At 58.2% G+C, this 228,439-nt stretch carries 212 protein-coding genes, 3 tRNA genes, 1 pseudogene and 1 riboswitch; of the genes and pseudogenes, 89 read left to right on the top strand and 127 right to left on the bottom strand.

The genetic code is table 11. The annotated features are described in order from the left end of the window. The first annotated feature begins 336 nt into the window (after positions 1 to 336). Complete coding sequence (locus tag BMY55_RS00005; protein WP_091427176.1) at positions 337 to 1,086, top strand: class I SAM-dependent methyltransferase; 750 nt, start codon at positions 337 to 339, stop codon at positions 1,084 to 1,086. Positions 1,087 to 1,088: 2 nt separating this feature from the next. Here the strand turns inward: BMY55_RS00005 and msrQ are convergent, their stop codons facing one another. The 3 genes and pseudogenes from msrQ to BMY55_RS16980 all read right to left on the bottom strand — a co-directional run. Next, positions 1,089 to 1,721 (bottom strand): protein-methionine-sulfoxide reductase heme-binding subunit MsrQ, encoded by a 633-nt coding sequence (msrQ, locus tag BMY55_RS00010; RefSeq protein WP_091427178.1) that lies wholly within the window; start codon positions 1,719 to 1,721, stop codon positions 1,089 to 1,091. Beyond that, positions 1,721 to 2,629 (bottom strand): protein-methionine-sulfoxide reductase catalytic subunit MsrP, encoded by a 909-nt coding sequence (gene msrP, locus BMY55_RS00015; RefSeq protein ID WP_091427182.1) that lies wholly within the window; start codon positions 2,627 to 2,629, stop codon positions 1,721 to 1,723. Before msrP ends, msrQ begins: the two co-directional genes overlap by 1 nt. A 255-nt stretch (positions 2,630 to 2,884) precedes the next feature. Next, positions 2,885 to 3,378: pseudogene (locus tag BMY55_RS16980) on the bottom strand (FMN-binding glutamate synthase family protein); the annotation flags it as partial. Between the two features lie 463 nt (positions 3,379 to 3,841). Here BMY55_RS16980 and BMY55_RS00030 point away from each other — a divergent pair. Further along, positions 3,842 to 4,081: an EF-hand domain-containing protein gene (locus BMY55_RS00030; protein WP_091427188.1), complete on the top strand. Its 240-nt coding sequence runs from the start codon at positions 3,842 to 3,844 to the stop codon at positions 4,079 to 4,081. 82 nt (positions 4,082 to 4,163) lie between these two features. Here the strand turns inward: BMY55_RS00030 and clpB are convergent, their stop codons facing one another. Further along, positions 4,164 to 6,779, bottom strand: coding sequence for an ATP-dependent chaperone ClpB (clpB, locus tag BMY55_RS00035; RefSeq protein ID WP_091427189.1), 2,616 nt, complete (start codon positions 6,777 to 6,779; stop codon positions 4,164 to 4,166). Between the two features lie 231 nt (positions 6,780 to 7,010). Here clpB and pyrF point away from each other — a divergent pair, with 231 nt between their 5' ends. Both pyrF and BMY55_RS00045 read left to right on the top strand, forming a co-directional pair. Beyond that, positions 7,011 to 7,730 (top strand): orotidine-5'-phosphate decarboxylase, encoded by a 720-nt coding sequence (gene pyrF, locus BMY55_RS00040; protein WP_091427191.1) that lies wholly within the window; start codon positions 7,011 to 7,013, stop codon positions 7,728 to 7,730. Between the two features lie 168 nt (positions 7,731 to 7,898). Next, a complete protein-coding gene (locus tag BMY55_RS00045; RefSeq protein WP_091427193.1) occupies positions 7,899 to 8,639 on the top strand; it encodes a hypothetical protein in 741 nt (246 codons plus the stop codon). Between the two features lie 3 nt (positions 8,640 to 8,642). Here the strand turns inward: BMY55_RS00045 and BMY55_RS00050 are convergent, their stop codons facing one another. Genes BMY55_RS00050 through BMY55_RS00060 form a run of 3 tightly spaced genes read right to left on the bottom strand, consistent with a single transcriptional unit; the run spans position 8,643 to position 10,283 of the window. Beyond that, positions 8,643 to 8,912 carry an NfeD family protein gene (locus tag BMY55_RS00050; protein ID WP_177179252.1) on the bottom strand — a complete coding sequence of 90 codons (270 nt, stop codon included), beginning with the start codon at positions 8,910 to 8,912 and terminating at the stop codon, positions 8,643 to 8,645. Next, complete coding sequence (locus tag BMY55_RS00055; RefSeq protein ID WP_091427196.1) at positions 8,912 to 9,799, bottom strand: SPFH domain-containing protein; 888 nt, start codon at positions 9,797 to 9,799, stop codon at positions 8,912 to 8,914. Before BMY55_RS00055 ends, BMY55_RS00050 begins: the two co-directional genes overlap by 1 nt. A gap of 43 nt (positions 9,800 to 9,842) precedes the next feature. Then, on the bottom strand, positions 9,843 to 10,283 hold the full coding sequence (locus tag BMY55_RS00060) for an NUDIX hydrolase (protein ID WP_177179253.1): 441 nt from the start codon (positions 10,281 to 10,283) through the stop codon (positions 9,843 to 9,845). Positions 10,284 to 10,341: 58 nt separating this feature from the next. Here BMY55_RS00060 and BMY55_RS00065 point away from each other — a divergent pair, with 58 nt between their 5' ends. Then, positions 10,342 to 11,595: a DNA polymerase IV gene (locus BMY55_RS00065; protein ID WP_091427198.1), complete on the top strand. Its 1,254-nt coding sequence runs from the start codon at positions 10,342 to 10,344 to the stop codon at positions 11,593 to 11,595. 2 nt (positions 11,596 to 11,597) lie between these two features. Here the strand turns inward: BMY55_RS00065 and BMY55_RS00070 are convergent, their stop codons facing one another. Next, positions 11,598 to 12,458: an N-formylglutamate amidohydrolase gene (locus tag BMY55_RS00070; protein ID WP_091427200.1), complete on the bottom strand. Its 861-nt coding sequence runs from the start codon at positions 12,456 to 12,458 to the stop codon at positions 11,598 to 11,600. 168 nt (positions 12,459 to 12,626) lie between these two features. On the opposite strand from BMY55_RS00070, the gene BMY55_RS00075 reads away from it, so the two are divergent. Together BMY55_RS00075 and ykgO are read left to right on the top strand one after the other, a co-directional pair. Continuing rightward, positions 12,627 to 12,701, top strand: a tRNA-Val gene (locus tag BMY55_RS00075). Between the two features lie 81 nt (positions 12,702 to 12,782). Beyond that, entirely contained in the window at positions 12,783 to 12,908 is a 126-nt protein-coding gene (gene ykgO, locus BMY55_RS00080) for a type B 50S ribosomal protein L36 (protein WP_005850168.1), read from the top strand. A 95-nt stretch (positions 12,909 to 13,003) separates the two neighbouring features. On the opposite strand, the gene BMY55_RS00085 is transcribed toward ykgO, so the two are convergent. The 8 genes from BMY55_RS00085 to BMY55_RS00120 all read right to left on the bottom strand — a co-directional run bounded on the left by BMY55_RS00085 (position 13,004) and on the right by BMY55_RS00120 (position 23,285). Next, entirely contained in the window at positions 13,004 to 14,479 is a 1,476-nt protein-coding gene (locus BMY55_RS00085) for a peptidoglycan-binding domain-containing protein (RefSeq protein ID WP_177179254.1), read from the bottom strand. Between the two features lie 145 nt (positions 14,480 to 14,624). Beyond that, a complete protein-coding gene (locus BMY55_RS00090; protein ID WP_091427203.1) occupies positions 14,625 to 15,824 on the bottom strand; it encodes a phenylacetate--CoA ligase family protein in 1,200 nt (399 codons plus the stop codon). 69 nt (positions 15,825 to 15,893) lie between these two features. Beyond that, complete coding sequence (locus BMY55_RS00095) at positions 15,894 to 16,742, bottom strand: ABC transporter ATP-binding protein (protein WP_091431847.1); 849 nt, start codon at positions 16,740 to 16,742, stop codon at positions 15,894 to 15,896. Positions 16,743 to 16,819: 77 nt separating this feature from the next. Then, positions 16,820 to 18,106 carry an ABC transporter substrate-binding protein gene (locus BMY55_RS00100; protein ID WP_091427205.1) on the bottom strand — a complete coding sequence of 429 codons (1,287 nt, stop codon included), beginning with the start codon at positions 18,104 to 18,106 and terminating at the stop codon, positions 16,820 to 16,822. A 109-nt stretch (positions 18,107 to 18,215) separates the two neighbouring features. Then, on the bottom strand, positions 18,216 to 19,292 hold the full coding sequence (locus tag BMY55_RS00105; RefSeq protein WP_091427207.1) for a branched-chain amino acid ABC transporter permease: 1,077 nt from the start codon (positions 19,290 to 19,292) through the stop codon (positions 18,216 to 18,218). A 3-nt stretch (positions 19,293 to 19,295) separates the two neighbouring features. Then, positions 19,296 to 20,282 (bottom strand): branched-chain amino acid ABC transporter permease, encoded by a 987-nt coding sequence (locus BMY55_RS00110; protein ID WP_091427209.1) that lies wholly within the window; start codon positions 20,280 to 20,282, stop codon positions 19,296 to 19,298. A gap of 10 nt (positions 20,283 to 20,292) precedes the next feature. Continuing rightward, complete coding sequence (locus tag BMY55_RS00115) at positions 20,293 to 21,123, bottom strand: ABC transporter ATP-binding protein (protein WP_245744605.1); 831 nt, start codon at positions 21,121 to 21,123, stop codon at positions 20,293 to 20,295. Beyond that, positions 21,120 to 23,285 carry an AMP-binding protein gene (locus tag BMY55_RS00120; RefSeq protein ID WP_091427211.1) on the bottom strand — a complete coding sequence of 722 codons (2,166 nt, stop codon included), beginning with the start codon at positions 23,283 to 23,285 and terminating at the stop codon, positions 21,120 to 21,122. The genes BMY55_RS00115 and BMY55_RS00120 overlap by 4 nt, the downstream gene beginning before the upstream one ends. Before the next feature lie 215 nt (positions 23,286 to 23,500). Between BMY55_RS00120 and BMY55_RS00125 the strand changes: the two genes are divergently transcribed. Together BMY55_RS00125 and BMY55_RS00130 are read left to right on the top strand one after the other, a co-directional pair. Then, positions 23,501 to 25,423, top strand: a complete 1,923-nt coding sequence (locus BMY55_RS00125; RefSeq protein WP_091427213.1) for a hybrid sensor histidine kinase/response regulator — start codon at positions 23,501 to 23,503, stop codon at positions 25,421 to 25,423. After that, positions 25,420 to 26,121, top strand: coding sequence for a response regulator transcription factor (locus tag BMY55_RS00130; RefSeq protein WP_091427215.1), 702 nt, complete (start codon positions 25,420 to 25,422; stop codon positions 26,119 to 26,121). The genes BMY55_RS00125 and BMY55_RS00130 overlap by 4 nt, the downstream gene beginning before the upstream one ends. A gap of 53 nt (positions 26,122 to 26,174) precedes the next feature. Here the strand turns inward: BMY55_RS00130 and BMY55_RS00135 are convergent, their stop codons facing one another. Continuing rightward, on the bottom strand, positions 26,175 to 26,993 hold the full coding sequence (locus BMY55_RS00135) for a DUF6544 family protein (protein WP_091427218.1): 819 nt from the start codon (positions 26,991 to 26,993) through the stop codon (positions 26,175 to 26,177). A 101-nt stretch (positions 26,994 to 27,094) separates the two neighbouring features. Continuing rightward, complete coding sequence (gene fdhF / locus BMY55_RS00140) at positions 27,095 to 29,845, bottom strand: formate dehydrogenase subunit alpha (RefSeq protein WP_091427219.1); 2,751 nt, start codon at positions 29,843 to 29,845, stop codon at positions 27,095 to 27,097. Between the two features lie 145 nt (positions 29,846 to 29,990). Between fdhF and BMY55_RS00145 the strand changes: the two genes are divergently transcribed. From BMY55_RS00145 to BMY55_RS00165, 5 genes are all read left to right on the top strand, one after another. Next, positions 29,991 to 30,641 carry a histidine phosphatase family protein gene (locus BMY55_RS00145; RefSeq protein WP_091427221.1) on the top strand — a complete coding sequence of 217 codons (651 nt, stop codon included), beginning with the start codon at positions 29,991 to 29,993 and terminating at the stop codon, positions 30,639 to 30,641. A gap of 12 nt (positions 30,642 to 30,653) precedes the next feature. Beyond that, positions 30,654 to 31,709 (top strand): saccharopine dehydrogenase, encoded by a 1,056-nt coding sequence (locus tag BMY55_RS00150; RefSeq protein WP_091427223.1) that lies wholly within the window; start codon positions 30,654 to 30,656, stop codon positions 31,707 to 31,709. A gap of 1 nt (position 31,710) precedes the next feature. Continuing rightward, positions 31,711 to 31,959 (top strand): SemiSWEET family sugar transporter, encoded by a 249-nt coding sequence (locus BMY55_RS00155; protein ID WP_091427225.1) that lies wholly within the window; start codon positions 31,711 to 31,713, stop codon positions 31,957 to 31,959. A 14-nt stretch (positions 31,960 to 31,973) separates the two neighbouring features. Further along, on the top strand, positions 31,974 to 33,113 hold the full coding sequence (locus BMY55_RS00160; RefSeq protein ID WP_091427227.1) for a saccharopine dehydrogenase family protein: 1,140 nt from the start codon (positions 31,974 to 31,976) through the stop codon (positions 33,111 to 33,113). A gap of 303 nt (positions 33,114 to 33,416) precedes the next feature. Continuing rightward, a complete protein-coding gene (locus BMY55_RS00165; protein ID WP_091427229.1) occupies positions 33,417 to 33,932 on the top strand; it encodes a hypothetical protein in 516 nt (171 codons plus the stop codon). A gap of 32 nt (positions 33,933 to 33,964) precedes the next feature. Here BMY55_RS00165 and BMY55_RS00170 read toward each other — a convergent pair whose 3' ends face one another. From BMY55_RS00170 to BMY55_RS00215, 10 genes are all read right to left on the bottom strand, one after another. Then, on the bottom strand, positions 33,965 to 35,212 hold the full coding sequence (locus BMY55_RS00170) for a DKNYY domain-containing protein (RefSeq protein WP_177179255.1): 1,248 nt from the start codon (positions 35,210 to 35,212) through the stop codon (positions 33,965 to 33,967). A gap of 88 nt (positions 35,213 to 35,300) precedes the next feature. Beyond that, a complete protein-coding gene (locus BMY55_RS00175; protein WP_091427233.1) occupies positions 35,301 to 36,530 on the bottom strand; it encodes a DNA recombination protein RmuC in 1,230 nt (409 codons plus the stop codon). Continuing rightward, positions 36,527 to 38,392 carry a DNA mismatch repair endonuclease MutL gene (gene mutL / locus BMY55_RS00180; RefSeq protein ID WP_091427235.1) on the bottom strand — a complete coding sequence of 622 codons (1,866 nt, stop codon included), beginning with the start codon at positions 38,390 to 38,392 and terminating at the stop codon, positions 36,527 to 36,529. The genes BMY55_RS00175 and mutL overlap by 4 nt, the downstream gene beginning before the upstream one ends. 70 nt (positions 38,393 to 38,462) lie before the next feature. Further along, positions 38,463 to 39,773 (bottom strand): M16 family metallopeptidase, encoded by a 1,311-nt coding sequence (locus BMY55_RS00185; protein ID WP_091427237.1) that lies wholly within the window; start codon positions 39,771 to 39,773, stop codon positions 38,463 to 38,465. Continuing rightward, positions 39,770 to 41,107: a M16 family metallopeptidase gene (locus BMY55_RS00190; protein WP_091427238.1), complete on the bottom strand. Its 1,338-nt coding sequence runs from the start codon at positions 41,105 to 41,107 to the stop codon at positions 39,770 to 39,772. Before BMY55_RS00190 ends, BMY55_RS00185 begins: the two co-directional genes overlap by 4 nt. A 118-nt stretch (positions 41,108 to 41,225) precedes the next feature. Continuing rightward, on the bottom strand, positions 41,226 to 41,753 hold the full coding sequence (locus BMY55_RS00195) for a DUF3035 domain-containing protein (protein ID WP_091427240.1): 528 nt from the start codon (positions 41,751 to 41,753) through the stop codon (positions 41,226 to 41,228). 53 nt (positions 41,754 to 41,806) lie between these two features. Beyond that, entirely contained in the window at positions 41,807 to 42,277 is a 471-nt protein-coding gene (gene lspA / locus BMY55_RS00200) for a signal peptidase II (RefSeq protein WP_091427242.1), read from the bottom strand. Between the two features lie 7 nt (positions 42,278 to 42,284). Then, the gene (gene purH, locus BMY55_RS00205) at positions 42,285 to 43,874 is read right to left on the bottom strand and encodes a bifunctional phosphoribosylaminoimidazolecarboxamide formyltransferase/IMP cyclohydrolase (RefSeq protein ID WP_091427243.1); all 1,590 of its coding nucleotides are present in this window, start codon (positions 43,872 to 43,874) and stop codon (positions 42,285 to 42,287) included. Positions 43,875 to 43,895: 21 nt separating this feature from the next. Beyond that, positions 43,896 to 45,644 (bottom strand): heparinase II/III family protein, encoded by a 1,749-nt coding sequence (locus BMY55_RS00210; protein WP_177179256.1) that lies wholly within the window; start codon positions 45,642 to 45,644, stop codon positions 43,896 to 43,898. Between the two features lie 121 nt (positions 45,645 to 45,765). After that, positions 45,766 to 47,046, bottom strand: coding sequence for an RsmB/NOP family class I SAM-dependent RNA methyltransferase (locus BMY55_RS00215; protein WP_322787705.1), 1,281 nt, complete (start codon positions 47,044 to 47,046; stop codon positions 45,766 to 45,768). A 48-nt stretch (positions 47,047 to 47,094) separates the two neighbouring features. Between BMY55_RS00215 and BMY55_RS00220 the strand changes: the two genes are divergently transcribed. Beyond that, entirely contained in the window at positions 47,095 to 47,298 is a 204-nt protein-coding gene (locus BMY55_RS00220; protein ID WP_091431852.1) for a DUF1674 domain-containing protein, read from the top strand. 18 nt (positions 47,299 to 47,316) lie between these two features. Here the strand turns inward: BMY55_RS00220 and dapB are convergent, their stop codons facing one another. Next, complete coding sequence (dapB, locus tag BMY55_RS00225; RefSeq protein WP_091431853.1) at positions 47,317 to 48,126, bottom strand: 4-hydroxy-tetrahydrodipicolinate reductase; 810 nt, start codon at positions 48,124 to 48,126, stop codon at positions 47,317 to 47,319. A 94-nt stretch (positions 48,127 to 48,220) separates the two neighbouring features. On the opposite strand from dapB, the gene rbfA reads away from it, so the two are divergent. Together rbfA and truB are read left to right on the top strand one after the other, a co-directional pair. After that, positions 48,221 to 48,643: a 30S ribosome-binding factor RbfA gene (gene rbfA, locus BMY55_RS00230; RefSeq protein WP_091427247.1), complete on the top strand. Its 423-nt coding sequence runs from the start codon at positions 48,221 to 48,223 to the stop codon at positions 48,641 to 48,643. Further along, entirely contained in the window at positions 48,643 to 49,548 is a 906-nt protein-coding gene (gene truB, locus BMY55_RS00235; protein ID WP_091427248.1) for a tRNA pseudouridine(55) synthase TruB, read from the top strand. Before rbfA ends, truB begins: the two co-directional genes overlap by 1 nt. A 10-nt stretch (positions 49,549 to 49,558) precedes the next feature. Here truB and deoA read toward each other — a convergent pair whose 3' ends face one another. Then, positions 49,559 to 50,866, bottom strand: coding sequence for a thymidine phosphorylase (gene deoA, locus BMY55_RS00240; RefSeq protein ID WP_091427251.1), 1,308 nt, complete (start codon positions 50,864 to 50,866; stop codon positions 49,559 to 49,561). A gap of 92 nt (positions 50,867 to 50,958) precedes the next feature. On the opposite strand from deoA, the gene BMY55_RS00245 reads away from it, so the two are divergent. Continuing rightward, positions 50,959 to 51,465 carry a DUF1643 domain-containing protein gene (locus BMY55_RS00245; RefSeq protein WP_091427253.1) on the top strand — a complete coding sequence of 169 codons (507 nt, stop codon included), beginning with the start codon at positions 50,959 to 50,961 and terminating at the stop codon, positions 51,463 to 51,465. 10 nt (positions 51,466 to 51,475) lie between these two features. Here BMY55_RS00245 and BMY55_RS00250 read toward each other — a convergent pair whose 3' ends face one another. Further along, positions 51,476 to 52,789 (bottom strand): calcium-binding protein, encoded by a 1,314-nt coding sequence (locus tag BMY55_RS00250; protein ID WP_091427256.1) that lies wholly within the window; start codon positions 52,787 to 52,789, stop codon positions 51,476 to 51,478. A gap of 148 nt (positions 52,790 to 52,937) precedes the next feature. Here BMY55_RS00250 and BMY55_RS00255 point away from each other — a divergent pair, with 148 nt between their 5' ends. The 4 genes from BMY55_RS00255 to pnp all read left to right on the top strand — a co-directional run bounded on the left by BMY55_RS00255 (position 52,938) and on the right by pnp (position 56,912). Next, positions 52,938 to 53,252, top strand: a complete 315-nt coding sequence (locus BMY55_RS00255; protein WP_245744606.1) for a DUF5665 domain-containing protein — start codon at positions 52,938 to 52,940, stop codon at positions 53,250 to 53,252. Between the two features lie 166 nt (positions 53,253 to 53,418). After that, on the top strand, positions 53,419 to 53,688 hold the full coding sequence (rpsO, locus tag BMY55_RS00260; RefSeq protein ID WP_091431856.1) for a 30S ribosomal protein S15: 270 nt from the start codon (positions 53,419 to 53,421) through the stop codon (positions 53,686 to 53,688). 143 nt (positions 53,689 to 53,831) lie between these two features. Beyond that, a complete protein-coding gene (locus tag BMY55_RS00265; RefSeq protein WP_091427258.1) occupies positions 53,832 to 54,572 on the top strand; it encodes a sterol desaturase family protein in 741 nt (246 codons plus the stop codon). 192 nt (positions 54,573 to 54,764) lie between these two features. Further along, positions 54,765 to 56,912, top strand: coding sequence for a polyribonucleotide nucleotidyltransferase (gene pnp / locus BMY55_RS00270; protein ID WP_091431858.1), 2,148 nt, complete (start codon positions 54,765 to 54,767; stop codon positions 56,910 to 56,912). 76 nt (positions 56,913 to 56,988) lie between these two features. Here the strand turns inward: pnp and BMY55_RS00275 are convergent, their stop codons facing one another. From BMY55_RS00275 to BMY55_RS00290, 4 genes are all read right to left on the bottom strand, one after another. Beyond that, on the bottom strand, positions 56,989 to 58,254 hold the full coding sequence (locus tag BMY55_RS00275) for an ABC transporter permease (protein ID WP_091427260.1): 1,266 nt from the start codon (positions 58,252 to 58,254) through the stop codon (positions 56,989 to 56,991). Continuing rightward, the gene (locus BMY55_RS00280; RefSeq protein ID WP_091427262.1) at positions 58,251 to 59,171 is read right to left on the bottom strand and encodes an ABC transporter permease; all 921 of its coding nucleotides are present in this window, start codon (positions 59,169 to 59,171) and stop codon (positions 58,251 to 58,253) included. The genes BMY55_RS00275 and BMY55_RS00280 overlap by 4 nt, the downstream gene beginning before the upstream one ends. A 9-nt stretch (positions 59,172 to 59,180) precedes the next feature. After that, positions 59,181 to 60,293: an ABC transporter ATP-binding protein gene (locus tag BMY55_RS00285; RefSeq protein WP_091427266.1), complete on the bottom strand. Its 1,113-nt coding sequence runs from the start codon at positions 60,291 to 60,293 to the stop codon at positions 59,181 to 59,183. A gap of 124 nt (positions 60,294 to 60,417) precedes the next feature. Next, the gene (locus tag BMY55_RS00290) at positions 60,418 to 61,551 is read right to left on the bottom strand and encodes an ABC transporter substrate-binding protein (RefSeq protein ID WP_091427269.1); all 1,134 of its coding nucleotides are present in this window, start codon (positions 61,549 to 61,551) and stop codon (positions 60,418 to 60,420) included. A gap of 537 nt (positions 61,552 to 62,088) precedes the next feature. Between BMY55_RS00290 and BMY55_RS00295 the strand changes: the two genes are divergently transcribed. Beyond that, positions 62,089 to 63,618, top strand: a complete 1,530-nt coding sequence (locus BMY55_RS00295; RefSeq protein ID WP_091427271.1) for an alkaline phosphatase family protein — start codon at positions 62,089 to 62,091, stop codon at positions 63,616 to 63,618. On the opposite strand, the gene BMY55_RS00300 is transcribed toward BMY55_RS00295, so the two are convergent. Both BMY55_RS00300 and BMY55_RS00305 read right to left on the bottom strand, forming a co-directional pair. Continuing rightward, entirely contained in the window at positions 63,603 to 64,274 is a 672-nt protein-coding gene (locus BMY55_RS00300) for a haloacid dehalogenase type II (protein WP_091427274.1), read from the bottom strand. The genes BMY55_RS00295 and BMY55_RS00300 overlap by 16 nt on opposite strands. Positions 64,275 to 64,436: 162 nt before the next feature. Further along, a complete protein-coding gene (locus BMY55_RS00305) occupies positions 64,437 to 64,946 on the bottom strand; it encodes a DUF1697 domain-containing protein (RefSeq protein ID WP_091427277.1) in 510 nt (169 codons plus the stop codon). A 216-nt stretch (positions 64,947 to 65,162) separates the two neighbouring features. On the opposite strand from BMY55_RS00305, the gene BMY55_RS17170 reads away from it, so the two are divergent. Further along, positions 65,163 to 65,432 carry a hypothetical protein gene (locus BMY55_RS17170; RefSeq protein ID WP_407639071.1) on the top strand — a complete coding sequence of 90 codons (270 nt, stop codon included), beginning with the start codon at positions 65,163 to 65,165 and terminating at the stop codon, positions 65,430 to 65,432. 2 nt (positions 65,433 to 65,434) lie between these two features. On the opposite strand, the gene smpB is transcribed toward BMY55_RS17170, so the two are convergent. Continuing rightward, on the bottom strand, positions 65,435 to 65,911 hold the full coding sequence (smpB, locus tag BMY55_RS00310; RefSeq protein ID WP_091431860.1) for an SsrA-binding protein SmpB: 477 nt from the start codon (positions 65,909 to 65,911) through the stop codon (positions 65,435 to 65,437). A 76-nt stretch (positions 65,912 to 65,987) separates the two neighbouring features. Beyond that, the gene (dapA, locus tag BMY55_RS00315; RefSeq protein WP_091427280.1) at positions 65,988 to 66,860 is read right to left on the bottom strand and encodes a 4-hydroxy-tetrahydrodipicolinate synthase; all 873 of its coding nucleotides are present in this window, start codon (positions 66,858 to 66,860) and stop codon (positions 65,988 to 65,990) included. 141 nt (positions 66,861 to 67,001) lie between these two features. Between dapA and BMY55_RS00320 the strand changes: the two genes are divergently transcribed. Continuing rightward, a complete protein-coding gene (locus BMY55_RS00320; protein ID WP_245744607.1) occupies positions 67,002 to 68,963 on the top strand; it encodes a lytic transglycosylase domain-containing protein in 1,962 nt (653 codons plus the stop codon). Here BMY55_RS00320 and BMY55_RS00325 read toward each other — a convergent pair. Further along, positions 68,953 to 69,825 (bottom strand): DMT family transporter, encoded by an 873-nt coding sequence (locus BMY55_RS00325; protein WP_091427284.1) that lies wholly within the window; start codon positions 69,823 to 69,825, stop codon positions 68,953 to 68,955. The two genes, BMY55_RS00320 and BMY55_RS00325, sit on opposite strands and share 11 nt — an antisense overlap. Before the next feature lie 11 nt (positions 69,826 to 69,836). Further along, positions 69,837 to 70,514 (bottom strand): tRNA (5-methylaminomethyl-2-thiouridine)(34)-methyltransferase MnmD, encoded by a 678-nt coding sequence (gene mnmD / locus BMY55_RS00330; RefSeq protein ID WP_091427286.1) that lies wholly within the window; start codon positions 70,512 to 70,514, stop codon positions 69,837 to 69,839. 54 nt (positions 70,515 to 70,568) lie between these two features. On the opposite strand from mnmD, the gene BMY55_RS00335 reads away from it, so the two are divergent. Then, complete coding sequence (locus BMY55_RS00335) at positions 70,569 to 71,609, top strand: NAD(P)/FAD-dependent oxidoreductase (RefSeq protein WP_091427288.1); 1,041 nt, start codon at positions 70,569 to 70,571, stop codon at positions 71,607 to 71,609. A 14-nt stretch (positions 71,610 to 71,623) separates the two neighbouring features. Here BMY55_RS00335 and BMY55_RS00340 read toward each other — a convergent pair whose 3' ends face one another. Then, the gene (locus BMY55_RS00340; RefSeq protein ID WP_091431862.1) at positions 71,624 to 72,169 is read right to left on the bottom strand and encodes an NADPH-dependent FMN reductase; all 546 of its coding nucleotides are present in this window, start codon (positions 72,167 to 72,169) and stop codon (positions 71,624 to 71,626) included. Positions 72,170 to 72,250: 81 nt separating this feature from the next. On the opposite strand from BMY55_RS00340, the gene BMY55_RS00345 reads away from it, so the two are divergent. Beyond that, positions 72,251 to 73,906: a thiamine pyrophosphate-binding protein gene (locus BMY55_RS00345; RefSeq protein WP_091427291.1), complete on the top strand. Its 1,656-nt coding sequence runs from the start codon at positions 72,251 to 72,253 to the stop codon at positions 73,904 to 73,906. 19 nt (positions 73,907 to 73,925) lie between these two features. Here the strand turns inward: BMY55_RS00345 and BMY55_RS00350 are convergent, their stop codons facing one another. The 3 genes from BMY55_RS00350 to BMY55_RS00360 form a co-directional block, all read right to left on the bottom strand. Next, complete coding sequence (locus tag BMY55_RS00350; protein ID WP_091427293.1) at positions 73,926 to 74,237, bottom strand: YciI family protein; 312 nt, start codon at positions 74,235 to 74,237, stop codon at positions 73,926 to 73,928. Between the two features lie 20 nt (positions 74,238 to 74,257). Continuing rightward, the gene (gene cobO, locus BMY55_RS00355; protein ID WP_091427296.1) at positions 74,258 to 74,866 is read right to left on the bottom strand and encodes a cob(I)yrinic acid a,c-diamide adenosyltransferase; all 609 of its coding nucleotides are present in this window, start codon (positions 74,864 to 74,866) and stop codon (positions 74,258 to 74,260) included. A gap of 108 nt (positions 74,867 to 74,974) precedes the next feature. Continuing rightward, a complete protein-coding gene (locus BMY55_RS00360) occupies positions 74,975 to 76,180 on the bottom strand; it encodes a TsoY family (seleno)protein (RefSeq protein ID WP_091427298.1) in 1,206 nt (401 codons plus the stop codon). A 162-nt stretch (positions 76,181 to 76,342) separates the two neighbouring features. Between BMY55_RS00360 and BMY55_RS00365 the strand changes: the two genes are divergently transcribed. After that, entirely contained in the window at positions 76,343 to 76,657 is a 315-nt protein-coding gene (locus BMY55_RS00365) for a hypothetical protein (RefSeq protein ID WP_091427300.1), read from the top strand. 24 nt (positions 76,658 to 76,681) lie between these two features. Here BMY55_RS00365 and BMY55_RS00370 read toward each other — a convergent pair whose 3' ends face one another. Together BMY55_RS00370 and cobN are read right to left on the bottom strand one after the other, a co-directional pair. Continuing rightward, entirely contained in the window at positions 76,682 to 77,152 is a 471-nt protein-coding gene (locus BMY55_RS00370) for a GNAT family N-acetyltransferase (protein ID WP_091427302.1), read from the bottom strand. After that, the gene (gene cobN, locus BMY55_RS00375; protein ID WP_091427303.1) at positions 77,149 to 80,844 is read right to left on the bottom strand and encodes a cobaltochelatase subunit CobN; all 3,696 of its coding nucleotides are present in this window, start codon (positions 80,842 to 80,844) and stop codon (positions 77,149 to 77,151) included. Before cobN ends, BMY55_RS00370 begins: the two co-directional genes overlap by 4 nt. 64 nt (positions 80,845 to 80,908) lie before the next feature. Between cobN and BMY55_RS16845 the strand changes: the two genes are divergently transcribed. Further along, complete coding sequence (locus BMY55_RS16845) at positions 80,909 to 81,070, top strand: hypothetical protein (RefSeq protein ID WP_177179257.1); 162 nt, start codon at positions 80,909 to 80,911, stop codon at positions 81,068 to 81,070. 7 nt (positions 81,071 to 81,077) lie between these two features. On the opposite strand, the gene BMY55_RS00380 is transcribed toward BMY55_RS16845, so the two are convergent. Both BMY55_RS00380 and cobW read right to left on the bottom strand, forming a co-directional pair. Continuing rightward, on the bottom strand, positions 81,078 to 81,530 hold the full coding sequence (locus tag BMY55_RS00380) for a GNAT family N-acetyltransferase (RefSeq protein WP_091427305.1): 453 nt from the start codon (positions 81,528 to 81,530) through the stop codon (positions 81,078 to 81,080). Beyond that, positions 81,527 to 82,606 carry a cobalamin biosynthesis protein CobW gene (cobW, locus tag BMY55_RS00385; protein WP_091431864.1) on the bottom strand — a complete coding sequence of 360 codons (1,080 nt, stop codon included), beginning with the start codon at positions 82,604 to 82,606 and terminating at the stop codon, positions 81,527 to 81,529. Before cobW ends, BMY55_RS00380 begins: the two co-directional genes overlap by 4 nt. A 32-nt stretch (positions 82,607 to 82,638) precedes the next feature. Continuing rightward, a riboswitch (cobalamin riboswitch) is annotated at positions 82,639 to 82,839 on the bottom strand. 202 nt (positions 82,840 to 83,041) lie between these two features. Between cobW and smc the strand changes: the two genes are divergently transcribed. Continuing rightward, positions 83,042 to 86,497: a chromosome segregation protein SMC gene (smc, locus tag BMY55_RS00390; RefSeq protein ID WP_091427307.1), complete on the top strand. Its 3,456-nt coding sequence runs from the start codon at positions 83,042 to 83,044 to the stop codon at positions 86,495 to 86,497. Between the two features lie 62 nt (positions 86,498 to 86,559). Then, entirely contained in the window at positions 86,560 to 87,027 is a 468-nt protein-coding gene (locus tag BMY55_RS00395) for a YbjN domain-containing protein (RefSeq protein WP_091427309.1), read from the top strand. Positions 87,028 to 87,074: 47 nt separating this feature from the next. Here BMY55_RS00395 and BMY55_RS00400 read toward each other — a convergent pair whose 3' ends face one another. The 4 genes from BMY55_RS00400 to BMY55_RS00415 are packed head-to-tail and all read right to left on the bottom strand — an operon-like array spanning position 87,075 to position 90,549. Then, positions 87,075 to 88,259: a lytic murein transglycosylase gene (locus tag BMY55_RS00400; protein WP_091427311.1), complete on the bottom strand. Its 1,185-nt coding sequence runs from the start codon at positions 88,257 to 88,259 to the stop codon at positions 87,075 to 87,077. A gap of 60 nt (positions 88,260 to 88,319) precedes the next feature. Continuing rightward, positions 88,320 to 89,237 carry an adenosylcobinamide-phosphate synthase CbiB gene (cbiB, locus tag BMY55_RS00405; protein WP_091427313.1) on the bottom strand — a complete coding sequence of 306 codons (918 nt, stop codon included), beginning with the start codon at positions 89,235 to 89,237 and terminating at the stop codon, positions 88,320 to 88,322. Then, positions 89,234 to 90,181 carry a threonine-phosphate decarboxylase gene (locus BMY55_RS00410; RefSeq protein WP_091427315.1) on the bottom strand — a complete coding sequence of 316 codons (948 nt, stop codon included), beginning with the start codon at positions 90,179 to 90,181 and terminating at the stop codon, positions 89,234 to 89,236. Before BMY55_RS00410 ends, cbiB begins: the two co-directional genes overlap by 4 nt. Continuing rightward, positions 90,178 to 90,549 carry a DUF1636 family protein gene (locus tag BMY55_RS00415; protein WP_091427317.1) on the bottom strand — a complete coding sequence of 124 codons (372 nt, stop codon included), beginning with the start codon at positions 90,547 to 90,549 and terminating at the stop codon, positions 90,178 to 90,180. Before BMY55_RS00415 ends, BMY55_RS00410 begins: the two co-directional genes overlap by 4 nt. A gap of 189 nt (positions 90,550 to 90,738) precedes the next feature. Between BMY55_RS00415 and BMY55_RS00420 the strand changes: the two genes are divergently transcribed. From BMY55_RS00420 to BMY55_RS00430, 3 genes are read left to right on the top strand one after another with little or no spacing between them, the layout of a single operon-like run. Further along, positions 90,739 to 91,107 (top strand): response regulator, encoded by a 369-nt coding sequence (locus tag BMY55_RS00420; RefSeq protein ID WP_091427319.1) that lies wholly within the window; start codon positions 90,739 to 90,741, stop codon positions 91,105 to 91,107. A gap of 46 nt (positions 91,108 to 91,153) precedes the next feature. Continuing rightward, positions 91,154 to 91,795, top strand: a complete 642-nt coding sequence (locus BMY55_RS00425) for an HAD family hydrolase (RefSeq protein ID WP_091427321.1) — start codon at positions 91,154 to 91,156, stop codon at positions 91,793 to 91,795. Beyond that, complete coding sequence (locus BMY55_RS00430) at positions 91,792 to 92,709, top strand: ornithine cyclodeaminase family protein (RefSeq protein ID WP_245744608.1); 918 nt, start codon at positions 91,792 to 91,794, stop codon at positions 92,707 to 92,709. The genes BMY55_RS00425 and BMY55_RS00430 overlap by 4 nt, the downstream gene beginning before the upstream one ends. Positions 92,710 to 92,799: 90 nt before the next feature. Here BMY55_RS00430 and rpsU read toward each other — a convergent pair whose 3' ends face one another. After that, a complete protein-coding gene (rpsU, locus tag BMY55_RS00435; protein ID WP_091427324.1) occupies positions 92,800 to 93,006 on the bottom strand; it encodes a 30S ribosomal protein S21 in 207 nt (68 codons plus the stop codon). 110 nt (positions 93,007 to 93,116) lie between these two features. On the opposite strand from rpsU, the gene BMY55_RS00440 reads away from it, so the two are divergent. Then, positions 93,117 to 93,821, top strand: a complete 705-nt coding sequence (locus BMY55_RS00440; protein WP_091427327.1) for a COQ9 family protein — start codon at positions 93,117 to 93,119, stop codon at positions 93,819 to 93,821. After that, positions 93,814 to 94,800: an NAD(P)H-quinone oxidoreductase gene (locus BMY55_RS00445; protein ID WP_091427329.1), complete on the top strand. Its 987-nt coding sequence runs from the start codon at positions 93,814 to 93,816 to the stop codon at positions 94,798 to 94,800. Before BMY55_RS00440 ends, BMY55_RS00445 begins: the two co-directional genes overlap by 8 nt. A 23-nt stretch (positions 94,801 to 94,823) precedes the next feature. Here BMY55_RS00445 and BMY55_RS00450 read toward each other — a convergent pair whose 3' ends face one another. Continuing rightward, entirely contained in the window at positions 94,824 to 95,333 is a 510-nt protein-coding gene (locus tag BMY55_RS00450; protein WP_091427331.1) for a GNAT family N-acetyltransferase, read from the bottom strand. 27 nt (positions 95,334 to 95,360) lie between these two features. Further along, positions 95,361 to 96,002 carry a ribonuclease T2 family protein gene (locus BMY55_RS00455; RefSeq protein WP_091427332.1) on the bottom strand — a complete coding sequence of 214 codons (642 nt, stop codon included), beginning with the start codon at positions 96,000 to 96,002 and terminating at the stop codon, positions 95,361 to 95,363. A gap of 148 nt (positions 96,003 to 96,150) precedes the next feature. On the opposite strand from BMY55_RS00455, the gene BMY55_RS00460 reads away from it, so the two are divergent. After that, positions 96,151 to 96,897: a DUF1013 domain-containing protein gene (locus BMY55_RS00460; protein WP_091427334.1), complete on the top strand. Its 747-nt coding sequence runs from the start codon at positions 96,151 to 96,153 to the stop codon at positions 96,895 to 96,897. A 145-nt stretch (positions 96,898 to 97,042) separates the two neighbouring features. Next, positions 97,043 to 99,262, top strand: a complete 2,220-nt coding sequence (locus BMY55_RS00465) for an ATP-binding protein (RefSeq protein ID WP_091427335.1) — start codon at positions 97,043 to 97,045, stop codon at positions 99,260 to 99,262. On the opposite strand, the gene yaaA is transcribed toward BMY55_RS00465, so the two are convergent. From yaaA to BMY55_RS00480, 3 genes are read right to left on the bottom strand one after another with little or no spacing between them, the layout of a single operon-like run. Beyond that, positions 99,259 to 100,020 (bottom strand): peroxide stress protein YaaA, encoded by a 762-nt coding sequence (gene yaaA / locus BMY55_RS00470; protein WP_091427336.1) that lies wholly within the window; start codon positions 100,018 to 100,020, stop codon positions 99,259 to 99,261. The genes BMY55_RS00465 and yaaA overlap by 4 nt on opposite strands. A gap of 1 nt (position 100,021) precedes the next feature. Continuing rightward, positions 100,022 to 102,067: a DNA helicase RecQ gene (gene recQ / locus BMY55_RS00475; RefSeq protein ID WP_091427338.1), complete on the bottom strand. Its 2,046-nt coding sequence runs from the start codon at positions 102,065 to 102,067 to the stop codon at positions 100,022 to 100,024. Between the two features lie 59 nt (positions 102,068 to 102,126). Next, positions 102,127 to 102,414, bottom strand: coding sequence for a YggT family protein (locus BMY55_RS00480; protein WP_091427340.1), 288 nt, complete (start codon positions 102,412 to 102,414; stop codon positions 102,127 to 102,129). A 126-nt stretch (positions 102,415 to 102,540) separates the two neighbouring features. On the opposite strand from BMY55_RS00480, the gene BMY55_RS00485 reads away from it, so the two are divergent. The 8 genes from BMY55_RS00485 to BMY55_RS00520 all read left to right on the top strand — a co-directional run bounded on the left by BMY55_RS00485 (position 102,541) and on the right by BMY55_RS00520 (position 109,953). Then, the gene (locus tag BMY55_RS00485; RefSeq protein WP_091427341.1) at positions 102,541 to 103,071 is read left to right on the top strand and encodes an acyl-CoA thioesterase; all 531 of its coding nucleotides are present in this window, start codon (positions 102,541 to 102,543) and stop codon (positions 103,069 to 103,071) included. 56 nt (positions 103,072 to 103,127) lie between these two features. After that, positions 103,128 to 104,492: an MFS transporter gene (locus tag BMY55_RS00490; RefSeq protein ID WP_091431865.1), complete on the top strand. Its 1,365-nt coding sequence runs from the start codon at positions 103,128 to 103,130 to the stop codon at positions 104,490 to 104,492. A gap of 59 nt (positions 104,493 to 104,551) precedes the next feature. Beyond that, positions 104,552 to 105,397, top strand: a complete 846-nt coding sequence (gene mepA, locus BMY55_RS00495) for a penicillin-insensitive murein endopeptidase (RefSeq protein ID WP_245744753.1) — start codon at positions 104,552 to 104,554, stop codon at positions 105,395 to 105,397. Continuing rightward, positions 105,370 to 106,317 (top strand): esterase-like activity of phytase family protein, encoded by a 948-nt coding sequence (locus tag BMY55_RS00500; RefSeq protein WP_091427345.1) that lies wholly within the window; start codon positions 105,370 to 105,372, stop codon positions 106,315 to 106,317. The genes mepA and BMY55_RS00500 overlap by 28 nt, the downstream gene beginning before the upstream one ends. 72 nt (positions 106,318 to 106,389) lie before the next feature. Continuing rightward, complete coding sequence (locus BMY55_RS00505; RefSeq protein ID WP_091427346.1) at positions 106,390 to 107,010, top strand: queuosine precursor transporter; 621 nt, start codon at positions 106,390 to 106,392, stop codon at positions 107,008 to 107,010. Between the two features lie 288 nt (positions 107,011 to 107,298). Continuing rightward, complete coding sequence (gene arfB, locus BMY55_RS00510) at positions 107,299 to 107,718, top strand: alternative ribosome rescue aminoacyl-tRNA hydrolase ArfB (protein WP_091427348.1); 420 nt, start codon at positions 107,299 to 107,301, stop codon at positions 107,716 to 107,718. 19 nt (positions 107,719 to 107,737) lie between these two features. Next, a complete protein-coding gene (locus tag BMY55_RS00515; RefSeq protein WP_091427349.1) occupies positions 107,738 to 109,015 on the top strand; it encodes an aspartate aminotransferase family protein in 1,278 nt (425 codons plus the stop codon). Further along, positions 109,012 to 109,953 carry a phosphotransferase enzyme family protein gene (locus BMY55_RS00520; RefSeq protein WP_091427351.1) on the top strand — a complete coding sequence of 314 codons (942 nt, stop codon included), beginning with the start codon at positions 109,012 to 109,014 and terminating at the stop codon, positions 109,951 to 109,953. The genes BMY55_RS00515 and BMY55_RS00520 overlap by 4 nt, the downstream gene beginning before the upstream one ends. A gap of 9 nt (positions 109,954 to 109,962) precedes the next feature. On the opposite strand, the gene pncB is transcribed toward BMY55_RS00520, so the two are convergent. Together pncB and pncA are read right to left on the bottom strand one after the other, a co-directional pair. Next, positions 109,963 to 111,255, bottom strand: a complete 1,293-nt coding sequence (gene pncB / locus BMY55_RS00525; RefSeq protein WP_091427352.1) for a nicotinate phosphoribosyltransferase — start codon at positions 111,253 to 111,255, stop codon at positions 109,963 to 109,965. Further along, complete coding sequence (gene pncA / locus BMY55_RS00530; RefSeq protein ID WP_091427354.1) at positions 111,256 to 111,864, bottom strand: bifunctional nicotinamidase/pyrazinamidase; 609 nt, start codon at positions 111,862 to 111,864, stop codon at positions 111,256 to 111,258. Positions 111,865 to 111,964: 100 nt separating this feature from the next. Between pncA and trhO the strand changes: the two genes are divergently transcribed. Then, on the top strand, positions 111,965 to 112,873 hold the full coding sequence (gene trhO / locus BMY55_RS00535) for an oxygen-dependent tRNA uridine(34) hydroxylase TrhO (RefSeq protein ID WP_091431867.1): 909 nt from the start codon (positions 111,965 to 111,967) through the stop codon (positions 112,871 to 112,873). Positions 112,874 to 112,919: 46 nt separating this feature from the next. Here the strand turns inward: trhO and BMY55_RS00540 are convergent, their stop codons facing one another. The 7 genes from BMY55_RS00540 to rfbB all read right to left on the bottom strand — a co-directional run bounded on the left by BMY55_RS00540 (position 112,920) and on the right by rfbB (position 119,694). Continuing rightward, positions 112,920 to 114,020 (bottom strand): polysaccharide biosynthesis/export family protein, encoded by a 1,101-nt coding sequence (locus BMY55_RS00540; RefSeq protein ID WP_091427355.1) that lies wholly within the window; start codon positions 114,018 to 114,020, stop codon positions 112,920 to 112,922. 188 nt (positions 114,021 to 114,208) lie between these two features. Then, positions 114,209 to 114,382 carry a hypothetical protein gene (locus BMY55_RS16850; protein ID WP_177179259.1) on the bottom strand — a complete coding sequence of 58 codons (174 nt, stop codon included), beginning with the start codon at positions 114,380 to 114,382 and terminating at the stop codon, positions 114,209 to 114,211. Continuing rightward, positions 114,379 to 115,416, bottom strand: coding sequence for a hypothetical protein (locus BMY55_RS00545; protein ID WP_143064263.1), 1,038 nt, complete (start codon positions 115,414 to 115,416; stop codon positions 114,379 to 114,381). The genes BMY55_RS16850 and BMY55_RS00545 overlap by 4 nt, the downstream gene beginning before the upstream one ends. A gap of 490 nt (positions 115,417 to 115,906) precedes the next feature. Further along, on the bottom strand, positions 115,907 to 116,842 hold the full coding sequence (locus tag BMY55_RS00550) for a glycosyltransferase family 2 protein (RefSeq protein WP_245744609.1): 936 nt from the start codon (positions 116,840 to 116,842) through the stop codon (positions 115,907 to 115,909). Between the two features lie 28 nt (positions 116,843 to 116,870). Beyond that, positions 116,871 to 117,740, bottom strand: a complete 870-nt coding sequence (gene rfbA / locus BMY55_RS00555; RefSeq protein WP_091427359.1) for a glucose-1-phosphate thymidylyltransferase RfbA — start codon at positions 117,738 to 117,740, stop codon at positions 116,871 to 116,873. Between the two features lie 31 nt (positions 117,741 to 117,771). Further along, complete coding sequence (gene rfbD / locus BMY55_RS00560; RefSeq protein WP_091427361.1) at positions 117,772 to 118,620, bottom strand: dTDP-4-dehydrorhamnose reductase; 849 nt, start codon at positions 118,618 to 118,620, stop codon at positions 117,772 to 117,774. Positions 118,621 to 118,647: 27 nt separating this feature from the next. Next, entirely contained in the window at positions 118,648 to 119,694 is a 1,047-nt protein-coding gene (gene rfbB, locus BMY55_RS00565) for a dTDP-glucose 4,6-dehydratase (RefSeq protein WP_091427363.1), read from the bottom strand. Between the two features lie 361 nt (positions 119,695 to 120,055). Between rfbB and BMY55_RS00575 the strand changes: the two genes are divergently transcribed. Further along, positions 120,056 to 121,162 (top strand): rhamnan synthesis F family protein, encoded by a 1,107-nt coding sequence (locus BMY55_RS00575; protein ID WP_177179260.1) that lies wholly within the window; start codon positions 120,056 to 120,058, stop codon positions 121,160 to 121,162. A 125-nt stretch (positions 121,163 to 121,287) separates the two neighbouring features. On the opposite strand, the gene BMY55_RS00580 is transcribed toward BMY55_RS00575, so the two are convergent. The 3 genes from BMY55_RS00580 to BMY55_RS00590 form a co-directional block, all read right to left on the bottom strand. Next, positions 121,288 to 122,391 carry a sulfotransferase domain-containing protein gene (locus BMY55_RS00580; protein WP_091427367.1) on the bottom strand — a complete coding sequence of 368 codons (1,104 nt, stop codon included), beginning with the start codon at positions 122,389 to 122,391 and terminating at the stop codon, positions 121,288 to 121,290. A gap of 172 nt (positions 122,392 to 122,563) precedes the next feature. After that, positions 122,564 to 123,223 (bottom strand): ABC transporter ATP-binding protein, encoded by a 660-nt coding sequence (locus BMY55_RS00585; RefSeq protein ID WP_091427368.1) that lies wholly within the window; start codon positions 123,221 to 123,223, stop codon positions 122,564 to 122,566. Further along, positions 123,223 to 124,413, bottom strand: coding sequence for a hypothetical protein (locus BMY55_RS00590; protein WP_245744611.1), 1,191 nt, complete (start codon positions 124,411 to 124,413; stop codon positions 123,223 to 123,225). The genes BMY55_RS00585 and BMY55_RS00590 overlap by 1 nt, the downstream gene beginning before the upstream one ends. A gap of 255 nt (positions 124,414 to 124,668) precedes the next feature. On the opposite strand from BMY55_RS00590, the gene BMY55_RS00595 reads away from it, so the two are divergent. The 3 genes from BMY55_RS00595 (at position 124,669) to BMY55_RS00605 (ending at position 130,411) form a co-directional block, all read left to right on the top strand. Continuing rightward, positions 124,669 to 125,463 carry an ABC transporter permease gene (locus BMY55_RS00595; protein ID WP_091427370.1) on the top strand — a complete coding sequence of 265 codons (795 nt, stop codon included), beginning with the start codon at positions 124,669 to 124,671 and terminating at the stop codon, positions 125,461 to 125,463. 348 nt (positions 125,464 to 125,811) lie between these two features. Then, a complete protein-coding gene (locus BMY55_RS00600; protein ID WP_143064264.1) occupies positions 125,812 to 129,480 on the top strand; it encodes a hypothetical protein in 3,669 nt (1,222 codons plus the stop codon). 106 nt (positions 129,481 to 129,586) lie between these two features. Then, entirely contained in the window at positions 129,587 to 130,411 is an 825-nt protein-coding gene (locus BMY55_RS00605) for a DUF2793 domain-containing protein (RefSeq protein ID WP_177179261.1), read from the top strand. 68 nt (positions 130,412 to 130,479) lie between these two features. Here the strand turns inward: BMY55_RS00605 and rfbC are convergent, their stop codons facing one another. From rfbC to BMY55_RS00620, 3 genes are all read right to left on the bottom strand, one after another. Next, positions 130,480 to 131,052: a dTDP-4-dehydrorhamnose 3,5-epimerase gene (gene rfbC / locus BMY55_RS00610; protein WP_091427377.1), complete on the bottom strand. Its 573-nt coding sequence runs from the start codon at positions 131,050 to 131,052 to the stop codon at positions 130,480 to 130,482. A gap of 75 nt (positions 131,053 to 131,127) precedes the next feature. Continuing rightward, a complete protein-coding gene (locus BMY55_RS00615) occupies positions 131,128 to 131,817 on the bottom strand; it encodes a sugar transferase (protein ID WP_245744612.1) in 690 nt (229 codons plus the stop codon). Beyond that, positions 131,810 to 133,144 carry a UDP-glucose dehydrogenase family protein gene (locus tag BMY55_RS00620; RefSeq protein WP_091427380.1) on the bottom strand — a complete coding sequence of 445 codons (1,335 nt, stop codon included), beginning with the start codon at positions 133,142 to 133,144 and terminating at the stop codon, positions 131,810 to 131,812. Before BMY55_RS00620 ends, BMY55_RS00615 begins: the two co-directional genes overlap by 8 nt. A gap of 170 nt (positions 133,145 to 133,314) precedes the next feature. Between BMY55_RS00620 and BMY55_RS00625 the strand changes: the two genes are divergently transcribed. The 3 genes from BMY55_RS00625 to BMY55_RS00635 all read left to right on the top strand — a co-directional run bounded on the left by BMY55_RS00625 (position 133,315) and on the right by BMY55_RS00635 (position 135,894). Then, positions 133,315 to 133,953, top strand: coding sequence for a CAP domain-containing protein (locus BMY55_RS00625; RefSeq protein ID WP_091427382.1), 639 nt, complete (start codon positions 133,315 to 133,317; stop codon positions 133,951 to 133,953). Between the two features lie 158 nt (positions 133,954 to 134,111). Next, positions 134,112 to 134,333, top strand: coding sequence for a hypothetical protein (locus tag BMY55_RS00630; protein WP_091427384.1), 222 nt, complete (start codon positions 134,112 to 134,114; stop codon positions 134,331 to 134,333). A gap of 91 nt (positions 134,334 to 134,424) precedes the next feature. Then, positions 134,425 to 135,894 (top strand): mannose-1-phosphate guanylyltransferase/mannose-6-phosphate isomerase, encoded by a 1,470-nt coding sequence (locus BMY55_RS00635; RefSeq protein WP_091427386.1) that lies wholly within the window; start codon positions 134,425 to 134,427, stop codon positions 135,892 to 135,894. A gap of 18 nt (positions 135,895 to 135,912) precedes the next feature. Here the strand turns inward: BMY55_RS00635 and BMY55_RS00640 are convergent, their stop codons facing one another. Beyond that, positions 135,913 to 136,653: a YjbF family lipoprotein gene (locus tag BMY55_RS00640; RefSeq protein WP_177179262.1), complete on the bottom strand. Its 741-nt coding sequence runs from the start codon at positions 136,651 to 136,653 to the stop codon at positions 135,913 to 135,915. Further along, positions 136,650 to 138,758, bottom strand: a complete 2,109-nt coding sequence (locus tag BMY55_RS00645) for a YjbH domain-containing protein (RefSeq protein WP_245744613.1) — start codon at positions 138,756 to 138,758, stop codon at positions 136,650 to 136,652. The genes BMY55_RS00640 and BMY55_RS00645 overlap by 4 nt, the downstream gene beginning before the upstream one ends. Before the next feature lie 214 nt (positions 138,759 to 138,972). On the opposite strand from BMY55_RS00645, the gene BMY55_RS00650 reads away from it, so the two are divergent. The 8 genes from BMY55_RS00650 to BMY55_RS00685 all read left to right on the top strand — a co-directional run bounded on the left by BMY55_RS00650 (position 138,973) and on the right by BMY55_RS00685 (position 148,775). Beyond that, the gene (locus tag BMY55_RS00650) at positions 138,973 to 140,130 is read left to right on the top strand and encodes an acyl-CoA dehydrogenase family protein (protein ID WP_091431875.1); all 1,158 of its coding nucleotides are present in this window, start codon (positions 138,973 to 138,975) and stop codon (positions 140,128 to 140,130) included. After that, complete coding sequence (locus BMY55_RS00655) at positions 140,123 to 141,223, top strand: CaiB/BaiF CoA transferase family protein (protein ID WP_091427394.1); 1,101 nt, start codon at positions 140,123 to 140,125, stop codon at positions 141,221 to 141,223. The genes BMY55_RS00650 and BMY55_RS00655 overlap by 8 nt, the downstream gene beginning before the upstream one ends. Positions 141,224 to 141,347: 124 nt before the next feature. Next, a tRNA-Arg gene (locus tag BMY55_RS00660) sits at positions 141,348 to 141,424 on the top strand. A gap of 278 nt (positions 141,425 to 141,702) precedes the next feature. Further along, positions 141,703 to 141,930: an integrase core domain-containing protein gene (locus tag BMY55_RS00665; RefSeq protein WP_177179263.1), complete on the top strand. Its 228-nt coding sequence runs from the start codon at positions 141,703 to 141,705 to the stop codon at positions 141,928 to 141,930. Positions 141,931 to 142,052: 122 nt separating this feature from the next. Further along, on the top strand, positions 142,053 to 142,736 hold the full coding sequence (locus tag BMY55_RS00670; protein WP_407638984.1) for an ImuA family protein: 684 nt from the start codon (positions 142,053 to 142,055) through the stop codon (positions 142,734 to 142,736). Next, positions 142,678 to 144,156 (top strand): Y-family DNA polymerase, encoded by a 1,479-nt coding sequence (locus tag BMY55_RS00675; RefSeq protein WP_091427403.1) that lies wholly within the window; start codon positions 142,678 to 142,680, stop codon positions 144,154 to 144,156. Before BMY55_RS00670 ends, BMY55_RS00675 begins: the two co-directional genes overlap by 59 nt. Next, on the top strand, positions 144,153 to 147,536 hold the full coding sequence (locus BMY55_RS00680; RefSeq protein ID WP_091427405.1) for an error-prone DNA polymerase: 3,384 nt from the start codon (positions 144,153 to 144,155) through the stop codon (positions 147,534 to 147,536). The genes BMY55_RS00675 and BMY55_RS00680 overlap by 4 nt, the downstream gene beginning before the upstream one ends. A 333-nt stretch (positions 147,537 to 147,869) precedes the next feature. Beyond that, the gene (locus BMY55_RS00685) at positions 147,870 to 148,775 is read left to right on the top strand and encodes a glycosyl transferase family protein (protein ID WP_091427407.1); all 906 of its coding nucleotides are present in this window, start codon (positions 147,870 to 147,872) and stop codon (positions 148,773 to 148,775) included. 6 nt (positions 148,776 to 148,781) lie between these two features. Here the strand turns inward: BMY55_RS00685 and BMY55_RS00690 are convergent, their stop codons facing one another. After that, complete coding sequence (locus BMY55_RS00690) at positions 148,782 to 149,006, bottom strand: hexameric tyrosine-coordinated heme protein (protein ID WP_177179264.1); 225 nt, start codon at positions 149,004 to 149,006, stop codon at positions 148,782 to 148,784. 161 nt (positions 149,007 to 149,167) lie between these two features. Between BMY55_RS00690 and BMY55_RS00695 the strand changes: the two genes are divergently transcribed. Continuing rightward, the gene (locus BMY55_RS00695) at positions 149,168 to 150,181 is read left to right on the top strand and encodes a C-terminal binding protein (protein ID WP_091427409.1); all 1,014 of its coding nucleotides are present in this window, start codon (positions 149,168 to 149,170) and stop codon (positions 150,179 to 150,181) included. Between the two features lie 8 nt (positions 150,182 to 150,189). Here the strand turns inward: BMY55_RS00695 and BMY55_RS00700 are convergent, their stop codons facing one another. The 5 genes from BMY55_RS00700 to BMY55_RS00720 form a co-directional block, all read right to left on the bottom strand. Next, complete coding sequence (locus BMY55_RS00700; RefSeq protein WP_091427412.1) at positions 150,190 to 151,029, bottom strand: DMT family transporter; 840 nt, start codon at positions 151,027 to 151,029, stop codon at positions 150,190 to 150,192. Then, complete coding sequence (pbfA, locus tag BMY55_RS00705) at positions 151,026 to 152,381, bottom strand: (R)-1-hydroxy-2-aminoethylphosphonate ammonia-lyase (protein WP_091427413.1); 1,356 nt, start codon at positions 152,379 to 152,381, stop codon at positions 151,026 to 151,028. The genes BMY55_RS00700 and pbfA overlap by 4 nt, the downstream gene beginning before the upstream one ends. A 75-nt stretch (positions 152,382 to 152,456) precedes the next feature. Continuing rightward, a complete protein-coding gene (gene phnY, locus BMY55_RS00710) occupies positions 152,457 to 153,905 on the bottom strand; it encodes a phosphonoacetaldehyde dehydrogenase (RefSeq protein ID WP_091431880.1) in 1,449 nt (482 codons plus the stop codon). A gap of 16 nt (positions 153,906 to 153,921) precedes the next feature. Then, positions 153,922 to 155,166: a phosphonoacetate hydrolase gene (gene phnA, locus BMY55_RS00715; RefSeq protein ID WP_091427415.1), complete on the bottom strand. Its 1,245-nt coding sequence runs from the start codon at positions 155,164 to 155,166 to the stop codon at positions 153,922 to 153,924. A 20-nt stretch (positions 155,167 to 155,186) separates the two neighbouring features. After that, entirely contained in the window at positions 155,187 to 156,374 is a 1,188-nt protein-coding gene (locus BMY55_RS00720) for a 2-aminoethylphosphonate--pyruvate transaminase (RefSeq protein ID WP_091427417.1), read from the bottom strand. Between the two features lie 117 nt (positions 156,375 to 156,491). On the opposite strand from BMY55_RS00720, the gene BMY55_RS00725 reads away from it, so the two are divergent. Further along, positions 156,492 to 157,379, top strand: a complete 888-nt coding sequence (locus BMY55_RS00725) for a LysR substrate-binding domain-containing protein (protein WP_245744614.1) — start codon at positions 156,492 to 156,494, stop codon at positions 157,377 to 157,379. A 32-nt stretch (positions 157,380 to 157,411) separates the two neighbouring features. Here the strand turns inward: BMY55_RS00725 and BMY55_RS00730 are convergent, their stop codons facing one another. The 11 genes from BMY55_RS00730 to BMY55_RS00780 form a co-directional block, all read right to left on the bottom strand. Next, positions 157,412 to 159,430 (bottom strand): putative 2-aminoethylphosphonate ABC transporter permease subunit, encoded by a 2,019-nt coding sequence (locus BMY55_RS00730; protein WP_091427419.1) that lies wholly within the window; start codon positions 159,428 to 159,430, stop codon positions 157,412 to 157,414. Then, on the bottom strand, positions 159,430 to 160,545 hold the full coding sequence (locus tag BMY55_RS00735) for a putative 2-aminoethylphosphonate ABC transporter ATP-binding protein (protein ID WP_245744615.1): 1,116 nt from the start codon (positions 160,543 to 160,545) through the stop codon (positions 159,430 to 159,432). Before BMY55_RS00735 ends, BMY55_RS00730 begins: the two co-directional genes overlap by 1 nt. Positions 160,546 to 160,672: 127 nt before the next feature. Continuing rightward, positions 160,673 to 161,695 (bottom strand): putative 2-aminoethylphosphonate ABC transporter substrate-binding protein, encoded by a 1,023-nt coding sequence (locus BMY55_RS00740; RefSeq protein WP_091431885.1) that lies wholly within the window; start codon positions 161,693 to 161,695, stop codon positions 160,673 to 160,675. Positions 161,696 to 161,998: 303 nt separating this feature from the next. Further along, positions 161,999 to 163,678: a Na/Pi cotransporter family protein gene (locus BMY55_RS00745; protein ID WP_091427421.1), complete on the bottom strand. Its 1,680-nt coding sequence runs from the start codon at positions 163,676 to 163,678 to the stop codon at positions 161,999 to 162,001. A gap of 1 nt (position 163,679) precedes the next feature. After that, positions 163,680 to 164,459 carry an inositol monophosphatase family protein gene (locus BMY55_RS00750; RefSeq protein ID WP_091427423.1) on the bottom strand — a complete coding sequence of 260 codons (780 nt, stop codon included), beginning with the start codon at positions 164,457 to 164,459 and terminating at the stop codon, positions 163,680 to 163,682. Continuing rightward, entirely contained in the window at positions 164,453 to 165,247 is a 795-nt protein-coding gene (locus BMY55_RS00755; protein ID WP_091427424.1) for a DeoR/GlpR family DNA-binding transcription regulator, read from the bottom strand. The genes BMY55_RS00750 and BMY55_RS00755 overlap by 7 nt, the downstream gene beginning before the upstream one ends. A gap of 355 nt (positions 165,248 to 165,602) precedes the next feature. Continuing rightward, on the bottom strand, positions 165,603 to 166,706 hold the full coding sequence (locus BMY55_RS00760) for a flagellar basal body P-ring protein FlgI (RefSeq protein ID WP_091427426.1): 1,104 nt from the start codon (positions 166,704 to 166,706) through the stop codon (positions 165,603 to 165,605). After that, positions 166,703 to 167,713 carry a flagellin gene (locus tag BMY55_RS00765; protein ID WP_091427427.1) on the bottom strand — a complete coding sequence of 337 codons (1,011 nt, stop codon included), beginning with the start codon at positions 167,711 to 167,713 and terminating at the stop codon, positions 166,703 to 166,705. Before BMY55_RS00765 ends, BMY55_RS00760 begins: the two co-directional genes overlap by 4 nt. Positions 167,714 to 167,723: 10 nt before the next feature. After that, positions 167,724 to 169,175 carry a flagellar hook-associated protein FlgK gene (gene flgK / locus BMY55_RS00770; protein ID WP_091427429.1) on the bottom strand — a complete coding sequence of 484 codons (1,452 nt, stop codon included), beginning with the start codon at positions 169,173 to 169,175 and terminating at the stop codon, positions 167,724 to 167,726. Positions 169,176 to 169,203: 28 nt separating this feature from the next. Further along, positions 169,204 to 170,511, bottom strand: a complete 1,308-nt coding sequence (locus BMY55_RS00775; RefSeq protein ID WP_091431887.1) for a flagellar hook protein FlgE — start codon at positions 170,509 to 170,511, stop codon at positions 169,204 to 169,206. 123 nt (positions 170,512 to 170,634) lie between these two features. Then, positions 170,635 to 171,453, bottom strand: a complete 819-nt coding sequence (locus tag BMY55_RS00780) for a flagellar motor protein MotB (protein WP_091427431.1) — start codon at positions 171,451 to 171,453, stop codon at positions 170,635 to 170,637. A 194-nt stretch (positions 171,454 to 171,647) separates the two neighbouring features. Between BMY55_RS00780 and hmgA the strand changes: the two genes are divergently transcribed. The 6 genes from hmgA (at position 171,648) to BMY55_RS00810 (ending at position 177,852) form a co-directional block, all read left to right on the top strand. Next, complete coding sequence (gene hmgA, locus BMY55_RS00785) at positions 171,648 to 173,000, top strand: homogentisate 1,2-dioxygenase (RefSeq protein WP_091427432.1); 1,353 nt, start codon at positions 171,648 to 171,650, stop codon at positions 172,998 to 173,000. Continuing rightward, positions 173,000 to 173,638 carry a maleylacetoacetate isomerase gene (gene maiA, locus BMY55_RS00790; protein WP_091431888.1) on the top strand — a complete coding sequence of 213 codons (639 nt, stop codon included), beginning with the start codon at positions 173,000 to 173,002 and terminating at the stop codon, positions 173,636 to 173,638. The genes hmgA and maiA overlap by 1 nt, the downstream gene beginning before the upstream one ends. 7 nt (positions 173,639 to 173,645) lie before the next feature. Next, entirely contained in the window at positions 173,646 to 174,902 is a 1,257-nt protein-coding gene (gene fahA / locus BMY55_RS00795; protein WP_091427434.1) for a fumarylacetoacetase, read from the top strand. 73 nt (positions 174,903 to 174,975) lie between these two features. After that, positions 174,976 to 175,926: an MBL fold metallo-hydrolase gene (locus BMY55_RS00800; protein ID WP_091427436.1), complete on the top strand. Its 951-nt coding sequence runs from the start codon at positions 174,976 to 174,978 to the stop codon at positions 175,924 to 175,926. A 115-nt stretch (positions 175,927 to 176,041) separates the two neighbouring features. After that, positions 176,042 to 177,652 (top strand): FAD-dependent oxidoreductase, encoded by a 1,611-nt coding sequence (locus tag BMY55_RS00805; RefSeq protein ID WP_091431890.1) that lies wholly within the window; start codon positions 176,042 to 176,044, stop codon positions 177,650 to 177,652. Between the two features lie 5 nt (positions 177,653 to 177,657). Then, on the top strand, positions 177,658 to 177,852 hold the full coding sequence (locus BMY55_RS00810; RefSeq protein ID WP_091427437.1) for a DUF2783 domain-containing protein: 195 nt from the start codon (positions 177,658 to 177,660) through the stop codon (positions 177,850 to 177,852). 73 nt (positions 177,853 to 177,925) lie between these two features. Here the strand turns inward: BMY55_RS00810 and BMY55_RS00815 are convergent, their stop codons facing one another. Continuing rightward, positions 177,926 to 178,579: a peroxiredoxin gene (locus BMY55_RS00815; protein ID WP_091427439.1), complete on the bottom strand. Its 654-nt coding sequence runs from the start codon at positions 178,577 to 178,579 to the stop codon at positions 177,926 to 177,928. Between the two features lie 190 nt (positions 178,580 to 178,769). Between BMY55_RS00815 and BMY55_RS00820 the strand changes: the two genes are divergently transcribed. Next, complete coding sequence (locus tag BMY55_RS00820; RefSeq protein ID WP_091427441.1) at positions 178,770 to 180,209, top strand: aldehyde dehydrogenase family protein; 1,440 nt, start codon at positions 178,770 to 178,772, stop codon at positions 180,207 to 180,209. Between the two features lie 56 nt (positions 180,210 to 180,265). Here the strand turns inward: BMY55_RS00820 and BMY55_RS00825 are convergent, their stop codons facing one another. The 12 genes from BMY55_RS00825 to BMY55_RS00880 all read right to left on the bottom strand — a co-directional run bounded on the left by BMY55_RS00825 (position 180,266) and on the right by BMY55_RS00880 (position 193,043). After that, a complete protein-coding gene (locus BMY55_RS00825) occupies positions 180,266 to 180,793 on the bottom strand; it encodes a DUF3833 domain-containing protein (RefSeq protein ID WP_091427443.1) in 528 nt (175 codons plus the stop codon). A gap of 69 nt (positions 180,794 to 180,862) precedes the next feature. Continuing rightward, positions 180,863 to 181,990, bottom strand: a complete 1,128-nt coding sequence (locus tag BMY55_RS00830; protein ID WP_091427444.1) for a beta-ketoacyl-ACP synthase III — start codon at positions 181,988 to 181,990, stop codon at positions 180,863 to 180,865. A 79-nt stretch (positions 181,991 to 182,069) separates the two neighbouring features. After that, positions 182,070 to 182,717, bottom strand: coding sequence for an RluA family pseudouridine synthase (locus tag BMY55_RS00835; RefSeq protein ID WP_091427446.1), 648 nt, complete (start codon positions 182,715 to 182,717; stop codon positions 182,070 to 182,072). 38 nt (positions 182,718 to 182,755) lie between these two features. After that, positions 182,756 to 183,658: an EamA family transporter RarD gene (rarD, locus tag BMY55_RS00840; protein ID WP_091427447.1), complete on the bottom strand. Its 903-nt coding sequence runs from the start codon at positions 183,656 to 183,658 to the stop codon at positions 182,756 to 182,758. Positions 183,659 to 183,749: 91 nt separating this feature from the next. Further along, positions 183,750 to 184,319 (bottom strand): GNAT family N-acetyltransferase, encoded by a 570-nt coding sequence (locus BMY55_RS00845; protein ID WP_091427449.1) that lies wholly within the window; start codon positions 184,317 to 184,319, stop codon positions 183,750 to 183,752. Then, positions 184,316 to 186,763, bottom strand: a complete 2,448-nt coding sequence (locus BMY55_RS00850) for a GcvT family protein (protein WP_407638985.1) — start codon at positions 186,761 to 186,763, stop codon at positions 184,316 to 184,318. Before BMY55_RS00850 ends, BMY55_RS00845 begins: the two co-directional genes overlap by 4 nt. An 88-nt stretch (positions 186,764 to 186,851) precedes the next feature. Further along, on the bottom strand, positions 186,852 to 187,814 hold the full coding sequence (locus BMY55_RS00855; RefSeq protein WP_091427452.1) for a GlxA family transcriptional regulator: 963 nt from the start codon (positions 187,812 to 187,814) through the stop codon (positions 186,852 to 186,854). Beyond that, a complete protein-coding gene (locus tag BMY55_RS00860; RefSeq protein WP_091427454.1) occupies positions 187,811 to 190,264 on the bottom strand; it encodes a GcvT family protein in 2,454 nt (817 codons plus the stop codon). Before BMY55_RS00860 ends, BMY55_RS00855 begins: the two co-directional genes overlap by 4 nt. A gap of 24 nt (positions 190,265 to 190,288) precedes the next feature. Further along, positions 190,289 to 190,660 (bottom strand): GFA family protein, encoded by a 372-nt coding sequence (locus BMY55_RS00865; RefSeq protein ID WP_091427456.1) that lies wholly within the window; start codon positions 190,658 to 190,660, stop codon positions 190,289 to 190,291. A 10-nt stretch (positions 190,661 to 190,670) separates the two neighbouring features. After that, complete coding sequence (locus BMY55_RS00870) at positions 190,671 to 191,243, bottom strand: helix-turn-helix domain-containing protein (RefSeq protein WP_091427458.1); 573 nt, start codon at positions 191,241 to 191,243, stop codon at positions 190,671 to 190,673. Between the two features lie 105 nt (positions 191,244 to 191,348). Then, positions 191,349 to 191,804 carry a GAF domain-containing protein gene (locus BMY55_RS00875; protein WP_091427460.1) on the bottom strand — a complete coding sequence of 152 codons (456 nt, stop codon included), beginning with the start codon at positions 191,802 to 191,804 and terminating at the stop codon, positions 191,349 to 191,351. Positions 191,805 to 191,864: 60 nt separating this feature from the next. Next, positions 191,865 to 193,043: a thiolase family protein gene (locus BMY55_RS00880; RefSeq protein WP_091427463.1), complete on the bottom strand. Its 1,179-nt coding sequence runs from the start codon at positions 193,041 to 193,043 to the stop codon at positions 191,865 to 191,867. Positions 193,044 to 193,144: 101 nt separating this feature from the next. On the opposite strand from BMY55_RS00880, the gene BMY55_RS00885 reads away from it, so the two are divergent. The 3 genes from BMY55_RS00885 (at position 193,145) to BMY55_RS00895 (ending at position 195,690) form a co-directional block, all read left to right on the top strand. Then, positions 193,145 to 193,492 (top strand): STAS domain-containing protein, encoded by a 348-nt coding sequence (locus BMY55_RS00885; protein WP_091427465.1) that lies wholly within the window; start codon positions 193,145 to 193,147, stop codon positions 193,490 to 193,492. A gap of 67 nt (positions 193,493 to 193,559) precedes the next feature. Next, positions 193,560 to 193,988, top strand: coding sequence for an ATP-binding protein (locus tag BMY55_RS00890; RefSeq protein WP_177179265.1), 429 nt, complete (start codon positions 193,560 to 193,562; stop codon positions 193,986 to 193,988). 115 nt (positions 193,989 to 194,103) lie between these two features. Beyond that, positions 194,104 to 195,690, top strand: a complete 1,587-nt coding sequence (locus tag BMY55_RS00895; protein WP_091427470.1) for a gamma-glutamyltransferase family protein — start codon at positions 194,104 to 194,106, stop codon at positions 195,688 to 195,690. Between the two features lie 7 nt (positions 195,691 to 195,697). Here BMY55_RS00895 and hspQ read toward each other — a convergent pair whose 3' ends face one another. Beyond that, complete coding sequence (hspQ, locus tag BMY55_RS00900) at positions 195,698 to 196,024, bottom strand: heat shock protein HspQ (RefSeq protein ID WP_091427472.1); 327 nt, start codon at positions 196,022 to 196,024, stop codon at positions 195,698 to 195,700. Between the two features lie 221 nt (positions 196,025 to 196,245). On the opposite strand from hspQ, the gene BMY55_RS00905 reads away from it, so the two are divergent. Continuing rightward, positions 196,246 to 196,824 carry a transglycosylase SLT domain-containing protein gene (locus tag BMY55_RS00905; protein ID WP_091427474.1) on the top strand — a complete coding sequence of 193 codons (579 nt, stop codon included), beginning with the start codon at positions 196,246 to 196,248 and terminating at the stop codon, positions 196,822 to 196,824. Between the two features lie 7 nt (positions 196,825 to 196,831). On the opposite strand, the gene BMY55_RS00910 is transcribed toward BMY55_RS00905, so the two are convergent. The 5 genes from BMY55_RS00910 to BMY55_RS00930 form a co-directional block, all read right to left on the bottom strand. Beyond that, entirely contained in the window at positions 196,832 to 197,434 is a 603-nt protein-coding gene (locus BMY55_RS00910) for a LolA family protein (RefSeq protein WP_091427475.1), read from the bottom strand. A 104-nt stretch (positions 197,435 to 197,538) separates the two neighbouring features. After that, positions 197,539 to 197,886 carry a RidA family protein gene (locus BMY55_RS00915; RefSeq protein ID WP_091427476.1) on the bottom strand — a complete coding sequence of 116 codons (348 nt, stop codon included), beginning with the start codon at positions 197,884 to 197,886 and terminating at the stop codon, positions 197,539 to 197,541. 60 nt (positions 197,887 to 197,946) lie between these two features. Then, a complete protein-coding gene (locus tag BMY55_RS00920; RefSeq protein ID WP_091427479.1) occupies positions 197,947 to 200,850 on the bottom strand; it encodes a DNA translocase FtsK in 2,904 nt (967 codons plus the stop codon). A 12-nt stretch (positions 200,851 to 200,862) separates the two neighbouring features. Then, positions 200,863 to 202,047, bottom strand: coding sequence for an aminotransferase class I/II-fold pyridoxal phosphate-dependent enzyme (locus BMY55_RS00925; protein ID WP_091427481.1), 1,185 nt, complete (start codon positions 202,045 to 202,047; stop codon positions 200,863 to 200,865). A gap of 130 nt (positions 202,048 to 202,177) precedes the next feature. Then, positions 202,178 to 203,506: an amidase gene (locus tag BMY55_RS00930; RefSeq protein ID WP_245744617.1), complete on the bottom strand. Its 1,329-nt coding sequence runs from the start codon at positions 203,504 to 203,506 to the stop codon at positions 202,178 to 202,180. Positions 203,507 to 203,590: 84 nt separating this feature from the next. Here BMY55_RS00930 and BMY55_RS00935 point away from each other — a divergent pair, with 84 nt between their 5' ends. Continuing rightward, entirely contained in the window at positions 203,591 to 204,817 is a 1,227-nt protein-coding gene (locus tag BMY55_RS00935) for an FAD-dependent monooxygenase (protein ID WP_091431893.1), read from the top strand. A 4-nt stretch (positions 204,818 to 204,821) separates the two neighbouring features. Here the strand turns inward: BMY55_RS00935 and BMY55_RS00940 are convergent, their stop codons facing one another. The 5 genes from BMY55_RS00940 to BMY55_RS00960 all read right to left on the bottom strand — a co-directional run bounded on the left by BMY55_RS00940 (position 204,822) and on the right by BMY55_RS00960 (position 207,899). Next, complete coding sequence (locus BMY55_RS00940; protein WP_091427484.1) at positions 204,822 to 205,013, bottom strand: Trm112 family protein; 192 nt, start codon at positions 205,011 to 205,013, stop codon at positions 204,822 to 204,824. Further along, the gene (locus BMY55_RS00945) at positions 205,010 to 205,654 is read right to left on the bottom strand and encodes an LON peptidase substrate-binding domain-containing protein (protein ID WP_091427486.1); all 645 of its coding nucleotides are present in this window, start codon (positions 205,652 to 205,654) and stop codon (positions 205,010 to 205,012) included. The genes BMY55_RS00940 and BMY55_RS00945 overlap by 4 nt, the downstream gene beginning before the upstream one ends. 27 nt (positions 205,655 to 205,681) lie before the next feature. Next, entirely contained in the window at positions 205,682 to 206,590 is a 909-nt protein-coding gene (gene trxA, locus BMY55_RS00950; protein ID WP_091427488.1) for a thioredoxin, read from the bottom strand. Between the two features lie 54 nt (positions 206,591 to 206,644). Beyond that, positions 206,645 to 207,433, bottom strand: coding sequence for an exodeoxyribonuclease III (locus BMY55_RS00955; protein WP_091427490.1), 789 nt, complete (start codon positions 207,431 to 207,433; stop codon positions 206,645 to 206,647). Positions 207,434 to 207,521: 88 nt separating this feature from the next. After that, a complete protein-coding gene (locus BMY55_RS00960; RefSeq protein ID WP_091427491.1) occupies positions 207,522 to 207,899 on the bottom strand; it encodes a VOC family protein in 378 nt (125 codons plus the stop codon). Positions 207,900 to 207,982: 83 nt separating this feature from the next. Here BMY55_RS00960 and soxR point away from each other — a divergent pair, with 83 nt between their 5' ends. Together soxR and BMY55_RS00970 are read left to right on the top strand one after the other, a co-directional pair. Beyond that, on the top strand, positions 207,983 to 208,447 hold the full coding sequence (gene soxR, locus BMY55_RS00965; protein ID WP_091427492.1) for a redox-sensitive transcriptional activator SoxR: 465 nt from the start codon (positions 207,983 to 207,985) through the stop codon (positions 208,445 to 208,447). Positions 208,448 to 208,529: 82 nt separating this feature from the next. Further along, positions 208,530 to 209,240: a VIT1/CCC1 transporter family protein gene (locus BMY55_RS00970; RefSeq protein WP_091427493.1), complete on the top strand. Its 711-nt coding sequence runs from the start codon at positions 208,530 to 208,532 to the stop codon at positions 209,238 to 209,240. A 75-nt stretch (positions 209,241 to 209,315) separates the two neighbouring features. Here BMY55_RS00970 and BMY55_RS00975 read toward each other — a convergent pair whose 3' ends face one another. Further along, positions 209,316 to 209,822, bottom strand: coding sequence for a GNAT family N-acetyltransferase (locus tag BMY55_RS00975; RefSeq protein ID WP_177179266.1), 507 nt, complete (start codon positions 209,820 to 209,822; stop codon positions 209,316 to 209,318). Positions 209,823 to 209,953: 131 nt separating this feature from the next. Next, the gene (locus BMY55_RS00980) at positions 209,954 to 210,640 is read right to left on the bottom strand and encodes a response regulator transcription factor (RefSeq protein ID WP_091431895.1); all 687 of its coding nucleotides are present in this window, start codon (positions 210,638 to 210,640) and stop codon (positions 209,954 to 209,956) included. A gap of 202 nt (positions 210,641 to 210,842) precedes the next feature. Here BMY55_RS00980 and ribA point away from each other — a divergent pair, with 202 nt between their 5' ends. Next, complete coding sequence (ribA, locus tag BMY55_RS00985) at positions 210,843 to 211,922, top strand: GTP cyclohydrolase II (RefSeq protein ID WP_091431897.1); 1,080 nt, start codon at positions 210,843 to 210,845, stop codon at positions 211,920 to 211,922. Between the two features lie 17 nt (positions 211,923 to 211,939). Further along, a complete protein-coding gene (locus tag BMY55_RS00990) occupies positions 211,940 to 212,428 on the top strand; it encodes a L,D-transpeptidase family protein (protein ID WP_091431899.1) in 489 nt (162 codons plus the stop codon). A gap of 60 nt (positions 212,429 to 212,488) precedes the next feature. Here the strand turns inward: BMY55_RS00990 and BMY55_RS00995 are convergent, their stop codons facing one another. Then, positions 212,489 to 213,142 (bottom strand): YggS family pyridoxal phosphate-dependent enzyme, encoded by a 654-nt coding sequence (locus BMY55_RS00995; RefSeq protein WP_091431901.1) that lies wholly within the window; start codon positions 213,140 to 213,142, stop codon positions 212,489 to 212,491. 94 nt (positions 213,143 to 213,236) lie between these two features. Next, a complete protein-coding gene (locus tag BMY55_RS01000; protein WP_177179267.1) occupies positions 213,237 to 214,079 on the bottom strand; it encodes a porin in 843 nt (280 codons plus the stop codon). Positions 214,080 to 214,374: 295 nt separating this feature from the next. On the opposite strand from BMY55_RS01000, the gene BMY55_RS01005 reads away from it, so the two are divergent. From BMY55_RS01005 to BMY55_RS01025, 5 genes are all read left to right on the top strand, one after another. Beyond that, complete coding sequence (locus BMY55_RS01005; protein ID WP_091427498.1) at positions 214,375 to 214,869, top strand: DUF3576 domain-containing protein; 495 nt, start codon at positions 214,375 to 214,377, stop codon at positions 214,867 to 214,869. Between the two features lie 74 nt (positions 214,870 to 214,943). After that, positions 214,944 to 217,487 (top strand): leucine--tRNA ligase, encoded by a 2,544-nt coding sequence (gene leuS / locus BMY55_RS01010; protein WP_091427500.1) that lies wholly within the window; start codon positions 214,944 to 214,946, stop codon positions 217,485 to 217,487. Continuing rightward, positions 217,474 to 217,971 (top strand): LPS assembly lipoprotein LptE, encoded by a 498-nt coding sequence (lptE, locus tag BMY55_RS01015; RefSeq protein WP_091427502.1) that lies wholly within the window; start codon positions 217,474 to 217,476, stop codon positions 217,969 to 217,971. The genes leuS and lptE overlap by 14 nt, the downstream gene beginning before the upstream one ends. Then, the gene (gene holA, locus BMY55_RS01020; protein ID WP_091427503.1) at positions 217,968 to 218,993 is read left to right on the top strand and encodes a DNA polymerase III subunit delta; all 1,026 of its coding nucleotides are present in this window, start codon (positions 217,968 to 217,970) and stop codon (positions 218,991 to 218,993) included. The genes lptE and holA overlap by 4 nt, the downstream gene beginning before the upstream one ends. Then, positions 218,990 to 219,580: a glutathione S-transferase family protein gene (locus BMY55_RS01025; protein ID WP_091427505.1), complete on the top strand. Its 591-nt coding sequence runs from the start codon at positions 218,990 to 218,992 to the stop codon at positions 219,578 to 219,580. The genes holA and BMY55_RS01025 overlap by 4 nt, the downstream gene beginning before the upstream one ends. Here the strand turns inward: BMY55_RS01025 and BMY55_RS01030 are convergent. The 4 genes from BMY55_RS01030 to BMY55_RS01050 form a co-directional block, all read right to left on the bottom strand. Next, positions 219,556 to 220,752 carry a TIGR03862 family flavoprotein gene (locus BMY55_RS01030; RefSeq protein WP_091427507.1) on the bottom strand — a complete coding sequence of 399 codons (1,197 nt, stop codon included), beginning with the start codon at positions 220,750 to 220,752 and terminating at the stop codon, positions 219,556 to 219,558. The two genes, BMY55_RS01025 and BMY55_RS01030, sit on opposite strands and share 25 nt — an antisense overlap. Then, a complete protein-coding gene (locus tag BMY55_RS01035; RefSeq protein WP_091427509.1) occupies positions 220,749 to 222,074 on the bottom strand; it encodes a mechanosensitive ion channel family protein in 1,326 nt (441 codons plus the stop codon). Before BMY55_RS01035 ends, BMY55_RS01030 begins: the two co-directional genes overlap by 4 nt. A 373-nt stretch (positions 222,075 to 222,447) precedes the next feature. Continuing rightward, positions 222,448 to 223,080 carry an enoyl-CoA hydratase/isomerase family protein gene (locus BMY55_RS01045; RefSeq protein WP_091427511.1) on the bottom strand — a complete coding sequence of 211 codons (633 nt, stop codon included), beginning with the start codon at positions 223,078 to 223,080 and terminating at the stop codon, positions 222,448 to 222,450. After that, positions 223,077 to 223,832, bottom strand: a complete 756-nt coding sequence (locus tag BMY55_RS01050) for an SDR family oxidoreductase (RefSeq protein ID WP_091427513.1) — start codon at positions 223,830 to 223,832, stop codon at positions 223,077 to 223,079. The genes BMY55_RS01045 and BMY55_RS01050 overlap by 4 nt, the downstream gene beginning before the upstream one ends. A gap of 131 nt (positions 223,833 to 223,963) precedes the next feature. On the opposite strand from BMY55_RS01050, the gene BMY55_RS01055 reads away from it, so the two are divergent. From BMY55_RS01055 to BMY55_RS01070, 4 genes are all read left to right on the top strand, one after another. Next, on the top strand, positions 223,964 to 225,310 hold the full coding sequence (locus BMY55_RS01055) for a TldD/PmbA family protein (protein ID WP_091427514.1): 1,347 nt from the start codon (positions 223,964 to 223,966) through the stop codon (positions 225,308 to 225,310). Continuing rightward, on the top strand, positions 225,297 to 226,076 hold the full coding sequence (locus tag BMY55_RS01060) for an inositol monophosphatase family protein (RefSeq protein WP_091427516.1): 780 nt from the start codon (positions 225,297 to 225,299) through the stop codon (positions 226,074 to 226,076). The genes BMY55_RS01055 and BMY55_RS01060 overlap by 14 nt, the downstream gene beginning before the upstream one ends. 95 nt (positions 226,077 to 226,171) lie before the next feature. After that, entirely contained in the window at positions 226,172 to 227,212 is a 1,041-nt protein-coding gene (locus BMY55_RS01065; RefSeq protein WP_091427517.1) for a LacI family DNA-binding transcriptional regulator, read from the top strand. A gap of 44 nt (positions 227,213 to 227,256) precedes the next feature. Beyond that, positions 227,257 to 227,333: transfer RNA gene (locus BMY55_RS01070), tRNA-Arg, on the top strand. Positions 227,334 to 227,338: 5 nt separating this feature from the next. Here the strand turns inward: BMY55_RS01070 and BMY55_RS01075 are convergent. Beyond that, positions 227,339 to 228,043 (bottom strand): winged helix-turn-helix domain-containing protein, encoded by a 705-nt coding sequence (locus BMY55_RS01075; RefSeq protein ID WP_091427519.1) that lies wholly within the window; start codon positions 228,041 to 228,043, stop codon positions 227,339 to 227,341. Next, the gene (locus BMY55_RS01080; RefSeq protein WP_322787707.1) at positions 228,015 to 228,302 is read right to left on the bottom strand and encodes a hypothetical protein; all 288 of its coding nucleotides are present in this window, start codon (positions 228,300 to 228,302) and stop codon (positions 228,015 to 228,017) included. Before BMY55_RS01080 ends, BMY55_RS01075 begins: the two co-directional genes overlap by 29 nt. Between the last annotated feature and the right edge of the window lie 137 nt (positions 228,303 to 228,439).

A 228,439-nucleotide genomic window follows, 5' to 3' on the forward strand; every position in this document is an offset into this window, starting at 1 on the left:
CAGTCCAGCGACCCAACCGCGCCTCAGCGCCGCCGGTGAAGGGGGTTCTAGGCCCAACGCAAAAGAGTCGCAACCCCTTTTTTGAGAAAAACGCATCTTTTTGTATTTTTCTGATTTTCGGTGTGTTTTTAACGTGTTGGCGTAATTTTCAACATCAGTGCCAGCTTCAGAATTTAAGATTATTACTCGATCGGAATCAATCCTTCCTATTGCCCTATTTCACCTTCAATTCCGACGCTGAATCTGAATGTCGCTCAAGACTACCGAGACTTTTCTTGCGCATCCGATCCGGATGATTGAACAGTTGCACCCAAATAACACCAAAAGAGGCCCAAATTGTCAGACACCACTCAAGTCACCCTCGCCGACATTGCTGCAATTGCTAAGACCGCTGAAACGCGGATAGATCTCACAACACGACTGATCGAATTGCTTGATCTACCGACGATCCTTGAGCTTGGAGTATGGCATGGTGAATTCGCGAAAGATATTCTTGAGCGGAATCCCTCTATAAAGACCTATTATATGCTTGATCCGTGGCGCACGCTTGATAACTGGAACAAGCCCTTCAACATAAGCGCACCGGAGTTCGAGGAAGCATATGAAACCTCACTTAAGAACACCAATTTCGCCGCACAGAAGCGTGTCATACTTCGGGGAACGACATTGGAAATGATAGACCAGATCAATGATGAATCGCTTGATCTGATCTATATCGACGGGGATCATACACTCAGGGGTATCTGCATCGATTTGATCTCAGTTTGGCCCAAACTGAAACCCGGAGGAATAATTGTAGGTGATGATTTCTCTCCGACGATTTGGCAACATAGCAGCGAGTACGAGCCAACTTTTGTGTATCCCTTTGCGCAGTACTTCGCAGAAGCGCAGAATGCACCAATGGTTGCGGCACATCGGGCACAGTTTATTATGATCAAACCCAATGGCCAAAATCATGGTCATCGATTTTTGGATGTCACAGGAATGTATCACACGCCGAATGTGCTGGATCAGATAGAGAAGAAGCCCACAACGGTGAAACCATCCAAGATAAGCGCGCTTCTAACGAAGTTTGGGCTACGCTGACTTTAAGTTGGAAGGGGCTGCTTTGGTTTCTGGACCCGGGCACGTGTCAAAACCTGCCAGACCCGCCAACCCAACAGCGTGACAATAACTGCCATATACATTAGCGCATCAGCTTCCCATGTCTTACCGACCATGATGAAGTGCACGCCGCCCAGCAGAACCGTGGGATAGACCAACCGGTGCAGCTTGCGCCATTTCGGGCCGAGCTTGCGCACCGACCAGTTGTTTGACGTGATCGCAAGCGGTGTCATCAACAGGAATGCCCCCATCCCAACAGTGATATACGGCCGTTTTACAATATCTTTCCAGATCTCGGACAGAATCTGAACATCCAGCACCAACCACACAAGAAGATGGACTGACACGAAATAGAAGGTCAGAACGCCGATTGCGCGCCTGAAACGGATCAGGTTGATGCCAGCAACGGCGCGTAACGGTGTCACGAGCAACCCAAGGATCAGGGCTTTCAGCGCCAGCCGGCCCAGCTCTTGCTCAAGTGCTTTGACAGGCTCTGGTCCCATACTGCCTGTTGCCGCAAGATACAACAGCCAGGCCGGCCAAAGAGCACCTGCAACATAAAGCACCCAAACCGGCACCTTCCGCGACGCGGTGTTGATCCGGTCAACCATGGTCATCAGTGGTTCACCACCAAGTCCATGCCATCATACAGGCTGGCGACCTCTTCTTGGTATCCGTTGAACTTCAACGTCTCCTGCCGCTTGGCAAACAGACCACCCCCAATCGGTTTCTCGTAAGCTTGCGACCAACGCGGGTGGCTGACCTCGGGGTTCACATTGGAATAGAAACCATACTCATTCGGTTGCAACATATTCCAAGTGGTTTGCGGCTCTTTATCTGTCAGAGTCACGCGCACGATCGACTTGATCGACTTGTAGCCGTATTTCCACGGCACCACGAGGCGCAAGGGCGCACCATTCTGCTTCGGCATCGGTTCATCATAGATGCCGGTGGCCATGATCGTCAGCGGGTGCAGTGCTTCGTCCAGCCGCAGACCTTCACGATAGGGCCATTCCAGACTGACGGTTTTCTGCCCGGGCATTTCTTCGGGTCGGAACAGGGTTTCGAAGGCAACGTATTTCGCTGATCCTTGGACCCCGGCCAGATCCAGCAACTGGTTCAATTCGAACCCAACCCAAGGCACAACCATCGACCAGGTTTCAACGCAACGGAACCGATAGATGCGCTCTTCCAACGTGACCTTCTTCAGGATATCCTCAAGCCCATAGGTACCGGGTCGATCCACCATCCCGCCAATCTCGACGGACCATGGATCAATGGTCAGCTGGCTTGCGTATTTGACCGGGTCGGTCTTACCAGTGCCAAATTCATAAAAGTTGTTGTAGGAAGAGATGTCTTCCAAGGTGTTGGGCTCAAGATCGACCGAGTATTTCGATGCGCCCAGCACCGGACCAAGCGCCAGCCCGGCAGCCAGCCCGGCGGCACCGCCCATCAACTGGCGTCGGTTCATATACGCCGCGCGCGGCGTTACGTCGGAATATTTCAGTTTACTCATATAAGCCATTTGGCACACCTCTCATGCTCGTCTACCTTTGACCTAAGACAGCACGCGCGAAAATCCAAAGCACAATGACTCACGTCCGCGCCAGAGGATTGTAACAATCCATCAATCAAGAGGGGGGAAGGCAGGATAGATGTGGTTCATTTGAACCGAACGACCGTTCTGCTGCACCAGACGAACATGATGGCGGCCCATCTGGCGTGGCTGGCTTACGCCAACGGAATGAGCGATGGTTTCCACTTCTTGGATGATGCCCATGCCTTCGGCATCCCGCACCCCGTATTTCGCAGTGCCGATCTGAAAGACAATGTCGCTACACCCCTTCAGGTCATAGTGAGACAAGGCACCGAAACTCATACCTGACAGATTGAAAATGGATTTCGCGCTATAAGTGTGTCGGGCGGTTGGACCGATCAAAAACGGTTCGGTCTGGGAGTGCTGATCGCTGAGAGGCGGGAATGCGCCATTCACAAAGATGGGGGTGCCAGTAACACCCAGATTCCGGGTCGACCCGAAGGCACCGTGTTGCCCAGCCCCGACGCCGAACGCTTGACCCAATCCCGTTGGGCGCGGTTGAATGGCAGTTCTTTGCGGTCCATCGCAAAGAAATACTGCCGGAAAAACTCGCCCGGATTGGTGAACAGCGCCCGAAACCGGCTGACCATCGGCTCGTTGCGGCGCACTGGGTCATGGGTTTGCAACCGGTCGATGGCATAAAGCACAACCAGCACCAGAAACCCGATGCCAATCATAAAGAACAACGCCTGCGCTAACAGTTCCACCGCCCAGAACTTGGCCAGAAGATGGCCAGAACATGGATTGCATCTAAACCTCTCCGTGATGCAGATCGAGTCTAGCGCCATGTGCCTGAACGGAAAGACTGCGACTCTATCTGGACGAAGTAGCGTGATTCGGGGTGAAGACGGAATCACCTTCGCCCACGCCACCGACAAGCACAAAACTTCGCATGATCGCGAAATGCGATTTCTCGGCTGCGAATCGCCTAAAACCTCCCTTTGGATAGGAGCCGTTTTGCCGGGTTCCGACCCTTTGACCCGCCCCTGCGGAACTTCGCCTGTAGGTGGAGGTCAATCTCGCAGGTTAGCGCCTAAACAGAGCATCGCTGCGCATTTCAGATGAACCCTACCATCGGGCGTGATTTCTATCTCTCTGCACCCGACGTTGGGTGCGATCAATAAACTTGGAGTATATCGCATGAAAACCACATCTCTTGCCGCCGCTCTTCTGATTGCCGGGTCGACTTCAGCTTTTGCCAACATCGACGCTTTGGATGCAAACGAGGACGGGCAGGTCACGATGGAAGAACTGGTCGCAGTTTATCCTGACGTGACCGCCGAGGACTTCTCGACGGCCGACGCGGACGCAAGCGGCACTCTGGACGCTGACGAACTTGCAGCAGCCCAGGAAGCTGGCTCGATCCCAAGCGAGATGTAAGGGCTCTCTGCCTCTTCCCCACTCACGGCAAAGCCCCGTCGGTTCTCACCGGCGGGGCTTTCATTTGTTTTAACGGACGGGATTAGTGAACGACCGCGTCTTCCGGCGGATGTTGGTTCGAGCTTGCAACTCGATCCCCGATTATCAGGCCATCCACCCCGGCAGAAACCGGGATCGTGTCACCATCCATCACATCCCCGGCCAGGATCATTTCCGCCAACTGGTCCTGAAGCGCACGTTGAATAACGCGCTTCAAAGGGCGGGCGCCAAACACCGGGTCGTAGCCTTCATCGGCCAGCCATTTGCGCGCGCCATCGTCCAGTTCAAGGGCTATGTTGCGACGGGCCAGACGGCGGGTCAGACGCTCCAACTGGATATCGACGATGCCGCCCATGTCATTCCGGCTAAGCCGATCAAAGATGATCGTTTCATCCAGACGGTTCAGGAATTCGGGGCGGAAGTGGGCCCGCACCGCATCCATCACGTCACGCTTGGCATCTGACGCATCCGCTCCATCGGGAAGCTGGCTCAGCGCCTGCGCCCCAAGGTTCGAGGTCAGAACGATCAGTGTCTGCTTGAAATCCACGGTGCGCCCCTGACCATCGGTCAGAACACCATCATCCAGAACCTGCAACAGCACGTTGAACACATCGGGGTGCGCCTTTTCGACTTCGTCAAACAGCACCACTTGATAGGGCCGACGTCGCACCGCTTCGGTCAGCACCCCACCTTCGTCATAGCCGACATAGCCCGGAGGCGCGCCGATCAGACGGGCGACGGAATGCTTCTCCATGAACTCGGACATGTCCACACGAACCATCGCGTTGTCGTCGTCAAAGAGGTATTCAGCCACGGCCTTTGTCAGTTCCGTCTTACCGACACCGGTCGGCCCAAGGAACAGGAAAGATCCAAGCGGACGGTTTTCGTCGTTCAGCCCGGCACGCGCACGGCGCACGGCGTTCGCCACGGCTTTCACGGCCGACGTTTGACCGATCACACGCTTGTGCAGCTCGTCTTCCATTCTGAGCAGCTTCTCACGCTCGCCTTCCAGCATTTTTGAGGTTGGGATACCCGTCCAACGCTCGACCACACTCGCGATCTGCTCGGGCCGCACCGCCTCTTCGACCATCATATCGCTCTCGGCGCTTTCGGTTTCTTCCAACTTCTTCTGAAGGCTTGGAATAACGCCATAGGACAGCTCACCGGCCTTGGCCAGATTGCCTTCGCGCTTGGCGGAATCCAGTTCTGCACGGGCGCGATCCAACTGCTCTTTCAAGCCGCGCGCACCTTCAAGCTGATCGCGTTCGGCCTGCCATTTGGCGGTCATCGAGGACGATTTTTCCTGAAGATCCGACAACTCGGCTTCAAGTTTCTCAAGACGGTCTTTCGACGCCTTGTCGTCTTCAAGTTTCAGGGCCTCGGCTTCGATCTGCATCTGCATGATCTGACGGTCCAGCGCATCAAGTTCTTCGGGTTTCGAATCCACTTCCATCCGCAAACGGCTGGCAGCTTCATCCACAAGGTCGATGGCTTTGTCCGGCAAGAACCGGTCGGTGATATAGCGATGGCTCAGCGTCGCGGCCGCGACCAACGCATTATCGGAAATCCGCACACCATGATGCAACTCATACTTTTCCTTGATGCCCCGCAGGATCGAGATCGTGTCTTCCACGGTCGGTTCTTCCACCATCACCGGCTGGAACCGACGGGCCAAAGCAGCATCCTTCTCGACATACTTGCGGTATTCATCCAGCGTGGTGGCCCCGACACAGTGAAGTTCACCGCGCGCCAGCGCAGGCTTGATCAGGTTGGCGGCATCCATCGCGCCATCCGACTTACCGGCCCCAACCAGCGTGTGCATTTCGTCAATGAACAGGATGATTTCACCAGCCGCGGCAGTCACTTCGCCCAGAACCGCTTTCATGCGCTCCTCGAACTCGCCACGGTATTTCGCACCGGCAATCAGCGCGCCCATATCCAGAGCGAGCAGTTTCTTGTTGCGCAGGCTTTCCGGCACGTCGCCATTGATAATGCGCAGGGCCAGCCCCTCGGCAATGGCCGTCTTACCGACACCGGGTTCACCGATCAAAACCGGGTTGTTCTTGGTGCGGCGCGACAGAACCTGCATGGTGCGACGAATTTCTTCGTCACGACCAATGATCGGGTCAATCTTGCCCTCTTCCGCTGCTTCGGTCAGGTCACGGGCATATTTCGACAAAGCTTCATAGCTGTCTTCGGCACTGGCACTGTCCGCCGTGCGCCCCTGACGCACCGCATTGATCGCAGCGTTCAGTTTCTTGGCATCAACAGCGCCAGCATCCAACGCGTCGCGCGCCTTGGATTTGATCATCGCCAACGCGGTCAACAGCCGTTCGACGGGAACAAAACTGTCCCCGGCCTGCTTGGCCAGTTTCTGCGCCTCGTCCAGAACGCGGGCGGTGGCGTTGTCCATGTAAACCTGGGCAGCATCACCTGTCACCTTCGACAGCTTGCCGATGGCCTCGTCCACGGCGGCGCGGACACGTTCTGGCGACCCACCTGCCTTGCGGATCAGGTTGGCGCTCATCCCTTCTTCATCATCCATCAGGGCTTTCAGCAGATGCTCGGGAACCAGACGTTGATGGTTTTCGCGCATCGCGATGGTCTGTGCGGCCTGTATGAAACCACGCGACCGTTCGGTGAACTTGTTCAAGTCCATATCACTCTCCTTTTAAAGCGCCCGCAGTTGGAATGCCCACCGTTGCAGCACATCCCTTCGGGCCTCGCAATAAAGATGGGAACGGGTCGGAAAAATGCAAGACGACGGATGGGTCGATTGACCCGAAACTGATCATTTTTCAGCCCGTCGCATCGTCATCCAAACAACGATCAATTGCCATTGTCGTTGGCGGCAGTTAGGACGGGCCAACTGCGCAAAAAGGAACTTTCCATGTCTGATGACCGCCTGATCTTTGCCCTTGATGTCCCCAATGCGCTGGAAGGCCTGCAACTCGCCGAGTCACTGGGCGACGTCGTGAGTTTTTACAAAATCGGGCTGGGTATGCTGACGGGCGGCGGGTTGGCGCTGGCCAACGAGCTGAAAAGCGAACAGGGCAAAAAGATCTTTCTGGATATGAAGCTGTTTGACATCGGCAACACTGTCGAAGCTGCCGTGCGCGGGCTGTCGCAGTTCGATCTGGATTTCCTGACCGTGCATGGCGATCCCAACGTGGTGCGCGCCGCACAGGAGGGCAAGGGCGGCAGTGACATGAAGATCCTTGCCGTGACCATCCTGACATCGCTGGATCGCGACGATCTGGATGCTGCGCTGATCAAGCCCGGCAACATTCGGGATCTGGTTCTGGAACGTGCCGCCCGCGCGTTGGACGCCGGTGCGGATGGCGTCATCGCGTCACCACGAGAGGCCAGGTTGATCCGCGCCCTGCCCGAGGCAGACGGCAAACTGATCGTCACCCCGGGCGTGCGCCCGGCTGGCGCTGAGCTGGGTGATCAAAAGCGGATTGCCACCCCGGCGCAGGCCATCGCCGATGGTGTTGACCATATCGTGGTTGGCCGCCCCATACGGAACGCCAAAGACCCGAAAGCAGCGGTCGAAGCAATCATTGCCGAATTGAACTCACCTCAGGCCCGGCAAGCCAACCAAAGCTAGATCGCCCTCTCCGGTCAGCCCGGTCACGCATCGCTCGTACAATCGTGAGCCAATGACAGGACATGCCGCCTTGCGCGGTGCAAACAAAGTTTCGAACATTGGGCCTGATGTGCTTTGCTGCGGCACACATAACAATTGACGCCGGCGACAGCTACTCCGAGGTGCCCCATGCCTGACACACGCCCCAACCCCGACATGTCCACCGTGTTGCGACTTCGGCGTGCGATCGGGGCGATAGGGCTGACGCTGCCGTTTGTGTTGCTTGCCAATGTCTATCTGTTCAACGTGCCAATGCAGCGCTCGATCTCGGCCTTCTTCTTCACCGAACTGCGCGAAGTGTTCGTGTCGGCGTCAGCCGGTGTCGGGTTGTTTCTGGTCGCCTATGAGGGGTATTCACGCAGGCCGAACGAAGTGTTGACCGACCGCATGGTCTCCAGCATTTCAGGCGTCGCGGTGTTCACAACGGCGTTCATCCCGACGCTTTGCTATCGCGAAAATTGCTATCAACCGTTGGCGCTGTTTGATCGGCTCATCCCACCATCAATGGACCAGTTGCAGCAGAATGTCCATTTTTCGGCAGCAGGCATTTTCCTGATCTTCATGGGCATCACATCCATCCGGCTGTTCACCCGCTGCTCGGTGGAAAATCTTGGTCGGCACAAGAAACGACGCAATCAATGCTATCGCTTCTTTGGCTGGACGATCATTGCGATGGTGATCCTGATCGGCGTGGTCAAGATCTTCCTGCCCGAGCAGGGAAGAATTTGGGACGCCGCATGGTCATTCACCTTCTGGGCAGAAAGCGTCGCCTTGTGGTCACTTGGTCTAAGCTGGCTGTTGAAGGGCGGCACGATGGCGGAACAGATACCTTTCCTGTTCGACGCCGAGGCCGCCAGCCCCGGCACCTGACAATCATAACTCGTTGATGTCGATGTCGATGCGTTTCGATTGCCCTTTGCGCACGCCAACAACCCGGCGCAAAACCAGCCATGTTGCCAGCGAAATGGCTGCGAACAGAACCAGCATCCACGGCAGGCCGGGTGCTATTCCAAAAAACAGCAAAAACCCTACAACGGCAGCGCCAACCGCGAATCCAAGGAAGATGAAACCAGGGGCCAGCATTTCAAGAATACCCAGGGCAATTGCCACAGCGACCCAGACCCACCATGTCGCCCAAAACATCATGGCTTTCCTTTCAACAGCTTAAAGGCATCCCCGAACGCCTCCAGCGCATTTGCAGGCAGGATGATGGTCTGTCTGCCCTCGCCCTTTCCGACCGCTGTCAGGGCTTCGACCTGCTTCAAGGCAACCTGATACTGTGCGGCTTCAAGCCCGTTCTCGGCGATGGCCTTGGCGACGACCCCGGTCGCGTATGCCTCGGCATCAGCTGAAATGCGGCGAGCCTTGGCGGTCTGCTCGGCGGCATAAAGCTCTGCATCGGCGGCCAGTTCAACCGCGCGACGCTTGCCTTCCGCTTCGGTGACTTGCGCCCGGCGGGCCCGCTCCGCGTTCAACTGCTGAAGCATGGCCTCGCGCGTGGCATTGTCCAAGTTCACGTCCAAAATTTCGGCGCGCGTCACCTCTATCCCCCAATCGTCGACGGCATCTGCGACCTGCTGCTTGATCTTCGCGATCAGTTGCTGGCGGTTGGATTGGACCTCATCCAACTCCATCTCGCCGATGCCCGACCGGACAATCCCGGCAACCGTGGTTGAAATCGCCGCATCCACATCGCGGATACGATAGACTGTCTTTTCAGGTTCAAGAATACGATAGAACACGCTGGTATCAACCTGAACCAACACGTTGTCCGAGGTGATCGCGTCCTGGCTGGCCGTCGGCAACTGGCGTTCAAGGATTGACACTTTGTGGCGCACACGATCCAGAAACGGCACGATGAAGTTGATCCCCGGCCCCAGAACCGATTGCAGGCGTCCGAACCGTTCGACCACGAATTTCTGGCTTTGCGGCACGATCTTGACGCCCAAAAGGACAACGACGATCAGGAAGGCCGCCAACAACAGCAGCACACTGTTTCCGCCAAGTAAATCTGCGGGGATGTCATTCATGGAAAGAACCTTTCACTGTCCGATAATTAAAATGAAGATGGCGTCATTTAGCCGGATATACAACGTATTGCTCCGCAATTGCGGCAAGTGCAGTTTGCAATCGTGGCTTGAAATGAGCAATCGCTTTCGGGTGCGACAGCCACTTTGACGGCTCCATCAAAGTCCAACACTGCCCTTCATCGCCAAACACCACGTCTTGCATGCACGTTTCTGGCAGGGACGCGGCAAACCACCACGTAAAAGTTCCGGGGACTGTCGGACTTTCGAAAGTTTGTCGCCAGATCAGATCTTCTTCGTTCAGCATTAACCCTAATTCTTCATGGGTTTCGCGCAGCACGCATTGTTCGGGGGTTTCGCCCGCTTCATTCCCGCCACCCGGAAAATCCCACATGTCGGGATACGGGATGTTTGCGGAATCATCGCGCAACAGGGTTGCCACCTGACCGCCAATCAGCAACACAAGCTTCGCGCCACTAAATTCCATGTGCCACCTTTGGTCCGCCAAATGTTTGAGCCACGCCGCTGATAAGTTACCATACCTTATGCCCGCTTTGTGCCGAGATTGCCTGACCCAATTCGATGATGGCCGCCGCTGCCCGTCCTGCCGCAGCCCGCGGGTGCTGTCGCATCCCGAGCTTTTTGACCTGACCATTGCGCATATGGATTGCGATGCGTTTTACGCTTCGGTCGAAAAGCGCGACAATCCCGAATTGGCGGACAAGCCTGTGATTATCGGTGGCGGGAAACGTGGCGTCGTATCAACCGCTTGCTATGTTGCGCGCATTCGCGGGGTGCGGTCTGCCATGCCTATGTTTCAAGCGCTGAAGCTTTGTCCTGATGCCGTGGTGATCAAACCGCGCGGAAGCCACTATGCGGCGGTGTCCAGACAGATCCGCGCAATGATGGATGATCTGTCCCCGTCAATCGAACCGCTGTCGCTGGACGAAGCGTTTCTGGACATGACCGGCACCCAGAAACTGCATGGCGCGCCACCTGCCGTAATGCTGGCAGGCTTGGTCAAACGTATGCAGAACGAATTGGGGCTAAGCGGTTCCATCGGGCTGAGTCACAACAAGTTCTTGGCGAAAGTAGCCTCTGATCTGGACAAACCGCGCGGATTTTCCGTGATCGGCAAGGAAGAAACCGCGCGTTTTCTGCGCGACAAACCCGTCGGCCTGATCTGGGGCGTGGGCGGTGTCAGTCAGGCGGCACTGGAAAAGGCAGGCATTCGCACCTTCGCCGATCTTCTGCGTTGGGAAAAACCCGACCTGATCACGCGGTTTGGCGGGATGGGTGAACGGCTTTGGCATCTGGCGCGAGGCGAAGACAAGCGACGCGTTTCAGCCCATGCGCCAGTCAAATCAATCTCGAACGAAACCACGTTTTTCGAGGACACATCAGACATTGACCTTCTGGACGGCCATCTGTGGCGTTTGTCCGAAAAGGTATCGGACCGTGCCAAAGCGCGTGATCTGGCCGGTCGGGTTGTGACGCTGAAACTGAAACGCGCCGATTTTCGCGCGCTGAGCCGGCAAAGCAATCTGGGGGATGTCACACAGTCCTCGGACCGGATTTATCGAACGGCGCGTACATTGCTGGACACGGTTGTCGACAAGGGGCCGTTTCGGTTGATCGGTGTGGGGCTTAGCCACCTTGGCTCGGCCGAGAATGCCGATCTCAGCGACGATCTGCTTGACCCCTACGCCGCGAAGCGACGCGCGGCGGAACGAGCGACGGACAAAATCCGCGCCCGTTTCGGAGATGGCAGTATCGTCAAGGGTCGCGGTATTCGCTGAGATTACTCGGCAGCCAATGCGGTTTCGCTCCGCCCGATCTCGGCAATTTCGGCGATCACGGACGCCAATCTTGCGCGGATATGTGCAAAATCGGCATTTGGGCGCACCATGCGCTCGTCCAGATAAAGCGACCGATCAATTTCGACCTGAACGACGTGTTGCCCACGTGACGGACGCCCATAATGTTGCGCAATATATGCGCCCGAGAAAGGTGTGTTACGCGCTGTGTCAAACCCTCCACGGACAAATGCGTCTTCGACGCGACCAACGATTTCTGGCGCGGCAGACGCGCCATAACGATCGCCCAGAACGATCTGTGGACAGCGCTTTGCACCTTTGCTCAGGCTGGCGACTGCCTCGTGCGGCATCGAATGGCAATCAATCAATATCGCCTCTCCGAACATCGCGTTGCTGCGATCCAGCAGGGATTGCAGCGCCGTATGATAAGGGTGCCAATGCGTCGCCAGACGTGATTGCGCATCACCCAAGGACATTTTGCCCCGATAGATCGCCCGCCCGCCTGCAACAACGCGCGGAACAACCCCCAGACCCGACGATACCCTTGGATTGTGATCGACCCGACGCAGTCCGTTGATCAGAGCCGGGTCCAATTCTTCAGGCCCGCGGTTAAGGTCGACATAGGCGCGCGGCGTGTTCGACATCAAAAACGGCGCGCCATGATCCGGGACCGCCGCATACAACTGATCAACATAAGCGTCTTCCGATGAGCGGAGGGCCTGTTCATCAAGCGCGCTGTTTCGCATGAAAGCGGGTGGGTAATCTCGACCGCTATGGGGCGACGCAAAGACAACACTGGTTGTGTGCGCCTTCGGCAATGTCAGCGTGTATGGAGGTGTCGACATCCGAAGCCCTTTGTGCCTTTTTCTACAATGTATAATATGGCAAAAAATCTCTCGTCAAAAGCCCTTGCGCACGGGCACGACTCCTTTTATAGAACCGCGAACCGGCGCGGGTATTCCCGCGTCGCGTTTTTTGGATCGGTCACATAGATTGGTCCGGGAAGATTTTCCGGGCGATTAGCTCAGCGGTAGAGCACTTCGTTGACATCGAAGGGGTCACTGGTTCGATCCCAGTATCGCCCACCATGAACCGCCAGACGACCGAAAGGTCCAACGGCATAATGTAGCTTAGGCGCAACCGCAGCGCCGCGTTGAAGGAGAAGGAACATGAAAGTTCGCAACTCGCTCCGCTCGCTGAAAAACCGCCACCGCGATTGCCGCGTGGTGCGCCGTAAAGGCCGCGTTTACGTGATCAACAAAACGCAACGCCGGTTCAAAGCCCGTCAGGGCTGAACACATCAGCAGCGTTATCTAAAAAGCCGCCCGGTGGGCGGCTTTTTTGTGTGGGTGTATGTGCCTGACCTGCCCCGCCTGACAGACGCATTCCCTTACATGTTGATCATCAATCGGGCGAAAGTGATCTGGTCGACAAATCCTGTAACGGCAAGACCCCGACTTTTCTGATACTGGCGCAATGCCTTGCGGGTTTGTGCATCAAACGCACCGTCGACCTGCCCGGTTTTGAACCCTTGCCCGCTTAGCCGTTGTTCGACGATCAGCCTCAGCGGGCCGTTTTTCAACAACGATGCCTCGGCGGCGGCCAGCGCCTTCTGTTCCGCCTGACGCCTTTGCGCCTGCTTCAACTCTTCTATTCTGTTCGCAGCCACAGCTGAAAAATAACCATTTGGATGCCTGCGCAGAAATGTATCATAGGCTTGAACCGTATCTTTGGCCTTTGCAATGTTCCAGTTTTCAAGTTCAATCTTGCTGGCCTTACCGTTACCTCCACCCTGTAACTTCGCAAGGGCTTCATTTGCTTCGTCAGAGTGCAATCCATCTGGGTATTTCTTCAGATAAGCCAGCAACCCTTTGGCGCTGCCATCTTTCCCGTTCTTGTTCCAAAACGCGTTATCCTGTCGCGTCTCTTCCGCCGCACGTTCACGCGCAGCCTCTTCCAACTCCGCCGCGCGACGCGATGCCTGTCGCTGCAATGCCTTGATCTGTCGTGCATTCAGATAGCCGGTCGTCTCGTGCCCCTGATCTTTCTGCCAGGCTTCGATCGCGGCGCGCGATCCCCGACCGAATATTCCGTCAATCCCACCCGGACTGTGACCCAGGATGGTCAGGTCACGCTGGACGTTCCGGCGCTCTGATCGTGTCAGACCCAATGCCGCTTCGGCACGTTCGGCGTTTGACAACTCACCACGCGTAAAGGGCGTGTTGTCCGCAACGTCCCCGAACACCTCGACCGCCGGATAATTGGCCCGCAGGGCGCTGCGCATTTTTGCATCGGGCGTCAATGCGATCTTGTCAACGAAGCGCACAAGACCGTCCGCTGGCCCAATCAGAACGCCAACACCTTCCGGGGCTTCGATCGGACCGACGCCTGGCAACAATCCGGCTCCCAGGGGCGTCCCGCTGCCTTGCGGCGCCAACAGAACCAAGGCCCGATCAGGATGGTCGGCCACACTGCGCAGGATTGCACTTAGTGGAACACCTACGCCGCCAATCGACAAATCATCGACATCTTCGGCATAGCGCGTGATCAACCATGTTTCATCGCCATTATTGGCAAATCGGCCCGATAAGAAGATCAGCAAACGCTCCGCATCCTCGGCCTCGGTTCGGAACACCGAGATCGCGTCCCAAGTGTCATCGGCACGCTCTGACTCGCTGTCAAGGAAAGTGAACCCTTCCTGCGTCAGACGGCGTTCCAGCGTCTCTGCGTTTTTGACGCCAACAACATCTTCCAAATACCGATAGTCGCTCTGCGTCACCAGTAAAGCCGCATCCTTGGCCGTTGCAAATCCTGCCAAACCGCTAAGCGCTGCTGCCGCAACTGCTATCTGAAACCGACGGGTCATGCCCACCTCCACCATATTACGAGAACGCCGAAGCGTCAGATTGGTTCATTCTGGGTGAAAATCAGCGACACTCAACGAAAAAACCCGCCAGTTAGATAACCGGCAGGTTTCGGAAAAACGCAGGCACCCGTCATGGCAGTTCAATCTAGTCGTAAACGCGCTTGTCGTCGATCACGATGCCGTCGTTGGGCAGGCTGCCGGGGGCGACGAGTTCAATCTTACCTTTAAGTTTCAGGGTTTCGACCACCGATTTCGCGTAAGACTCGGCATCGCCACCGTCTGCTTCGACCTGCACGGTCATCGCGTCCATCTCGCCTTCGCGGGTGGCGATGACGCGCGCCTTTGAAACTTCTGCGTGCTTGGCCACGAAATCGGCGACCTGCTCGGGGCGCACAAACATGCCCTTGATCTTGGCCGTCTGGTCCGCACGACCCATCCATCCTTTAATGCGCATATTGGTGCGGCCACACGGGCTGGTGCCAGTCAACACCGCCGACAAATCGCCCGTCGCAAAGCGGATCAATGGGTAATCCGGGTTCAGCGTGGTCACGACGACTTCGCCCACCTCACCTGATGCCACCGGATCGCCGGTGCCGGGGCGCACAATCTCGACGATCACGCCTTCATCAACGATCATGCCTTCCATCGCTTCGCTTTCATAAGCGATATTGCCAAGGTCAGCGGTCGCATAGCTTTGCAGACAGGTTACACCACGGTCCGCGTATTCCTGACGCAGACTGGGAAAAAGCGCCCCGCCGCCTACTGCCGCTTTGGTGATCTTGAGTTTGACGCCGTCGGCATCTGCGCGATCCAGAATGATCTTCAGATAGTCCGGGGTGCCCGCATAGGCCGTGGTGCCAATATCTGCCGCGGCGCGCACCTGCAATTCGGTCTGACCGACACCGGCAGGAAGCACGGAAGCACCCACGGCCTGCGCGCCGTTCTCGAATATCATACCGGCTGGGGTCAGGTGATAGCCAAAGCAGTTCTGAACGATATCCCCTTCTCCAATCCCACAAGCATGCAGGAACCTCCCCATGCGCCACCAGTCATGGCTGATGCCGCCGGGTTCATAAATCGGACCAGGCGATTGAAATATATGGGCGGGTTTCTTGACGGCAAATCCACCAAACGGCGGGCTTTTCTTTTGCCATCTGCTCAGGTCGGATTTTCGCAGGACCGGATATTTTGCCAGATCCGACAATGATTTGATCTCTGGCCCATCCAGTTGACAGGCGTTTTTCGCCGCACGGGCACGGTCAATCTGAGCGCGGAGGCCGTCAATCAATGCGCTTGTGCGTTCGTCCGCCGAACGGGTTTCCAGCGCGTCAAAATACTTGGACATGAGTGACCTCTTGTCATCGCCGGATATCCTCCGGACCTGCGTTACGTTTTGTCGGTGTGCGGGAAGGCGTCAGGCCAGCCAACGCTTGCGACGGCGATAGGACCGCACGTCGCGGAAGCTTTTGCGGCCTTCGTCCGACATACCGAGGTAGAATTCTTTGACGTCCGGGTTTTCGCGCAATTCGGCGGCCGGACCATCCATCACCACGCGCCCGTTCTCCAGGATGTATCCGTAATGCGCGTAGCGCAGCGCGACGTTGGTGTTTTGCTCTGCCAGCAGGAAGGTCACGCCTTCTTGCTCGTTCACTTTCTTGACGATCTCAAAGATTTGCTCGACCAACTGCGGTGCAAGACCCATGGATGGTTCGTCAAGCAAGATCATATCGGGGCGCGACATCAGCGCGCGGCCCATTGCCACCATTTGTTGCTCGCCGCCCGAAGTGTAACCCGCCTGGCTTTTACGACGCTCTTTGATGCGTGGGAAATAGTCATAAACCATCTCAAGATCCGCAGCGATCGCGGCCTTGCCATCGGTGCGGGTATAGGCTCCTGTCAGCAGATTTTCCTCGACGGTCAGGTGTTCAAAACAGTGGCGGCCTTCCATCACCTGAATGACGCCACGCTTGACCAGCGCCGAAGGGTTCAGCTCGGCCACATTCTCGTTCTTGTGCAGGATGGTGCCTTTGGTGACTTCCCCCCGCTCGGATTGCAGCAGGTTCGAGATCGCCTTCAATGTGGTCGTTTTGCCAGCGCCGTTGCCACCCAGAATGGCTGTGATGCTGCCTTTGGGCACATTAAGGCTCACGCCCTTCAACACAAGAATCACGTGATTATAGATCACCTCGATATTGTTGACCTCCAGAAGGTTTTCACCGGCGTTTCTTGCGGTCTTTTCTGCGGTCTGTGCGGCGTCCAGCATATCGGTCGTCCTGTTTGTGTTCGTTGTCCGGGGGTCGCCCGGACCAAACGGCCCGAGCGACATATCTTACACGCGGCTTAGTTGCAGCGCTCCTCGATGTTGTTCTCAGCGGCATAAGCAGCCGAATCTTCATCGATCAGCGGTTGGATCACATCCATGTCCGACGGTCCAAAATCCGAAATCAGCGACCACTTGCCAGCAGCCGCGTCCCATTGCTGGATCGCGCCAGTGCCGGGGCCGCCGTGGTTTTCGCAGCTGACCGAGAAGGACGGACCAAAACCCGGCATCCCAAGTTCAGTCATCCGCTCCTCGGTGATCTCAAGCGCTTCCATACCATCACGCATCATCGACGATGTTATGTCCGGGGTGCCGTGGATATCCTGAGCCTTCTTAGCCGCTTCAGCCAGCAACATCGCGGCATAGACACCACGGTTATAAAGGGCCTTGCCGATGTTATCGCCGTTACCTGCGGCTTTGCCGGCATCCACAACGTATTCCTTGATGTCGTCAAAGACAGGATAATCCGATCCAACACCGTGGAACGTCACAGCTTTGTAGCCAGTTGCAGCTTCACCAGCGGGGGTCACATCATGGTCCCCGCCTGACCACCACACGCCGATGAAATTCTCCATCGGGAAACGAATATTGGCGGCTTCCTGAATGGCAACCTGGTTCATCACGCCCCAGCCCCACATCATTACGAAATCAGGACGCTCCCGACGAATTTGCAGCCACTGGGCTTTTTGTTCCTGACCGGGGTGATCCACAGGAACTGTCATCAATTCGAAGCCGTGCTTTTCTGCAAGGCCTTCCAGCGTGCGGATCGGCTCTTTGCCATAGGCCGAGTTGTGATAGACGAGCGCGATTTTCTTGCCTGTCAAATCGCCGCCGCTCACCTCTTTCAGGTGGTTCACAGCCAGCGAAGCAGCGTTCCAGTAGTTGGCGGGGAAGTTGAACACGTGGCTGAACACTTTCCCGTTTGCAGCCGATGTGCGGCCGTAACCCGGCGTGTAAAGCGGGATGTCATCTGCGGTTACTTTCGGGATCAACTGATAGGTGATGCCTGTCGACAGCGGGTTATACGCCAGCGCGCCCAGACCCTTGGTCGCCTCATAGCATTCCACACCTTTTTCAGTGTTATAGGCTGTTTCGCACTCGGGCGCAGATGTCATCACGCCACCGATACCGCCATCACGTTCGTTCAGCAGGGTGAAGTAATCTGCAAAACCGTCCGCATAGGGGATACCGCCGGCCGCATACGGGCCAGTCCGATAGCTGAGCGACGGGAACACCAATTCTGCGAGGACGGGGGTTGCCGCCATAAGGGCCGTGACACTGGCCGCTGCGAGTTTCGAGTATTTCATTTGCTTCCTCCCTAGATTAGCAAATTTATGTGCCCATTGCGGGTCACGTTGCTTTGCCCCCAGAACCTTCTCCTCGTTGATCCTCGGGGTGTGATGGATTGCGCGGGTCCTAGTGCGGGAAGGGCCACAGACGCAGTTTTTCTTTCGTCAGTCGCCACAATTGCGCCAGACCATGAGGTTCGACGATCAGAAAGATGACGATCAGGCCACCCACGATCATGAACTCGAAATATGCGGCCAGATCGGTCGGCCAGCCAAGGCCGCCCACCAACACGTTCTTCAGCAAGACCGGCATCAGCACCATGAAGGCCGCACCCGCAAACGATCCGAAGGTCGAGCCAAGTCCGCCGATGATGATCATGAACAGGATAAGGAACGACTTGTTGATGCCGAATGCCTCGCCTGCCTCGACTGCTCCAAGATAAACCGAGAAGAACAGCGCGCCAGCAATACCAATAAAGAAAGATGATACCGCAAAGGCCGACATTTTGGCCATCAGGGGGTTCACCCCGATGATCTCGGCGGCGATGTCCATGTCGCGAATGCCCATCCATTTGCGCCCCATCATGCCGCGCGTCAGGTTGCGCGCCACCCATGCCAGCCCGACAACAAAGACAAGGCAGATCATGTATTTTGCCCAAGCCTCGGTGTTGGGTCCGGTCACGATGACACCAAACACTGACCGCTCTGGCGCGTTGATCTGACCCGATGCAGAGTAGTTATAAAACCACGGTACTTTGTTGAAGACCCAGACAAGGAAGAACTGTGCAGCCAGCGTGGCCACCGCCAGATAGAACCCTTTGATCCGCAGGGACGGCAAACCAAATGCCACACCCACGACGGCAGTGATCCCACCGGCCAGCAGAATGTGGATGATGATGCTGACCTCTGGAAAGCCTGTCATCAGCTTGTAGCTCGCATATGCCCCCACGGCCATGAAGCCCCCGGTGCCCAGCGACACCTGCCCGGCATACCCGGTCAGTATGTTCAGCCCCAGCGCCGCAATTGCATAGATCAGGAACGGCGCGAACACGGCATTGACCCAATAGTCATTGATGAAGAACGGGACCACCAGGAAGGCCACGAACATCAGGATGTAGTAACCCATCCGATCCAGCCGGATCGGAAAGGTCTGGTTGTCGTCTCTGTAAGACGTTTTGAAGTCACCTGCTTCGCGGTAAAACATGTATCAGACCCTCTCGATGATTTTTTCGCCAAACAGACCTTGGGGCCTGAAGATCAGGAAAATAAGCGCCAACACATAGGCAAACCAGTTCTGGGTTGCGCCGCCGATCATGGGTCCGATGGCGAATTCGAACAACTGCTCACCCACACCGATGATAAGCCCACCAACGATGGCACCGGGGATCGACGTAAAGCCACCGAGCATCAGAACCGGAAGTGCCTTCAGCGCAATCAGCGACAGGCTGAACTGCACCCCTGACTTGGCCCCCCACATGATGCCCGCGACCAAGGCCACGAAGCCAGCAATCGACCAGACCAGCACCCAGATGAAGCGCAACGAGATGCCAACCGACAAAGCCGCTGAATGGTCATCCGCCACGGCGCGTAGCGCGCGACCCTGCTTGGTATACTGCGAGAAGATCACAAGCGAAGTTACAAGAAGCGCAGCAACGACGGTCGCTACAATGTCCAGATTGTCGATGAAGAAGCCGTAGCCGAACCAATTATAGGTGATTTCGTCGATGGCCATGTTCATACCCTGCGGCAAACCAACATCAAGCGTCTTGATGTCGGCACCCCACATTATATCGCCAAACCCTTCCATGAAATATGCCAGACCGATGGTCGCCATGAACAGGATGATATCAGGCTGTCCGATCAAGTGCTGAAGAATGTATTTTTCCACGATCCATGCAAACAGGATCATCACGCACGCAGCCAGCACGATCGCAATCAGTGACGGGACTTGCCATGGGAAATTTTGAACTTCCGTACCGAAAATCGCGTTGATCAGGTGAGAGAACGGCACCTGTCCTTGTTGGATGCCGACCAATGTGAGCGCTGCAAACAGCGCCATAACACCTTGGGCGTAGTTGAAGATGCCAGAGGCCTTGAAGATCAAGACAAACCCCAGCGCGACCAGCGCATAAAGCACCCCGGCCATCAGGCCGTTCAGGGTGACTTCCATCGCAAAGAGTAGCTGTTCAGGCATAAGTCCCCCCTTAATCGTGTGCCACGCCAAGATAGGCGTCGATCACATCCTGGTTGTTGCGCACTTCGTCCGGCGTGCCGTCCCCGATTTTCTTTCCGTAATCCATCACGACCACGCGGTCGGACAGATCCATGACCACGCCCATATCGTGTTCGATCAGGGCGATGGTGGTGCCAAATTCGTCATTCATGTCGAGTATAAAGCGGGACATGTCCTCTTTTTCCTCAACGTTCATGCCGGCCATCGGCTCATCGAGCAAAAGAAGCGACGGTTGCGCGGCCAGTGCGCGCGCCAGTTCAACCCGCTTTTTCAGACCATATGGCAAACGTCCCACCGGCGTTTTGCGGATATGCTGGATTTCAAGGAAGTCGATGACCTTCTCGCAAATCTCACGGTTCGCAATCTCTTCCCGTTCGGCCTTGCCCTTCCAGATCGCTTGCTGAAGCAGGTTGGCCTTCATGTGGTTCAGACGGCCGGTCATGATGTTATCCAGCACAGTCATCCCGTCAAACAACGCGATGTTCTGGAACGTCCGCGCCAGACCTTGCCGTGCAACCTGATAAGGTTTCATCGGTGGGCGCTTTGACCCACGGAACCAAACCTCGCCTTCCTGAGGTTTATAAAACCCCGAAATGACGTTCAGCATGGAAGACTTGCCAGCCCCGTTCGGGCCGATGATTGCGCGTATTTCACCTTCGCGGATGTCAAAGCTGATGTCCTTGATCGCCACCACGCCACCAAATCTTAGCGTAATGTTTTTCAGGTCCATCACGACCCCGCCAATCGTGCGGCCGTCCGCGGTGACATAGCTGTCGGCTTTCATGTCGGTCGCTGTCGTCATTCTGCCGCCATCCCCTGAATGTTGCCCACAACAGCCGCGTCGCGGATATTGAGGGTCGCTTTGATCGAGCCCTTCCGACCATCTTCATATGTGACTTCGGTCTCGATGAATTGTTCGGATTTCCCGCTGTAAAGCGCGTCGATCAGCGAAGCGTATTTTTCCTCGACGATCTTGCGACGCACCTTGCGGGTCCGTGTCATTTCGCCGTCATCGGCATCCAATTCCTTGTGCAGGATCAGAAAGCGGTGGATCTGACAACCTGACAGCATCTCGTCTTCGGCCACGGATTTGTTCACGGTTTCCACGTGTTCCTGGATGGTCGACAACACATCCGGGTGTCCGGCCAGTTCCTGATAGGACGCATAAGCGACGTTGTTGCGTTCGGCCCAGTTGCCGACCGCCGTCAGATCGATGTTGATGAACGCCGTGCACATGTCACGGTCATTGCCAAACACCACCGCTTCCAGAATATCAGGATAGAACTTCAGCTTATTCTCTACATATTTCGGCGCGAACAGGCGACCATCGGCCATTTTGCCGACATCCTTAGCGCGGTCGATGATCCGCAAATGACCGTTTGTCTTGTCAAAGAATCCTGCGTCACCCGTGGCCACCCACCCTTCCGGGTCCTTGGTGTCCGCAGTGCTTTCGGGGTTGTTGTAATACTCTACAAAGGTGCCGGGGCTGCGATAGAAGATCTCGCCATTCTCTGCCAGTTTGATTTCAACGCCCGGTGCTGGCACACCCACGGTATCGTTGCGCACTTCGCCATCAGGCTGCACGGTGATGAACACGGTGGCTTCTGTCTGACCGTAAAGCTGTTTCAGGTTGATCCCCATCGAGCGGTAGAACTCGAAAATCTCGGGGCCAATGGCTTCACCGGCAGTATAGCCCACACGAATGCGCCCAAAACCCAGCGTGTCTTTCAACGGGCCATAGACCAGAACGTCACCGCAGCGATACTTGAAATAATCATGCGCATTGCCGCGATACAGCTTCAGACCAATCGGGTCTTTCGCCTTGAAATGTTTGCGCACATTCTTGCCGTAACGCAGCTTGGCAATGCCCAGCCGGATGACATTTTCGATGACTGTCTCTGTTGCAAAGCCAATGCCCATCGCATAGCGAAAGCCGTGGCGAATCTTCTGCTCCAGGGTTTTTTTCTGGGTCGTGACTTTGCGGCGCGGCATGCCGTATTTCTCGCCCGCACCTTTCTTGGCGAAATCCAGAAAATGGTGGAACAACGCGTATTTCAGATCGCCAGCGTCCTCCATCCGGATCATCACGTTGGTCAACTGGGTTTCGAACACGCGGGGCGGTGCGAAGTAATAGGTCGGACCGATTTCGCGCAGATCTGTCATCATCGTTTCCGGGCTTTCCGGGCAGTTCACGCAGAACCCGCACCACATCGCCTGTCCCAGCGAAAAGATGAAGTCACCCACCCACGCCATCGGCAGATAGGCAAGGATGTCTTCATTCACACCCAGATTATCGAACTCTGACGAATTCTTGGCGCTTTCAACAATGTTGCGGTTTGACAGCACCACCCCTTTGGGGCGTCCTGTCGTGCCGGAAGTGTAAAGCATGACGCATTTACTGTCATAGGTCAGTTCGGCTTCGCGGGCTGCCATTTCGCCTTCAAGGCGCGAATGGGCCACGCGGCCTTCTTCCTGAATGTCGCGATACCAGTGCAGATGGCTGTGGTCGTATTTCCGCAAGCCGCGCTTGTCATAATACACGACATGCTCGATATGCTTGATGCTTTCCTGCACCTCGATGACCTTGTCGACCTGCTCCTGATCGCCACAGACCACGAACCGTGCACCGCAATGGTTCAGCACATATTCCATCTCTTCTACGACAGCGTCCTGATACAATGGTACCGGTACCGCGCCGACCTTTTGCGCGGCGACCATTGCCCAGTAATGAGCGGGGCGGTTGCGCCCGATGATGGCGACGTGGTCGCCGCGATCAATCCCAAGCGCCAAAAGGCCAAGGGCAAGTTTCTCGATTTCCTCGGCAGCTTCAGCCCAAGTCCAGCTTTGCCAAATGCCGAATTCTTTTTCACGATAGGCCGGGCGATCCCCATACTTCTTCGCATTCCGCGCAAGCAGCGCAGGAATGGACGCAAAGTCGCCTTGAGCGGCTAGTTCCTGTGACAAATTTTCCTCCCACCGTCGGTACGGGCGACGTTCCCGAGCGCAGAGCGAATCTTGCCCTGCAACCCTGACCTAAAAAACTTCGCCGTCAAAGGTTTCGCCACTTTTTCGCAATTCTAACGAATTGTTACACGGCGGGCTTCGGGCCGAACCACCATCTGAAATGCCTTTTCACAGGTCGTTTCAGGTGCTAGCGAAACAAGGAACAGGAGGCACTGTTGGCAAAAAATTCAACCGAAACCTCGGCCCTGACGCAAGCCGGTCTGAACCTTATTCAACAGGCGCTTTCCATTTATGACCGCAAACTGCAACTGGTCGTAGGGAACCGCCAGTTTCAACAGATGTTCGACCTGCCCGATCACCTTGTCACCCCCGGTGCAGAGTTTTCCGACACCATCCGCTATCTTGCGGAGCGGGGCGACTATGGCGCGGTCGGGGACATAGAATCTTTTGTGACCTCGCGCGTCCAGCAAGCATTGGCGTTCGAACCTCACTATATGGAGCGCACGCGGGCCAATGGTCGGGTGATCTCGGTCGAGGGGCATCCGCTGTCTCAGGGCGGGTGGGTGACGGTCTATACCGACATCACACCGATCAAGCGGCAAGAGGCGCTGTTGCGCGCCCGGTCCGAAGAATTATCCGACCAGGTGCTCGCTTACACAGAGGAACTGACACAGACCAACCGGGCGCTGGCTTCGGCAAACTCGGCGCTGGAGGAAACCAAGCGCGAACTGACCGAAATGGAAAGCCGCACCCGACTGACAGCCGAGATGATGCCTGCCCACATCGCGCGCATCGACCGTGACCGGCGCTACACGTTCTCGAACCGCCGGTTGGGGGATGTGATGCCGGGGCGGCCCAGTGATCTGGTTGGCCTTCATGCAAGCGCGGCCTTGGGCGACGAGTTCTATAACCGCATCTCGCCCTATTTTGCCCGCGCCTTCACTGGCGAACCCAGCGTGTTCGAGCTGGTCGATGATGCATCGGGCCGCCGTATCCGAGTAGCCTTGACGCCTGATCACGATGACGACGAGATCACTGGCGTCTATATCCTGTCGATGGACATCACGCAGGAAGCGCAGGCCCGCGCCGCCTTGACGCAAACCCGGAAACGCGAACTCGCTGCCCAGCTGACATCGGGCGTCGCGCATGATTTTTCGAACCTGCTGACCATCATCCTTGGACTGCAAAGCCGCCTTGCTCAGATGCCGCTGGGCGAAGAGGCGCAAAAGATGGTCGCGGCCACCACCAGAGCGGTGCGCAGGGGCGGAACGCTGCTGGACCGGATCGCCTCGATCTCGGGGCGGCGCGAGTTGCATTTCGAACCCACCCTAGTGCCCGACATGCTGCGTGGCTTGGAAACACTGGCACGGTCCACCTTGCCGGACGGGATCGACTTGAAGATCGACGTGTCCGAACTTGGTGATCCAATCGTTCTGGATGCCGGCGCCGTGCAGGACGGGATATTGAACCTCATCCTAAACGCCACCCACGCAATCGGGGCGGGACCGGGCACAATTCACCTGACCGCGCGCCCGATCCGCGAAACCTGGGTGGAATTTCGCGTCACCGATACCGGCCCCGGCTTCGCGCCCAAGGCCCTGGAGCATGCGCTGGACCCGTTCTTCACCACCAAAGGGGGCGAAGGGTCGGGCCTGGGCCTGTCCATGGTCTATGATCAGACAAAGGTGGCCGGCGGACAGTTGAAACTGTCCAACTCGGCCGAAACCGGGGGGGCAGTGGTTTCAATCCGCCTGCCCCTTCGCAAACCGCTGCAACCCATTTCGCCGCGCCTTGTTCTTCTGATCGAAGACAATGAAGATATCCGCACCTCGGTCCGTGACATGCTGACCACCATGGGCCATCAGGTGATCGAGGCGACATCGGCAGAAGAGGCGCTGGGGCTTGTCGATCTGGACGGGCTTGGCCTGATCCTCAGCGATGTGATGCTGGAAGGCGCGCAGACCGGACCGGAGTTTTTGAAGGGCTTGCGCGCGGCAGGGATAAATGTCCCTATGCTGGTCATGACATCCCTTCCCCCGGACGATCCACGCCGCGCCGAGGCCGGTTTTCCGGTTCTGGCCAAGCCTTTTACGCAGGGCGAACTTGCCACCTTTCTGTCAGACGAGGTTCGAATATGACCCAACCCATGGTTGCCATCCTCGATGACGAACCTGAAATCCGCCGTATGCTTTCTGACGCGCTTGAAGACGCTGGTTTTCGCACCGCCAGTTTCGCCCGCGCCACGGAATTCGAGGCCGCGCTGAACGCCATGTCCCCTGATGTCTGCCTGGTCGACCTTGGTCTGCCGGATCGCGACGGGCTGACGCTGGTGCACCGGCTGGCGCTGGAAAGCGGGGCGTCGGTCATCATCATCTCTGGCCGCACGCAGGTGCAGGATCGGGTAACAGGGTTGGAATTGGGGGCGGATGATTACATCGTCAAACCCTTTGAACCGTCCGAGGTCGTAGCCCGCGTCCGCGCCCGGCTGCGCAGCCCGAAATCAAGTTTGAAATCGTCCCAAACCGCGCGTTTCAACGGCTGGACCGCCCATTTCGACAGCTACATCCTTGAAGATGAAAGCGGCGAAGAAACAGCGTTTTCCCACGCCGAAGGTGAAGTGCTGCGGCTGTTCCTTGACGCCCCCAAGCGCCTGATCTCCCGCGCGCAGATGCAGGAAACATTGGGCGGCGTTGCTGGAGAAAGCTTCGACCGCGCCATGGACGTCCGCATCTCGCGCCTGCGCACCAAGTTGAAGGAAGACCCAAAAAACCCGCGCCTGATCAAGACGATCTATGGCGCGGGATATATTTTTCTGGGGGATGTGAAGTGGGGGTGAGGCGCTGCGTTTCTGTCTGCCCGCGTTCAGGGGTCGGACAGGGCTTCAAAGCCTCATAGCCGGATCTGATAGGACGTCACACGCCCGCGAAAGTACGGCTCGTAAGCACCGTCTACTACATAACCGACTTCCGCTTCTGCCGGAACGCGACGCCCGCCGATATCGGTATATGAGCTGAACAACCCACGCCATTCGCGCAACACGGTTTTCCCCTCGGAAGTATCGGGGCGTTTCTCGGCATAGACTTCGACGATGTCGCCGACATCGTCGAAGGTGAACTGCACGATTGCCGCCCCATCGGGCAGGGGCAGCCTGGCTTCCACAACTTGCGCGTCCACTTCACGCCAAGAAATGGACGGGTTGGTCAATATTGCATCTGGCGCCCAAGGAAGTTCGGCAACATAACGCATCGCCTCGCCCAGATCAGCATCAGCACCTTCAAATCTGGCCACCCGCACTGCACCAAGCAATCGCGCCTCCAGCAATCCGGCACCATCAACGAAACTGTCCAGAACACGCACCACTGGCAAGGGCCAGCCCGTTCCGTCTGCCACCCAAACAAATCCCGGCCTAGTGATCGCGATGTGTTGATGAGCGGTCATTTTGCTCCATTTTTCGCCCTGTCGCAGCTCTAGGTCTTGCGTAAACTCGACGACGCGCGGAACACCATTTTCTGCCGCATGACCTCGCTGGGCAAAACGGCGCACCACCTCTGGTAGATTATTGTCTGGCCGGACCGCCAAAACCGGTCCAGTCAGCAATCTGCTGATTTGTCGGTTGATTTCAGCCGTGAACCATTGGGCTGAAATCACAAGGAAAGCGGTGGCGGCAACGAGTAATCCGACACCGGTAAGGAAGATAATTTTCATCATACACCTCGAATTTTCACTCAAGGCGACCCTTACCAAAAATACGGGCAGTCCGCTTTGACACACCGCAATCGTGCGATCGATTCGACCCTGCCCGGTGGCCCTTACTGCGCCGCGATGGAGTTGGTTCTCTCGACCTTCACCGCTGCAAACTTCATTTCCGCAATCTTGCCATAGGGGTCCAGCGCCGGGTTGGTCAGCATGTTGGCCGCCGCTTCGACATAGGCAAACGGCAGGAACACCATGTTTTCAGCCACACCATAATCAGCGCGGACCATCACTTCGATGGATCCGCGGCGGGTGGTCAGGCGCACCATGTCGCCCGGCTCGACCCCCATTTCGCGAAGGGTCTTGGGGTTCATGGAACAGTTCGCCTCCGGCTCGATGGCGTCCAGCACGGTGGCGCGGCGGGTCATGGACCCGGTGTGCCAGTGCTCCAATTGTCGCCCGGTGGTTAACACCATAGGATAGTCGGCGTCGGGCAATTCGGCCGGCGGCAGGATGGCCGCTGGTGTGAAGCGCGCGCGCTTGTTTGCGCGCGGGAAACCGTCGCCGAACACGACGGCCTGTCCCGGATCTTCGGGGGACAGGGATGGATATGTCACCGCATTCTGCGCCTCTAACCGGCTCCACGTGATGTTGTTAAGCGATGGCATCAGGCGGCCCATTTCGGCAAACACTTCGCTTGGGTGGGTATATGTCCAATCCAGCCCCAGACGCTTCGCCAGTTCAACCGTGATCCACCAATCCTCTTTCGCCTCATCCGGGGGCGGGACGGCGGGGCGGCCCATCTGCACCTGCCGGTTTGTGTTGGACACGGTGCCGGTTTTCTCGGCAAACGCAGCGGCGGGCAGGACGACATCGGCATAGCTGGCGGTTTCAGTCAGGAAGATGTCCTGACTGACCAGAAATTCCATCCGCTCCAAAGCCTCGCGCACATGGGTGATGTCGGGATCAGACATGGCCGGGTTTTCGCCCAGGATATACATGCCCTTGATGCGACCATCATGCACGGCGTCCATGATTTCGACCACCGTCAGGCCGGGCTGGTCGGACAAGTTATCCACACCCCATTCGGCGCTGAACTCGGCCAGAACAGCGGGGTCTTTCACCGACTTGTAATCCGGCAGGAACATCGGGATCAGACCGGCATCCGACGCGCCCTGCACGTTGTTCTGCCCCCGCAGCGGGTGCAGGCCCGTGCCCGAACGCCCAACATTGCCAGTCATCAACGCCAGCGAGATCAGGCAGCGGGAATTGTCTGTGCCGTGCACGTGCTGGCTGATACCCATGCCCCAGAAAATCATCCCGGCCTTACCTGCCGCAAAGGTGCGGGCGGTTTCGCGCAGGGTTTCGGCGGGGATGCCGCAAATCTCGGCCATATCCTCGGGCGGGAACGCTTTCAGGTGCTCGCGCATCGCCTCCCAATTCTCGGTATGCTTGGCGATATAGGCGTCGTCGGTCAGACCTTCTTCGGCGATCACATGCATGATCGCGTTCAGCATCGACACATCGCCGCCCGGCTTGAACTGCAACATATGCGTGGCGAACCGGCTAAGCGAAGTGCCGCGCGGGTCCATCACGATCAGCTTGCCACCGCGCTTTGTGAACTGTTTGAAATATGTCGCCGCGACCGGATGGTTTTCGATCGGGTTCGAGCCGATGACGATGGCAACATCCGCGTTTTCAATCTCGTTGAACGTGGCGGTCACGGCACCCGAGCCGACGTTTTCCAGCAGCGCCGACACCGACGACGCGTGGCACAATCGGGTGCAGTGGTCCACGTTGTTATGACCAAAACCGGTGCGGATCAGCTTTTGAAACAGATAGGCTTCTTCATTGGTGCATTTGGCCGACCCAAACCCGGACACTGCGTCACCGCCATAGGTGTCGCGCAGCTTGGCAAGCCCGTTTGCCGCGTAATCCAGCGCCTCATCCCAAGTTGCCTCGCGGAAATGGGTCAGCGGGTTGGCGGGATCGACGTTCAACCCCTTGGGTGCGCCTTCCTTGCGGATCAGGGGTTTGGTCAGCCGGTGGTCGTGGTTGATATAGTCAAAGCCGAACCGGCCCTTCACGCACAGGCGGCCTTCGTTCGCGGGGCCGTTGATGCCTTCGACATACACGACCTTGTCGTCCTTCACGCGCAGGCTGACCTGGCAACCCACGCCGCAGAAGGGGCAGATGCTTTCGACCTCGCGGTCATAATCCTGCGTGTCCTTGACCTTGGCGGGCATCAGCGCGCCAGTGGGGCAGGCCTGCACACACTCGCCGCAGGCCACGCAAGTTGACGCGCCCATCGGGTCGGCAATGTCAAAGACAGGATAGGCGTCATGCCCGCGCCCGGCCATACCGATCACGTCGTTGACCTGCACTTCGCGGCAGGCACGGACGCACAGGTTACATTGAATACAGGCGTCCAGATTGACGCTCATCGCGACATGACTGTCATCCAGCAACGGGATGCGCCCGGATTCCAGCTTCGGGAAGCGGCTGGATGCCACACCGGTCAGATCGGCCATGTCCAACAAATGTGACGAGGCATCATGCGGGGTGTCAGGCTGGTCGGCCATCAACAGTTCAACCACCATCTTGCGAGCCTGGCGCGCGCGCGCATTGTCGGTGGTGACAACCATTCCTTGGGTCGGTTGCCGGATGCACGAGGCCGCCAACACACGTTCGCCCTCGATCTCGACCACGCAGGCGCGGCAGTTGCCATCGGCACGCAGGTCCGGCACATCCTTGTGGCACAAATGCGGAATCGGGGTGCCCTGCCGCTTTGCCACATCCCAGATGCTTTCGCCTTCGTGGGCGACCACGTCCTGCCCGTCCAAGGTGAATTTGATGCCATCGCTCATGGAAACCTCCGTCTGATGCAGGGCATTATAAACCACGTGTGGCCGTGCGTCAGTCTTACAATCCCGACACCCCACGCCGATTTTGCGCCAGCCCCCCTTTCCGAATTGGATCCAATTCACTAGCAATGAGCCGAAAGGATTCTTCATGACCACAATCACGCTGATCCGCCACGGCCAGGCCAACAACACAGCGACCGACGAAGCAGGCTATGATCGGCTGTCCGATCTGGGCCGCCAGCAGTCTCGTTGGCTGGGGGATTACATGCGCAACACCGGGCAGCGTTACAGAAAGGTTTACACCGGCACGCTGACGCGGCACCGCCAGACAGCACAGGAATGGGGCGCGGATGACTTCACACAGGACGCCCGACTGGACGAGGTGCGCTATTTCGACCTGTCCGAACGGATGCACACCCAGTTCGGCATCCCGCATCCGCGCACCCATGAAGATTTCATCAACCATCTGCCGCTGACCTTCTCGGCCTGGCAGGAAGGCAAAATCGACGACGTGCCAGAGACCTTCCACGATTTTCAAACCCGCGTCAGCGACGTGATTCACGACATCGCCGAACAGGGCGAGGATGCGATCATCTTTACCTCAGGCGGCTTGATCGGCATGGCAACGCGGGTGGTAATGGGCCTTGAAATCGGCGCGTTCACCCGCACGATCCTGCCGATCATGAACAGCTCGGTCCACCGGATGCGCCTGACACCTGCCGGGCTCAGCTTGATCCAGTTCAACGCTGTTCCGCATCTGGAACCCACCGACCGACACCACGCGCAGACCCATTTTTAAGGAGCTTTCACCATGACACATCTGTGGGTTCGCGCCGAACAGCGTCAGAACGAAGACCGCGTGGGGCTGACGCCTGACGGTGCGAAAGCGTTGATTCATGCCGGCCTGCGCGTGACGGTCGAAGAAAGCCGGGTCCGCGCCATCGGCATCGACGGCTACCGCGACGCAGGCTGCGAGATTGCGCCGGAAAACAGCTGGCCCAACGCGCCGAAAGACGCCATCATTTTCGGTCTGAAAGAGCTGCCCGAGGACGGCACCCCCCTTCCCCACTGCCACATCATGTTCGGCCACGCCTTCAAGGGCCAGCATTCTGGCCGTGCGTTGCTGGAGAGGTTCAAGGCAGGGGGTGGCACGCTCTATGACCTCGAATATCTGGTCGACGAAACTGGGCGGCGTGTGGCGGCGTTCGGCTATTGGGCCGGGTTTGCGGGCGCAGCGGTGACACTGAAAGCATGGGCCGCGCAACAACACGGGAAGCTATGCGGTCCCGTTGGAGCCTACAAGAACAAGGACGCGTTGCTGGACGAGCTTCGCTCCGAACTTAATGCCACCAATACCCCCCGCCCGACCGCCATCGTCATCGGCGCGTTGGGTCGCGTTGGCACAGGGGCGTCTGATTTGATGGAGGCGATGGGTGTCACCGTCACCAAATGGGACATGGCGGAAACCGCCAGCGGTGGCCCCTTCCCCGAGATCCTTGACCACAACCTGTTCATCAACTGCATCCTCGCCGGACCCCAAACGCCGGTGTTCGTGGCGCGCAATGCACTGACGGCTAATCGCACGCTGACCGTCATCGGTGACGTGGCTTGCGACCCGGACAGCGACTACAACCCCGTGCCGGTCTATGACCACGCGACCAGTTGGGACGCCCCCGTCCTGCGCGTGGCGGACAACCCCGTGCTGGATGTGATGGCAATCGACAACTTGCCGTCTATGCTGCCCTTGGAAAGTTCCATCGACTACGCCGGACAGCTTCTGCCGTCGCTTCTGACCCTGACCGATCTGACGACGGGGGTCTGGGGCCGAGCCAAGGCGACGTTCCGCACCCATTTGAAGGACATCTGATTTGGAAACCTTGATCGGCAGCGCCGCCGGCGTCATCAGCACCATCTGTTGGTTGCCGCAAACCCTTCGGGCCTGGCGCACGCGGCAAACGGCGGATTTATCCCTGCCAACGAACCTGATGGTCTTCGCCTCGATCGGGTTATGGCTGATCTATGGCCTGATGCTCGACGCGTGGCCTATGGTCATTGCAAACGCAATTGCCTTGGTGATGGTGGGGTCCATCATCACCGCCAAACTGAAATTCGGCTGAAAGGAAGCCCTGACATGACAATCCATTGGTGTGGCACCGGCCTGTCGGCCATCCCCGGCCTGCGTCGCTTGCTAGAGTCCGGTCGCAACGTCGTAGTCTGGAACCGGACCGTCGACAAGGCGCGCGAGGCCGTCGGCGATCTCACCAAAAATATCCGCGCCTTCGATCTGGACGCCGTGACCGCGGCCCTTGCCCCCGGCGATATCGCGGTGTCAATGCTGCCTGGCGATCTGCACGTCCCCTTGGCCGAGCGCTGCCTGCAAAGAGGCGCGCATTTCGTGTCCTCCAGCTATATCTCGCCCGAGATGCGCGCGCTGGATGAAGACTTCCGCGACGCTGGTCTTGCCTGCGTGAACGAGATCGGGTTGGACCCCGGCATCGACCACCTGATGGCCCACTGGCTGGTCGCCGATTATCGCGCGTCAGATGCCTTTGACCCGAATAACAAACTGAGTTTCATCAGCTATTGCGGCGGCGTGCCGAAAATCCCGAACCCGTTTCGCTATAAGTTCAGTTGGTCGCCTTTGGGCGTGCTGAAAGCGCTGCGTTCGCCCTCTCGCTCGATCAAGGACGGCAGACCGCTGGATGTCGCGCGGCCTTGGGACGCGATCAGCACCTATGACGCCCCCCTGCCCGCGCCCGAGAGCTTCGAGGTCTACCCCAACCGCGACTCGATCCCCTTCATGGCGGATTACAAGTTCGACCCCGCGTGGCACGTCGACACCTTCGTGCGCGGCACCCTGCGCCTGAACGGCTGGGCCGAGGCGTGGAATGACGTCTTTGCCGAGGTCGAGACGCTGCAAGGCCCCGAAGGCGACGCGCGGCTGAAGGAAATGTCCGACCAGTTCTGGCGCGACAATGCCTATGACGACGGGGAGCCTGACCGTGTGATCATGTGCGTGGCGTTGAAGGCGGAAAAAGACGGCGAAACGGTCTATCACAAAACATATGTCATGGACGCTTGGGGCGACGAACGCGGCACCGCCATGGCGCGGTTGGTCTCGACCCCCGTCTCACTTGCCGTCGAGATGATCCGAGACGGCAAAGCCCCGGCTGGCGTGTCCGCAGCGACAGATGATCCCGAGATGATCGAGGTCTGGATGGGGCATGTGAAGGAACTGGCGCAGCATGTTGAGGTGGTGGAGCATGGGTAACGGAGAGTCTGGTTTGCGGGACTTTGCGGACGCTCAGCGGACTCGGCTCTAGTTGATCGAGCGGGATCAAAAGGATGTCGCAAACGCTGGCGGCGGTCATCATTTCTGATGCAAAAGCATTCGCCGACTGGGGTTTCCTTTGCGTAGCGAATTTTGTACGCGTAGTTGCCGTGGCCATGGTTCGGATTCCGAGCCTAAAGAACGAACGGGCTGCACCGCAATCCCAAGGCACCTGGCATTCCATTCTTCGCATAGTTGCAATAAACCGAAGAAAATCAATTTTATCCAGGAGCTTCCAGACAAATGAAGAAGCCCAGCCGTTACTCGATCCTTGCCCTGTTTCTTGCCGGGTTGTTTGTCTTGGGTGTCCTGATCATGAGGGATGCCGAGGAAAAGCAGCAGGTGCGCATCCAGATCAACCCGTCGTTCTGCGGCTTTTTCGAAGTGTTCCTCCTCGATTCCCGCAACCCGGATCTGTACGACGCCTGGCCCGAAAATGCAGATCCCATCGACGCGATCGGACAACGGGCAGCCATCGTCAAGGACACCGGCGAGCCCGGCAAGATGGTGTTTGCCTTTGTTTCGACTGACGCTGCCGATGGCACCCCCAAGAGCCGGATATTCCGTAATCGCCAAATCGGAACTTTCAACGTCTACCAGGACATCGAAACTCTGGCCGATGGCACCCGGGCCTACGTTGAGGGCAGCGGCGCGCAGATTACCTATCTCATGTACGAAATCGCCCCCGACGGCGATTGCACCACTGCCGCGGTTCAACAAGCCTCTCCCCGAGACCTGTTCGAAGCCCTGCTCCGATGAAGGTTTCCTACCCTACGGGCGGGTCATGCCTGTCAAAAATCCGGATCGTCCGGCAGTATCTCTTTTTGCGGGGATAGGACGATCGTCTTTTTGCCGTCCGTCAGCCGATAGGCATATTGGATGGCCGGGCGCTGGAACTTCTGCGTCAGTATGCGAAATCCCGCCCCCTTAAGGGGCAGTTCCTGACCCAGGCAAAATACCTTGTCAGGGTCCCAGATAAAGATGTCGTTTGTTTGCAGTTTTGTTGCGTCAAGCGGCAGACGATCCAGGCCCCAATAAACCTGCTGCCCATCGGTTCCATAGCCGTTGCCAATTTCCCGGAATTTGGTTGCATCGACGCCCGGCAGGGGAACAAGCGCAAGCGCCGAGGAACTGCTGTAGACGCGGTGCCTGTCACGCCAGTAAATGGTATCCCACCGGTCGAAAAGCCAGCGAAAGGATGCTCCATCGGCACCCTCGACGTGTACGTATTCCCAAATTGCATCGCGATTGTTGCGTGGATAAGCGCCTTTCGGATCTCTTGCCGGTGGCGAACCGTCGGCAAGCTGGCGATGCCAGACATGGTTCTTGTCGGCGTGATAGCGGCTTTCCTTTCGAAATGTCAGCGGGTCTGCTCCGGCAAACTCGATATCCCGTTTCGTATGGTTGTGACGCTGGAAAACCTGACCCTGTGCGGTGTAAACGTCGTCGAACAGCAAGAACGGCTCTTGTGCGGTTGCCGCCGCGATCCGGGCGGGGCGCTCTTCTTTCTCGCGCCAGGCCAGATAGGATTTCCACGCGGTTTTGAAGGGTTTGCATTGCGTTGTCTTGCGCCGCATCGACGCGGCGGCATCCGGGAACTGCTCCTTCTTGGCAAAGTCCCAGAGTTTGTCGGAGAGCCGCTTGAGAAGATCGGCATCGACTAGATCGCCGGGCCCGCGGACCACCGTGCCATCCTGCACCCGAACGGATTCAAGGGCCTCGGGAAATATCGTGGCCACGGCACCTCCGGCATCTGCCGAGGGATCAATGTTTGCAGCCAGCGCATCAAGGATCGGCCAGATCGGGGCAAGTGCGCTTTTGTCATAAAAATTGAGCATCCAGGCTAGAAACAGGCGCTCTTGGTCTGGATCATGATGAACAATCAGAACGTCCGCATCGTCTCCGCTACCAAGGAGTTCGGATAACGCACGGCCAAATTGTACCTTGCGGTCGTCAAGGGTGATTTCTTGTTTGAACAGGGCTGCCAGTAGTTTCTCGTTCAACGGGCATTCAAACAGTAGACCTGCGGGTTCTGCCATGGTTCTTATACCTCCTGCCAGCATTTATGCGCTGGCCCGTGAACAACCGCAATGGGCTCAAAACTGCCTTTCAACGCCCCGGCAACCCTCACCCTTTCCCAATCGGCACCACATTCTCGGCCTCGTCTGACAGCTCCTCAAAATCGAAATTATCCAGCCGCGCCGCACGTTTTCCGGCGCGTTCCGCCGCCGTGGTGATCCCCTCAACATCGCGTCGTGCCTGATCGAAGTGAGTCTCCAACTTGCCCGCGCGCTCGACAACAAGCTCCACATCCCGGTGAAGGTGCTTCAGCATCTTACGGATCTCGCCTGCCTGTTCGCGCATTCGGGCGTCTTTCAGGATCGCCCGCATGGTGTTCAGGGTCGCCATGCAGGTCGTGGGGGACACGATCCAAACCCGCGCCGCGAACCCTTCGCGGACCAGTTCGGGGAAGTTGGCGTGCAGTTCGGCATAGACGGCCTCGGACGGCAGGAACATCAGGGCACCGTCGGCGGTTTCGCCTTCGATGATATATTTCTCGGCGATGGCCTTGATATGCGCCTTGACTGCGATGCGCATGGCCTTTGCCGCCTCGTTCACCTCGTAAGGCGTGTCCGCGGCGCGCAGGGCTTCATAAGCCTCCAGCGGGAATTTTGAATCGATCACGATCGGCCCCGGCGGGTTGGGCAGGTGGATCAGGCAATCGGCGCGTTTGCCGTTGGATAAGGTCTGTTGCAGGTCATAGCTGTCTTTGGGCAGCGCCTTGGATACGATGTCGTGCAGTTGTATCTCGCCAAATGCGCCGCGCGTCTGTTTGTTGGACAGGATATCCTGAAGGCTCAGCACATCGCCCGACAGCCGCGTGATGTTGTCCTGCGCCTTGTCGATCACCGCCAGCCGTTCCTGCAACTGGGTCAGACTTTGGGTGGTTTTCACCGTGTTGCCTTGCAGGCTTTCCTTCATCCGCTCCTGCAATTCCGACATGGCGCGGGCGGATTTCATCGCGTTGTCATGCAGCCGGTCGTTCATCTGCTGCTGCACATGCGCCAGACGCGTTTCCATCGCCTGCAACACCTGCGCCTGTCCGGTGGACTGAGCATCCGACACCGTGCGCAACCCGCCCGACAGTTGATCCTGGCCCGCGCCCAGCATCTGCACAGCCTGCCCAAGACCGCCCATGTCGCGGGCAAGATCATGGGCCACGCGTGCCGATTGCCCCGCCCGGCGCACCACGACGATAAGCAGGACGAACATCAACACGGCCAGCACTGCCGCGCCGATCACCAGCAGCGTTGACGGGTCCGCGAGGTTGTAGGTTGTATCGCCAATCTGGATCATGTGCGGCCAAACAGCCTTTCGATATCTGCAAGTTTCAGTTCCACATAGGTGGGGCGGCCGTGGTTGCACTGGCCGGAATGAGGCGTGGCCTCCATCTCGCGCAAGAGCGCATTCATTTCCTCGGGCCGCATCCAGCGACCCGACCGGATCGAGCCGTGGCAGGCGACGCGGGACAACACGGCTTCAAGGCGCGCCTGCACCTTGTTGCTGTCGCCAAGGTCGGCCAGTTCGTCCAGCACGTCCTTGATCATCGCAGTGGCGTTGATTTCGCCCAGAATGGCCGGGGTCTCGCGCACGGCGATGGCGTCACCACCGAAGGGTTCGATGACAAGCCCCATCCGGGCAAGGTCATCTGCGACTTCCAACAGCCGCGCCACATCACCCGAGGACAGTTCGACGATTTCAGGGATCAAAAGGGCCTGACGCGCGACGCCGTTTTCGGCCATCTGGCGTTTGAGCTTTTCATAGACCAGACGTTCATGTGCCGCGTGCTGATCCACGATAACCATGCCGGTTTCGGTTTGTGCGATGATGTAGTTCTCATGCACCTGCGCGCGGGCGGCGCCAAGGGGCAGCGCCTTTTGCAGGGCTTCGTTATCCGGCTCGACCACCGGATCAAAGCGGGCTGAGGGCGTGGACATTTCGGCAAAGCCCGGCACGTCAGAGCCGGGGGCTTGCGAGGTGTAGGTCTGCCGGATCGCGCCAGCGCCGGGGCGGTCCATTTGATAAACGCGCGGCGCCGGTTGTTCGGGCCGCATCGCGCCCAAAGTCGCCCCCGCGACAGTCGTTGACGCACGATGCCCCGCGCTTGCCAGCGCATGACGCAGGCCCGACACAATCAAGCCACGCGCAACGCCCGGTTCGCGAAACCGCACCTCGGATTTCGCCGGATGCACGTTTACATCGACCAGATGCGGGTCGCAGGATACGAACAATGCAGCCGCCGGGTGCCGGTCGCGGCTGAGGAAATCGAAATAGGCCGCGCGCAGTGCACCGGTCAGCAGCTTGTCTTTCACGGGGCGACCGTTCACGAACAGAAACTGCGCCACCGCAGCGCCGCGCGAATAGGTTGGAAGCGCCGCGAACCCGGTCAGGCGCAGCCCGTCGCGTTCCGCATCAATCCTGATCGCATTATCCGAAAAATCGCGCCCAAGGATGGACCCGAGCCGCCCGCCCAGCGCATCGAACATATCGCCGGTTTCAGGATCGGCGCGGAAGGTCACGCGGCCCTCACCGCCACCGGACACATCACGCAGGGTGAAGCCCACATGCGGTTCAGCCATCGCAAGGCGCTTGATCACATCGGTGATCGCCTGCGCCTCGGCCCGATCGCTGCGCATAAATTTCAACCTTGCGGGTGTTGCGTAAAAAAGATCACGCAGCTCAACCACAGTTCCAGCCGACAAGGCCGCAGGCTTCACCACGCTGGTTTCACCGCCGGCCACCCGGATCGTGGCAGCATCAAACCCATCGACCCGCGAGGTGATGGTCAGGCGACCAACCGACCCGAGCGACGGCAATGCCTCGCCCCGGAAGCCGAAGGTATGAATGTCCAGAAGGTCCGAGCCGTCGATCTTCGACGTCGCATGACGTGACAAAGCCAAATGCAGATCATCGGGCACAATCCCACACCCATCATCGGTGACACGGATCAGGGTTTTGCCGCCATCGGCATAGGCGATTTCAACCCGCGTCGCGCCGGCGTCCAGCGCATTTTCCACCAGTTCCTTGACGGCTGATGCGGGGCGCTCCACAACCTCGCCCGCTGCAATTCTATTGATTGCAGCATCGTCCAACTGGCGAATGACCGGGCGGCGATCAGAGGCGCGCGCGGGGCTTATATGGGGGCTATCCTCGGGCATACCACAAAACCTAGCATATCTTGCGCCGATTCGACCATTGCGAATTGCCCGACCCAACAGCTACAACCGATCAATTTGAAACAACGCCCTCAGGCTGGCCAACCACCACGAAATGCAATGCATCCGGGTCGTAAAGCCGCGTCGCAACCCGCGTTGCATCCTCTAGCGTGACCGCCATCACTTGATCATTTCGCGTGGCAATGTAATCGACGGGCAGGTCTTCCATCTGCATCGACACCATAATATTGGCGATATTGGCATTGCCATCGAAACGCAGCGGATACGATCCGGTCAGATAAGTTTGCGCGGCAGTCAATTCATCCTGCGTGATGCCATCTTTCGCGATCTTGGCCCATTCACCGCGTGTCACTTCGATCGCTTCGGCCATGGACCCGTTTTGGCTGGAAAACTGTCCCAATATGGTGTCTGACAGATCGGCATTGGCCAGAAACGTCCCGACGCCATAGGTCAGCCCGCGCTTCTCCCGCACCTCTTGCATCAGGCGCGAGCGCGAACCGCGTCCGCCCAGAACTTCATTCACAACGTAAGCAGCAAAGAAATCCGGGTCATCGCGAGCGATGCCAGACTGTCCGAACATTGTGACCGATTGTGGTGTGTCAAAAGGAACGACCGTGGTGCCCCCGGACAACGCAAAATCCGCACGCGGTGGCAAAGGTGCACCGGTCGCGGGCAGCCCATCAAACAAGTCATCAAGCAGCTTGCTCAGATCATCCGCCGAGATATCGCCGACGGCAGCCACATAAATGCGATCCAGCGCAAGCGCGTCCTTCAGCGCCGTCACAAGATCGTCCCGCGTCAATCCCGCCACGCTGTCGACCGTACCAACCCGATAGCTGCCATAGGGGTGATCGCCATAGGCCATGCGATCCCATGTTTCGCCCACGATGGCGTTGGGATCGGTCGAGCGAGATGCCAGATGCGACATCACCTGCGCGCGAACACGGTCAATGGCAGCAGCATCAAAACGAGGCTCAGTTAGCGCCATATGCAAAAGCTCTGTCGCCGCCTCGCGATTCTCGGTCAGAAACTGCGCCGAAACCGTCACCGCATCATCATAGGCTCCGAAACGATACGACGCGGCCAGGCTTTCACGTGCTTCGGCAAAGCCGCGCGCGTCCAAGTCCCCGGCCCCTTCTTCCAGAAGGCCGACCATGAAATTGACCGCCCCGCGCTTGCCCGGCCGATCCAGCGAGGTGCCACCGCGAAAGCGGATTTCCAGCGCGGTAAAGGGCAGGCTGTCTTCTTCGACCAGCCAGGCGTTAATTCCACCGGGCGTCGTGATTTCCTGAATGGCAATCTCGGCGCGGGCGGGAAAGCTCACAACCAACAGCGTGACAAGGGTGACGAACAGACGCTTCATTTCATTTCCTCTCCGCCTTCGGGAACAAGCCAGCCGGTGACGGATCGGCGATCATCGAACACCTTGCGCGCGGCGTCCATCACCTGTTCCGGAGTGACGGCCTGCAACACATCCGGCCACGCCTGCACATCCTCGATCGTCAGGCCCGAAGTGAGCGCACGACCATAGCGCTGCGCCCGCTCCATCGCGCTGTCGAGCGCATAGACTTGATCTGCGCGGATCTGGAACTTGATCCGCTCGAACTGATCAGGGTCGATGCCGGTGTCCAGAAACTTCGCAATCTGCGCGTCCAACGCCGCTTCGGCTTCGGCAAGGCTGGTGCCTTGGGTCGGATAGACCACCAGCGAAAACTCGGTGTCGTCCAGCATAACCGAGCCATAGCCCGCCCCGGCATAGACCGCGATTGGGTTTTCGAACTGAAGCGCACGCCCCAACACAGATGTGGCCCCGCTTCCGCCAAGAATTTCGGCCAGATACACAAGGGCTGCGGCTTCTTCCTGCGCGCCTGCATCACGTTCGGGCGCGACGTACTGGCGATAGACATAGGGTTGCGAGACCCTTGGGTCTTCGAAGCGTATCCGACGCTCGGCCAGTTGCGGCGGCTCGGCGCGTCGCTCGCGCGCCATCAGATCAGGCGTAGGCTTCAGCGGACCATAGTGTTTCTGTGCCAAAACCTTGACCTCATCCGGCGTCACATCGCCTGCGACAATCAAGACCGCATTGTTCGGTGCATAGAAACGTTCGTAAAATGCCAAGGCATCCTCGCGCGACAATTGGGCCGCTTCGTGGCGCCAACCGATGATCGGGGTGCCATAGGGATGGTTCAGATACGCTGCCGCGTTCATTTGTTCATAGAACAGGGACGACGGGTCGTTGTCAGTGCGTTGGGCCCGCTCTTCAAGAATGACATTTCGTTCGGTCGCGATGTCATCCTGGGTCAGTCGCAGATTGCGCATCCGGTCGGCTTCCATCTGCATCATCAGACCCAGACGATCCGCTGCGACCCGCTGGAAATACGCGGTATAGTCCTGCGATGTGAATGCGTTGTCAGACCCACCATTTTCGGCAACCACGCGGCTCAGCTCTCCGGCCTCCATCGTGTCGGTGGCCTTGAACAACAGATGCTCCAGGAAATGCGCAATGCCTGACACGCCGGGTTGTTCGTCCGCAGCCCCCGCCCGATACCACAGCATATGGACGACGACCGGCGCACGGTGATCTTCGATCACAACGACCTGAAGCCCGTTGTCCAGAGTGAAATCCGTGACGCCTTCTTTGGCGGAAATTGGGGTGCCTAACCCAACGGCCAGAAAAGCCGCAATCAAAAAACGCATCAGAGACTCCTGTCTGTTCCTAACCAAGTTACGCGCTGACGCGCGGGCTTCAAGGCGCGCAAACAGAGTTGTGATCGTCGTCGATCAGATGAAGAAAAACGGGGGCACTGGCCCCAAGTTACTGTGCCGCCACCGGGTCGGGCGGGGCAGCCGGTGTCCAGATGCCCAAGCGACGCAAGCGTTCAAGTTCGCGGTGCTGGTTCAGTTCCTGCGCCTCATACGCGCTGTAATATACATTCACGTTAAACAGCCGCTCAAGCAGCTTGCCGCGGTTTTCCTGACGCCATTTCAGGTCTTCTGCGGCCAGTTGACTGCGAATGCTCGCGGACACACCATATCGGCTTGCAGCAGTTACAAGCGCACCCTCACCACCGCGCAGACCCGTATTACGCAACTGACCACCAAGTGCCGCCACGGCATCTGCGTTCGGTGTGGGGTCCGTGACGTTCGTGCCGCCCGGTGTCGGGGCAGGCAGCGCCTGATAGCTGGGCGGCTCCTGTAACGGCTTGGTCGGCAGGATCGAAAACTCGTCCGGTCCGGCCTGCGTGGACTTGATGTTCATCAGCTTGGGATCGCCACCAGAACAGGCTGTCAGAAGAATACCGGCGCAAAGAGCGGTCAAAAGTTTGACGGATGAAAATCGCATGTGACGCAAAACCCTCGTTTCCTATCGCTTCTTAGCCCATCTGGAAACGCGCGTCACGGGGTCTTCTTCGATGATGAGAAGAGAACCAGGCCAATCGCCCCCGCGAAGACAAAAATGTCCGCCACGTTGAACGAAAACGGGTTCTGGATGCCGCAGCAGGACATGTTCAGAAAGTCCACGACGGCACCGTAAACAATGCGATCCGCCGCATTTCCCAGTGCGCCGCCTATCAATAGGCCTGCGGATATGTTGGCCCACCGCCCCAAACGCTCATTGCGCACCCATATGAAGACCCACATCGAAATCACCAGGCTGAGCACCACAAGCACCCATCGCATCGTCGCGGCGTCGGACCCGAACAGGCCGAAATTGACGCCTGTGTTCCACGCCATCTGATACACCAGATAAGGTGGCCAGATCGGGATCACGCCGACGCGGTCCAGTTCAAGTATGTAAAGAGAGTGAGACTTGCTGCCTTGATCAACGGCGAAGGCCAGAATGGCAGCTATCAGTAACGCGCGCATGGTCACATCAATGCCGGAAGTGGCGCATGCCGGTGAACACCATGGCAAGACCGGCTTCGTTCGCCGCGTCGATCACCTCGTTGTCACGCATCGAACCGCCTGGCTGGATCACGCAAGTGGCCCCTGCGGCTGCGGCTTCAAGCAACCCGTCGGGGAAGGGGAAGAACGCATCCGATGCCACGGCCGAGCCTTTGGCAAGACTTTCAGTCAGGCCCAACTCGTCCGCCATGCGTTGCGCCTTGGCGGCGGCAACATTGGCGCTGTCCAGACGGCTCATCTGACCGGCACCCACACCGACGGTCGCAAGACTTTTCACATAGACGATGGCATTCGATTTGACGTGTTTGCCGACTTTCCAAGCGAACAACAAATCACGCAGTTGATCTTCGGTCGGCGCTTTGTCGGTCACGACTTTCAGATCATTCAACCCGATATATCCCACATCTTTATCCTGAACGAGCAGACCTCCTGAAACCTGTTTATACGCTGTCAACGGCGTGCGAGGGTCCGGCAAGCCGTCCGTCAAAAGCAAACGCAGATTTTTCTTACCGGCAAAAATCTTGCGCGCGTCGTCCGAGGCTCCGGGGGCAATCACGACCTCGGTGAATATCTCCGTGATCTTCAAGGCGGTTTCGGCATCCAGCGGCTGATTCAGCGCCACGATCCCTCCAAAGGCGGAGGTGCGGTCGCAATCGAAGGCTTTTTGATACGCCTCAGCCAGAGTCGCGCCTTGGGCAACACCGCAGGGGTTGGCGTGTTTGATAATCGCTACGGCAGGGCTGTCGGCGGGGTCGAATTCTGCCACCAGTTCGAACGCGGCATCCGTGTCGTTTATGTTGTTGTAGCTGAGCTCCTTGCCCTGCAATTGCTGCGCGGTGGCAACGCCTGGACGGTTCGTGCCATCGGTATAGAACGCCGCCTTCTGGTGACTGTTCTCGCCGTAGCGCAGGGTCTGCTTCAATGTGCCCGCAAAGGCGCGGCGATATGGGGTTTGCAGGTCCAGCGCGCGCGCCATCCAATTGGATACAGCCGCGTCATAGGCTGCCGTGCGGGCATAAGCTTTCTGAGCCAGCTTCTTGCGGAATTTCGGGCAGGTCGACCCATCGTGCTGGTCCAGATCGCCTAGCAGCCTGGGGTAATCTTCGACATCCACCACCACATTGACAAACGCATGGTTCTTGGCAGCAGCGCGGATCATTGCGGGACCACCAATGTCGATATTTTCGATACAGGTATCATAGTCGGCACCTTTGGCGACGGTTTCTTCGAACGGGTAAAGGTTCACCACCAACAGGTCGATGGCCCAGATGCCGTGTTCTTCCATCGCCGCGACGTGTTCTTCATTGTCACGCAAGGCCAAAAGGCCGCCATGCACCATCGGGTGCAAGGTTTTGACGCGACCATCCATCATCTCGGGAAAATCGGTGACATCGGCCACGTCTTTCACGGCCACGCCTGCATCGCGCAGTGCCTTGGCCGAGCCGCCGGTGGACAGGATTTCAATCCCGCGCGCTTCCAGCGCAGTGCCCAGATCAATCAGGCCGGTTTTGTCAGATACGGAAATCAGCGCACGGCGCACGGGATGAAAGTCGGTCATGGCTCTTGGCCCCTTTGGCTCTTAACTTGACAGCTCCGCCGTATCACCGCGTTCAAGGTCACGTAAAACCGATGGGGTTTCCTGCGCCTTTGCCAGCGTCCAGCGGATGCGTGTCGCATAGTCCATTGCGACACCAGATAGAACCACTTGTTTCGTTTTCCGTGGCTTCAAACGTGTCTTTTCCAGATAAACGCTGCTTTCCAGCGTCAATTCGCCACGACCTTCGAAGCGGAACACCCAGATTTCGCCAGACCGCAGCGCCATGGATACGGCTGTGCCGCCCAGGTCGAGCGCCGCATCCACATCCGGATGCAGGTGAAACCGAATGCTGAACGGAACGCCCTGAAGTGCGACCTGATCCATCGCGCGATCAAAGCGGGCTTGATCGGCATCTGTCACGGCGGCGAGCGTATCTTCGCCCATCACACCGCGGCCATCCTGATCCATCTCGATTCGCCGCATATGGGTCAGCCCGTGGCTTTTGACATAGCCATCATGCGCCGCCACCACGCCGGTCAGCGCGCCTTCGGTCAAATGCTGCAAGTGAACCTGAGATGGAGTTGATGTCAGAAACACCTTAGCCCCCCCGCCATGATGTTTTGCTGCTCCCAGACGCGATGAAGACAGTCCCGCCAACCCCAGCACCGAATGCGAGGGCGTGGCGCGGCCCGCCTTGTGCCATTCGGCCCCGAAATGCGCGCCCGATCCACAATTCACGATCAGGGGGCGCCGACCCGAGGTCAGTTCCAGCGCAAGGGTCGAGGCATGGGCGTTGGCAGACGCCAGCCCGGTGGGCGGGGTGGCTGTATCGACGATCAGACTCGTGCGCCCCGCGCTTACACGCGTATAGCCCATCGACCGCCCAGAGGCCGCGCGACCGCGCACCCCCGATGTCGCCAGTGCGTGATCCAGCCGTCCTTCAAGCCCGCGCCCGCCGCCGTGAAACCGCGCCAGTCCACCATCGGCATGGCGAAGGGCGCGAAGGGTCGGCGCAATCCGTTCGATTGCGTCCATGTGAGCCTTCGCAGATTGACGGCCGCTTTCCGATAGCGCCAGTGCAGCCCAGTTCAGCAGCGTGAATACATCCAGAAGCTCTTCGGGGTTACGGGTCGGGATGCCACCTTCCGCGTCGATCTGATCAGCGCATTCCCGCGCAAGGGCTTTGACCGCGGGGGCCACATGCCGCTCCATGCCTTCCAGGGCGAGGCCCGCATATATCAGACCGGTCAGCGCCTCGAACCGCGGCAGTCCCGGAGATGCCGCGCCCCAACGCCGGGCCAAAAAGATCGTTTGCTGCCCCAAGGATCGGAAAAAGGCACGGCTTTGGTCCGAATCCATCCCCGCCATCAGGAATATTGCGTGGTTGATCCAGCGGATCAGTCGCCGCCCGGTCAGGTCCGGTGTCCAGCCATCGCCATCGCCTCGGCCAAACTGGTCAATCCAGCCCATGACCCAGGTCCGCGCCAGCTTGCGCGCGTCGCTGTCGCCCACGCTGGCCAGGTCATCCAGCCAGACAAAACCTTGCGTTTCTTCAGAAAATCCCAGACTCGGAGGAATGATGTCCCACAACCCGGCATCGGGTGCATTTACAAGATGTCCGGCGAACAGATAATTGCCAGCGATCAGTTGCTTGCCGCGCGCGTACGCGCCAATCGTGCGAGGCTCTGGTTGCGACACGAACCCGGTGGCCGGGCGCGCTCGTGCTGCCCGCTTCGCTTGCCAGCGATTCGCAAAACGGGTTCTAAACCCGGAAAAACCGTCTTGGTGCACCACGGGGACGCCTCGCCTCAATCATCCAACTATGTTGAACTTACGCCCCTCTGACGGGGGTCTTTGGGAAAGCATACAGACCCGCTTGACGAGAGTCATCGGTGAATTGCCGCATTGTCGGTCAGGTTTTGCGAAAGGCTGTGATGAAAAATCCGTCCATCCCGCCAAGATCGGCGTTGAAATGCGGAAAAATCCGCAACCCTTCAGGACCGATCCAACTTCCGTCAACGCCTGGAAGGCGCAGAGCGTCGAGATCAAGCTGCACATTCGCATGGCGTCCCAGCGCATCGCGCACCTGCTCTTCGCCTTCGTCGATCAGCAGGCTACAGGTGCAAAACACCAGCCGCCCGCCGGGTTTCAACAGCCCAATGGCGCGATCAATCATGTATTCCTGCAACTCGAACAGGCCAGGAAAGTCGCTGCCATCCTTGGTATGGGGCAAATCGGGATGTCTGCGGATCGTGCCTGTCGCTGTGCAAGGCGCATCCAGCAAGATGGAATCAAATTGCGGTTCGTCGAATTCCAGCGCATCGCCTACCACGAGTTCGGCCTTCAGCCCGGTGCGCGACAGGTTTTCAGCCACGCGCTTCATCCGAACCTCGGACACATCCAGCGCAGTCACATTCGCACCCATCGCGGCCAGTTGCATGGTCTTGCCACCCGGCGCGGCGCACATGTCCAGCACCCGCGCCCCGGACACTGGCGTCAGCACCTTTGCAGGCAAAGCGGCAGACGCATCCTGCACCCACCAATCACCGGCATCATACCCAGCGAGCCCCGTCACCTGCCCGGCATCCTGCAACCGCACCGACCCAGTGGGCAACAAGGTTCCGCCCAGCCGTTTCGCCAATTCCTCAGCGTCTCCCTTCGCGGTCAGATCAAGTGGAGGTGCGAGCACCTGTACTGCCTCCATCGCTTCGACCCGTGCTTTACCATAATCGGCAATCAGCGGCTTACGCAGCCATTTCGGCAGCCGCGGGATCGGCAAACCATCCCACTTGGCAGTCTCTTCGGTGACCTTACGCAGAATCGCGTTGACCAAACCGGACTGCCGTTCCGTCTGGCGGTTCGCACGGGTCAAAGCCACAAGCGAGTTCACGATGCCATGCGCAGCCCCGCCCGTGCATATCTCGGCCACACCCAGCCGCAGAATATTCAGAACCCGTGCGGAAGGGCGCTTTTTCAGATGTGGCCCCAACATGCGATCCGCCCGATCCATGTTGCGCAGCGCCAACAAAGTCAACCGCTGGGTGCGCGCGCGGTCTTCTGGGGCAACCTTGGCCAGCCGTTTCGGCAATGCTTCGGACAGCAAACGATGCTCGTCCAGCACATCCCCCAAAAGATCGACCGCGATATGTCGCGGGTCCACAACCTTGCCCATCGGCACCCCTTTGCGTTTCACCTTCGCGCGACCTATATCATGGCACAGAAAGCCACAAGGATCAGGCCCATGCCCGACACGCCGTCAAAGCCCGAAACCGAGCAGCGCGACCTACCGCCCGCGGCCAAGCGTGCCTTGGCCGAAGCCGCGGAACGCCGCAAGAAGGCAGAGGCAGAGGCCAAAACTCGCCCGACCGAACTCGGAGGCCGCGACGGCCCCGAACCGGTCCGCTATGGCGATTGGGAAAAGAAGGGCATCGCGATCGACTTCTGATCGGGTAGACCCAGCGGTTTACAGCCCAAGCACGTCCATCATGTCGTATTCACCGGGCTTCTTGCCCTGCCCCCAAAGTGCGGCCTTCACAGCCCCACGGGCGAAAATGGCGCGGTCTGTGGCGACATGGCGCAGCACAATACGCTCGCCCGGGGCTGCAAACATCACGTCATGTTCCCCCACGATATCGCCGCCACGCACAGCGTGAAACCCGATGTCACCACGTTTGCGCGCGCCGGTCATACCGTCACGACCCCGGTCTGAAACCTCTTCCAGATCGACGCCCCGCCCTTCGGCCGCGGCCTCGCCCAGCATCAACGCGGTGCCTGATGGGGCATCGACCTTGTGATGATGATGCGCCTCGACAATCTCGATGTCGAAATCTTCGTCCAGCGCCTCGGCCACCTTGCGGGTCAGTTGCACCAGAAGGTTCACGCCAAGGCTCATATTGCCTGCGCGCACGATGGTCGCATGTCGCCCGGCAAGCGCCAGTTTCGCCAGATCGTCATCGCTCAGACCCGTGGTGCCAATCACGTGCACCGCGCGGGCCTGCGCTGCGATTTCAGCCATGGCAACCGTTGCCGCAGGAGCGGTGAAATCAATGACCGCCTGCGCCTTTGCCATTGTCTCCAGCGGGTCATCGGACACGGTGACGCCCAGCGCTTGACCGCCCATGCAAACGCCAACATCCTTGCCGATCCAATCATGCCCCGAACGCTCCAACGCGCCGACCAACCGCGCGCCCTTGATCGTGCCAATCTCGCGGATCAGCATCTGGCCCATCCGGCCTGACGCGCCCATCACAACAATGCCCGGCAAATCGCTCATCTTTGTCTCCTTCGCTTCATCGCTGTCTAGCGCGCTTGCCCTATCTTGGCAAAGCCCTGTTGCGAAGGCGCGCAATCGGGCATAAATGGCCCCTATGGCAAAGAACCGATTTAATGACACAGCAGGCCCGACGCAGCGACAGCTGCGCATCGCCGAACTGATCCGCCGGACCCTGTCCGAAGCATTGATGCGTGGTGATGTGCACGACCCCGACCTTGGGCGCATGTCGATCACAATTGGCGAGGTGCGTGTGACCTCGGACCTTAGCATCGCCACCGTCTTTGCGCTGCCCCTGGGGGGCAAGGATGGCGATCTGGCGATCAAGGCGCTGGCCCGCAACAAGGGCGAGCTGCGCCGCATTCTGGGCAAAGCGCTGAAGATCAAGCACACGCCCGACCTGCGTTTTATGGTGGACGAGACCTTTGACCAGATGGACCACACCCACCGCCTGCTGTCACAGGAAGCCGTCCAGCGCGACCTGAAAACGAAAGATGACGACGGAGCGGAGGACGCCTGATGGGACGCCGCAAGAAGGGGCGGGACATTCACGGCTGGCTGGTCGTGGACAAACCCGCCGGTGTCAGCTCGAACGCCGTGGTCAACAAGGTGCGCTGGGCAATGGATGCCAAGAAGGCCGGACATGCAGGCACGCTGGACCCCGAAGCCACCGGCGTCTTGGCGGTCGCTTTGGGCGAGGCCACCAAAACCGTGCCCTACATTACTGACGCGCTGAAAGCCTATGTGTTTACCGTCCGACTTGGTCAGGCGACCAACACGGATGACACCGAAGGCGAGGTAATCGCCGAGAGCGACGCGCGCCCCACCGATGAAGACATTCAAGCTGCATTGGGCAAGTTCACCGGAAAGATCATGCAGGTGCCGCCGAAGTTTTCCGCCGTGAAAATCGACGGCGAACGCGCCTATAAACTCGCCCGCGACGGCGAAGACGTGGACATCGCCGCTCGTCCCCTCTGGGTCGAAGAACTAGTGATGCTGGACCGTCCAGACGCCGATAATGTCACGCTCGAAATGACCTGCGGCAAGGGCGGCTACGTCCGCGCCATCGCGCGTGATCTAGGCGAGGTGCTGGGTTGCCACGGCCATGTCCGCGAATTGCGCCGCATCTGGTCCGGCCCGTTTGACGTCGAAGAGGGCGTTAGTCTTGATTTGGTCGATAAACTGGCGAAAACTGGCGAACTCGACGCTTATTTGCACCCTTTAGAAGAAGGGTTGCAAGACCTGCCCGAACTGAAAGCAACCGACCAAGGAGCAACCCGCCTGCGCCACGGCAATCCGGGCATGGTGATCACCTCGGACGTTGAATATGGTGACGAGGCATGGGCGTCCCATGACGGAAAAGCTGTTGCCGTTGGTATCTATCGCGCGGGCGAATTGCACCCGTCACGGGTGTTCAACCAATAGCAGTCCGCTTTCAGTCGATGATGTCGCGCACGACCGGCTGCCGATCCGGGCATTCGCCGATCTCATAGGCTGACAGGATCTGCGCCTGCGCTATTTCCGCAGCTTGTTCGCTGCGCGCATGAACCGTGACAATAGGGTCGCCTTTGTCGACCATGACCCCCAAAGGCAAAAGGCCGGTCAAACCAACCGCAGGATCGATCGTATCGCTGGACACGCGGCGCCCACCGCCCAGTTCGACCACGGCCAATCCAACATCGCGCGTTGCAATGGCACTTATATGACCCGCACGTGGCGCGAGCACTTCTCGCTGAATGGGCGCAACCGGCAGGTACGTCACGTGGTTTTCGACAAAATCAGAGGGGCCGCCCAGGGCGGCGACCATCTTGCCAAATCGCTCAGCCGCACGCCCATCATCAAGCGCCGCTTGTGCCAGATCACGCGCACGGGTGCGATCTGTTTCAACCCCTGCCGTTACCAACATTTCGCCACACAGACCGATCACAACCTCGGTCAACCGGGCCTCTCGCCGTGCACCGGTCAGAAAATCAACTGCATTGATGACCTCGACCGCGTTCCCTGCCGCATCCGCCAACGGTTGGTTCATATCGGTCAAAAGCGCATGACATGGCAATCCAGCGGCGCGGGCAACCTCGGTGATCGACACCGCAAGCTCGTGGGCCTTGTCAAAATCCGACATGAAGGCACCATTGCCGAACTTCACATCCATCACCAACGAACCAAGCCCAGCCGCCAGCTTCTTTGACAGGATCGAGGCGGTAATCAGCGGGATGCTTTCAACCGTCGCCGTCACGTCACGGATGCCATAAAACCGCTTGTCCGCCGGGGCCAAATGCGCAGTCTGTCCAATAATGGCGCAGCCAACCCCATTCACAACCTCCGAAAACAAGGTGTTATCAGGTGTTGCGCCATATCCGGGGATCGATTCCATCTTGTCCAGTGTCCCGCCGGTATGACCAAGCCCGCGCCCAGAAATCATCGGCACATAGGCACCGCACGCCGCCACAATCGGTGCAAGCATCAGGCTGACATTGTCGCCAACCCCCCCGGTGGAATGCTTGTCCACAACAGGCCCCGGCAGGTCGGACCAATTAAAAACATCCCCGCTGTCGCGCATCGCCATGGTCAGGGCAGCAGCCTCGTCCCGCGCCATCCCGTTCAAAAGGACTGCCATGGCAAACGCGGCGATCTGCGCGTCGCTGGCGCTGCCGTTGGAGATGCCGCGCACCATCTGGGCAATATCGTCAGAACTCAGAACCCGTGCATCGCGTTTCTTGCGGATGATCTCGGCTATCAGCATGATGTGACCTTTCTTTGCCCAGCCAGTGAACGACCAAACGCGCGGCGGCGCAAGGGCTTGCCAATAAGGCGCGCCACGTTCAAAACGCGTCTATGATTACGCGTGAGTTCCAGAAGGGCGATGCCCAGTCCTTCGCGGTCTATTCAGACTGCGAGAAATACCGTTACCTGCTGACCCGAGTTTGGGATCCGGCAGGTCGCAAGGCGCTGTTCATCATGCTGAACCCGTCCACCGCAACCGAGGTGCAGAACGATCCGACGGTCGAACGCTGCGAACGGCGGGCACGCACGTTGGGATTCGGGGCGTTTCGCGTCACCAACATTTTCGCGTGGCGCGACACCGATCCGCGCAACATGCGTGCAGCAACAGACCCGGTTGGCCCGGCAAATGACGCGGCCATCGTGGACAGTTGTCCTTGGGCAGATCAGATTATCTGTGGATGGGGCACGCATGGTGCACATCTGGACCGTGGTGCACAGGTTGAGGCCTTGTTGCGCCAGACCGGTCAGCCTGCTTTTCATCTTGGTCAGACGAAGGATGGGCATCCAAAGCACCCGCTTTACATCGCCTATGCCCAACAACCCCAAAAATGGTTTTGATCCGTCAAAGTCAGCCGACCACGTTGGGTACGACTTCAACATAGACATCATGCATCGTTGCGCCCGGTGCACCCCTAAGGATGGCAACAACCTCGCCATTTACGGTCACTATACCATCTTCACCAGTTGCCGATGGGTGAACATCATATTCCAAATCCCTGGCATCTTGGGTCGGATCCAGCGACACGCGCAGGAAATCCTGTCCGGGGACGAAATCCATCACTTCGGCATGGCTCTGTCCTGCGTCAGCATCAGAATAGACCCAGAACACATCTTCGCCGTCACCGCCGGTGGCGATGTCGCTGCGATCCATGATCAGCGTATCGTCACCTGAACCGCCATCCAACGTGTCCTGATCGCCATCAATATGCCAACCGAAGTCGTGAAGCTCAGCACCGCCGCGCTCCATCGCGTGGCCAAGGTGATTGATGATGTCATCCCCTTCCCCGCCCGTCAGTGTATCGGCGCCGTGCCCGCCAAATAGGGCATCGTCACCCGCACCGCCGATCAAAATATCGTCGTCTGTTACGGGGGTATGCTCTTCATCAGGCGTCTCATGCACACCGCCGAACAGTTGATCGTCCCCGTCCCCCCCGACCAGCATGTCATCGCCTGCCCCTCCATCCAGAAAACTATCGCGACTTCTCGCGGCGTCCAGTGTGTCGTCCCCGTTGCCACCGAACCCGGCCAAAACGCCCTCGCCCGAAGTAATCACGTCATCGCCATCATTTCCGAACAGATAGGCAGCATCATCACCGGATGTCAGCGTGTCGTTGCCGGCACCACCATCAACCACTGGCACCTCAGTCCCTTCATCATTGCTCAGGATTGGGGTGCCATGAAATTCGTCGATTGTTCCCCTGCCAGTGCCGTCGATACCATCATCCGGCAAAACCGCGTGATCATCGGCATCGTTCAGCGACAGTTCATCCAGCTCATCAAGGAAATGCCCCATATCCTCGCGACCATAATGCTGATCCGTTTCGGTCGCCAACAAACGATCCAGCAGCGTGGCATCTTGATGAGGGGTGGCACCATCGCCCAAGCCGTTATTCGGCGCAAGAACTGTATCGTCTGCACCGATATCCTGACCTGGAATTACCTGGTCGCCGGTGTTGGGCAACAAAACCCCTGGTGTATTTTCACCGCCGGACATATCCCCATCGTCGACCGCGATGAAATCGCCTTGTCCCGCAGGCGGCACAGGTTCGGTGCCGCGCCCGACATCTTCATCCTCTTCTTCATCATCCGAGAAGCCTTCGGTGAAACTGTCAGCCATTAAGGCGACCGGTAGCAGACCCAGAAACAGCAACGAAAACAACATTTAAAAGCTCGCTTTCCAAAAAGCGCGAAACGGTAGAACTCGCGACATAACGCTGGTTGGCACAGACAACCGCTTGCGATTGTAGCCTTCTGAACGCAAACTCATAGAAAATAGTAGTTACAAACTTAAATTAACGATTGGTTAACAAATGGTTAACAAGCCTGAAGACACCCGGGCGAACGTCAGAAGCAAACTCGCCGAGCGCGAAAAAGCACTGTCATTCGAAGTCCGTGCGCTGCGCGCCGAGGTGGAGCGGATGAACAATCATCGCTTCATCAAGCTGCACGATTCCTTGTGGAAACTTGGCCTGTTTCAACTCTATCGCGGCCTTGCCTTCGGTCTGGGATCAGTGCTGGGTGCGTCGCTTCTGGTCTCGATCCTGCTGTATGTTCTGGCCTCAATCGACTTCATCCCGGTGCTGGGCGATTGGGCCCAGCAGATCATTGACGAGATGAAAAAATAATCTGCAAACGACCTGCAAACGACCCCCGGTATTTTTTCTTTGCGTTTTCTGCGGAATCTTCCTATACGCCCCCATCTGTTCACGTCTGTGGGCAGACCTCTCCACGGGCCTTGCTGGACGACATCCCGGCCTGCGCCATCAACCTTAACCTATGAAGGAGACCCCGATGTCGATTACGCCTGAAGAAAAAGCCCGCCTGATCAAAGAGTTCGGCACCAAAGACGGTGACACAGGTTCGCCCGAAGTGCAGGTTGCAATCCTGTCCTCACGCATCGCGACCCTGACCGAGCACTTCAAAACCCATAAGAAAGACAACCACGGTCGCCGTGGTCTTCTTAAAATGGTTGCTCAGCGTCGTAAACTTCTGGACTACGCGCGCGCGAAAGATGAGGCCCGGTATCAGGACCTGATCAAACGCCTTGGCCTGCGTCGCTAAGCGTTGCTTCAGAAACCGGACGAAGGGGCTGTTTTGCAGCCCCTTTTTCTTTGGCACCTTTGGCAAAAACCGTCTTTACGTCGCGTCCCGCTTGATCGACCTGCATTGGATTGCTCATGCTGTCAGGATCAAGGGAGGACACCATGAAAGCCACGTTTGCAATTCTTGTCAACATGGGCAGCCTGCACAGGCTGTTTCCGTTTTGGTTTGCTGGCATTGCCGCGCTGATTTATTGGTTCACGCCGTGGCTCCTTCTGGCCGTGGTTTATGGCGTCATTGCCCAGTTCTTTGTCGAATATGCGATGCATCGCTTTCTTCTGCATCGTGAACCGCCGACCGATCAGGGCGTTTTCAACGATCTGTATCGCAGCCATATCGGTCACCATGAATTTCCCGGCGACCCAGAATTCTTCACGGGCGGCGATCACTGGTATCCGGTGCGCTTCGGGCTGATTTCTTTCGTCGCCCACAGCCTGATCCTCTGGCCCATTCTCGGGGCCGGGCCTGCTGTTCTGACTGCCTATGTCGCCTTGTTTGTCGGATCGGTCAGCGCATTCACATTCTATGAATATTGCCACACGCTCGCCCATGTGAACGTGCCGAAAGGATGGTTCGGGCGACGGGTCACTCGCACTCATCTGGCGCATCACTTCCAAGACCATCAGGCAACCTATCACGTTAGCTTCGGCATGAACTGGATCGACCGCCTGTTCGGCACCAGGCACGACCCGGACGCCGCCCGCGAACGATATGATCGCGACACGATCCTGTCGATGGGAATGGACCCGGAAGACCTGCGACTGGTCACGGCGCGAAAAGCCTTCGGGATCACCAAAGTGCCGCGCGGCAAGCTGACCCGGCAGCGGGCTGCACAAACGCAGTAAGTCCAATCCAAACAGGATTGTGTGCGCAAACAATCCTGTTTCCAAACACCTGCTTTTCCTATATGGACCGCCCATCTGAGACGTGACGCTTCGACCCCGGCGCATGACAAGGTAGAGGGGTCGGTGGCAATGGGGCCACCATGACAACGGAAGACCCGGAGGGCCGGGAGTGCTTCCAACTAGGAAAACATGATGTTTGATGTAACGACAAAATCGATTGAGTGGGGCGAAGAAACCCTCACTCTGGAAACCGGCAAGGTTGCCCGTCAGGCTGATGGATCGGTCATCGCCACGCTGGGCGAAACCTCGGTCATGGCCAACGTAACCTTCGCGAAGGAACAAAAGCCCGGTCAGGACTTCTTCCCGCTGACGGTTCACTACAACGAAAAATACTATGCAGCCGGCAAAATCCCCGGTGGCTTCTTCAAACGCGAAGCGCGTCCAACGGAAAAAGAAACGCTGACAAGCCGTCTGATTGACCGTCCGATCCGCCCGCTGTTCGTCCCCGGCTTCAAAAACGAAGTTCTGGTTATCTGCACCGTGCTAAGCCACGACCTTGTCAACGATCCCGACATCGTGGCGATGATCGCGGCCTCGGCTGCGCTGACCATTTCGGGCGCGCCTTTCATGGGCCCGATTGCTGCCGCACGTGTTGGCTTTGAAGATGGTGAATACATCCTGAACCCGACTTGCGACGACATGCACCAGCTGCGCAACAACCCGGACCAACGTCTGGATCTTGTGGTTGCTGGCACCAAAGACGCCGTGATGATGGTTGAATCGGAAGCCTATGAGCTGACCGAAACCGAAATGCTGGGCGCCGTGAACTTTGCCCACGAACAAATCCAGCCCGTCATCGACCTGATCATCGAACTGGCGGAAGCTGCCGCGAAGGAACCTTTCGACTATCAGCCTGCTGATTACTCGGACCTTTACGAAGCTGTGAAAGCGGCTGGCGAAGACAAAATCCGCGCAGCTTACGGCAACACCGACAAGCAGGAACGTGTCGCGGCACTGGCCGCCGCCAAGGACGACATCATCGCATCCCTGAGCGAAGAGCAACAGGAAGACGAAAACCTCGGCTCCGCGCTGAAAAAGCTGGAAAGCTCGGTTGTGCGTGGTGACGTGGTGAAGACCGGCAAGCGCATCGACGGCCGCGCGCTGGACACGGTGCGCCCGATCGTGTCAGAGGTCGGCGTTCTGCCCCGCACACACGGTTCGGCCCTGTTCACCCGTGGTGAAACACAGGGTCTGGTCGTGACCACTTTGGGCACAGGCGACGACGAGCAAATGATCGACGCGCTGACCGGCACCTACAAGTCGAATTTCATGCTGCACTACAATTTCCCGCCCTATTCGGTCGGCGAAGTCGGCCGCTTCGGCTTTACTGGCCGTCGCGAAATCGGCCACGGCAAGCTGGCTTGGCGTGCGTTGCAGGCGGTTCTGCCGTCGGCCACCGACTTCCCCTATACGATCCGCGTAGTGTCCGAGATCACCGAGTCCAACGGTTCATCCTCGATGGCGTCGGTCTGTGGTGGTTCGCTATCAATGATGGACGCCGCTGTGCCGCTGAAAGCCCCCGTGGCTGGCGTGGCCATGGGCTTGATCCTTGAAGATGACGGCTCGTACGCCGTGTTGACCGACATTCTGGGTGACGAAGATCACCTGGGTGACATGGACTTCAAAGTGGCAGGCACCGAAGACGGCATCACCTCCTTGCAAATGGACATCAAGGTCGCAGGCATCACGCCCGAGATCATGGAGAAAGCCCTCGCGCAAGCCAAGCAAGGCCGTCTGCATATCTTGGAAGAGATGAACAAAGCCCTGTCCGCTGGCCGGGCCGAGTTCTCGACTCACGCCCCGCGCATTGAAACCATGAACATTCCGACCGACAAGATCCGTGAAGTGATTGGTTCGGGCGGCAAGGTCATCCGCGAAATCGTGGAAACTTCGGGCGCCAAGGTCGATATCAACGATGACGGCGTGATCAAGATCGCATCGCCCAATGGCGACGCCATCCAGAAGGCCTATGACATGATCCACGCGATCGTGGCAGAACCGGAAGAAGGTGCGGTTTACACCGGTAAGGTCGTGAAGATCGTCGATTTCGGCGCTTTCGTGAACTTTTTCGGTAAACGCGACGGCCTGGTCCACGTGTCCCAGATCGAAAACCGCCGCCTGAACCACCCGTCGGACGTTCTGAAAGAAGGCCAGGAAGTGAAAGTGAAACTCCTGGGCTTTGACGATCGCGGCAAAGTGCGCCTTTCGATGAAAGTTGTCGATCAGGAAACCGGCGAAGAAGTCGTGCCGGAACAGAAGAAAAAAGACGAAGACGCTTAAATTGCGCATCGTTCCAACGAGAAAGCCCCGGTGGAACCACCGGGGCTTTTTGCGTCTCGCGGGTCATCGCTTTCGCTCAGTCGCTTCCGCCCCCGATATTGTTGGGGGCAAAGACACCTCCAAAACCTGAGTTGTTGGACGAGTCAGGCTCATCGCTTGGAGCGCTGCTCTCGTCCTCGCCCTGAAGCGTTCCCGGCGCAAACACACCGCCAAAGCCGGAGTTGTTGGACGGCTTCGGAGCTGTCGCCCCGCCGTCTGTCGCTTCTTCGGCGGCTTTGGCTTCGGCATCGCGCTGGCGTTGTTCACGCAGTTCCTGAATGCGCTGCTGGGTCTCCAGGCGCTTCTGGTCCTGCACATTGGCGATGCATTGTTGGGGGTTATAGACAGTTGCCGTTCCGACCACCGCGATGGTGGCAATCGCAAAGACCACCAGCGCAACAGCAGCCGCGTTCCCGGTGAAGAACCCGGGAAGTTTAACGCCGCCCGTCACGTCGCCAACGTTGGCCCCGTCCCGGCGCGCCTTCGCGACAACTTCTTTGCGCTTGATGTTCGCTTCATTGAACAGCGCCGCAAAGACGGTCAAAACAACGATCATGAAAGCCAGCGCCGAGATCGCGGGTGTGATGCCATAGCGCACCTTCTGCGCCAGTTCGATGGTCAGTGTAGGGTATTCGCCGAAGGTGAAGGTGGTGGTGTTGTAGTTCTCGAACGAGGCCAAGAACGCCAGCACCGCCGCGGACGCAATCGCAGGCCGCATGAACGGCAACAGGATCTTGCGGAACGCTTGGGCATGGGTTGCACCCAAGTCCAAGGCGGCTTCTGTCAGCGCCAGGTCATAGCGTTGCAGGCGGGCCACCAACACCAACATGCAGTAACTGGCGATGAAGGTGGACTGACCGATGATGGTCAGAAACAGCCCGTTGGACAAGAAGCTGTCCGCACCCAGCCCCAGCATCCTGTTGATCCGGTCCCAGAACACCAGCGTCGAGATACCCAGCACCACGCCGGGGATCAGGATCGGGGCGATGATGATTGTGTAATAGGTTGCGCGCAGCTTGGGCCAGATTTGCGTCAGCATCAGCGCACCGGCCAGTCCCATTGAGACGGACAGGATGATCGTGCCGATGCCCACCAGGATCGAGTTCTTGATGCCATTCAGGATACGCTCATCCTGAAACAGAGCCGAAAACCACTCGAAAGTCAGACATTCCCACGGCGTTGCCCGCGGAAAACTGGGCGAGTTGAACGCCGTGATCGACATGATCACAAGAGGGCCGAGCAGGTAGGCAAAGAAGATCGCCAGATAGATCCAGATCGAAATACGGATGACGGGATTGTTCATTTGCCGATATCCCCCATGTTCACCTTGAACAGGCGCATCACGGCCAAGACCAGCATGATACAGGTCACCAGAAGCACAATCGCGTAGGCCGCGCCTTGCGGCCAATCGGAATTGTCATTGAACTGCTGATAGATCAACTGCGTGAACCACAGCGACGATGGTCCGCCAAGGATCTGCGGCGCAGCCAGCGCGCCGGCAGACAGCATGAATACCATCGTGCAGCCAGAGCTGATGCCGGGTTTGGCATAAGGGATCACCACACGTTTATGGATGCGCCACCACGGGGCACCAAGGTCGCGCGCGGCCTCGATCTGGTTGTGATCAAGGCTTTCAATCACGTTATAGATCGGGAAGATCATCAGAAGGATATAGGCGTATCCAAGACCGGCGTAGAGCGCGATGTCATTGCGAATGAAGTCAAACGGCGTATCGAATATCCCGGTGCCGACCAGCAGAGTGTTCAGGACGCCGCTTTCTCCGAAGATAATGCGCAAGGCAAACGCCCGCAGGATTTCGTTGATCCAATAGGGAATGATCAACATCAGGGCAAAAATGCGGATGTGATTGCCCTTGGTCTGGCCCAGATAATAGGCGATGGGGTAGCAAATAATAAGGTTGAAGATGGTCACAAACACCGCCGCAACAAGCGTGCGAAAAAACACCTTCAGATCGACCGCATTGTAATCCTGACTGCCGCCTTCCGGCCCGTAGACCAGATATTTGTAGTTCTCAAGCGTATAGACATCTTTCGGCCCGCCGATTTCAGGTGGCGGCAGGTTTGGACGGAACGAAAAGTCGAGCATCGACAACTGTGGCAGGATAATCAGGCCAATGGTCCAGAACAGGACCAGCCCCAGCATCACCGACCCCATCATCGTGCCGTTTCGGTTGAAAAACTCCCGCAGGAAACGTGGCATGACGACCCCCTATTCCGCAGCCAGTTCGCCGGCAGGGACTACAACGGCGTTGTCGACCTCGTATTCCAGCGTCATGGCTTGCCCGGTGTGGTCATCGAAAGATTGCCCGTGGTTCGGGATCGCGACTTTGATCTCTTTCCCGCCGTCGCCTGCCATGAAGATATTGAAGGAGTTTCCTTCGAACTCTTCGTGGGTCACTTGCGCGGTGACATAGTGGTCGCCGGTTGATCCCTTGGCCGCCAGCGACAGCGCTTCGGGGCGAATGAACATCATTGCATCGTCACCCACATTCATCTTGCCGACATTTGCCGTCGAAATGCGTGATCGCAAAACGCCTGAACGGTTGGTCCGTATCAGGGCTTCAGTCCCGTCCACCTCAAGCACCTTGCCACGGAACACATTATTTTCGCCTACAAAGGAGGCGGCGAAGGCAGTGGCGGGATCGTTATAGATCGTCTTGCCATCTCCGATCTGATCAATCACGCCAGCGCGCATGACGGCAATGTCGTCGGACATGGTCAGCGCCTCGCCCTGGTCATGGGTGATATAGATGAAGGTGATGCCCACACGCTTTTGAATCTCGCGCAGCTCGGTGCGCATATGTTGGCGCAGCTTCAGGTCCAGCGCGGACAAGGGTTCGTCCAGCAGCAGCACATGCGGTTCGGCGCACAAAGCGCGCGCAATCGCCACGCGCTGACGCTGACCGCCTGAAAGCTCGCTGGGCAGCTTGTCGCCCTGATCCGACAACGCGATCATGTCCAGCAATTCATCGGCCCGCTTGCGGCGCTCTTTCGCCGAAGCCCCCGCGATTTCCATTGAAAACGTAATATTCTCCCACACCTTCATCAGCGGGAACAGGGCAAGGTTCTGGAAGATCAAAGCTGTCGGGCGCTTGTTCGGGCCGATGCCCTTCATGTTATTGCCACCGATCAGCACATTGCCTTCGCTGGGTTCCAGAAACCCGGACACGGCGCGCAGGATCGTGGTCTTGCCGCAACCCGATGGGCCAAGAAACGAGAAGAAATCGCCCCCGTTGATGTGCACATTCGCATCGCGAACCGCGACGAAATCTCCAAAGCGAATCCACAGGTTTTCAAGATCGACGCCTACTCCGGCACTCATATGGCTTCTCCCCATGCACGAATTGATCACACCCTTCTGGCGGGGTGCGGCTCCGTGTTTATCGTTTCAAACTGAGCTATAACGTTCCCCCACCAGCAGGCAGGGGAACGCAATTCCAAAGCGATCAGGCGCTCTTGAACTTGTTGACGAACTCTGTCCGCACATCTGCATACCAAGGCGCTTCTGCTGGCCACGGGTTCAGGTTGGCCAGACTGTCACCCGGATAGGCTTCCGAGAAGTTCTTCTTGTAGGTGTCACCTGAATAGGTGTCTGCCCCGAGAACGGGCGAGTTGTAGCCATGGCTGTCAATCGCTTTACCTGCCGGTTCCTGACGATAGGCATAGTCGATGAAGGCATAGATCTCGTCCATATTCTCGGCACCCACCGGCATCGACATGCCGTCGACCCAAGCCATCGCACCTTCGACCGGTGCTTGGTAATGCACCGGCTCTCCAGCCGATTTAAGCGCCAGTGGCGGGCCATCCCAGGTCTGACCAACCACTACACCTTCGTTCAGAAGGCCGTTCTTCTGCGTGTCGGCATCGTTCCAGATCAGCTTGATGCGATCCTTGCGAGCCACACACCAATCGGTGACCTGACCCCAGACCTTGCGCATCGTTTCCTCGTCTTCATATGCCGACCAGATCGAGCCCGGCTCCATCTCGCCCGATGCTTCCATGTACAGGCCAGCGCCCAGCATCATCGAATGCGCACGGCCCATGGTCTTGCCAGCGTTTTCTTCCGACCAAACGTCGCCATAGCTTGGCGCGTCACCCGCGGGCAGCCACAAGTCGGTGCGATATGCGATGCCTTCGGTGCCCCAGATATGCGGCAGCCAATGGACGCCAGCATCCCCGAAGTTCCACGCATCGGTGCCGATTTTCGCCATGGCAGGGTTCACCGCATCAATGTTGACCTTCGACAGATCAAACGGTTGCAGAAGCTCCAGCGGCCCCCATTGCAGCGACCGGTTGTTGGTCGGCGATATGATGTCGAAACCCTGACCCTTGGTGGCCTTCATCTTGTTGATGATCTCTTCGTTCGAGCCGATCCCGGTATAGTTCACCTTGATCCCGGTTTCCGCCTCAAAGCCAGCGATAAACTCGGGCGGCAGGTAATCCGACCACATCAAGATGTTGACTTCACCGGACGACGCCAGCGCGCGTTTCACATAAAGCGGTGTGGCAAGGGCAGCAGCACCCATTGTCGTCGCCCCTTTCAGCACCGACCGGCGGCTGAATTTGGTATCCGTTGTCATTTTATTCTCCTGTTGATTACGTTTTTTCTGATTTTTGTTTTGTGCCGTCAGTCTTTGTCATTATCCCGGCATGAAATAGCGCCAGCTGGAAACGCCCAATCAGTCCAGTTCACCTCGCTTTACCATCGACACGGTTTTGGCGGCGGACATCGTACTGCAAGATGCAATTTGAAAGAACACGAGCCCCCACTTCTGCGCCCCACATCCGGGGTGCCTGTCACAGAACGCATGTGGATCATCAATCAGGAAAGAATCGATTTCATGACACGCGACTCTGCGACGATCGTGTAAGTGTCATGCGCTATCACCGCCGCTGTCAACACTCTGCCAATCAACTCTTTTTTCATCTCCGCTCTCCTGCGGGCTTTGGTCGGGCGTGTTGTCAGCCACAATCCATCACCGCTTCGTCAAGTATTTCTTGAAGGCGTCGGGTTTTTCCTCGACCCTCCTCGCAGATTTTTGGACGGTTTGTGCCGGGTCTTCCATTCGAACGGAAAAAGGGCAGCACGAACAATCCACAACACCGGGATTGACGATATGGCCAAGAAGCGGAATGTCCTTTTCATCATTATTGATCAGTTGCGCGCCGATTGCCTGCACGGCGCCTTGGCCGATCATGTTGACCTGCCCAACCTGCGCGCTCTTATGGCTGACGCGGTGACGTTCCGACATCATTTTTCTGTCACCAATCCATGCGGCCCGTCGCGCGCCTCGATCCTGACCGGGCAATATGCGATGAACCACCGCTCGGTCCGCAATGGCACGCCCTTGCGGCATGATACGCCGACAATTGCCAGTGAAATGCGCAAGGCCGGATACCTGCCAATGCTGTTTGGCTATACCGACACCTCGCACGACCCACGCATTCATGCGCCAAGTGACCCTGCGATGCAGACCTATGAATTTCCAATGGAGGGCTTTTCCGAACAGGTCGAGATGCGGCTGGAAATGTCCTATCCATGGCGTTCATACCTTCTGAACAAAGGCTACACCTTCGACAATTACTGGCAGCTCTACATCCCGGGGGGTGATGGAGGGCGCCTGAACGCCCCGGCCGTTTATGCAGCCGAAGACAGCGACACCGCATTTCTGACCGATCGGTTTCTGGACGCGATGCCAGCCTACACTAATCAGAGCTGGTTTGCGCATCTGACCTATATCCGGCCACACCCGCCGCTGGTCGCGCCAGCACCCTATAACGACATGTATGACCCAGCGTCCCTTCCCTTGCCCAACCGTATCGGGGACCGCAAAACCGAGGCCTCGGTCCACCCCTTCTTCGGGCCAGCCCTCGACACCACGACCGAGGCAAATTTTGTCATCGGCTGCGCAAACGTGCCGCCTTGCGATGACACCACCCAAACCCTGCGCGCGGTCTATCTGGGTTTGGCGACCGAAGTGGACCACCATATTGGCCGCGTGATCGCATTCCTGAAAGACAGCGGCCAGTGGGATGACACGCTACTGATCGTCACCTCGGATCACGGGGAAATGCTGGGCGATCACCACGCATGGGGCAAACACAACGTCTATGACGCTGCCTATCACACGCCGCTGGTCATACACGCCCCTGGCTGTGACAAAGGCTACGAAGTTAACGCGCCAACAGAATCAATTGACCTGACCCCGACCATCCTCGATTGGGTCGGGCAAAGGGTGCCAAATTCGATGGATGGGCGATCCCTTCTACCGCTTCTGAACGGCACGGTGCCCGACGACTGGCGCAGCTATTCCTTCTCGGAACTGGACTTTGCCGAACCGGAGGCACCCACCCTGTGGCAAAAACGGCTTGGGACGACCCCCTGCAATTCCTGCCTTGGCATCCTGCGTGATGAGCGTTTCACTTTGGTTGAGTTTGCCGCCGACCTGCCCCCACTTTTGTTTGACCGCGCCGGTCAAGGAGAGATGGAGAACGTCGCCGAAAACCCCGCCTTCGCCGCGGACCTGTCACGCCTGACCCGGCAGATGCTACGCCACAGAATGAAAAACATGGATCACACCCTGTCGCTGGACACGATCACCAATGACGGCCCGAAACGACAAGACCGCCATCACCCCAGCACGTAATCCGCCACGTCGGTCAGTGACCGACCCCGCGCATTCGGCTCGACGCCCAACCGCTCCATCGGTTGGACATAACGGTTCAGCCAGATCGTGTGATACCCAAACCACGTCGCCCCGCAGATATCCCAGCAATTCGAGGACACGAACAGTATCTCAGACACCGCGCACCCAAACGCCTCGGGTCCAAGCTGATAGACTTCGGGCGCGGTCTTGAACACCTGAACACTGTCCGCGCTCAACACGTGATCAAAGAACCCGTCCAACCCGGACGCCCGCAAAGCGGCCCCGATCATCCCCGTGCTGCCGTTGGTCAGAACCGCCATGGGAATACCCGACTCCTGCAAACGGGAAAGCGCCACGCGGTTCTCAGGAAACGCCGTCAGCACTTCATAGGCATCCATCAACGCACGGCGCGCACCCTCTGACAACACCACACCGTGCGCCTCGCACGCATAATCCAATGCGTCGCCCGTCACCTGCCAGAAATCCGCGAACTTGTCGCTCATACTGCGCAGCCGCGTATAGTCGATCTGCTTGTCCCGCCACGTCGTGGCGATTGCCGCACCTTTGCCGGGAAACATCGTTTCCGCCAAAGTGCCGACCGAAAAGACATCCAGCAGCGTTCCGTAGGCGTCAAACGCAATCGCCTTGATCTTCATGTTCCCCCCCCCCTCGCAAATATGCCTGCCCTGATGAAACCACCTTGGGTTTCTTCTGGCCATAGATATCTACCGTGTTGCTTCGGTCAACATCTGATAGCGAGGAAGCATGGGCAAAGAATGTGTCGACACCAAATATCGGCTTTGGCGAGTTGCTCCGTATCAACCCCTCGACATTTTGACGAGCTTTGCAACCGTATTGATGTTACGAAGAGTGCCGTTGGACATGGCTGCCAGTCGCAGTCTCGATTTTCCCATCCCGGATGGAAAATGAACATATACCTCGCGCTCCCCGAGTCCGATTTCTTCATCAGCTTGCCCTTTGGCCTCCTCAATCGTTTTGGAAGGCGGTGGCGTATCGAGAAAAAGAACGCCGACCTTGCTTGGTTCGGCATTCGGGAACGGGTTTGCATCGAGCACATCTTGCATATCTTGAGCGGTGCGGACAAAGACGCCGACGGGCTTGCCTGCATATGTTTCAAGGCTTTTCTCAAGCGCCGTTTTCACCGTCGGCAGGTCGTCGGCGGTAGAGAATACGAGATTTCCTGACTGAATGTAGGTTCGCACATCGGTCAAGCCCGCCGCTTCCGCCATCGAGCGCAACTCTGTCATAGGCAGTTTGCCGGTCCCGCCAACATTGATCGCGCGAAGAAGTGCTACACGTGTTTTCATTCAGTCATATTACCCTTTCACGGCCAGTCGCAACAGCAGTCATCCGGCCTATCCCAAGCAACGGCAACGAAGCCCCGCAGCCTGGGGTCAGGGCCTACTAATTTCTAGCGAGACGCCGACGGTTCTGAAACACTGCCATCCAAAACCAAGAGAGCAGCAAAGCGACCGCATGGAGCCGCCATCCTTCTGTCTGATCTGCGGCCCGCATTCGAACTGATTGGCGATAAGGGATACGACAGTGATAGTTATCGTGAAGCCCCGGAAGCACGTCGGTTCACGCCCTGCATTCCGCCAAGAGCCAGGTGGAGGCGCGCTGCAAGCTCCTGTAAAACCTTATACAAACAGCGCCACGAGATAGAGAATCTGTTCGCCAAGCTCAAAGACTGGCGTCGTATCGCAACAAGAAACGACAGATGTGCAAACGCATTCTTCTCACAAACTGTATCGCAGAAATCGTCATTTTTCAGGTCAATCAATGAGCCCTGAGCCTAGTCCCCGTGCCGCAATAACCGTTGCTTCTGGCGTCCCCAATCACGCTTGGCCTCGGTTGCCCTTTTGTCGTGCGCCTTCTTGCCCTTGGCGATGCCAATCTTGATCTTCACCAAGCCCTTGTGATTGAAATACATGACCAGCGGCACAAGGGTCATGCCCTTGCGCTGGGTCGCATTCCACATCCTCGAAATCTCGCGCTTTGACGCCAACAGCTTGCGCTTGCGGCGCTCCAGATGACCCCAGGTCACGGCTTGCTTGTAAGGTGCAATATAGCCGTTTGTCAGGAACAGCTCGCCATCCTCGACCGCCGCGTAGCTCTCGGCGATGTTGGCACTGCCTTCGCGCAACGACTTCACCTCGGACCCCATCAGAACGATGCCACATTCGACATCTTCCTCAATCGCGTAATCATACCGCGCCCGCCGGTTCTCGGCGATCACCTTGTAGTTGGGGTCGTCTTTCGTCTTGGCCATGACGCGGATGTAGGCGTTCGATCGGGCGCTGTCCAGCCCGGCCATCTGCAATTCACAGACCACCGGGCTGTTTTGATCAGTTCAGCAAACCTGCGTGGCGCAAGGCATCGTCGATCTGTGTCTTGGTGCCATCCGTCACCTCGACCATCGGCAGGCGCAGTTCGCCATCACAAATGCCCAGCCGCGACATCGCGTATTTCGCCCCGGCCACGCCGGGTTCGAGGAAGATCGCGCGATGCAGAGGCATCAGCTTGTCGGACAATTCAAGCGCCTTGGCAAAATCGCCGGCCAGTGTCGCCTCCTGCACCTGGCTGCACAGTTTCGGCGCCACGTTCGCGGTCACGGAAATGCAACCGACCCCGCCCATCGCGTTGTATCCAACCGCGGCCGGGTCTTCGGCGCACAATTGGATGAAATCCTTGCCGCAGGTCATGCGCTGCATGGCAACCCGGCCCGGGTCGGCCGAGGAATCCTTGACGCCGACAATCATGTCCAGCTTCGCCAGCTCTCCCATCGTCGCAGGTGACATATCCACCACCGAGCGCGGCGGAATGTTGTAGATGATGATCGGAATACCAACTTCGGCAAGCACCGAATAATGCGCGATCAGCCCACTTTGGGTGGGTTTGTTATAGTATGGGGTTACGACCAGCGCTGCGTCCGCGCCCACAGTCTTGGCATGTTTCACAAGACGTAGGCTTTCGGCAGTGCTGTTCGACCCAGCCCCGGCAATCACCGGCACGCGGCCGGCGACGGCGGTCACAACGGCCTCGACCACCTGTTCGTGTTCCTTGTGGCTCAGCGTCGGGCTTTCTCCGGTTGTCCCCACCGGCACCAGCCCGTGCGAACCTTCGGAGATATGCCATTCGACCAAGCGTTTGAGCGTGTCGAAATCCACTGCGCCGTCCTTGAACGGCGTGACCAGGGCAGGAAGAGATCCTTTGAACATGACACGCTCCAATTTTGTTGTTTCAGATTTTCAGGGTCGCGAACTGACTCGCGACCTCAAACGCGGCGGAAACTAGCCGGGTTCAACACAAATGCCAAGTTTGTGTGTTGCGTATCCGGCTGCCATTACTAGTTTTTCCAAATGAGCAGGATTTTTAAGCACACAATCGGGGCCATGTCCCTGTCGTTATTGCCCTTGTTTGCCTTGCAAACCGGGGCATCGGCGCAAGAATCAGACGCGGTCAGCGCGTTGAAACAAGCCGTTCAACAGGCGAGATCTGACGATTGGCCATCGGCATTGGCGACCGCACAGTCAAGCGGTCCGCTGGTGCGAGATATCGTCGAATGGCACAGGCTGCGTCGCGGCGAGGGCAGTTTCGAGGATACCCGCACCTTTTTGGCAAATCATCCGGATTGGCCGGGCCTGAAATACCTGCGCAAACAATCCGAAGAAACCATTCCACATCGCTATGATCCCGCGAAGGTTTTGGCCTTCTTCAAACCAGAGCCGCCACAGACCGGTCGGGGCGCATTGCGGTTGGCCGAAGCCCTGACTGCCACCGGTGCAGCCGAAGACGCACGCGCCCACATCATACTGGCATGGCGCACCCTGTCGCTGGACGAGGAAGAGCATGAGGCCTTTATCTCGCGCTATGGCGACACTCTCAGGCCTTACCATTGGGACAGGCTCGACACCCTGTTGTGGCGTGGTGCTACCGCCGAAGCGACCCGGATGCTACCTTTGGTCAGCAAGGATCAGCAAGCATTGGCCAAAGCCCGATTGGCTCTGCGCAAAAAGGACGACGGCGTCGATGCGCTGATCGCCGCGGTGCCGTCCGCGTTGGCAGACGATGCAGGGCTGGCATACGAGCGTTTCCTGTGGCGAGCGTCGAAAGGGCGCAATCAGGATGCGGTTGACCTGATTCTTGCCCGTTCGAACAGCGTGGCGTCACTGGGGAAACCCCAACGCTGGGCCAGTTGGCGCCGCGTCCTGGCCCGATGGTCGATGCGCGAGGGCAAAGCTAAGCAGGCCTATCAACTGGCATCGTTTCATTATCTGAATGGCGGATCGGATCGGGCCGACCTTGAATGGATCGCCGGCTATGTCGCCCTGCGCAAGCTGAACGATCCGATCACCGCGCTTGAGCATTTTCAGATTTTTCGGCAGAGTGTGAACTCTCCGATCAGCATGGGGCGTGCGGGCTATTGGCTGGGTCGGGCCTATGAAGCCGCCGGCGACACGGTCGCCGCCAAGGCTGCGTATGAATTGGGCGGCGAGTATCAGACCAGCTTTTATGGACTGCTGGCGGCAGAAAAAGCCGGAATGCCAATGGATCCGACCTTGATCGGAAACGAACCTTTCCCGCCGTTCGCCAAGGCGCGGTTCTGGGGTGGATCCGTTATGGAGGCCGCACGTCTGCTGCAAGCCGCAGGCGAAAGATCCTGGGCCAGACGCTTTACCGTGCAACTGGCTGAAAACCTGAACCGCGAGGAGCTCGGCCAGCTTAGCGCATGGGCGGAAAGCGTGGACGAGCCGCATTTGCAGGTGATGGTCGCAAAACAAGCTGCCAGTGTCGGCCTGACGATTCCGCGCCCCTATTACCCAACGCCGGATATCGGTCGCGGCAACCGGACCGTGCCCCGTGCGCTTGAACTTGCCATCGCGCGACGTGAAAGCGAATTTGACCCAAGCGTCATGTCCGGCGTGGGTGCGCGCGGGTTGATGCAACTTATGCCCGGCACGGCGTCGGACATGGCCAAGCGTCTGGATATGCCCTATTCGAAATCACGCCTGATCACCGACCCGGCATACAACACACGGCTGGGGTCCGAATACCTTGCCAAGCTGATCGAGGATTTTGGTATGAACCCAGTGCTGCTTTCGGTGGCGTATAACGCTGGACCCACCCGTGCGACCCGGTGGACCGAGCAGTTGGGGGACGTGCGCGCCAGTTCAACCGACATCATCGACTGGATCGAGCACATTCCGTTTCGCGAAACCCGCAACTACGTCATGCGGGTGGCCGAAAGCCTGCCGATCTACCGGGCGCGGCTGACCGGCAAGACCGAACCCCTGTCCCTGTCGAAAGAGCTTAAGCAATAGGTCGTGTCGCGCGGCGGCTGCGGATCAGGGTGAATATCCCTGCGCCGACCACGATGGCCGCGCCGATCACCACGTTTGTCCGAAGCTCTTCACCAAACAGGGACACGCCAAGGATCGCGACAAACACCAGTTGCAGATAGGCGAAGGGCTGCACCACGCTGGCCTCGGCGAACTCATAGCATTTGATCAACAGCCAATGCCCGAGCACACCGGTGACGCACAAAAGGGCCATCCAGGCCCAATCGCGCGCGATCATCGGTTCCCAGAACGACGCGCCAATGACGGTCATCACGACCGCGCCGACAATGCCCGTCCAGAAAAAGCTGGTCTGGGTGCTGTCGGTTTTCGCAGCCAGCCGGGTCAGCAACCCGTAAAGCGCAAACATCAGGGCCCCGATCAAGGGCACGATCGCCTCGGGGGCGAAAACACCGACGCCGGGTTGCAGGATCACCAGAATGCCGATGAACCCAATGCCGATCGCCAACCAACGCCGCCAGCCGACGGTCTCACCCAATACCGGACCCGAGAACGCCGCGATGAGCAGCGGGTAGCTGGTAAAGATCGCATGGCTTTCCACCAGCCCCAGCAGAACGAAAGACAAAACCGTCACACAGATTTCAAGCGCCAGAAGCGCGCCACGAAAGGCTTGCAGATACGGGCGGGCGGGTCGCAGGGCATTCCTTAAACTGCCATTTCGGCGGGTCAGCCAGATGACGAAGGCCGCGAAGAACCAATACCGGATCATCACGATCATCCAGACGTTGTAGGTTCCGCCAAGATGACGTGAAATCCCGTCTTGCAGCGCAAAAACAAAGGTCGCACCAATCATCAGCAGGATACCGGCGCGGGTGTTCTGGTCCATCTGGTGGCTCCTCAACGGCGCAGGGTGCCGCGGCTCATATGCCGCTTGCGCCCGTATCCCGGTGCGCGTTCCACGTCAAAGCCTGCCGCGTCCAGCGCCCGACGCACGAAACCGGCCGCGGTATAGGTCGCGAATGTGCCACCGGGGACGGTATGCGCGCCGACCTGCATCATCAGGTCTTCCCCCCAAAGCTCGGGGTTCTTGGCAGGCGAGAACCCGTCCAGAAACCACGCATCGGCCTTGCCCCGCCACGCGGGCAGGGTTTGGCGGGCATCGCCCATGATCACCTCGACCGCAAAACCGTCCAGATCAAACGTGCGCGCACCATCACCCCATGCCGATAGGAATGGCGCAGCGACGGCCCGCGCTTCCGGGAAGGCATCCAGCGCTTTGGCAATGTCCTCCACCGTCATGGGAAAGGCTTCGAACGAGGTGAAGCGGGCGCGGTTTGGCGCCCCCGCCTCCTGCCAAGTCAAGAACGTCGCCAGCATGTTCAACCCGGTGCCAAAGCCCAGTTCCGCGATATGAAACCCTGACGCCAGCCGGGCAGACAGATCGTTGCCGCCCAGGAAGACATGACGCGTTTCGGCCAACCCGTCTTCCAGTGAAAAATACGGGTCGCCAAACTGCGCCGCCACCGGCACGCCGCTTTCTTTCCACGAGATGTCTGCGATCTGGTTCTTTGCCATGACTTGCCCTAGAACTCGGCCCAACGCGCGTGACCATGAAGAAGGACCGATGCTTTGGCAATCGTGGATGTGACCATTTATGGCGCGGGCATTTTCGGCCTGTCGGTGGCGTGGAGTTGCCTGAAGCGAGGCGCGAAGGTGAGGGTGATTGATCCGGGTGGCGTCGGGGCCGGATCTTCTGGCGGGCTGGTTGGTGCATTGGCCCCGCATGTGCCGGAACGCTGGAACGCCAAGAAGGCATTTCAATTCGACAGCCTGATCATGGCGGAAGCTTACTGGGCCGAGGTCGAGGCGGTGTCTGGCCTGCCGTCCGGGTATGGCCGCACTGGCCGCTTGCAACCCATTGCCGATGATCGCCTTCTGGCCCTTGCCCACGACCGCAAGGCCGAGGCTAAGTCCCTGTGGCAAGGGAAGGCCATGTGGGAGGTTCGCCCCATCACCGATTTTCCGGGCTGGGCACCTGACAGTGCTACCGGATACCTGATCCACGACACGCTGACCGCGCGTATGAACCCGCGACTGGCTGCGAAGGCGTTGGCCGGGGCAGTTCAGGCCAAGGGAGGCGAGGTTGCAAGCGCGGCAGACGAAGAAGGGCGCGTCGTCTGGGCCACCGGCTGGCAGGGGCTTCTGGCCCTGTCGCAAGAGCTGAGCAAACCCGTCGGCAACGGGGTGAAGGGGCAAAGCGCCCTGTTGCAGCATGACGCCGCCCACCTGCCACAACTGTTCGCCGATGCGTTACACATCATCCCCCATGCCAACGGGACGGTTGCCATCGGGTCTACCAGCGAACGCGATTTTGACGATCCCGCAAGCTGCGATGACGCCTTGGACGATGTGATCGCGCGTGCTCGCGAAGTCTGCCCGGCCATCGCGGACGCCCCTGTCATCGAACGCTGGGCTGGGGTGCGACCTCGCGCAAAGTCCCGCGCCCCGATGCTGGGCCAATACCCCGGCAGGCCCGATCACTTCATCGCCAATGGTGGCTTCAAGATCGGATTTGGCATGGGACCAAAGGTCGGCGAGGTGATGGCCGATCTGGTGTTGGACGGGCGCGACACCATCCCCGAGGATTTCAAGGTCGCGGCCAGTCTCTAACGTCGGGCACGCGCCTAACCACTTTCGACCTCGGCCTGCAATTTCTCCATCAGGGTTTTCAGGGTGGCTTCGTATCGTTCGCTTTTCAACTGCCCATCATCGTCAAATTCCTGACGACTGCCTGCGACGGCCATCTCTGGTCCGGTGATCAGGCGCGGCTGAAATGGCATCATCGCCAGAACCAGAGAGTTCTGGGCCCTCACCCCTCCAGCGCGCCCCGCTGCAGCAGACATGACCGCGACCGGCTTGCCCGTCCATGGCAAGGGCTTCACGCGGCTGACCCAATCAAGTGCGTTTTTCAGAACGCCTGACAGCATCCTGTTGTATTCCGGGGTCGAGATAATGACCGCATCCGCCACAGCAATCTGCCCGGCCAGTCGGACAACACTGTCAGGTGCGCCGTGCACCTCTTCGTTGTCGGCGTTGAACAGGGGCAGATCAAGATCGGCCTCGGTAAATTCGGCGTCGCCATACAGGCGGGCGGCATTTCGGATCAGAAGCCGGTTCGTTGCGTCTTTACGCAATGACCCGGACATGCCAAGCAAACGATGTTTAGACAAGTCAACCTCCTGCTGCATCACGCTAAGGTGCGGTGCGCATCGGGCAAGGTCAACGGTTGAATAGCGATAAGGAGCGAAGACATGCGGCATGGCGGACAGATATTGGTCGATCACCTGAAAACCGAAGGGGTGTGCCGCGTTTTCTCAGTGCCCGGTGAGAGTTTTCTGGCAGCGCTCGACGGGCTGCATGACAGCGGGATCGAAAACATCGTCTGCCGCCAGGAAGGTGGCGCGGCTATGATGGCCGAGGCGCATGGAAAGCTGACCGGAGAGCCGGGCGTGCTGTTCGTCACGCGTGGACCGGGCGCAACCAACGCCGCATCGGGCATTCACGTGGCGCAACAAGACAGCACGCCAATGGTGGTGTTCGTCGGCCAGATCGCGCGGGGCCACCGCGACCGTGAAGCGTTTCAGGAGGTCGATTATCGCGCCATGTTCGGCACACTTGCCAAATGGGCTTGCGAGGTGGATCAGACCGAACGCCTGCCCGAATACCTGGCCCGCGCTTTCCACATGGCCCGATCTGGTCGCCCCGGCCCGGTGGTGGTGGCCCTGCCCGAGGATATGCTGAGCGCCCATGCCGACGTGCCGGACCGCCCGGCGATGGCACGCACGAATGGGCACCTGACAGCCGAGGACGCGCAGGCAATCACCGCGATACTGACAGACGCGAAAACGCCTTTGGTGATCGCGGGTGGACCGGGCTGGACCCCAGACGCCGCCCGCAATCTTGCCGATTTTGCAAAGGCTCATGGCCTGCCGGTCGCCTGCACCTTCCGTCGGCAGGATTTCATGGACAACCGTCACCCGAACTATGTCGGCGACCCTGGGGTTGGAATGAATCCGAAACTGGGCGCGCGTATGTGCGATGCCGATACGCTGATCGTGCTGGGGTCGCGTCTGGGCGACAGTGTAACCGGCGGATACGAAATTCTGGACCCCGCTGCCACAGGCAAGCGTATCGTGCACGTTTATCCCGACCCGGACGAATTGGGGCGCGTCTTTCACGCCGATCTGGCGCTGGTGGCCACCGGGCCAGAGGCGCTGGCCGCCCTTGTGCGCACGAATGGAACGCAAGCGCCCCGCTGGGCAGACTGGACCAAGTCCGCGCGCGCAGACTATGAGGCGTTTCAGCAGCCCGTCACGACACCCGGCAATGTGAAGATGGAAGAGGTCGTTCTGTGGTTGTCCAGAAACCTTCCCGACGATGCCATCGTGACCAACGGGGCCGGAAACTATGCCACCTGGCTGCACCGGTATTTCAGCTTCAAGCAGCATGGCACACAACTGGCCCCGACCTCCGGGTCCATGGGATACGGGTTTCCCGCCGCGGTCGCTGCCAGCCTTGAACATCCGGACCGGACCGTCATTGCGTGGCTAGGGGACGGTGAATTCCAGATGACCCTGAACGAGATGTCCACCGCGATCCAGCATGGTGCCAAACCCATCGCGATCATCGCCAATAACGGGCGATACGGCACGATCCGAATGCATCAGGAGCGTACCTATCCGGGGCGCGTGTCTGGCACCGACATGGCCAACCCCGATTTCGCGGCGCTTGCCCGCGCTTACGGCGGGCATGGCGAGACCGTGACCAATGGCGAAGATTTCGCCGCCGCCTTTGCCCGCGCCAAAGCCGCCGATACATTGGCGGTGATCGAACTGGTGCTGGACCCGCAGGTTGCGACGCCCAGTCTGACACTGAACGCCTTGCGCGAGATCGGGAAACAGCGTTGAAGGGCCGCGACCGGCGCTTTCAGCCCTGCGGCATATCCATCATTTCCGCCAGATGAATGGTGCCCATCTGGAGGAATGAGTTTTCGCTGGCAATCGCCAATGCCGTATCTGCGTCGGCCGCTTCGATTACGCAAAAGCCCATCATGGGTTGCTTGAATCCTTCACGTGCGCCATCGCCATCTACCGTCCATTGCGCCTTGAACGGCGTTTCGGGCATGACGAAAGTGTCGGAATACTTGGCAATCCACGCTTTATATGCGGCTTGCATGTCTGCCTTCTTATCATCGGGCACATCGCGCGGCTCGTGATAGGCAATATAGTATTTGGGCATCTCTCGTCCTCCTTCGAGGCCTAGTATTCGACCCCCTGTTGCGCCTTGATGCCTGACCGGAACGGGTGCTTGATCAATTCCATCTCAGTCACCAGATCGGCGATTTCGAGCAGTTCATCCTTGGCGTTGCGCCCGGTTAGAACAACATGCGTCATCTCGGGTTTTTCTTCGGCCAGGAATTTGACGACCTCGTTCGCATCCACATAGTCATAGCGAATTGCGATGTTGATCTCGTCCAGCAACACCATGGTGTTCGACGGATCACGGATCAGCTCTTTCGACTTCTCCCATGCAGCCTGCGCCATCTCCACGTCGCGGGTGCGGTCCTGTGTTTCCCAGGTAAAGCCCTCGCCCATCGTATAGAACGCGCACACATCACTGAACTTGGCATTGATCAGATCACGTTCACCGCAATCCATCCCACCCTTGATGAACTGGACCACAGCGCATTTCATGCCATGCGCGATGCAGCGGAAGATCATCCCGAACGCGGCAGAACTTTTGCCCTTGCCCTTGCCGGTATGGACGATGATCAAGCCCTTTTTGTCGGTCTTGGTCGCCATGATCTTATCGCGGGCGGCTTTCTTCTTGGCCATCTTCGATGCGTGGCGGTCGGGGTCTACGGTCATGGTATCCTCATGAATTGCTCGCGCTTCACTGTGCGGGTCATGAAGACCAGATGCAAGAGAGGGCACGCCGTTTCAGGCACGCCCTCTGCAATTTCGATGGTGTTCAGATCACTCGGCAAGCACAACCTGCGATGTCGCGCGCCCGAAATGCTGCTTGTTCAGACGGAAAACCATAGCGATCATGGCGAACTGGAAGGCAATGGCGATTGCCGTCACGATCCAGTAGATCACCGAGAATTTGTCCACCAAGCCCGCTTGTACCAGCCCGGCATTCACGAAGAACTGAATTAGCACCGACAAGGCCACACCGGGGCAGACCAGCGCGTAGGACCCCGGCGAGGTTTCGTTGCCGATCACATAGCTTTTCCAGTAACCATGGCGGGCCAGCACAACCAGACCCATCAGGCCGAACAGCACCTGAACCGTCAGCAACCGGGCCAGCAAGACCATGGTTTCGCCCGCCGTCACTTGGGCTTCGAAGGTGGCATGCAATCCGTGGTTCTGACGCATCGCCATGATGCCAAGAACGGTCATCAAGGGGATCACGATCAGAAGCGTCGGTGCGGTTTCTTTCGAGGTGCCATAATGCAGCATCGAGTTGAACGCCGTGAACAAGGCCAGCGCTGCATAGATAACCGAGGCGATCCCGAAGAAGGTTGACCCGACGAGAGAGACGCCGACGACCACGGAATTGGTGCTCATCGCGGCGGGGGCCGAGAAGCCAACCGCGATCATGGCCAGCGCGAAGGCCGGCAGCATCTGGGCAAAGCTGTTATGCGCGGTCACATCGAAGACTCCCCCGTTGGTTAACACGCGCCCAAGAAAATCACCGATATAGATCAGCGCCTGAACACCGATGGCCAGAAACGCCGCCATCGCGAAGGGAAACAGGTATTCGACGATTGACCACAGGCCAGGCACAAACACCAAGCCGACAATGAACAGCGCGTTCACGCTCATCGCCAGGGCCAACGGCATTGCCAGTATGGTCGTTTCTGCATTTGATTTCTTCAGCGATTCATAAGCGTCCGATTTACGAAAGGCCAAGAAGGCCTTCAGGTTCCACACCAGATACTTGATGTTCAGAAAAACAAATGTCGCGATACCGACAAGTGCCACAGCAATGGCAGTTTTCAGGCCGACCGATCCGGCCCCAAGGGTCGCGAATATGTCTTCGAAGACAGGCACCGGTCGGTCTTGGTGGGGCACCCAGAACATCAGGTACATGAAAAATGTAACCGTCAGGCCACCTGCCCCGACCGAGGCAAGGAAGTAGAGCGGCGAGTACTTGTCCGCTGGGCGATTGGGGTGCATTGGACCTCTCCATTCATATTCATTTTCTTGAATATCAATAGAACTGTTTGTCCCCCAAAGCAAGCAAACGCGGTGCACATGTTGTCGCACCTGCGACCTCACTGGTTCTTAACCGGTTGTTAACCATCCTGTCGCAACCTGCCCAGAAACAGGAGAGTCAGAGTGAAACCCATTCGTACCTGTGCCGCGTTTCTTGTAACCGGCCTGGTTGTTGCCGCCTGCGACAGCCCCAGCCCGCAGTTCATGTCCGCCGACACCAGCGTGAAGAAAGCAACCGTCGACGGCTCAACCTTTTCGGTTCACCGGCGCGAAAACTGGGTTGAGGTTTATCGCACAAGTTTCGAAGCGTTGCCACGAATCCCCGTCATCCTTGCCCGCGCCAAGACCGCCATCGAACAGGCCACTGGTTGCAAGGTGGTCGAGGGGTCATTGTCCGGTGATCAAGCCATCCAGCGGGCCGAGATTGATTGCGGCTAAGGCACTTGGGCGCAGTAATGGACGTTACCCGCGCAGGGATTTCTCAAATCGATACGACGTGGGCCGATCAAACCCGTCATGAGCAATCTCGGCAGTTTTCACGAACCCGAGATGTTGGAATATGGCGTGGTTGTCGACCAGTTCAACGCGCGTTTGCAAAACCAGACGTGAAAGACCAAGCACAGCGGCGCGGTCTTCGGCAAGCTTGATCAGATGCCGCGCCAGCCCTTGCCCCCGCGCTGCAGGGTCCACAGCCAGCTTTCCGATATAAAGATCTGGAGGCGTTGCATCAGATTGCGGGGTCAGGAAAATACAAGCCTTATCTTCAATCACCCAGACCTCGCCCATGCGGGCCTGCTCCGCAATCCCAGAGGGGGTCAACCGGTGCAGCGAGCTTGGGGGGTCAATACGCCCCTCCATCTGTGCAAACGCGCGATGCAGAAGCGCGAGGATGGGCGCGGTATCTTCATCAGGCGAAACTTGACGGGGTTTCATCTGAGCGCATCCAACCGCGCCCGAGCCGAATTCGACCGGGGCATCCAAAGCCCGCGTTCTATCGCTTCGGTCAGACGTTCGGCGATTTCCTTCAACGCAGGCGCATTGTGTTCGTCAATGAAGTCGCGCGTGTCATCGTCGTCGATGAAGGCTGAATAAACCAGATCGAAATGGTGCCCTTTCACCGCGCCCGTGGTGGCCGCAAAGGCGAACAAGTAATCGACCGTCGCGGCAATCTCGAACGCTCCCTTGTAGCCATGGCGCTTCACACCTTCGATCCATTTGGGGTTCACCACGCGCGATCGCACCACCCGCCCGATCTCGTCATCCAGGGTGCGGATCACGGGACGTTCGGGGCGCGAGTGGTCGTTGTGATAGATCGGCCGATCTCGCCCCTGCAACGTGGACACGGCAGCGGCCGCCCCGCCCTCAAACTGGTAATAATCATCGCTGTCCAAGATATCGTGTTCGCGATTGTCCTGGTTCTGCACGATGGCTTCGACCTGGCTCAACCGCGCCTCGAACCCTTCCCGGTCGCGCGCGCCTTCGCTGCCCGCGCCATAGGCGTACCCACCCCATTCCAGATAGGCGTTGGCCAAGTCGGCCTTGTTTGCCCAAAGCCGTTCGTCGATCATTGCCTGAAGCCCCGCGCCATACGCACCGGGTTTCGAACCATAGACCCTATGCGCGGCCTCACCCGCCCGCACCCGCACGGCAGCAGGGTTCACATCGTCAGGTTCATCCAGCGCCTGCACTGCGCGCGCAGCGCTATCGACCAGAGATATAAGCTGCGGGAACGCATCGCGGAAGAAACCGGAAACACGCAACGTTACGTCTACACGTGGACGGCCCAGCGCGGTCGCCGGGATCACCTCGAACCCCGTGACGCGCCGATTGGCGCTGTCCCATTTCGGCTTCACACCCATCAGCGCCAGCGTTTGTGCGATGTCGTCGCCGCCGGTGCGCATATTCGCGGTGCCCCACGCAGTTACCAACATGGCGCGCGGCCAATCGCCATGGGTTTGCAGGTGTTTCTCAATCAAAAGGCTGGCCGATTTCCAGCCCAGCGCCCAGGCGGTCGGGGTGGGCACGGCGCGGCTGTCGACGGAATAGAAGTTTCGGCCAGTTGGCAGCGTATCCAACCGCCCGCGGGTTGGCGCGCCGGACGGCGCAGGGGCGACGAATTGCCCTGCAAGGGCGGTGAGAAGCCCCGTTTCCTCGCCGGGACCACAGGCTGCCACATTTGGACGCACGCGCGCGGCAATCTCGGTCAAAACGGCAGCACTGGCGTCCCCAGGTTCCTTGATTTCACCGTCGAGCATACGCGATGCCAACTCTTCAAGCCTTTCGACCGTATCACCATGGCTGCGCCATGACCCTTCGCCCGACAACAGGTCGGGGCGCGGCCCGGTCCAGGGCGCGGCCATGTCGCAATCCAGCGGATCGAAGTCCAACTCCAGATCCTTGGCCAAAGCCCGGATGAGTGACGCATCTCCACCCTCGCCCGACCCGCGCGGCACACGAACCAGTGCTTGCACAAGATCCCGCTCCAATCGGCCTTCCGGCGACTGGCCAAAGATGTGCAAACCATCACGGATCTGGGCTTCTTTCAGTTCACACAGATACGCGTCGAGCTTGGCAAGATCCTGATCCTCGTCATCTCCGACCATCCCGACATCAACGTCCAGCCCGGTGGCCGAAGTCAGCGTCAGAATCTCGCGGCGCAGATATTCAATCCGGCGGGGATCAACTCCGGCGGCTTCGTAATACTCGTCCACCAGTGCTTCCAGATCGCGCAGCGGGCCATAGGTTTCGGCCCGTGTCAAAGGCGGTGTCAGGTGGTCGATGATCACCGCTTGTGATCGGCGCTTGGCTTGTGTGCCTTCGCCCGGATCGTTGACGATGAACGGATAGACATGCGGTATCGGGCCAAGCACAGCCTCGGGCCAGCATTCACCGGACAGCGCCACCGATTTCCCCGGCAGCCATTCAAGGTTGCCATGCTTGCCCATATGCACGATCGCATGGGCACCGAACGTGTGGCGCAGCCAGAAATAGAAGGCGAGGTAATTGTGTGGCGGAACAAGGTCGGGGCTGTGATAGGTGTCGGTCGGGTCGATGTTGTAACCACGTGCGGGCTGCACACCGACGACCACGTTGCCATATTGCAGAACAGCCAGGGCGAACGATCCGCAATCGACATCACCGGGGGTATAGAACGGGTCGGCTTCGGGCTTGCCCCAGCGCGTTTCGATGGCTTCGCGCAAGGTCCATGGCAGTTGACCATAGCTGATTTGATAGTCCGCCATCGACAGGGCGACGCCGCCTGCGCGCGCGGCCCGGTCTGTCAGCCAGTTGGTCGGTCCGGTCATCACCGCTTGCATCAAAGTGTCACTGTCGGCGGGGGCACCGGTAACGCGATAGCCGTTGATGTTCAACAGGCCCAGCGCATGAACGACCGCAGCAGGCGTATCCAGCCCGACACCATTGGCCAGCCGCCCGTCCTTGTTGGGATAGTTCGCCATGATCAATGCCACGCGCCGATCCGCCGCTTTCGCCCGCCGCAGCTTGGCCCAACTGGCGGCAAGCTCGGCCACGAATTGCACGCGGTCGCCGCGCGCGCGATAGGTGGCGATGGGGCATTCGGTGGCGTCGTCAAAGAACGCCTCGCCTTTGAAGCTTATGGCGCGGGACAGGATGCGCCCGTCCACCTCGGGCAGCGCGACGTTCATCGCGATGTCGCGGGCCGACAGGCCGGTCAGACCTTCGGCCCATGCCTCTTCGCTGGATCCGGCAAGCACGACCTGAAAGACCGGGGCGGCTTGGCACCAAGGCAACTGGAATGGGTTCGCCGGTTGCGCTGTGTCGTCCTCATGCGGCGATCCCACCGCAAACGAGGTGCAGTTCAGGATCACATCCGGAGCGGCCTCGGTGAACAAATGCTCCATCGTCGCGACCGACACCGGGTCTTTCAGCGACGCGACGAACACGGGCAGAGGGTTCAGACCCTGCCTGAGCAGCGCCCGAACCAACCGGTTGATCGGGTTCAGCCCTGCCCCCTGCACCAGCGCGCGGTAAAAAATGATCGGCACCAAGGGGGCGCCATCGGTCCAGTCTGCCCGCGCCGTGCCCAGATCGGATACCCCGGCGCCGGGCCAATAGACGCCTGCGCGCAACAAGGGGCGTGCGGCTTCGGGTTTGTCGCTGCCATCCAGCATGGCACGGGTGTAATTCAGGAACCCGACCGCATTTTCCGGCCCGCCTTCGACCAGATAGGCCCAGAGCGCGTCATAATCCTCATCCGAAACCGTCGACAACGCCCGCAATTCGGCATCTGGCTTGTCGTCACCGGGCAACAGGGCCAAGGGCACGCCCGTGTCGCGCAAATGCGCCGCGTATTGCTCGGCCCCGTATTTCCAATAACCGACACCGCCCAGCACGCGGGCGATCACCAGCCTGGATTTGGTCGCGCAATTGTCGATATGCAGATCAACCGACATTGGGTGCGCCAGATGCATCATGTTGGCCAAACGCAACCCGGGTGGGTTGGTCATCTCACCGCGCGCTTGCGACAGACCTGCCAGTTCCGTATCTGCGGCCGATATGAACACCACGTCGGCAGGCGTCTGCCCCAGATCGACGGGTTCCTTTCCGTCGTCGATGGAACCGGGTGTGGCGGCCAGAAGATGCATGTCGCGCCCTTTGCGAATTGGTGTTATGTGACCGGGCAAACACATGCCCAATCAAGGTAGAACGATGGACTATAAAGCAGCCGGCGCGCCCAAGCCCGCCAAAGGCACCCCGCGCCATTCCGAACACAACGCCCGTGGAACCGAAAAGAACCCGCTGAACCGAAAGGACGACAAGGCGGCCCTGCTGGCACGCATGAAAGCCGCCGCCAAGGCGAAGAAGGGCTGAGCATTCGTCACAGCGCCTTCTCCATGAAGATTGAGCTGTACGCCTCGGGGTAGCCTCCGAACGGACCACAAATGCTGAAACCGGCGCGCTGGTAAAGCCGGTGCGCCGCGTGAAGCACATTGCCCGTTTCCAGCTTCAAGGCGGCCAGACCCTTTTGGCGGGCAGTCTCTTCGATCCGCGCCAGAAGCGCCTCGCCGACACCTTTGCCGCGCGCCTCGGTGGCGACGAACATCGACTTCACCTCGCCATAGCTGCCCTTGTCGGCCAACGCCCCAGTGCCCAGCACGCGACCCTCCTCGCGCGCCACGAAGAATGAAATCTCGGGCACGCAAAGGTCGTCGATGTCCAGATAGAAATTGTCTTCCGGCGGGAACAGTTCTTCCATCAACGCGTGACTTTGCCGAAGCAAAGCGGCGACCCCGGGATCGCGGGGATCGCCGGGAGTCACGTCGATGGTCATGCCACCAGGGCCTTTTCGATGGCCACGCGATCCAGCCCCGACTGGCCAATCACCACCAGCCGCGTTTCGCGTGGTTGTGCGCCGAAGGGCTGGTCGTAGTAGGTATCCACGCGCGGACCGACCGCTTGCAGGGTCAGGCGCATGGGTTTCCCAGATACGGCGGCAAAGCCTTTCAGGCGCAGGATGTTGTGGTCGCGGATCGTCTGGGCAACCTGTTCGGCAAACGCTCCCGGATCAGCGACTTCGGCCCGCGTCACAACAAAACTTTCGAACGCATCATGGTCGTGGTCATGATGATGGTGGTGATCATCGTCGTGATGGTCATCATCGTGGTCATCATCATGGTGGTGATGGTGATGCACTTCGTGACGTGCGGCCATATCATCTTCGGCACCGACGCCCTGACCCAGCAACACCTCGATCGGAATCGCGCCCATTGAGGTGCGCACGACCTGCACACCTTTGCGCGCATCGCCGGACAGCTTGCCGACCAGCGCCGCGGCTTCATCCTCGCCCAGCAGGTCAGATTTGTTCACGACGATCATGTCGGCACAAGCCACCTGATCGGCGAACAGTTCTGACAATGGCGTTTCGTGGTCTAGGTTGTCATCCATCTTGCGCTGCGCCTCGATTGCCGCAAGGTTCGACGCGAATTGGCCGTCCGAAACGGCTTTGCCATCCACCACGGTCACAACACCATCAACCGTCACGCGGGTCGAGATTTCAGGCCACTGAAACGCTCGAACGAGGGGTTGAGGCAGCGCCAAACCCGAGGTTTCGATCACGATGTGATCGGGAGGCGTATCGCGGTTCAACAGCTTTTCCAACGTCGGAATGAAATCCTCTGCCACAGTGCAGCAGATGCAACCGTTCGACAGTTCCATGATATCGTCTTCGCTGCAAGTTTCGTCCCCGCAGCCTTTCAGAATGTCCCCATCCACACCCAGATCGCCAAATTCGTTGATGATCAGTGCGATGCGCTTGCCGTTTGCGTTGTCCAGCATGTGACGGATCAACGTGGTCTTGCCCGCGCCCAGAAAGCCCGTGACGACGGTGGCCGGTATCTTTGCTTGCATCTTGTCCTCCATACCCCGTCTCCCCGACGGGTGGGTTGCATTTTGGCATGGCAGGTCTCCTGGCTTCGCGGGTCGAGGCCCCTGCCGCCTTCCCAGCCGATCAGGGCCAGTGGCATCGTGCAGGTGCTCTCCGCTTACAGTCGCGGGGGCGGCTGCAACATCAGGCCCCGGATTGGGTCGCCTCCGCTGCATTCCCTCTTGTCCCAATGGGAACCATGCCGGACTTGTTTGCCGCGTGGGGCTTGGCGGGGTCAAGACGGAAACCGACTCGATGGGCGGGTTTGGCGGCAAAGGTTCGGTTCAGGACGGCAGGCAGATGCAATATCTTGTGGATAACCTGCCAATTGCACCCATATATCGACGTCTGCCGTTGACTCGCCCCGTTTCCCCCGGAAAACTCCGGGTTCAAGAAGAATCAATGATGAGGCAGACCGCTTGCGGTTTTCGAAACTCCGACTGAATGGCTTCAAAAGCTTCGTGGACCCGACCGATCTGGTGATCGCGGACGGGCTGACAGGCGTGGTCGGGCCAAACGGCTGCGGCAAGTCGAACCTGCTGGAAGCCCTGCGCTGGGTTATGGGTGAAAACCGCCCCACTGCGATGCGTGGCGGCGGGATGGAGGACGTGATCTTCGCAGGCGCGTCAACCCGGCCTGCCCGCAACTTTGCCGAAGTGGCGTTGCTGCTGGATAACAGCGAGCGGTTGGCCCCCTCGGGGTTCAACGACAATGACAATCTTGAGATTGTGCGCCGGATCACCCGTGACGCCGGGTCGGCCTATAAGGTCAACACCAAGGACGTGCGGGCGCGGGACGTGCAAATGCTGTTCGCCGATGCGTCAACCGGGGCGCATTCGCCCGCGTTGGTGCGGCAGGGGCAGATCAGCGAGTTGATCAACGCCAAACCCAAGTCGCGGCGCCGCATTCTGGAAGAAGCGGCGGGCATCTCGGGCCTGTATCAACGTCGGCACGAAGCCGAGTTGAAACTTAAAGGCACCGAGACCAACCTGTCGCGCGTCGAAGATGTGATCGAACAACTGGCATCCCAACTGGGTCAACTCGCGCGGCAGGCCCGGCAGGCCGCCCGGTATCGCACCATCGGCGACGATCTGCGCCGCGCCGAGGGGTTGCTTCTGTATCGCCGCTGGAAAGAAGCCGATGCGGCGCGTGCCGAGGCCGAGGCCCAGCTGACCGAACGCGTAAAAGCCGCCGCTGCTGCCGAAGGGGCGTCGCGCGCCGCCACCAAGGCCCGGCAAGAGGCCGAGGATCGTCTGCCCCCGCTGCGCGAGGAAGAAGCCGTCGCTGCCGCCATCCTGCAACGCCTGCAAGTCCAGCACGACCAGTTGTCGGACCAGGAAGCCCAAGCCCGGCAGCGGATTGAAACGCTGACCGCCCGGATCGCCCAACTGACGCGCGATATGGAGCGTGAAAGTGGGTTGAACAAGGATGCGGGCGAAACGATCGAGCGGTTGGAGTGGGAACAGTCGCAGATCACCAAGGCGTCCGACGGGCATGATGCCGCACTGGAAGCCGCAAGTGCCGAAGCGCGCGAAAGTGCCGCGATTCTGCAAGAGCGCGAAGGCGATCTGACGCAACTGACCGAAGACGTCGCCCGGCTGGCGGCCCGCCACCAGTCGGCGCACCGCCTGTTGGAAGACAGTCGCAAATCACTTGAGAAAAGCGAAGGCGAAGCCGACCGCGCCCGTTCGGCTATGGACGAAGCAAAGGCCGCATTGGGCAAGGCCGGTGCAGATTACGAAGCGGCCAAAACCGCCGAAGCGACTGCCTCTAGAGCCGCCGAAGAAGCAGAAGCTGCATTGGCCGCTGCCGACGATGCGCGTGCGGATGCACAGGCCCGCGAGGCTGATGCCCGTGCCGCCCGGTCTGCCGCCGAAGGTGAATTGAATGCCCTGCACGCCGAGGTTCAGGCCTTGGCGCGATTGGTGGAGCGTGACGCGTCCGAAGGCGGGCAGGTTCTGGACGATCTGCGCGTGAAGCCGGGATACGAAAAGGCGCTTGGCGCGGCCTTGGCGGATGACTTGCGTGCACCAGCGATTGACGGGGACGCGCCGTCAGGCTGGGCGTCGCTCCCCGCTTATGCGCAGGCGCAATCACTGCCTAAAGGTGTCAGTGCGCTGTCAAACTACGTGACCGTGCCCGAAGTGTTGGCCCGCCGGATGAGCCAGATTGGCTTGGTCAGAACGCAAGACGCTGCACGGCTTCAGACCGAGTTGAAGCCCGGCCAGCGGCTGGTGTCGATGGAAGGGGACTTGTGGCGCTGGGACGGGTTCCGCGCGGGTGCGGAAGATCAACCTTCGACCGCGGCCTTGCGGCTAGAGCAACTGAACCGTTTGCAAGAGCTGAAACAGGAACTGGAAGACGCCTCGGCCCGTGCGGATGGTGCGCGCGCGGCGCATGAAACGCTGAAGGCGCGTCTGGTTGAAACAACCGAGGCCGATAAGCATGCACGGGACGTGCGCCGCGATGCGGACCGCGCCATGGCAGACGCCAACCGCGCCCTGTCGCGCGCTGAAGCGGACCGCAACATCGCGGGTGGCAAGCTGGAAAACCTTGGTATGGCGCTGAAACGCCATGAAGAAGAAACCATGGGCGCGCGTCAGCGGTTGATTGATGCCGAGCGCGGTGTGACCGACCTGGGAGATCTGGAGGCTGCCCGCGCGCAGGTCGAGGACGTCAAGATGGCAGTGGAAGCCGCGCGCATGACGATGATGACCAAACGCTCGACCCATGACGAATTGCGTCGAGAGGGTGAGGCCCGGACCCGCCGGAGTCAGGAGATCACGAAGGAAGTCTCGGGCTGGAAGCATCGGCTTGAAACGGCGGGCAAACGGATTGCCGAGCTGCAAGAACGCAAGGCCGAAAGCGAAACTGAGTTGAGCGAAGCAAACGCAGCGCCCGAGGCATTGGCTGCCAAGCGGGGTGAACTGACAAATGCGATCGGCGAAGCGGAAACCCGGCGCAAAGCATCCGCCGACAAACTGGCTGAAGGTGAAACTGCCGAGCGTCAGGCCGCCACGGCTGAACGGGGTGCCGAACGCGCCGCAGGCGAGGCCCGCGAGGCCCGCGCCCGTGCCGAAGCCCGCACCGATGCCGCGCGCGAAACCGTAACCTATGCCGCCGAGCGCATTGCCGAGGATATGGAAGCCACACCGGACGCCCTGCTGGACAGTTTGGATACCGATCCCGACAAGATGCCATCGTCTGAACAAATCGAGCATGACGTAAACCGTCTGAAACGCCAACGCGACGCATTAGGGGCGGTGAACCTGCGCGCCGAAGAAGACGCGAAAGAGGTTCAGGAAGAGCACGACACGCTGCTGAAGGAAAAGACTGATCTGGATGAGGCGATCAAGAAGCTGCGTGCAGGCATCGCGAGCCTGAACAAGGAAGGTCGCGAACGTCTGCTGACGGCATTTGAGCAGGTAAACGCCAGCTTCGGCAATCTGTTCAAACATCTTTTCGGCGGCGGCGAGGCCAAGCTGGTTCTGGTCGAAAGCGATGACCCGCTGGAAGCCGGGCTCGAGATCATGTGCCAACCGCCGGGCAAGAAGCTCTCGACGCTCAGCCTGTTGTCGGGCGGGGAACAGACACTGACCGCGCTGGCCTTGATCTTCGCGGTGTTCTTGGCCAACCCGGCCCCGATCTGTGTGCTGGACGAGGTGGACGCACCTTTGGACGATTCCAACGTCACGCGGTTCTGTGACCTGCTGGACGAGATGACCCGCCGAACCGACACACGGTTCCTGATCATCACCCACCACGCCGTCACCATGGCGCGGATGGATCGACTGTTCGGTGTGACCATGGCCGAAATGGGTGTAAGCCAGTTGGTCAGCGTCGATCTGAAGAAGGCCGAGGCACTGGTGGCCTGAGCGATCCGTTGCGCAACCTGACAATCTCTTTTAGAACCAGAAAACGGTTCAGGAGCAATGACATGAAGTTGCAAGAGCTTACAGCGTCCGCAGTGATTGGAGCCGGTCTGGCGACCAGCGCTTTTGCCGATCCGATCAAAGCGTCTGATCCACAAACCGTGCTGGCTTATTTTCAAGATATTGGCGCCCCGGCCACGCTGACCGAAGACAGCGTGGGCGATCCGTTGATCGAGCTTCAGTACTATGGCACGACTTTCGCCATCTTCTTTTATGGCTGTTCTGACAACATCAACTGCAATTCGCTTCAATTCTATGCCGGCTACACGGCCGAAAATGAAATCTCGTCCGAGGCGCTGAATACATGGAATGCCGAACAACGCTATGGCCGTGTTTATCAGGATGACGAAGGAAATAAGAAGCTGGAATACGATATCTATACCGGGAATGCCGGTGTCGATTCAGACGACTTTGACGAAATGTTCGACATCTGGACCGAGCTTGTAGAGAGCTTCGAGGCCGTGCTTTCCTGACCGTCCGCGCGGCCATCCATGCTGGCTCACAGCTGCATGCGCAAGACCTACAACACCTTTAACAATTGCGCGGTTGGCCATGCGTCGGCTGGCAAGTCAAGCCTGACCTGTTCTTTTTGAACCGCGGCACGTGTCTTTGCACCCAGAATGCCATCGACCTTGCCCACATCATGCCCGCGTGCCTGTAGCTTTTTCTGAAGTGCCTTCATCTGCTGGCCCGAGAAAGCCGGATCCGGGTTGCCCGCATTGTATACCGGCGCCCCTTCCAACCGGGTGGCGAAATAGGCGGCGGTGGTCACGTAAACGAAGCTCTTGTTCCATTCAAAATACACGCTGAAATTTGGGTAAGCGATGAAGGCTGGTCCCTTGCGCCCCTGCGGCAAAAGAATCGATGCTTGCAGATCAGACGCGCCGAACGACCCGTGGCGCGGCTTCACGCCAAGACCTGCCCAATCAGCCACGCTGAGCGTTGTGTCCAGACCGGTTGTTGACCAGTCGAGGTCCTGGGGAACTGTCACCTCCTGCAACCAGGGTTCGCCCGCGCGCCAACCCAGTTTGCGAAGCATATTCGCCCCGGACAGAAGCGCATCGGGGGGCGAGGTGCGCAGATCAACCGTGCCGTTGCCATCGGCATCTACACCCGCCTCGATAATGTCGCCGGGCAGCATCTGGACCATGCCAATCTCGCCGGCCCATGCGCCCTTGGAGGTTTTGGGGTTGAAACTGCCCTTCTCGAAAAGCTCCAGTGCCGCAAAGACTTGTGGCTGAAACAGCTCTGGACGCCGGCAATCATGCGACAGGGTCATCAGCGAGTTCAAAGTGTTGAAGTCCCCCTGCACCGCGCCGAAGTCAGTTTCAAACGCCCAGAATGCCGTCAGAACGCCGCGACTGACGCCATATGTCTGCTCCATCTTGTCAAAAACACTATCGTATTTCTTCATCATCGACTTGCCACGCGCCATTCGGTCATTGCTGATCAAGCGACGAGAGAAGTCGATAAACGGCCGCTGAAAGATGCCTTGCGCCCGATCTGCCTTGATCGTCGCCGGATCCTGCCGAACCGATGCAAAGAAGGCATCGACGGCGGATTGCGCATGTCCACGATTGATCGCCTCGGCCTTCATGGCGGCGGTGAAACTATTAAACCCGCCACCACATTCCACAAGCTGGGCAAAGGACGGTGCGGTGCCCAACAAAATCGCCAATGTGGCATGGGTCAGGATCTTGTGCATGGTGCAACCTCGTATTGTGCAACCTCGTATTGAACTGAAGTGCACGTTACCTGACTGACACTAGGTGACAACCGCAACCAGGATCACAAAGCCGAGCATCACCAACCAGCCGGACCACAACAGGTCAACGGATTGGTCGATTTCCTTCGGGCCAATGTCACGCACGCCCTCTGCATTCACCCAAGGAAAGTCCCGCATTTCGCCTTCATAGGAACGTGGGCCGGACAGCGCGACACCCAGCGTCGCGGCCATGGCGGCCTCGGGCCAACCGGCATTGGGCGAACGGTGCAAGGGCGCATCGCGGCGGATCACGCCCCACGCCTGCCATTGCCAACGGCTGACCATGAACAACACCGCTGTCATGCGCGCGGGCACCCAGTTCATCGCGTCATCCAGCCGGGCGGCGAACTTGCCGAACGCTTCGTGACGCGCGGTGCGATAGCCAATCATGCTGTCCGCCGTGTTTACGAGCTTGTAGACAAGGATCCCCGGCAGGCCTGCGATCAGAAACCAGAAGGCTGGCGCAACAACGCCGTCCGAGAAGTTCTCGGCCGCGCTTTCGATGGCGCTTCGGGATACGGCGGGGCCATCCATCTCGGCGGTGTCGCGCCCGACGATCTGACTGACCGCGTCCCGCCCCTGTTCCACAGATTGCCGCAGCGCATCCGCCACCGCCTGAACATGCTGCGTCAGCGATTTCTGCGCCAGTAGGACTGCGACCACGATGACCTCTAGCACGCCACCGAAGGACACATCTTCAATGGCCCAACCGATCATCGCCGCAATCACACAGAACGCGAGCACCCCAAGCGCCCCGCTGGCCATAGGGTTGTCGCCTTTGTTGAATGTCTGATCCAGCCATTCGATCGCCTTCCCCATCAGCACGGCCGGGTGCGGCACGCGTTTCCACAACCACTCCGGTTCGCCAACCAGAGAGTCCAGAAGCAAGGCGAGGACAAGGATCAGGGCGCCGCTCATAACGCGCGTTCCAACTGTGCCCAGCCGGTTGCAGACGGCAGGCCAAGTCGGAGCCATCGGTCGGAATATGGAAACACCCGCGACCAGATGTGTCCCTTGGCCAGACGTTGCTGCCAAGCGGCGGCGTCGCCGACCTCATAAAGCCGGAAAAGTGTAGTCCCCCCGACCAGCGTCACCCCTTTACTTGTCATCAGCTCATCCAAGCGCGTCGCATCAGCGGCCAGCCGGGCGCGGGTCCGGTCCGCCCAGTGCCGATCTGCCAAAGCCCGCGTGCCAATAGTCAGCGCCGGACCAGAGATTTGCCACGGCCCGATGGATTCTCGCAATCGAGCGACAAGCGCAGGGTCGCCAATTACAAAGCCAAGCCGCAACCCTGCCAAGCCCCAGAACTTGCCAAAACTTTTCAGGATCAGAACGCCGGGTTTAGTCGCGGAATTGATATGACTTGCGTCCGGTGTGACGTCGCAGAAACTTTCATCAATAACCGTCAGGGGTTGGTCAAAGATCGGCGTTGTCCACAGATGTCCGTCCGGGTTGTTCGGGTGCACAACCACGCGGGCGTCCGCGCTGCCGCTATCTTCGACAGACCACCCCTGGCCCCGAAAACTCGCCGCATGTTCGTTATAGGTCGGGCCCGGGATCACAACCCGGCTGGCCAGACGCAAGGACGGGATGCGCGCAATCAGGGCCGAGGCACCGGGCGCGGCCAGAATCGCGGCCCCCTCGGGCACCGACCAGAATCGGCGCGCGGCGCGCTCCAGTCGCTCAAACGCGGCTTCGTCCGGCAGGCTTTCCCACGCATAGGACGGCACGTCGCCCACGGGATAGGGCATGGGGTTGATCCCGGTGGACAGGTCCAGCCAATCCGTGCGCGCGCCACCATATTGGGCCATGGCGGCATCCAGTCCGCCGCCATGATCGCGTATCGGCCCGGTCTGGATCATTCGCCGTCAGGCAACGGCATGTGGCGCGTCACGAAATGCCCCTTCACCGCCTGCGGCCATTCGCGGTACGGCACCTGACCCGACGTGCTTTCCGCATGCGCCTTGGCATAGTCAACCACGCCCTGAGCCGCCTCGACCGTCGGATCGAACTTGCCCAGCGTATAAGACAGCTTGCCATCTGCCTGTATCGCCACGTTGCAGCTGTTGTCACATCCCATCAGGCACGACACGCGACGGGTTTTAACCACTGTGCCCGACGCGCGTTCTTCGATCAGGGCGGCCAAAACCTCGCCATCCGTCAGCGGGTTGCGTGCCGCATCCCAGTCTTCACGTTTGCATGTGTCACAGATTGTGATCCAGGTGGTCATTTCGCGCTCCCATGTTCTGTTGGGGTTTGAACCGGAAAATCATGCGAAACACAATGGTGGATGCGGCATCTGATACACACAACGCGGCATCCTTTTTTCCAGCGCGGCACTTTGTCCATTAACCTTTCCTGCGCGTTGTCATAGATATGCACGCTTGTTCATGCGATCCTGAAAGGCGGAGTGCATAAGATGCGGGTGTTGATTGTAGAAACCAACCCGGAACTGGCCAAACTTTGGGCCAGCCACTTGCTGCGGCAGGGGATTGAGGTTGAATGCGCACATGATCCTGACGGCGTCACCCACCTGCTGGATCACCAGAGTTTTGATGTGGTGGTCCTGAATGCAACGTTCGCCGGTGGGAACAGCATCGCGATTGCCGATTATGTGGCCTTTCGTCTGCCCACCGCGCGCGTCGTCTTTGTCACCGCAAGCACGTTTTTCTCGGACGGCTCGATTTTCAATCATATTACCAATGTCCATGCCTGTGTCTCGGCTGATATCCCGTCCGAGGATCTGGCCAATGTGATTGCCTTTCACGGTGCCGTTGACAACGGATAGGTGCAAAGCGGCTTGCGCCGCGATCTGGCTTCGCTAGGGTCTGGGCATGACCAAGGAAACTTCACCCCGCCACACCATCGGCGCCGTCGTTTTCGACATCGGAAACGTGTTGATCCGCTGGCAGCCCGAAGACCTTTACGACCAATGGATCGGGCGCGAGCGCCGACTGCAAATGTTTGAAAGTCTCGATCTGCACGCGATGAATGATCGGGTCGATCGGGGTGGAGTGTTTCAGCAGGTCATCTATGACTTCGCCGAGGCAAACCCGACCTATCGCACAGAAATTCGCTGGTGGCATGACCGCTGGCTTGAGATGGCTCAACCCGCCATCGACCTGTCGGTACAAACACTGCGGGCGTTGAAAGGACGGGGGCATCCGGTTTATGCACTTTCGAATTTCGGCCGTGAGCCATTCGTTCTGGCCGAGGAAAAGTTCGAGTTTCTGGCAGAGTTCGACCGCCGCTATCTTTCCGGGCATATGGGGGTCGCAAAACCCGATGCGCAGATCTATGAGATGGTCGAGGCTGACTGCGGCCATGATCCGCGCACGCTTTTGTTCGTCGATGACCGGGCAGAAAACATCGCCGTTGCCGCCAATCGCGGCTGGCAAACCCACCACTTTACCACTTCACGCAACTGGGCCGATCACCTGATCGCTTGCGGACTGTTAGACAAGGATGACCTGTGACCCCTGCCATGATCCCCTTCGATGCCGAGACCCTTCTGGATTGGCGCGCACTAACCGATGCGATTTTGCAGGGTCACTTGCGGCCCAAAGCTGAAATTGGCGACACGTTCCTGTATCGCGGCGATGATACGATGCTCACCCGTTCGGCGTGGATCGACGGGCTTGGGATTGCAGTCAAGACCGCCAACATCATGCCCGGCAACCCGGCGCGGGGCGAACCGATGATCCATGGGGCAGTGAACCTCTATGACGATGTCACCGGGTTGCTGGATGCGATTGTCGATTTCCATTTGGTCACCAAATGGAAGACCGCCGGTGATAGTGTGCTGGGCGCGCGACTGCTGGCGCGGCCTGACAGTAGGGTGATCCTGATCGTTGGCGCGGGCACTGTGGGGCGCAACCTGCGTGACGCCTATGGCGCGCTGTTTCCCGACGCCCGTTTCCTGATCTGGAACCGCAGCCCCGACGGCGCACAGAAATTTGCGGATGAATGTGACAAGACCGAAATCGTCGCTTCGCTTGAGGACGGTGTGAAACGGGCCGACATCATTACCTCGGCGACCATGACCACCGATCCGCTGATCAAGGGCGATTGGTTACGACCGGGCCAGCATCTGGACCTGATCGGTGCCTATCGCCCGGACATGCGGGAAGCGGATGATGAAGCCCTAACCCGTGCGCGGCTGTTCATGGACAGTCGTGACACCGTTCTGGACCATATCGGAGAATTCAAAGACCCGCTGGCGCGCGGGGTGATCGCGCGCGATGATGTGGTGGGCGATCTTTACGATCACAAAGATGGTGTGTTCACCCGCCAGCCTGACGACATCACGCTTTATAAGAATGGTGGCGGCGCGCATCTGGATCTGATGACCAGCCGGTATATTCTGGAGGTTTGGCGCGCGGCGCACTAACCCCAAAAACAAACCCCCGAAGCGGCTGCTGCGGGGGTCGTTTTTGGTAAGCGGTTGACAACCCGCCTGCCGAATACACTTGGGCGTGATTTACATCATGCCTTCGCGTTGCGCTTTTTTCCGAGCCAGCTTGCGCTGACGGCGAATCGCTTCAGCCTTCTCGCGCGCCTTCTTCTCGGAGGGCTTCTCGAAATGTTGCCGAAGCTTCATCTCGCGGAAGACACCTTCACGCTGAAGTTTCTTCTTCAGCGCACGAAGCGCCTGGTCTACGTTGTTATCGCGTACCGAAACCTGCATGTGGTTGTCACCACCTTTCTAAGTTAGAGTTTGCATCAGTTGCAGGAAGCGCCCATCTAGCAGCCCTTGCCGCTTTTGTCCAGTTCACCCTCATCCGCGAGGAACGCACCATGACCGACAAAGAAAAGATGCTTGAAGCCGCCATCGCCCATGTCCCCTTTGACGGCTGGAGCGATGCGACCCTGATCGCCGCCGCACAGGATTGCGATCTGACTGAAGCCGAAGCCCGCGCCATGTTTCCCCGTGGTGCCCTGGATCTTGCGCTGGCGTATCACCGCAAAGGCGACGCCGACATGGTGGCCCGGCTAAAGGCCGCAAATCTCGCTGACATGCGATTTCGCGACCGGATCGCGGCGGGTGTTCGGTATCGGCTTGAGGTCGCAGAGAAGGAACTGGTGCGCAAGGGAATGGCGTTTTTCGCCCTGCCGCAGAATGCCGGCGATGGGGCAGCCGCGCTATGGCACACCTGCGGGTTGATATGGGAGACATTGGGCGACAAATCGACCGATCTGAACTGGTATACGAAACGCGCCACGCTGTCAGCGGTCTATTCATCCGTCGTGCTGTTCTGGCTGGGCGACGACACAGAGGGGAACGAAGCCACTTGGGCTTTCCTTGACCGCCGCATCGACGACGTGATGCAGATCGAGAAGATCAAAGGGCAAGCCCGCGACAGCGCACTTTACAAGGCATTCATGTCCGGACCGGGCAAGATATTGGACGCAATCAAAGCGCCCGGCGCACCCAATCCAAACTACCCCGGTCGCTGGCAACCGGAAGAGACTGGCGATAAGGCTGGGGGCAAGAATGACTGACACCATGCGCGCGATCGAGATCACGGAACCCGGCGGCCCCGAGGTTCTACATCTTTCTGAACAGCCTATCCCAACACCTGCCCCCGGCGAGATCCTGATCCGCGTGGCCTTTGCAGGCGTAAATCGCCCGGATGCGCTGCAACGCGCGGGGTCATACGCACCGCCCCCAACCGCCAGCCCCCTGCCCGGCCTTGAAGCCTCGGGCGAGGTTGTGGCTGTGGGCGACGGTGTGACCCAGTGGTCCGTGGGCGACAAGGTCTGCGCGCTTCTGCCCGGCGGCGGTTATGCCGAATACGTCACCACCCCCGCCGCCCACGCCCTGCGCGTGCCGGATGGGATGGGCATGAAAGAAGCCGCCTGCCTGCCCGAAACCTTCTTCACCGTCTGGTCCAACGTGTTCATGCGCGGCGGGTTGCAGGCGGGCGAACGGTTCCTTGTGCACGGCGGCAGTTCAGGTATCGGCACGACCGCGATCCAACTGGCCAACGCCTTTGGCGCGCGGGTGTTCACCACCGCAGGCTCGGACGAGAAATGCGCTGTCTGCCGCGATCTGGGGGCCGAACGCGCGATCAACTACAAGACCGAGGATTTCGTCGAAGTGATGAAGCCCGAGGGCGGCCCCAACCTGATCCTCGACATGGTGGGCGGCGACTATATCGCGCGTAACATCAAATGTTTGGCGATCGAGGGCCGCATGGTCCACATCGCGTTCCTGTCCGGCCCCAAGGCCGAGGTTAACTTCGCCATGATCATGGCCAAACGCCTGACTGTGACGGGATCAACCCTGCGCCCGCAATCCGACCTAGCAAAGGCCCGGATTGCCGAGGAACTGGCCGAGAAAGTCTGGCCCTTGCTGGACGAACGCCGCGTCGCGCCTGTGATGGACCAGACGTTCCTGCTGGAAGACGCGAGCAAGGCGCACGCGAGGATGGAGACCAGCACGCATATTGGGAAGATTGTGTTGGAGGTTGGGGCGTGAAGACCCATCGCTTCACGGCGCGATCATGTCAAACGAAGTGAATAGACATTGTTGAGAAATCGCTCATCTTCAATGCGAAAATATGTTTGTCCCACCTGTTCGAATCCCTGCGTGAGATAGAAGGAAATTGCCGGGTCATTGCTCTCATTGGTCGCGAGCCAAATAGATTCCGCATTTTTTTCTCGGCAATATTGGATTGCTGCATTCAGCATTCGGGTTCCAGTTCCTTTTCCGTGATGACGGGGTTGGACATAAAGCGTGGATAACTCCATATCAGAACACCCCAAGACCGGTGAATTGCTGTCCGCAGACACCCGCACGAACCCATCGATCCCTTCATCATTTTCAGAGACAAGAATAAACTGCTTGGGGTCTGAAATGAGCTTCTCAATATTGGCGGTTGTGAATTCGTCCAAAGCATAGTCTGCGAAAAACGCTCGCACACCGCGTTTCAAATATGTTCCGAGCCACACCTCGATCGAGATTGCAGCAATGCTTGAAGCATCAGACTTAACCGCTTTTCTAAGATCCATTCGCTGTACCTTGGTTTGGACTGGGACCTAGCGCACCGGTTCCAACAACGCGCTCTGCGCACCGCAATCCCGGCGCACGTCTCGGGCGCAGATGCGCGGTTCCAGGTCGCGGGTCAGGCACAAGCGCGCCTCCTGGATGCGGTCTGCGCGGCAGGTGATGGTCAGCATGTCGGGCTTCCAGTCGGGGTTGGCTTGCAGGAACGCTTCCTCGACGACAGATGCGGGCAGGCGGACGGGGGTGGTCAGTTTGCGCAACACCTCGGGCCGGTTCACCATGTTGAACGCTCGTCGGGCAAGGGCATAATATTCCTCAGCCTCCAGCCCGGCGCAAGTTCCGTGCTTTTTCCACTGATACCAGGCCGCACCGCCCGCGCCGAAAATGTCAGCCTGTGCATTGGTCAGACTGCGCGACGGGGCGCGTGCGGATGTGCGGCAATAGCTTGGCCAACCTTCTTCATACTGTGGCCACAGCCCGTGCACGACCCAGCCCAGATCGCGGTCGGGGTCGCATTGTTCGGACCCGCGCGCATCGCCTTCAACGGCGCACCAGTTGGGCGACCAACTGAGCGACAAGACGTAATAATCAAAGTCGCCGGCCTGCTCACCATCCGCCCACAGCGCGAATGCCGAAACCAGCCAGAGAATACCGCCTGACAGCAACTTTCGCATTTTGCCTTCCCTCTTTCCCTCTTCCCCCTTATATAGGCCTCAAGTTCCCCGACAACGGAAACCGGCCTGATAAAGTCCCCGCGACACAGGCAGCCCAGCCAGGGCGCGGGAAAGTTGTATCCGGGGTCAGTTTCTAAGGAGTGTTCAGATGAGCAAACTGATCATGGCAAAAGCCACCGCCGTTTGGCTGGTGGACAACACCACACTGAGCTTCAAGCAGATCGCCGATTTTTGTGGCCTGCACGAGCTGGAGGTTCAGGGCATTGCCGATGGCGATGTGGCGACCGGCGTCAAAGGGTTCGACCCGGTGGCAAACAACCAGCTTGACGCGGAAGAAATCGAGAAAGCCGAGAAGGACCCTCTGCACAAGCTGAAGCAGAAATTCTATGCGGCGGCGACCGGCGAAGAAAAGCGTCGCGGCCCGCGCTATACCCCGCTGTCCAAGCGTCAGGACCGCCCGAACTCGATCCTGTGGCTGGTCAAGTTCCACCCGGAACTGGCCGACAGCCAGATCTCGAAGCTGGTGGGCACCACCAAGCCGACCATTCAGTCGATTCGCGAGCGCACGCATTGGAACATCCAGAACATGGAGCCGATCGACCCGGTTGCATTGGGCTTGTGTAAGCAAAGCGAACTGGACCTTGCGGTTCAGAAGGCAGCTGCCAAAAAGGCCAAGGAAGGCGGCGTGATGTCGGATGACGAGCGTCGCAAGCTGGTTTCGACCGAGCAGAGCCTTGGGATGGACCCCGAGCCGAAAATGCCCAGCGCCATCGAAGGTCTTGAAACATTCACCCTCTCGGGTGCGCCGGATGACGATAAGGAAGAAGCCGTGCCCGACGCAGACAGCTTCTTCAATCTGCCGGACAATGATGACGACGACGACGACAAGGATTGATCCAGCCCCGGATTAACCCAAAGCCCCGGCCTTGTTGCCGGGGCTTTTTTGGTTGGGCACCTGTTTTCTGATGCGTCATTAAGACCCTGTTCACCCTGTTCCATGATGCTGTGTCTCATGGAAATGGTGACTCGGAGAACCGGGGATGAAGATCGAAGATATTCTTGCACAGGAACGGCGCGCCAGAATGGCCGCTGAACGACTTCTGGCGCAGAAACAGGCTGAACTGACCAACGCGAATCGCATTCTTTCACAACATGCGCTGAGCTTGTCGGACGAGATCATAGAAACACGCGTCGCCGTGGAAGAAATCAAGGGCGAGAACTCGCAAGTGCGCGCGGATCTTGAGAAGGCGAACGAAGAGGTGGTCATCGCCAAGCGACGGCTTTGGGATTCGCTGGAAACCATCGAGGATGGATTTGCCGTTTTTGACCAATCGGATCGGATGATTGCCGCCAACAGCGCCTATCTGGAACCATTTGACGGGCTAAGCTGTGTGGCCCCCGGCATTCCCTATACCGACATCCTGCACATTGCGACGGATGAAGGGATCGTCGACATTGGCGACATGCGGCCACTTGCCTGGCGCGACATGATGCTGGATCGCTGGCGCGCTCCGTCGCGCGATCCCGTTGTGCTGCGACTATGGGATGGCACTCATATCAAGCTGGTCGATCGACGCTCACGTGATGGCGACATGGTCAGCCTTGGCCTGAACATTACCGAGACAATCAAGTACCAAGCCGAGTTGCGGGACGCGCGCCACCGGGCAGAGGCCGCAAATCGCGCCAAGTCAACGTTTCTTGCCAACATGAGCCACGAGATACGCACGCCAATGAACGGGGTTGTCTCGATGGCCGAGATCATGGCCGAAGGCGATCTGGACGATGAGCAGCGCCTGTACATTGATACGATCCGCCAATCGGGCGAAGCGCTACTGACCATCATCAACGACGTGCTTGATTACTCAAAGATCGAGGCCGCCAAACTTACGCTGCAACCCGAGGAATTCGATCTGGAACGCGTGATTTTGGATGTCGTGACACTGTTACAGCCTGCCGTGCAAGAAAAAGGCATCCGGCTGATCGTCGATTTCGACTTGTTCATGCCATCGAAATTCATCGGCGATGTGGTGCGGATACGTCAGATCCTGACCAACCTAATTGGCAATGCGGTCAAATTCACTGCGGAAGGGCACGTGTTGGTGCGCGCCATCGGGCTGCCGTTGAGCGACAGTGGTGAACAGCAGGTTCATGTCACCGTCGAAGATAGCGGTATTGGCATCCCGGAAGACATGCAGCGCCACATCTTCGGCGAATTCAATCAGGTCGACACGGAACGCAATCGCAAGTTCGAAGGAACGGGGCTTGGGCTGGCCATCACCTCTCAGCTGGTTGACCTGATGGGTGGCGAAATCTGGGTCGACAGCCAGGAAGGCGTCGGGTCATGTTTCGGGTTTCACATCGCGCTTCCGGTCAAGGAAACCACCGAACCGCCGCAACTGTCCGGCGATGCAGGCTGGGTGGTCATGGCGATGGAAGATCGTCTGAACCGAGCCATTCTGGAAAAAAGGTTCGAAGCGACAGGGTTGCGCACCAAACTATATGACCCGCTGAATCCGTCCAGTTCGACCGTGCACGAGGCTGCGCTGATACTGGTCGATGAACAAAGCGCCAGAATTCACATGCAGAACGGGGAACCCTTCGTGCAGACGCTGCGCGCGCAAAACCCGACCGCGCCCATCATCTTTTTGACCGCACCCCAATCGATGACCGCAAAACAAAGCGATGACGTTGGCTGCGCCACGCGCGTTATGCAACTGCCCCTGACCCGCAGCGCGGTGTTCGAAATCATCAACCAGATCGGTGCCCCGCCCCCAGACCCCGTGCTTACAATAGCGGAAACGGGTGATGATGCGCCCTTGCTGCTGACCAATTCGGACCGATCCGACCTTCGGCGAATGCGCGTTCTTGCGGCCGAGGACAACAAGACCAACCAGTTGGTCTTTACAAAACTGTTGAAGGATCTGGATATCGACCTTCACTTTGTCAGCAACGGCATAGAAGCGGTTGAGGCGTTTCTAACATTGCAGCCCGACATCATCTTCATGGATATCTCGATGCCCGAGGTCGACGGAAAAGAGGCCACGCGACGCATTCGGATGTTGGAACGAGACCAGACATTGCCCCGGACACGCATCGTCGCGTTGACGGCGCACGCTTTGACCGGGGATGACCGCGACATCCTTGCGCATGGGTTGGATCAGCATTTGACAAAGCCGCTCAAGAAACCCGAAATTCTGCATGAAATCCTGACACACTGCCCGGACGAGGCACGATGCCCCCTGCCGGGAAGCTGCTGCTAGCTTTCGTCGCGCAGGAAAATCAAGTCGTCACCCTCGCTCATGTCGGGCTGAAACGTATATCCGCCCAGATCAAAGTGTTTCAGGGCTTCAGGATCGCGGACGCGGTTTTGCACAATGAACCGCGCCATCGCACCGCGTGCTTTCTTGGCGAAGAAGCTGACCACTTTGGGACCGCCCGGTTTCATCTCCAGAAACTGCGGTGTGATCACGCGCAGGTCGAGCGCGTCCCGATCCACCGCCGAAAAATATTCAACCGAGGCGCAGTTCACAAGGATATCGCTGGAGGTACTGTCCGCCCGTTGGTTCAGCTCTTTCGCGATGTCATCTGCCCAAAACTCATAGAGGTTTTTGCCTTTCTGGTTCTTCATCCGCGTGCCCATCTCAAGACGATGCGGCGCGATCTGATCCCGTGGTCGCAGCAGGCCATACAATCCCGAAAGTATACACAGATGTTCCTGCGCGTATCGCAGTTCATCTTCTTCCAGACTCCCAGCGTCCAATCCGGCATAGGTGTCGCCCGCAAACATCTCGATCGCTGGTTTTTCGCCCGCACCACCGCCAAAGGCGGCGAACCGTTCGACATTCAACGCACCCAGCGCGGGCGAGATGTGCATCAGGCGTTCCAGATCTTTGCCCGACAGCTTCCGCGCTGCCTTGGCAAGAGTTTCTGCCTGATCCTGAAAGACAGGGCGCGTCCCGCCTGTCATCTTTGCAGGTTTTTCGTCCAGCCGCTTGGCTGGTGACACGACAACCAACATGTCATTCCCCTTCTGTCAGCATGTCGATGAAAGCAGTTCCAAATCGCTCGGCTTTCTGATCACCCATCCCAGAGATTCGGCTCAGTTCGCCGATTGTCATCGGCTTGCGTTCGGCAATCTGGCGCAAAGTGGTCGCTGTCACACTCAAGTGCTTTCCGGTGCCATCCTCGCCCCGTGCCAGGTCGATCGCAACCGCATGCAACCGGTCAAACAGCCCCGCCGCCGCACGCCCGGCCAGCTTGCGCCTGTGCGGATGAAGCTCTGGTGTGTCTCCATTGATAACTTCAAGAAACGCCTGGCCATAACTTTCCAGCTTCTTCGCCCCAACGCCACCAATCCGGGCCATATCGTCCAGATCAGAGGGCCGCTTTTCAGCCATTTCGATCAGGGTTTTATCATTGAAAACAACATAGGCCGGTACGCGGGCGGTTTCGGCCAAAGCGCGACGTTTTGCTTTCAATGCGGACAAAAGCGGCGCATCCTCTTCGGCGACCATCATCTTGGCTGTCGGTCGCCGCGTGCCGGTTTTCAACGTGTCGCGGCGCAGTTCGACCTGCGCCTCGCCGCGCAACACGGGATGCGCCTTTTCGGTAATGCGCAATGCACCGTGCCGTTCAGGGTCGGGGCGCACCAGATCAAGCCCCAGCATCTGCCGGAAGACCGCCTGCCACATGCGTTTGTCGTGATCCTTGCCAACCCCGAATGTCGGCAACTGGTCATGGCAACGGTCTCGGATACGGTCGGTCATGGTGCCGCGCAAGAGGTCGATCAGATGACCGGATCCGAAACACTCGCCCGTCCGCAAGATCGCCGACAGTGCCTTCATCACGTCGACCGTCCCGTCAAACAGGTCAGGCGGTGCGGTGCAGAGATCGCAATTGCCGCAAGCGGGCGTGTCTTCTCCGAAATAGGTCAGAAGTTGTTGACGACGGCAGCCATGAGCTTCGGCCAGACCCAAGAGGGCGTTCAGGCGGCCATGATCCGCGGAACGACGTTCAGATGGGGCCAGTCCTTCGTCGATTTGCGAGCGCCTCAGCCGGATATCATCAGCCCCAAACAGGGTCAGCGTGTCGGCGGGCGCTCCGTCGCGGCCAGCCCGGCCAATCTCCTGATAATAGGACTCGATGGACTTGGGCAGGTCGGAATGGGCGACCCAACGAATGTCGGGTTTATCGACGCCCATGCCGAAGGCTACGGTGGCGACGACGATCAACCCGTCTTCTTGCTGAAACTGGCGTTCGACCTCGCGTCGGTCTTCGGCATCCATTCCACCGTGGTAATGGACCGCCGGATGACCTGCATCGCGCAGCGCCTTGGCCAGCGTTTCGGTGCGCGCGCGGGTGGCGGAATAGACGATGCCGGACTGCCCTTTGCGGGCCGCCGCGAAGCTCAGGATCTGATTGCGGGGGCTGTCCTTGGCGGCGAAGGCCAGATGGATGTTCGGGCGGTCGAACCCGTGCAGAAACGTGCGCGGAGGCGCGCCGTCGAAAAGTTTCTGAATAATCTCGGCGCGGGTTTCTTCGTCTGCCGTGGCCGTGAAGGCGGCCAATGGCACATCGAGGGCGCGGCGCAGCTCTCCGATCCTCAGATAGTCCGGGCGAAAATCGTGTCCCCATTGGCTGACGCAATGCGCCTCGTCCACCGCGATCATGGTCACGCCTGCGTTGCGCAACAGGTTCAAGGTGCCCCCCGACGCCAGCCGTTCAGGCGCCATATAGAGCAGCTTCAACTCATCCCTTGATATGGCGTCGAACACCGCATCGGTCTCGTCCTGCGTGTTACCCGAGGTCAGCGCGCCTGCGTTCACCCCGGCCGCCTGAAGCCCGCGCACCTGATCGCGCATCAGGGCAATCAGCGGGGAAATCACCACCGTCACACCATCACGGATCAGGGCAGGCAGTTGAAAACACAGCGACTTTCCGCCACCCGTTGGCATGATCGCCAAGGTGTTTTCACCACGCGACACGGCTTCGACTATTTCGGCCTGTCCGGGGCGAAATTCATCGAAGCCAAAAACGGATTTCAAAAGGTCCAGATCGCGGGGCATGTGTGCTGCTCGTTATTTTGAGGGCACATTCCCACGCGCGACCGCTCGGAACAAGGGGCTTAGTAGAAGGCGGACGCGTTGTTGATCAGAATGATCCGGACCGCATAAAGCGCGATAAGAGCAACCAGCGGCGCGAAGTCCAACCCACCCATTTGCGGCAGAAAGGCGCGAATGCGCGAATAGACGGGTTCCAGCAACCGGTTCAGCCCATACCAGACTTGCGCCACGATATGTTGCCGCAAGTTCAGCACCTGAAAATTAATCAACCACGACATCACGATATGCGCGATCAGGATGAACCAGGCGATATCCACGATCAGCATCAGGATTTGAAACAGCGACTGCATAGGGGCTCCTTTCGGGTTGTCCGTTTCATCTAGGGAAGGTTGCCCGGCAGGGCAAGGGTGACGCGCGGTTCCGGTTGACGTTTCCACGGGCCGAAGGCAGGTCGAACACAACCTGAAGGAGCCGCCATGTATCCGTTCATCCGCATGTTCAAAGAGTTGATCATAAACGCACGGGCCAAGCCCCTGCCGATCACCGGCACCCATATCAGCCATCATATGTGCTGGCCGTGGGACATCGACCTGTGGCGCGAGTTGAACAATGGACGCACCCTGACACTTTATGATCTTGGACGCATTCCGCTGGCCGGACGCACGGGGCTTTCCCGGATGCTGATCAAGAACCGCTGGGGTCTGACAATGGCAGGTGCCTCGGTTCGGTATCGCAAGCGAGTGCGCACCTTCGTTCGGATCGAGATGCGCAGCCGCTTGGTGGGCTGGGACGACCGGTTCATCTATGTCGAACAAGGCATGTGGCTGGGCGGCGAGTGTGCGAACCAGATCGTCTATCGTTCCGCAGTCACCGATCGCAACGGCATCGTGCCCACCGCCCGCGTGGTCGAAGCGTTGGGATATGATGATCCGCCACCAGTGTTGCCTCAATGGGTGCAGGCTTGGATCGACGCCGACGCGCAGCGCCCCTGGCCGCCCGAAGCATGACACCCCTTGCCCGCGCGCTGGTTTCGCTGTTTGATCATCCGAAACAGGGAGCAGGCATGGCAGAGATCTCGACGCGCAAGCGCATATGGGGCTGGTTTTGGTTCGATTGGGCCAGTCAACCCTATCACACTCTGCTTCTGACCTTCATTTTCGGCCCGTTCTTCGCCGCCATCGCGACAGAGCATTTCATGGCGCAAGGGCTGGTGGAGCAAGCCGCCGATGCGAAAGCGCAAAGCATCTGGTCCTGGGGGCTGGCTGCCGCCGGTCTGATCGTTGGATTTGGCGCGCCGATCATGGGGGCACTTGCCGATACCGCCGGGCGGGTGCGTCCGTGGGTTGCGGTCTTCAGCCTTCTTTATGTCATTGGCGCAGGCTCGTTGTGGTGGACACAGCCGGACGGGTCAAACTTGTGGGTGATGATGCTGATGTTTGCCGTCGGCTTCATCGGGGCAGAGTTCGCACTGGTTTTCACCAATTCACAACTGCCCAGCCTTGCCGATCAGGATCAGGTGGGCGAAATCTCGGGCTCGGGCTTCGCCTTCGGTTATATCGGTGGTCTGGTGGCGCTGGCGATCATGCTGACACTGTTCGTCGAACAGCCCAACGGAAAAACCCTGATCGGACTTGCCCCCGGACTGGGCCTGCTGGACGCCGAGGCACGCGAAGGCACACGGATCGTTGGACCCTTCGTCGCGGTATGGTTCATGCTCTTCATGATCCCCTATGCACTGTGGGTGAAGGACCTTCCCGGACCCGCTGCAAAATACAGTTTTTCAGGTGCATTTGCCATTCTGGGCCGAACCATCCGCGGCCTGAAAAACAAGAGAAGCCTTGCAGCCTATCTGGGCAGTTCGATGTTTTATCGCGATGCGCTGAATGGCCTTTACGGGTTTGGCGGGGTCTATGCGAGCCTTGTTCTGAACTGGTCAATCGTCCTGATTGGGGTCTTTGGCATCATATCGGGTCTTGCCGCGGCGGGGTTTAGTTGGCTGGGGGGGCGTGTTGACCGAAAGCGCGGACCGAAGCCAGTCATCATCGGATCTATCCTCGTTCTGATGGCGGTCTGCTTTCTGATCGTGAATATGACGCGCGAGGCGATATTCGGCATCGCACTGCCTGAAGGATCGAATATCCCGGACATCCTTTTCTTTGGCTGCGGCATGTTGATCGGTGGCATGGGCGGCACGTTGCAATCGGCCAGTCGGTCGATGATGGTGCGCCATGTTGACCCGGAAGCCCCCACTGAAAGTTTTGGGCTTTATGGTCTGTCAGGTCGGGCCACGGCGTTCATGGCGCCCGCCCTGATTGCATGGTTCACGACGATGACAGGCAGCGCACGGCTCGGCGTATCTCCGCTGATCGGGTTGTTTGCATTAGGGCTTTTGCTTTTGATCTGGGTTAAACCTGAAGGTGAGCAGTGAGAGGCAGCAAGACTATGGTTGTGAATTTCATTCGTGGTTCGGTTTTGATCGGCGCCCTGATGTTTGCTGGCGCAACGCTGGCCCCAACCAAATCCACGGCCGAAACCGCCGCAAAACAGCTGTTTGGTGCGGAACGTGCGGGATCTGCGCAGAAATCCGCGCCTTTTGGGTCTTATGCAAAAGGGTGTTTGGCCGGGGGCGAGCAGCTTTCGCAAACCGGTCCCACATGGCAGGCTATGCGTCTGTCACGCAATCGAAACTGGGGACATCCAGAGCTGATTGATTTCATCAAAGATTTGTCTCGCAAAGCCGCAAGGCAACCCGGTTGGAACGGCCTCTATATCGGTGATATGAGCCAACCGCGCGGCGGACCGATGTTGACTGGACACCGATCCCACCAGATCGGGTTGGACGCCGATATCTGGATGCTTCCGGCGAAAAGACTGAACCTGTCGGCAAATCAGCGCGAAAGTATCTCGTCCATATCGATGCGGCGGGCAAAGGGGGCGTTTGTCAACACGTCCTGGACCCGGGCCCATCACGAAATCCTGAAAGCCGCTGCAAAAGACAAGCGCGTGGCGCGGATTTTTGTTTTTCCCGGTGCGAAAGTTCAAATGTGTAAGGACGAAAAAGGCAACCGCGACTGGCTAAGGAAAATCCGGCCCTGGTATGGGCATCACTATCATTTCCATGTCCGTCTGAAATGCCCGAAGGGAATGCGCGGCTGTGTCGATCAGGCACCACCGCCCCCTGGCGACGGCTGCCAGGATGCGGTGAACTGGGTCAATGATATCCTGAATCCCAAACCTGCCCCGCCCACTCCTCCAAAACCAAGCAAGCCACGTGGCCCGCTGACGCTTGCTGACCTGCCAAATCAATGTCGCTCCGTCTTGTCGTCGCGTTAGGGGCGCTGGCAGCGCTTGTTGGTTTCTATACCGTTGATCTTGGTGCGCAGACGGTGTCCGAGGCCAAGCTGCTGTCGACAACGCGCTGGTATGGCGGAGACGATGCAGTGTTTGGTGGCTTTTCAGCTCTTGAAGTCAGCGAAGATGGAAAAACCTTTGTCGCACTGACTGATCGCGGTCACATCACGCAAGGTCAGTTCGTGCGCAAAGACGGCAAGATCAAAAAGGTCGCACATGGCCCGTTGAAGAAACTGACATCGCCGCGCGGCGACCCGCTCAGCGGTATCTGGACAGACAGCGAAGGCTTGGCCATTGCACCTGATGGCACGATCTATGTCAGCTTCGAAATTCGTCACCGCATCGTGCGGTACAAGCCCGGACAAACGAAAGGCGTTGACCTGCCGAACAATCCAGCCGCCAAAAGAATGTCGGCCAACGCGGCACTGGAAGCGCTTGCCGTGCAACCGGATGGCACCATCCTTGTGATCCCTGAAGGGAATGGTGCTCAGAAAACACCGCATCCCGTCTATCGCCTGCGCCCGGGTGCGACGGAATGGGAAAAGCCCTACGCCATTCCACGCTATCGGCCTTATGTGCCGGTTGGGGCAGATGTTGGACCGGATGGGCGGCTCTATCTGCTGGAGCGGCATCTGAGCAGCATCTTTGGCTTCACCAGCCGCGTTCGCCGGTTCGACATGACCGACGAACGTCTGACCAACGAAACCATATTGCTGCAAACCGAAGTTGGCGAGTTTGACAACCTTGAGGGGTTGGCGGTCTGGCAGGATCACGACGGGCTGATCCGATTGACCATGGTGTCAGACGACAATTTCAAGTTCTTTCAGGTCACGGAGATTGTTGAATATGTCGTTCCCCAAGGCGTCGGTGTGAAAACAGAACACTTGATCAAAAACCAATGAGCCGTTAAACGCAGCCCGTTCCCGCCAATTGGGAACCAAGTCTCCGCAACCTTGCTAAAACGGACCAACAACATGACCCGTATCCTTCCTGGCGTGATCGCCATGGCCGCCATCGTGGTGGCGTCAAACATCCTGGTGCAGCATCTGTTCGGCCAATGGCTGACATGGGGTGCTTTCACATATCCTTTTGCCTTTCTTGTCACGGACGTGATGAACCGCGTCTATGGCCCGTCGGCTGCGCGCAAGGTTGTCTTTGCTGGCTTCGTCACCGGTGTGATTTGCAGCTTTATCGGCACCCAGATCATTGGTGAGTTTGGACCGCTTGTGACTTTGCGCATTGCGATCGCCTCTGGCCTTGCCTTCCTGACGGCACAGCTTCTGGACGTTGCTATCTTTGATCGATTGCGGGGCGGCAAATGGTGGCGCGCACCTGTGGCCAGCACCATCATCGGTGGCACGGTGGACACCGCGATCTTCTTCACCATCGCCTTCTCTGCCAGTCTTGCGTTCCTTGAAATCGGCAATGATGTTGGCTGGGCGAACGAGGTTCTGCCAATGCTTGGCAGTGGTCCGAACGCCCCGCTTTGGATATCTCTCGCGGTGGCCGATTGGCTGGTAAAAATGGCGATTGCATTTGTCGCACTGGTTCCATTTCGCCTCATTGTCACGAAACTTTCACCAAATCCTGCGTGAAAAGTTTTGACAAACGCAAAATCTGTGGCAACCTCCTAGATATAGAAACAACGAGAAAGGAGGTGTCCATGTCAAGAGATACAACGGAGCGAGGTGCCGGGACAATCTAGGTCGCGACTTTCCGGGGCAGCCCCCGGTGAGGAATGCGGATCTTATTGACCCAACTTCTTGGCAGTCTAACCGGTCCCACCTCCTTAATTCTCGAAAGGGTCGTCCCAAAGCGGGCGACCCTTTTCTTTTGGCATTTCCGGGATTTCCGTTTTGGATCCAATTCGATAAGTTGCCGCCATGATCCGCGTGACCGACGATATCACCCTGCAAGATTGGGAGCTGAGTGAAAGTTTCACTCGCAGTTCCGGCCCCGGCGGGCAGAACGTGAACAAGGTCGCGACTGCGGTCGAACTTCGGTTTGAAGCCGCGCGATCGCCGAGTCTGACCCCGCCCGTGAAAACGCGGCTGAAGCGGATCGCGGGGCGCAAATGGACGCAAGACGGCGCGATTGTGATCCGGGCAGAAGAAACGCGCAGCCAAGCCCGCAACCGCGAGATCGCGCAAAACCGCCTTGTCGAAATGATACGCCGCGCACTGGTCGCACCAAAACGGCGGATTGCCACCAAGCCCACCCTGGGGTCGAAAAAACGCAGGCTGGACGCAAAGACCCGCCGCAGCCAAATCAAAGCCCTGCGCGGGCGCATCGACGACGATTAACCTGACTGGAGCCTTACCTATGTCGGACACCCCCACCCTTCTGCAACGTCGCGCGCGGCTTCTTGGCCCGAACATGACGACGTTTTACAGCGATCCCGTTCACATCGTGCGTGGTGAAGGGGCCTGGCTATGGGATGCCGATGGGAACAGATTCCTTGATTGTTATAACAACGTGCCCCATGTGGGACACGCCCATCCGAAAGTGGTCGAAGCAATCACCCAACAGGCTGCCACATTGAACACACACACCCGCTATCTGCACGAAGGCATCTTGGATTACGCCGAGCGGCTGACCGGCACGATGGATCATGACCTGGATACCATGATCATGGTTTGCACCGGGTCCGAGGCCAACGACATCGCCCTGCGTATGGGGCGCGCTGTGACGGGCAAGACGGGGATCATCTGCACCGATAACACATATCACGGAAACACCGATCTGGTGTCGCATCTGTCGGCCAAGAAAACACCCATTGGCGGCGCGGTCGAATGGGTCAAGAAAGTGCCATCGCCGGACACGCTGACCCCGCTGGGTGGTCGTGACGAGGCGCAATCGCAAGCCTTTGCAGACGAGGTTCAGGCGGCGATCGACGCACTTGAAGCTGAAGGTCACGGCTTTGGCACCCTGATCCTTGATCCGTTCTTTGCCAACGAAGGGCTGCCCGAGCTGTCCCACGGCTTCCTTGACCCGACCGTTGATGTGGTTCGCAAAGCCGGCGGCGTCATCATCGCGGACGAGGTGCAGCCGGGTTTTGGCCGAACGGGTGGTCATTTCTGGGGACATCAACGGATCGGCTTAGCACCAGACATCGTGACCATGGGCAAACCGATGGGAAACGGCCACCCGGTTGCCGCCGTTGTCACCCGACCCGAGATCATGGCCGAATTTCGCAATCGTTTCGGCTATTTCAACACGTTTGGCGGCAATCCTGTTGCCGTCGCTGCCGCTTCAGCCGTGTTGGACGTGCTGGAAGAGGAGGGCCTGATGACAAATGCCCTCAGAATCGGCGAGCACCTGGAGAAGCTGCTTTGCCAAGTCAAGCATATCAACACGGCCGACATTCGCGGGGCAGGCCTGTTCTGGTGCGTCGAGTTTGACATAGATGGCGACACCGAAGCCGCCGCGCCGTTCTGTGCGCGACTGGTGGACGAGATGCGCAATCGCGGGGTGCTGCTACACTCGGTCGGGCGCCATTACCACGGCATCAAGATTCGTCCACCCATGTGTTTTGATCGCGCGCAGGCCGAACTTCTGGCTGAAACGCTTGATGCCGCAATGAAAGCGCTGCCCGCATGAGCGCGCTGAAACAGGCCCTCGCGGCGTGGGATGCGAAGGACATTCGCATGATCAAGAACCGCGAAAACGTGGTTCACGAAGTGCGCATTGACGGACGTCCCGCCGCACTGCGCCTGCACAGGCCCGGCTATCAAAGCAAGGCTTCGATCCAGTCGGAGCTGGACTGGATGGCCGGATTGGCGTCTGCGGGGATGCGCGTGCCCGCCCCCATCCCGATGCGATCCGGCGACACGGTGGCCGATCTGGGTGCAGGTCAGATCGCGACGGTGGTTTCGTGGGTTGACGGTGCGCCGATTGGTGAAGGTGGCGTGCCGCTGCCGGGAACCGAGGTGGACCAAGTTGCGCTTTATCACTGTGTGGGGCGCGAGCTGGCAACCCTGCACAACCTGACCGACGCTATGATTCTGCCTCAGGGTTTCTCGCGCCACCGTTGGGACATTCCTGGCCTTTTGGGCGACAATCCCTTCTGGGGCCGGTTCTGGGAGAGCCCCGCTTTGACCGAGGGTGAACGCGCCCTGATCCTGCGTGCCCGTGCTGTGGCGCATGACATGGTGACGGCGTTTGCCGAAGATGGCGCCGATTTCGGACTGATCCACGCAGACGCCCTGCGCGAAAACATCTTTGTCAAAGACGGTGAGCTGACGTTGATCGACTTCGACGACGCGGGCTTTGGCTTCCGCATCTATGATCTGGCCGTGATGATGACCCAGAACGAGGATGAACCCGCCGCCGATGCCATCCGCGATGCCGCAATCGCAGGCTACCGCACCCTCCGCTCGTTCCCTCATGATGCGGAAGCCCTGCTTCCGCTGTTCGTAATGATCCGCCGGTTTGCCTCGATGGGTTGGGCCGTGCCGCGAAATCCGCCCGACGGCCCGGCCGTGCGGGACTATGCTCAGAAAGCTGTCAGGGCCGCACGCACGTTCCTGAGGGCATAGCGCATCAGTCTAGACGATCACATCTAGTTTCGGCTGTGCGCCAACCCCGAACACCCGCTTGTAGCGCGCAATCTCATCCGCTGGCCCCATTGCCTTGTTGGGATTATCCGACAGTTTCACCGTCGCCCGCCCGTTCGCCCCGACCGCTTTGCAGACCAGCGAGAACGGGGCGAGGGTGTCGTTTGGCACAAGCCCACGGAAGTCATTTGTCAGTAGCGTCCCCCAACCGAAACTGGTGCGCACACGACCTGCGAATTGTTGGTGCAACTCGATGATCTTGTCCGTGTCCAGCCCGTCTGAGAAGATTACCATTTTCTGGGTCGGATCCTCACCCCGGTCTTTCCACCACTTGATCGCAATCTCGGCCCCGGTGGCTGGGTCGCCGCTGTCCACCCGGATACCTGTCCAGCCGGCCAGCCAATCGGGTGCGCGGTCAAGAAACCCTTGGGTTCCATATGTGTCGGGCAGGATGATCCGCAGATTGCCGTCATGCTCTTCCTGCCAGTCGGCCAGAACATCATAGGGCGCGCGCGCCAGTTCGTCGTCATCATCGGCCAACGCAGCGTAGACCATAGGAAGTTCATGCGCGTTTGTTCCGATTGCCTCGATGTCGCGCTTCATGGCAATCGAACAGTTCGAGGTGCCGACAAAACGATCCCCCAGCCCCTCGATCATCGCCTGCACACACCAATCCTGCCACAGATAGCTGTGGCGGCGTCTTGTCCCGAAATCGGCAAGGCGCAGCCCGTCCAGCTTGCGCAGCCGTTCGATCTTTTCCCAGATACGGGTCATGGCGCGGGCATAGAGCACCTGAAGCTCAAACTTGCCCATGCCACGTAATACCGCGCGGCCCCGAAGTTCCATCAAGACGGCAAGCGCGGGAATTTCCCACAGCATGACCTCGGGCCATGAACCTTCGAAGGTCAGCTCGTATTGATCGCCCACCCGCTCAAGGTGATAATCCGGCAGCCGCATCCCTTCAAACCATTCCATGAAGTCCGAACGAAACATCTGGCGCTTGCCATAGAACATGTTCCCGCGCAGCCATGTGCTTTCGCCGCGCGACAGGGACAGCGAGCGGATATGATCCAACTGCTCGCGCAACTCACCTTCGTCGATCAGGTCGGCCAGCGGCACCGACTTGGTGCGATTGATCAGGCTGAATGTAACATGGGTGTCCGGTTTGTTGCGAAACACCGACTGACACATCAGCAGCTTATAGAAATCCGTGTCGATCAATGACCGCACGATGGGATCAATCTTCCAGTGGTGATTGTAAACCCGGCTGGCAATATCAGGCATCTAAGGCTCCAGTGTCACGCCCGCCGCGCGCATGTCAGCGCGGGCAGCATCCAGCGATCCGTCAAGGTCAATCGCGCGACACGCTTGTTCCCACACCGTCACATCGAACCCGAGCCGCGCGCCATCTATGGCCGAATAGGCCACGCAGAAATCCGTGGCCAAACCGACAAGTGTCAGCTTTTCGACCCCGCGTGTGCGCAGATAACCTTCCAGCCCGGTCGGGGTGGTCCGGTCATTTTCAAAGAATGCAGAATAACTGTCGATCTCGGCTCGAAACCCCTTGCGGATGATCATATCGGCCCGGTCGCGATGCAGGTGATCGTGAAGCTTGGCCCCTATGCTGCCCTGAATGCAGTGATCGGGCCACAGCACTTGCGTGCCATAGGGCATCTTGGCGGTCTGATAGGGATCTTTCCCGTCGTGTGAGGACGCAAAGGAGCTGTGACCAGCCGGGTGCCAGTCCTGTGTGAACACCTTGACCGAGAATTCGGGCAGCATCTCGTTGATCAGGGGGATGATCGCGTCCCCGTTCGCCACCGCCAGCGCACCACCGGGGCAGAAGTCATTCTGCACGTCGATTACGATCAGGGCTTCGTTTGCATCACGCATAAGCGATCCTCCTTGAAACTCAATGGGTAAGGTTCGCATCCGGGCGGGTCAAGCAATTGGACGTCTTGATCCTTTGAAAATAGGGGCGTATGCCGCCAGTATGTATACGATCGCTGCACTCTATCATTTCACCCGTTTCGACAACCCGGCTGCTTTGCAGGCCCCGCTTCTGGACGTTGCCCGGCGCGAAGGGATATCGGGATCGCTTCTGTTGGCGCAGGAAGGCATCAACGGCACGATTGCCGGATCGCGCACAGGCATTGACGCGATCCTGACCTATATCCGCAAACTGCCCGGTTGTGCGGATCTGTCGTGGAAGGAATCCACCGCGAATGACCAACCATTCGGCAAGATGAAGGTGCGGTTGAAGAAAGAGATCGTGACCATGGGCGTGCCGGATGTCGATCCGCGCGCCTCGGTCGGGCATTACGTGATGCCCGAAGAGTGGAACGATCTGATCTCGCAAGATGATGTCGTGGTCATCGACACCCGCAACGATTACGAGGTTGCGATCGGAACGTTTGAAGGCGCGGTTGATCCGAAGACCAAGACCTTTCGCGAATTCCCCGACTGGTGGGCGCAAAACAAGGACCGCTTCCACAACAAGCGTGTGGCGATGTTCTGCACAGGCGGCATCCGCTGCGAGAAATCGACCAACTTCCTGATCAGCCAGGGGGTCGAGGATGTGTATCACCTGAAAGGTGGCATTCTTCAGTATCTTGAAGACGTGCCGGCAGAGGACAGCAAATGGGATGGCGCTTGCTTTGTCTTTGACAACCGCGTGTCGGTCGAACATGGCCTGGCCGAAGGTCCGCACGAGTTGTGCCACGCCTGTCGCCGCCCCATCCTGCCAGACGACAAGAACCGCCCGGAATTTGAAGACGGCGTCAGTTGCCACCAGTGCATAGACGAATTTGAGGAAGCCCGGCGCGACCGGTTCAGAGAACGGCAGAAGCAAATGGCTCTGGCGCGCGCGCGCGGCGAACGACACTTGGGCCGGGAGATGTAGCGCCCTGACGATCTAGGTTTCGTGTAGGATACGAAATTGGTTGTTGTCAGAGCCTGCTGACATCAAACGCAGCGCCCGTCATCTGCTTGATCAGAGTGAACAATAGCGTGGCTGACGCTACCGAGCTTTCCGTGACCAGCACTGTGTCCTGGTGATAGATCGGGAATTTTCCGGCGCTGAACAATCCGTCGGCTGTGGTCAGATCAATCACGAACACACTGCGTGTATTGCCTGGCCCCGACCGATCTGCACGAACCGCCTTGGGTGAATATTCCCGAAGAATAAGAATGCCCTTTGGGTTGGCCCGCATATCGGTCAGACCGCCAATCAATGACATCGCATCAAGTGCAGATATCTCGGCAGTCTCGAACGGAACGATGGCTTCGCGGCTGGCCGCGCCGAGAGAGCGGAAATAGCGATCGTCCTTTTCAATAGCGACTTTGTCGCCGGGCAGCAGTAGGGCGTCATTTCGCGGATTGCTCAGCACTTGCTCAAGCGGACGGCGGTAGGTCGCGCTGCCTCGGATCAGTTTGACCTGCGGATTCTGTATCTGAGCGGAAGGGCCGCCGGCGGCTGAGATGGCATTCAGAATTGTGAAATTCGGATCATCGACTTGTATTGGGCCGGGCCGGTTCACACCCGATACCATCGAGATCGTTCCACGGGTCCCTTGCCGTACATTCAATTGCACTTGCGCAGAGGGGATCACCTCTTCGTATTTTCGTTGAATGCGTGCGCGGGCAGCCGAATGTGGCAACCCCGCAATATTTAGTGTTCCGACGAAGGGCAAGAATATCGTCCCGGCGGGCGAAACCTGCATATCCTGCATTCGAACGGTATTCTGGCCTGGTGATGCCAAAAGCGAATTTTCTTCACTGTCCCAGACAATAACATCCACCAGGTCGAATGGCCGAATTGGCTTGTCCGCAGCCGGAGTTCCACGGTTTGGCCATGAATAGGAACCATTGGTGTTGGGCGCAGGCCACCGTGAAATCGACGACAGGGTCTCGCGTGAAACCCGGTAAATAGCGATATCAGACCGTTCCTGCGTCTCGTTTCCTATGATCTCGCTCTGAAGCGCACCCCCCCGGGGCAGCCCGCAACTTGCCATGCTTAGCAATAAAAGAGCGGTTAGAATTAAACGCATAGCGCCCCCGGAAACACCTCGTTAGCTGGCGGCCACCCTATGCGGTGGGGGCATACGGAACAAGCCTAATTCTGGCGATAGGCGCCTGTCCGACACAAGTTTACAACAAGCGCATTTTCCATGAGCGGCAGACGCTGCGTGCGGCAAACGAACGTGAAACGAGTGGCGGCACGGTTTGCCGCAAAGGTTCAAGTTTCGGGGACCTTACTTTCAAACTCTTGCAGCTCTTGCTCCAGTTCAGAAACTCTTTCCTCAAGTTTCTGTACATCCTTTTTCAAAGCAGCGTTTTCATATCTCAGGAAATCCAGATACGCGGCCAGTTTCTTGGGTTCTGGTAACAACTCGAACTCTTGAATGATCATTGTGCACCCTCCTCGCTTGCAACTGCCGGACCGAAACCACGTTCTGCCAATGCGGAAAAGCGGCTTTCCACATCTTCGATACGAGCAAGCAGGCTCTTGTCATGGATGTATTCGTTTGGACCGACCCGTGACATCGATTCCGTATCAAAAATATCAGAAATCTTGCATTCCTTCAGGTCATAGCCCCAATGCTCGTTAATCTGTCTGACAATGTTCCGCCCCTTAAGAATGTCATCAAGCGCAACAACACAGGAACGACCGGAAAACTGCTCAAGAAACTCAAGGGCAGTTTCCGCGTAGGTCAGATACATTTTGACTGCCAGGTCTTCTTGCGTCCAGAACCGCGCATTCAGATCAGTATCAATGCCCAACCTGAGCCAATTTGCGGCGCGGCGCTTTATCGAGTGCACACATTCGATACAGGGACGGTGAATATAGAGAATGGTCGAACTGGGGAATACCGCTGTCCATTGGGACAAAAACAGGGTGCTGCGCGGGTCCTTAAATCCCCATGCACCGATTCCGGCGCGACGCGTCCCATAGTCACGCATCCAGCTGATATCTGCGGCTGTTACGATTGGTTCAAAGTGGTCCGACACCATCCAATCCCGTCCAGCATTTGCAAGCAATCGATTATGGAAGGAGATCACCTCAACATCCTCGAAGTGTCCGCGGGGGTTAGAATAATTTGCCCCTAGGAGCCTGTCGCCCAAATACAAACCCGCGTTTAACAACAGATTCGAGGTCAACGAGGTTCCACTTCGGTGAAACCCCGCAATTATCATCGGTGATTGCTGTTCGGTGGACGTGGGGCTGTTCGGCCGAGGGGCAACGCGCGCCTTCATCACCGCTTCGGACGGCCAAAACACGCCATGCGTTTTGCGACCGTGAACCAGGAAATGCTTCCAGGTTTCGGGATCTGATAAACCGGCTGTTTCCGGGTTTTTTGAACGATAATGCTCGGGATCAAATCCGGGAACAGCCGCGCGAACACCGTGATACCCTTCTCGAAGTATGTGATTAAGCGCATCCATCGCGTCTTTTGGGACCTCCCGATTGTCGTTGAGATAGGCCGATATGTTAAGCAATGGATGCGGTGATATCCCGGCTGTGGCACAGCTTTCGATGTAAAAGGCCAGCGGATCACGGTCCGACCGGCCCGACATATGGGTTTCACGAAACCATTTGGCGTCAAAAACCGCTGACGGATTGAACCCAAGTTTCCAACCAACTTGCTCGTAATGTTCTAGCGGGTTCTGGTCAGGCGCGCCATTCAGATAGGTGTCGGAATACCATTTGGAATCGAAAAGCGGCGTCGGGAAACGCCCCTCTCGCCAACCAAATTTCTGGTAATGACTATAAAGCGAGCCTTTGTAGCTCCGCATATCCGGATAGGTCGCGAGATAGTAGGCCTTGTCAAACAGGGCAGGTGAAGGCACCACCCGGTCAAGGCATCCCTGCAAAACGGACGCGATGTGCACGATAGTCTCCTTTTATCGCAGGTGCCGTTCCCGGACGACGGTTTCAAAGCCTGCGCAGCAACAGTGCCAACCACAGCGCCGCCGTGCTTGCGCGGGTTTGCCGATATAGCTTCATCTTCATCAGCACACGCCAGCTGCGCCGCCGCCGCATGTTCAGGATTCGGGTGAAATCTTGCAGCAACAACTGGTTTTCCGGAGAGAACCGATGAGCCGACGCACTCAGGGCATGTGCATTCAAGCGGTTCCATTCAGCAAAACGACCGCCGAGAAGCATCGCAATACGGGCCAATTTTGCCTTTGCGTTGTCATTCGCACCGATTTCATTGCCTTCATGCTGCCTATACAACAGCGTTGGTTCGTCATCGTGCACCAGAGCACCACCCACACCTGCGATAATCTGATAGGTCCACCAATCATGGATCACAACATCTGATGTCTGCGTTGCGGCTTCGTTCACCAGCCTTGTGCCTTCGGCATTCAGCAAAATGGTGTTTCCCGAAGCGACATTCTGCACCAGCGCGTTACGGAAGCTCAAGGGACGCGGTCGCGGCACAGACAGGCGGCGTCCTTGCAGCTGTTCATTCGTGATCCACGTCCTGCTGCAATACAGCGCCGGAACGGCGGCGTCCAGATTGGTCAGCGCTGCAACACTGCGCGCCAGTTTGTCGGGAAGCCAAACATCATCCTGATCACAAAATGACACCCATGCACCCGCCGGAGCATAAGCGGCAAACCGTTTCAACAAGGACATAAAATTTGCCGCCGCGCCGTTCTGAGGACCATCCAGCACTATGACATCATGACCTTCGGAAGCGAAGCTATCCAGTATCGAACGCGTTGCGTCAGATGACCCATCGTCACTGACAATCAGAGACCAGTTTTGATACTGCTGCTCGGCGATGCTGGCCAGTTGCTCATGCAGGTTCTCACCGCCATTATAGGTCGCAAGCAAAATGGCAACGTGTGGTCCAGAGGTCATGTGCATCGCTTCATTAATTGGGGGCAGATCAATCCGCCAATTGCGATAAGTATCGCCCATAATCGTTCTTGGCGAATACCTGCGCACGTGACTTAAGTTCGTTTCGGCTGATCCAGCCGTTTGAATAGGCTATCTCTTCCAAACACCCCACCTGCTGACCCTGGCGCTTTTCCAGTGTCCGGACGAAATTTCCGGCGTCAAGCAGACTGCCATGTGTCCCGGTATCCAGCCAAGCATATCCGCGACCCATCAGTTGGACTGAAAGACTATCTTCGACCAGATACATCTCGAGCAGCGTTGTGATCTCCAGTTCGCCCCTCTCGGAAGGTGTGACCTTCTTTGCGCGTTCAGGCGCAGACCCATCAAGAAAATACAGGCCCGTAACGGCATAGTTTGACGGTGGCGTATGTGGTTTCTCGATGATCGTGTTGACCTTGCCGGAATCGTCAAATCCGACAACGCCATAGCGTTCCGGGTCCGCAACGCGGTAGCCAAACACCGTGCCCCCGGTTGTTTTCTCGCTGGCTTCGGTCAGCATATCCTGCAATCCGTGTCCAAAGAAGATGTTGTCACCCAAGACCAAGGCCGATGCGGCACCGTCAAGAAAACCCTCCGCAAGTATGTAGGCCTGCGCAAGCCCATCGGGCGAGGGCTGTTCAATATATGTGAAAGACATACCAAGCTCCGACCCGTCTCCCAACATGCGTTTGAACTGGGCTTGATCCTGGGGTGTCGTGATGATTGCAACCTCTTGGATACCGGCCAGCATCAAAGCGCTGATCGGATAGTAGATCATTGGCTTGTCATAAACAGGCAGCAGTTGCTTCGACACTGCCATCGTAATTGGATACAGCCGTGTCCCAGACCCTCCTGCCAAGATAATGCCTTTACGTTTCATTTTCTGGCTCACTTCTATCTCGCCGCATTACTTAGCTGGCAGCTTTCAAATCATCTAAAACAGCTGACAACGATGTTTTCCAATCGGGTGCCCGAATACCAAACACTTTTTCCAAGTCAGAACAATCCATTCGGGAATTTAACGGTCGGACTGCCGGTGTCGGGTAATCCGCAGTGGGAATACCGCGTACGTTTACTGCACGACCGGACTGCGAGAAAATTTCAACCGCGAATTCCTTCCAGCTTACGCTCGGCACGCCCGCAAAATGAAAAACGCCACCGTCTTGGCCATTCACCATTGCAACCGCCATTTTCAACAGTGCGTTGGCAATATCTGCTGCTGATGTCGGGCCGCCGATCTGATCGTCTACGACACTCAAGTCATCGCGTGTTTCAGACAAACGCAACATGGTCTTCACGAAATTGGCGCCGTGCGCCGAAAACACCCAGCTGGTTCGAAGAATCGCAAAGCGTCCACCAGCCAAGATAACACCTTGTTCGCCAACCAACTTTGACCGGCCATAGGCATTTTGTGGTGAAACCGGGTCGCGCGGCCTCCAAGGTTTCTCTCCCTGACCGTTAAATACATAGTCGGTCGAAATATGCAGGAACGGGAGGTTGCGATCCCTCGCCGCCCGCGCCATTGCGGTGGGTGCGTGGCCGTTTATGATGGTCGCGATGTCTTCGTCGCGTTCGGCGTTATCAACTGCCGTATATGCAGCGGCGTTGATCACGACATCAGCATCACAATCGCGGATAATCGCAGCACAGGCAGCTGGATCGGACAGATCAACCTCGTTGCGATCCAAGGCCTGAACAGCCGATTGCCGTTGCAATTCGGTGGCAACTTGGCCAGTTTTCCCGAACACGAGGATTTTCATCACGCGGCTTCCTTTTGAGGCGCAGGTTTAGCCGGTCCCCAAGCGTTTGCCTACCCCATCACGGTTCTGCAACGCGCGCCACCAGTCTTCGTTGTCCAGATACCACTGAACAGTTTTGCGCAAACCTTCTTCGATGGTGACGGACGGCCGCCATCCTAGTTCGGTGCTAATTCTGGTTGGATCAATCGCATAACGCGCGTCATGGCCGGGTCGATCAGCCACGAAGGTGATCAGATCTTGATAAGAACCGCTTTCGCGGCTGCGATACTCGTCCAAGATACGACAGATGGTTTTGACCAACTCCAGATTTGTGCGCTCGTTTTCGCCCCCAATGTTATAAGTGCGACCGACTTCACCTTGTTTGATGACTGTCAGCAAGGCATCGGCATGATCTTCTACGTACAGCCAATCACGTATGTTGGATCCATCCCCGTAGATTGGCAATTCCTTGCCCGCCAGCGCATTAAGGATCACCACCGGAATCAGTTTTTCCGGGAAATGATAGGGCCCGTAGTTATTGGAGCAGTTCGTCAGAACAACAGGCAAGCCATACGTTTCATGCCATGCCCGGACCAGATGATCAGACGCAGCCTTTGACGCGGAATAGGGACTGCGAGGGTCATAGGCTGTATCCTCGGTGAAAAGGATGCTCTTGTCATCGGGAAGCGACCCATACACCTCGTCAGTTGAAATGTGATGGAACCTGAAACTTTCCGGTTTGCCTTTGTCGACCCAATAGGCACGCGCGGCTTCCAGCATGTTAAAGGTGCCCGATATATTTGTTTCGATAAAATCTGACGGACCATCAATAGAACGGTCAACATGGCTTTCCGCTGCAAGATGCATCACGGCATCAGGCTGATGTTCTGAAAAAACACGATCAAGTTCGGTACGGTCACATATGTCGACTTGTTCGAAACTGTAATTCGGACTGTTGGACACGCTGGCGACGTTCTCAATACACGCGGCATAGGTCAGAGCATCAACGTTGACCACTTTGAGGTTGTCGCGGATCGCTTGGCGGACCACTGCTGACCCAATGAATCCTGCACCGCCGGTAATGAGAAGTTTCATGTCAGAGCCCTTGATCAATCAGAGTGTCCTGTCTCGCCCTTGCGAAACCAAAATACGTGCGCACCACGACAAGGACACCCAAGAGCCCAAGTTCGAATGGTCGTCTGTCTTCTAATTCCAACCGGCCCGCATTTACAATGCTGAACCACCAATCTGCCGGATAAAACAAGATCGCATCCATCTGGTTTTTCAGAGGTTCAACGGGAAACGCATAATCACGGACAGAGCAAGCCGTGGGGCACGCCTTCGGACAGGTGCTTGCAAAACAGCGACCTTGTGGTAATTCGGGCGTTGATCTGCTGGGGACGCAACTGCCCTCGCTATGGTGGGCTTGGGACCACATTGCCAAAAGGGTGTCACTATGGACGTGCTTTCCATTGCCAAGAACTTGCTGCGGCGTATCGTTCTGCGGCTGGAGCGTTGGGTTTTCTGGACACGTTACATCGCGTTCGATCAGATCAAAGATCGCATCGCCCTGCGAAATTACGTTGATGACATCAAAACCTTCGAGACTTTGTCCGAGAAAACCGAAGGCACCTTTGCCATCTTCGTTTACTACGAACCTGGCGAGGCGGTGTCCGACAGTGTGCAACGGATAATCCGCACGCTCGACAAAGCTGGTGTCAATACCATTCTTGTAAACAATCACCCATTGTCGGAAACCCAAAGGGCTTTCTTTCGAACCCATTGTCATACACTCATTCAGCGCGGGAATCAGGGTTTTGACTTCGGCTGCTACAAGGACGCAGTCAAATTCATTGACGAGAAAGGTCTGACGCCTGATCGCCTGATGATCCTGAATGACAGCGTGTTCTTCGCAGCGCGTGGGTTGGACGATTTCGTCGAGGCACTGAACGGCCATCAGGATGTCATCGCAGCATATGAAAACTGGGGGGAAGACTACCATCTACAGTCTTTCGCACTCAGCGTAAGTCGGGATGTTATCACGTCGGAGGCGTTCCAGAACTTCTGGAAAGCCTATATCCCTTCAAACAACCGCGTCCTCGCGATTGACCAGGGCGAAAAGGGGCTGACCTATGCCATTCTTGAAGCGTCAAAATCGACGAAGGTCATCTATTCAGTCGATCAGCTATATTCTGAGATGCTGAAAACGGACAATGTTGACGAACCGATGCTGAACACCGTTGTCTGTCAGCCGTGGCGAGGTTCGCTTAAGACAAACCCGATAAATTCAAAGGACCGAATTATCGAGCTTTGCGGCTTTATTGCCAAGACATCGACAATCCACAGTGGCGCCTTTTTCTTCCCCAATTATATGGCATCACCTTTGTACAAGAAAGATCTTGTCTACCGTGGCAGATATCAACTGTGGGAAGTCGCCGCGTGGCTGGAGACGATTATGTCGGCCGAGGAGCGAGCGCAGTTTCTAAACCTACTGCGCCTAAAAGGCGACGCTTCGCAGCTTTCCAAAATGGATCGTTTCAAATTCCGGCACGGGTTGAAGTGATAGATTTGCAAGCGGGCCTTGGGGTCTCTTACGGTTAAGTCTCGAACTTCTCGCCACGGTTCCGAAGCGGCTCTGTTGGCTGCACATCAGTGCGCCGCCACGCAATTTTCTCCCCTGACCCTTGATCAACGGAAACCTAACTTGCGCCCCAAAAGCCGCAAGCGGCTTGATTGTCGGTACTTGTGCTTTATTGAATCAACATTTGGTCTGTTTGTCGTGTTTAGGAACGCCATGAAATACCTGGCAATTAAAAACCTGGTATCTGCGGGGGGAGACTTCAGACGGTGTGCATCAATCAGGTAGTTCCTTATCTTGTCCAATGCTTCTTCGACCGGTTGGCTCATGTATTTTCGCAACTCTTTCGGATCAAATTCTTTGTCTTGTTCTTGATCCGTGCGAAAATCAATCGACGAAACCGAATACAGCCAATCAATGTCCTGTTGATCCACAAGTGGCGCAATCAGTGCGGGTGGCAGCACAAATTTGCCGGGCAATAACAATCTGACATGCTCAATAAACTTTTTTCGTGCAGCAAGAATTGTATCGGCTTCGGCACCAACGGAAATAAGCTGATTTGTCAGGTACACAACGCGCAGCGCATCGGTCGAAAGCGATACGTTTGTGCGCCTCGAATTTCCCGGTGTATCAACACCGATGACTTCGGAAAAATCCTGAACGATATCTCCGTTCTTCAACACCTCCGGACTAAATTCGCGTATATTGACATTCTCACGACCGAAGTGCCGAATGAACTTCTCGATCCTGGGCCGATAATTGGGCGAAACCGGCTTGGCCATATTTTGACCTGATTTAACGAACTCCTGCATGTCGCTGGTCATGAACGACACAGGGTTTCGCACGTAAACTATCACTTCTATGTCAGATGACACTTTCTTCAGCTCATTATGGAACTCTATCAAACCCTCTTCCGGCAACTGGGATATGTCTTCGCCCGAGATGATAATGTTCTCTCGATCGACCCGATCCAGAAATGAAGCAATGTTTTTCTTGCTCTCAATTCGAAGTCTTTCTTTCGCCTCGCTGCCCGCACCCCGCCAGATATGGTACCGCTGATGCCTGCCAGAGTATGCCGTGTAAACAGGTATGGAGTGGTTTGCGAAGCCAAGATCGGCATAGATCGTCTGACCATCGTCATATCCTTGAAACGCCTCCTGGATCGATGTCGATCCAGTTTTGTGTGTTCCGATATGCAAGAAGATCTTGGGCATTTTGTCTCTCTGATTATTTGCCGCTAGTTGCCAATCAGGCAAGCTGCTCGCAAGCGATGTGCATACCTATTATCGCCATTCCGCCAAGACTTAAATCGGGAATGCGTCTCTAAGACTGCACCTAAGATTTCCGTGTAGGAACAGTTTCGACAGATTCCATCTGACTGAGGGTTCATTGCGCGTTCATTGTGCTCTCGTGAAACTCGATAGCATCTTTGACATCGTCGAACCAACTTGCCCGGCCACCGACAAGCACAACACCGGCATCGCATATTTCTTCCATCAAGTTCATGGAGTGTGAAACGACGATTGCAGCACTCTCTCCAACCCGCTGCTGTAGCAGTGTGGTGCTACGCTTGCGGAATGCGGCGTCGCCCACGGAAGTAACCTCGTCAACCAAATATGTGTCGAACTTAATGCCCATCGAGACGCCAAACGCCAGACGTGAGCGCATTCCGGATGAATACGTCCTGAAAGGCGCATGAAAATGCACACCCAGTTTTGCGAAATCCTGCACATAGGCAACCAACTCGTCTGTGTCCACGCCATAAACGCGCGCCACGAACCGGGTGTTCTGAGCACCGGTAAGATCTGCATGGAAACTGCCAGCAAAACCAACCGGCCACGAGATTGTACCGTCTGACCTGATGGACCCGCTGTCCGGATCCTCGACACCCGCGATCATTCTAAGCAGCGTTGACTTGCCAGCACCGTTGCGTCCAAACAGCCCAACGGACTTTCCAGTCGGGAATGTCAGATTAAGGTCCTTCGCAACCGTCTTGCCCACCCCTTTGACATAGTAGGTTTTCCACAAATTGCGGACCTCGATCATCAGCGGCGATCCTTGATCGCGTAGAAGATCAAGACGCCAATGGCCCAGATGAACCCAAGGAACGCCCCGAACACGCCCAGCAGAAGCATCCTTTGTGGGTATTCGGCGCGCTCGGCAAGCGTTGGCTTGATATACGCGGCCAGATACCGACTTTTGCGTTGCGCCTCGATCTTCGCCGAGTCCAGCGCGGCAAGCGCCGCGAGGTAAGTCTGTTCCGCAAACTCCCTCTCGACTGCAAGGCGCTCATACTCGCCGACAAGCGTGGAGAAGTCCCGATCATCATTGTCGTCGGCTCCATATTTCAAACGCTCTTCCTCGATCCTTTCACGGATCACTTCAATACGAAGTTCCGCTTGCGCCATCCGAGGATCATTTGTGCCAGCGCTTTCTCGTATCAGATCGAAAGCGATCAGAGCGTCGGACAGTTTTGTCTGCAACGCGGTCATCAATCCTGCCTGACCTCCGATCTCTGCTTCGGGGTCGACAATCTGATTACGCGACCGGAATTGCGTGACGGCTTGCCGCGCCGCTTTCAGCCGCTCGACAGCAAACTCCAATTCCTCAGTTGCATAACGGGTCGCATCGGCCCGAGCATCGGCACTCAGATCGTTGATCATATCAGAGCTTCGGCTAAAGATGCGCTCGGCGATATCCTTTGCGGTGTTCGCATCGAAGGCGTGGACACGCAGCTCGATCAGTCCTGTACCGCTATCATAGAATATCTTGACAACTTTCGACCAATAGTTGGCCAAATCTTCAATCGTTCCGCCATCATTGAATGAAAAAACCGGGTCAGTTTCGTAACCAGCAGAGTATATCGCCCTCAGGTCAATTTCTTCATCGATCAGTTTGACCAGCTCGCGGCTTTGGATGAATTCGTACAGGATATCTGTATCTTCGGATCCGCCGGTTCCAAACGCACTCAACCCCCCCAAGATATCGGTTGCAGAGCTTACATCCTCGGATCGCACGGTAAACGCGACATAAGACACATATTGGTCAAGTGCACGTGCATAAAGATACCAAGCACCGATGAGCAATGGAAAGATGACGGCGACAACAAAGCTGATAAGCACAACCCTATGGCGCGACTTGAAACGCGCCGGACGGGCCATTGGGGCAGTCTTCACTTCAGCGGACGCGCTGACGGCATCGGCAGGAGCAGTGTTGGCCTCAGTGGGTTTATTCATGAATCATCCTTCGAAGACGCCAGTCTGTCGGTGTTTGGCGCAACTAAGTTGCCGCATTTTATTGTTGATAGCTCGTTCGTCCGTCGTTTCGATGTAATTGATCACGTTTGTAAACCGCTCGTCGTGCAGCTTCCACCGCAATATGGACGCGTGGCTTATAACATTGAACCATTTTGCGTTGAAAGAGCTATTCTTCTTGCCGACACGTGTGGATTCGGCTTGCCAAAAACGCGCATCTAACGGCAAAACACGCGCATGAGCTTCAAAGCAGAGGGCCTGCACGCCCGCAATTTCAAAACCTGGCGAACGATCGTGGCCCTGATGCTGCGAGAGATGGCCACCAGTTACGGCAGATCGCCCGGTGGCTACCTCTGGGCTGTGCTCGAACCGATCGGTGGCTTGACCGTCATGACGGTTGCGTTCTCGATGGCCTTCGCTTCGCCTGCGCTTGGAAACAACTTTGCGCTGTTTTACGCAACTGGCTACTTGCCTTTTATGATGTATCTTGACCTGTCCAACAAAATTTCAAGGTCGATCAGATACTCCCGCCCTTTGTTATCTTACCCGTCAGTAACATATCTGGACGCTATCTTCGCACGCTTGTTTCTAAATGCGCTCACCCATTTTCTGGTGTTCTATATTTTGATGTTTGGCATCATGACGTTGTTCGATACTGGTAACATTCTGAACTACGCCGCCATATTCAACTCACTCAGTATGGCGTTGACCTTTTCGTTCGGGGTGGGTGTGCTGAACTGTTTCTTGCTTACCAAGTATCCGATTTGGGAGCGGGTCTGGGGGATCGTAACTCGCCCGCTGTTCATAATTTCTTCGATATTCTTTTTGATCGAAAGCATACCCCAACCTTTCCGTGATTACCTTGCATACAATCCGCTGGTTCATATCATTGGGGAAATGCGGCGTGGCTTCTATGCGACCTACGACGCGACTTGGGTCAATCCTCTGTACGTGTATGGCATTTCGTTGACGCTGACCGTGTTGGGCCTTGTGTTTCTGGGACGCTATCACCGCGAACTCCTCAACAACTGACCCATACTCGGGGTGGTTCGCACCTTACGACGGGGTCGTTTACCTAAAATCCACACTGCTATTTCACAGAAGTAAAGCGCTCTTTAACTCCAAGGATCCACCATAGACCTCATTAAGCTGGGTGAGCTGTACGAGGGGGTCGGGGTGGCCAGTCTGGTATTTACCGGCACTCATGCGGGTGCCGAATTAAGCTATGTTGCAAACGTTTCTGATCTGGAAGTCTTCCAGGCGGGAAACAGGACGTATTTATATGCTGCCACGGGTTCGAATGGTGGCGCGACGGTATTTTCCATTTCGGACGCCGGCGCATTCTCATTGTCAGCGCAATTGTCATATCCGCTTTCGGTTATGGCTTCACCATATGCTCAGATCGAACTGATTGAGGTGTCTGGCGCCACATATCTGCTGCCGTTCGGTAGATACGACTGGACCTTGAACGCCATTACTTTGGATGGTCCGGACCTGTTCGGTGCGACCGAGAGTTTTGAATGGGGTTTGGGAGGATTGGGAAACCTGAGCGCTCTGACATCGCGCAGCTTCGGGGACCAGACACATGTCTATGCTTCGAATGCGCAGAGCACAGGCTTCAACCATTATGTCGTGTCCGAACAGAATATCTTGGAATTGATTGACGGAAACAGCATTCCGACCGCCACGAACACCTCGGACATGGTGGCGCTTGGTATCGTTTCCAGCGGCGGCGCACAAATCTTGCTAGGTTTATCACAGCAGCAAGTTGGAATCTCCAGCTATCGTCTGGATAACGCCGGAAGCCCAACCTTCGCAGATTCGCTGTCTGCGGCAGAATACCTGCCGATTTCCGCCCCGACGGCACTGGTGTCCGGAAACGTACTGGACAAGACCTTCGCCATACTCGCAAGCGCCGGAAGTTCATCCCTGACAGTCGTTGAAGTTGGTGCCGACGGCTCACTGAATGCAATTGATCACATCATCGACAGCACGGCGACCAGATTCCAATCCATAACCGAACTGGCGTCGGCACAGGTTGGCGACAGACTTTACATCGTCGGCGGCGGCGCAGACGATGGATTGTCTCTGTTCACTCTTCTACCCAATGGGATGCTTGTGCATCTGGATACGGTTTGGGACACCAATCAGACGGCATTACAGAACATCTCGGCGCTGTCGATGGAATACGTGGGTGGCAAATTGCAGATCTTTGCAACCAGCGAGACCGAGCGCGGCATCACACAGTTCGAGTACGATCTCGCTGGTGCGGGCGAGACAATTGCTGGTGACGGATCATCGTCCGCTCTTTTCGGGTCTGCTGGCAATGACCAGATCGACGGTGGCATTTGGAGCGAAACCATATCCGGCGGTGCCGGTAACGATCTGCTGCGCGATGGCATCGGCGAAGATACGCTTATTGGCGGCACAGGTGCGGATATCTTTGTGCTGGCCTCCGACGATATGGTTGACAAAATCATGGACTTTCAGCCCGGTGTGGATCGGCTGAACCTGACTGAGTTCCAGATGTTGTACGATGTTCGGCAGCTAAATGTTGAACCCCGCGTTTGGGGAGCTGAAATAGTCTATCGCAATGAAGTTACATATGTATACAGCGCCGATGGACGGTCTCTGGACATTTCACATTTCACAACTGCCGATACGCTTCTGCTTAACCGACCGCCAAATGGGTTTCAGTATATTCCCGAGATCATAAACGGGACCAACGCGAATGATGTCCTGGGCGGCGATGAAGGCACGGAAACCTTGTATGGCTTCGGTGGAGACGACGTTTTCAACTGGTCGCTCGACCCAGATGTTTTCTATGGGGGGGACGGAACGGACACCGTAAATTATGCCACCGCCGCTTCATCGATATGGGTTGATCTGGCGAACAGACAAGCAACGGGCGCGGCGGATGGTGACGTCCACCATTCCATCGAAAATATCGTTGGGACCGCTTTTGACGACACTTTGATCGGCGATGGCAGTGCCAATCGGCTGGTGGGTGGCAATGGTGACGATTATCTTGATGGCGGTCTTTCTGGTGACACCTTGGATGGCGGTGATGGACGCGATACCGTCACCTATGCCTGGGCTCGCGAGGCGGTTATCGCGCGACTCGATAATGGTCTTTTGGCGGGAGCCGCACTCGGCGATATTCTGATCAACATCGAAAACGTGGTGGGGACGGCCTTTGACGACACGCTTGCCGGAAACAATGCCGAAAACCTGCTATGGGGTGGCGAAGGCAATGACATCCTGACCGGCGGCGGTGGCGACGATAGCCTGGCAGGCGGCGGCGGAAACGACACGTTGTCTGGCGGCAGTGGCGCAGACCTGCTTGATGGTGGATCTGGTCAGGATTGGGTCGACTATCGTGACGCAAACTCTCAGGTGCAGGTTGACTTGGGAACACGCACAACCGGTTGGGGTGCGGCGGGCGACACGCTGGTGTCGATCGAACACATTTACGGCAGTAATTTTGACGATCAGATTTCTGGAGCCGATGGCGGCAACACGATCTTGGGTATGGACGGCGCTGATTTCCTGTCTGGAGGTTCGGGTAACGACGAACTGTTCGGCAACAGCGGTGACGACAGCCTGCTGGGCCAGAATGACAATGATCGGCTTTATGGTGGTTCGGGCAATGACGTCCTTTCAGGTGGGCACGGCAACGACGTGTTGTTTGGCCAATGGGGCGATGACATCATGAACGGCGGCAGCGGTGCTGACATTCTTCATGGATCCTATGGTGCTGACCTCATGAAAGATTTTGGCGGTCGGGATAAGTATCATGGTGGTCCGGGTTATGACACCGTTGACTATTCCGCATTAACCAACAATGTGCGCGTCGATCTGCGAAGCGGCAAAGGGTTCTGGGCCGCAACCGGTGATATCTATACTTCGGTCGAAGGTGTGATCGGAAGTCGGGGTTCGGATGTCATTTATGGCAATGCAGCTCACAACACACTCTCCGGGCGCGGTCAGGGCGACAGGATTTATGGCTTGGGAGGTCATGATACCTTGTCGGGGGATGACGGCGCTGACCAGCTATTTGGCGGGGTGGGTCGGGATCGGCTGTTTGGCGGGAACGGCCCTGACATTCTGAAAGGCGAAGGTGGCAATGATTTGCTACAAGGGGGGACTGGCCCCGATCAACTATTTGGCGGACCCGGTATCGACATTGCCAACTATGCTGATGCAATCACGGGCATTACGGTCAATCTGAGCACAAACGTGAACAAAGGAGCAGCCGCGGGCGACAAACTTTACTCGATAGAGATAGTTGTCGGGTCGGGGTCGGACGATCGGCTGATCGGCAACGGTCAAGCGAACACATTTCGGGGTGGCGACGGCGATGACCGGTTTCAAGCACTCGGTGGCAATGATCGACTGTTCGGAGAGGACGGAAATGACACGTTCATTGCCGGTTCGGGCCGGGATTACATTCATGGCGGTGCAGGAACAGATACGTTGGTCATGACGGCACTGGGATCGGGAGCTCACGTTTGGCTGACGCTGAACAAAGGCGGACGAAGTATGCAGGGCAACACAATCCTCTCTGTCGAAAACCTGACGGGCACTCATTTTGGCGACGTTCTTCATGGCGATAGCAACGACAATTTGTTTCGCGGTGCTCGGGGCAACGACAGACTGACTGGCGGCGACGGCGACGACCGGTTGTATGGGGACCTGGGCAACGATCACTTGCTTGGAAATACCGGGGATGACATGCTGTATGGCGGTCCCGGGGACGACATCCTGAACGGCGGACAAGGCGACGATGTCATGGTCGGTGGATCAGGAGGCGACACGTTCGTTTTCACGTCTGGCAATGACTCGATTTCAGATTTCGACGTCGGGTCAGACATCATCCGGATAAACCTACAAGGCGCGGCCGCCGCTGCGGTAACTTCCACCACCGTCAGCGATTTTGCCGACATACGCGATGACGGCATCTTTCTTGACTTTGGTGGTGAAGCCTCGCTTTTTATTGAGAACCTACAGGATTTGTCCAGCCTGCAAGACGCGGTTGTTTGGTTCTAATCCGCCGACCACACCTTGTCAGGCCATGCGCGCGCCCGGATCGTTACTCTTTAACCTTATCACCGGATCAATCGTCGGAAGCAAATTTCGCAACGGAGTATCCGAAATGTCCGACAGTTCGCCCATTCTGTCCCTTCCTCTTATCCAAGTCGCGCAGGCGCAGAAACACGTCACACATAACGAGGCGTTACGCCTTCTGGACATTCTGGTTCAGCTGTCGGTCGCAACCGCCGATGGGATGAGTCCGCCAACAGGTGCGGCCGAGGGCGACCGTCACATTGTTCCCAGCGGTGCCACGGGCGACTGGACCGGCAAAGATCAGAACATCACCTGGTTCCAGGATGGTGTTTGGCAGTTCATCGCCCCTCAGCAAGGGTGGCGTGCAGATATCGCAGCGACCGCGCAGCAAATGCGGTTTGATGGTACCCAATGGGTCGATACGACACCTGCGACCAACAACCTTGATCTGGTGGGCGTGAACACGACCGCAGATGCCACCAACAAGTTGGCAGTTGCGGCAGATGCCACGCTGTTGTCGCATGACGGCACATCGCATCAGTTGAAAATCAACAAGGCGGCAATGGGTGACACGGCGTCCCTGCTGTTTCAGTCCAACTGGTCTGGCCGGGCGGAGTTCGGTTTGACAGGTGATGACGATTTCCACGTCAAAACCAGCCCGGATGGCAGCGTGTGGAACGAGACTATCGTCGCAACAGGCGCGGGCGACGTGGGAATCGGCAAAACCCCGGCGGCAAAACTGGATGTGGATGGGGTCCTGCGTCTGACGCCGACTGCAATTGCTGGCTTACCGGCTGCTGCGACTGTCGGAGCGGGCGGCATTGCCTTTGTGTCGGATGCGACGGGTGGTGCACAACTGGCCTATAGCGACGGAGCATCATGGCTGAAGGTCAGCGACGGCACAGCCCTCTGACCGGAACTCCGCGCAGGAGGCGGCCATCAAAACGCCCGCAGGTTCTTACTGCGGGCGTTTTTTTATGATCAACGAGGTCCACCGTCCGGACCGAATGGCGTAACAAATTCGGCCATGGACCCGGCCTCGCCGTCCTTGCCGCTGAGTGTCGCTTGATCCGCGGATATGCCCCAATCGATACCGATATCCGGATCATCAAACCGCACCGACATCTCGGTCTCGGGCGCATAGTGGTCCGAGCATTTATAAAACACATCGACACCGTCAGTCAGCGTAACGAAGCCGTGCAGGAACCCTGTGGGCACCAACAGCGCCGACCCGTTTTCATCAGACAGTTCGACCGCAACCCATTCACCATAAGTGGGCGAGCCATGACGAACATCAACTGCAACATCCAGAATGGACCCACGCAGGCATCGAACCAACTTGGCCTGTGCATGGGGCGGCGCCTGGCAGTGCAGGCCGCGTATCGTGCCCTTGGTCGCCGACCGCGACAGGTTGTCCTGAACGAAATTGGAGGGAAGGTCGGCCTGCTCCATCGCGCGGGTTGAAAAGGTTTCGCTGAAGAACCCGCGGTTATCTCCATGGCGCGGCGGCGTCACGATAACGCAGCCATCAAGCTTGGTCTTTTCTACTTTCACGGAAGTGACTCCATCAGGTTTTCAGGGCGGTTCGGCGAAGCATGTCGCGGGCCGACTGGGCCGGGCGAATTTGCCTTAACCCCGGATACGTCTTGCACGACGTCCGGGCAAGGGGAACAACTTGGCGGCCGTCAGGTAAAGAATATACAGATCGAGGCGTAACGACTTGTTGACGTGATAGATGTGATCCAGCGCCGCCTTGCGCGGAACACAGCGTCTCAGGTAAACGCCTTCGGCCTCTTTCTGGGTTTCGCAAGCCGCGAGCATTTTTTCTTCGTGGCTGTGGAAGATGATCGATGCCAAGCCCGTAATTCCAGGGCGATCAAGCAAAACCTGCCTATAGATGTTGGGCCGGGCCTGAACATAGCGCGGCTCTGGTGGGCGTGGGCCAACGAAGCTCATTTCGCCCTTCAGCACATTCCAGACCTGGGGCAGCTCGTCCAAACGATGGGCGCGCAGGAATTTCCCCATCGGCGTGATGCGGTTCTGTTTATGGCCACCGGTGATACCGACATTCTCATGGTCCGGCACGGTCCGCATGGTGCGGATTTTCAACAGGTCGAACGTCTTGTCGAAGGTCGTATTCCGTTCCGAACGATAAATGAAAGGCCGACCGTCGCGCAGGGTGACGATCACATACAGCACCAACAGCGTCGGAATGACGACGATACAAAGAACCAATGCGAGACCTATGTCGAAAAGGCGCTTCATCCCCAGTTCTTTCCGCTCATTCAGTTCGGCTTTAGAATACGTGACTTCAACCATCCCAACCATCCGGCCCAAATCCACGCCGTCCAACGGCACAATATGAGACAAAGCCGGCCTTCTTTGCATCTTTCGGCGAATAGATGTTGCGCAAATCAGCCATTCTGGCCGTTTCCATACGTCGGGCAAGGCGCTTCAAATCCAAGGCTCGAAACTCGTTCCATTCGGTCAGGATCACAACAGCATCCGCGTTCTGAACAGCCTTATACGCATCTTCAAACCAATGTGCACCCGGCAAAAGTGCCTCCCCTTCGTTTAACCCCTGCGGGTCGACAACACGCACTTTCGCGCCGCTGCCGATCAAGGCGGGAACAATTGTCAGGCTGGGCGCATCGCGCATGTCATCGGTGTTGGGTTTGAAGGTCACGCCCAGCACGGCAATCGTTTTGCCCGACACAGACCCGTCGCAGAGATCGGTGATCTTATCGACCATACGGCGCTTGGTTTCATCATTGACGGCGATCACGGTTTCGGTGATCTGCATTGGCATTCCGGCTTCCTGTCCGATGCGCGCCAAGGCTTTCGTGTCTTTTGGGAAACAACTGCCACCGTAGCCCGGACCGGCATGCAGGAACTTGTTGCCGATTCGACCGTCCAACCCGATGCCTTTCGAGACCTGTTTGACATCCGCCCCGACACGCTCGCACAGCGCGGCGATTTCGTTCACAAACGTAATCTTCGTCGCCAGGAAAGCATTGGCGGCGTATTTGATCATCTCGGCGCTTTCCAGATCAGTTGTGACAATCGGGAAATCGCGCAGGAACAGGGGTCGGTAGATCTCGGCCATGATGTCCGTGGCGCGTTCATTCTGCACTCCGACGACAACGCGATCCGGCCGCATGAAATCATCAATTGCCGCACCTTCGCGCAGGAATTCCGGGTTCGAGGCAACATCGAAATCAAGGTCGGGATGCGCCTTTTGAATCAACTGCTTCACCTTGCGATTCGTGCCCACCGGAACGGTCGATTTCGTGACCACAACTGCATAATCTTCAAGCGAATCAGCAATCTCTTCGGCGGCGGCATAGACAAAAGTCAGGTCTGCATGACCGTCACCACGTCGAGTCGGCGTGCCGACGGCAATAAAAATCGCTTTTGCGCCTTGCACCGCTTCTTTCAGGTTCTGGGTAAACGAAAGTCGGCCTGCGGCCACGTTTTTCGCCATCAGATCTTCAAGGCCTGGCTCGTAGATAGGCACCTGCCCAGCTTCAAGCATGTTGATTTTCGCGGGATCTTTGTCCACGCAAACAACTTCATGTCCAAAATCTGAAAAACAAACGCCAGAGACCAGGCCCACATACCCGGTGCCGATCATCGCAATTTTCATTGGCTCGAAACCTCTTTTTTCAAATAATCTACGATGGGATGATGCATCACGCAAACACTGTCAACGGACGGCGAACCTTCGCCCATCCAGACATCGCCCTATTCCCGTCACGCCCATGCCATGGCAAGTTTGCACGCTGCGGGGCGAAACTGGATGGTTAGGCCTGAATCATGTTTGGAAATACACTCAGAACACTCGGCGTCGCGGCGCTTCTGTCATTTGCCGCGCTGCCGGACGCTGCGGCTGCTGCCTGCACCGTGGCAAAGGTATCCGGGGCAGAAAAACCAATTCCTAACAAAGGCTTGAACCAAGGCCTGCTTGACAAGGCCGTTGTTGCGCGGGTGAACGCCGAACGGTGTCGACGCGGCCTTCCAGCCGTGACAACGACTTCGGGCCTTCGTAAGCAGGCAGCACGACATTCACAATGGATGGCACGCAGTCAGAAACTCAGCCACAAGGCCAGTGGCTCGTTTAACCGGACCCTCACCGACAGACTGCGAGCATCTGGTGTGCGGTTTCGCACCGGGGCAGAGAACATCGGATGGGTCCATCTCTATGGCATTGATGGCAACAAGTTCATGATTCGCTCGTCGCAGCAGTGTTTTTTCACAACGAAAAGCGGTCGCAGGATTGGGCGGCACAGCTATAACAGTCTGGCCAGTCTGATTGTTCGAAAATGGATGGATTCACCCGGACATAGAAAGAACATTCTGGGCCGAAAACTTCGATATAGCGGTGTCGGCGCGGGCGTTCAGCCCAGTGCGAAGTACTGTGGTTCGGTATTCCTTACCCATATCTTCGCCGGATAATGCGGACTATTGCATCGCTGCCACAGGGTGGCGAAGTTCTGCGTGAACGGGGTATTGAATGCAAGAACAGACTTCCAATAGCGTTCATGGTATGCAAAACAAATATGGACGGCTCGCTAAATCGGCGCTGCCCGCTAATTAATTATGGAGTATGAAACATGAAAAAAGTGATGACCCTTGCCGCTGCTGGCATGATCGCTCTGTCCGCACCTGCTTTCGCTGGCGCATACGGCGACGCAGTTGTTGAAGAAGAAGTTGTTGTTGTTGAAGAAGCTGGTAGCTCGCTGGGCAACACCGGTCTGGCTCTGCTGGGTCTGGCTGTCGTAGCTGGCATCATTGCAGCTTCGGACGACGACACCGCGGCAACCAGCACCAACTAATTTGAACGCTTCTTCGGAAGCATTCAATCGGAAACGGCAAGTCCTTGGGGCTTGCCGTTTTTGTTTTCAGAGGCCATGATTCCACCGTTGGATGAACAATCCCCACCGGTGCGAAGGGCGCTTTGAATTGCAAAAAATCACGCCGATCATTTTGGCAGGCGGCATTGGATCGCGTCTTTGGCCAATATCCCGTGAAAGTTTTCCCAAGCAGTTTCTTAAGATCAATGATGCGCCAAGTTTGTTTCAACAAACCGTGCAGCGCTTTCAATTGGCGGGGTTCACACGCCCCATCATCGTCACGAACGAGGATTATCGTTTTCACGTGGTCGAACAGATGGGAGAAATCGGCACTCTGCCCGAGTTGATATTGCTTGAACCTTGTTCGCGAAACACCGCAGGTGCCGTTTTGGCTGCGGTTCGCATGCAAGCCGACAGGAATCCTTCGGCGTTGTGCGTTGTCGCGCCGTCGGATCATTTGATTACGGATCGCACCGGTTTCACCTTGGCCATAGAAAAGGGTGTTTCTGCGGCGATTTCGGGCAAACTGGTTACATTCGGGATCAAACCAGACCGACCCGAAACAGGGTATGGGTATCTTGAGCTTGGCAAAGACGATGTTGGCGGTGGCCAGCTTGCACCCGTCCGGTCCTTTACCGAGAAGCCGGATCTACAGACTGCGGCCCTGATGATGTCCAGCGGACACCATCTGTGGAATGCGGGCATTTTCCTGTTTCGTACCTCTGACATGCTTGCCGCGTTCACGCGATACGCGCCAGAAGTCGCCGCCCATGTCGATAAAGCGCTTTCTGGAAATACGCTCGATCTTGGGTTTACCCGTCTTGATAAGGACGCCTGGATGGCATTGCCCGACATATCTCTGGACTACGCGGTGATGGAACATGCCGACAACATCTGCGCCGTGCCGTTCGACGGGCACTGGTCTGATCTGGGCAGTTGGCAGGGATACTGGCGCGAAGAATGCAGGTCGAACACGACGCAAGACGGCCTTGTGACCATCGGCAATGCGCACGGCATTGATTGCGAAAGCAGCTTGCTGATGTCCGAAAGTGCGGATCAGACGATTGTGGGTCTTGGGCTGCGCGATCTGGTGGCTGTGGCCATGAAAGACGCGGTGCTGGTCGCGGATCGCAACCGCTCGGATGAGATTGGCACCGTGGTCAACTACCTGAAGTCACGGAACGCGTCGCAGGCTACATTCCGGCCACAGGATTTCAGACCATGGGGCTGGTTCGAGGAACTGGTCACTGGTCCCGGCTTCAAGGTGAAACTTATCACCGTGCATCCGCGGGGTGTTCTGTCGCTGCAATCGCATACCCATCGCGCCGAACACTGGGTGGTGGTTGAGGGGGCCGCCAGTGTCACCATCGGAAACCAAACGCTGGACCTGTCTGCGAACCAATCTGCCTATGTGCCGAAAGGCGAGGTTCACCGCTTGGAAAACAACAGCCTGTCCGATGCCGTTCTGATCGAGGTTCAAACCGGTCCTTATCTGGGCGAGGATGATATTGTCCGATACGAAGACGCCTATGCGCGCAGCTAGACGGCACGCCTGCGCGGGTTACAGCCGCAGGTTCTGAATGGCCAGACTGCCGATCCGTTGACCAACCCATTGGCTGGATTTCAGGACACGGCCATTTCCGTCTACCCAATAGACATTGTTGAACGAAATCTCGCCACGCTTGCAGCTTTCCTTCATGACAACAGCATCCGCATTGATTGCACCCAGACTCACGCGCTCCGACTTGCCGCGCGCAAGCGAACAATCCAGCACAAGGCTGGTGCTTTGACCCAGATTGCCAAGATAGAAATGTTCGCGCTTGTAGGTGGCGTTGCGCCGCGCGGTGATCGCCGACACGGCGGCATCGATGCGCGACGCCATCAGGTCTTCGCCCAGACCGCGCGTGTTGGCCAGAACCCCGCGCTGGAAGGTCAGTCCTTGCCCGGGGGCGCTGCCCCACGTGACATAATCGCCATTCCGTCCAACCGGGCTGATGGCCAGGACCGCCTTGGTCTCGATCCGCACGACCAGGGCGATTGGCCCTTTTGTTGCGGCCAAAGCTTTGCTTACAACGGCATTTGGATCGGTCGTCGCTGCCGTCGCGGTGGTGGGTGAAGCTTCTTTGCCACCGCCCAATTTTGCACCCAACTGCTTGCCTGAGTTTTTCAGTAGACTGGCGGTGATCTTCGGCAGTTCAACCGCATCCGTATCCGAACCACATCCGCTCAGCACGACTGAGGCGGCCAAAATGTACCCGGCGACGCGCACAGAGCGTCTGGTGAAACGGACTTTCACGCTCATCTCCAGAACTTGCCCCAACGGGACGCCAGGGCATCTCCGTGGCCTTCGTCCACCCATTCGAACAGGCGGCCATCCACTTCCAGACGCGCGCCGCCGTCACGAGACAGGGATCGTAAACTGGCGTTCGATGCACCGCGTGAGGGTGTGCCGAACGCCCATTCAAACGGAATCGACAGGCGGATGCCTTTGTCAAACGACCCTTCGCCGAAATCCTCGGCCGAGACGTTCGTCTTGGTCACGAAACCACCAACCTTCCAGCCGTTGTCAAATGTCCGGTCGATGGACAATGTGGCACCGTAATCGCCAGCCAGATAGCGGCCCACGTCAAGTTGGCCCGTAAACCCGTTTCCGAAATCATAATACGCGGACACATGCCCGGTAACGACACTGTAATCCTGAAAGCTGAACAGCTGATCAAACTCGCGTTGCTTCACCCAGGCAACTTCGGCGCCTACTGCAAGCTGGCTGTCGACCGGTTTCCACAGCACTTCGGCCGAGACCCCGCCAAACATGCTTTCAAGATAACCAATGGTCACGCGGCTATAAAGGTTCTTGCCGGGGCGACCATACATGCTCGCCGTCAAATGAGAGATCGCCGGATCACCTTCTGCCGCGTACCGCCCGGCCTGCGTCCGTACGGGTGGAAGCGCCGAGGAGCTGCCATCCGAATCTTCGCTCAGGTTGCCCCAGATGCTTTTCGAAATCGACCCGGACAAGAAGATGTTCGGGGCGACTTCATAAGACCCGCTCAGTTTCAGGCCGAAATCTGCGCGGATGGGGCTGGCCGGATCAAAGAAGCTCAATCCCATATAGGGGGCCAAAGCCCAGCGGAACCGGCTTTCGGGATAAGCCAGTTCAGAATTGCGCACCGCACGCGGTGTTGCTTCGCCGATCGAGACACGCTGGAACATATCAGTCGCGGGGGCGTGTTCCAGCCGCTCAATATCGCTGCGGCGCATGGTGACCGTGGACAGCGGAATCCCCCGGTCCACCAGCGTTATCACGAATGTCTCGATTGATGGCGGCAGGGCATGGGTCAATATCCGTGCAGTGCGCCCAACGGCTTGCGCCGGGGAATAGAATTTTCTGTTGTCAACTTTCAGTTCGGCCCGCGTGGCACCCAACGCAAGGGATTGCAGCGTGATCCCGTCCTTGTTCAGCGCATCCCCGACAGCTTTGCGAATGCCTGTTTCGTTGGTCGGATCAGAAATCCAACTCGTGCTCCAGGCCTCGGTGTTGCTGCGCGATGGTCGTGGTTTGACGGGCAAAGGTGCACGTTCGTTCCCCGAACGGGCGATGGGTTGACGCGGGTTCAGACGGATAACGACACTTGCCCCGATCGTATCACCAGCCAGGTAAAACGCATTCAGGTGAATGGCCGGTGATACCTGATAGTCCACAGCAAAATTCAACGGAGACTTATGCTCCATTATCCCTGCCGCCACCTCTTGAACATAAGCGTCCGAGCTGTATTCCGCCTTCAGAGTCAGCTTGTCGTTCACCTTATAGGACACACCGGCAAATGGTGCGAAATCGCCCTTGAACCATTGGCTGGCATTTAGTGTGCCGCCTTGGCCAAAATTCCATGGGGGGCGCGAGCCGGTTGCGCCAATTGGTTCATAGCTGCCCATCCGGCCCCAGCCAAGACCACCCGTGACGCGCAAACGATCACCGATGGTTTTTGTGGCAACGATATACTCGCTGGAATAAATACCCGTGCCGATAAAGTCGCGAATCCCGACGGACACGGCCGGGAAATATTTGCTTTCGTTCAGAACCCGATATCGGACATCGAAGCTCCGGTCGAAGTAATCCCCGACAACAGGGTGGAAATCGGAAATCTTGGCATAGCGGAAGCTGCCTGACAGACGCGGCGTGATCTGGAAGCTCAGCGTGCCGTTGGCATTCGGTCCGAACTGCGAATAGGTGAATGCCAACTCGCTGTCAGCGGCGGCCTCGGCAGTCGGCATCGCGATCAGACCGGGAGTCCCGTAAATCGTATAGCTGGACGTCAGCGTCCCAACCTCGGACACGGCCGGCGTGGCTGTCGCCGCTGCGACACCAAAGGCTGCCAGTTTACAAAAATCCACCCGAGAAATGCTCACTGCCATCTCCGTTCAACATCTTTTTTTGTTCAGATACGCGATCCCAGCAGACAAATCACGCAAAACCGACACGGTTCAGCGGTTTGCAGTGGATTGTCGCGCAATTGCACAAATGATCCTGTAGCTCCTCTAGCCTTTGTAACGCGACGTTACCAGCCTTAACAAATCATGGTGGGATATACTGACGAAAACCCTATAAATGTCGGAGCCGATCATGTCACTTTTCACACCATCCGCCGCATGGGTCAGCGACGAACACCGCATGTTTGCTGATATGACCAACCGTTTCTTTGCAGACGAACTGGCACCCAACATCGAACGCTGGGTCGACCAAGGCATCGTTGACCACGACTTTTGGCGCACCGCCGGGCAAGCGGGCATCATGGGCGGTGCCATTCCCGAAGACTTCGGCGGCGCAGGGGGAGACATGGGGTTTGAAAGCGTCGTCATCTATGAACAGGCACGCACGGGCGATTGTGGTTGGGGCTATGGCATCCAGTCCATCGTGGTCCACTACATCACCGCCTATGGCACGGACGAACAAAAGGCGCGCTGGCTGCCCGGCTTGGCGTCGGGCGAGATTGTCGGCGCTATTGCCATGACCGAACCGGGCACCGGGTCAGACCTTCAGGCCGTGCGCACCCGCGCCGAGAAGGACGGCAACCAATACAAGATCAATGGGTCGAAGATTTTCATCACCAACGGACAAGCCGCCGACCTGATCATCACCGTCTGCAAGACCGACCGGAATGCTGGATCAAAAGGTATGTCCCTGATCGTTGTCGAACCGGACCAATGCGAGGGCTTCAAGCGCGGTCAGAATCTGAAAAAGCTGGGTATGAAAGCCAATGACACATCCGAACTGTTCTATGAGGATGTGAAAGTACCCCAGACCAATCTGTTGGGCACGGAAGAGGGGCAAGGGTTCTATCAACTGATGAAGCAACTGCCGTGGGAACGGCTGCTCATTGCCATTCAAGCCCTTGGTGCGATTGATTTCGCGTTGGAACAGACCATCGCCTATACACAAGAGCGCAAAGCCTTCGGGCAACGAGTGATGGATTTCCAGAACACACGGTTCAAGCTGGCCGAATGCAAAACCAAGGCCGAAGTGCTGCGCAGTTTTGTCAATGACGGGATCGCACGGCTGATCGACGGCACGCTGGATGCGCCCACCGCTTCGATGGCAAAATACTGGGGCAGCGAGGTCCAGAACGAGGTCATGCACGAATGCCTGCAACTGTTCGGCGGCTATGGCTACATGATGGAATACCCCATTGCCCGGCTCTATGCCGACGCCCGTGTGCAGATGATTTATGGCGGCACGAACGAGATCATGAAGGAACTGATTGCACGGGCGATTGATGAGTAAGGTTGCTGCAAACGGCCCGCTTCACGGCGTCAGGGTTGTGGAAATTCAAGGTCTTGGCCCGACCCCCTTTGCCGCGATGTGGCTGGCAGATATGGGGGCAGATGTTGTGCGCATCCAGCGCCCGAACCTCAAACCCTTGGTCCCGCAAAGGGTCGATGTGCTGAACCGAGGACGCGGGTTTGTTGAACTGGACCTGAAAGACGATGCTGATCGCAACGCCGCCTGCAACCTGATCAACCGCGCAGACATGCTGATCGAAGGGATGCGCCCCGGCGTGATGGAGCGTCTGGGGCTTGGCCCGGCTGGCTTTTCGGGCACCAATCCTCGGCTTGTTTATGGACGCATGACGGGTTGGGGGCAATCCGGCCCGCTGGCGCAGGCGGCCGGACATGACATCAACTATATCTCGATCACTGGCGCGCTTCATGCCATCGGAGGCAAACATCCTGTGCCGCCCCTGAACCTGTTGGGCGATTTTGGCGGTGGTGGCATGTATCTTGTCGCTGGAATGCTGGCGGCGTTGTATGCGGCGCGCGAAACGGGCAAAGGCAACGTGGTGGACGCCGCTATCACCGATGGCACGGCGCATCTGATGGCGATGATCTATTCCATGCACGGTGCTGGGATCTGGGCGGACGCGCGCGAGGCAAACCTGCTGGATGGCGGCGCTCCCTTCTACACCGTTTATGAATGCGCCTGTGGCGGGCACATGTCGGTTGGCGCGCTGGAGGCGAAATTCTATGCAGAGCTTCTGTCACGACTGGGGCTGGATGATGCCGACTTGCCCGCACAGATGGATGTCGAAGGCTGGCCTGTCCTGCGCACCTGTTTCGCCGCCCGTTTCAAGCAGAAAACCCGCGATGAATGGGCAGAGCTTCTTGAAGGAACCGACGCCTGCTGCGCCCCGGTCTTGTCCTTGCAGGAAGCGCCCAACCACCCCCATAATCGCGCACGCAATACCTTTGCGGCGATAGACGACGTCATACAGCCAGACGCGGCACCAAAACTGTCAGATACCGCGATTCGCGCAACCATAGGGGAAGAATGCAAGCCGTTGCAGATCGACGAACTTATGGCGCGTTGGTCCGGTTAGCCATATTAGCATTCCCATTATCACAGGTACCTCCGCTGCCCGAAGAACGACGGAAAAGACTTCCGGTTTTCCCAATTTGCCCCTTGCAAACCCGGCGCTGGACCGCTAAATCCCCGCCTACCGCGCTCTGGTAGCTCAGCTGGATAGAGTACTTGACTACGAATCAAGGGGTCGGGGGTTCGAATCCTCCCCAGAGCGCCATTCAAACCTTTCAAGACATTGTAAATAACGATAAAGCCAATTTGCTATGGCCGTTACCCCATCTCTATCCCAGACTTGGAGTGCGGTGGTGTGACGGAATGTGATACGTTATCTTCACAAAAGTAGTGCGAAATAGAGGACTTTGTGATTTGCGGATTGCCGCTTGCAATATTCCTGCCTGAAAAGTAAGCGCCTCAAGGCTGGATCGCACTATGATAGAAAGGGCTAACACCTTCTGCACTCACCATTTCCCGAATAGATTGCCTGGTCCCATCTCGATGAACGGGCGTGGCAGATACCTCGACAACATCTTCGTCGAACGCCTTTGGCGGTCACTAAACCAGGAGGCCATCTATCTCGAAGAAATCGACGACGGCTGCAAGGCCCGTTGCATCATCAGAGGCTGGATGGCCTTCTACAACACCAAACGCCCCCATTCCGCGCTTGGTCGGCAGACGCCCGATGACGTATATTGGGCAGGCTTGGAGCAACGACACGCAGCATGAGACTTAAACCCGATACACCTTAGAAATGCTGCAAACCTGTCCGAAAAGATGGGACCATCTTCAACCGATGCAGCCTTAACGCACAATCCCCATAGCACCGAGACCTGCCCGCGCTTTCCTCCTTGTCAGATTTGTCGCCGCTGCATCTCGCGATGGCAGCAGCCACAAACCTTAGACAAAGTAAGCTTTCGCCACAGCTGTACCAAGGTCCGGTATTGTTTGCCCCCGGTGTTTCTCGCTACATTCTCCCCATGCAACATGCCGAGCTTCCATTTTTCCCTCCCGCCAGATCCCGCACACATGAGGTTTGCGGCGCGGGCGCGTATGTGTTTGCCTTTGCGCTCGCGGCACGATTGGGTGGCCATACGATATGGGTTCGTGAAAGCTGGGATAGCGCTCAGATCAACCCAACCGGGTTTGCAGATTTCGTGGAACCCTCAGAACTGACGGTTTGTAACACGAGGGCTCAAACAGAAGCGCTTGCGATTGCTGAAGAGGCGCTGCGGTCGGAGGCGGTTTCACTGGTCGTCGTGCAACTCAACAAGCCCTTGGGATTAACAGAGGGGCGGCGACTGCAATTGGCAACGCGAGATGGAATGTCCACAGGGCTAGCCATTATTCCCGAAGGCATGGGAAGTCATGCGGCGGAAACGCGTTGGCGCTGCACCCCCGTTTTCGACCCTGAAGACTCGACACTCCAGAAGTGGGAGCTTATTAAGAACAAAACAGGAACAATGGGTGTCTGGCATGTTCGATGGGATACAGCGTCGCGTCGTATCACTGTGGTTTCCCCGGCTCGCGAGTGACCGGGTTTTACGCCAGTGCCCGATCGAAGGGCCCTTTGCCCTGACGTTGAAACAGCAAAATTCCAACCGGATCTACTGCCTGAATGCTGCCGCAGAGAAACAAGGCTTGCATCAGGGCATGCCCTATGCGGATGCGCGCGCTTTTTTTCCAAGCCTGCAAAGTCGAGAGGCGGAGATCGAAAAAGATCAACAATTTCTACGCATCTTGTGCCGCTGGGCGCTGCGCTATTGCCCGTGGGTGGGGTTGGAGGGGAAGGATGGGTTGGTTCTGGACATCACCGGCTCGGCGCATCTGTTTGGAGGAGAAGCCCCCATGCTGGCCGATATGCGCACACGCCTGATGCGAGCGGGATTATCGGTGCAAATCGGCTGTGCTAATACGCGCGGGGCGGCTTGGGCCCTAGCGCATCATGGCGAGGGAATTGCCTCAAGCAGGGATACGCTGCCCGCCCTAAGAGCCTTACCAGTGGCGGCCTTGCGGATTGAAGACAGCATGTCGATCACGTTGCAACGCCTGGGGCTGCGCAGCATTGGCGATCTGGTCGGGGCCGCGCGCGCGCCGCTGACCCGCCGGTTTGGACCTGGCCTGCTGTTGCGGCTGGATCAGGCCCTGGGCGCACAGCCCGAAGAGATATCGCCACAGACAACACCGCCGCATTACGCCGTGCGGATGACATTGCCCGAACCGATTGGTCTGTTGTCAGACGTGATGGCAGGTGCCGAACGGCTTTTGGCTCAGCTTTGCACGAAGTTGAAAACACATGAGGTCGGCGCGCGCAAACTGTGCCTCTCTTTGCGCCGGGTTGATCAGGGTCATCAGCAGGTTGAGCTGCGCCTGGTCCGGCCCTTGCGCGACCCACAGCGTATTCTGCCGCTCTTTGAACGAGGGTTGGCAGAAATTGATGCGGGATTTGGTATTGACCAGCTGAGGCTTGAAGCCACGCTGATCGACCCCCTGCCAGTACAACAGATCAGCCATGCCTCGGATGGTGGAAAAGGCAAGCTGGATGACCTGATTTCCCGGATCGGCACACGGATCGGATTGGAGAACATCCAGCGGTTCCTTCCCGCTGACAGCCACATCCCGGAGCGGAGTTTCATCATTGCGCCAGCGGCCTATTCAGAGCCTGCCAGTGGTTGGAACCTTTCTAACACACGCCCGATCCTCCTGTTTCCATCAGAGCCGATTTCCGGAGCTGGTGCACGCCCGCCCGCGCAATTTCGCTGGCGGCGAATGGCTCTGACCACAGGTCGGGTGACCGGCCCGGAACGCATTGCCCCGGAATGGTGGCTGGAGGATGACAACTGGCGCTCGGGCCTGCGTGACTACTGGCGCGTGGAAACGCGTGAGGGGCGGCGGCTTTGGCTTTTTCACACACCGCAAAACCCGGGCTGGTTCGTGCAGGGAGAGTTTGCATGATCGAGGTCAACCGCACTCACCACCCGATCGAGCCGTTCCGGCACGACATGCTGGCAGCCCGGATGCAGGGGCAGGACTATGCCGAGCTTTGTGTCACCACGAATTTCACCTTTCTGACCGGGGCTTCCCACCCCGAGGAACTGGTGGTACGGGCGGCTGAACTGGGCTTGTCGGCCATTGCTATCACGGATCGTAATTCGCTCGCAGGGATGGTGCGGGCCTGGTCGGCTCTGAAGGAGCTTAAACTCGAAAGACAAGAAGCGGTGCAGATACGCTCGCAACAGCGGGTGGACAATTCATCCCGGCAAATCATTGGGCAGAGTGATCCGCTGACCAAGCCCGACACTGCATCGCTGCCTAGGTTGATAGTGGGCTCTCGGCTCGTCTTGCAGAACAGTTCAGTCGAATGGATCGCCCTGCCACGCGACCGGGCCGCCTACAAACGCCTGACGCGCCTGCTGACCCTGGGGAAGCGACGTACGGAAAAGGGCGGATGCATTCTTCACACCAAAGACATGATGACAGCCTGCAAGGGCATGATCCTGATCGCCTTGCCACAGGGGTGTTTGAATGAGGCTATACCCGATATTCGAAGGCTTCGTCAGCAGTTCCCCAACCATGTCTTTTTGGGCGCTGCTCCACGTTATGATGGGAGCGATCAAGCCTATTTCAATGCCTGCGCGCAGGCGGCGCAAAAAGCCTCGGCCCCGATGGTGGCGGTGGGCGATGTGCTGATGCACCGCGCAAACCGTCGCCAGCTTGCCGATGTGCTGACCTGCATGCGCGAGCGTATCACCATTGATCAGATCGGCACCCGCGCGCTGGCCAATGGCGAACACCGCCTGAAGGCCGGAGCGGACATGGCGCGGCTCTTTCGAAATCATCCGGCGGCGCTGCGCCGAACCTTGGAAATTGCCGACAGGTGCAGTTTTGATCTGAGCGAGCTGTCCTATGAATACCCGCATGAGGAAACGAGCGAGGAAACCCCGCAGGCCCGGCTGGAACGCCTGGTCAAGGAGGGGTTGAAGCGCCGCTACCCCGACGGCCCGCCGGACAGGGCGCTTGAGTTGATGGCAAAGGAACTGGCCGTTGTGAAAGAGCTGAACTTCCCTGCCTATTTCCTGACCGTGCATGACATTGTTCAATTCGCCAGATCAGAGGGCATCCTGTGCCAGGGGCGCGGCTCTGCGGCCAATTCCATTCTTTGCTATCTTCTGGGCATCACCGATGTCAGCCCCGATATGATTGCAATGGTCTTTGAACGCTTTGTGTCCAAACATCGGGGTGAGCCGCCAGATATCGACGTGGATTTCGAGCACGAACGGCGCGAAGAAGTCATCCAGTGGATTTATCGCAAATACGGTCGCCACCGCGCCGGGCTCTGCGCCACAGTGATCCACTTCCGCACCCGCGCTGCCATTCGTGAGGTCGGTAAGGTCATGGGGCTCAGCCAGGATGTGACCGCAGGACTGTCCGGGCAAATCTGGGGTATGACCAATGGCGGTGTCGACCTGAAGCGCATTCGCGAGCTTGGCCTTGACCCCGAGGATCGCCGCCTGATGCAGACCATCCGTCTGATTGGCGAGATCATCGGCTTTCCCCGCCACCTGTCCCAACATGTGGGAGGTTTTGTCATCACTCGTGGGCGGCTGGATGAGCTTGCCCCGATTGAAAACGCCGCGATGGAAGATCGCACCGTGATCTGCTGGGACAAAGACGACATTGACGCTTTGGGCATCCTCAAGGTGGATGTGCTGGGGCTGGGCATGCTCAGTTGCATTCGCAAAGCCTTTGCCTTGCTGCAAGAGCACGACAACGTAACACATAGCATTGCCTCGGTCCCCCAAAACGATGAAGCCACCTATGACATGCTGTGCCGGGCCGATGCGATTGGCGTCTTTCAGGTGGAAAGCCGGGCGCAGATGAACTTTCTGCCCAGAATGCGGCCTCGTGAATTTTATGATCTCGTGATTGAGGTCGCCATTGTCCGTCCCGGTCCCATTCAGGGCGATATGGTTCAACCCTATATCCGGCGGCGTAACGGCCAAGAAAGCGCAGAACCCTTTGGGCCAGCGCTGGGACAGGTTACCGAACGCACCCTCGGTGTGCCTCTGTTTCAGGAACAGGCTTTGCAAATCGCGATGGTCGGGGCCGGATTTTCCGCTGAAGAGGCTGATCATCTGCGTAGATCTTTGGCCTCATTCCGGCGCATGGGGACGATTGGCAAATACCGGGAGAAATTCATCGCCGGTATGTTGAACAATGGTTATCGCTCGGACGTGGCCGAACGCTGCTTCGGCCAGATCGAGGGCTTTGCCGATTATGGTTTCCCTGAAAGTCATGCGGCAGCCTTTGCCATGCTAGCCTATGTCTCGGCCTGGCTGAAATGTCACCACCCGGCGATCTTTGCCTGCGCTTTGCTCAACTCTCAGCCGATGGGGTTCTATGCGCCTGCCCAGATCGTGCGGGATGTGCGTGAGCACGGGGTCGAGACACGGCCCATTTGCGTCAACCACTCGGACTGGGACAACACGCTGGAGCGGCGCCCCGATGGGGCCTTGGCGCTACGGCTTGGCTTTCGCCAGATCAAAGGGCTGAAAGAAGAGGATGCAGGCTGGATCGTGGCGGCGCGCGGCAATGGGTACCCCGACCCCGAGGCGCTGTGGCTGCGTGCGGGGGTGCGCCCCAATGTCCTGAGGCGCCTGGCCGAGGCCGATGCGTTTTCCGATATGGGGCTCATGCGGCGCAATGCGCTGTGGCAGGTCAAGGCCATCCAAAGCCCCACGCCTCTTCCTCTGTTCAATAATCCGATTGACGGGGAAAATATCCATGAACCACAGGTCGAATTGCCGGTCATGCAATTGGGCGAAGAGGTGGTGGAAGATTACGTTTCCACCCGCCTGACTCTGCGTGCTCACCCGATGGAACTGCTGCGCCCCGCGCTTCCTGGCCTGATCACACATGCGTCTTTGCAAGATGTTGCCTTGGGGCGGTATAGCGTTTGCGGCCTCGTCATCACCCGGCAACGCCCCGGCACAGCCTCTGGCGTGATCTTCTTAACGCTGGAAGATGAAACCGGAGTCAGCAATGTAGTTGTATGGCCTAAGGTCTATGAACAGTTTCGCCGCATTGTCATGGGCGGTCGGTTGCTGCGCGTCACAGGCTACCTGCAGCGCGAAGGGATTGTCGTGCATCTGATCGCGCAGGAGGTGCAGGATCTGTCACATAAACTGACCGAACTGGGCCACCCACAACCTGAAGCCCTGACCACCGAAGGCTCCCGTGCCGATGATACTCCGAAAAATTCACGCTATCCGGCTCGTGCGATGCATCCACGTGATCAGGCAAAACGGTTGTTTCCAAGTCGAGACTTTCACTAAAACAGGCGTTCCAGCACATCGCAGCATTCGGTAGGGATGGGCTCTCTCGCGCGCTTTCTCTGTGCGGATGATCAATGGCAGCTTCCCGGTTGCGGCAATGTGATGGAAGATCTTTGAGCCGCAAATGGAAAAATTAGTGCGCCAGTAAAAACCCGGCCAATTCAAGATCAATGACTTAGCAATGCGGCAATGACAAAACTATGTGTCGCGCGCCACTTGATCCGTCTGGCCCCGGCGCTTTACTCTGGTCATGTTTCAATGTTGGTCTGAGCACGATCTGTCGGCTGGGGCTGACAATAGTACTGACCGCGCATCAATCAGGGAGGCCACCGAATGAGCTTGGCGGAATATGTGCGAATTCTGGGGCGTGGTCCGGGTCGTGCGCGATCTCTGACGCAGGACGAAGCCTATCGCGCCATGACGCTGATGCTGTCCGGTGAAGGTCCGCCCGAGGCCGTTGGCGCCATCCTGATGCTGATGCGGATGAAAGGCGAAACCGCAAGCGAGATTGCAGGATTTTCCAAAGCAGCGCAGGATGCTTTGCCTGCGGGACCGGCAGCCGATCTCGATTGGCCATGCTATGCGGCGGGGCGTACGCGTGGTGCGCCGTGGTTCCTTCACGCTGCGAAGGCCATCGCCCAGAACGAAACGCGCGTTTTGCTGCACGGCTGGAACAAGCCCGACGCACGGGTCCGTGCCGGACTGGACGTGCTTTCCATCCCCTTCTGCACCACTCTGGACGACGCGGCATCCGCGCTTGACCACGGACAGATTGCCTATCTGCCACTCGAGATAATTCACCCACGCCTTTTTGCACTGCTCAATCTGCGGGATGCTTTTGGACTCCGGTCATGTGTAAACACAGTGTGCAGAATGCTGAACCCCGGTCGCGCCGTGGCAAGCGTTCAGGGCGTGTTTCATCCATCATACCGGCTGTTGCAGGCCGACGCGGCACAGCTTCTTGGGTGGGAGGCATTGACGGTAATCAAAGGCGGCGGCGGCGAGTTCGAACGTCATCCCGGCAAGACCGTTGAAGCGTTTGGATTGCGTCAGGGCCGGCCCTGGCAAGGCAGCGTGCCGCCCTTGGTAAATGAAACCGCCCGCCTTCAGGATTATGATGGACCTCTGGTTCCCGTCGACGCGCCATTTGCGCAAGCCATGGTCGCTGGGACCATCGACCTTGCCCGTGACACACTTGCCGGAGCATGCCCATCTGGTCGCCAAAGGGATTCGGCCTGAGCGTGTTTACCGCCAGTAATCATTGGCCGCAGCGACCGTGGCAAAATGAGTTGCGACCACCTGACTGACCGCGATCAACGCCTCGGCGTCCTCTGCATATTCGGGGCGCATTCGACTGCGGGCTTCGTCATCGGGTTGGGTCATCTTGACCGCAACACGTGCCAGTTTGACAGCCATCTCATAGCCTTGCTCAGGTGTTTCCGTGATCAGGGATGGAAGCCAGGATGACATGATATGTCCTTTCACGCAGGCATCTTTCGCCCATAGTTTGGGTCCACCGCGCCGACAAAGCAACACCTCGCCTGATCCGACGAAACAGGTCTGTTCGCATTGGCCTATGATCGTGGTATCAGGTAGTGTTTTCAACAGGTTAAATATAACAGGAATACGCCATGAAAATCGTGCGGACGGACAGCGAGCTTCAGACGCCGAAACTGGACGCAGACCTGACTGCGGCCGGTCATGACCTGGTGCTGTTGCCGGGTGGGGTTACTGAGGATGTGATGTTGGCGGCAACGCGCGACGCCGATCTGATCCTGATGTGCTACACGCCGATCACGAAACGGATGATCGGCAACGCGACCCGGCTGAAAGGCATCGTGAAATATGGTGTCGGCATTGACGCTATCGACATTCCCGCCGCCATCGACGCGGGCGTGGCCGTGGTGAACGTGCCGGAATATGCGGAAGAGACGGTGGCCGAAGGTGCCTTTGCCTTGCTGATCGCGCTGGCCAAGAAACTGGCCACGCTTAACACCCATATGACATCTCAAGGATGGGCGTGGCCCGAACCCACATGGCTTGGGTCGGACATCGCCGGCAAGACCGTCGGGATTGTAGGGCTTGGCAAGATCGGGTGCAGCATGGCGCGCATGGCGGGGCTGGGGTTCCGGGCAAATGTGATCGCCTACAGCCCACATACCACGGCGGCGGAAATGGCGAGGCTGAGTGTGACGAAAGTTGACAACCTGCTTGACCTGATGACGCAAAGCGATTTCGTCACGATCCACGCAGTTCTGAACGATGACACCCGTGGCATGATTGGCGAGGCGGAGCTGCGGGCGATGAAGCCCTCCGCCTTTCTGATCAATGTATCTCGCGGTGCGATTGTGGACGAAGCTGCCCTTGTTCGGGCGATCCGCGAGGGCTGGATTTCCGGAGCGGGGTTGGATGTGTTCAGTCAGGAACCCCTGAGCAAAACGGGCCATCCGATGAGCGTGCTGTTTGACCACCCCAACGTGATCCTGTCGCCACATCTGACCTTCTATACCGAGGACGCAATGCAGCGGTTGGAGGGTGAAACGCTGGAACGGTGTTTCGAGGTGCTGGAAGGCCGCGACGTGCTGATCAAATCCCGCGACCCACGCCTGCGCGCGCAAACCAAGGGCGTGGTTTTTGCCGATTAGGGTGCGGGCTACCGCACCAAACCGATGAAGATGATCCCGGCCCCGACAGCCGCTGCCGACATAAGACGCCGTGCCCGCGGCCCTTCGCCAAACCAAAGAACGCCGATCAGGGCGGCGAAGATCACCGAAGTTTCGCGCAGCGCGGACACGATGCCCAGCGGCGCGATTGTCTTGGCATAGAGCACCAGCGCATAGGCGGTGCCAGACACCACACCCCCCATGAACCCGATCAAAAGCATTCTGGGCGGTTGCGCGCGCAACCGGTCCAAGCGGGAGGGAAACAGAAACAGAACGATCAGGATTTTCGACAGGAACAGCCAGCCAATATAGCCAAGCGCGCTGCCGGAAGTTCGCACGCCGAACCCATCGACCAACGTATAGGCTACCACGGTGCCTCCAACCGCCAAGGCCGCGAAAAGTGCGTTTCTGGAAATCGTCGCGCTGAATGCGCCTTGGGCAAGAAACATGATCCCTGCCGAGACGCTGAAAATGCCGATCCACGCCTGCAAAGGCAGCGTTTCGCCCACCCAAAACTGCGCGCCTAACGCGACAAGAACCGGGGCGAAGCCGCGCGCCACGGGATAAATGAAGCTCAGATCACCCAGACGATAGGCGACGCTCAGGAAATAGAAATAAAGCCAGTGAATCGCGACGGACGCGATCATAAAGGGCCATGCTGACGGATCCGGGATGGGCACGAACCCGATGAAGGTCAGGGCAAAGGCCACATGCCCCAAGGCCATCATGCCCAGCATGATCACCCTGTCCCCTGCCCCTTTTACCAGGGCATTCCACAGCGCGTGCAGGAAAGCAGCCGACAAAACAATCAAGGCGACTTGAGCAGTCATGCCGCGTCTTTGATCGCCGTCACCACAATCTCAAGCGCGCGGTCCAGATCATCGCGCGCGATGGTCAGCGGGGGCGACAGGGTCAACACACAGCCCTGGCTGATCTTGAAGCTCAGACCCGCTTCGAGACAGGCGTAATAAATCCGCTCTGCCTTCGCATTGCCAGGGGTTTTCAGGGCGCGGTCTTCGACGATTTCGACACCGAACATCAGACCGCGACCACGAATGTCGCCGACAATCGGGACATCTTGAAGACGATCCTGAAGCACATGCATCGCGTAGGTGCCAAGATCGGCGGACCGGGCGACCAGTCCTTCTTCCTCGATGATCTCGATCGTGGTCAGGGCGGCGCGGGATGTGACCGGGTTTTTTTCGTGCGTGTAATGCCCGATGGCGAAGTCACCGCAGACATCCAGTTCCTGTCGCGCCACGCAGGCCGCGATCGGAAGGATGCCGCCGCCCAGCGCTTTGCCCATGGTGACGATGTCGGGGATAATCTCGTCATGTTCGAACGCGAACATCTTGCCGGTCTTGCCCAGTCCGGTCGGAATTTCGTCCATGATCAAAAGTGCGCCGTGTCGGCTGCACGCCTCTCGCACGGTCTTCCAGAAACCGGGGGGCGGAACATACGGCACCGCACGCATGGGTTCCGCGATCACCGCGGCCACGTCGCCTTCGCGCTCCAGCACATATTCGACCATCCTGGCACAGGCCAATCCGCAGGCGTCGGGGCTTTCGTGATTATACGGGCAGCGATAGCAGGCAAACGGCGCGACATGTTCGGTGCCCGACAGAAGCGGCCCGGCGATGTGGCTGCGGAACGTCGCCTCGCCCCCCACGCTGGCCGCGCCCATCCCCGCGCCGTGAAACGCATCCCAGAACGAGATTGTCTTGAACCGCCCCGTCGCGGCACGCGCGATCTTCAACGCCACCTCATTGGCGTCCGACCCGCCAGTGGTGAACAGCACCTTGCCAAGATCGCCGGGCGCAATCGCGGCCAGTTTCTCGGCCAGTTGAACTGCCGGGTCATTGGTGAACCGCCGTGGTGCGAACGGCAGATCGTCCAACTGCGCCTTGATCGCGGCAATCAGTTTGGGGTGGCCATAACCGATATGGTGCACGGAATTTCCATGAAAATCCATGAAGCGGCGCCCGTCCATATCCTCGATCCAGATTCCGTCGGCCTTCGCAATGGTGCTGACACAGGGGCTGGACAGGCTTTGGTGCATGAACGCATCGGCGTCGCGTTTCAACAACGGACCGGATTTGGGCCCGATGGATTTCTTCAACCAAACCCGCCGTGCGTCCGACGTGTTGGATTCGCCTTCGGTGTGAACGATCTTGGTTGTCATGGCACCTCAAGAAGAAAAGGTGAGACCCGGACACCGGGCCTCACAGACAGGGAGGGGAAATGGTCGCGCACCACCCTAGTTCGGCCAGGGCAGCGAATAGGTTTTGACGTTGGTAAAGAACTTCATCGCTTCGGTGACGCCTTCCTTGACGGCATTGCCTGAATCCTTGATGCCGCCAAACGGCGATGTTTCGATCCGGTAGCCGGGCTGTTCCCAGATGTTGCAGGTCCCCACATCCAGACCGTTGATAAAGGCGATCGCGCGGTTCAGATCATTTGTGCAGACCCCCGAAGACAGGCCGAACTGGGTCGAGTTCGAGATCCGCATAACCTCGTCATCATCATCGGGCACACGGACGATTGGTATGATTGGGCCGAAAGTTTCCTCCATCACCAATTCACTGTCATGGGGCACGTGGTCGACCACAATGGGCGGCAGAAGCGCGCCGTCGCGACCGGGGTGATACAGGATTTCGGCACCATCCTTTTCGGCCATGAAGACGCGTTTTTCGAACAGTTCTGCCGCCTGCGCATGGATCACGCAACCCAGTTCCGTGTCGGGGTCTTGCGGATCGCCAAACTTGATCTTCTTGGCCTTCTCAAGCACCAGCGGCACGAACTTGTCAGCCACGCTTTCCTGCACCAGAATACGTTTGATCGCGGTGCAGCGCTGGCCGGAATTGCCCGTGGCCCCCGCCACCGCAATGGTCGCGGCCTTGTCCAGATCGACATCGCGCAGATCGTTGCAAACGATCAGAGGATCGTTGCCGCCAAGCTCGAGCGCCTGCCGCTTATAGGACGCCTTTTCAGCGATCATCTTGCCCACGGGCACGCCGCCGGTGAAGGTGATGATGTCGATGTTTTCGTTGACGATCATCTCCTCTCCGATATCCTGCGGCCAGCCGGTGACAACCTGGAACATCTCGGGCGGCAGGCCCGCTTCGTAAAGGATATCTGCCAGCGCAATCGCGGTCAGCGGCGTCAGCTCGGTTGGCTTGCAAACCATACAATTGTTGGTCGCAATCGACGGCGCAATCTTGTGGCTGACCATGTTCAGCGGATGGTTGAACGGCGTGATCGCGCTGATCGCCCGCACCGGTTCGCGCTTGGTGAAAATCTTGCGCTCTTTCCCGTTGTGGGTCAGGTCACACGAGAAAATCTCGCCATCGTCATTCAATGCCTGCGCGGCAGCGAACTGATAGACATCCTGCGCGCGCTTGGTCTCGTAAATGGCGTGCTGGTGACAAATGCCCAACTCCAGCACCAGCCACTTGGCCAGAAACTCGCGCCGCTCACCGATCAGTTCACCCGCACGTTGCAGGATTTGCGACCGTTCATAACGCGATAGCTTCGACTTGTAGTTCGCCGCAATGTCAAATGCGCGACGGGCGTGTTCAGCCTGACCGGCGGGCACTGTGCCGATGACCTCATCAGTATAGGGATACTTCACCGGAACGACATCGTCAGTGAACACGATCTCGCCGCCGATGCGCATACCTTCGTGGCGGATGTGGTCTTTGCTCATCACGTTATCCTTCATATCAAAGCGCCGCTGCCTGAGTGGCATAGAAGAACGCGTCGAAGTTCCGCAGCACCGGGCGCTCCGGCAGGGGCAGAACGCGGTTGCAGATGAACGGCACCTCTTGTTCGGTCAGTCCACCGTGGCTGCGCAAAGGTTCGTTCAGCGCGGCCAGATCGTGACGATGTTCTGATGTTCCGATGCAGATGTTTTCGCCCGACACCAGAACGATGTCACCAATCCGATCCGCAGGCAATTCAAAGCGGGCAACCGCCTCGGTGTTGGTCAGCACATCCGTAATCCCATCCGTGGCGCGCAGCTTGGCCATGATGTCATCCTGATCGGCACTGTCGGGCAGATAGGCCGTCGCAAACGAACCAAGCGCGCCATGGTGCACAACATAAGGGTCGGTGATCGGCAGGATCAGGCGCGCAGCAGCTTCGCCCAGCCATTGGTCAAGCAAGTCTTGCACATAAACGACCGAGGGCGAGCCATCAGCGTGATGCTTGGGCTTCATACCGTGGTCGGCGGTCACGACAATGGCGGCACCCATCGCATCCAGCTCGGTCAGATACTTGTCGAACATCTCGTAAAACGCTTTCGCCTGGGCCTGATCGGGGGCGTATTTGTGCTGCACGTAATCGGTGGTGGTCAGATACATCACGTCCGGTTTCCATTCGCGCAGCAGCTTGACGCCGGCGGCAAAGACAAACTCGGAAAGTTCAGCGGAGTATACCTCGGGTTGGGCCATGCCCAGCCATTTGCTGGCCGCATCCTGACCGTGCTCTGCTTGGGTCGACGTGTCGGATTTCTCGGCCGAGAAGCACTTGGCGCGGTCCTCATCAAACTTCAACCCCGCCCCCAGAAGGGCACGCAACTTGTCTTTGGCCGTTACCACTGCGACACGCGCTCCCGCCTCGTAAAACTGTGAAAAGATCGTCGGCGCGCGCAGAAAACGCACGTCGTTCATCATCACCTCTTCTCCGGTCTCCGGTTCATACAGGTAATTGCCGCAAATCCCGTGCACGACCGGCGGGCGGCCCGTGGCAATAGACAGGTTGTTAGGGTTGGTAAACGACGGGACCACCGAATGCGCCAGCCGGTCGGTGCCGGTTTCCCGCATCCGCTTCAAGGTCGGCATCAACCCGTCGGCAATCGCCTTGTCCAGATACTCCGGCTCGCACCCATCAAGGCAGATCGCAATCGCACAGGTTTTCGGAGCAGGGTAAGCGCGCCCGTTCACGACGACGGGGGATTGAATGGTCATAGAGTATTCCTTCGTATTTATCAGGCAGCCAGTTTGGCGCGTTCTTCAAGTGCGATGGCAGGTGGGGCGGCGCTTTCGACGCCCATCTCGTTCAGTGTTTCCTTGGCGGCGGTCACAACCTGCCGCATGACATTCTCATCCATCTGACCAATGCAGCCGATGCGGAAACTGTCCACGACGGTCAATTTGCCCGGGTAGATGATGAACCCTTTGCCTTTCATAAGCTCATAGAAGCGGTCAAAGACGAAGTTTTCATCCGCCGGACAGAAGAATGTCACGATGATCGGCGACAACCAGCGATCTTTCAGTAGGGTTTCAAACCCAAGCGCGCGCATCCCATCGACCAAAACATCGCGATTGCGCGTATAGCGCCCGCCACGACCGGCAACACCGCCTTCGGCTTCGTGCCCGCGCAACGCCTCAAGGAAGGCGGCGACCACATGGGTGGGCGGAGTGAACCGCCATTGTCCGGTCTTGTTCATATGCGCCCACTGCGCGTGGACATCCAGGCTCAGCGAATGACTGTTGCCCTTGGCGGTTTCCAGTTCTGACTTACGCGCGATGATGAAGCCGAAACCCGGCACACCTTCGATGCACTTGTTTGCCGAAGATACCATCGCTTCGTAGCGAATGTCTGCGACCCTCAACTCGATCGCGCCAAAGGCTGACATCGAGTCGATCAGGAGCTTCCGTCCGGCAGCATATGTTGCTTCCGAGATTTCCTCGACCGGGTTCAAAATGCCAGAGCTTGTTTCGCAATGGATCGCGACGACATGGGTGATCGCCGGGTCGTCGGCCAATATCTGCGCGACCTCGTCGCCACGCGGCGGCAGGTAATCGCCCTTATTCAGCACAACATGTTCGCGGCCAAGATACTCCAGCGTCTGCGCCGAGCGCATCCCATAGGCGCCGTTGGCCAACACCAACGCTTTGCCATCACGCGGAATGAAGGACGCCAGCATCGCTTCGACCGAGAACGAGCCGCTGCCCTGCATGGGCACACAATCGAAGTCATCGGACCCGTCGCCAAGCAATGCCAAAAGGCGCGCGCGCATGTCCCGCGTCATGGCGCGGAAGTCATCATCCCAGCTGCCCCAGTCGCGCAGCATCGCTTCTTTCACTGCGTAAGACGTGGTCAAGGGACCGGGGGTCAGAAGATACGGCTCGCCCAAACGCGGCGGTTCGATTTTGAGGTCTGCGGCGGTCATGATCTGTCTCCGAAAGGGGGGAACGCAAGAACAGCATTGCAGCAGTTTCATCCATATGTGAAATTGCAATTAACGATCAAAGCATAAGTTGTGCCTATACCAGAAATAAGCGGAAAGATGATGCGCCACAGCCAGTTGAAAGCCTTTCACCACGTCGCCCTGTTGGGTGGATTCTCGCGCGCCGCCGAGGCGCTTTTCCTGACCCAGCCCGCAATCTCGGAGCAGGTAAAAAAACTGGAGCAGGAACACGACACCCTGTTGTTTCACCGCGAACGCAAACGCGTTCGGTTGACCGAAGAAGGTGCACAGCTTTTCCTGTTCACCAAGCAATATTTCGAGATCGAGCAGAAGATCGAGGATTACATGTCCTCGACCAGTGCCGCGATTGACGGAGAGTTGCGCATCATCGCCGACAGCGCCCACCATATCACCCACTTCCTGGGTGATTTCCGCACCCGCTATCCCAATATCTCGGTCACATTGCGCACCGGGAACACCGAGGAAATTCTGGAAGACCTGCGCGCCTACAACGCCGAAATCGGCATCGTCGGAAGCCTGACTCCCGGTGCCGACATGACGGCGCTGAACCTTGGAACAACCAAGATCACAGCCTTTGCTGCGTGCGGATCGTTGTTGGCTGCGCGCCCAGCGCTCAGCCTGCAAGACCTGGCGGATCTTCCGCTGATTTTTCGCGAACAGGGGTCCAAGACACGACAGAAGCTGGAGGAGCGGGCGAAGCAGAAAGGCGTGACCCTGACCCCTGCCATCGTTGCCGAAGGGCGCGAGGCTGTGCGCGAGGTTGTCGCTTCGGGCGCGGGAATCGGGTTTGTGTCGCAAGCCGAGTACGGGCACGATGACCGGCTGACCCAGATCACGCTTGTCGATGCCGATATCGAGATGAGCGAGACATTGGTGCATTTGGCACAACGGAGCGATGTCAAAGTGATCCGCGCCTTCATGGAGTTTGCACGCAAGGCTCAGGACGAAAAAAGCGCCGGCGATTAGGCCAGCGCTTCGCGGGCTTCACCAGTTGGCAATCAACGTGTCCGCCATGCCTGCGTGCGCGTCAGGACACCCTTGGATACAATCAGGTGAATGATCCGTGCCAGTGCGTTGGTGTAGAAGATCATCATCCCCATCGCCGCCGCCGGGGCAATGTCACCCGCATCGTCCATGTTCAACACTGCAATCGACGCCAGCGATGTCTTGGGCGAATACAGGAACACCACCGCCGACACCGTCGTCATCGCATTGACGAACAGATAGATCGAGATATCCAGGATCGACGGCAGGCACACCGGCACCGTGACCCGGCTGAACAGTTTCATGGTCGGTTGCTTCAGAGATGCCGACACGGACTCAAACTCGCGATCCATCTGTTTCAATGCGGTGACGGCCGTCAGGTGTGAAACGGTGTAGAAATGCGTCACCGAGCAGATCACCAGAATCGCCATAGTGCCATAGATCGCATTCAGCGGGTTGGACGGGTTGTTGAAAAAGAAGATATACGCCAGGCCCAGCACCATGCCCGGAATGGCCATGGGCAACATGGCGAACATCTGAAAGAGTGCGCGACCGGTTCTGAAGCCATTGGTCTTCTCGACCAGATATGCGCCGAAGAACACGATGGCCGTTCCGAACACTGCCGTCAGCAGGCCCAGCTTGATCGAGTTGTAATAAGACCCCCAACCGCCGCCATCCATCCGGTCGAATTGATAATTGTTCAGGCTCAAGCTCAGGTCATAGGGCCAGAACTTGATCAGGGCCGCGAATTGACAGACCGCCAGAATGCCGATGATGAACAGGCCGACAATGGCGCAATAGATGAACGAGATCGTGTCAGTACGCTTGTCGGGCTGCGGCTGATAGGGAACCGAGCGCGCCGACAAAAGCGCCACCTGCTTTGACTGCACCAACCGGTCGATGGCAAAGGCGAAGATCGCGGGGATGACCAACACGACCGACACCACCGCGCCCATTTCAAAGTTCTGCTGGCCGATAACCTGTTTGTAGATATCCACCGCCAACACGTTGAACTGACCACCGATCACCTTTGGCAGGCCGAAATCGGTGATCACGAGGTTGAACACCACGAACGCCGCCGAGATCAGGCCATAGCGTGCACCGGGAATGGTGACAGTCCAGAAGGTGCGCCAACGGGTTGCCCGCAAACTGGCCGCCGCTTCGTAAAGACGCGCATCCGAGATCGCCAACGCGGTCGAGATAATCATGAAGGCGTGTGGGAACGTAAAGAATATCGACCCGATGACGATCCCGATCGGGCCATAGATGCTGGCCCCGAACAACAGCTCTTTCATCATGCCCTGATTGCCGAACAGATAGACCAGCGCGATCCCCGGCAACAGCGATGGCACGAGGATTGGTGCCATGGCGATCAAGCGGAACACGCCTTTGTAACGCATGCAGCTGCGGTTGAGCGCATAGGCAAACCAGAAGGCCAGCATCACGGTCACAATTGTGCTGACCACTGCGATCCAAAGCGAGTTTTTGATCGAGTTGAACAGCGCAGGCGTCGAGAAATAATTGATGAAGTTGTCAAACCCGGTTGCTTTAACAGGTCGCAACTGCACCCGGCGGAAGGTGTTGCTATCCAGCGTCACCCAATCGGTGCCATCCTGAAGCGTCGATCCGACCAGAAACCGACCGGCCTGGCTGGTGTTTCGGATTTGATACATGACCGGACTGCGGAAACTGAAATCCGGAAAAAAGCCCGTCACACCAATGCGCCCATCCGATCCGGCGCTTAGATCAAACTCATCAATCGCCCCGGTTTGCGCGTTCAACTCCGCGCCGTTCAAGACGGTGCCATCAAACACGCCATCCTCGTCGCTGACCTGGAATTCATACTGGGACAGCTCAAAACGATAGGTCGAAAACGATTTTGACAGCATGGCATAAAGCGGAAACGCCAAGGTAATGACCAGATACAGGGCAATAACCAGCATTCCGCCGCGCATCATGATGTCATCACGGCTCAGCTTGCCTTTGATGGTCGGGCCACCGGGCAGTTGTGAAAGATCGGTCGCGTCGGCCATCAACTTGCCTCCGGGCGGTCGAAAGCCATCAAGCGATCGGTGGGCAATTCGATGACCATCTTGCGACCTTCTCCCAACCCAAGCCGGCGTACCGCATTGATCGAGAAATCAGCGATCAGTTCGGACTGGCCAAAGCGGTCGTTGCGCAAGCGGCAGCGCCAGAACGATCCCAGAAACTCCATTTCATGCAGCAACACGTCGATGCAGTTGCGGTTCGGATCTTCTGCGCTATAGCCGTCTTCGTGAGGGATGATATCTTCGGGACGAATGGCCGCCACAACGACGGTGCCATCTTTGAAGCTGTGTTCATGGCAGGCGAAAGTCTTTTCACCCACGCTGAGCCGGCCACCCTTGGCAACCATTGATTCAACCTGGTTCATCTCGCCGATGAAATCAGCAACGAACAGGTTTGCAGGTTCGCGATAAATTTCAGTGGGCGAACCGACCTGTTCGATCACACCATGGTTCATCACCACGATCCGGTCGGCCATCGCCAAGGCTTCTTCCTGATCATGCGTCACCATCACTGTGGTCACACCCAGCTTGCGCTGAAGCTCTTTGATCTCGTGACGCAGGTGAACGCGCACTTTGGCATCCAGCGCGGAAAGCGGTTCATCCAGCAACAGCAGGCCGGGGTTGGTGGCAATCGCACGGGCCAGCGCAATCCGTTGTTGTTGCCCGCCGGACAGTTGCGCCGGATATTTGGTGCCCTGCTCGGGCAGCCCGACCAGTTCCAGCAACTCGCTGACCCTGACGGCAATCTCGGATTTGCTGCGGCCGGTGTTTTCCAGCCCAAAGGCGATATTCTTTTTGATCGTCAGGTTGGGAAACAAGGCATAGGATTGGAAGACGATACCAAAATCCCGCTCGGACGGCGGCAGGTTCGACACATCCTTGCCGTCCTGCATGACGGTTCCCTTGGTTTGCAGATCAAGCCCTGCGATAGCCCGGAGCAAGGTCGTCTTGCCACAGCCTGACGGGCCAAGGAAGCACACGAACTCACCCTCTTTAACGTCCAGAGAGACATCTTTCAGCGCGAGAAACGTGCCGAAAGCTTTCCACAGCTTATCGATGCTGAGATAGGTTTTCTGGCCTATAGCAGTGTCTTGTATCACAGGCTTGTCCTTACATATTCCGTTGGCTTACGGCCAAATCTGTCCGGTCGCGACCGGGCGCGCGTGTCAGGTCTGGAAGGGGCTTGGGTGAAAGCGGGGAGCATCAGCTGTCCCCCGCTCACTTAGCTTATGACTTGGGTTCGGACTTGCCGTCATAGCGGCTCTGCCATTCTTCAAGAATGGCCGCCCGATTGTTGGCTGCAAACTCAAAATCATTGTCGATCATTGCGTCCAGCAGACCCTCGGGGAAGTGCTCAACCGGCTTGGCGATGCCGGGATAGGCAACAACCGCATAGCCGGTATTGTACATCTCGTTGGCTTCCTTGGTGACGGTGAAATCAACCAGCGCCTGCGCGGCTTCAAGATTGGCTGTGCCCGCAACGATTGCCGTGGCCTCCATGTCCCAACCGACCCCTTCGGACGGCACGATGATTTCCAGCGGCGCACCGTCGGCTTTCGACTTGGCACCACGGAAGGCAAACGAGATGCCGATCGGAATTTCACCCGACGCGGCCAGCTTGCAAGGTTTGGAGCCGGAATGGGTATAGCGCGCGATGTTTTCATGCAGCGCGTCCATATACTCCCAGCCGCCTTCTTCACCAAACATTTGCAGCCAGCTGGACACGTCCAGGAAACCTGTGCCGGACGAATTTGGGTTCGGCATGATCACATGACCCGCATACATGGGATCGGTCAGATCCTTCCACGATGTCGGTGGTTTCAGTCCAAGCTTCTCGGCCTCGACGGTGTTATAGCAGACCGAGGCGACCCAGGCGTCCATGCCAACCCAGGCGGGCGGGTTGTCGCCATCCACGAATTTCGGATCAAGGTTTTCAACACCGGCCGGGGCATAAGGCTCAAGCATCCCTTCGGATTTCAGCAGCAACAATGACGTGGCTGCCAGACCCCAGATCACGTCTGCTTGCGGGTTGTCACGCTCGGCTAACAGTTTTGCGGTGATGATCCCGGTGGAATCGCGCACCCAGTTGATCTTGATGTCGGGGTTGCTCTGGTTGAACGTCTCGGCGTAGCGGGCCAGATCTTCGGCTTCTACGGCAGTATAGACCGTCAGTTCTGTCTCTGCGACCGCAGCGGTAGCAAAGGCGACGCTAGCCAGAAAGGACGTCAGTCTTTTCGCTGTGTGTTTCATTATCTTCTCCTCTGTTGATCTTCTGTTGTCGTGGCGGGAGCGATCAACTTCCACGCCATCCTTTTTCAAGCCAGTTTGGCAGGTTCTGACGACAAGAAAAATCGATTATACCTACCATATGATTGGCCTGCCTTATACCATATCCAGCCACTGGGGCTTGGCGCGTGAGCCTCGCTTCGAACCTCGTGACAGCGCAGATCATGCCCTGCGCCTCGTGACATATGTTTATCAATGTTTTGTGACAGATCGGGCTGCACCGTCTGGCGCTTGAACTTCCAAGGAGGTCACATTGCTTGTTGCGCATCAGTCGCTCACCTCCGTGCCATCCAGGTCTTCGATCAAGCGCGTTTCCAAAAGCTGGCCATTCCGATACAGGATCGGATACGCAATCGCGGCGATATGGTTGTTGATATCACGCAGGGCGCGCAGCGTTTCCAAATGGATATCGCTGGTCTCGAAGCTCTCGACACGACCATTTTGCAGGCGCGCAAGGTGATATTTTCGGCTTTTGCGCTCGGCCCGTTTGAAATCGGCTTTCTCGACCACAAGCAAACGCGCGCTTTCCAGATCATCCGAGATCAGAACATTGCTGGCCAGATGGAAGTTCGCGCAGACCGCCTCGTACATCCGCAGAAGTTCGGCCCAGCCTTCCTCTGAAAAACTCAGATGCCCATCCAGTTTTTCTTTCGCAACCGAGGTCAATTTCATCGCAATCACATCGCCCGCGGCTTCAAGTCGGATGGCATATTCCATCAAACCGCGAACAGATTTGACGTCCGCTTTTGAGTAAGTGTTTTGCGGCATAGTCGCGACGTAGGATCGGATGCCTGATAGCGTCTCATTCACCTCGTCGTCCTTTGCGCGCGTCGCCCGCAACACCGATGTATCGCTTGCCTCGTAAAGTCGGGGCACGGTGTGAAACATCCGCTCAACCTGACCGATCATCCGCAGCAACTCCCGTTTCAAACTGGCGATCGCCTGTTGCGGCGTATCGAGCGCGGATGGGTCCAATGCGCTGACTGGCTGATCTACCCCATTTGCCTGATTGCCCGAATATTTTGGGAACAACCGCACAATCGGGTGTTCAATCAGGCTACAAAATGGCAGCGCCAGCACCAGAAGCGACAGGTTGAACCCGATATGGGCATAAATCAGCGACTGGCCGGGACCAACAAACAGCAGGTGATCTGGGTCAGCCAACAAATTAATGACCAGCAGAACAATCAAGGCCCAACTTCCGCGCAGCATCAGGTTTGCGAACGGAATACGTCGCCCCTCTGACGACATTCCACGGGTCAGCCAGATCGGAATGAACGCGCTGCCCATATTTGCCCCCAACAAAAGCGACAGCGCGGCGGCGAAGGGGATTGCGCCGATCTGAACCAGCGTCACACACATCAGGATCGCGGCAACACTGGAATGCATGATGAATGCCAAGGCGGCACCGACGATGAAAGCTGTCACGAAATCACGCGCCAGATACCCGGACACTGCCGGAAGAAATGCGCTGTCGCTGATCGGGGCAACGGCATCGCGCAGAAACTGAAGCGAAATCAGGATGAACGCCACACCCATCAGGATACGGCCAAATTGCCGACCTTTCTTGCTTTCAACCTTCACAAACAACCAGCCGCCAGCGGCCAGCAGCAAGGGCACGAGCCAATCCAGCTTGAACGACAAAATCTGAATGATAAGCGCCGATCCCAGATCGCCACCCAGCACGATTGCAAGCCCGGTGGGAAAGGCCAGATACCCGCTCGCGGCGAACCCGGTTGCCAACAGCGCCACCGCCGCCGAGCTTTGCAAGACGATCGCCAGGAAAACGCCGGTCGTGCTGGCGCCGATCAGACTGTGGTTGTCTGTAAGCATCCGCTGGAACGAGGCACCAAAGCTGCGCTCGATCCCCGTGCGCACCATCCGCACGGCGAACAGCAGCAGCATGGTGGCACCCGCAAGGCTGATCACAAAACTTACGATGGCCATGCTACGCCCCCACCAGATGCAGAAGGTCGGCATGAAGTTTGGCAGTTGCGGCTGTCACGACGCCTGACGTGCCAGACGACAGGGACAACGGCTGACCTTCCCAATCCGTGACAATGCCTCCAGCCGCTTCGATCACTGGAACCAAGGGCAAATAATCATAGGGTTGCAGATCTTCATCCACCACAGCATCGACATGCCCCATGGCAACCAACGCATGAGGATAACAATCATAGCCGAACCGACGCGTTTGACCTGCCGACAGAAGACGGTTGAAGGCCTGAGGATGTCTGACAAATATCTTCTCGGCTTCGTTGATATATAAAATCGCCCGATCCAGCGAAGTCTGTGATGAGACGCGAATCTTGTCGCCGTTCAGCATCGCAGAGCCACCCCGCACACCGATCACCGTTTCGTTCAGCACAGGCATTCCGATCACGCCAATGGTGGGCACACCCTTGTAAAGTCGCGCCAGAAGAATACCAAAAAGTGGGTGGCCAGACAGGAAAGACCGGGTACCATCGATGGGATCTATGCTCCAGACATGGTCACAAGTCAGGTCAGATTGACCGAACTCCTCGCCCAGAATGCCATCTTCGGGAAAGTGCTGATCCAAATAGGCACGCACGCGCAGTTCGACACTGCGATCTGCCTGGGTGACAGGGCTTTCGTCGTCCTTCAGCTCGATCTCAAGCAGATGGCGAAAATACGCCATCGCAGAACTGCCTGCCAGATCGGCAATGCGATTGGCATGAACGACGGTTGTTTCAGCCTCCGTCAGCATTTCACGACCTCCGGATGTACCGCCTTAACGCTGATGTCCCAATTGTCCAACTGCCGCGCCAATTCATGCTCCGGCACCTGATCTACGATCATCCGATCAATGCGTTGCGGCGTGAATCCCTGATGAGGTGCTTTCGATCCGAATTTATGATGAGTCATTGCCACAACTGCCGCATCCGAGCAGTCGATCACCACGGACGCCAGATCCGCTTCCGCCCTGTTCAAATAAAGAAAGCCGCGCTTGGTGTGCAACGCATCGGCGCTAAGAACGGACAGATCATAACAGAACTGTCGCGCCTGTTGTTCAGCCACGTGACCGAATGCGCCCAGTTCGTCGACATGCATTTCCCCGCCCAAAAGGTAGACGTGATTGTCGTTGTGGCCCACCAAGGTTTGCGCGACCTGAACCGAGTTTGTCGTTATTGAAAGGCTGCCACGGGTGCGCAATTCCTCTGCGACGAATGCGGTGGTGCTACCGACATCCAGAAACAACGTCATGCCGTCTTCAATCTCGCGCACAAGGGTTTTCGCCACAGCGCGCTTCTCTCGCGCATACTGCTCGATCCGCTGGAAAAAGCTCGGGTCGCTCTGGGTTCCGACAAGATAGGCGCCGCCATGAACGCGCGCGACCGAGCCCGCCTTTGACAACGCCTTGATTGTGCGGCGTACGGTTTCTTCCGAGACATTCAGCGCAGTGGCAAGGTCCGAATTCTTGGCAAACCCGCCGACCCTGCGAATGGCGTCGAGCAATTCCAGCTCTCGGTAGGAGTGTTTTGTCTCGCCTGCCATATCAGCCCCCAAGCATGTGGCTTAACCAAATCCTTTGGTTTTCCACATTTTCACACAATTTTGTGGATTTTTGCCCGAATCAAGACAAAATACAAGCCAAAACCAAAATTCTAGCCAACAGCCGTGAACTTGTTGTGCCGAGTGTTGAAAGCGGATGTGATCTACGCGTCGCGTGCCAACGCAACCTGACTATCTTTGTCGGTCCGCCAACCGGTTCTGAGGACCAGGGACATCGGCGGATAGACTTGGTGCACGGTGACGGGCGGTCAAATGTTTGAAGCGCGTGATGAACGGGTTGTAACCGACCTCCACCACGTGTTGTTTCTTGGCGGAGTTTTCATCCCGGAGCGGCGGGTCAGCGGACTACGAAATCAGCATGGAGCGCACCCGCGGCTTTGATGCTTTTCAGAATATCGATCAAGTCGCGCGGAGCGACCCCCAGAGCATTAAGGCCGGCGATCACGTCTGATAGTGACGCGCTACCATCGACCTCGGCCAGGCCAATGCCCGGTTCTTCTTCGATACCTGCACTGGTTCGCGGCACCAGGATCGGCTCCCCGTTTGAGAACGGGTTGGGCTGCACAACAACGGGCGTTTCCTGAATTCGAAGCGTCAGATTGCCTTGCGAAACGGCAACGCGGCTGATCCGCACGTCCGATCCCATGACGATGGTCCCTGATCGTTGATCCACAACGACCTTCGCCTTTCGCTCGGGCTGGACGCCCAGATTTTCGATAGTGCCAATGGCATGGGCCGGAGAAATCGCGCGCGTGGCGCTGATGTCGACGACCACGGTTCCGCTGTCCAGCATCCGTGACACGACGCGGTCAAACTTGGCGTTGATCGCCCGTTCAATACGTTCGGCCGTGGTAAAGTCCGGGGTTCGCAGCGCCAGTCGGATTGACCTCAGCTTGGTAAAATCAAAGTCAATCTCTTGTTCAACGCGCGCACCATTGGGGATGACGCCGCTTGTCGGAACCCCTTGCGTAACCTTGCCCGCATCGCCTTCGGCAACAGCGCCACCAGCGATGATCGTGCCCTGGCCAACGGCATAGATCTCGCCATCCGCCGCATTCAGCGGCGTCATGATCAGCGTGCCTCCCAGCAGGCTTTTGGCATCTCCGATAGCCGAAACGGTAACATCAATCCTCGACCCAGCACGGGCAAAAGGTGGCAGGGCTGCGGTGACGAAAACAGCAGCCACATTCTTCGGTCGGAACTGTTCGCCCGTAATGTTGACGCCCAATCTCTCCAGAATGTTGGACATTATGTCTTCGGTGAAGGGGGCGTTTCGAATGCCGTCGCCGGTGCCGTTCAACCCGACCACCAGCCCGTAGCCCACCAGATCGTTGCCACGCACGCCGTCAAATTCCACCAGGTCTTTGATACGCACAGGATTTGCTTGAGCCACGGACAATGACAACAGCATAGAAAGCAAGAATACAGGAAGCCGGTTCATCGCATATAGTCCGTGAAAGTCAGGTTAGAGAGCCGGGCCGTCACCGTATAAAGGCTTTCCATCTGGTCATAGAGCGCCTGCAATGCGGTTGCCGTTTCGTATGGATCTGCTGCGGTCAGGCGATTATATGAGAGTTCCAACGCAGATTTTTCTGCTACATTGCTGGCAGAGGCGGCTTCGATCCGCGCCTCGACACTACCGATATTCGCCCGTACATTGGTCAGGTCATCAATCGCGTTCAACAGACCATTCGATGATCTGCTCGCAAGGTCCTTTTGGGCGTCCAGGTCACCCGTCAAGACACCTTCGCCCATGACCGCAGATTTGGTGAGAGCGGCCAACAGGTCACGTATTTCGGGGCTGTTCGCCTTGACAGGCTGTGACGCCACTTCGCCATCACGCAACCGAAACGGTCCCAGATCTTGACCTGACCCCAAATATCCCAACGTGTCAAATCCGCCGCCCGGCGCCTTGAACCAATTGTCGATCTGATCCGCAATGCCGGCAGCAGTGGTTTCTCCGGAGATCGCCGACATCACACCCGAGAGGATAGCAGAGGCGTCTGCCAGGGCCGGACCATCCGTTGCCGTCCCCGCAAAAAGCGCCCGCCCGCCGAGGCTCGTGTTCAGGTTCGAGATTACCGACGACAATCGTTCCCGCGCGTCCACCCCCGTATCCTGGAACACTCCCGCATTCTGGGACCCAATCGCAATATGCAGACCGCCGGACAGTGTCTCGACCTGATCCTGGATGTTGCCAAGAACGGTTTGGGCACCTTCCAAAATCGTCGCAGCTTCTTTTACGCTTTGGGCATAGGCTGTTTGCAGTTTCAGGCTATGTTCGATACCTGCCACCGGACCAAAGTCGCCAGAAACCTGAGTTGCCATATCTGTCTTGCGACCGGTCGACAGCTCAAGCCCCAGACGCGCCATATCCTGTTTGATTTGCGCCGTCAGATGGCGGGTTTGAAACGTGCTGGCAAGATCACCGTAACTCGCGAATGTCATGTCGTCCCTCCTAGATGGCCAGTATGGTCTGGATCATTTCGTCAGCTGTCGAAATGACACGCGCGTTGGCTGCGTAAGCCTGTTCGATCTGCATCAGCTTTTGCATCTGCGCGTCGGTATCAACACCTTGCGACAGCTCCATCTGGCGCAGCGCCTGTTGTTGGGATGTGGCGAAGCCCAGGCGGGTTTCGGTCTGAAGTCGGTCTGAAGTCACGCTCGACAGCAACTCCGATGCCAGTCCGGCAGCAGATTGCGACGTGGCGGAGAACCCACCAGAAACTGGCACCCGCGTCGTGCTGAATGTGTCGATCAGACCATTCAGCAATGCAGCATCGCCAACATTCCCTTGCGCAGCAGCCCCAAGACCGTCGCGCAGCCGCCACAGTGCGCCGCCTTGATCCGGATCGACAGCGGCATTTACCGAAATCCGGGTTGCCAGCGCCACTTCATCCACCGCAGCAAAAGTGGCCCCTGCATCGGTAAAGAGACCTGGGTCGCCCGGTGCGCGGGTCGCGTCCAGCGCGGGATCTTGAAACCGTTCAAGCAGGTCGCGCGCAAAACCATCTACCCGCACCTGCGCAGTGACAGCGATCTGATCGCGCACGGCAAACTGACCCGCAAGCGCGCCACCGGCAACAAGGCTGCGTTCACCTGCGCTGTCGATCGGTATGCCGTTAAGCGTCAGACCGGACAAGGCACCGCCAGCAAGCGTCATCTCTGGCACAATCATGTTGACCGAAGTGAAGTCCAGCCGCGCGGCCTTGCCATCCAGCAACACAGCCCCACCGGTTGTGACGAGGGCAACCGCCCCATTCTCGCGTGGCAGTTGTCTGAACGGCACAATCGGAGAAAGCGCATCGATCTTCTGCTGTCGCAAATCCATCAACCCGGACGGGTCAGCGCCACGCGCCTGTGCGGTTTGTATCTTCGCGTTCAGCGCTTGAACATCGTCCAAACCGGCGTTCAGTGTTGCCACCATCTCCGCGATCGCCTGATCCGCATTCAAGCGCGCGTTCTGGATATGGTCGGATGTGGCGTTCAAATGAGTGGTCAGGCTGTTGGCCGCGTTCAAGACCGCAGATTGGCGCGTCTGACTGTCTGGTCGCGCTGCGGCTTCGATGAGCGATGCTTCAAACTGCGCCAGACGCCCGGATAAAGACCCGGGCTGGTCGGGTGTGCCCAGCACCTGCTCCAGATCAGTCAGAAACTGCTGCTGTGCGCCGTGGTATCCTGCCGCTGCGTCCGCAAGACGACGGTCACCGATCAACACCTCATCCACCTGCCGTAATACACCTTCGACCCGGACGCCAGCACTGCCCGGCGTCCGCGTAGACAGTTCCAGCGATCTGGCGCCGTAGCCTTGGGTCATCGCGTTGGCAACGTTGGACGAGACAAGCTCGGCCGCGCGTGACGATGCGGTAAGCCCTGACAGGGCGTTAGAGAAGGCGCCGGAAATGCTCATCGGTCAGACTCTGGGATCCTTGTTTTCATCACCGTTTGATGTTGGTGGTTTCTTGCAGCATCTCGTCCACGGTTTGAATGACCTTGGCGTTCGAGCTATAAGCCCGCTGCGTTTGGATAAGGCTGGTCAACTCACCTGCGACGTCCGTCGTCGACCCTTCGCGCGCGAAGCCAACGACTTCGCCGGTCGGACCATCCCCGGCATCCCACATGAAGAAAGAACCGCTGTCCGGGGACACCTGATAGGCCTGGTTCGAGATCGAAATCAGTCCGTTCGGGTTTGGAACGTCAACCAATGGCACCTGATAGATCGTGCGTATGAATCCGGTGTCATAGGTCGCTTGGATATACCCGTGTTCGTCAATCTGAACTGCGGTCAGATTGCCGACTGGCGAGCCGTTCTTGGTAATCGCCACCGGTGCGAAGCTGTCCGACAATTGGGTCAGGCCGTTCGGATCCCCGATCTTGCCGATGGTCAGCGAAAGCGGCCCGCCAGCGACGGTCAGGTCAAGCGTTCCGTTCACCGCATTATATCCGCCACCTGACACGACGGCGACAGACGCAAGCGATCCACCATCCGTCCGCGAATCGTCGAAGGTCAGAGTGTATTCGCCAATGGTGGTCCCGCCCGAGGCGCTATCACTGATGACCATCGTCCATTGATTTGAAGACCCGGTTGCCGGAACGATGGGTGTAAACGAGAAATCGAGCGTCTCGGATGTGCCGAGGTTGCCAAAATACTCCACTGATAGAGGCCGCACTGTCCCAGCCGATCCGGCCTCGGTTTCGACCGCAGGAAGATTGACACCAAGTTTCATCGTGGTTGTCGGATCGCCCGCCGTTTGGTTGGCGTTGATCACGACAGGTTCAAGTCCCACGCCCGTATCACGGGGATAGGTCGCCACGTTACCATCTGCATCCGCAGGCCAGCCCAGGAGCACCAAACCCGTCTCGGTCTTCAGAACACCTTCGGAATCTGTGCGAAACGACCCGGTTGTGGTCATCATCATAGGGCGTTCGCCGGGATTGGCTTCGCGATAGACCTCTTGCGTGACGGGCAACATGCCGCGCCCGCTGATCGCGATGTCCATCGGGTTTGATGTCGAAATCAGTGGTCCGTGTTCGTCGATCAAGCGTTGAGTGGTGGTTCGCACCCCGCCTGCCGAATAGGTGCCTGCACCGGCCAGACCACCAATCACCAGGTTCTGAAAATCAGCCGTGGCGCGTTTGTATCCAAATGTCGATGAGTTCGCGATATTATCCGAAATCGTAGCCAGTTTGGTTGCGTGAGCATTCAATCCGGCGACGCCGGCACTGAGTGAGGAGGAAATCGTCATGGTGCGCCTTTCTGCTGCATCTACCTCTATGTCGATCTCCATCCATAGGGGTCTGACCTTAACAGGCGACTAACGGTTAAAATTGCAGGCATTTCCGACGCTGTCTTGATGGCACGGGCCTAGCTATTGCCCGGACCGCAATAAGATCAGCTCGATTCGATTGTTGCGGATGGCCATGGCATTCGCGACCGCTGGTTCACGATCCGCATGACCCGTGACGCGAGTGATGCGTTCAGGCGCCAAAGCACCATCCTCGAACATCTTGCGCAGTTGGGTTGCGCGCCCAGTCGATAGATCCCAGGCTGTGTTTTCAATCACGACAACCGGCTGAGTTGCCACATGGCCTTCGATCGCAACGCCATTTTCAACCAAGGTGAACACGCGGGCTATCATTCCGGTCAGTTCGGACAAAACCGCAGTGGGTGTGGTTGTATTCGGTTCAAACAGTGGCGCACCATCCAGATCAAACAGTTCGACAAGCAGGCCTTCATCGGTGACGCGTGTCACGATATGACGTGCGATTCCGTCGCTGGCCATGCTTTCGCCGCCTCGGGCGAACAACATCTCGTTCAACTCTTCCAATCGTGCGTTTTCCGTTGCGGCATCGTCCGCCATACCACCTTCGGTCAGGCCTGGATCGCGCGGGACACCACCATTTCCGGTTTGCGACAGGGTTTCTTCGACAAAGACGCTGTCGCCGCCGAACGACCCGTCGCCGCCGCCAGACACGCGCGTCACAGGGATGGTCGGATTGAAGTAATCCGCAATCCCTTTACGTTGCTTTTCCGTTGTTGCGTTCAACAGCCACATCAAAAGAAAGAAAGCCATCATGGCGGTCACAAAATCGGCATAGGCCACTTTCCATGCACCGCCGTGGTGTCCACCACCGCTGACCTTTTTCACCCTTTTGATGATCACCGGCGCATTTGCGTTTGCGCGCATCTCACCACCTCGTTCTTCACCCGGGATCAGTGATAGCGGGCCGAGGTTGATACGGGCTTAATCTTTCAAATTGTTGGCAATCTAATACTTCACCTGTGAAATGTCGCTTTTCCTTGACTTCATTTCAATCGCAACGATACCATTGCGGGGCAAACAGGATTGACCCTGCGAAGGGTATTGAAACGAGGCTTCAGATGAACCAGCACAGCTCTGGGCGCGACATGACGCGCGCGGTGTCCTCTGTCGGCACCGAAACACATTACATGCCTGGATGGGCAAATGATTTCGAAACCGAGGCGCTGCCCGGTGCTCTGCCACAAGGCATGAACAGCCCGCAGAAATGCGAATACGGCCTGTATGGCGAGCAATTGTCCGGCACAGCTTTCACGGCAAACCCGCCGGAACGAACCTGGACCTATCGCATCCGGCCATCGGTGAAGCACTCGGCACGCTATACGAAAATTGACGTGGCCTATTGGAAATCCGCGCCCTGTGTTGACCCGGATGTGGTCAGTTTGGGTCAGTATCGCTGGGACCCGGTCCCCACCACCCAGGGTCTGAACTGGATCACCGGTATGCGCACGATGACCACGGCGGGGGACGTGAACACTCAGGTGGGTATGGCATCGCATATCTATCTTGTCACAGAATCCATGGTCGACGACTACTTCTACTCGGCCGACAGCGAACTGCTGGTCGTGCCGCAACAAGGCAAGCTGCGCTTTTATACCGAGCTAGGGATCATCGACCTTCAACCTCAAGAAATCGGCATCATCCCACGTGGGCTGGTTTACCGCGTCGAGCTGCTGGACGGCCCGGCGCGCGGTTTCGTCTGCGAAAACTACGGCCAGAAATTCGAGATGCCGGGCCGTGGTCCCATCGGCGCAAACTGCATGGCCAATCCGCGAGATTTCAAAGCCCCGGTTGCGGCGTTTGAGGATCGCGAAGTGCCGTCGACCATCACCGTCAAATGGTGCGGCCAGTTCCACAAGACCGAGATCGGGCAGTCGCCGCTGGACGTGGTCGCGTGGCACGGCAACTACACGCCCTACAAATACGACCTGACCACCTATTGCCCGGTTGGCGCGATCCTGTTTGATCATCCGGACCCTTCGATCTTCACCGTCCTCACCGCACCTTCGGGTCAGCCGGGCACCGCGAATATCGACTTTGTCTTGTTTCGCGACCGCTGGATGGTGGCGGAAAATACCTTCCGCCCACCGTGGTATCACAAGAACATCATGTCCGAGCTGATGGGCAACATCTATGGCCAGTATGATGCCAAGCCGCAGGGCTTTGTCCCCGGCGGGGTCAGCCTTCACAACATGATGCTGCCGCACGGGCCGGACCGGGATGCGTTTGAGGGCGCGTCGAACTCAAACCTCGGCCCCGAGAAGCTGGAAAACACCATGTCCTTCATGTTCGAAACCCGCTTCCCACAGCACCTGACCGCCTTCGCCGCGAACGAAGCGCCCTTGCAGGACGATTACATCGACTGCTGGGACAGCCTTGAGAAGAAATTCGACGGGACGGCGGGCAAAAAATGATGACGCTGTACGGATACTGGCGGTCCACGGCGGCCTATCGGGTTCGCATTGCGCTGAACCTTAAAGGGATCAGTGCGAAACAGGTGTCCGTGCATCTGGTGAAGGATGGCGGGCAGCAGCATACGCCAACGTATGTTCTGAAGAACCCGACGCATTTGGTGCCGGCACTGGAGCTGGCGGACGGCACGGTTCTGACCCAGTCTCTGGCGATCATCGACTATCTTGAGGCGTTGCAACCGGACCCGGCCCTTCTGCCCTCAAACCCGGTGGCGCGCGCCAAAGTGCTTGCCGCTGCGCATGTCGTCGCGATGGACATTCACCCGGTGAACAACCTGCGTGTCGTGTCCCATCTGACGGATGCGTTTGGCGCGGATGCCGAGGCCAAGCGCCAGTGGATGTGCCATTGGATGGACAAGGGCTTTGCCGCGCTGGAACAGATGGTGGCGAAAGACAGCAGGTTTGCCTTTGGTGACACGCCGTCACTGGCGGATATCTGCCTTGTCGCGCAATATTACAATGCACGGCGCTGGGGGCTGGATCTGGCACCCTATCCGCGCCTGACCGAAATCGAAGAAACCTGTCTGGCCCTGCCCGCCTTTGCCGCCGCAAAGCCCGAGGCACAGCCGGACGCCGAATGAGGATCACATGAGCAAACTAAAGAAATCATGGGTCGACAGCGCGAACTCCGCCGAGACACCCTTTCCCCTCAACAACCTGCCCTATGGCGTCTTCTCGGTTGATGACGAACCACGTTGCGGCGTTGCGATCGGCGATATGATCCTCGATATGCAAGCTGCCGAAGAAGCCGGTCTGATCGAAATTTCGGACGAGCCGGTTTTCGACGTGCCATTCTGGAACGAGTTGATGGAGCTGGGGCCGGACGCATGGGCTGCACTGCGGACGCGTTTGGAACAACTGTTGCGCGAAGGTTCATCCGAGCGTGCGACGGTTGAGCCGCTGCTGGTCAAACAGGCTGATGCCGACCTGCACATGCCGTTCCTCGTGTCTGAATACACCGACTTCTATGCCGGTCGCCAGCACGCCGCCAACATGGGGGCGATCCTGCGCGGATCACCCGATCTGCCCGCCAACTGGCTGCATATTCCGATTGGCTATAACGGTCGGGCATCCTCGGTCGTGATTTCCGGCACACCGATCCACCGCCCCAACGGCCAGCGCAAAGCGCCCGACGCCGAAATGCCAGGCTTCGGCCCCTCGATGCGTCTGGATATCGAACTTGAGATGGGCGCCATCGTCGGCAAAGCCTCCGACTTTGGCCAGCCGATCACGGTGGACGAGGCCGACGACATGATCTTCGGCTACGTGCTTCTGAACGATTGGTCCGCGCGCGACATCCAGGGCTGGGAATACCAGCCGTTGGGTCCGTTCCAGGGCAAGGCCTTCGGCACCTCGATCAGCCCCTGGATCGTGACCGCCGCCGCTCTGGAAGATTTCCGCGCTCCGACACCCGAGCGTGAGAAGGAACTTCTGCCTTACCTCGAAGGCTCGAAGGACGGGCTGTATGACATTGACCTTCAGGTGCTGATGCAGCCCGAAGGCGCGGCAAAAGCCAGCGTGATTGGTGAAACCAACTATACCCGCATGTATTACTCCGCCGCCGAACAACTTTGCCACCATGCGATTGGTGGCTGCGGGATGAATGTGGGTGATCTGCTAGGGTCGGGTACGATTTCAGGGCCGACAAAATCGGAATACGGATCGCTGATGGAGATGAGCTGGGCAGGCCGCGAACCTTTCACACTCGACACTGGCGAAAGCCGGACATTCATCGAGGACGGCGACACCCTGACCCTGCGCGGGGCCGCGAAGGGCGACGGGTTCCAGATCGGGTTCGGCGATTGTGTCGGGAAGATCCTGCCCGCGGTGACGTGGCCGACTTGACAGACCCAAGGGCGTGCCCACCGCGCCCACCCATTTTCAACTGAAACGACAACGCGCAACGAGGACAGACCCCATGGCAAAAGCATTCGCATCGCAAGGCGACATGACCGAGAAGAACATCAGCTTCACCGAAGTGGGCGACGGGCTGTATGCCTTTACTGCCGAAGGCGACCCGAATTCCGGCGTCATCATTGGCGATGACAGCGTGATGATCGTCGAGGCTCAGGCCACGCCCCGCCTGGCGGGCAAGGTTATTGAATGTGTGCGCTCTGTGACGGACAAGCCGATCAGCCACGTTGTGCTGACCCACTATCACGCGGTGCGCGTGTTGGGGGCCTCGGCCTATGGCGCGGATCAGATCATCATGGGCGATGCGGCCCGTGCGATGGTGGTCGAGCGTGGCCAGGAAGATTGGGACAGCGAATTCCAGCGCTTCCCGCGCCTGTTTGAAGGGCATGAAAGCATCCCTGGACTGACCTATCCGACCACCACCTTTTCCGATGACATGACCGTCTATCTGGGCAATCGCCGCATCGACCTGATGCACCTTGGGCGCGCCCACACGGCAGGTGACATCGTGATCCATGTGCCGGATCAAAACGTGATGTTCACCGGCGATATCGTCGAATATCACTCGGCCTGCTATTGCGGTGACGGGCATTTCAGCGATTGGGGCGACACGCTGGACAACATCGCCGCGTTCGATGTGGACGCCATTGCGCCGGGTCGTGGCGACGCACTTTTGGGCAAAGAGATGGTGCACGCCGCCATCGAGAACACGCGCGACTTCGTGGAAAGCACCTATCGCCCAGTTGCCAGAGTTGCTGCTCGTGGTGGATCGCTGAAAGAGGCATGGGATGCCTGTCGCGCCGAATGTGACCCGAAATTTGCCGATTACGCGATTTACGAGCACTGCCTGCCCTTCAACGTCGCCCGCGCCTATGACGAAGCGCGCGGCATCGACACACCCCGCATCTGGACCGCCCAGCGCGATATCGAGATGTGGGAAGCCCTGCAAGGCTAATACCTGACGGGGTGCGATGACGGCATATCAGCGCATCCCGACCAGATTCGTAGCTTTCGCAACGAAATGCGTTAAAATGCGTATCGGCGACCATCGCCAGCCGGAGGAGAACCGCATGAACAAGATTTTCGAAGTCCCGCTTTATCCCTATGACCGCAGCCCGGATCAGGATGCCGCCGCCCCCGTGCGCCACCCCGTCGTGATCGTCGGTGCCGGACCCATCGGACTTGGCATGGGGATCGACCTGGCGCAGCAAGGCGTCAAGGTTGTTATCGTGGATGACAACGACAAGGTCAGCTTCGGCTCGCGCGCAATCTGTTTTGCGAAACGGCCACTGGAAATCCTCGACCGATTGGGCTGTGGACAGGCGATGGTCGATAAGGGAGTTGAATGGGATGTGGGCAAGGTCTTCTTCGACGACCGCGAGGTCTACAAGTTTGAACTGTTGCCCGAAGAAGGCCATCAACGACCCGCCTTCATCAATTTGCAGCAGTATTACTTCGAAGAATATCTGGTGAACCGGGTTCGCGAGTTGGAAGCCGAAGGTGCTCCGATCGAGATTCGTGGCGCCAACAAAGTCACGGCCATTGGCACCCATCCCGATCATGCCACACTGGAAATCGACACACCTGAAGGGTCATACAACATCGAAGCCGACTGGCTGATCGCCTGCGACGGCGCGGGCTCGCCCACCCGACAGATGTTGGGGCTGGATTTCGTCGGTCGTGTGTTCGAGGACAACTTCCTGATTGCCGACGTGATCATGGAGGCCGACTTTCCCACCGAGCGCTGGTTCTGGTTCGATCCGCCCTTCAACCGCGGTCAGTCTGCTTTGTTGCACAAGCAGCCGGATGGCGTGTGGCGCATCGACCTGCAACTTGGCTGGGACATCGACAAGGAAGAAGAAAAAAAGCCCGAGAACGTGATTCCGCGTCTGAAGGCCATGCTGGGTGACGATGTGGAGTTTGAGCTTGAGTGGGTCTCGATCTACACGTTCCAGTGCCGCCGGATGGAAAAATTTCGCTATGGTCGTGTGCTGTTTGCCGGGGACGCCGCGCACCAGGTATCGCCCTTCGGAGCGCGCGGGGCAAACTCGGGCCTGCAAGACACCGACAACCTTGGCTGGAAGCTGAAACTGGTGATTGACGGCAAAGCGGACGAGAAACTTCTGGACAGCTATGACATCGAACGCATTCACGGCGCAGATGAGAATATTCTGAACTCAACTCGCTCAACCGATTTCATCACGCCTAAATCCGAGATGAGCCGCCTGTTGCGCGATGCCGTTCTTGATCTGGCCGAACATTACGAATTTGCGCGTCCACTGGTTAACTCGGGCCGGCTGTCGGTGCCCTGCACCTATGATGGCTCTCCACTGAACTCAGCCGACGCGCTGGACGGACCGATCAAAACACGGCCCGGTTCGTCCTGTCCCGACGTGCCGTTGGGGGATGAGTTTCTTTTGCCAAAACTGGGCAATAAATTCACGCTTCTTACCATCGACGCCGACGCGCCGGATATGATTGAAGAGGACGGGATCAAGGTGACGCGACTGGCACTGTCGGTAAAAGACGACCGAACCGGTGCTCTCAAGGAACGCTATCTGGGCCATGCGCCCAGCGCGGTCTATCTTATCCGGCCTGACCAGCACGTCGCAGCCCGCCGCCCCAGCTTTGATGAAAATCTGTTCCGCGCCGCCATCCGTCGCGCGACGGGGAAGGAGTAATCGCCATGACCGACCTTATCCTGACACCAAACATCAACCGCGCCGATGACTTTTATGCCGAACTGCTGGCCGCACATGAGGGTTTGTCTAAAGACGATAGTGACGCTTTGAACGCTCGTTTGATTCTGATCCTTGCCAACCACATCGGTGATCGCGAGGTGTTGAGCCAGGCTGTGAAAGCCGCAGGTCTGCCGGATTAGGGCTATCGAACATAAGAACGAAAAAGCCCGCGGCACCGACCGCGGGCTTTTGTTTTGGGCTGACAAGCTGATGTTAGCTGGGGTCAGCCGTGGTGCGCAGATAGGGCAGCTTGAAGTCCACCTTGCCGAACTTCTCTTTTGCCTCGTCGTCGTTCAACGACAGCGCAACAATCACATCCTGCCCTTTGACCCAGTTGGCGGGCGTGGCGATGGGTGTGCCGAAGGTGGCTTGCAGACCATCCAGCGCGCGCAGAACCTCGGCAAAGTTGCGGCCCACGGACATCGGGTAGGTCATGATCAACTGCACCTTCTTGTCCGGCGAAATGATGAACACCGACCGGACGGATGCGGAATCGGCCGCCGTGCGCCCGTCGGGCAGATAGGCATCGGCGGGCAGCATGTCGAACATCTTTGACACGGCCAGATCTTCGTCTGCGATGATCGGAAAACCGGCTTTGGCGCCCGAATAACCTTCGATATCCTCTTTCCAGCTGACGTGTTCGGCGGCGCTGTCCACGGACAGGCCGATCACCTTGGTGCCACGTTTCGCCCATTCATCGGCAAGCTGGGCAACCGCCCCGAACTCCGTCGTGCAAACGGGGGTGTAGTCTTTCGGGTGCGAAAACAGGATGGCCCATTCATCGCCGATCCAGTCGTGGAACGTGATTTTCCCCTGATCCGTTTCCGCGGTGAAATTTGGCACCGTGTCGTTAATGCGAAGTCCCATGTGATCTCTCCCGTCCTGTTGTTAGCTTGTCTAAGAGTTACGATCTGTTTCCCATTTTTAAAGACCCTGAACGGAATCAAACGCAACTAAATCGTTGCACGAGGAAAATTTGATCAAATTTTGTTTCCGTGGGTTGCGCCGGACAATTCCCGGTGCCAGAGTGCGGACAAATCCGACCAAGGAGACTGGAATGATCGAGAAACGCGATTTCTATATCAACGGCAAATGGGTTGCGCCCGCAGCGCCCAAGGACCTGAATGTCATCGACCCGTCAACCGAAGACGTTTGCGCGGTCATATCGCTGGGCGATCAAGCGGATACTGATGCCGCCGTTGCTGCTGCCAAGTCGGCCTTTGCCGACTGGGCTTTTTCCAAGAAACAGGATCGGCTGGCCCTGATCGAAACGCTTCTGAAGGTTTATCAGAAACGTTCGGACGATCTGGCCGAGGCGATGAGCATGGAAATGGGCGCGCCCATTGATCTGGCCCGCACCGCGCAGGCTGGATCGGGCACCTGGCACATCCAGAACTTCATCACCGCGTTCAAGGATTTCGAGTTCGACAAGATGCTGGGGGCACATGCGCCGAATGATCGTCTGCTTTATGAACCTATTGGTGTTTGCGCGCTGATCACGCCGTGGAACTGGCCGATGAACCAGGTCTCTCTGAAGGTTGTGGCGGCAATGGCGGCAGGATGCACCATGGTGCTGAAACCGTCGGAAATCGCACCGCTATCTTCGATCGTCTGGAGCGAGATTGTGGACGAAGCCGGCTTCCCCGCCGGGGTCTATAACATGGTGAATGGCGACGGCATGGGCGTTGGCACACAATTGTCCACACACCCCGATGTGGACATGGTCAGCTTCACCGGCTCGACCCGCGCGGGCATCGCGATCTCCAAGGCCGCCGCTGATACATTGAAGCGCGTCAGCCTTGAACTGGGCGGCAAGGGGGCCAACATCATCTTTGACGACGCCGACGAAAAGGCTGTGAAGCGGGGCGTGATGCACATGATGCAAAACACCGGTCAAAGCTGCAATGCGCCGTCGCGGATGCTTGTTCAGCGCGACGTGTATGACCAAGCCGTCGAAACCGCGCGCGAAGCGGCCGAGAAGGTTCAGGTTGGCCCTGCCAGCCAGGAAGGTCGCCATATCGGCCCGGTGGTCAGCGAGGCACAATGGAACAAGATCCAGGATCTTATCCAGATCGGCATCGACGAAGGCGCGCGCCTGATCGCTGGCGGCACGGGACGCCCCGAGGGTCTGAACAAGGGCTATTTTGTAAAGCCGACGATCTTTGCCGATGTGAACAACCAAATGACCATCGCCCGCGAAGAAATCTTTGGCCCGGTGATGGCGATGATCCCTTTCGACTCTGAAGAAGAAGCAGTCGAGATTGCCAACGACACCGTCTATGGCCTGACCAACTATGTCCAGACGCAAGACGGCACCCGCGCCAACCGCGTGGCCCGCCACCTGCGCTCGGGTATGGTCGAGATGAACGGCACATCCCGCGCCGCAGGCTCGCCCTTCGGTGGCTACAAGCAGTCCGGCAACGGGCGCGAGGGTGGCATTCTGGGGATCGAGGATTTCCTTGAGGTGAAGGCTGTGTCCGGCTGGTCGAACGGCTGACGCCCCAAAACCAAACTGCGAAAAGGTCCGCCTGCGCGGGCCTTTTTCACACAAGATCAGAACTTTTCGAACACGATGATCGCTTCGCCTACTGTGACGCCGAATTTCTTCACATAGGCGCGGTTCAAGACGCGATCATCTGACAGAAGCCACATCCAGTCATCGAAATCGACACGCATGGTCTTGCCGTCCCGTCCGGGCAGGTCGATCCGGTATGTCCAGTTGAAGGTGTCTCCGCGCTCCTCGCCATTGGCCTGACCGATGACGCCGGGGGCAGTGCCCGACCACGTGCCGTCCCCCGTCTTGTTCAACGTCCAGATGCGTTGTTCGGTGCTGCCATCGGCATAAGTGAAATCTTCGACCAAGGTCAGGGTCTGCCCATCCCAAGTGCCGTTTATGGCGACCTCAAAGCGTCGCTTCACGTTGCCGAACACATCCTGGAACTGCCCATGGGCGACGGTCTTGCCCTCAAAGAACTCTTCAAGGTTCAGATTTCGAGTGCTGAGCTTGGGATCATCCAGATCAGGTGCTCCTCCGCAACCGATCAAAAGCGTAAAAGCCAAAGCAGAAAGTTTCAGTTTCATGTCGCCCTCAGCGCGTTATTACGTCAAGAGGGTTACGCTGAAAGGTCGGGCTTGGATCACTTTTCACCGTCAGGCGCGGCGCACCACCACCGACCCAACCGAATACCCCGCCCCAAACGAACAGATCACGCCCGTATCCCCCGGCGCCAGATCATCCGAGTATTTCGAGAACGCAATAATCGACCCGGCGGATGAGGTGTTGGCATAGTCTTGCAGGATGTTGGGTTGTTCGCCGTCTTCCGGTGTGCGGCCCAGAACCTTCTTGCCGATGAAATCATTCATGGTCTTGTTGGCCTGATGCAGCCACAGCCGTTTCAGGTCATCGGGCGCAACGCCTATATCGCCTATATGTTCCAGAATGTGTTTCGAGACGATGGGCAGCACCTCTTTGAACACTTTCCGCCCGTTCTGCATGAACTGCATATCGCGTCGGTCGGGCAGGTCATCCCCTGCCTCGCGTGTGCGGCGCAGGAAACCATTGTTGTTGCGGATGTTGTTGGAAAACTGCGTCAGACAGCGGGTCGACAGGATATCGAAATGGTCGCCTCTGGCGTCCTCTTTCCGTTCGATCAGGGTTGCGGTCGCCACGTCGCCGAAGATGAAATGACAATCGCGATCGCGCCATTCCAGATGGGCCGAGCAGATTTCCGGGTTCACCACCAGCGCCCGTTTGACCGAGCCTGACCGGATCATGTCCGCCGCTGCCTGTATGCCGAACGTGGCCGAGGAACAGGCGACGTTCATATCAAAAGCAAACCCGCCCGCGCCCAGCACCTCTTGGATTTCAATGGCAATCGCGGGATAGGCGCGTTCGTGGTTCGACGCGGCACAGATAATCAGGTCAACTTCGGTCGCGTTGCACCCCGCCTGCGCCAGTGCTTTCTCGCAGGCATCCACGCCCATCTCAGTCATGATGCCCGGTTCATCGTCTGATCGTTCGCGCAGTGTCGGGTGCATGATGTCCGGGTCCAGCACACCGATCTTGTCCATGACATAGCGCTGGTGGATGCCCGAGGCCGAGACAATGAAATCTTCACTGGAATGGTCGATCGGCTGAACCTCACCCGCCGTTATGGCCTCCGCGTTTTCGGTGTTCTGTTTGTCGGCATAAGCGTTAAATGCAGCGACAAGTTCAGCATTGGTGATGGTTTGTGCGGGTGTGAACACCCCGGTGCCAGAAATGACAGGCTGGATCATGTGGGACTCCTCGAAAGTTGGTCCAGTCAATCAGGAAGCACTCCTGGCGACAAGGGGAACTGACTCTGGTTCATGACCTCTAAAAGGGGCACTTTGCCTTGAAGGTCAGCCCTTTCCCCCCATCAGGGTGACGCAGGCGCAGGCTTTCGGCGTGCAACATCAGGCGCGGGGCATTGCGCGCCTGGCCGTCGGCATAGAAGGGGTCGCCCAGAATGGGGTGCCCGATTTCCTTCATGTGCACCCGCAACTGATGACTGCGCCCGGTCTGGGGAAACAAGCGCATACGCGTGGCTTGATCCTCGTATTTAAGAACCTTCCAGTCAGTGATTGCGGGTTTTCCGTTCTCGAAATCGACATGCTGCTTGGGGCGATTGGGCCAATCGACGATCAGGGGCAGATCAACCGTGCCTTCGCGTTCGGACACGCGTTCCCAGACCCGCGCGACATAGACCTTTTTGACCTGCCGCTTTTCAAATTGAAGCCCAAGATGCCGTTGGGCGTGCGAGGTCATGGCGAACACCATGATGCCGGACGTGTCCCGGTCCAGCCGATGCACCAGAAGCGCGTCCGGAAAGACCGCCTGAATGCGGGCGATCAGGCAATCCGCAAGATGCTCCCCCTTGCCCGGCACCGACAATAGTCCTGCGGGTTTGTCGACCAGAAGCAACTCGTGATCCTGGTGGACGATCACAAGCGGATCATCGGGCGGGGTGTATTCATCTGACATGGGCGCCAGATAGCCTGTGTGGCGGACGCGGGCAAGGCTCAGCGGCGGCGACGCATCCCGCGCAGCATTGACGTGGTATAGATTACCAGCGCCAGCCAGATCAGCGGAAACGCGATCCGCTTTGCGCCTTCAAACGGTTCGTCAAAGACAAACACCGCGACCAGAAAGATCATCGTCGGCGCGATGTATTGCAAAATCGCGATGGTCGACAGCCGCAAGAGCTTCGCACCATTGGCATAGAGCATCAGCGGCACAGCCGTCACCACACCGCAACCAAGCAAAAGCGCCGTGTCCAACCCGGTCAACAGGAAATGGCTTTGCCCCCGTGCCGTTAGCCAAGCCACAGCTGCCAGCGCAGGGATCAGAAGGATCAACACCTCAAGCATGAAGCCTTGATTGGGGCCGATGGGCAGGGATTTCTTGCACAGCGCGTAAAACCCCCATGTCAGCATCAGACCAACCGCCACCAAGGGCACCCGCCCCGCATCAAGCGTCAGGATCAGCACTGCAAGGAAGGCCAATGCCACCGCCAGCATCTGTGCACGGTTCATCCGTTCGCCCAGCAGAACCGTGCCAAGAAATATCGAAAAAAGCGGATTGATATAATAGCCTAATGCGGCCTCTAGTGTCTGTTCATGCGCAATCGCCCAGACGTAAATGCCCCAGTTGAGCGAAATCAGCCCGGCGGTCAGAACCGCCAGAAGCAACATACGCGGATTGGCAATCGCTTCGCGCAAGGCGCGGGTGCGGCCCGTGGCAATCAGGATGACCCCCGCCACCGGCACCGACCAGATCACACGATGCGCGACGACCTCGACCGCCGGCATATGCGCCAGTGCCTTCATGTAAAGCGGCAGGAACCCCCACAGGAAATAGGCCGACATGGCCAGTCCCAGCCCCTGCGGCGTATCCTCGTTCGTCGATCTGGTCACATCCGTCATCTCGCGCTCCTGGTCCGTCGTTTAGGCCAGTAAAGCGGAAAGCGGTAGCTCGATTTCTGTGTGCCGCGTCATAAGAAAACGTGATTAATCATCAAGTCTTGCCGGTAACGCCCTGCCGCGCCACCTTGACCCGCATCCACGCGTCGCGTTCCAGAACGAAGCAAAGCCATGGTGCCGGTGTGCCAGCGCCGATCAGATCCAACGCCGCGTCGGCCATCCGGACCGCGCCGAGCTTTGCAGTGGCTCTCTGCGACCGGGGATTGGTCGAATCAATATGAAACCAAACTCGGTCGAACGTCGCGAAAGCATGATCCAGCATCAGCGTCTTCATCTCGAAATTTGTCGCGCCGCCCCAATAGTGGTGGTTCAGAAACGTGAAGCCGATGGCGATATCTTCGGGCGCGTCGGGACCAACATAATAGCGCGAACAGCCGATCAGCGTGCCGCTGGCCTTGTCTGTCACAACACTGGCACCCCCAGCGCGCAGCAGGAAGTCGAAATAGGGGGCAAAGACCGCGGTCTTGTACCTGTCGCGCGAAGGATGGCCCGCCCAGGTTTCCGCGTCCTTGGCCGCATCAGTCAGCATCGCGCGGTCGCTTTCAAGCATCCCGCGCAAAGCGATTGTTTCGCCTTCCAAACCTGGTTGGTCGTCAAAGCTCATGCGCGCACCCGTTCCGATTTTGGGTCATACATAGGCTTCAATGATGCCTCGGCCTTGACCCGCGTGCCAGCCACGTCGATTTCATAGCTTGAGGCCAGAACATCCGCGACCGTTTCGCCTTTGCACGGCACATAGCCCATCCCGATGGCCGCTCCAAGGTGGTGCCCGTAGCCACCTGAACTCAAGTAACCGACAATCTCACCATCACGGATCAACGGTTCGTTGTGATAAAGCAGGTGGTCCGGGTCGGTTAACTTGAACTGAACCAATCGCTGCGACAGGCCCTCGTCTTTCTTGGCCAGCACCGCGTCGCGCCCGATGAAGTCCGGCTTGTCGGTCTTGACCGCGAAGCCCAACCCGGCCTCAAGCACATGGTCCTCGCAGGTGATGTCGTGGCCGAAATGGCGGAATGCCTTCTCGATCCGGCAACTGTCCATCATGTGCATCCCGCAAAGCGTCAAGCCCACGTCCTGCCCGGCTTCGAATATCGTCTCGAACGCATGAGCGGCCATGTCGGACGAGATATATATCTCCCATCCCAGCTCGCCCACGTAAGACACGCGGTGAGCGCGGGCCAGGCCCATGCCCAGCTCAATCTCTTGCGCGGTGCCGAACGGGTTTGCATCATTGCTGAAATCCGCCGGGCTGACGCGCTGCAACAGCGCACGGGAATTCGGCCCCATGACAGCCAGCACGCCCTCGCCCGCCGTCACATCGGTGATCATGACGCGGGCTTCGCCGACATGACGGCGCATCCATGACTCATCCGCCAGACGCGTGCCGGAGGGCGTGACCACCAGATAGGCGGTTTCGGACAAGCGGGTGACGGTCACATCCGCCTCGATCCCCGCGCGGGTGTTCAGGAACTGGGTATAAACAATCTTGCCGACGGGCACGGACATGTCCGCTCCGCAAACGTGATTCAAGAAGCCTTCCGCATCCGGGCCTTCGACACGGATTTTCCCGAAGGACGACATATCATACATGCCCACGTTTTCGCGCACCGCATTATGTTCGGCGGCGGCGTTGTCGAACCAGTTGGGGCGGCCCCAAGTGTATTCGTATTCGCGGGCCTGATCATCACGGGCAAACCAGTTGGCGCGCTCCCACCCAGCCGTTTCACCCATGACAGCGCCTTGATCCAGCAGGTGCCGGTGAAACGGTGTGCGCCGCACACCACGCGCGGTGGCTTTCTGGCGGAACGGGAAGTGGTCGGCATAAAGCAAACCCAATGTCTCTTTTGACCGCTCATAAAGGTAGTGCTGGTTGCCTTGGAACGGCTGCATCCGACTGATGTCGACATCGCCCAGATCGAAGGGTTTTTGCCCATCCTCCATCCACTGTGCCAACGCCATTCCGGCGCCACCCGCCGACTGGATGCCGATCGAATTGAAACCTGCGGCCACCCAGACATTGTCCATCTCGGGTGCCAAGCCAAGGTGATAGGCATCGTCCGGCGTGAAGCTTTCGGGTCCGTTGAAGAAGGTGTGAATGCCTGCCTCGGCCAGCATCGGCATCCGATTGCAGGCAGCTTCCAGGATGGGTTCGAAATGGTCGAAATCCTCGGCAAGCTGGTCAAATTCAAACGTGTCGGGAATACCGTCCATCGCCCAAGGCTTGGCATTCGGTTCAAACGCCCCGAGCAGGATTTTCCCCGCGTCTTCCTTGTAATAGGCGCATTCGTCCGGCACCCGCAGCACGGGCATCTGGGTCAGGCCCGAAATCCCCTCGGTCACGATATAGAAATGCTCGCAGGCGTGCAGCGGCACGTTCACACCGGCCATCTTGCCGACCTCGCGGCCCCACATCCCCGCGCAATTGACGATCATGTCACAGGCGATCGTCCCTTGGTCTGACCCATCGTCAGACACCCAGTTCACGCCCGTCACCTTGCGCCCATCCCGAACAACGCCTGTCACCTTTGTGCGCTCTTTGACCACCGCGCCCCGCTGTCGCGCGCCCTTCACCAAAGCCAATGCGATGTTGGCGGGATCGGCCTGCCCATCGGTGGGCAGCCAGATGCCACCTGCCACACCGTCCAGATTGATGTGCTGATAGCGCTCTTTCACCTCGGCGGGCGACAGTTCTTCACACGGAACACCAAAGGCGCGGGCCATGGCGGCGCTTCTGTAAAGCTCCTCTTTGCGCTCGTCCGTCAGCGCGACCGATACCGAACCACACTGCCGCATCCCGGTCGCAACACCTGTTTCTGCCTCGAGTCCCAGATATAAATCCGCCGAGTATTTGGCGAGCTTGGTCATGTTCGACGACGACCTTAACTGCCCGATCAGGCCCGCCGCATGCCATGTGGTGCCGGACGTCAACTGCTTTCGTTCCAGCAGAACCACATCTTTCCACCCCAGCTTGGTCAGGTGATAGGCAACGGAACACCCTATGACGCCGCCACCGATGATGACGACACGGGCATGATTGGGAAGGCTCATGATCTTTCACTCCATGTGGATCTGGTTCACGGTTGCATAATTGCAGGGACCCGAACCCATACAATCCGTCATATTTGTCGGAAATCTGTCATCCTGCCGGTGCCCGTGTTCGTCTCAACACGGTCGGCGTGATGCCGAAATGCCTTGCGAACATGGATGAGAACCCGTTGGGAAACCCGCAAGCCAGCCCAACTTCGCGCACGCTCATGGAAGTTTTCAGCAACAAAGTGTTGGCCTGGTTCAGGCGTAACTCGCGGTAATAGGCATTGGGTGTGGTTCCGAAATGCTTGCGAAACTGACGCTCCAAAGATCGTTCCGAGATGTTCAAATAGCCCACAAGCTCGGATATCCGCAGCGGCTCTTCCAGATTGGCCTGCATCAACTCGATACACTGGTCCAGTGAGCGATTGCCGCTGCGCGACATTTCCTTGCCCCCAAAAGGCTGGAGTGTGGCGGGGGTCCGGATGGTTTCATGCAGGAAGATATCCGCGACCGTCGCCACGGCGGCGGCGCTGATGTGGCCCCCAAGCATCCCCAACACCAGATCATAGGTCGCCCCCATCCCCGCGCTAGTGGTGATCTGCCCATCATCGGCGGCAAGGGCATAAGACCCCATGCCGGGCGTGCCGCGTTCATTCAAGAGCGCGCGATTTTCCCAATGGGTGGTGTGGCTCATCAACTGCTCGCCGGTTTCGGCGATATAACGGCTGGCTGCTTCCGACAGCAGAATGACGCGGGTGCCAGCCCATTGATAAGCCTTGATCTCGCGCCGCAGCGACAGGTCGGGCGCGTCAGGGTCAGAGTTGCCAAGCACGAACACGTAATCCGCCGTTGGCTTGGCCTCGTACGGCGTTGTGTCGATGGTGATGCCCGCGCGGCAGGTGATCGGACCGCCGCGTCTGGACAGCCATCGCCAGCGAAAGGTCTCTCTCGCCGTCACGCGGTTGGCGGTGCGCAACAGCTCTACGGCGGCAGTGAACTCGGTCAGGACAAAACCGTCTGCGACCAGTATATCAACCTGGATGGGTGATTTCGGCGTTTCACCTGTCACGCGCGCAAACGCTTATTGTTCGGGTCCCAAAGCGGTTGATCCGGCTGCACAACGGCATGGCACCGCTCGCCATAGATCTCGACCTCAAGCTCGGTGCCCGGCTCAGCCAGATCGGTCCGCACCATGCCCAGCGCAATCGACGCGTTGACGCGATAGCCCCAGCCGCCGGACGTGGTTTCGCCGACAATCTGACCGTCATGCCAGATGCAGGACATATAAGGCGCGTCCGCATTGCCCGCGTCGACGATCAGGGTGACGAACCGCTTTTTTGATCCGACCTTCGCTTCGGCCTTCAAAGCGACTTTGCCGGGGAAATCCTGCGGCTTGTCCAAGTTCAGGAACCGATCAAGACCAAGCTCCAACAACGAGTAGTCCGTCGACAGATCACCCTTCCAGGCCTTGTATCCCTTTTCGATTCTCAGCGCGTCCAGGGCATACATCCCGAAGGGTTTGACACCCTCGGCCAAAAGCGCGACCCAGATTGCGGGCATGGCCTCTGGGGAGGCATGGATTTCCCAGCCAAGTTCCCCTGCAAAAGACACCCGCAAAAGCGCGGCGTCCTGTCCAGCAACGCAGCCTTCGAAGCTGGCGGACAACCACGGCAAATTCAGGTCATGGCCCTCGACCAGCTTGCTTAGGATGTCGCGCGCTTTCGGTCCCGTGACCAACAGGCATTCCACGTCCTTGGTGTGATCTGTCACGGTGATGCCATCCGGCGCCTGCCGCGACAGGATCTCGGCATCGTGCCACTGGGCAACTGCTGCGGTGATCAGCCCGACCTCGTCCGGGCCGTGCACCATGACCGACATTTCCGTCAGGCACCTTCCACGCGCATCAGGGAAATAGGCAAGGCTCACACGCCCTTCATTCGGAAGGCGGGATGCGGTCAGACCGTCCACGAAATCACGCGCGCCCGGCCCTTCGACCTTCAACCGCGTGAAGCCGGTAATCGGCAACATCCCGCAATGATCGCGCACCGCCTCGCATTCTTCGCGGATGCGTGCCTCCCACGGGCCGGATCGGCCCCATGTGTGCGTGGCCTCAAGCGAAGTGTCGTCGCCGGGTTTGGCAAACCAATTCGCACGCTCCCAGCCGTTGTAGGCCCCAAAGACCGCACCTGCGTCTTGCAGGTGAGGATGCAGGGGCGACAATTTCCTGTCACGCGCGGCGGGCCATTCGTGGCGGGGGAAATGCATGGCGTATTCGTTGCCATAGACCTCCATCCCCTTCTGCACGCAGTAATCATGATCGGTGTAGTCGGTATAGCGGCGTGGATCGCAGGCCCACATATCCCATTCGGTCGCCCCGTCCACGATCCATTCGGCCAGCACCTTGCCCGCCCCGCCGCCTTGGGCGATGCCGAAGGTGAACACGCACGCCTCGAACGCGTTTTTCACGCCGGGCATGGGACCGATCAGGGGAAGTCCGTCAGGCGCATAGGGTATCGGGCCGTTGATCACGCGCGACACGCCCGCTGTGCCCAGCGCAGGGACACGCTCCATTGCATCCGTGACGATATCCTCGATCCGGTCCAGATCGTCGTTCCAAAGCTGAAAGCTGAAGTCGTCGGGCATCGGGTCGTCGTCAGTTGCCCAATGCGCCTTGCAGTTTGGCTCATAGGGTCCAAGGTTGAAGCCGTGCTTTTCCTGCCGCAGGTAATACGAGACATCCACGTCCCGCAGCAGGGGCAGCTTCTTGCCGGTTTCCTTGGTAAAGGTTTCGATCTCGGGGATTTCTTCGGACAGTAGGTATTGGTGGCTCATCACCATCATCGGCACCGTGCGCCCGCCATAGGGCTTGAACCATTCGCCCACGCGCTGGGCATAATACCCGGCGGCATTCACCACATAGTCACAGGCGATGTCGCCCTTGGGGGTGTGCACAGTCCATGTGCCATTGTCATGCTGGGTGACACCTTGTGCCGGGCAAAACCGCACGATCCTGGCCCCCATGTCCCGCGCACCTTTGGCCAAGGCTTGCGTCAGCTGCGCCGGGTCAATGTCCCCGTCATGCGGGTCGTAAAGCGCGCCGACAAGGTCATGGGTTTCCAGGAAGGGATAGCGTGCCCTGGTTTCCTCGGGTGTCAGGATCTCGATATCCATGCCCTGATAACGACCCATGCTGGCAGCGCGCTGAAACTCCTGCATCCGCTCTTTCGAATGGGCCAGCCGCAGCGATCCGGTGACGTGATAGTTCATCGGATAGTCAACCTCGTCCCCCAGTCGCGCATAGAGCTCGGTCGAATAGCGCTGCATGTTCATCACCGCCCACGAGGTCGAGAAGGTTGGAACATTCCCTGCCGCGTGCCATGTGGACCCGGCAGTCAACTCGTTCTTTTCCAGCAGAACGCAGTCGCTCCAACCTTTCTTGGCAAGGTGATAAAGCGACGAGGCACCGACGACACCGCCGCCGATGACGACAACGCGGGCTTTCTTCGGGAAATCGGGCATGAAAGTCTCCAACTGTTCGGGTTTCTATGCGCTTTGCGGCACGCCGTCGGTGATGTCGTAATAGTCACCCTTGTCGGCAACAAAGATGTGCTTTTCGAGCGTCAGACCCGTCGGGCCGTCCGCGGCGCCCAGCGAAAAACTGATCGTGTTCTCATCATTGGCTTTCCAGAACAGGAACGATCCGCAGGTCGGGCAACTGCCCCGTTTGGCAGTTTCGCTTGACGTAAACCAGTTGACCTCGCCTTCGATGTGCAGATCGCGTTCGGGCACATAGGCGGATGACCATACGCCACCGGATTGTTTGCGACACTGGCTGCAATGACACATCGACACGCCCTTCGGCGGAGACATGGTCTCAAACCGGATCGCGCCACACAGGCAACTTCCCTTCAGCATTGCACTCTCCTTAATACACCGGCGGGGCAATCACCCAGATTGCGATGGCCGGTTCGTCATAGGGGTTGGCCCATTCATGCAGTTCGTTCCGGATGCGAAAGCTGTCGCCCTGCGCCACGGTGAAACGACGGCCCCCGATGGTCAGATCAAGTTTGCCGGACACCATGTAACCCAGTTCCTGCGTGGGCCTCAGCGCCGGGGTCTGCATTTTCGAGCGGGGTGTGAAGGTGGAATGCACCACCTCGAAATCATCGGTCAGGTCGGGGGACAACAGTTCCTCGATCAACCCTTCGTCACGCGACCCCATCGGACGGCGCGCACCGGCGCGCACGACGTATCCCTGCTCATCCACCGGGGCCGAGGCATGGGCAAACAGAAGTGACATCGGCACGCCCAGCGACTGCGCCACCGCGCGCAGGTCGGAAATCGACGGATCGGACATGTCCCGCTCTACCTGGCTCAGCCAGCCAACGGACCGATCCAGCGCACCGGCCAGATCACTCAGCGTCAGCCCACGCGACTTGCGCAACGCGCGGATATCCGCGCCAAGGCTTCGGGTTGTAACGGGGTCACTGTGCAACATCCTGTCCGCGCCTGCTCCGCCATGAAACTTTACGTGAAATTTTCACGTCTTTTTTCACGGTGCGGCAAATGGATGATTCGACGCAAGCGAAATTGTCAGTCGCGGTCAGGTTGCGAATGTGGATTTCAGGATGGCCGACAGGTGATCGGCATCGTCTTGGGTGAATGCGTCGGGCTTGTCGCTGTCAACGTCAAATACCGCAATCAGATCGCCCGCGCGGTTCCAGACCGGCAGGACAAGCTCGGACCGCGTCGATGATGCACACGCGATGTGGCCGGGGAAAGCATCGACATCCGGCACCAACTGCACGTCACCCGTGCGCGCCGCAGCCCCGCACACCCCGCGCGAGAACGGGATTTGCAAGCAGCCATGCCCGCCCTGATACGGGCCTATTTTCAGAAGCTCAGGCTCCGTCACGCGGTAAAAACCTGTCCAATCAAAACGATCATCAGAATGATGCACTTCACAGGCCAGTGTGGCCATCAGGGCGACCTCGTCACGCTCGCCTTCGGTCAGCGATGCGATCACCTGGGCAAGCTCGGAATAGTTGACATGCGCCATGGGGCCTCCGATGCGAACGGGGGCGCATGTCCCGCGCCCCCTTGGTTTCCAGACGTTGGTTCAGACGCGTTCGATCGCGATGGCGGTGCCTTCACCCCCACCGATACAGATCGCCGCCACACCGCGTTTCAATCCGCGCTTTTCCAGCGCGTTCAGCAGTGTGACAATAATCCGCGCGCCAGAAGCACCAATCGGGTGGCCCAGCGCGCAGGCCCCGCCATTCACGTTTACCTTGTCGCGCGGCAGACCGAACTCATGCATGAATGCCATCGGCACCACGGCGAAGGCCTCGTTCACCTCCCACAGATCCACATCGTCCGTTGTCCATCCCAGCCGGTCCAGCAGCTTTTGCGCGGCGGGGACAGGAGCGGTCGGGAACAGGTTGGGTTCCTGCGCGTGGCTGGTATGGCCCAGAATACGCGCGCGGATCTTCAGGCCGTTGGCCTTGGCGGCATCTTCAGACGCGACAACCAATGCCGCTGCGCCATCCGAAATGGAGGAACTGTTAGCAGGCGTCACCGTCCCATCCTTGCGGAAGGCCGGTTTCAGTGTCGGGATCTTTTCGGGCAGCGCTTTGCCGGGCTGCTCATCTTCGGCCACCACAACGTCGCCCTTGCGGGTTTTGATCGTCACGGGAGTAATTTCGCCTTCGAACGCCCCGGATTTCTGGGCGTCGAGCGCATTGGATAGCGATTTCAACGCGTATTCATCCTGCGCCTCGCGGGTGAACTGGAAGGCTTCGGCGCAGTCTTCGGCAAAGGTGCCCATCAGGCGCCCCTTGTCATAGGCATCCTCAAGCCCGTCCAGAAACATATGGTCGATGACGGCACCATGGCCAATGCGTGCACCGCTGCGCATTTTCGGCAACAGATAGGGCGCTTCGGTCATGCTTTCCATACCGCCCGCCACCATGATGTCGGTGCCACCCAGTGCGACCTGATCAAAGGCGATCATCGTTGCTTTCATGCCCGATCCACACATCTTGTTCAGCGTGGTCGCCGGCACTTCTTTGCCCAGTCCGGCAGCAAAACCTGCCTGACGTGCCGGTGCCTGACCCTGACCTGCTGGCAGAACGCAGCCCATCAATACTTCCTGAATCCGAGTGGCCGAGGCACCGGCATCATCCAACGCGGCCTTGATGGCAGCGCCCCCCAGCTCTGCGGCTGCAACACCTGTGAAAGCGCCCTGAAACCCGGCCATCGGCGTGCGCGCGGCACCTGCGATTACGACATTCTTCATCGTCCACTCCATCCCATATGCAAATTCCTGACCACGCTTACCGAATGGTAACGATCGCCGTCTAGACTGTAGTTCTACCAATCTCGGGAAGGAGAATACAGTTGGAACTTGCTCATATTGACACCGCCGGGACGCGGGTGATCACTGTTGGCGAACATAGGATCGACGCCGCCATTGCCATCAGCTTCAAGGATCGCATGCGCGAACTGACCGATGGCGGCCCGGCCCGCATCGTCGTGGACATGGCGCAGGTCGATTTCATCGATTCCAGTGGGCTTGGCGCAATCGTCGCAGCAATGAAGCAGGTCGGTCCGTCCAAATCGTTTGAATTGGCCAGCCTGTCCGGTACGGTGCAGAAGGTGTTCAAACTGACCCGCATGGATACCGTGTTCACGATCCACGCCAATATTGATACCGCTTTGGCCGGCCCGGTCGCAGATGTCGGCTGAGACGCTTTGCTTCATGGGGCGAGCAAATCACCGGCATAAATCGGCGCTTTCGCCAGAAACGGACGAGATGAGACTTGTTTTTCCGGCCCGTCCGATGGCCGTGCGTCGGGCGCTTCAGGCGTCGATGACCGGTCTTTCCCGCCTCAACCTGACGGCAGACGAACGCGGCGTTATCGAGATTGTATTGGCCGAAGTTTTGAACAACGTGGTGGAACACGCTTATGACCATCACAAGGACGGCGTCATCGAATTACAGGTAAGGCGAATGCAGGACAGTCTGAGCTTCACGGTTCTTGACGACGGTGTTCCCCTGCCAAAAGGCAACCTGCCGGAGCACACCAGAAACAAGCTGGATGGCCCGGTCGAAGAGCTTCCGGAAGGTGGCTTTGGCTGGTCACTGATCCAGGATCTGACACGGGATCTGCACTATGTTCGCAGCGATGTCAGGAACAGGCTGGATTTTACCATTGTCCTTGCCGACACGCGGATAAGCTGACTTCTCAGGAGTTTGGCATGGATCGCCGCCATATCGACGCAAAGGCCGCCAAACCGCGTCTTGGCAAGGGTTGCATCACCTCATAGTCTGCGCAAAAGCGAAGCTGAGAGGTTCCATGCGAGACTTCCACCTGCCCGGACGGTCGTCCGTCTTTACTACAAACGGTATGTGCGCCACGTCCCACCCCCTTGCGGCGCAGGTTGCCGTGAGCGTTCTGAAATCCGGCGGAAATGCCGTCGATGCCGCGATCGCTGCCGGGGTGCTGCTGGGCATCTGCGAACCGCAGATGACCGGCATCGGGGGGGATTGTTTCGTCCTGCTGGATGCGCCGGGACAGAAAGACATAATCGCCTTGAACGGATCAGGGCGCGCACCGGGCGGATTTTCCGCAGAGGCCTTGCGCGATCGTGGCTTGGCGCAGATCCCGGAACGTTCGGTTCATGCGGTGACGATCCCCGGCGCGGTGGACGCCTTTTGCACCCTGTCAAATGACTGGGGCCGCCTGTCGCTTGCCGAAACGCTTGCCCCGGCCATCCATTATGCCGAAACAGGCGTACCCGTCGCCCCCCGGGTCGCGATGGATTGGAAGATCGCGGACCGCGATGCGCGTCTTTCCGGCGTCGCACGCGATTTCTATCTTCAGAATGGATCCGCACCACAAGCGGGCGACGTCTTCCGCGCGCCGATGCAGGCCAAAGCACTCCGCGCCATCGCCCAGCACGGGCGCGCCGGTTTCTATGAAGGCGAGGTGGCCAGGGATATGGTTGCCAGCCTCACCGCCTTGGGCGGCACACACAACATGAAGGATTTCGCAAAGACACACGCGTTCTATACCGATCCGATTTCCGGCACCTACAAGGATGTTGACCTGGTCGAACATCCACCAAACGGACAGGGGGCCACGGCCATCCTTTTGGCAAATATCCTGTCTCATTTTGACCTTGCCACGCTTGATCCGTTCGGAGCCGACCGCGCTCATATCGAAGCCGAAGCCACCAAGCTGGCCTATGACGCCCGCAACCGGATCATCGCCGACCCGGATGAGACCACACGGCTGGACCACATGCTGTCACATTCCACCGCCGAAAAGCTGGCGGCGCTGATCGACCCGCGCAAGGCGATGCCTTCTGCGACCCGACTTTGCGAAGCCGTGCACCGCGATACGGTCTATCTGACCGTCGTCGATAAGGACCGAATGTCGGTTTCGCTGATCTATTCGATCTTCCATTCCTTCGGGTCCGGGTTTGCATCGGAAAAGTTTGGCATTCTGTTTCAGAACCGCGGCGCGGGTTTCAACCTGAAAGAAGGCCACCCGAATGAAGCTGGCGGCAACAAGCGCCCGATGCACACGATCATTCCCGGAATGCTGCGCGAAGGCGGCGCGGTGACGATGCCCTTTGGCGTGATGGGTGGGGCGTATCAACCGAACGGTCATGTGCGCTTTCTAAGCAATATGGTAGATTTCGGGATGGACGCCCAAACCGCCATCGACGCCCCCCGCAGCTTTGCAGACCAAGGTGTTTTGAAATTGGAACGCGGCTATGGCCCCGATGTTCGGAAGCAATTGGCTGATATGGGGCACGAGATCGCTCTCTCTGATACACCGATTGGGGGCGCACAGGCCATTCGCATTGATCATACGCGCGGCATCCTGATCGGGGCATCTGATCCCCGCAAGGACGGTTGTGCGATCGGATATTGACGCGCTATCAGTTCAATTGAACGTGCAGCGGGTACTGGCCGTCTTCCAGATCTCCGAAAAATTCGGGCACATCGGGGTGGCCAACAGGTTCGCCGGAATAGTCTGCAACCAGATTTTGCTCGGACACATAAGCAACATAGTAGCTTTGGTCATTTTCAGCGAGCAGGTGATAAAACGGCTGATCTTTCTGGGGGCGGCTGTCCTCGGGGATGGCATCATACCATTCCTCGGTGTTCGAAAACATGGCATCCACGTCAAACACGACTCCCCGGAAGGGGTGCTTCCGGTGACGGACAATCTGTCCGAGAGAATATTTGGCGCGCGTCTTTAACATATATTAAAGCTCCTAGTTTCGTAATTAGCGCCTCTGGGGGGTATTTGTCCATGGAAGCGGGGCCAGTTTCTACGAAACAGATTGTGTAGTGGTCTGCGGCGCCATTTTACGGAGACGCGTGCGCGGGTCGCTGCTGGTCGCAAAATTTTTGACAATCTTGGAATTCCCAGCCTCGACAGTTTCGGCTATAGTTCTAAAAAACAAAAGATTGCGAGAGGCAGATGAGCAGACTTCTTCGCACGGCATTGATATTGGTTTTCCTGGCGTCATGTGGAGGTGACTCCAAGGCGCCGCGAAATCTGAACAATGCGTGCAGCATTATCGAGCAACGCCCGAAAATCTATCGGGCGATGAAACAAGCTGAGCGGAAATGGAAAGTTCCGGTGCCGGTTCAGATGGCGATGATCTATCAGGAATCGAAATTTATCCGGGACGCGCGCACCCCGATGAAATACACGCTCGGCGTGTTGCCCATGGGGCGTCAAAGTTCTGCCTATGGATATGCCCAGGTTCTGGATGCGACGTGGAAAGAATACCAACGCGATGAAGGCGGTCGCGGTGCGCGGCGCACTGACATCAAGGACGCCACAGATTTCATGGGCTGGTACATGAATGAAACGCGCGCCAAGACGGGAATCCCCCTGACCGACGCGCGTAATCAATATCTGGCCTATCACGAAGGGCGTGCAGGGTATTTGCGTGGCAGCCACAATTCGAAATCATGGCTGCTTCGGATCGCGTCCGAGGTGCAAGCCCGTGCCATTCTGTATCAGTACCAACTGGCAAGCTGTCGACGCTGAACTGACCTTAACGTGCTCGCTGCTGGATCGCTGCTGTAATGGAAAACAGCGAGCTTCGCAGCGGCGCGCCTTTCGTCAATTCACCCAGCAAGACGGTGGTTTTAGACCCGGCGTTGTCGGTGATGATCCACTGGCGCAACTCTGTCGGGTTTGCGGTGAACTTCAACTCGATCGTCCCGATCTCGGGGTTCTGCGGGTCTTGCGCCAGCACCGTGGTCGCTGTGCCGTCATACCCATGCCCAATCACCGTCTTCGCCTGATTCAGGTTCACGTTGCGCGCAAGGATCAGGTTCAGCGGCGTGCGGTTCAGCGGGTATTGCTGCGGCCCGGCATTGGATTTGCCGTCAAAGATCGCGACTTGTGATCCCCCCGCCACGACCAGCGCATCCGTTGGCGGGTTATATTCAAACCGCGCCCGCCCCGGACGTTTCAGGTAAATCGTCCCGGTCGAGATCGTGCCGTCATCGTTAATCTGCGTAAACGACGCTTTGGCGGTGTCCAGCCCGTTCAGATATTGCGAGATCGCGTTCAGCGAAAGCTTTTCAGCCATCGCTGGCGCTGCACTCAGGGCCACCGCCGCGGCGGCAATTGTCATTCGAAAAGGAGTCATTCATCCTGCCTTTGCTGATCGGGCACACTCTATCCCGTTACATATGGGAAGATTAAGTCCGATCAGAAGATGATAGGCGATAACACGCCGCTCAATTCAAGGTGTTATTGCGCGACCGCGGCGGTCACGATGACCTCGACCTTGTAACCCGGTGTGGCCAGATCGGCGGATCCGGTGGCGCGGGCGGGCGCGTGACCCTTCGGCACCCAAGCATCCCATACCTCGTTCATCGCGGCGAAATCCTTCATATCTGCCAGCCAGATCACCGCCTGAAGCATGTGTTTCGTGGACGACCCCGCTTCGTTCAGCAGATTTTCAACACGGGCCAGACATTCGCGCGTCTGTTCGGCAACGCTGTCACCTGCATTACCGACCTGGCCTGCCAGATAGATCACGCCTTTATGGGTCACACTCTGGCTCATCCGGTCGGTCGTATGGCGTCGTTGAATCATCTTTTGCCCCAATGCTGCTGTTGGTTGACCGCGCACCCGCCCATGCGGGTGCGGCGGTTCTTATTGTTCCGGGATCAAAATCTCGCGCTTGCCCACATGGTTGGACGCAGACACCAGACCTTCGTCTTCCATCTGTTCGACCAAGCGCGCGGCCTTGTTATAACCGATGCCAAGTTTGCGCTGGATATACGAGGTCGAGCATTTGCGGTCTTTGATCACAATTGCCACAGCCTGATCGTATTGCGCGTCTTCACCCGTGGTGTTGCCGCCAGTGTTCAGACCCAGAACCGCGTCGATATTGTCGGCTTTGTCATCCGGCGGGCCTTCAACCACGCCACCCACATATTCGGGTGCGCCAAAGCCTTTCAGGTAGGTGACAATCTCTTCCACCTCCTCATCCGACACGAACGGGCCGTGAACGCGGGTGATCTTCGATCCGCCCGCCATGTAAAGCATGTCGCCCATGCCCAGAAGCTGCTCGGCGCCCTGTTCGCCCAGAATGGTGCGGCTGTCGATTTTCGACGTCACCTGAAACGAGATACGGGTGGGGAAGTTCGCCTTGATCGTGCCGGTGATCACGTCCACTGATGGACGTTGCGTTGCCATGATCAAATGAATGCCCGATGCCCGTGCCATCTGCGCGAGACGTTGGATACACGCCTCGATTTCCTTGCCCGCGACCATCATCAGATCGGCCATCTCGTCCACGACCACCACGATATAGGGCAGTTTCTCGGGCGCAAATTCCTCGGTCTCGAAAATCGGTTCACCGGTATCGTCGTCGAAACCTGTCTGCACGGTGCGCTCGAACATCTCGCCCTTGGCAAGAGTGTCAGCGACACGGCCGTTATAGCCTTCAATGTTCCGAACCCCCATCTTGGACATCTTGCGATAGCGGTCCTCCATCTCGCCCACGACCCATTTCAGGGCGACGACCGCCTTCTTCGGATCGGTCACAACCGGAGACAGAAGGTGCGGGATGCCGTCATAGACGCTGAGCTCCAGCATCTTCGGATCGATCATGATCATCCGGCAGTCTTCCGGTGTCAGACGATACAGAAGCGACAGGATCATCGTGTTGATCGCCACGGATTTACCCGACCCGGTCGTCCCTGCGATCAACAGGTGAGGCATCTTGGCCAGGTTCGCGACGATCGGATCGCCGCCAATGTCCTTGCCCAGCGCCAGCGGCAAGCCGTGATTGCCATCGCCAAAATCCCGGGTCGACAGGATTTCGCGGAACGACACCATTTCACGCTTTTCGTTGGGCAATTCGATCCCGATCACGGACCGGCCCGGCACGGTCGAGACACGGGCCGACAAAGCCGCCATCGAGCGGGCGATGTCGTCGGCCAAACCAATCACGCGACTGGCTTTCAAACCGGGTGCGGGTTCCAGTTCATACATGGTGACAACGGGGCCGGGACGCACGGAAACGATCTCGCCTTTCACACCGTAGTCATCCAGCACCGTTTCCAACATCCGCGCATTTTCTTCCAGAGCTTCGTCCGACAGGTGGTGACGCTCGATCGTGATCGGATTCGCCAAGAGGTTCAGCGGCGGAAGCTCATACCCCGGATGGGTTTCTTCGAAGCTCAGCGACGGTTGCGCCTCGGCTTTCGCGCGGGCCGATGGCTGCACGGGCTTGGGCGCAGGATGTTGAACGACCTTCTTGGCAGGTTGCGACAGCCCGGCATGTGGCGGGGTGTAAACACGCGGCTCGGACGCGGCGGCATCTGGGGCCATCAGGTCTTCGACAACCATATCGTCGTCCTCGATCATGTCGGGTGCAGGCACGATCCGAGCCTGAGCCGGTGCCTGATGGGAATCCGCCGGCGGCACCACATTCAGGATCATCGGGTCGGGGCTGCGACGATGGCGGGCAACGGCGCGCGCAAGCGGCGGTTCAGCCCGTGTTGGATCGCCAAAAGCTGGTTGATGCGTCCGGTTTTTCAGGGCCGATGCAATCTTGGCCCGGATGCGATCCTCGCCACCCAAGCCCTCGGGGATATCGCCATCAAAGGTGGGTTGCTCCACCAGTTCCGGTTCAAGGGTCCGGCGGAACAGGGCGTTCAAAAGTCCCGGCTTGGCTGGTGTGGGGGCAGGTTCTTCAATCCCCTCGCCATAGGTCGCCGAGGCACCGCGCAACGGCGGCTCGGGTCGCATCACGCGGGCGGCGCGCAGGGGTGGCGGCGCGGTGAACTCTTCGTCATAGGCCTCATCTGCCTTGACTTGTGCAAAACGTTCCTCTTTGCGGGCCGCTTGTCGTGCTTGCATTTGGCGGGCTGTTGCCGCCGCCCCTTGGGCCGCGCCCTTGGCACCCTTGCCCAGCAAGGATACGACGGCCGCATAGCTCATCACGACGCCGACCATCAGAAAATGGCCGAAGCGTTGCATTTCGAACCGGTCCGCACCGATCACGAACAGAACGGCAACCAAGGCAGCGATGGCCGATACAACAGACATCACTTTCAGGCCCAACCCAGCACTCACTGGCAGCCCTGCCAGCAAAGCGCCCAACACGGTATCACCGAACAGACCGCCCAACCCAAAGGAATGCGTCCAGCCCGCACCCGGCACCAAAGTCGAAGCATAGATCGAACACAGCGCCACCGCGATGGGGGCAAAAATCATCCGCCCAAAAACGCGGTCCTGACCGACATGGAAGGTTAGGCGCAGCCCCCAAACGGCAAGGATCAGCGAAAGGGACCATGCGCCCAGCCCGGAAATGACCGCCAACGGCGAAGCGATGAAGGCACCGACCCGCCCCAATGCGTTCTGCGCGGGCGTATCTGTGGCCGACATCCAACCGGGATCTTCGGGCGAATAGCTGCCAAGGATCAGCGCCAAAATGACCCCAAGGGCAATCAGCCCCAGCCCCAGAAGCTCTTTCCCACGTCGTTCGATCACAGCCTGCGTGTTGCTGTCAAAGATGGGATCCCGTTGTTTCGCCTGATACGCCATACCACCACGTCCTTACGTAAAGAGACAGTCACGGATCTTAATCAACCCGCTCTGCATTTCTTGTTTTGGGGCCACCATGGCGACCCGTATATACCCCTTGCCGGGGTTTTGATTGCTCACATCCCGCGACAGATACGCACCGGGCAGAACCCGCACGCCTGTTTCGGTCCAAAGTTTCATGGCTGCTGCTTCGCCGTCCTCGACGGGCAGCCACAAGAAAAAACCGGCCTCTGGCCCCTGATAGTCTTCGACGCCTGCAAAAACCTCGTCCGCCAGCGCGTATTTCTCCTGATAGAGCGCGCGGTTGTCGGCCACATGCGCCTCGTCCGCCCAAGCGCGTTCCGCCACCCGTTGCAGGGGCAGCGGCAACGGCGCACCCGCATAAGCGCGCAACTGGCGCACCCGATGGATGCTTTCCGGTCCGCCAGCAACAAACCCCGACCGAAGGCCGGGCAGGTTCGACCGCTTTGACAGCGAGTGGAACACCACCACGCGGTCCGTGTCGGCACCGCCTTCGCGGGCCACCTCGAGCGCGCCCGGAGGCGGTGTGTCGCGATAGATCTCCGAATAACATTCGTCCGCGAAAATCTGAAAATCGTATTTCTCGGCCAAGGCGATCAGGTTCGCCCAGTAATCCCGATCCGCCACAGCGCCCTGCGGGTTTGTGGGCGAGCAGATATAAGCAATTTCGGTCCGGTTCAGGATGTCGGGCGACAACTGGGAATAGTCCGGCAGGAACCCGGTTGCAGCCGATGTGGGCAGGAACACCGCGTCCGCCCCAACTGTTGCCGCCGCTACCGCATAAACCTGATAAAACGGGTTGGGGATCAGCACCACAGGCCGTTCACCGCGCGCCGTTCGCTCTGGGCAAAGCGCCAGAAGCGCGTTGAACAACCCCTCACGCGTGCCGTTCAACGCCATAACCTGCGTGGCGGGATCGATCTGCACACCGTAGCGTCGCCGAAGCCAGTCGCTGATTGACTGCAACAGTTCGGTCGATCCATCGTTCGGTGGATATTTTCCAAATTCTTGAACATGTTGGGCAATCACCTGCGGCACCCATTCAGGGAATGGATGTTTCGGCTCGCCAATCGTCATATCCATGACTTCGCCGCCCGGTCTATGGGCGTCAAGAAGGCTCCGCAGGCGCGGAAATGCATATTCGGGCAAGCTGGAATACCGCTCGGGAAACGTCATTGGAACGTCACTATACTGCCTCAAATCTCGGGATCATTTCGCCCCGTTTGATCCAAGGATAGCCCGCAATCAACGGCGGGTCCAGAAAAAGGCCGCAATTTTCGATGGTTGAGGGTGTCGGTTGTGGCTTTTAGGCCAACACGGCTTCCGCAGCCGCCCCCAGACGCAACAATCGCTCCTCGGCCATTGGCGCACCCATCAACATGATCCCGGTCGAAGGCAAGCCGGTGGGCAGGTTCAGGCCGCATGACCCCATAAGGTTGCCTATGCGCGTGTTGCGCAGCGCCCACAGGTTTTCCTCGACATAATAGTCGTGATCGTCCATCAGCCGCGAGACAATGGGCGGCATGATCGGAGAGGTCGGCAGCACCACAGCGTCATACCCGGCAATCGCGGCGTGATACTCATCCCTGATCTGATCCAGCCGTTGCCAGGCCCGGACATAGTCTGCCCCGCGAAACTGACCCCCCGCGCGGAACCGTTCCAGGATTTCGACGAACATCAGATCCGGGCGCGCTTCAATCTCGTCCTGCCATGTCGCATAGGCTTCGGTTGTAAACAGAACGCCGGACATGGCCAATGCTTCGTCCACAATGGCTGAATGGGCGCGCCGGATCACAGCGCCGCCGTCCATCAACCGCCCGATGGCGCTTTCGAATCCGGCTTTCGGTTCGCTGCGCGCACCTTCCAGCCCGTTTTCCAAAACCAGAAGGCGCGTGCCTTTCAGGCTGGCCCCACGCAGATCTGCAGCCGCGCCGCCCTCCAGCACTGCAAGCATCAGGGCGGCGTCTTCCACCGTGCGGCACAGCGGCCCAACCGTGTCGAACCGTGCGGCCAATGGCACAACCCCCTTGGACGACACCCGACCAGAGGTGGTTTTCAACCCCACAAGATCATTCCACGCCGCTGGAATGCGCACCGATCCGCCGGTGTCAGACCCGACAGCCCCCGCCGCCAGACCAAACGCCACCGACGTCGCCGCCCCCGAACTGGATCCACCCGACACCGCGTCATAGTCGTTCACACAAGGGCTGGTCGCCGTCACAGGGTTCAACCCAAGGCCCGAAAAGGCCAGTTCGCTCATATGCGTTTTGCCAAGGCAGACAAGCCCCTGCGCGGTCGCATTGTGCAGCACTTCGGCATCGCGGTCCGGCACCCGGTCCTTCAAGAGAGCCGATCCCGCTTCGGTCGCGACACCGGCTGTATCAAACAGGTCTTTCCAACTGATCGGCACGCCGTCCAGCAAGCCTAAACGATGCCCGGATGCCGCACGTTTGGACGCCGCTGCCGCTTCGGTCAGTGCGCGGGATTCGGTAAGCCGCGCATAGATGCGATCCTGAAACTTGTGCGCCTTGATGGCGTCCAGAAAGGTTTCGGTCAGGGCAACAGGGTCAATGTCGCCTGCACCGATTCCCCGACCCAGATCGCCCATGCTCATGGTCAGCCACTGGTTGCTCATCAAACCCTCCTGTCCGGTATTGTGGTGACGGTAGCGACGCTTGCACACATGGACAATCCCCGACAACGGGTTCAAAAAGGTGATATGAAGATTGATGCCGATATTCTGATCGTTGGTGGCGGGTTGAACGGCCCGGCCCTGGCGCTTGCGCTGGCCGATACCGGCTTTAGCGTCACAATTATTGACGCGCTGCCAAAGGGCACGCGTGGTAGCGATGATTTCGATGGGCGTGGCTATGCGCTGGCGCTGGCCTCGCAGCGACTATTGTCAGCCATCGGCGTTTGGCCCAAGGTCGCCCCCAACGCTCAACCCCTGCTGGATATCCGTATCTCGGACGGTCGTCCCGGAGAAGGGACCGGCCCCTTCGTGCTGGAATTTGACCACGCCGAGATCGACGAAGGCCCAATGGGATACATGGTCGAGGACCGGTTCCTGTCGCGCGCCCTTCTGGGCGCAGTCGAGGCGCATCCAAAAGTAACCTTACTGGATCAGGAAACCGTGGTAGAACAAGCGGTTGGCCCCGCTTCGGTTACATTGTTGCTTGCGTCGGGCAAGCGCCTGACCGGACGTGTGGTGGTGGGCTGTGATGGACGTCTATCCGGCACCGCCGAACGGGCAGGCATCAGGCGGTTTGGACATGACTACGGGCAAACCTCGTTGGTGTGCGCGATTGATCATGAATTGCCCCACAACGGTGCCGCGCATCAATTTTTCATGCCATCCGGCCCGCTGGCGATCCTGCCGCTTCCAGGCAATCAAAGTTCGATCGTCTGGACCGAATCCCACGCGGAAGCTGCCCGCATTCATGCGCTGGATGATGACGGGTATCTTGAGGAATTGCGCCCGCGTTTCGGGTCGTTCCTCGGTCAGATCAACCTTGCGGGCAAGCGATTTACTTATCCCCTGAACCTGACCGTCGCGAACGCCTTTTTCGCGGATCGGCTGGCGCTGGTGGGGGATGCCGCCCACGGTTTGCACCCAATTGCCGGACAAGGTTTGAACGCGGGTCTGAAGGATGTGGCAGCACTGGCCGAAGTGCTGACCCACGCCCGCCGTCGCGGTGAAGACATCGGACGGTTGGACGTGCTGGAGCGTTATCAACAATGGCGGCGTTTTGATGTGGCGCAGATGGTGGCCGCGACCGAAGCCACCAACCGCCTGTTTTCAAACGACAATCCGATATTGCGAACGGTGCGCGATCTGGGACTGGGGGTTGTAAATGCGATGCCCGGCCTGCGGCGCGGGTTCATCCGCGAAGCCGCTGGCTTGACCGGCGATTTGCCCCGGCTGTTGCAGGGTCGCCAAATCTAGCGCATCAATCCTCGATCTTGCGGGCTTCGTCCACCAACATCACCGGGATACCGCCCCGAATTGGAAACGCCAGACGCGCCGCTTTCGACACAAGCTCCTGTTTTTCAGCATCATAGCGCAGGACTGTTTGGGTAACGGGACAAACCAGCGCTTCAATCATGCGGCGGTCAAATTCTGGGGCGGGCGCCTCGGTCATTGCACTTTCTCCTCGCCTACGCCTTTGCGCAGGGTAAATTCCATCAACGTGACCAAAGTCTCGCGGCGGGTGCTGAGGGACGGTGCCTCAAGCAACGCCTGCTTGTCTTCGGGGTCAAACGGGCACAGCATCGACAAGGCGTTGATCATCAGTTCGTCTTCCGCGGTTTGCAGACTGTCCCAGTCGGTTTGCAGCTCTTCCAGCTCGAAATAGCGCTCAAGTAGCTTGAAGAAGGCATCCCGATCCAAACCAGGGTCATGTTCGGCTGGGCCGAGGTCGCGATCAAAGCCGCGCCAATCGGCCTCGGTTCGCAGATAGGGCATGAACCCCTCTTGCACCGCGCCAAGGCGAAAGCGCGAGACGCCGGTAAGCGTGATCATATACCGTCCATCCTCGGTTTCGGTGAACGAGGTGATGCGTCCGGCACACCCAATGGCATGTAACCGGGCCGTGTCCTGATCGCTGTCACCGATCGGCTGTATCATTCCGATCAATCGCTCGGGTGTCTTCAAAGCATCATCGAACATCGCCAGATAGCGCGGCTCGAACACATGCAGGGGAAGCCTACCGCGCGGCAACAGCAGTGCGCCCGGCAACGGGAACAGCGGCAGGAAATCTGGCAGGTCAGCGGCTGACATCATGATACCACTGTAACGCGGCTTGTCCGATCACACAAAGATCATCGACGACAGCTTGCGCCGACCCGTCAAGGCGATGGGGTCTTTCGCGTCCAGCGCGTCAAAAATCGTGAACAGCTGCGCCTTGGCCGCCCCGTCGTTCCAGTCTCTATCCCTGCGGAAAAGCTCCAACAACTCATCGACAGCAGCCTGCACATCACCTGACGCATTCAAAGCCACGGCCAGATCGAAGCGGGATTGATGATCGTCCGGGTTGGCATCCACGGCTGCGCGCAATTCAGTCACAGGGCCAGCACTTTCCGCCTGACGCGCCAGTTCGATCTTTGCGCGGGCGGCTTCCAACTCGGGCGCGTCCGAGATTTCGGCAGGGGCACCATTCAGAACAGCCTCGGCCTCGTCTGTATTGCCCTTGGCAATATGGGTGCGGGCCAGTCCGCCGAAGGCCGCGGCGTTTGCGGGGTCTTCTTCCAGGATGGCGGCATAGGTTTGCGCGGCATCGTCGATGGCGCCTGCCTCCAACATCTCGTCTGCGGCGGCAATGGCATCCGTCAAACCGTTATCTGCATCTCCACCCAAAGCGGCCACCCGATTGACGAATTCTTTCACTTCGGAGGCAGGCAGCGCGCCCTGAAACCCGTCAGCGGGCTGTCCTTGCCAAAACGCATAGACGGTCGGGATCGACTGCACGCGCAACTGGCCTGCGATCATCTGGTTTTCGTCCACATTGACCTTGACCATGCGCACCTTGCCGCCGGCTTCGGTCACGGCGGCTTCCAGCGCCGGACCAAGCGTCTTGCACGGGCCGCACCACGGCGCCCAGAAATCGACGATGACCGGCACCTCTTGCGAGGCTTCGACGACATCCTGCATGAAGGTCGCTTCGCCCACATCCTTGATCAGATCACCCGCGGCCGGTGCGCCGCCCAGTTCAAGTTCCATCGCTCAAGCTCCTTCAAATGCGTTGAGGCTTATATGCCCCCTGCCCTGCGGGTTTTAAAGGTCGAAAGTCGCAAAGACCGGTGCGTGATCGGATGGCTTTTCCCAACCGCGCGCATCGCGCAACACGCGTGAGGCATGACCAGCGTTCGAAATGTCCGGGGTGGCCCAGATATGATCCAACCGACGACCCTTGTCTGCTGCATCCCAGTCCTTTGCGCGATAGGACCACCAAGAATAAAGCTGCCCTTCGGGAATATCCTGCCGGGTGATGTCGACCCAATTCGCAGCGTCCTGCACTTGGGCCAGCGCTTCGACCTCGACCGGCGTGTGGCTGACCACTTTCAGAAGCTGTTTGTGGGACCAGACGTCATCTTCGCGCGGGGCGATGTTCAGATCGCCGACGAGGATCGACTTGCCCGGCTTTTCGGCAAAGAAATGGTCGCGCATATCGGTCAGATAATCGAGCTTCTGGCCAAACTTCTCGTTCACTTCGCGGTCAGGCACATCACCGCCAGCGGGCACATAGAAATTGTGGATGATGACCCCGTTTTCCAACTGCCCCGCGATGTGCCGGGCATGGTCCAAGCCGGCAAAACCGAAGCTCGCGACCTCTTTCATCGGTAGGCGTGACAGGATCGCAACGCCGTTATACCCCTTCTGCCCACGCGCCACCATGTGGGTGTAGCCCAGGGCGTGAAACCCCTCCATCGGGATCTTCTCGACCGGGCTTTTGCATTCCTGAAGGCACAGAACATCGGGGCCTTCTTCGGCCAGAAGCTTCTGCACAATCGGTTCGCGCAACCGCACCGAGTTGATGTTCCAGGTGGCAAGGGTGAAGCTCATTCTATCCTCCGGTGATCGCGCGTTTGGCGTGACCATAAAGGACGGATCAAAAAGTGAACAGGGGCGAGTTTGACCCCGCCCCGTTTCGTTAGGTGTAGGAGACGACCTCCCACTCGACCCCATCATGATCATCGAAATAAAACCGCCGCCCCGGTTCATAATTCCCATGGTTGTGCGGCCTGAACCCGGCGGTTTTCACCCGTTTTTCGACTGCGTCAATGTCATCCACCGTTACCCCTACATGGTTCAACCCGGCGCGGGTTGTATAAGAATGCTGCGGGTTATCTATGGCCCTGTTGGGCGTGTATAGAGCCACATAGCTTCCCTCATCCCCCACATGGGCGGTGTATCCGCCCGATATCGCGTCGCCTTCCCAACGGATTTTCCAATCAAACACGGCCCCCAGCCAGACGGCGGTCGCCTTGGGGTCTGATACGGTCACATTCACATGTTCCAGAACAGCCATTTTGGCCTCCTTGATTTCAGTTGCGACTCGATTGATAATTCCTAAAGCTGACTTTAGCTCAAGCTTTTTCTTTGGAGTTTCTCATGGAGCGCAGAAACGAGATTTCGATCGGCACGTTGGCGGGCCGCACAGGGCTGGCCGTGTCCGCGATCCGGTATTACGAAACCCAAGGGCTGGTCGCGCCGGAACGCAACGCAGGCGGGCAAAGGCGGTTTCTGCGCTCAGACATACGGCGACTAAGCTTCGTTATGATCGCGCAAAAGTTCGGGTTCACCCTGGATCGCATCCGCGAGGTGCTGTCCCGCCTGCCCGCAGGCCGAACCCCCACGGCAAAAGACTGGGCCGGGATTTCCCAAGACTTTCGCGCGGAGTTGGACGAACAAATCGAAGCCCTCACCCGCCTGCGTGACAAGCTGGACGGGTGCATCGGCTGCGGGTGCCTGTCGCTGGATCGCTGCGCGCTTTATAACCCTGACGATGTGGCGGCCGAAAAAGGCGCTGGGCCGCGGTATTTGCTGGGAGATGAGGCAGTTCGGCCTGAAAACTGAGGGCGCACGAAGCCGCGGCATTGATCTGTCTTAAGGCAATCTGACCGCTTCCGCTGCAAACTGACCCCAATGGAGGTCAGCTATGTCCGATCATGGTCACAGCCATCAGGAAATTGCCGCACGCATTGGCGCACCCCCGGGCAAAGGGGTGCTGCGCGATGCGGTCTATGGTGCCATTGACGGGTCAGTCACGACGTTTGCCATTGTGGCTGGCGTGGCGGGGGCCGGATTGTCGCCGTTCATCATTGTGGTTCTGGGTTTGGCCAATGTGCTGGCTGATGGGTTTTCGATGGCCGCCGCTGCCTATTCCGGCACCAAAGCCGAGCAAGACAACTATCGCCGCATTCGTAAGATTGAAGAAAAGCACATCCGGTCCCATCCGAAGGGGGAATGGCTCGAAGTGCGTGAAATCCTTGCCCAAAAGGGACTAAGTGACCGTCTTCTGGACGATGCCACCGACGCAGTGACTCAAGACAAAGAGCGTTGGATCGACTTGATGATGGAAGGTGAATATGGACTGAGTTCCAGTGATCCGCACCCGATGCGTTCAGCCACGACCACATTCCTGTCCTTCCTTGTGGCCGGGATGATCCCTCTATCGCCCTTCATCCTGAAACTTGACGGCGCTTTTTCCCTGTCCGCATGGATGACCATGGCGAGCTTCTTTTCCATCGGCGCACTGAAAAGCCACTGGTCCCTCAGCCCTTGGTGGCGATCTGCGGTTGAAACCCTGCTGATCGGCGGCGCCGCAGCCGGGTTGGCTTACGGCGTTGGGACATTGTTCAATGTTTGATGGCGTGAGGGCAGGGTGTAGTTGTTTTACTGATTTGCTGCGTGCTGTCTAACGACACGCGTTGGTTCATTGTTTTCAAAGTTTTAGCTTCATATGGATCACCCGCTCATCATCGCCGTGAAACGCCTCCGGGTCAGTAAACCTGACAAATCCCAGACTTTCGTATAGCGGAAGCGCCTCATTATGACGATAGAGCGCATCAAGCCAGACCATGCCGACGCCTTGCGCCTGCGCCTTTGACAACAACGCTTCGCCCAGCTTACGACCTATCCCCTTGCCGCGCGCAGTATCCCGCACATACATCCGGTTCATCTCGGCATCATTGGCGCCCTTAGGTTTCATAAGCACGATCCCGACTGGCTCATTATCAAGCAACGCTAGAAAACACTCGCCATGTGGGGGCAAAAAATGGTCTGCAAAGTTCTCAAGCTCGCCTTTGACGTTCTGCTCCTCAAGGTATTCGTCTATCGTATCAAGCATTTCAGTATACTTGGCACGAAGGCCATCGAAAAACTCCCACACAAGCACTCTGACTTGGTCAATCTCTTCAGGGGTGCGGGCAAGGATAACTTTGGCTGACATATTGGGCCTCCAAAATCTTAGCTTAGCCGCACTTTCCAAGTTCTCCAATCGCATCAAAAAAAGACCGGACCCAAAGGTCCGGCCAGTCCATCAGGGAGGAATGTGCCCGCAACCCCGGACACCAGGGAACCTTATGCGTTCAACCGATACCCGCCGCTTTCCGTCACCAGAAGCCGTGCGTTCGACGGATCGGGCTCGATCTTCTGGCGCAGGCGATAGATATGTGTCTCTAACGTGTGGGTTGTGACGCCTGCATTATAACCCCAGACCTCGTGCAGCAGGACATCGCGGGCCACCACACCGTCGTTTGAGCGATAGAGGAACTTAAGGATATTCGTCTCTTTCTCGGTCAGGCGCACTTTGCGGTCATCTTCGGTGATCAGCATCTTCATCGACGGCTTGAACGTATACGGCCCAAGCTGAAACACGGCGTCCTCGGATTGTTCGTGTTGGCGCAACTGGGCACGGATACGGGCCAAAAGCACCGGGAACTTGAAGGGCTTGGAGACATAGTCGTTTGCGCCTGCATCCAGACCCAGAATGGTGTCGGAATCGGTGTCATGCCCGGTCAGCATCACAATGGGGCATTTCACACCCTGTTTGCGCATCACGCGGCACAGCTCGCGCCCATCCGTGTCGGGCAGGCCCACGTCCAGAATCACAAGATCATAGATCGCTTCCTTCGACTTGATCAGAGCCTCAGATCCGTTTCCGGCCTCGAAGACATCGAAGTCCTCGGTCATCAGAAGCTGTTCGGCCAGCGCGTCGCGCAGATCCTCGTCATCATCAACAAGCAGTATCTTTTTCAGTGTGGACATGTCGCCCTCCTCCGTCGTGTTGCTCAAACAGATGTTCCTCCCTCACGCGATTGACAAGATTTGTAACAGCGGTCTCACGGCCTCGTGTCAATTCACTGGTAAATGTTTCATATCGTGACAGTTCATCCCAAAGCGCTTGGCGAAAATCGGTGATTCAAGTTCGTCGCAAAACGCTTTAACTATAGGTCGTGAAAGGATGCCGATGACACTTGCCCCCAATCAGACCGAGCTTCTGGCCCGCGCCCGTGCCGATTTGCGCATGGGAGTGCCGGTGGTGCTGGCGCGTGATGGACGCACCGTGTTGGTTGCGGCCGCCGAAACATTGTCATCGGGGCGGCTCAGCGAGATGCGTACACTTGGCGCGCCAGTTCTTGCCATAACACCCCGGCGGGCGGCCACGCTGAAGGCCCGCGCTTATTCCGACCGCGTGGCCCGGATCGAACTGCCGCATGATGCCGGAACCGACTGGATCGCATCCGTCGCCGATCCCGCAGATGATCTGACCCACCCGATGAAAGGGCCTTTTCGTACCCTGCGCGGTGGGGATGATGGGCTTGAGGCGCAGTCTGTTGCCCTGTGCAAATCCGCCCGCCTGTTGCCCGCCGCTTTGGTGATAGATGTCTCTAACACGCCCGAAGTCGCCACCAATGATAACCTGACCGCCATGTCCTTGGACGATGCGATGGTCGAGATCATGTCCCTCGCGCCTGTCATCCACGCCCGCTTGCCCCTATCGGTCAGCGAAGCCGGACGCCTGCATATCTACCGCCCGGACGATGGCAGCGAAGAACACTATGCCGTGGAAATTGGCCGCCCACCCCGCGATAATCCGGTCCTTGCGCGCCTACACTCGGCCTGTTTCACCGGCGACGTGCTGGGCAGCCTGAAATGCGATTGCGGCCCGCAGCTTCACACCGCCCTTGCGCGGATCGGACAGGAGGGCCAAGGCGTGTTGCTTTACCTGAATCAGGAGGGACGCGGCATCGGGTTGGCCAACAAGATGCGCGCCTATTCCCTGCAAGATCAGGGGTTTGACACGGTGGAAGCAAACCACCGCCTTGGGTTTGAGGATGACGAGAGGGATTTCCGCATCGGCTCGATGATCCTCAAGTCACTGGGCTTCTCATCCGTTCGCCTGATGACCAACAACCCCCGCAAGGTTGCGATGATGAACGAGACCGGCATTGAAGTCACCGAACGGGTGCCGCTCAAGGTTGGAAAAGGCACCCATAACGAAGCCTACCTTGCCACCAAAGCTTCCAAATCCGGGCATCTGCTGTGATCCCGCGACGAACGGACATGGTGGTATCGCGCTGGGATGCGCGCTTCATGGGCCGCCGGTTCCGTGTCTCCATCGGGCGCGGCGGAATGACGGACAACAAGCGCGAGGGCGATATGGCCACCCCGCGCGGGAAATGGAGGATCGTCGGGGGCTACTTCCGCGCCGACAGAATCGCACCCCCAGACACATTGCTTGACCTTCACCCGACAAACCCACGGGACATCTGGTCCGACGACCCCGCTGATGCCGCCTATAACCACCCGCTGCGCGCCACGAACCACCCGTTCAGCCACGAAAAACTACGCATGACTGCCCGACTTTACGACGTGGTGTTGATCAGCGATTGGAACTGGCCCGACGCACAACCCGGCAAAGGGTCGGCCATCTTCATCCACCAATGGCGCAAACCGCGCCACCCCACCGCCGGATGCCTGGCCTTTGCACCGCAAGATCTGCGCTGGATCCTGTCTCACTGGACACAACACAGCCGCATCATCGTCCGCTAGGTCTTTTTCTTGTCCAAAATATCCTGGGGTGAATGCGCAACGCGCAGAGGGGCAACGCCCCTAATCGTAGTCCCGCGCGCCAAAAATCGCAGACCCTACCCGCACATGTGTCGCACCTTGTGCAATCGCACGCTCGAAATCGCTGCTCATCCCCATTGAAAGTTGCTCCAACCCGTTGCGTTTGGCCATCTTGGCCAGCAGGGCAAAATGCAGGGTCGGCTCTTCATCTACCGGCGGAATGCACATCAACCCGACGATTGGCAGTCCCAGATCACGACATTCGCTGACGAAATCATCCAGATCGTCGGGCATGATCCCCGCTTTCTGAGGCTCCTCGCCTGTGTTCACCTGAATGAACAACTGCGGGCAATGCCCTTCTTCGTTGGCAATACGCGCTATGGCACGGGCCAGCTTCGGGCGATCGAGGGAATGGATCACATCGAACAGACCCATCGCCTGACGGGTCTTGTTGGATTGCAACGGGCCGATCAGGTGCAATTCCACACCGTCGAAACGCTGTTTCAGATCCGGCCACTTACCGGCAGCCTCTTGCACCTTGTTTTCACCAAAGACGCGGTGGCCTTCTTCCAGAACGGCAACAACGCGGTCCAGCGGCTGAACCTTTGACACGGCAATTAGGTGCGTCGACCCGGGCACACGCCCAACGCGCGCCTCTTCTTTGGCAATACGGTCGGTGATGTCGGAAAGTGGCATGGGATCCCCCAAGTCTGATTGTTCAGATATAGGTGTCCCAAAAGAAAAGAGCGGGCACAAGGCCCGCTCTTCCCTTAGTCATAATCCGTTAGGATTAGAACAGCATGATGATGCCGAGGTCAGCAACAGTCGTGCCGCCAACTTCGCCAACACCGGCGTTGAACGATGCGCCACCGCCCAGGTCGTATGCAACGCCCAGACCGTATGCGTCAGTCGACAGAGCACCGACTTCAACTTCCGAGTAAGCAGCGCTTACAACAACTGCGCCCATGGTGTAAGCACCGTGGATACCGTAGGAGGTCACGTCGTTGTCGTCATTGCGCGAATACAGAGCGTTGATCGAGAAGTCAGCGATATCAGCGCCAGCTTTCACGTGAATGGTGTTCGACGTGTCGATGTTGCCCCAATCGTCGTAACCCAGACCAACGTTGAAGTCACCCATCGAGTAGGTGGCTGCAACCGAGGTGATCTCGGTGCCGTTGAAGTCGTGCGAGATTGCGATCCCGAAGTCACCGAAAGTGCCTTCGTACATCATGTTGCCCATGTCGGCTGCGTCAACCAGAGCTTCTGCAACGTTGTCGGTGCCGATGCCGCCGTAACCGATGTCCGACAGACCCAGTTTTGCGTCAACAGCCGAACCAACGTTACCAACCGAGAACTTGCCGAAGCCGCCTTCGATGTAAGCCGACGAGCCGTCGACAGCGCCGCCACCAGCGGTGTTGGTGATGTCGAAGGTTGCGCCGAAGCCCAGGCCGCCATCGGTTTCACCGGTCATCGAGACCGTCAGTGTCAGATAGTGGTCCAGCGTCCAGTCGTCACCAACTGCGACGTCTGCGTATTCAAAGCCGATACCGGCTTCACCCGAAAAGCTGATTTCAGCGGCGGCGAAGCCAGCCGATGCAACCAGTGCGGTCGAAGCGAAGAGAATCTTTTTCATTTCGTTTTCCCTCATGTGTTTCAATAGTGCACCTCAATTCAGGGAAATCCGAATTGAGTATGATGGTTCAATCTACCTTTCCGCCGGGGTTTGCAAGAAATGCGAAACCAGTTTTCGGATTGTGGCCGAAATTGGTGCTTCTATGCCACAGTTTCCCAGGCCGCATTTCCGGGGTCGCTGTATTCCCGCTCTTTTCCAGCGTCTTGGCCCGCAAAAGCTCTGTTTGGGAAAACGCTTGCCCGCCTGTATGGCCTTATATACTAACAAGAGGAAATTGAGGAAACGGGGCTTATTTATGCGCATCTTCAAGTCTGTCGCATTCGGAATTTCATTGATTGGTGTGCTCGGGCTGTCTGCCTGTGGCGGCGGCCGCGGATCGTTGGGGATCGGCGGTGGTCAGCAGCAGGCAAATACCGTCCAGCATTCGCCCCAAACGGAAGAGCGGCGCGAAACCATCTGGGATTTGTTCACCAATGTGGACGACCCCAACACCACGGTCGAAGTAAACCGTTATATCTGGAATGCCTCGCTGGATGTGCTGAGCTTCATGCCGGTTCAGGCCGCCGATCCCTTCTCGGGTATCATCGTCTTTGGCTTCGGTCGTCCGCCCGGCGGCGGCTCCACTTACAAAGCCACCGTTTACGTGCGCGACCCCGCGCTGGATGCGCGGTCGTTGTCAGTCGCACTCTATACACGGTCCGGCCCCGCCAGCGCCGAAGCCGTGCGCAAGGTCGAAGATGCGATCCTGACCCGCGCGCGCCAGCTTCGTATTCGCGACGGCAACCTCTAGACCCGGATCGACCATCGGAATAAGACAAGCGCCGGGCCAGTTGCCCGGCGTTTCTACATCAAGGACCAAGCCGCATGTCGCGATACACAGCCGCCGATATCGAACCGAAATGGCAAGAAGCCTGGGACAAGGCCGGAATTTTCACCGCCAAGCGCGATGAAACGCGCCCCAAGTATTATGTGCTAGAGATGTTCCCCTATCCATCAGGCCGTATCCATATGGGGCATGTGCGCAATTACACGATGGGCGACGTGATCTCACGCTATAAATCTTCTTGTGGTTTCAGTGTGTTGCATCCAATGGGCTGGGATGCCTTCGGAATGCCTGCGGAAAACGCCGCGATGGCTCAGGGTGGTCATCCCGGCACATGGACCTATGACAATATCAAGACCATGAAAGGTCAGATGAAGCCTTTGGGCTTGTCGATTGATTGGAGCCGCGAATTTGCCACCTGCGACCCGGAATATTACGGCCAGCAACAATCCATGTTCATTGATTTCATGGAGCGCGGACTGGTCTATCGCAAAAACGCCACGGTGAACTGGGACCCGGTCGATATGACCGTTCTGGCCAATGAACAGGTGATCGACGGCTGCGGCTGGCGGTCGGGCGCACCGGTCGAACGCCGCGATCTGACGCAGTGGTTCTTCAAAATCTCGGATTATTCGGCCGAGTTGCTGGAGGCGCTGGACAGCCTGGACAACTGGCCTGAAAAGGTGCGCACCATGCAGGCCAACTGGATCGGCCGCTCGCAGGGTCTGCAATTCAGCTTTGAACGTGTGGATGGCGGCGAGATCGAGGTCTATACGACCCGTCCCGACACGCTGATGGGCGCGTCCTTCATCGGTATCTCGCCCGACCACCCAATTTCCAAGGCGCTTGAGGCCGAGAGCCCCGGGATTGCCGCCAAACTCGCCGAAATGCGCAAGGGCGGCACCACGGAAGAAGCCATCGAAACCGCCGAGAAGCTCGGGTATGACACCGGCATCCGCGTGAAACATCCGCTGGATCCGAATTGGGAACTGCCAGTGTGGATCGCCAACTTCATTCTGATGGATTACGGCACCGGCGCGATTTTCGCCTGCCCGGCCCATGACCAGCGCGACCTTGATTTCTGCCGCAAGTATGACTTGCCGGTAATCGACACTTTCCTGTCGTTGGAAGACCCCTCGCCCGTCGATAAAGAGGCCTTCGTGCCGCCAAAATCCGAAAAAGTGAAATGGATCAATCATTTCGCCGGGTTGGACGAGGCCACAGGCGAAGAAGCGCTTGAGGCCACCATCACATTCGCCGAGGACGCCGGCTGGGGCAAAGGCGTCGAAAAGTTTCGCCTGCGCGACTGGGGGCTGAGCCGCCAGCGCTATTGGGGCTGCCCGATCCCTGTCGTTCATTGCCCCGATTGCGGCGTTGTCCCTGAAAAGAAAGAGAATTTGCCGGTCAAACTGCCCGAAGACGTGACCTTCGACGTGCCCGGCAACCCGCTGGACCGCCACCCGACATGGCGCGACTGCGCCTGCCCGTCCTGCGGCAAGCCCGCCCAGCGCGAAACCGACACGATGGACACCTTTGTCGATTCGTCCTGGTATTACGCGCGCTTCACCTCTCCGAATGCCGACACGCCTACGGATCTGGACGACGCAAGCTATTGGATGAATGTCGATCAGTATATCGGCGGCATCGAGCACGCCATTCTGCACCTGCTCTATTCCCGCTTCTTTGCCCGTGCGATGAATATCTGCGGCCACCTGCCCGACAAGGCGATCGAGCCGTTCAATGCGTTGTTCACCCAAGGCATGGTGACGCACGAAATCTATGTCACGCGCGACGAAAACGACCGGCCTGTGTATCATCTGCCAGAAGACATCGAATGGACGGAAAGCGGCGCGCGCCTTGGGGCCTGCGGGACCGAGGTTGAGGTCATCCCCTCGGCCAAGATGTCGAAATCCAAGAAGAACGTGGTGGATCCGGCCAACATCATTTCGTCCTTCGGCGCCGACACTGCGCGCTGGTTCGTGCTGAGCGATTCGCCCCCTGAACGCGATGTGGAATGGACAGCCTCGGGCGCGGAAGCCGCTGCCAAGCACTTGGCCCGCGTGCACGCCACTGCCGTCAAGATCGCGGAAATGGATGATGCAGACGGGGACGATACCGATCTTCTGCGCGCCATGCACAAGGCGATCCATGATGTGACGATGGGTATCGAAAGTTTTGGTTTCAATGCCGCCATCGCAAAGCTCTATGCCTTCCAGAACACCATTTCAAAATCGAAAGCGGGAGGGCGCGCGCAAAAACTGGCGATGCGCACGCTGGCACAGTTGATGTCCCCAATGACGCCACACCTGTCAGAAGAAATCTGGTCGTTGCTGGGTGGCGAGAGGCTGATCGCGCAAGCCCCCTGGCCAAAAGCGGACGAGGCGATGTTGGTCGAAGATACCGTCACCATGCCCATCCAGATCAATGGCAAACGGCGTGCGGAAATCAGCGTGCCCAAAGATATGGGCAAAGCCGAGGTTGAAAAACTGGCGCTGGCCGAGGATGCTGTTGTCAGGGCGCTTGATGGCAAGTCGCCCAAGAAAGTCATCGTGGTTCCGGGGCGCATTGTGAATGTCGTGGTCTGATCGCCGTTTTTTCCTGACTGCACTGGTCGCCACGGCGGCGCTTGGGGCCTGCGGGTTCACCCCGGTCTATGCGCCCGGCGGTTCGGCGGATGGTCTGCGGGGCGCGGTGACGGTGGCCGCACCCTCTGACGCCAACAGCTATGAGCTGGTGAAACGTCTGGAAGAGCGGTTGGGCCGCAACCTGTCGGCCCCGTATGATCTCAGCTATACCATCACCACCCGATCCGAAGATGTCGGCGTGACCCCCCGGCAAGAAATCACCCGCACGCAAATCCTTGGCGCAGTTGAATTTTCTGTGACCTCATCCGCAACAGGCGAGGTTGTGGAAAGCGGCAGCTTGTCGAACTTCACCTCGTATTCGACCGAAGGGTCCACGGTGTCAACCGCATCGGTCGAACGGGATGCAAAGCGGCGATTGATGGTATCGCTTGCCGACATGATGGTTACGCGATTCACCGCCACCTTCTCAGGTTGGGGCAAATGAAGCTCGCACCGCGCGAAGCCGTTAAGTATTTTGCCAAGCCCGACCCCCGCCGTACCGGCGTTCTGATTTACGGGTCGGACGCGATGCGTGTCGCCCTGAAGCGGCAGGAGTTGATTGCCAACCTGATCGGCCCACAGGGCGAAGAAGAAATGCGCCTGACGCGAATCCCGGCGGGTGATCTGCGCAAAGACCCCGCGATGCTGTCTGACGCGATCAAGTCACGAGGCTTCTTCCCCGGTCCCCGCGTGGCCTTTGTCGAGGACGCGACCGAGACGACCGCTGGCGTCATCGACAACGCGTTGGAGGATTGGCAAGATGGCGATGCGCAACTCGTCGTCACCGCGGGCAATCTGAAAGCCCGTGGCGCGCTGCGTAAACTGTTTGAAATCCACCCAAATGCCTATGCGGTCGGGATCTATGACGATCCACCAACGCGGGACGAGATCGACGCCGACTTGAAACGCGCCGGGGTCGCGGACATTTCACCCGAGGCGATGAACGAGCTGACCAGCCTGTCACGCGACCTTGATCCGGGGGATTTCCGGCAGACCGTGGAAAAGCTGGGACTGTATAAGCTGGGCGATCAAACCCCCGTCACCCCCGGTGATGTATTGGCGGTCTCGCCCACCTCGACCGAGGCCGGTTTGGATGACCTGCTTCACGCCACCGCCGAGGGGCGCTCAGGCGAAATAGGGCCTGTTCTGGCCCGGCTTCAGGCACAAGGGGTCGACCCGGTTGGCCTGTGCATCAACACCACCCGCCATTTCCGCGCGCTGCATGCGGCCTGCGCCGACCCGGCCGGACCAGCCCAGGGTATCAACCGGCTGCGCCCACCTGTGCATTTCAAAAGCCGGGACCGCATGGTGCGGCAAGCCCAGCAATGGGGGTTGCGACGCCTGGAACAGGCGCTGGAAATTCTGGTCGAGACAGACCTGACGTTGCGGTCAGCCCAAAAAGCGCCGGTGATGGCGCTGATGGAGCGCACCTTGATTCGCTTGGCCATGCTGGGAGCTAAAAGATGACCTACACGGTGATCGGGCCGACCGTCACCCGCACCTTCCGCGTTCTGTGGATGCTGGAGGAGTTGGGGCAAAGCTATGACCGTCTGACCCATGCTCCGCGATCAGACGCGCTGCGCAAATTCAACCCGGCGGGCAAGGTGCCGGTGTTGTTGGATGGCGACGCCGCCCTGACGGACAGCACCGCGATCATGCACTACCTCGCTGACAAACACGGTGCGCTGACTTATCCGGCTGGCACGCTCGACCGCGCACGCCAGGACGGGTTCACCCATTTCCTTCTGGATGAGATGGACGCCACCCTGTGGACTGCCGCGCGCCACACCTTTATTCTGCCCGAAGAAAAACGCGTTCCCGAGGTGAAACAGAGCCTGAAATGGGAGTTTGCACGCGCGGTGAACGAGCTGATGCGCCGCAAGGGGGACGCACCGTTTCTGATGGGCGATCAGATGACCGTGCCGGACATTATTGCCACCCATTGCGGAAGCTGGGCCATCGCGGCGGGTTTCCCGCTGGAGAACGACGCTTTCCGCGCCTATGCCAAGCCCTTGCGCAGCCGGGCGGCCTATGTGCGGGCTTCTGCCGCCTGATCTTGCGCCCATTTTGCGGCGGCGCGCCCTGCATGCCGCCCCGTCGCCAGACAGGTGGTCAAAAGATACCCCCCCGTTGGCGCATCCCAATCCAGCATTTCGCCGCAAGCAAAGACACCGGGCAGGGTCTTGACCATCAACCCTGCATCCAATGCGCCGAAAGGCAGCCCGCCCGCCGTTGAAATCGACTCGTCCATTGGGCGCGGCCCGTGGTGGAGAACCGGCAGTGCCTTTATCACAGAAGCCAAAGCCGTAGGGTCGGTCGGCAACGGGCGGGCAAATTCCTGCAACAGCGCGATCTTGGCCGGGTCCAGTTTCAGGGTCTTGCGCAAGTGGTTTGTCAGGCTGGTTTTGCCACGGGGTTTTGCCAACCGGGTCGCCACATCATCGACGCTGCGATCGGGCGTCAGATCAACGAACAACACCGCCCCGTCCCGCATCGCACGACTGACGGCATAGATTGCCGATCCCTCGACCCCTTTGGACGAAATGACAAACTCCCCCACCACCGACGTGTCACCTGCGTGCAGGCGCACAGGCTTTATCGGCACCCCGAAATGGCGCGTCATGTGATCTGACCAAGCCACCACGAACCCCATGTTCGACGGCTGGAATGGCACGCAGGCCACCCCATTTTCCGCAAGGATAGAGACCCATTTTCCATCCGATCCCAAGTGCGCCCAGCTGCCGCCGCCCAGCGCCAGAACGGTCACATCGGGGCGTAGAGCTTGTTCGCCGCCAGGGGTCGCAAACACCATGTCGCGCGCCCTGATCGCAGTCCAAACCCAGCCGCGCCGCATTTGAACACCCATACCGCCCAGTTCAGCCAACCACGCGCGCAGCAAGGGAGAGGCTTTCATCGCCTTGGGAAAGACGCGGCCCGACGATCCGGTGAGCACCTCTTGCCCCAGCCCGCGCGCCCAGTCCTGCACGGCTTCGGGCCCGAAATCCGCAACGATATCGTGAAGCTGCTTCGGCCCAAGTATTTGGCTGAGAAACTGCTCCAGCGGTTCGGCTTTGGTCAGGTTCAGCCCGGACTTGCCCGCCATCAGGAATTTGCGCGCGGGCGAGGGTTTTGCCTCGGCAATGGTGACAGACAGACCGGCCCGCGCCAGTTCACCCGCTGCCATCAAGCCACCAGGCCCTGCACCGATGACCAGAGCTTGTGTCACGCGGTGTCCTGAGTGGGGGCTTTCATCTCGACCACGCGATGCGGATAGGGGATTTCGATGCTGTTGGCCTTGAGGGTCTTCCAGACCTGCATCATCACACGCGGCGTAAACTTGTTGCGCCCGTCGTCGATGCCGTTCACCCAGAACTCAACCGCGAAATCCACTCCGCTATCACCGAAGGCACGCAGCTCGCAGTCCGGGCGGTGTTCCTCGGTGTCGGTCAACACAAAGTCCAGTTCCGCCACGGCGTTTTCAATCAGTTCGGGGATCGCTTCAATATCGGAGTCGTAGCTGACCGAGAACGGTGCCTCGTACCTGTTGGCGCTGCCCGCATCCGAGTAGTTCACAACCCGGGTGGTGATGAAATGCTCGTTCGGAACAACGATCCAACGGCCGTCAAACGTCTCTAATATGGCGGCTCGGGCGGTCATCTTCACAATTGTGCCCGCCTCGCCCCCATCCAGTTCAACATAATCCCCGACGGTGGCCTGCCCTTCCAGTAGAAGGATCACGCCGGAAATGAAGTTCGATGCAATCTGTTGTAGCCCAAAGCCAAGCCCGACACCGATGGCACCCCCAAGAACCGCAAGCGAGGTCAGGTTGATGCCCATGATGTTCATCAGCACCAGGAACGCGACGCCGAAGATCGCGATCTCGGCAGCCTTGGCGGCCAGTTCTCGCGTTGCCGGGCGCATTTCCTTCTGTTTCTTGATCGCCTGCCGCGTCTGATCGTTCGACCACCGCCCCAGCCAGAAGATCGTGCCGCTGATCACGACAAACTTCACGGCGAACAGCAGCGAGAAGCTCATGTTGCCCAGCGGCACAACGGTTTCTTCCAGTTTGGTAGTGACCGGCGCAAGCAACCCAAGCACATAAAGCGCCGCCACGGGGATCAGCACATACCGGCCCAGCAGCTTCAGGAACGGATCCTTGAGGATCTGCTTCACAAAGGCCCGCACCGCAAGGAACAGGAATATCCGTTTACCCAGTGCGATCACGGCTCCGGACCCGAACAGGGATCGCGTCACTTGTTCACCAATCCCGGTAAACGCCCATGCCAGCAGGGGCAGGGTCAGCGGAAGGAATATCAGCAGGAACAACCGCGCCTTCGACAGCAGGGATTTTTGGTTGCCGGCGGGTGACAGCAACCGTGTAATGAGAGGGGTCAGCTTTCGCGCAACCAGATGCGCCGCCAGATAGGCCACGACCAGCAAGCCGAATTGCGACCACGCCGCCGGGGACAGAAGCCACCCTTCGGCAAGTTCCCACGCTTGGTTGAAATAACCTATGGCCTGATCCAGAATTTCCGGGCGGTTCTCCATGCGTGTCCTCTTGCCAAAATGGGGATGTTTGCAAAACTATCCGGCATGGATAGCGATCTGGCATCAAAGGGCAAGGATTCGGTGCCCATTTGCGTGTTATGCAGCAGGCCGATTCCGCCTCACGTGGTGCAAAGCCGGCGTCATCTTGTGCCGAAGTTGCGTGGCGGCGAGGGTGGGCGACAATGCTTCTGCATCAAATCTGCCAAAACCAAATCCATCTTGAACTGAGCGAGGCCAACCCCGCACGCAGTTTCAACGCCGCCGCAGCACTGCAATCGCATGCTGCGCTGGCACGGTTCATCAGGTGGGTGGCGAAACGTCCACCGGATTTCTATGACATACCCAAGAGGTCGCGCCGACCATACCGTCGATATCAGGCTTGATTAGAGCCTACATCCGGGATCATCCGCTTCATTTCAGCGACGTGATCCGCGCGTTGGGTTCGCGCCGCCTCTGCAAGCTCCAGTGCTGCCTCCAACAGCGTGGCGCGCGGGACAAGACGATCCACCAGCCCCCATTGCAGAGCCTCGTCTGCCTGCACTTTCTGCCCGGACATCAGAATGATCTTGGTGCGTGCGGGACCGATTAGCCCCACCATCCGGCGCGGATCGGACGGCTGTGGCAGGAACCCCAGCTTCATCACCGGATAGAAGAACGACGCCTCGGGCACCGCGATGCGGATGTCGCAGGCCAGCGCCATTCCAAAGGCGCCGCCCGCCAGCGTGCCGTTCAGGGCCGCGATGGTCAGGCAAGGGGCTGCGGACACTGCGTTTGACAGACGTTCCCACACCCCATCCACGGCAAGCCCGGCGCGTGCCTCATCCAGATCTGCCCCGGCGGAAAACACATTCCCGGCACCCGTCAGGATCATAACGCGCGCTTCACCCGATGCTTCCATAGCGATCTTCGCCAGATCTTCCAGCATCGCCTTGGTCAGAGAATTTGCCTTTTCCGGGCGGTTTAGGGTCACAATCCAGACCCCGTCTTGCTTTTTGACGTCGATCATCCACGCACCTGCGCGCGCGCTCGAATGTCCTCGTCCCGAAGCGAGATTTCTTCGCCAAGGAAATCGTCTGCATCCTCGGTGCACATCCACAACAGCGCGCGGGCGACCCATTCTGGCGGGATGTGTTCGGACCATGAAAGCTGGGCAACCGCGTTGATACCCGACCCTTTGATCTCGCGTTGCATCTGGGTGGCAACGGTGCCTGGCGACAGGCCGATTGCGCGGATGCCCTTGCCCGCGCCCTCCCGATGCAGCGCCTTGTTCAACATATGCACGCCTGCCTTCGACGCACAGTAATGCGCCCAGCCTTCCAGCGCGTTATGCGCGGCACCCGAGCTGATGGTCAGTACTGACCCACCGCCTTGCGCCGCCATGATCGGCATCACTGCCCGGATACCATAATAGACACCCTTCAGGTTCACGTCGATCACATGACCCCATTCGGCCGGATTAGAGTCTATCAATGGTCCAATCGGTTCGATCACGCCTGCGTTGTTTATCAAGACATCGACATTGCCGAAGCTGGCGACCGCCGCGTCAACGGCAGATTTCACATCCTCCCATTTTGATACGTCACATCGCACCGCGAGGGCGCGGTCGCCAATTGCGGCAGCAATCGCGTCGATCTGGGATTTCCCACGCGCCGTCAGCACGACATTGGCCCCGGCCTGGGCAAAGATATGGGCGGCGGCCTCGCCGATCCCGCGGCTGGCACCTGTAATCAATACGGTTTTTCCGGTCATGTCTGTCATCGTCACTCCTCCTGTCCCCTAAGTGCTGTCCCCTAAGTGCTAGCCCAGCAAAGTGGTTTAGGCCAGAGTCACATCTTGCGACCATGCGCCCCTGACGTTACCTCAGGGACACGACCGGGAAAGGGACCGACATGACAAATACGCTTGACGATCTGACACAGCAGTTGCTGGACGCCGCCCAGAAGGCCGGGGCCGATGGGGCGGATGCGCTCGCGGTTGACGGGACATCGGTGTCGATCGACGTGTTGCACGGGAAACTGGAACATGCCGAGCGATCAGAGGACATCGATATCGGTCTGCGCGTTCTGGTTGGGCAGCGGCAAGCCTGTGTTTCCGCATCGGACATTTCGACACAAACCATTCAGACCATGGCGGAACGCGCAGTCGCGATGGCCAAGGAAGCCCCGGAAGATCCCAATATTGCGCAGGCCACAGCCGAGATGCTGGCCAGCGACTGGGATCTGGCTGCGTTGGACCTGCAAGACCCGACGGCCGAACCCGACCCGGCTGATCTGGAACGCGATGCTGCCGAAGCAGAGGCCGCTGCGCTGGCGGTCGAAGGTGTGACGCAGGTATCCAGCAGTTCAGCCGGATATGGGCGACACCAATTCCATCTGGCGACAAGCAACGGGTTTTCCGGCGGATACGGGCGCACCCATCGCGCCATTTCTACCGTTGCAATCACTGGCGAAGGGGCCACGATGGAGCGTGACTATGCTGGCGAAATGCGCAGTTTTCAGGCCGATCTTCCTTCGGCGGTTGAGGTTGGCACGAAGGCCGGGCGGCGCACGGTGGAACGTGCGGGCGCACGCAAACCCCCAACCGGAGCCTTTCCGGTTCTCTATGACGAGCGGATTTCCTCGTCGCTGATCGGACATCTTTTGTCGGCGGTCAACGGTGCCATGATCGCCCGCGGTTCGTCCTGGCTGCGCGACGCGTTGGGCGAGCAGGTCTTGCCCGACGGCATTGACCTGATCGAAGACCCACACCGCCCGCGCATATCGGGTTCGCGTCCTTTCGACGGAGAAGGGCTGGCCACACGGGTCCGCAAGATCATTGACAACGGCACGTTGACCGGGTGGACGCTGGACATTGCAACGGCCAACAAATTGGGCCTGAACAGCACAGCCAGCGCATCGCGAGGCACATCATCACCGCCGTCGCCCTCAATCTCGAATGTGACCCTAACACAAGGCAAATCGACCAAAATGGACTTGACGGCGCAGATGGGAACCGGTTTGCTCGTCACCTCGATGATCGGCTCGACCATCAATCCGACAACAGGCGATTACTCACGCGGCGCATCAGGTTTCTGGGTCGAAAACGGCCAGATCGCCTATCCGGTCAATGAATGCACCATTGCGGGCAATCTGCGGGACATGCTGCGCCGGATCATTCCCGCCAACGACGCCGAGGCCCACCTGAGCCGCATGGTTCCCAGCTTGCTGGTCGAAGGAATGACCATTGCCGGAGACTGATGACCTGTCCCTGCTGATCGACGCCGCGCAGGACGCAGGCAAGATCGCCGCACGCTATTTCCATGGGTTCGCAGATCGCTGGGACAAACCCGGCGGCCAAGGCCCCGTGACCGAGGCCGATCTGGCGGTGGACCAGATGCTGCGCGAAGAACTTACCGCTGCGCGGCCTGATTATGGTTGGCTGTCAGAGGAAACTGAGGATGGCGCGGAACGGTTATCCGCCGAGCATGTGTTCATCGTTGACCCCATCGATGGCACGCGGTCCTTCATCGAAGGATCCACCACATGGGCCCATTCGTTGGCCATCGCCCGCAACGGTCGTGTCGAAGCGGCGGTGGTTTATCTTCCCCTGCGCGACAAGCTCTACGCCGCCGCCCTTGGTAAAGGGGCCACTTTGAACAACCAGCCCCTTGCGGTCAGCACCCGCGCAGAGCTGGACGGCGCAACTGTTTTGGCTGCAAAGCCCAATCTCGCACCATCGCGTTGGATCAATGCGACAGTTCCCCCGATCAGCCGCAAGTTCCGGTCATCACTGGCCTATCGGCTGTCACTCGTGGGTGAAGGCCGTTTCGACGCGATGATGACATTGCATCCCACCTGGGAATGGGATGTCGCGGCGGGCAGCCTGATCGTGGAGGAAGCCGGCGGCATTGTCAGCGACCGCGCGCGCCAGCCGACACATTTCAACAACCCGGTGCCAAAGCTTCCCGGCATGGTTGCTGGTGGTGCGATCATTCACGACGCGTTGCTGACCCGTCTGGCATGACAATGTTAGGCTAACATCGGTTTGAAAAGAGGTCATTGCCAAGAAAGACTTTATCGCTAACATGAGCGCATCCATTTACCTGCGAGGATGCCTTCGTGACCGACACAGCCCCTTCCCGAAATCGCCGCCCCCTTACCCTTCGTGATGTCTCGGAAGCGTCCGGTGTCAGCGAAATGACGGTCAGCCGGGTGTTGCGGAACCGGGGAGATGTCAGCCAAACCACCCGCGAACGCGTGTTGGAGGCTGCTAAAGACCTGGGCTATGTGCCAAACAAGATCGCTGGTGCTTTGGCTTCGCAACGGGTCAATCTGGTCGCGGTGATCATCCCGTCCCTCAGCAATATGGTATTTCCCGAGGTCATGACCGGTATCAACGAGGTGCTGGACGAAACGCCGCTGCAACCTGTCGTGGGCGTGACCAATTACAAGCCCGAACGCGAAGAAAAAGTGCTGTACGAGATGCTGTCATGGCGCCCGTCCGGTGTGATCATCGCCGGGCTGGAACATTCCGACGCGTCCAAAGCCATGCTGAAAGCCGCAGGTATTCCAGTGGTCGAGATCATGGACACCGACGGGCAGGCTATTGACGCCTGCGTCGGTATTTCGCACCGGCGCGCTGGGCGCAAGATGGCCAATGCCATCCTGAAAGCGGGCTATCGCAATATCGGCTTCCTTGGCACCAAGATGCCGCTGGATCACCGCGCCCGCAAACGGTTTGAAGGCTTTACCGAAGCGCTGGCCAAAGAAGGCATAGAAATCGTTGATCGGGAATTTTACGAGGGCGGATCGGCGCTGGCCAAGGGGCGCGAAATGACCGAAGCGATGCTGAAACGCACGCCCGAAATAGATTTTCTGTATTATTCCAACGATATGATCGGGGCAGGCGGATTGCTGTATTGTCTGGATCAGGGGATCAGCGTTCCCGGCCAAATCGGCCTTGCCGGGTTCAACGGGGTCGAGTTGCTGGACGGCCTGCCCCGGCAATTGGCCACGATGGACGCCTGCCGCGCCGAAATCGGTCGCGCCGCCGCCCGCATCATCGCCGAACGCAGCGCCGAAGATGGCGCAATCGGCGGTGGCGAGCGCATCGAACTGACTCCCAAAATACAGCCCGGCGACACACTCAGGCGCAGGTAGACCCGGCTGGACAAGCCAGTTGCCTGACACTATTCCAACCAAAAGACCCCGTGGCTCAACTGGATAGAGCAGCCCCCTCCTAAGGGGCAGGTTGCAGGTTCGAATCCTGCCGGGGTCGCCACCCCCTCAGATCATTCGGATCACATCCTTGTCGATCGACAGCATGTAACCGCGGCGGGCGATGGTTTTGACCAGCAGTTCGCTCATCATCTGATTGCCCAGCGCATCGCGCAGGCGTTTGATCCGGGTGGCGCCTGCCGCCTCGTCGCAGTCGGCGGGGTCGCGACCGGAAATCAACCCCTCAAGTTCGGACCCCGACAAAACCTCTTCGTCCATCCGCGCCTCAGCAAGGGCCGACAGGGTTTCGATCGCGGCTTCGGTCAGGGAAAATTCCATGTTGTTCAGATAGACCGTCCGTTCCTCGCGGCTGATCAGCAGCGAGTTGACCTGGATGCCCGCCCGCTCAATCTCGCCCATACGCCGGTTCAAGCCGATGATGGTCAACAGAAACACCAACGCAGCCACCAGCAGCGCGGTGGCGAACACCAGAAGCACGAAGATCACCATGCGATAGCTGGTCAGCGTGTCGGCAAACGCGGTGCCTGATTGGGCCAGAATTTCCAAGAGCTTTATCTCTGCCCCCGAGGTCAGGCCGTCATTTTCGACAAATATCCGCTCGACCCGTGCGTTGAACGCATTGGCGTCTGGCAGTGTCATGAACAACACGATGGCGGCGATCAGAAGTATCCCGACAATCGCGGCAATCCCCGCCACGACCACCCGGTTCGACACCCGTCGCGCATCAGAAGCGAAGGAAGAACTCTCCGGCACTTTCTTTCCTTTCGGTAAGACCTGACTCGTCGAAGATGGACTGAATCTTCAAAAGCAGCCACCCCTCGTTTTCAAGGCTTTGCCGCACCTGTCGCATGGCCACCTGTCGGTTGTTGCACGCGGCATCCGACAGCTCGATCACGCCGTAGTGTAGCCTGAGCGGGTCGTCCTGTTTCGCTTTGTAATCAGCATAACACCCGGCCTGAGACGGCAGAGCATAGGCAGAAAGCGCAAGGGCAAGAAGGATATGTTTCATCATGTTCAAACCATGCGATCCACGCGCGGGATATTCAATATCAAACGCATTGATAGGTCATAACAATGAGGCGTTATTGCCTGACCTTTGCCCACGGCTCCACCATCGGTTCATCTGCCACGCGTCCCCAAGGATGCATT

Origin of the sequence: Aliiroseovarius sediminilitoris (assembly GCF_900109955.1) — a bacterium.
GTDB lineage: Bacteria > Pseudomonadota > Alphaproteobacteria > Rhodobacterales > Rhodobacteraceae > Aliiroseovarius > Aliiroseovarius sediminilitoris.

Excerpts from the sequence above, each read along its gene's own strand:
- msrQ (WP_091427178.1), bottom strand. The coding sequence starts at position 1,721 with ATGACCATGGTTGACCGGATCAACACCGCGTCGCGGAAGGTGCCGGTT.
- msrP (WP_091427182.1), bottom strand. The coding sequence starts at position 2,629 with ATGGCTTATATGAGTAAACTGAAATATTCCGACGTAACGCCGCGCGCG.
- BMY55_RS00030 (WP_091427188.1), top strand. The coding sequence starts at position 3,842 with ATGAAAACCACATCTCTTGCCGCCGCTCTTCTGATTGCCGGGTCGACT.
- clpB (WP_091427189.1), bottom strand. The coding sequence starts at position 6,779 with ATGGACTTGAACAAGTTCACCGAACGGTCGCGTGGTTTCATACAGGCC.
- pyrF (WP_091427191.1), top strand. The coding sequence starts at position 7,011 with ATGTCTGATGACCGCCTGATCTTTGCCCTTGATGTCCCCAATGCGCTG.
- BMY55_RS00045 (WP_091427193.1), top strand. The coding sequence starts at position 7,899 with ATGCCTGACACACGCCCCAACCCCGACATGTCCACCGTGTTGCGACTT.
- BMY55_RS00050 (WP_177179252.1), bottom strand. The coding sequence starts at position 8,912 with ATGTTTTGGGCGACATGGTGGGTCTGGGTCGCTGTGGCAATTGCCCTG.
- BMY55_RS00055 (WP_091427196.1), bottom strand. The coding sequence starts at position 9,799 with ATGAATGACATCCCCGCAGATTTACTTGGCGGAAACAGTGTGCTGCTG.
- BMY55_RS00060 (WP_177179253.1), bottom strand. The coding sequence starts at position 10,283 with ATGGAATTTAGTGGCGCGAAGCTTGTGTTGCTGATTGGCGGTCAGGTG.
- BMY55_RS00065 (WP_091427198.1), top strand. The coding sequence starts at position 10,342 with ATGCCCGCTTTGTGCCGAGATTGCCTGACCCAATTCGATGATGGCCGC.
- BMY55_RS00070 (WP_091427200.1), bottom strand. The coding sequence starts at position 12,458 with ATGTCGACACCTCCATACACGCTGACATTGCCGAAGGCGCACACAACC.
- ykgO (WP_005850168.1), top strand. The coding sequence starts at position 12,783 with ATGAAAGTTCGCAACTCGCTCCGCTCGCTGAAAAACCGCCACCGCGAT.
- BMY55_RS00085 (WP_177179254.1), bottom strand. The coding sequence starts at position 14,479 with ATGACCCGTCGGTTTCAGATAGCAGTTGCGGCAGCAGCGCTTAGCGGT.
- BMY55_RS00090 (WP_091427203.1), bottom strand. The coding sequence starts at position 15,824 with ATGTCCAAGTATTTTGACGCGCTGGAAACCCGTTCGGCGGACGAACGC.
- BMY55_RS00095 (WP_091431847.1), bottom strand. The coding sequence starts at position 16,742 with ATGCTGGACGCCGCACAGACCGCAGAAAAGACCGCAAGAAACGCCGGT.
- BMY55_RS00100 (WP_091427205.1), bottom strand. The coding sequence starts at position 18,106 with ATGAAATACTCGAAACTCGCAGCGGCCAGTGTCACGGCCCTTATGGCG.
- BMY55_RS00105 (WP_091427207.1), bottom strand. The coding sequence starts at position 19,292 with ATGTTTTACCGCGAAGCAGGTGACTTCAAAACGTCTTACAGAGACGAC.
- BMY55_RS00110 (WP_091427209.1), bottom strand. The coding sequence starts at position 20,282 with ATGCCTGAACAGCTACTCTTTGCGATGGAAGTCACCCTGAACGGCCTG.
- BMY55_RS00115 (WP_245744605.1), bottom strand. The coding sequence starts at position 21,123 with ATGACGACAGCGACCGACATGAAAGCCGACAGCTATGTCACCGCGGAC.
- BMY55_RS00130 (WP_091427215.1), top strand. The coding sequence starts at position 25,420 with ATGACCCAACCCATGGTTGCCATCCTCGATGACGAACCTGAAATCCGC.
- BMY55_RS00135 (WP_091427218.1), bottom strand. The coding sequence starts at position 26,993 with ATGATGAAAATTATCTTCCTTACCGGTGTCGGATTACTCGTTGCCGCC.
- fdhF (WP_091427219.1), bottom strand. The coding sequence starts at position 29,845 with ATGAGCGATGGCATCAAATTCACCTTGGACGGGCAGGACGTGGTCGCC.
- BMY55_RS00145 (WP_091427221.1), top strand. The coding sequence starts at position 29,991 with ATGACCACAATCACGCTGATCCGCCACGGCCAGGCCAACAACACAGCG.
- BMY55_RS00150 (WP_091427223.1), top strand. The coding sequence starts at position 30,654 with ATGACACATCTGTGGGTTCGCGCCGAACAGCGTCAGAACGAAGACCGC.
- BMY55_RS00160 (WP_091427227.1), top strand. The coding sequence starts at position 31,974 with ATGACAATCCATTGGTGTGGCACCGGCCTGTCGGCCATCCCCGGCCTG.
- BMY55_RS00165 (WP_091427229.1), top strand. The coding sequence starts at position 33,417 with ATGAAGAAGCCCAGCCGTTACTCGATCCTTGCCCTGTTTCTTGCCGGG.
- BMY55_RS00170 (WP_177179255.1), bottom strand. The coding sequence starts at position 35,212 with ATGGCAGAACCCGCAGGTCTACTGTTTGAATGCCCGTTGAACGAGAAA.
- BMY55_RS00175 (WP_091427233.1), bottom strand. The coding sequence starts at position 36,530 with ATGATCCAGATTGGCGATACAACCTACAACCTCGCGGACCCGTCAACG.
- mutL (WP_091427235.1), bottom strand. The coding sequence starts at position 38,392 with ATGCCCGAGGATAGCCCCCATATAAGCCCCGCGCGCGCCTCTGATCGC.
- BMY55_RS00185 (WP_091427237.1), bottom strand. The coding sequence starts at position 39,773 with ATGAAGCGTCTGTTCGTCACCCTTGTCACGCTGTTGGTTGTGAGCTTT.
- BMY55_RS00190 (WP_091427238.1), bottom strand. The coding sequence starts at position 41,107 with ATGCGTTTTTTGATTGCGGCTTTTCTGGCCGTTGGGTTAGGCACCCCA.
- BMY55_RS00195 (WP_091427240.1), bottom strand. The coding sequence starts at position 41,753 with ATGCGATTTTCATCCGTCAAACTTTTGACCGCTCTTTGCGCCGGTATT.
- lspA (WP_091427242.1), bottom strand. The coding sequence starts at position 42,277 with ATGCGCGCGTTACTGATAGCTGCCATTCTGGCCTTCGCCGTTGATCAA.
- purH (WP_091427243.1), bottom strand. The coding sequence starts at position 43,874 with ATGACCGACTTTCATCCCGTGCGCCGTGCGCTGATTTCCGTATCTGAC.
- BMY55_RS00220 (WP_091431852.1), top strand. The coding sequence starts at position 47,095 with ATGCCCGACACGCCGTCAAAGCCCGAAACCGAGCAGCGCGACCTACCG.
- dapB (WP_091431853.1), bottom strand. The coding sequence starts at position 48,126 with ATGAGCGATTTGCCGGGCATTGTTGTGATGGGCGCGTCAGGCCGGATG.
- rbfA (WP_091427247.1), top strand. The coding sequence starts at position 48,221 with ATGGCAAAGAACCGATTTAATGACACAGCAGGCCCGACGCAGCGACAG.
- truB (WP_091427248.1), top strand. The coding sequence starts at position 48,643 with ATGGGACGCCGCAAGAAGGGGCGGGACATTCACGGCTGGCTGGTCGTG.
- deoA (WP_091427251.1), bottom strand. The coding sequence starts at position 50,866 with ATGCTGATAGCCGAGATCATCCGCAAGAAACGCGATGCACGGGTTCTG.
- BMY55_RS00245 (WP_091427253.1), top strand. The coding sequence starts at position 50,959 with ATGATTACGCGTGAGTTCCAGAAGGGCGATGCCCAGTCCTTCGCGGTC.
- BMY55_RS00250 (WP_091427256.1), bottom strand. The coding sequence starts at position 52,789 with ATGTTGTTTTCGTTGCTGTTTCTGGGTCTGCTACCGGTCGCCTTAATG.
- BMY55_RS00255 (WP_245744606.1), top strand. The coding sequence starts at position 52,938 with ATGGTTAACAAGCCTGAAGACACCCGGGCGAACGTCAGAAGCAAACTC.
- rpsO (WP_091431856.1), top strand. The coding sequence starts at position 53,419 with ATGTCGATTACGCCTGAAGAAAAAGCCCGCCTGATCAAAGAGTTCGGC.
- BMY55_RS00265 (WP_091427258.1), top strand. The coding sequence starts at position 53,832 with ATGAAAGCCACGTTTGCAATTCTTGTCAACATGGGCAGCCTGCACAGG.
- pnp (WP_091431858.1), top strand. The coding sequence starts at position 54,765 with ATGTTTGATGTAACGACAAAATCGATTGAGTGGGGCGAAGAAACCCTC.
- BMY55_RS00275 (WP_091427260.1), bottom strand. The coding sequence starts at position 58,254 with ATGAACAATCCCGTCATCCGTATTTCGATCTGGATCTATCTGGCGATC.
- BMY55_RS00280 (WP_091427262.1), bottom strand. The coding sequence starts at position 59,171 with ATGCCACGTTTCCTGCGGGAGTTTTTCAACCGAAACGGCACGATGATG.
- BMY55_RS00285 (WP_091427266.1), bottom strand. The coding sequence starts at position 60,293 with ATGAGTGCCGGAGTAGGCGTCGATCTTGAAAACCTGTGGATTCGCTTT.
- BMY55_RS00290 (WP_091427269.1), bottom strand. The coding sequence starts at position 61,551 with ATGACAACGGATACCAAATTCAGCCGCCGGTCGGTGCTGAAAGGGGCG.
- BMY55_RS00295 (WP_091427271.1), top strand. The coding sequence starts at position 62,089 with ATGGCCAAGAAGCGGAATGTCCTTTTCATCATTATTGATCAGTTGCGC.
- BMY55_RS00300 (WP_091427274.1), bottom strand. The coding sequence starts at position 64,274 with ATGAAGATCAAGGCGATTGCGTTTGACGCCTACGGAACGCTGCTGGAT.
- BMY55_RS00305 (WP_091427277.1), bottom strand. The coding sequence starts at position 64,946 with ATGAAAACACGTGTAGCACTTCTTCGCGCGATCAATGTTGGCGGGACC.
- smpB (WP_091431860.1), bottom strand. The coding sequence starts at position 65,911 with ATGGCCAAGACGAAAGACGACCCCAACTACAAGGTGATCGCCGAGAAC.
- dapA (WP_091427280.1), bottom strand. The coding sequence starts at position 66,860 with ATGTTCAAAGGATCTCTTCCTGCCCTGGTCACGCCGTTCAAGGACGGC.
- BMY55_RS00320 (WP_245744607.1), top strand. The coding sequence starts at position 67,002 with ATGAGCAGGATTTTTAAGCACACAATCGGGGCCATGTCCCTGTCGTTA.
- BMY55_RS00325 (WP_091427284.1), bottom strand. The coding sequence starts at position 69,825 with ATGGACCAGAACACCCGCGCCGGTATCCTGCTGATGATTGGTGCGACC.
- mnmD (WP_091427286.1), bottom strand. The coding sequence starts at position 70,514 with ATGGCAAAGAACCAGATCGCAGACATCTCGTGGAAAGAAAGCGGCGTG.
- BMY55_RS00345 (WP_091427291.1), top strand. The coding sequence starts at position 72,251 with ATGCGGCATGGCGGACAGATATTGGTCGATCACCTGAAAACCGAAGGG.
- BMY55_RS00350 (WP_091427293.1), bottom strand. The coding sequence starts at position 74,237 with ATGCCCAAATACTATATTGCCTATCACGAGCCGCGCGATGTGCCCGAT.
- cobO (WP_091427296.1), bottom strand. The coding sequence starts at position 74,866 with ATGACCGTAGACCCCGACCGCCACGCATCGAAGATGGCCAAGAAGAAA.
- BMY55_RS00360 (WP_091427298.1), bottom strand. The coding sequence starts at position 76,180 with ATGCACCCCAATCGCCCAGCGGACAAGTACTCGCCGCTCTACTTCCTT.
- BMY55_RS00370 (WP_091427302.1), bottom strand. The coding sequence starts at position 77,152 with ATGAAACCCCGTCAAGTTTCGCCTGATGAAGATACCGCGCCCATCCTC.
- cobN (WP_091427303.1), bottom strand. The coding sequence starts at position 80,844 with ATGCATCTTCTGGCCGCCACACCCGGTTCCATCGACGACGGAAAGGAA.
- BMY55_RS16845 (WP_177179257.1), top strand. The coding sequence starts at position 80,909 with ATGGACTATAAAGCAGCCGGCGCGCCCAAGCCCGCCAAAGGCACCCCG.
- BMY55_RS00380 (WP_091427305.1), bottom strand. The coding sequence starts at position 81,530 with ATGACCATCGACGTGACTCCCGGCGATCCCCGCGATCCCGGGGTCGCC.
- cobW (WP_091431864.1), bottom strand. The coding sequence starts at position 82,606 with ATGCAAGCAAAGATACCGGCCACCGTCGTCACGGGCTTTCTGGGCGCG.
- BMY55_RS00395 (WP_091427309.1), top strand. The coding sequence starts at position 86,560 with ATGAAGTTGCAAGAGCTTACAGCGTCCGCAGTGATTGGAGCCGGTCTG.
- BMY55_RS00400 (WP_091427311.1), bottom strand. The coding sequence starts at position 88,259 with ATGCACAAGATCCTGACCCATGCCACATTGGCGATTTTGTTGGGCACC.
- cbiB (WP_091427313.1), bottom strand. The coding sequence starts at position 89,237 with ATGAGCGGCGCCCTGATCCTTGTCCTCGCCTTGCTTCTGGACTCTCTG.
- BMY55_RS00410 (WP_091427315.1), bottom strand. The coding sequence starts at position 90,181 with ATGATCCAGACCGGGCCGATACGCGATCATGGCGGCGGACTGGATGCC.
- BMY55_RS00415 (WP_091427317.1), bottom strand. The coding sequence starts at position 90,549 with ATGACCACCTGGATCACAATCTGTGACACATGCAAACGTGAAGACTGG.
- BMY55_RS00420 (WP_091427319.1), top strand. The coding sequence starts at position 90,739 with ATGCGGGTGTTGATTGTAGAAACCAACCCGGAACTGGCCAAACTTTGG.
- BMY55_RS00425 (WP_091427321.1), top strand. The coding sequence starts at position 91,154 with ATGACCAAGGAAACTTCACCCCGCCACACCATCGGCGCCGTCGTTTTC.
- rpsU (WP_091427324.1), bottom strand. The coding sequence starts at position 93,006 with ATGCAGGTTTCGGTACGCGATAACAACGTAGACCAGGCGCTTCGTGCG.
- BMY55_RS00440 (WP_091427327.1), top strand. The coding sequence starts at position 93,117 with ATGACCGACAAAGAAAAGATGCTTGAAGCCGCCATCGCCCATGTCCCC.
- BMY55_RS00445 (WP_091427329.1), top strand. The coding sequence starts at position 93,814 with ATGACTGACACCATGCGCGCGATCGAGATCACGGAACCCGGCGGCCCC.
- BMY55_RS00450 (WP_091427331.1), bottom strand. The coding sequence starts at position 95,333 with ATGGATCTTAGAAAAGCGGTTAAGTCTGATGCTTCAAGCATTGCTGCA.
- BMY55_RS00455 (WP_091427332.1), bottom strand. The coding sequence starts at position 96,002 with ATGCGAAAGTTGCTGTCAGGCGGTATTCTCTGGCTGGTTTCGGCATTC.
- BMY55_RS00460 (WP_091427334.1), top strand. The coding sequence starts at position 96,151 with ATGAGCAAACTGATCATGGCAAAAGCCACCGCCGTTTGGCTGGTGGAC.
- BMY55_RS00465 (WP_091427335.1), top strand. The coding sequence starts at position 97,043 with ATGAAGATCGAAGATATTCTTGCACAGGAACGGCGCGCCAGAATGGCC.
- yaaA (WP_091427336.1), bottom strand. The coding sequence starts at position 100,020 with ATGTTGGTTGTCGTGTCACCAGCCAAGCGGCTGGACGAAAAACCTGCA.
- recQ (WP_091427338.1), bottom strand. The coding sequence starts at position 102,067 with ATGCCCCGCGATCTGGACCTTTTGAAATCCGTTTTTGGCTTCGATGAA.
- BMY55_RS00480 (WP_091427340.1), bottom strand. The coding sequence starts at position 102,414 with ATGCAGTCGCTGTTTCAAATCCTGATGCTGATCGTGGATATCGCCTGG.
- BMY55_RS00485 (WP_091427341.1), top strand. The coding sequence starts at position 102,541 with ATGTATCCGTTCATCCGCATGTTCAAAGAGTTGATCATAAACGCACGG.
- BMY55_RS00490 (WP_091431865.1), top strand. The coding sequence starts at position 103,128 with ATGGCAGAGATCTCGACGCGCAAGCGCATATGGGGCTGGTTTTGGTTC.
- mepA (WP_245744753.1), top strand. The coding sequence starts at position 104,552 with ATGTTTGCTGGCGCAACGCTGGCCCCAACCAAATCCACGGCCGAAACC.
- BMY55_RS00500 (WP_091427345.1), top strand. The coding sequence starts at position 105,370 with ATGTCGCTCCGTCTTGTCGTCGCGTTAGGGGCGCTGGCAGCGCTTGTT.
- BMY55_RS00505 (WP_091427346.1), top strand. The coding sequence starts at position 106,390 with ATGACCCGTATCCTTCCTGGCGTGATCGCCATGGCCGCCATCGTGGTG.
- arfB (WP_091427348.1), top strand. The coding sequence starts at position 107,299 with ATGATCCGCGTGACCGACGATATCACCCTGCAAGATTGGGAGCTGAGT.
- BMY55_RS00515 (WP_091427349.1), top strand. The coding sequence starts at position 107,738 with ATGTCGGACACCCCCACCCTTCTGCAACGTCGCGCGCGGCTTCTTGGC.
- BMY55_RS00520 (WP_091427351.1), top strand. The coding sequence starts at position 109,012 with ATGAGCGCGCTGAAACAGGCCCTCGCGGCGTGGGATGCGAAGGACATT.
- pncB (WP_091427352.1), bottom strand. The coding sequence starts at position 111,255 with ATGCCTGATATTGCCAGCCGGGTTTACAATCACCACTGGAAGATTGAT.
- pncA (WP_091427354.1), bottom strand. The coding sequence starts at position 111,864 with ATGCGTGATGCAAACGAAGCCCTGATCGTAATCGACGTGCAGAATGAC.
- trhO (WP_091431867.1), top strand. The coding sequence starts at position 111,965 with ATGTATACGATCGCTGCACTCTATCATTTCACCCGTTTCGACAACCCG.
- BMY55_RS00540 (WP_091427355.1), bottom strand. The coding sequence starts at position 114,020 with ATGCGTTTAATTCTAACCGCTCTTTTATTGCTAAGCATGGCAAGTTGC.
- BMY55_RS16850 (WP_177179259.1), bottom strand. The coding sequence starts at position 114,382 with ATGATCATTCAAGAGTTCGAGTTGTTACCAGAACCCAAGAAACTGGCC.
- BMY55_RS00545 (WP_143064263.1), bottom strand. The coding sequence starts at position 115,416 with ATGGATGCGCTTAATCACATACTTCGAGAAGGGTATCACGGTGTTCGC.
- BMY55_RS00550 (WP_245744609.1), bottom strand. The coding sequence starts at position 116,842 with ATGACCTCTGGACCACACGTTGCCATTTTGCTTGCGACCTATAATGGC.
- rfbA (WP_091427359.1), bottom strand. The coding sequence starts at position 117,740 with ATGAAACGTAAAGGCATTATCTTGGCAGGAGGGTCTGGGACACGGCTG.
- rfbD (WP_091427361.1), bottom strand. The coding sequence starts at position 118,620 with ATGAAAATCCTCGTGTTCGGGAAAACTGGCCAAGTTGCCACCGAATTG.
- rfbB (WP_091427363.1), bottom strand. The coding sequence starts at position 119,694 with ATGAAACTTCTCATTACCGGCGGTGCAGGATTCATTGGGTCAGCAGTG.
- BMY55_RS00575 (WP_177179260.1), top strand. The coding sequence starts at position 120,056 with ATGGACGTGCTTTCCATTGCCAAGAACTTGCTGCGGCGTATCGTTCTG.
- BMY55_RS00580 (WP_091427367.1), bottom strand. The coding sequence starts at position 122,391 with ATGCCCAAGATCTTCTTGCATATCGGAACACACAAAACTGGATCGACA.
- BMY55_RS00585 (WP_091427368.1), bottom strand. The coding sequence starts at position 123,223 with ATGATCGAGGTCCGCAATTTGTGGAAAACCTACTATGTCAAAGGGGTG.
- BMY55_RS00590 (WP_245744611.1), bottom strand. The coding sequence starts at position 124,413 with ATGAATAAACCCACTGAGGCCAACACTGCTCCTGCCGATGCCGTCAGC.
- BMY55_RS00595 (WP_091427370.1), top strand. The coding sequence starts at position 124,669 with ATGAGCTTCAAAGCAGAGGGCCTGCACGCCCGCAATTTCAAAACCTGG.
- BMY55_RS00600 (WP_143064264.1), top strand. The coding sequence starts at position 125,812 with ATGGCTTCACCATATGCTCAGATCGAACTGATTGAGGTGTCTGGCGCC.
- BMY55_RS00605 (WP_177179261.1), top strand. The coding sequence starts at position 129,587 with ATGTCCGACAGTTCGCCCATTCTGTCCCTTCCTCTTATCCAAGTCGCG.
- BMY55_RS00615 (WP_245744612.1), bottom strand. The coding sequence starts at position 131,817 with ATGGTTGAAGTCACGTATTCTAAAGCCGAACTGAATGAGCGGAAAGAA.
- BMY55_RS00620 (WP_091427380.1), bottom strand. The coding sequence starts at position 133,144 with ATGAAAATTGCGATGATCGGCACCGGGTATGTGGGCCTGGTCTCTGGC.
- BMY55_RS00625 (WP_091427382.1), top strand. The coding sequence starts at position 133,315 with ATGTTTGGAAATACACTCAGAACACTCGGCGTCGCGGCGCTTCTGTCA.
- BMY55_RS00630 (WP_091427384.1), top strand. The coding sequence starts at position 134,112 with ATGAAAAAAGTGATGACCCTTGCCGCTGCTGGCATGATCGCTCTGTCC.
- BMY55_RS00635 (WP_091427386.1), top strand. The coding sequence starts at position 134,425 with ATGAACAATCCCCACCGGTGCGAAGGGCGCTTTGAATTGCAAAAAATC.
- BMY55_RS00640 (WP_177179262.1), bottom strand. The coding sequence starts at position 136,653 with ATGAGCGTGAAAGTCCGTTTCACCAGACGCTCTGTGCGCGTCGCCGGG.
- BMY55_RS00650 (WP_091431875.1), top strand. The coding sequence starts at position 138,973 with ATGTCACTTTTCACACCATCCGCCGCATGGGTCAGCGACGAACACCGC.
- BMY55_RS00655 (WP_091427394.1), top strand. The coding sequence starts at position 140,123 with ATGAGTAAGGTTGCTGCAAACGGCCCGCTTCACGGCGTCAGGGTTGTG.
- BMY55_RS00665 (WP_177179263.1), top strand. The coding sequence starts at position 141,703 with ATGAACGGGCGTGGCAGATACCTCGACAACATCTTCGTCGAACGCCTT.
- BMY55_RS00675 (WP_091427403.1), top strand. The coding sequence starts at position 142,678 with ATGTTCGATGGGATACAGCGTCGCGTCGTATCACTGTGGTTTCCCCGG.
- BMY55_RS00680 (WP_091427405.1), top strand. The coding sequence starts at position 144,153 with ATGATCGAGGTCAACCGCACTCACCACCCGATCGAGCCGTTCCGGCAC.
- BMY55_RS00685 (WP_091427407.1), top strand. The coding sequence starts at position 147,870 with ATGAGCTTGGCGGAATATGTGCGAATTCTGGGGCGTGGTCCGGGTCGT.
- BMY55_RS00690 (WP_177179264.1), bottom strand. The coding sequence starts at position 149,006 with ATGTCATCCTGGCTTCCATCCCTGATCACGGAAACACCTGAGCAAGGC.
- BMY55_RS00695 (WP_091427409.1), top strand. The coding sequence starts at position 149,168 with ATGAAAATCGTGCGGACGGACAGCGAGCTTCAGACGCCGAAACTGGAC.
- BMY55_RS00700 (WP_091427412.1), bottom strand. The coding sequence starts at position 151,029 with ATGACTGCTCAAGTCGCCTTGATTGTTTTGTCGGCTGCTTTCCTGCAC.
- pbfA (WP_091427413.1), bottom strand. The coding sequence starts at position 152,381 with ATGACAACCAAGATCGTTCACACCGAAGGCGAATCCAACACGTCGGAC.
- phnY (WP_091431880.1), bottom strand. The coding sequence starts at position 153,905 with ATGAGCAAAGACCACATCCGCCACGAAGGTATGCGCATCGGCGGCGAG.
- phnA (WP_091427415.1), bottom strand. The coding sequence starts at position 155,166 with ATGACCATTCAATCCCCCGTCGTCGTGAACGGGCGCGCTTACCCTGCT.
- BMY55_RS00720 (WP_091427417.1), bottom strand. The coding sequence starts at position 156,374 with ATGACCGCCGCAGACCTCAAAATCGAACCGCCGCGTTTGGGCGAGCCG.
- BMY55_RS00725 (WP_245744614.1), top strand. The coding sequence starts at position 156,492 with ATGATGCGCCACAGCCAGTTGAAAGCCTTTCACCACGTCGCCCTGTTG.
- BMY55_RS00730 (WP_091427419.1), bottom strand. The coding sequence starts at position 159,430 with ATGGCCGACGCGACCGATCTTTCACAACTGCCCGGTGGCCCGACCATC.
- BMY55_RS00740 (WP_091431885.1), bottom strand. The coding sequence starts at position 161,695 with ATGAAACACACAGCGAAAAGACTGACGTCCTTTCTGGCTAGCGTCGCC.
- BMY55_RS00745 (WP_091427421.1), bottom strand. The coding sequence starts at position 163,678 with ATGGCCATCGTAAGTTTTGTGATCAGCCTTGCGGGTGCCACCATGCTG.
- BMY55_RS00750 (WP_091427423.1), bottom strand. The coding sequence starts at position 164,459 with ATGCTGACGGAGGCTGAAACAACCGTCGTTCATGCCAATCGCATTGCC.
- BMY55_RS00755 (WP_091427424.1), bottom strand. The coding sequence starts at position 165,247 with ATGGCAGGCGAGACAAAACACTCCTACCGAGAGCTGGAATTGCTCGAC.
- BMY55_RS00760 (WP_091427426.1), bottom strand. The coding sequence starts at position 166,706 with ATGAACCGGCTTCCTGTATTCTTGCTTTCTATGCTGTTGTCATTGTCC.
- BMY55_RS00765 (WP_091427427.1), bottom strand. The coding sequence starts at position 167,713 with ATGACATTCGCGAGTTACGGTGATCTTGCCAGCACGTTTCAAACCCGC.
- flgK (WP_091427429.1), bottom strand. The coding sequence starts at position 169,175 with ATGAGCATTTCCGGCGCCTTCTCTAACGCCCTGTCAGGGCTTACCGCA.
- BMY55_RS00775 (WP_091431887.1), bottom strand. The coding sequence starts at position 170,511 with ATGACGATTTCCTCCTCACTCAGTGCCGGCGTCGCCGGATTGAATGCT.
- BMY55_RS00780 (WP_091427431.1), bottom strand. The coding sequence starts at position 171,453 with ATGCGCGCAAACGCAAATGCGCCGGTGATCATCAAAAGGGTGAAAAAG.
- hmgA (WP_091427432.1), top strand. The coding sequence starts at position 171,648 with ATGAACCAGCACAGCTCTGGGCGCGACATGACGCGCGCGGTGTCCTCT.
- maiA (WP_091431888.1), top strand. The coding sequence starts at position 173,000 with ATGACGCTGTACGGATACTGGCGGTCCACGGCGGCCTATCGGGTTCGC.
- fahA (WP_091427434.1), top strand. The coding sequence starts at position 173,646 with ATGAGCAAACTAAAGAAATCATGGGTCGACAGCGCGAACTCCGCCGAG.
- BMY55_RS00800 (WP_091427436.1), top strand. The coding sequence starts at position 174,976 with ATGGCAAAAGCATTCGCATCGCAAGGCGACATGACCGAGAAGAACATC.
- BMY55_RS00805 (WP_091431890.1), top strand. The coding sequence starts at position 176,042 with ATGAACAAGATTTTCGAAGTCCCGCTTTATCCCTATGACCGCAGCCCG.
- BMY55_RS00810 (WP_091427437.1), top strand. The coding sequence starts at position 177,658 with ATGACCGACCTTATCCTGACACCAAACATCAACCGCGCCGATGACTTT.
- BMY55_RS00815 (WP_091427439.1), bottom strand. The coding sequence starts at position 178,579 with ATGGGACTTCGCATTAACGACACGGTGCCAAATTTCACCGCGGAAACG.
- BMY55_RS00820 (WP_091427441.1), top strand. The coding sequence starts at position 178,770 with ATGATCGAGAAACGCGATTTCTATATCAACGGCAAATGGGTTGCGCCC.
- BMY55_RS00825 (WP_091427443.1), bottom strand. The coding sequence starts at position 180,793 with ATGAAACTGAAACTTTCTGCTTTGGCTTTTACGCTTTTGATCGGTTGC.
- BMY55_RS00830 (WP_091427444.1), bottom strand. The coding sequence starts at position 181,990 with ATGATCCAGCCTGTCATTTCTGGCACCGGGGTGTTCACACCCGCACAA.
- BMY55_RS00835 (WP_091427446.1), bottom strand. The coding sequence starts at position 182,717 with ATGTCAGATGAATACACCCCGCCCGATGATCCGCTTGTGATCGTCCAC.
- rarD (WP_091427447.1), bottom strand. The coding sequence starts at position 183,658 with ATGACGGATGTGACCAGATCGACGAACGAGGATACGCCGCAGGGGCTG.
- BMY55_RS00845 (WP_091427449.1), bottom strand. The coding sequence starts at position 184,319 with ATGAGCTTTGACGACCAACCAGGTTTGGAAGGCGAAACAATCGCTTTG.
- BMY55_RS00850 (WP_407638985.1), bottom strand. The coding sequence starts at position 186,763 with ATGAGCCTTCCCAATCATGCCCGTGTCGTCATCATCGGTGGCGGCGTC.
- BMY55_RS00860 (WP_091427454.1), bottom strand. The coding sequence starts at position 190,264 with ATGCCCGATTTCCCGAAGAAAGCCCGCGTTGTCGTCATCGGCGGCGGT.
- BMY55_RS00865 (WP_091427456.1), bottom strand. The coding sequence starts at position 190,660 with ATGCTGAAGGGAAGTTGCCTGTGTGGCGCGATCCGGTTTGAGACCATG.
- BMY55_RS00870 (WP_091427458.1), bottom strand. The coding sequence starts at position 191,243 with ATGTTGCACAGTGACCCCGTTACAACCCGAAGCCTTGGCGCGGATATC.
- BMY55_RS00875 (WP_091427460.1), bottom strand. The coding sequence starts at position 191,804 with ATGGCGCATGTCAACTATTCCGAGCTTGCCCAGGTGATCGCATCGCTG.
- BMY55_RS00880 (WP_091427463.1), bottom strand. The coding sequence starts at position 193,043 with ATGAAGAATGTCGTAATCGCAGGTGCCGCGCGCACGCCGATGGCCGGG.
- BMY55_RS00890 (WP_177179265.1), top strand. The coding sequence starts at position 193,560 with ATGAGACTTGTTTTTCCGGCCCGTCCGATGGCCGTGCGTCGGGCGCTT.
- BMY55_RS00895 (WP_091427470.1), top strand. The coding sequence starts at position 194,104 with ATGCGAGACTTCCACCTGCCCGGACGGTCGTCCGTCTTTACTACAAAC.
- hspQ (WP_091427472.1), bottom strand. The coding sequence starts at position 196,024 with ATGTTAAAGACGCGCGCCAAATATTCTCTCGGACAGATTGTCCGTCAC.
- BMY55_RS00905 (WP_091427474.1), top strand. The coding sequence starts at position 196,246 with ATGAGCAGACTTCTTCGCACGGCATTGATATTGGTTTTCCTGGCGTCA.
- BMY55_RS00910 (WP_091427475.1), bottom strand. The coding sequence starts at position 197,434 with ATGACTCCTTTTCGAATGACAATTGCCGCCGCGGCGGTGGCCCTGAGT.
- BMY55_RS00915 (WP_091427476.1), bottom strand. The coding sequence starts at position 197,886 with ATGATTCAACGACGCCATACGACCGACCGGATGAGCCAGAGTGTGACC.
- BMY55_RS00920 (WP_091427479.1), bottom strand. The coding sequence starts at position 200,850 with ATGGCGTATCAGGCGAAACAACGGGATCCCATCTTTGACAGCAACACG.
- BMY55_RS00925 (WP_091427481.1), bottom strand. The coding sequence starts at position 202,047 with ATGACGTTTCCCGAGCGGTATTCCAGCTTGCCCGAATATGCATTTCCG.
- BMY55_RS00930 (WP_245744617.1), bottom strand. The coding sequence starts at position 203,506 with ATGAGCAACCAGTGGCTGACCATGAGCATGGGCGATCTGGGTCGGGGA.
- BMY55_RS00935 (WP_091431893.1), top strand. The coding sequence starts at position 203,591 with ATGAAGATTGATGCCGATATTCTGATCGTTGGTGGCGGGTTGAACGGC.
- BMY55_RS00940 (WP_091427484.1), bottom strand. The coding sequence starts at position 205,013 with ATGACCGAGGCGCCCGCCCCAGAATTTGACCGCCGCATGATTGAAGCG.
- BMY55_RS00945 (WP_091427486.1), bottom strand. The coding sequence starts at position 205,654 with ATGATGTCAGCCGCTGACCTGCCAGATTTCCTGCCGCTGTTCCCGTTG.
- trxA (WP_091427488.1), bottom strand. The coding sequence starts at position 206,590 with ATGGAACTTGAACTGGGCGGCGCACCGGCCGCGGGTGATCTGATCAAG.
- BMY55_RS00955 (WP_091427490.1), bottom strand. The coding sequence starts at position 207,433 with ATGAGCTTCACCCTTGCCACCTGGAACATCAACTCGGTGCGGTTGCGC.
- BMY55_RS00960 (WP_091427491.1), bottom strand. The coding sequence starts at position 207,899 with ATGGCTGTTCTGGAACATGTGAATGTGACCGTATCAGACCCCAAGGCG.
- soxR (WP_091427492.1), top strand. The coding sequence starts at position 207,983 with ATGGAGCGCAGAAACGAGATTTCGATCGGCACGTTGGCGGGCCGCACA.
- BMY55_RS00970 (WP_091427493.1), top strand. The coding sequence starts at position 208,530 with ATGTCCGATCATGGTCACAGCCATCAGGAAATTGCCGCACGCATTGGC.
- BMY55_RS00975 (WP_177179266.1), bottom strand. The coding sequence starts at position 209,822 with ATGTCAGCCAAAGTTATCCTTGCCCGCACCCCTGAAGAGATTGACCAA.
- BMY55_RS00980 (WP_091431895.1), bottom strand. The coding sequence starts at position 210,640 with ATGTCCACACTGAAAAAGATACTGCTTGTTGATGATGACGAGGATCTG.
- ribA (WP_091431897.1), top strand. The coding sequence starts at position 210,843 with ATGACACTTGCCCCCAATCAGACCGAGCTTCTGGCCCGCGCCCGTGCC.
- BMY55_RS00990 (WP_091431899.1), top strand. The coding sequence starts at position 211,940 with ATGGTGGTATCGCGCTGGGATGCGCGCTTCATGGGCCGCCGGTTCCGT.
- BMY55_RS00995 (WP_091431901.1), bottom strand. The coding sequence starts at position 213,142 with ATGCCACTTTCCGACATCACCGACCGTATTGCCAAAGAAGAGGCGCGC.
- BMY55_RS01000 (WP_177179267.1), bottom strand. The coding sequence starts at position 214,079 with ATGAAAAAGATTCTCTTCGCTTCGACCGCACTGGTTGCATCGGCTGGC.
- BMY55_RS01005 (WP_091427498.1), top strand. The coding sequence starts at position 214,375 with ATGCGCATCTTCAAGTCTGTCGCATTCGGAATTTCATTGATTGGTGTG.
- leuS (WP_091427500.1), top strand. The coding sequence starts at position 214,944 with ATGTCGCGATACACAGCCGCCGATATCGAACCGAAATGGCAAGAAGCC.
- lptE (WP_091427502.1), top strand. The coding sequence starts at position 217,474 with ATGTCGTGGTCTGATCGCCGTTTTTTCCTGACTGCACTGGTCGCCACG.
- holA (WP_091427503.1), top strand. The coding sequence starts at position 217,968 with ATGAAGCTCGCACCGCGCGAAGCCGTTAAGTATTTTGCCAAGCCCGAC.
- BMY55_RS01025 (WP_091427505.1), top strand. The coding sequence starts at position 218,990 with ATGACCTACACGGTGATCGGGCCGACCGTCACCCGCACCTTCCGCGTT.
- BMY55_RS01035 (WP_091427509.1), bottom strand. The coding sequence starts at position 222,074 with ATGGAGAACCGCCCGGAAATTCTGGATCAGGCCATAGGTTATTTCAAC.
- BMY55_RS01045 (WP_091427511.1), bottom strand. The coding sequence starts at position 223,080 with ATGATCGACGTCAAAAAGCAAGACGGGGTCTGGATTGTGACCCTAAAC.
- BMY55_RS01050 (WP_091427513.1), bottom strand. The coding sequence starts at position 223,832 with ATGACAGACATGACCGGAAAAACCGTATTGATTACAGGTGCCAGCCGC.
- BMY55_RS01055 (WP_091427514.1), top strand. The coding sequence starts at position 223,964 with ATGACAAATACGCTTGACGATCTGACACAGCAGTTGCTGGACGCCGCC.
- BMY55_RS01080 (WP_322787707.1), bottom strand. The coding sequence starts at position 228,302 with ATGATGAAACATATCCTTCTTGCCCTTGCGCTTTCTGCCTATGCTCTG.